The 230,686-nt window shown below is 69.3% G+C and carries 191 protein-coding genes and 28 pseudogenes (2 of these 219 running past the window's edge); 111 read left to right on the top strand and 108 right to left on the bottom strand.

What is annotated here, in order from left to right; genetic code table 11:
- From StrepF001_RS12565 to StrepF001_RS12530, 9 genes and pseudogenes are all read right to left on the bottom strand, one after another.
- Positions 1-377, bottom strand: the 5' end (the start) of a protein-coding gene (locus tag StrepF001_RS12565) for an alpha/beta hydrolase (RefSeq protein ID WP_129798298.1). It extends 421 nt beyond the left edge of the window; only the first 377 of its 798 coding nucleotides appear in the window; the start codon lies at positions 375-377; the stop codon falls past the left edge of the window.
- 19 nt (positions 378-396) lie between these two features.
- On the bottom strand, positions 397-1,221 hold the full coding sequence (locus StrepF001_RS12560) for an alpha/beta hydrolase (RefSeq protein ID WP_129798297.1): 825 nt from the start codon (positions 1,219-1,221) through the stop codon (positions 397-399).
- 19 nt (positions 1,222-1,240) lie between these two features.
- Positions 1,241-2,065 carry an alpha/beta hydrolase gene (locus tag StrepF001_RS12555; protein WP_129798296.1) on the bottom strand — a complete coding sequence of 275 codons (825 nt, stop codon included), beginning with the start codon at positions 2,063-2,065 and terminating at the stop codon, positions 1,241-1,243.
- Positions 2,066-2,160: 95 nt separating this feature from the next.
- Positions 2,161-4,905, bottom strand: a complete 2,745-nt coding sequence (locus tag StrepF001_RS12550; protein WP_129798452.1) for a helix-turn-helix transcriptional regulator — start codon at positions 4,903-4,905, stop codon at positions 2,161-2,163.
- Positions 4,906-5,504: 599 nt separating this feature from the next.
- Positions 5,505-6,743, bottom strand: a pseudogene (locus tag StrepF001_RS12545) (PHP domain-containing protein); the annotation flags it as partial.
- Positions 6,744-6,911: 168 nt separating this feature from the next.
- Positions 6,912-7,757 (bottom strand): IS5 family transposase, encoded by an 846-nt coding sequence (locus StrepF001_RS12540; protein WP_129798294.1) that lies wholly within the window; start codon positions 7,755-7,757, stop codon positions 6,912-6,914.
- Positions 7,733-8,115: pseudogene (locus StrepF001_RS47720) on the bottom strand (hypothetical protein); the annotation flags it as partial. The gene StrepF001_RS12540 and the pseudogene StrepF001_RS47720, both read right to left, overlap by 25 nt.
- A 24-nt stretch (positions 8,116-8,139) precedes the next feature.
- Positions 8,140-8,298 (bottom strand): annotated as a pseudogene (locus tag StrepF001_RS47715) (transposase); the annotation flags it as partial.
- A 288-nt stretch (positions 8,299-8,586) separates the two neighbouring features.
- The gene (locus StrepF001_RS12530; RefSeq protein ID WP_129798292.1) at positions 8,587-9,369 is read right to left on the bottom strand and encodes a GNAT family N-acetyltransferase; all 783 of its coding nucleotides are present in this window, start codon (positions 9,367-9,369) and stop codon (positions 8,587-8,589) included.
- Between the two features lie 46 nt (positions 9,370-9,415).
- On the opposite strand from StrepF001_RS12530, the pseudogene StrepF001_RS47710 reads away from it, so the two are divergent.
- From StrepF001_RS47710 to StrepF001_RS12500, 6 genes and pseudogenes are all read left to right on the top strand, one after another.
- Positions 9,416-9,652: pseudogene (locus StrepF001_RS47710) on the top strand (histone deacetylase); the annotation flags it as partial.
- 145 nt (positions 9,653-9,797) lie between these two features.
- Entirely contained in the window at positions 9,798-11,027 is a 1,230-nt protein-coding gene (locus tag StrepF001_RS12520) for a helix-turn-helix transcriptional regulator (protein ID WP_129798291.1), read from the top strand.
- 79 nt (positions 11,028-11,106) lie between these two features.
- The gene (locus StrepF001_RS46370; RefSeq protein WP_240797439.1) at positions 11,107-11,520 is read left to right on the top strand and encodes a hypothetical protein; all 414 of its coding nucleotides are present in this window, start codon (positions 11,107-11,109) and stop codon (positions 11,518-11,520) included.
- The gene (locus StrepF001_RS12510) at positions 11,517-12,035 is read left to right on the top strand and encodes a hypothetical protein (RefSeq protein WP_206306830.1); all 519 of its coding nucleotides are present in this window, start codon (positions 11,517-11,519) and stop codon (positions 12,033-12,035) included. Before StrepF001_RS46370 ends, StrepF001_RS12510 begins: the two co-directional genes overlap by 4 nt.
- A 153-nt stretch (positions 12,036-12,188) precedes the next feature.
- Positions 12,189-12,650, top strand: coding sequence for a hypothetical protein (locus StrepF001_RS12505; RefSeq protein ID WP_129798290.1), 462 nt, complete (start codon positions 12,189-12,191; stop codon positions 12,648-12,650).
- 98 nt (positions 12,651-12,748) lie between these two features.
- Positions 12,749-13,579: a phosphotransferase gene (locus tag StrepF001_RS12500; RefSeq protein ID WP_129798289.1), complete on the top strand. Its 831-nt coding sequence runs from the start codon at positions 12,749-12,751 to the stop codon at positions 13,577-13,579.
- A gap of 519 nt (positions 13,580-14,098) precedes the next feature.
- Here the strand turns inward: StrepF001_RS12500 and StrepF001_RS12490 are convergent.
- A pseudogene (locus tag StrepF001_RS12490) lies at positions 14,099-14,476 on the bottom strand (transposase); the annotation flags it as partial.
- 315 nt (positions 14,477-14,791) lie between these two features.
- On the opposite strand from StrepF001_RS12490, the gene StrepF001_RS12485 reads away from it, so the two are divergent.
- The 3 genes from StrepF001_RS12485 to StrepF001_RS12475 all read left to right on the top strand — a co-directional run bounded on the left by StrepF001_RS12485 (position 14,792) and on the right by StrepF001_RS12475 (position 16,918).
- The gene (locus StrepF001_RS12485) at positions 14,792-15,325 is read left to right on the top strand and encodes a hypothetical protein (protein ID WP_129798288.1); all 534 of its coding nucleotides are present in this window, start codon (positions 14,792-14,794) and stop codon (positions 15,323-15,325) included.
- 48 nt (positions 15,326-15,373) lie between these two features.
- Positions 15,374-16,171, top strand: a complete 798-nt coding sequence (locus tag StrepF001_RS12480) for an SMI1/KNR4 family protein (protein WP_129798287.1) — start codon at positions 15,374-15,376, stop codon at positions 16,169-16,171.
- Between the two features lie 210 nt (positions 16,172-16,381).
- Positions 16,382-16,918 carry a hypothetical protein gene (locus tag StrepF001_RS12475; protein WP_129798286.1) on the top strand — a complete coding sequence of 179 codons (537 nt, stop codon included), beginning with the start codon at positions 16,382-16,384 and terminating at the stop codon, positions 16,916-16,918.
- Positions 16,919-17,177: 259 nt separating this feature from the next.
- Here StrepF001_RS12475 and StrepF001_RS45570 read toward each other — a convergent pair whose 3' ends face one another.
- Complete coding sequence (locus StrepF001_RS45570) at positions 17,178-17,453, bottom strand: hypothetical protein (protein ID WP_165396242.1); 276 nt, start codon at positions 17,451-17,453, stop codon at positions 17,178-17,180.
- A 975-nt stretch (positions 17,454-18,428) separates the two neighbouring features.
- On the opposite strand from StrepF001_RS45570, the gene StrepF001_RS12465 reads away from it, so the two are divergent.
- A complete protein-coding gene (locus tag StrepF001_RS12465) occupies positions 18,429-19,283 on the top strand; it encodes a Ku protein (RefSeq protein WP_240797438.1) in 855 nt (284 codons plus the stop codon).
- 353 nt (positions 19,284-19,636) lie between these two features.
- On the opposite strand, the pseudogene StrepF001_RS47705 reads toward StrepF001_RS12465, so the two are convergent.
- Positions 19,637-20,038, bottom strand: a pseudogene (locus StrepF001_RS47705) (transposase); the annotation flags it as partial.
- Positions 20,039-20,119: 81 nt separating this feature from the next.
- Complete coding sequence (locus StrepF001_RS12455; RefSeq protein WP_129798284.1) at positions 20,120-20,413, bottom strand: hypothetical protein; 294 nt, start codon at positions 20,411-20,413, stop codon at positions 20,120-20,122.
- A 208-nt stretch (positions 20,414-20,621) separates the two neighbouring features.
- On the opposite strand from StrepF001_RS12455, the gene StrepF001_RS12450 reads away from it, so the two are divergent.
- A complete protein-coding gene (locus tag StrepF001_RS12450) occupies positions 20,622-20,972 on the top strand; it encodes a hypothetical protein (protein WP_206306829.1) in 351 nt (116 codons plus the stop codon).
- The gene (locus StrepF001_RS12445) at positions 20,969-21,430 is read left to right on the top strand and encodes a hypothetical protein (RefSeq protein ID WP_129798283.1); all 462 of its coding nucleotides are present in this window, start codon (positions 20,969-20,971) and stop codon (positions 21,428-21,430) included. The genes StrepF001_RS12450 and StrepF001_RS12445 overlap by 4 nt, the downstream gene beginning before the upstream one ends.
- 18 nt (positions 21,431-21,448) lie before the next feature.
- Here StrepF001_RS12445 and StrepF001_RS12440 read toward each other — a convergent pair whose 3' ends face one another.
- Both StrepF001_RS12440 and StrepF001_RS12435 read right to left on the bottom strand, forming a co-directional pair.
- Positions 21,449-21,856 (bottom strand): hypothetical protein, encoded by a 408-nt coding sequence (locus tag StrepF001_RS12440; RefSeq protein ID WP_129798282.1) that lies wholly within the window; start codon positions 21,854-21,856, stop codon positions 21,449-21,451.
- A gap of 59 nt (positions 21,857-21,915) precedes the next feature.
- Positions 21,916-22,413 (bottom strand): NUDIX domain-containing protein, encoded by a 498-nt coding sequence (locus tag StrepF001_RS12435; protein ID WP_129798281.1) that lies wholly within the window; start codon positions 22,411-22,413, stop codon positions 21,916-21,918.
- Between the two features lie 393 nt (positions 22,414-22,806).
- On the opposite strand from StrepF001_RS12435, the gene StrepF001_RS46360 reads away from it, so the two are divergent.
- Positions 22,807-23,046: a hypothetical protein gene (locus StrepF001_RS46360; RefSeq protein ID WP_206306828.1), complete on the top strand. Its 240-nt coding sequence runs from the start codon at positions 22,807-22,809 to the stop codon at positions 23,044-23,046.
- Positions 23,047-23,052: 6 nt separating this feature from the next.
- Here the strand turns inward: StrepF001_RS46360 and StrepF001_RS12425 are convergent, their stop codons facing one another.
- The 5 genes from StrepF001_RS12425 to StrepF001_RS12400 form a co-directional block, all read right to left on the bottom strand.
- The gene (locus StrepF001_RS12425; protein ID WP_129798280.1) at positions 23,053-23,922 is read right to left on the bottom strand and encodes an acyl-CoA thioester hydrolase/BAAT C-terminal domain-containing protein; all 870 of its coding nucleotides are present in this window, start codon (positions 23,920-23,922) and stop codon (positions 23,053-23,055) included.
- Between the two features lie 269 nt (positions 23,923-24,191).
- Entirely contained in the window at positions 24,192-26,264 is a 2,073-nt protein-coding gene (locus StrepF001_RS12415) for a recombinase family protein (RefSeq protein WP_129798279.1), read from the bottom strand.
- On the bottom strand, positions 26,212-26,556 hold the full coding sequence (locus StrepF001_RS12410) for a hypothetical protein (protein ID WP_129798278.1): 345 nt from the start codon (positions 26,554-26,556) through the stop codon (positions 26,212-26,214). The genes StrepF001_RS12415 and StrepF001_RS12410 overlap by 53 nt, the downstream gene beginning before the upstream one ends.
- Positions 26,557-26,584: 28 nt before the next feature.
- Positions 26,585-27,076, bottom strand: coding sequence for a helix-turn-helix domain containing protein (locus StrepF001_RS12405; protein ID WP_129798277.1), 492 nt, complete (start codon positions 27,074-27,076; stop codon positions 26,585-26,587).
- 174 nt (positions 27,077-27,250) lie between these two features.
- Positions 27,251-27,520: a DUF5372 family protein gene (locus StrepF001_RS12400; protein ID WP_240797437.1), complete on the bottom strand. Its 270-nt coding sequence runs from the start codon at positions 27,518-27,520 to the stop codon at positions 27,251-27,253.
- Between the two features lie 38 nt (positions 27,521-27,558).
- Here StrepF001_RS12400 and StrepF001_RS12395 point away from each other — a divergent pair, with 38 nt between their 5' ends.
- Both StrepF001_RS12395 and istB read left to right on the top strand, forming a co-directional pair.
- Positions 27,559-28,452: a hypothetical protein gene (locus StrepF001_RS12395; protein ID WP_129798275.1), complete on the top strand. Its 894-nt coding sequence runs from the start codon at positions 27,559-27,561 to the stop codon at positions 28,450-28,452.
- Entirely contained in the window at positions 28,449-29,261 is an 813-nt protein-coding gene (gene istB, locus StrepF001_RS12390; protein WP_129798274.1) for an IS21-like element helper ATPase IstB, read from the top strand. The genes StrepF001_RS12395 and istB overlap by 4 nt, the downstream gene beginning before the upstream one ends.
- Positions 29,262-30,151: 890 nt before the next feature.
- Here istB and StrepF001_RS12375 read toward each other — a convergent pair.
- The 3 genes from StrepF001_RS12375 to StrepF001_RS12365 form a co-directional block, all read right to left on the bottom strand.
- Complete coding sequence (locus StrepF001_RS12375) at positions 30,152-30,394, bottom strand: hypothetical protein (protein ID WP_240797486.1); 243 nt, start codon at positions 30,392-30,394, stop codon at positions 30,152-30,154.
- Positions 30,395-30,472: 78 nt separating this feature from the next.
- Complete coding sequence (locus StrepF001_RS12370) at positions 30,473-30,811, bottom strand: hypothetical protein (protein WP_129798273.1); 339 nt, start codon at positions 30,809-30,811, stop codon at positions 30,473-30,475.
- Positions 30,812-30,903: 92 nt separating this feature from the next.
- Positions 30,904-32,094 carry an epoxide hydrolase family protein gene (locus StrepF001_RS12365; protein ID WP_129798272.1) on the bottom strand — a complete coding sequence of 397 codons (1,191 nt, stop codon included), beginning with the start codon at positions 32,092-32,094 and terminating at the stop codon, positions 30,904-30,906.
- A 404-nt stretch (positions 32,095-32,498) separates the two neighbouring features.
- On the opposite strand from StrepF001_RS12365, the gene StrepF001_RS46355 reads away from it, so the two are divergent.
- A complete protein-coding gene (locus StrepF001_RS46355) occupies positions 32,499-34,118 on the top strand; it encodes an IS1634 family transposase (protein WP_206306827.1) in 1,620 nt (539 codons plus the stop codon).
- A 24-nt stretch (positions 34,119-34,142) separates the two neighbouring features.
- Here StrepF001_RS46355 and StrepF001_RS12355 read toward each other — a convergent pair whose 3' ends face one another.
- Entirely contained in the window at positions 34,143-35,342 is a 1,200-nt protein-coding gene (locus tag StrepF001_RS12355) for an epoxide hydrolase family protein (protein ID WP_129798271.1), read from the bottom strand.
- 210 nt (positions 35,343-35,552) lie between these two features.
- Here StrepF001_RS12355 and StrepF001_RS12350 point away from each other — a divergent pair, with 210 nt between their 5' ends.
- A complete protein-coding gene (locus StrepF001_RS12350; RefSeq protein ID WP_129798270.1) occupies positions 35,553-38,411 on the top strand; it encodes a LuxR family transcriptional regulator in 2,859 nt (952 codons plus the stop codon).
- Between the two features lie 143 nt (positions 38,412-38,554).
- Here the strand turns inward: StrepF001_RS12350 and StrepF001_RS47695 are convergent, their stop codons facing one another.
- Positions 38,555-38,743 carry a hypothetical protein gene (locus tag StrepF001_RS47695; protein ID WP_240797436.1) on the bottom strand — a complete coding sequence of 63 codons (189 nt, stop codon included), beginning with the start codon at positions 38,741-38,743 and terminating at the stop codon, positions 38,555-38,557.
- A gap of 628 nt (positions 38,744-39,371) precedes the next feature.
- Here StrepF001_RS47695 and StrepF001_RS12340 point away from each other — a divergent pair.
- From StrepF001_RS12340 to StrepF001_RS47685, 3 genes and pseudogenes are all read left to right on the top strand, one after another.
- Positions 39,372-39,665: a hypothetical protein gene (locus tag StrepF001_RS12340; protein ID WP_129798269.1), complete on the top strand. Its 294-nt coding sequence runs from the start codon at positions 39,372-39,374 to the stop codon at positions 39,663-39,665.
- A 304-nt stretch (positions 39,666-39,969) separates the two neighbouring features.
- Positions 39,970-40,251, top strand: a pseudogene (locus StrepF001_RS47690) (DUF4277 domain-containing protein); the annotation flags it as partial.
- A 298-nt stretch (positions 40,252-40,549) separates the two neighbouring features.
- A complete protein-coding gene (locus StrepF001_RS47685; RefSeq protein ID WP_240797435.1) occupies positions 40,550-41,629 on the top strand; it encodes a hypothetical protein in 1,080 nt (359 codons plus the stop codon).
- Positions 41,630-41,826: 197 nt separating this feature from the next.
- Here the strand turns inward: StrepF001_RS47685 and StrepF001_RS12325 are convergent, their stop codons facing one another.
- The 6 genes from StrepF001_RS12325 to StrepF001_RS12300 all read right to left on the bottom strand — a co-directional run bounded on the left by StrepF001_RS12325 (position 41,827) and on the right by StrepF001_RS12300 (position 46,148).
- Positions 41,827-43,062: an IS701 family transposase gene (locus tag StrepF001_RS12325; RefSeq protein ID WP_129798268.1), complete on the bottom strand. Its 1,236-nt coding sequence runs from the start codon at positions 43,060-43,062 to the stop codon at positions 41,827-41,829.
- A gap of 5 nt (positions 43,063-43,067) precedes the next feature.
- Complete coding sequence (locus StrepF001_RS12320) at positions 43,068-43,412, bottom strand: carboxymuconolactone decarboxylase family protein (protein WP_129798267.1); 345 nt, start codon at positions 43,410-43,412, stop codon at positions 43,068-43,070.
- An 87-nt stretch (positions 43,413-43,499) separates the two neighbouring features.
- Complete coding sequence (locus StrepF001_RS12315) at positions 43,500-44,282, bottom strand: SDR family oxidoreductase (protein WP_129798266.1); 783 nt, start codon at positions 44,280-44,282, stop codon at positions 43,500-43,502.
- A 23-nt stretch (positions 44,283-44,305) separates the two neighbouring features.
- Positions 44,306-44,839: a DinB family protein gene (locus StrepF001_RS12310; protein WP_129798265.1), complete on the bottom strand. Its 534-nt coding sequence runs from the start codon at positions 44,837-44,839 to the stop codon at positions 44,306-44,308.
- A gap of 15 nt (positions 44,840-44,854) precedes the next feature.
- Entirely contained in the window at positions 44,855-45,136 is a 282-nt protein-coding gene (locus tag StrepF001_RS12305) for a hypothetical protein (protein ID WP_129798264.1), read from the bottom strand.
- A gap of 130 nt (positions 45,137-45,266) precedes the next feature.
- On the bottom strand, positions 45,267-46,148 hold the full coding sequence (locus StrepF001_RS12300) for a LysR family transcriptional regulator (protein WP_129798450.1): 882 nt from the start codon (positions 46,146-46,148) through the stop codon (positions 45,267-45,269).
- 130 nt (positions 46,149-46,278) lie between these two features.
- On the opposite strand from StrepF001_RS12300, the gene StrepF001_RS12295 reads away from it, so the two are divergent.
- From StrepF001_RS12295 to StrepF001_RS12280, 3 genes are all read left to right on the top strand, one after another.
- Positions 46,279-47,307: an alcohol dehydrogenase catalytic domain-containing protein gene (locus tag StrepF001_RS12295; RefSeq protein WP_165396241.1), complete on the top strand. Its 1,029-nt coding sequence runs from the start codon at positions 46,279-46,281 to the stop codon at positions 47,305-47,307.
- 114 nt (positions 47,308-47,421) lie between these two features.
- A complete protein-coding gene (locus StrepF001_RS12290; protein WP_129798263.1) occupies positions 47,422-48,528 on the top strand; it encodes an FAD-dependent oxidoreductase in 1,107 nt (368 codons plus the stop codon).
- 183 nt (positions 48,529-48,711) lie between these two features.
- The gene (locus StrepF001_RS12280; RefSeq protein ID WP_129798262.1) at positions 48,712-49,977 is read left to right on the top strand and encodes an MFS transporter; all 1,266 of its coding nucleotides are present in this window, start codon (positions 48,712-48,714) and stop codon (positions 49,975-49,977) included.
- A 148-nt stretch (positions 49,978-50,125) separates the two neighbouring features.
- Here StrepF001_RS12280 and StrepF001_RS12275 read toward each other — a convergent pair whose 3' ends face one another.
- Positions 50,126-50,371, bottom strand: coding sequence for a hypothetical protein (locus tag StrepF001_RS12275; RefSeq protein WP_129798261.1), 246 nt, complete (start codon positions 50,369-50,371; stop codon positions 50,126-50,128).
- Between the two features lie 284 nt (positions 50,372-50,655).
- On the opposite strand from StrepF001_RS12275, the gene StrepF001_RS12265 reads away from it, so the two are divergent.
- The gene (locus StrepF001_RS12265; protein ID WP_129798259.1) at positions 50,656-51,864 is read left to right on the top strand and encodes an RNA-guided endonuclease TnpB family protein; all 1,209 of its coding nucleotides are present in this window, start codon (positions 50,656-50,658) and stop codon (positions 51,862-51,864) included.
- Between the two features lie 760 nt (positions 51,865-52,624).
- Here the strand turns inward: StrepF001_RS12265 and StrepF001_RS12255 are convergent.
- The gene (locus StrepF001_RS12255) at positions 52,625-53,503 is read right to left on the bottom strand and encodes an alpha/beta hydrolase (RefSeq protein WP_129798258.1); all 879 of its coding nucleotides are present in this window, start codon (positions 53,501-53,503) and stop codon (positions 52,625-52,627) included.
- A 110-nt stretch (positions 53,504-53,613) separates the two neighbouring features.
- On the opposite strand from StrepF001_RS12255, the gene StrepF001_RS12250 reads away from it, so the two are divergent.
- The 3 genes from StrepF001_RS12250 (at position 53,614) to StrepF001_RS12240 (ending at position 57,202) form a co-directional block, all read left to right on the top strand.
- Positions 53,614-55,551: an AfsR/SARP family transcriptional regulator gene (locus tag StrepF001_RS12250; RefSeq protein ID WP_129798257.1), complete on the top strand. Its 1,938-nt coding sequence runs from the start codon at positions 53,614-53,616 to the stop codon at positions 55,549-55,551.
- 455 nt (positions 55,552-56,006) lie between these two features.
- Positions 56,007-56,381: a VOC family protein gene (locus StrepF001_RS12245; protein ID WP_165396238.1), complete on the top strand. Its 375-nt coding sequence runs from the start codon at positions 56,007-56,009 to the stop codon at positions 56,379-56,381.
- A 278-nt stretch (positions 56,382-56,659) separates the two neighbouring features.
- Positions 56,660-57,202, top strand: coding sequence for a GNAT family protein (locus tag StrepF001_RS12240; protein ID WP_129798255.1), 543 nt, complete (start codon positions 56,660-56,662; stop codon positions 57,200-57,202).
- On the opposite strand, the pseudogene StrepF001_RS12235 reads toward StrepF001_RS12240, so the two are convergent.
- The 3 genes and pseudogenes from StrepF001_RS12235 to StrepF001_RS50060 form a co-directional block, all read right to left on the bottom strand.
- Positions 57,199-57,501, bottom strand: a pseudogene (locus StrepF001_RS12235) (transposase); the annotation flags it as partial. The gene StrepF001_RS12240 and the pseudogene StrepF001_RS12235 overlap by 4 nt on opposite strands.
- 17 nt (positions 57,502-57,518) lie before the next feature.
- A complete protein-coding gene (locus StrepF001_RS50065) occupies positions 57,519-58,178 on the bottom strand; it encodes a transposase (protein WP_346656926.1) in 660 nt (219 codons plus the stop codon).
- Entirely contained in the window at positions 58,084-58,515 is a 432-nt protein-coding gene (locus tag StrepF001_RS50060) for a transposase (RefSeq protein WP_346656925.1), read from the bottom strand. The genes StrepF001_RS50065 and StrepF001_RS50060 overlap by 95 nt, the downstream gene beginning before the upstream one ends.
- Positions 58,516-58,522: 7 nt before the next feature.
- On the opposite strand from StrepF001_RS50060, the gene StrepF001_RS45565 reads away from it, so the two are divergent.
- Positions 58,523-58,675 carry a hypothetical protein gene (locus tag StrepF001_RS45565; protein WP_165396190.1) on the top strand — a complete coding sequence of 51 codons (153 nt, stop codon included), beginning with the start codon at positions 58,523-58,525 and terminating at the stop codon, positions 58,673-58,675.
- Positions 58,676-58,798: 123 nt separating this feature from the next.
- Here the strand turns inward: StrepF001_RS45565 and StrepF001_RS45560 are convergent, their stop codons facing one another.
- A complete protein-coding gene (locus tag StrepF001_RS45560) occupies positions 58,799-59,092 on the bottom strand; it encodes a hypothetical protein (RefSeq protein ID WP_165396237.1) in 294 nt (97 codons plus the stop codon).
- Positions 59,093-59,165: 73 nt separating this feature from the next.
- The gene (locus StrepF001_RS47680) at positions 59,166-59,336 is read right to left on the bottom strand and encodes a hypothetical protein (RefSeq protein WP_240797434.1); all 171 of its coding nucleotides are present in this window, start codon (positions 59,334-59,336) and stop codon (positions 59,166-59,168) included.
- Here StrepF001_RS47680 and StrepF001_RS47675 point away from each other — a divergent pair.
- A complete protein-coding gene (locus StrepF001_RS47675; protein WP_240797485.1) occupies positions 59,275-59,559 on the top strand; it encodes a hypothetical protein in 285 nt (94 codons plus the stop codon). The genes StrepF001_RS47680 and StrepF001_RS47675 overlap by 62 nt on opposite strands.
- 130 nt (positions 59,560-59,689) lie before the next feature.
- Positions 59,690-61,225, top strand: a complete 1,536-nt coding sequence (locus tag StrepF001_RS12215) for a fused MFS/spermidine synthase (protein ID WP_129798254.1) — start codon at positions 59,690-59,692, stop codon at positions 61,223-61,225.
- A 65-nt stretch (positions 61,226-61,290) separates the two neighbouring features.
- Here the strand turns inward: StrepF001_RS12215 and StrepF001_RS12210 are convergent, their stop codons facing one another.
- The 3 genes from StrepF001_RS12210 to StrepF001_RS12200 form a co-directional block, all read right to left on the bottom strand.
- Positions 61,291-61,635 carry an IS110 family transposase gene (locus tag StrepF001_RS12210; protein WP_240797433.1) on the bottom strand — a complete coding sequence of 115 codons (345 nt, stop codon included), beginning with the start codon at positions 61,633-61,635 and terminating at the stop codon, positions 61,291-61,293.
- Positions 61,636-61,957: 322 nt separating this feature from the next.
- The gene (locus tag StrepF001_RS12205) at positions 61,958-62,221 is read right to left on the bottom strand and encodes a type II toxin-antitoxin system RelE/ParE family toxin (RefSeq protein ID WP_129798253.1); all 264 of its coding nucleotides are present in this window, start codon (positions 62,219-62,221) and stop codon (positions 61,958-61,960) included.
- Positions 62,221-62,457: a hypothetical protein gene (locus tag StrepF001_RS12200; RefSeq protein ID WP_129798252.1), complete on the bottom strand. Its 237-nt coding sequence runs from the start codon at positions 62,455-62,457 to the stop codon at positions 62,221-62,223. The genes StrepF001_RS12205 and StrepF001_RS12200 overlap by 1 nt, the downstream gene beginning before the upstream one ends.
- A 735-nt stretch (positions 62,458-63,192) precedes the next feature.
- Here StrepF001_RS12200 and StrepF001_RS12195 point away from each other — a divergent pair.
- The 7 genes from StrepF001_RS12195 to StrepF001_RS12165 all read left to right on the top strand — a co-directional run bounded on the left by StrepF001_RS12195 (position 63,193) and on the right by StrepF001_RS12165 (position 69,902).
- Positions 63,193-63,801 (top strand): DUF6000 family protein, encoded by a 609-nt coding sequence (locus tag StrepF001_RS12195; RefSeq protein WP_129798448.1) that lies wholly within the window; start codon positions 63,193-63,195, stop codon positions 63,799-63,801.
- Positions 63,802-63,942: 141 nt separating this feature from the next.
- Positions 63,943-64,764 (top strand): transposase domain-containing protein, encoded by an 822-nt coding sequence (locus tag StrepF001_RS12190; RefSeq protein WP_129798251.1) that lies wholly within the window; start codon positions 63,943-63,945, stop codon positions 64,762-64,764.
- Complete coding sequence (locus StrepF001_RS12185; RefSeq protein ID WP_129798250.1) at positions 64,761-65,585, top strand: hypothetical protein; 825 nt, start codon at positions 64,761-64,763, stop codon at positions 65,583-65,585. Before StrepF001_RS12190 ends, StrepF001_RS12185 begins: the two co-directional genes overlap by 4 nt.
- Before the next feature lie 106 nt (positions 65,586-65,691).
- Positions 65,692-65,973, top strand: coding sequence for a hypothetical protein (locus StrepF001_RS12180; protein WP_129798249.1), 282 nt, complete (start codon positions 65,692-65,694; stop codon positions 65,971-65,973).
- Between the two features lie 249 nt (positions 65,974-66,222).
- Positions 66,223-67,413 (top strand): FAD-dependent oxidoreductase, encoded by a 1,191-nt coding sequence (locus StrepF001_RS12175; RefSeq protein WP_129798248.1) that lies wholly within the window; start codon positions 66,223-66,225, stop codon positions 67,411-67,413.
- A gap of 10 nt (positions 67,414-67,423) precedes the next feature.
- On the top strand, positions 67,424-68,362 hold the full coding sequence (locus StrepF001_RS12170) for a sigma-70 family RNA polymerase sigma factor (RefSeq protein WP_129798247.1): 939 nt from the start codon (positions 67,424-67,426) through the stop codon (positions 68,360-68,362).
- A gap of 334 nt (positions 68,363-68,696) precedes the next feature.
- Complete coding sequence (locus StrepF001_RS12165; RefSeq protein ID WP_129798246.1) at positions 68,697-69,902, top strand: IS110 family transposase; 1,206 nt, start codon at positions 68,697-68,699, stop codon at positions 69,900-69,902.
- Here StrepF001_RS12165 and StrepF001_RS12160 read toward each other — a convergent pair.
- Positions 69,895-70,380, bottom strand: a complete 486-nt coding sequence (locus tag StrepF001_RS12160) for a hypothetical protein (RefSeq protein WP_206306825.1) — start codon at positions 70,378-70,380, stop codon at positions 69,895-69,897. The two genes, StrepF001_RS12165 and StrepF001_RS12160, sit on opposite strands and share 8 nt — an antisense overlap.
- A gap of 274 nt (positions 70,381-70,654) precedes the next feature.
- On the opposite strand from StrepF001_RS12160, the gene StrepF001_RS12155 reads away from it, so the two are divergent.
- The 5 genes from StrepF001_RS12155 (at position 70,655) to StrepF001_RS12135 (ending at position 76,569) form a co-directional block, all read left to right on the top strand.
- Complete coding sequence (locus StrepF001_RS12155) at positions 70,655-71,428, top strand: ISL3 family transposase (RefSeq protein WP_240797478.1); 774 nt, start codon at positions 70,655-70,657, stop codon at positions 71,426-71,428.
- Between the two features lie 577 nt (positions 71,429-72,005).
- Positions 72,006-73,424 carry a group II intron reverse transcriptase/maturase gene (ltrA, locus tag StrepF001_RS12150; protein ID WP_129798244.1) on the top strand — a complete coding sequence of 473 codons (1,419 nt, stop codon included), beginning with the start codon at positions 72,006-72,008 and terminating at the stop codon, positions 73,422-73,424.
- Positions 73,425-74,198: 774 nt separating this feature from the next.
- Positions 74,199-75,593 carry a group II intron reverse transcriptase/maturase gene (ltrA, locus tag StrepF001_RS12140; RefSeq protein WP_129798243.1) on the top strand — a complete coding sequence of 465 codons (1,395 nt, stop codon included), beginning with the start codon at positions 74,199-74,201 and terminating at the stop codon, positions 75,591-75,593.
- Positions 75,594-75,714: 121 nt separating this feature from the next.
- On the top strand, positions 75,715-75,930 hold the full coding sequence (locus StrepF001_RS47670; protein WP_240797432.1) for a hypothetical protein: 216 nt from the start codon (positions 75,715-75,717) through the stop codon (positions 75,928-75,930).
- A gap of 12 nt (positions 75,931-75,942) precedes the next feature.
- Entirely contained in the window at positions 75,943-76,569 is a 627-nt protein-coding gene (locus tag StrepF001_RS12135) for a transposase (protein WP_240797431.1), read from the top strand.
- A gap of 165 nt (positions 76,570-76,734) precedes the next feature.
- On the opposite strand, the gene StrepF001_RS12130 is transcribed toward StrepF001_RS12135, so the two are convergent.
- The 4 genes from StrepF001_RS12130 to StrepF001_RS12115 all read right to left on the bottom strand — a co-directional run bounded on the left by StrepF001_RS12130 (position 76,735) and on the right by StrepF001_RS12115 (position 79,861).
- Entirely contained in the window at positions 76,735-77,508 is a 774-nt protein-coding gene (locus StrepF001_RS12130) for a transposase family protein (RefSeq protein WP_240797430.1), read from the bottom strand.
- A gap of 132 nt (positions 77,509-77,640) precedes the next feature.
- Positions 77,641-78,129, bottom strand: coding sequence for a hypothetical protein (locus StrepF001_RS45555; protein ID WP_165396236.1), 489 nt, complete (start codon positions 78,127-78,129; stop codon positions 77,641-77,643).
- Between the two features lie 131 nt (positions 78,130-78,260).
- A complete protein-coding gene (locus StrepF001_RS12120; protein WP_346656923.1) occupies positions 78,261-78,746 on the bottom strand; it encodes a Type 1 glutamine amidotransferase-like domain-containing protein in 486 nt (161 codons plus the stop codon).
- A 668-nt stretch (positions 78,747-79,414) separates the two neighbouring features.
- Positions 79,415-79,861: a helix-turn-helix domain-containing protein gene (locus tag StrepF001_RS12115; protein ID WP_129798241.1), complete on the bottom strand. Its 447-nt coding sequence runs from the start codon at positions 79,859-79,861 to the stop codon at positions 79,415-79,417.
- A gap of 362 nt (positions 79,862-80,223) precedes the next feature.
- On the opposite strand from StrepF001_RS12115, the gene StrepF001_RS12110 reads away from it, so the two are divergent.
- The 3 genes from StrepF001_RS12110 to StrepF001_RS12100 all read left to right on the top strand — a co-directional run bounded on the left by StrepF001_RS12110 (position 80,224) and on the right by StrepF001_RS12100 (position 84,595).
- Complete coding sequence (locus tag StrepF001_RS12110; RefSeq protein WP_129798240.1) at positions 80,224-80,922, top strand: SDR family oxidoreductase; 699 nt, start codon at positions 80,224-80,226, stop codon at positions 80,920-80,922.
- A gap of 114 nt (positions 80,923-81,036) precedes the next feature.
- Positions 81,037-81,876 (top strand): enoyl-CoA hydratase/isomerase family protein, encoded by an 840-nt coding sequence (locus StrepF001_RS12105; RefSeq protein ID WP_129798239.1) that lies wholly within the window; start codon positions 81,037-81,039, stop codon positions 81,874-81,876.
- A 280-nt stretch (positions 81,877-82,156) separates the two neighbouring features.
- Entirely contained in the window at positions 82,157-84,595 is a 2,439-nt protein-coding gene (locus StrepF001_RS12100) for a SpoIIE family protein phosphatase (protein ID WP_240797428.1), read from the top strand.
- 43 nt (positions 84,596-84,638) lie between these two features.
- Here StrepF001_RS12100 and StrepF001_RS12095 read toward each other — a convergent pair.
- The 6 genes and pseudogenes from StrepF001_RS12095 to StrepF001_RS12070 all read right to left on the bottom strand — a co-directional run.
- Positions 84,639-85,070: pseudogene (locus StrepF001_RS12095) on the bottom strand (transposase); the annotation flags it as partial.
- Positions 85,071-85,358: 288 nt separating this feature from the next.
- Positions 85,359-86,798, bottom strand: a complete 1,440-nt coding sequence (locus StrepF001_RS12090; protein WP_129798237.1) for a glycoside hydrolase family 43 protein — start codon at positions 86,796-86,798, stop codon at positions 85,359-85,361.
- Between the two features lie 42 nt (positions 86,799-86,840).
- Complete coding sequence (locus StrepF001_RS12085) at positions 86,841-87,776, bottom strand: carbohydrate ABC transporter permease (RefSeq protein WP_129798236.1); 936 nt, start codon at positions 87,774-87,776, stop codon at positions 86,841-86,843.
- A 1-nt stretch (position 87,777) separates the two neighbouring features.
- The gene (locus StrepF001_RS12080; protein WP_129798235.1) at positions 87,778-88,683 is read right to left on the bottom strand and encodes a sugar ABC transporter permease; all 906 of its coding nucleotides are present in this window, start codon (positions 88,681-88,683) and stop codon (positions 87,778-87,780) included.
- A gap of 36 nt (positions 88,684-88,719) precedes the next feature.
- Entirely contained in the window at positions 88,720-90,063 is a 1,344-nt protein-coding gene (locus StrepF001_RS12075; RefSeq protein WP_129798234.1) for an extracellular solute-binding protein, read from the bottom strand.
- A 125-nt stretch (positions 90,064-90,188) separates the two neighbouring features.
- Positions 90,189-92,012, bottom strand: coding sequence for a sugar-binding domain-containing protein (locus StrepF001_RS12070; RefSeq protein ID WP_129798233.1), 1,824 nt, complete (start codon positions 92,010-92,012; stop codon positions 90,189-90,191).
- A gap of 152 nt (positions 92,013-92,164) precedes the next feature.
- Between StrepF001_RS12070 and StrepF001_RS12065 the strand changes: the two genes are divergently transcribed.
- The 3 genes and pseudogenes from StrepF001_RS12065 to StrepF001_RS12055 form a co-directional block, all read left to right on the top strand.
- Entirely contained in the window at positions 92,165-93,178 is a 1,014-nt protein-coding gene (locus tag StrepF001_RS12065) for a LacI family DNA-binding transcriptional regulator (protein WP_129798232.1), read from the top strand.
- Positions 93,179-93,424: 246 nt separating this feature from the next.
- Positions 93,425-94,102 (top strand): hypothetical protein, encoded by a 678-nt coding sequence (locus StrepF001_RS12060; RefSeq protein ID WP_129798447.1) that lies wholly within the window; start codon positions 93,425-93,427, stop codon positions 94,100-94,102.
- A gap of 85 nt (positions 94,103-94,187) precedes the next feature.
- A pseudogene (locus StrepF001_RS12055) lies at positions 94,188-94,376 on the top strand (antibiotic biosynthesis monooxygenase); the annotation flags it as partial.
- A 22-nt stretch (positions 94,377-94,398) separates the two neighbouring features.
- On the opposite strand, the gene StrepF001_RS12050 reads toward StrepF001_RS12055, so the two are convergent.
- Positions 94,399-95,697 carry an RNA-guided endonuclease TnpB family protein gene (locus StrepF001_RS12050; RefSeq protein ID WP_129798231.1) on the bottom strand — a complete coding sequence of 433 codons (1,299 nt, stop codon included), beginning with the start codon at positions 95,695-95,697 and terminating at the stop codon, positions 94,399-94,401.
- A gap of 17 nt (positions 95,698-95,714) precedes the next feature.
- Between StrepF001_RS12050 and StrepF001_RS50055 the strand changes: the two genes are divergently transcribed.
- The 3 genes and pseudogenes from StrepF001_RS50055 to StrepF001_RS47660 all read left to right on the top strand — a co-directional run.
- On the top strand, positions 95,715-95,924 hold the full coding sequence (locus tag StrepF001_RS50055; RefSeq protein ID WP_129798230.1) for an Arc family DNA-binding protein: 210 nt from the start codon (positions 95,715-95,717) through the stop codon (positions 95,922-95,924).
- Between the two features lie 97 nt (positions 95,925-96,021).
- Positions 96,022-97,677: an IS1182 family transposase gene (locus StrepF001_RS12040; protein WP_129798229.1), complete on the top strand. Its 1,656-nt coding sequence runs from the start codon at positions 96,022-96,024 to the stop codon at positions 97,675-97,677.
- Between the two features lie 57 nt (positions 97,678-97,734).
- A pseudogene (locus StrepF001_RS47660) lies at positions 97,735-97,865 on the top strand (antibiotic biosynthesis monooxygenase); the annotation flags it as partial.
- A gap of 60 nt (positions 97,866-97,925) precedes the next feature.
- Here StrepF001_RS47660 and StrepF001_RS12030 read toward each other — a convergent pair.
- The 3 genes from StrepF001_RS12030 to StrepF001_RS47650 form a co-directional block, all read right to left on the bottom strand.
- Positions 97,926-98,324 (bottom strand): hypothetical protein, encoded by a 399-nt coding sequence (locus StrepF001_RS12030; protein ID WP_206306824.1) that lies wholly within the window; start codon positions 98,322-98,324, stop codon positions 97,926-97,928.
- Positions 98,325-98,395: 71 nt separating this feature from the next.
- Entirely contained in the window at positions 98,396-98,911 is a 516-nt protein-coding gene (locus StrepF001_RS47655; RefSeq protein ID WP_240797427.1) for a transposase, read from the bottom strand.
- Positions 98,908-99,570, bottom strand: coding sequence for a helix-turn-helix domain-containing protein (locus StrepF001_RS47650; RefSeq protein ID WP_240797426.1), 663 nt, complete (start codon positions 99,568-99,570; stop codon positions 98,908-98,910). The genes StrepF001_RS47655 and StrepF001_RS47650 overlap by 4 nt, the downstream gene beginning before the upstream one ends.
- A gap of 69 nt (positions 99,571-99,639) precedes the next feature.
- On the opposite strand from StrepF001_RS47650, the gene StrepF001_RS12020 reads away from it, so the two are divergent.
- Positions 99,640-99,975 carry a hypothetical protein gene (locus StrepF001_RS12020; protein ID WP_206306814.1) on the top strand — a complete coding sequence of 112 codons (336 nt, stop codon included), beginning with the start codon at positions 99,640-99,642 and terminating at the stop codon, positions 99,973-99,975.
- A 364-nt stretch (positions 99,976-100,339) separates the two neighbouring features.
- Positions 100,340-101,254, top strand: coding sequence for a S1 family peptidase (locus tag StrepF001_RS12015; RefSeq protein WP_129798228.1), 915 nt, complete (start codon positions 100,340-100,342; stop codon positions 101,252-101,254).
- Positions 101,255-101,483: 229 nt separating this feature from the next.
- Here the strand turns inward: StrepF001_RS12015 and StrepF001_RS50050 are convergent, their stop codons facing one another.
- Both StrepF001_RS50050 and StrepF001_RS12005 read right to left on the bottom strand, forming a co-directional pair.
- Entirely contained in the window at positions 101,484-102,047 is a 564-nt protein-coding gene (locus tag StrepF001_RS50050) for a CHAT domain-containing protein (RefSeq protein ID WP_206306823.1), read from the bottom strand.
- Positions 102,048-102,109: 62 nt separating this feature from the next.
- Positions 102,110-104,176 (bottom strand): SpoIIE family protein phosphatase, encoded by a 2,067-nt coding sequence (locus StrepF001_RS12005; protein WP_129798226.1) that lies wholly within the window; start codon positions 104,174-104,176, stop codon positions 102,110-102,112.
- A gap of 247 nt (positions 104,177-104,423) precedes the next feature.
- Here StrepF001_RS12005 and StrepF001_RS45550 point away from each other — a divergent pair, with 247 nt between their 5' ends.
- The 3 genes and pseudogenes from StrepF001_RS45550 to StrepF001_RS11990 all read left to right on the top strand — a co-directional run.
- Complete coding sequence (locus StrepF001_RS45550; protein ID WP_165396235.1) at positions 104,424-104,594, top strand: hypothetical protein; 171 nt, start codon at positions 104,424-104,426, stop codon at positions 104,592-104,594.
- 721 nt (positions 104,595-105,315) lie between these two features.
- On the top strand, positions 105,316-107,685 hold the full coding sequence (locus StrepF001_RS12000) for a SpoIIE family protein phosphatase (protein ID WP_129798225.1): 2,370 nt from the start codon (positions 105,316-105,318) through the stop codon (positions 107,683-107,685).
- Positions 107,686-107,853: 168 nt separating this feature from the next.
- Positions 107,854-108,084: pseudogene (locus StrepF001_RS11990) on the top strand (IS110 family transposase); the annotation flags it as partial.
- Between the two features lie 5 nt (positions 108,085-108,089).
- On the opposite strand, the pseudogene StrepF001_RS11985 reads toward StrepF001_RS11990, so the two are convergent.
- A pseudogene (locus tag StrepF001_RS11985) lies at positions 108,090-108,815 on the bottom strand (IS982 family transposase); the annotation flags it as partial.
- Between the two features lie 265 nt (positions 108,816-109,080).
- Here StrepF001_RS11985 and StrepF001_RS11980 point away from each other — a divergent pair.
- The gene (locus StrepF001_RS11980; RefSeq protein ID WP_240797425.1) at positions 109,081-109,965 is read left to right on the top strand and encodes an alpha/beta hydrolase; all 885 of its coding nucleotides are present in this window, start codon (positions 109,081-109,083) and stop codon (positions 109,963-109,965) included.
- A gap of 667 nt (positions 109,966-110,632) precedes the next feature.
- On the opposite strand, the gene StrepF001_RS11970 is transcribed toward StrepF001_RS11980, so the two are convergent.
- The 4 genes from StrepF001_RS11970 to StrepF001_RS11955 form a co-directional block, all read right to left on the bottom strand.
- Positions 110,633-111,352, bottom strand: a complete 720-nt coding sequence (locus tag StrepF001_RS11970) for a hypothetical protein (RefSeq protein ID WP_129798222.1) — start codon at positions 111,350-111,352, stop codon at positions 110,633-110,635.
- Between the two features lie 149 nt (positions 111,353-111,501).
- Positions 111,502-112,041, bottom strand: coding sequence for an alpha/beta hydrolase (locus tag StrepF001_RS11965; RefSeq protein ID WP_206306822.1), 540 nt, complete (start codon positions 112,039-112,041; stop codon positions 111,502-111,504).
- A gap of 20 nt (positions 112,042-112,061) precedes the next feature.
- Entirely contained in the window at positions 112,062-112,436 is a 375-nt protein-coding gene (locus StrepF001_RS47635) for a hypothetical protein (RefSeq protein ID WP_240797424.1), read from the bottom strand.
- 400 nt (positions 112,437-112,836) lie between these two features.
- On the bottom strand, positions 112,837-113,379 hold the full coding sequence (locus tag StrepF001_RS11955; protein ID WP_129798221.1) for a helix-turn-helix domain-containing protein: 543 nt from the start codon (positions 113,377-113,379) through the stop codon (positions 112,837-112,839).
- Positions 113,380-113,589: 210 nt separating this feature from the next.
- Here StrepF001_RS11955 and StrepF001_RS11950 point away from each other — a divergent pair, with 210 nt between their 5' ends.
- The 3 genes from StrepF001_RS11950 (at position 113,590) to StrepF001_RS11940 (ending at position 117,032) form a co-directional block, all read left to right on the top strand.
- Positions 113,590-114,417 (top strand): enoyl-CoA hydratase/isomerase family protein, encoded by an 828-nt coding sequence (locus StrepF001_RS11950; RefSeq protein WP_129798220.1) that lies wholly within the window; start codon positions 113,590-113,592, stop codon positions 114,415-114,417.
- 127 nt (positions 114,418-114,544) lie between these two features.
- Entirely contained in the window at positions 114,545-115,153 is a 609-nt protein-coding gene (locus StrepF001_RS11945; RefSeq protein WP_129798219.1) for a DJ-1/PfpI family protein, read from the top strand.
- A gap of 271 nt (positions 115,154-115,424) precedes the next feature.
- The gene (locus StrepF001_RS11940; RefSeq protein WP_165396234.1) at positions 115,425-117,032 is read left to right on the top strand and encodes a SpoIIE family protein phosphatase; all 1,608 of its coding nucleotides are present in this window, start codon (positions 115,425-115,427) and stop codon (positions 117,030-117,032) included.
- 6 nt (positions 117,033-117,038) lie between these two features.
- Here the strand turns inward: StrepF001_RS11940 and StrepF001_RS11935 are convergent.
- The 5 genes from StrepF001_RS11935 to StrepF001_RS11915 form a co-directional block, all read right to left on the bottom strand.
- Positions 117,039-117,853 (bottom strand): IS5 family transposase gene (locus StrepF001_RS11935; RefSeq protein ID WP_165396233.1). Its coding sequence is split into 2 segments (ribosomal slippage): positions 117,039-117,496 and positions 117,496-117,853, totalling 816 coding nucleotides; the frame shifts between segments, so codons are not numbered across the junction.
- 210 nt (positions 117,854-118,063) lie between these two features.
- A complete protein-coding gene (gene secD, locus StrepF001_RS11930) occupies positions 118,064-120,322 on the bottom strand; it encodes a protein translocase subunit SecD (RefSeq protein WP_129798217.1) in 2,259 nt (752 codons plus the stop codon).
- Complete coding sequence (locus StrepF001_RS11925; RefSeq protein WP_129798216.1) at positions 120,319-120,807, bottom strand: hypothetical protein; 489 nt, start codon at positions 120,805-120,807, stop codon at positions 120,319-120,321. The genes secD and StrepF001_RS11925 overlap by 4 nt, the downstream gene beginning before the upstream one ends.
- Positions 120,808-120,919: 112 nt before the next feature.
- A complete protein-coding gene (locus StrepF001_RS11920) occupies positions 120,920-121,579 on the bottom strand; it encodes a response regulator transcription factor (RefSeq protein ID WP_240797423.1) in 660 nt (219 codons plus the stop codon).
- A gap of 2 nt (positions 121,580-121,581) precedes the next feature.
- On the bottom strand, positions 121,582-122,532 hold the full coding sequence (locus StrepF001_RS11915; protein WP_129798214.1) for a sensor histidine kinase: 951 nt from the start codon (positions 122,530-122,532) through the stop codon (positions 121,582-121,584).
- Positions 122,533-122,872: 340 nt separating this feature from the next.
- On the opposite strand from StrepF001_RS11915, the gene StrepF001_RS11910 reads away from it, so the two are divergent.
- The 5 genes and pseudogenes from StrepF001_RS11910 to StrepF001_RS11885 all read left to right on the top strand — a co-directional run bounded on the left by StrepF001_RS11910 (position 122,873) and on the right by StrepF001_RS11885 (position 126,120).
- Positions 122,873-123,199 (top strand): TraR/DksA C4-type zinc finger protein, encoded by a 327-nt coding sequence (locus StrepF001_RS11910; protein ID WP_129798213.1) that lies wholly within the window; start codon positions 122,873-122,875, stop codon positions 123,197-123,199.
- 46 nt (positions 123,200-123,245) lie between these two features.
- On the top strand, positions 123,246-123,620 hold the full coding sequence (locus StrepF001_RS11905; protein WP_129798212.1) for a TraR/DksA C4-type zinc finger protein: 375 nt from the start codon (positions 123,246-123,248) through the stop codon (positions 123,618-123,620).
- Positions 123,617-124,429 (top strand): rod shape-determining protein, encoded by an 813-nt coding sequence (locus StrepF001_RS11900; RefSeq protein ID WP_129798211.1) that lies wholly within the window; start codon positions 123,617-123,619, stop codon positions 124,427-124,429. Before StrepF001_RS11905 ends, StrepF001_RS11900 begins: the two co-directional genes overlap by 4 nt.
- A gap of 138 nt (positions 124,430-124,567) precedes the next feature.
- Positions 124,568-124,870 carry a hypothetical protein gene (locus tag StrepF001_RS50045; RefSeq protein WP_346656921.1) on the top strand — a complete coding sequence of 101 codons (303 nt, stop codon included), beginning with the start codon at positions 124,568-124,570 and terminating at the stop codon, positions 124,868-124,870.
- 502 nt (positions 124,871-125,372) lie between these two features.
- A pseudogene (locus StrepF001_RS11885) lies at positions 125,373-126,120 on the top strand (transposase family protein).
- A gap of 19 nt (positions 126,121-126,139) precedes the next feature.
- On the opposite strand, the gene StrepF001_RS11880 reads toward StrepF001_RS11885, so the two are convergent.
- Positions 126,140-126,517 (bottom strand): NAD-binding protein, encoded by a 378-nt coding sequence (locus StrepF001_RS11880; protein ID WP_276322818.1) that lies wholly within the window; start codon positions 126,515-126,517, stop codon positions 126,140-126,142.
- Positions 126,518-126,552: 35 nt separating this feature from the next.
- On the opposite strand from StrepF001_RS11880, the gene StrepF001_RS47630 reads away from it, so the two are divergent.
- Positions 126,553-126,714 (top strand): hypothetical protein, encoded by a 162-nt coding sequence (locus tag StrepF001_RS47630; protein WP_240797422.1) that lies wholly within the window; start codon positions 126,553-126,555, stop codon positions 126,712-126,714.
- Between the two features lie 192 nt (positions 126,715-126,906).
- Here StrepF001_RS47630 and StrepF001_RS49485 read toward each other — a convergent pair.
- The 4 genes and pseudogenes from StrepF001_RS49485 to StrepF001_RS11850 form a co-directional block, all read right to left on the bottom strand.
- Positions 126,907-127,029, bottom strand: a pseudogene (locus tag StrepF001_RS49485) (NAD(P)-binding domain-containing protein); the annotation flags it as partial.
- 746 nt (positions 127,030-127,775) lie between these two features.
- Positions 127,776-128,093 (bottom strand): annotated as a pseudogene (locus StrepF001_RS11860) (bacterial transcriptional activator domain-containing protein); the annotation flags it as partial.
- 12 nt (positions 128,094-128,105) lie between these two features.
- Positions 128,106-129,074, bottom strand: a complete 969-nt coding sequence (locus tag StrepF001_RS11855) for a hypothetical protein (RefSeq protein WP_129798208.1) — start codon at positions 129,072-129,074, stop codon at positions 128,106-128,108.
- 606 nt (positions 129,075-129,680) lie between these two features.
- Entirely contained in the window at positions 129,681-130,739 is a 1,059-nt protein-coding gene (locus StrepF001_RS11850) for a hypothetical protein (RefSeq protein ID WP_129798207.1), read from the bottom strand.
- A gap of 958 nt (positions 130,740-131,697) precedes the next feature.
- On the opposite strand from StrepF001_RS11850, the gene StrepF001_RS45545 reads away from it, so the two are divergent.
- Positions 131,698-131,862: a hypothetical protein gene (locus StrepF001_RS45545; protein ID WP_165396189.1), complete on the top strand. Its 165-nt coding sequence runs from the start codon at positions 131,698-131,700 to the stop codon at positions 131,860-131,862.
- Positions 131,863-132,251: 389 nt separating this feature from the next.
- Here the strand turns inward: StrepF001_RS45545 and StrepF001_RS46345 are convergent, their stop codons facing one another.
- The 4 genes from StrepF001_RS46345 to StrepF001_RS11840 all read right to left on the bottom strand — a co-directional run bounded on the left by StrepF001_RS46345 (position 132,252) and on the right by StrepF001_RS11840 (position 134,084).
- Entirely contained in the window at positions 132,252-132,458 is a 207-nt protein-coding gene (locus StrepF001_RS46345; RefSeq protein WP_206306821.1) for a 4-hydroxyphenylacetate 3-hydroxylase C-terminal domain-containing protein, read from the bottom strand.
- Complete coding sequence (locus tag StrepF001_RS46340) at positions 132,452-132,598, bottom strand: hypothetical protein (protein WP_206306820.1); 147 nt, start codon at positions 132,596-132,598, stop codon at positions 132,452-132,454. Before StrepF001_RS46340 ends, StrepF001_RS46345 begins: the two co-directional genes overlap by 7 nt.
- Before the next feature lie 66 nt (positions 132,599-132,664).
- Positions 132,665-133,372 carry a 4-hydroxyphenylacetate 3-hydroxylase N-terminal domain-containing protein gene (locus StrepF001_RS46335; protein WP_206306819.1) on the bottom strand — a complete coding sequence of 236 codons (708 nt, stop codon included), beginning with the start codon at positions 133,370-133,372 and terminating at the stop codon, positions 132,665-132,667.
- Positions 133,373-133,796: 424 nt separating this feature from the next.
- Entirely contained in the window at positions 133,797-134,084 is a 288-nt protein-coding gene (locus StrepF001_RS11840; RefSeq protein WP_129798206.1) for a hypothetical protein, read from the bottom strand.
- 1,004 nt (positions 134,085-135,088) lie between these two features.
- On the opposite strand from StrepF001_RS11840, the gene StrepF001_RS11835 reads away from it, so the two are divergent.
- The 13 genes from StrepF001_RS11835 to StrepF001_RS47580 all read left to right on the top strand — a co-directional run bounded on the left by StrepF001_RS11835 (position 135,089) and on the right by StrepF001_RS47580 (position 141,618).
- The gene (locus StrepF001_RS11835; protein ID WP_165396232.1) at positions 135,089-135,571 is read left to right on the top strand and encodes an SDR family NAD(P)-dependent oxidoreductase; all 483 of its coding nucleotides are present in this window, start codon (positions 135,089-135,091) and stop codon (positions 135,569-135,571) included.
- Positions 135,572-135,747: 176 nt separating this feature from the next.
- Positions 135,748-135,867: an SDR family oxidoreductase gene (locus StrepF001_RS50040; RefSeq protein WP_165396231.1), complete on the top strand. Its 120-nt coding sequence runs from the start codon at positions 135,748-135,750 to the stop codon at positions 135,865-135,867.
- 134 nt (positions 135,868-136,001) lie between these two features.
- Entirely contained in the window at positions 136,002-136,277 is a 276-nt protein-coding gene (locus tag StrepF001_RS47620) for a hypothetical protein (protein ID WP_240797421.1), read from the top strand.
- Between the two features lie 462 nt (positions 136,278-136,739).
- Positions 136,740-136,907, top strand: coding sequence for a hypothetical protein (locus tag StrepF001_RS47615; protein WP_240797420.1), 168 nt, complete (start codon positions 136,740-136,742; stop codon positions 136,905-136,907).
- A gap of 78 nt (positions 136,908-136,985) precedes the next feature.
- On the top strand, positions 136,986-137,153 hold the full coding sequence (locus StrepF001_RS47610) for a hypothetical protein (RefSeq protein ID WP_240797419.1): 168 nt from the start codon (positions 136,986-136,988) through the stop codon (positions 137,151-137,153).
- A gap of 83 nt (positions 137,154-137,236) precedes the next feature.
- Positions 137,237-137,500, top strand: a complete 264-nt coding sequence (locus StrepF001_RS47605) for a proton-translocating transhydrogenase family protein (protein WP_240797418.1) — start codon at positions 137,237-137,239, stop codon at positions 137,498-137,500.
- A 46-nt stretch (positions 137,501-137,546) separates the two neighbouring features.
- Complete coding sequence (locus tag StrepF001_RS45540; protein WP_165396188.1) at positions 137,547-137,750, top strand: hypothetical protein; 204 nt, start codon at positions 137,547-137,549, stop codon at positions 137,748-137,750.
- A 52-nt stretch (positions 137,751-137,802) separates the two neighbouring features.
- Entirely contained in the window at positions 137,803-138,537 is a 735-nt protein-coding gene (locus tag StrepF001_RS47600; RefSeq protein WP_240797417.1) for an NAD(P)(+) transhydrogenase (Re/Si-specific) subunit beta, read from the top strand.
- Positions 138,504-138,938 carry an NAD(P)(+) transhydrogenase (Re/Si-specific) subunit beta gene (locus tag StrepF001_RS47595; RefSeq protein ID WP_240797416.1) on the top strand — a complete coding sequence of 145 codons (435 nt, stop codon included), beginning with the start codon at positions 138,504-138,506 and terminating at the stop codon, positions 138,936-138,938. The genes StrepF001_RS47600 and StrepF001_RS47595 overlap by 34 nt, the downstream gene beginning before the upstream one ends.
- Positions 138,939-139,294: 356 nt before the next feature.
- A complete protein-coding gene (locus StrepF001_RS11815; RefSeq protein WP_206306818.1) occupies positions 139,295-140,014 on the top strand; it encodes an enoyl-CoA hydratase/isomerase family protein in 720 nt (239 codons plus the stop codon).
- A 191-nt stretch (positions 140,015-140,205) separates the two neighbouring features.
- Positions 140,206-140,958 (top strand): FAD-binding oxidoreductase, encoded by a 753-nt coding sequence (locus StrepF001_RS47590; RefSeq protein ID WP_240797415.1) that lies wholly within the window; start codon positions 140,206-140,208, stop codon positions 140,956-140,958.
- A 16-nt stretch (positions 140,959-140,974) separates the two neighbouring features.
- The gene (locus StrepF001_RS47585) at positions 140,975-141,169 is read left to right on the top strand and encodes a hypothetical protein (protein WP_240797414.1); all 195 of its coding nucleotides are present in this window, start codon (positions 140,975-140,977) and stop codon (positions 141,167-141,169) included.
- A complete protein-coding gene (locus StrepF001_RS47580) occupies positions 141,166-141,618 on the top strand; it encodes a BBE domain-containing protein (RefSeq protein WP_240797413.1) in 453 nt (150 codons plus the stop codon). Before StrepF001_RS47585 ends, StrepF001_RS47580 begins: the two co-directional genes overlap by 4 nt.
- A gap of 325 nt (positions 141,619-141,943) precedes the next feature.
- Here StrepF001_RS47580 and StrepF001_RS47575 read toward each other — a convergent pair whose 3' ends face one another.
- From StrepF001_RS47575 to StrepF001_RS11785, 6 genes and pseudogenes are all read right to left on the bottom strand, one after another.
- Positions 141,944-142,189, bottom strand: a complete 246-nt coding sequence (locus StrepF001_RS47575) for a hypothetical protein (RefSeq protein ID WP_240797412.1) — start codon at positions 142,187-142,189, stop codon at positions 141,944-141,946.
- Between the two features lie 611 nt (positions 142,190-142,800).
- Positions 142,801-143,235, bottom strand: a complete 435-nt coding sequence (locus StrepF001_RS11800; protein ID WP_129798201.1) for an MFS transporter — start codon at positions 143,233-143,235, stop codon at positions 142,801-142,803.
- Positions 143,236-143,522: 287 nt separating this feature from the next.
- Positions 143,523-144,628: pseudogene (locus tag StrepF001_RS11795) on the bottom strand (aldehyde dehydrogenase family protein).
- Between the two features lie 28 nt (positions 144,629-144,656).
- Positions 144,657-144,947: pseudogene (locus StrepF001_RS49475) on the bottom strand (aldehyde dehydrogenase family protein); the annotation flags it as partial.
- Positions 144,948-145,195: 248 nt separating this feature from the next.
- Positions 145,196-145,936, bottom strand: coding sequence for a GntR family transcriptional regulator (locus StrepF001_RS11790; protein ID WP_129798200.1), 741 nt, complete (start codon positions 145,934-145,936; stop codon positions 145,196-145,198).
- Positions 145,933-146,445 carry a VOC family protein gene (locus StrepF001_RS11785; protein ID WP_129798199.1) on the bottom strand — a complete coding sequence of 171 codons (513 nt, stop codon included), beginning with the start codon at positions 146,443-146,445 and terminating at the stop codon, positions 145,933-145,935. The genes StrepF001_RS11790 and StrepF001_RS11785 overlap by 4 nt, the downstream gene beginning before the upstream one ends.
- Positions 146,446-146,577: 132 nt before the next feature.
- On the opposite strand from StrepF001_RS11785, the gene StrepF001_RS47570 reads away from it, so the two are divergent.
- The 7 genes and pseudogenes from StrepF001_RS47570 (at position 146,578) to StrepF001_RS11765 (ending at position 152,592) form a co-directional block, all read left to right on the top strand.
- Positions 146,578-146,829, top strand: coding sequence for a hypothetical protein (locus tag StrepF001_RS47570; protein WP_240797411.1), 252 nt, complete (start codon positions 146,578-146,580; stop codon positions 146,827-146,829).
- A 172-nt stretch (positions 146,830-147,001) separates the two neighbouring features.
- A complete protein-coding gene (locus tag StrepF001_RS47565) occupies positions 147,002-147,904 on the top strand; it encodes a thiamine pyrophosphate-dependent dehydrogenase E1 component subunit alpha (RefSeq protein WP_240797410.1) in 903 nt (300 codons plus the stop codon).
- A 340-nt stretch (positions 147,905-148,244) separates the two neighbouring features.
- Positions 148,245-148,391: a hypothetical protein gene (locus StrepF001_RS47555; protein WP_240797408.1), complete on the top strand. Its 147-nt coding sequence runs from the start codon at positions 148,245-148,247 to the stop codon at positions 148,389-148,391.
- A 20-nt stretch (positions 148,392-148,411) separates the two neighbouring features.
- A complete protein-coding gene (locus StrepF001_RS47550) occupies positions 148,412-148,765 on the top strand; it encodes a transketolase C-terminal domain-containing protein (protein ID WP_240797407.1) in 354 nt (117 codons plus the stop codon).
- On the top strand, positions 148,758-150,038 hold the full coding sequence (locus tag StrepF001_RS11775; protein ID WP_129798198.1) for a dihydrolipoamide acetyltransferase family protein: 1,281 nt from the start codon (positions 148,758-148,760) through the stop codon (positions 150,036-150,038). Before StrepF001_RS47550 ends, StrepF001_RS11775 begins: the two co-directional genes overlap by 8 nt.
- Positions 150,039-150,235: 197 nt before the next feature.
- Positions 150,236-150,673: a hypothetical protein gene (locus StrepF001_RS11770; RefSeq protein WP_129798197.1), complete on the top strand. Its 438-nt coding sequence runs from the start codon at positions 150,236-150,238 to the stop codon at positions 150,671-150,673.
- Between the two features lie 524 nt (positions 150,674-151,197).
- Positions 151,198-152,592: pseudogene (locus StrepF001_RS11765) on the top strand (Xaa-Pro peptidase family protein).
- Positions 152,593-152,940: 348 nt separating this feature from the next.
- Here StrepF001_RS11765 and StrepF001_RS11760 read toward each other — a convergent pair.
- Positions 152,941-154,318, bottom strand: a pseudogene (locus tag StrepF001_RS11760) (IS200/IS605 family accessory protein TnpB-related protein); the annotation flags it as partial.
- Positions 154,319-154,420: 102 nt separating this feature from the next.
- Between StrepF001_RS11760 and StrepF001_RS11755 the strand changes: the two are divergent.
- The 3 genes from StrepF001_RS11755 (at position 154,421) to StrepF001_RS11745 (ending at position 156,696) form a co-directional block, all read left to right on the top strand.
- Entirely contained in the window at positions 154,421-154,744 is a 324-nt protein-coding gene (locus StrepF001_RS11755) for a hypothetical protein (protein ID WP_129798196.1), read from the top strand.
- Positions 154,745-155,095: 351 nt separating this feature from the next.
- Complete coding sequence (locus StrepF001_RS11750) at positions 155,096-156,421, top strand: IS1634 family transposase (protein WP_206306817.1); 1,326 nt, start codon at positions 155,096-155,098, stop codon at positions 156,419-156,421.
- 80 nt (positions 156,422-156,501) lie between these two features.
- Positions 156,502-156,696 carry a hypothetical protein gene (locus StrepF001_RS11745; protein WP_106416989.1) on the top strand — a complete coding sequence of 65 codons (195 nt, stop codon included), beginning with the start codon at positions 156,502-156,504 and terminating at the stop codon, positions 156,694-156,696.
- A 310-nt stretch (positions 156,697-157,006) separates the two neighbouring features.
- Here StrepF001_RS11745 and StrepF001_RS46330 read toward each other — a convergent pair whose 3' ends face one another.
- Entirely contained in the window at positions 157,007-158,338 is a 1,332-nt protein-coding gene (locus tag StrepF001_RS46330) for a hypothetical protein (protein ID WP_240797406.1), read from the bottom strand.
- Between the two features lie 83 nt (positions 158,339-158,421).
- Here StrepF001_RS46330 and StrepF001_RS11735 point away from each other — a divergent pair.
- The 7 genes and pseudogenes from StrepF001_RS11735 to StrepF001_RS11710 all read left to right on the top strand — a co-directional run.
- Positions 158,422-158,754, top strand: a pseudogene (locus StrepF001_RS11735) (transposase); the annotation flags it as partial.
- A 38-nt stretch (positions 158,755-158,792) separates the two neighbouring features.
- Positions 158,793-158,933 (top strand): hypothetical protein, encoded by a 141-nt coding sequence (locus tag StrepF001_RS45535; RefSeq protein WP_165396229.1) that lies wholly within the window; start codon positions 158,793-158,795, stop codon positions 158,931-158,933.
- Between the two features lie 2 nt (positions 158,934-158,935).
- Positions 158,936-159,199: an IS3 family transposase gene (locus StrepF001_RS45530; protein ID WP_165396228.1), complete on the top strand. Its 264-nt coding sequence runs from the start codon at positions 158,936-158,938 to the stop codon at positions 159,197-159,199.
- Positions 159,200-159,410: 211 nt separating this feature from the next.
- Positions 159,411-159,731 carry a transposase domain-containing protein gene (locus tag StrepF001_RS11725; protein ID WP_129798193.1) on the top strand — a complete coding sequence of 107 codons (321 nt, stop codon included), beginning with the start codon at positions 159,411-159,413 and terminating at the stop codon, positions 159,729-159,731.
- A gap of 8 nt (positions 159,732-159,739) precedes the next feature.
- Positions 159,740-160,018, top strand: a complete 279-nt coding sequence (locus StrepF001_RS11720; RefSeq protein ID WP_129798192.1) for a hypothetical protein — start codon at positions 159,740-159,742, stop codon at positions 160,016-160,018.
- The gene (locus tag StrepF001_RS11715; protein WP_129798191.1) at positions 160,018-160,968 is read left to right on the top strand and encodes an alpha/beta hydrolase; all 951 of its coding nucleotides are present in this window, start codon (positions 160,018-160,020) and stop codon (positions 160,966-160,968) included. Before StrepF001_RS11720 ends, StrepF001_RS11715 begins: the two co-directional genes overlap by 1 nt.
- Before the next feature lie 442 nt (positions 160,969-161,410).
- Positions 161,411-162,217, top strand: a complete 807-nt coding sequence (locus tag StrepF001_RS11710) for an alpha/beta hydrolase (RefSeq protein WP_240797405.1) — start codon at positions 161,411-161,413, stop codon at positions 162,215-162,217.
- Positions 162,218-162,819: 602 nt separating this feature from the next.
- On the opposite strand, the gene StrepF001_RS50035 is transcribed toward StrepF001_RS11710, so the two are convergent.
- Both StrepF001_RS50035 and StrepF001_RS50030 read right to left on the bottom strand, forming a co-directional pair.
- Positions 162,820-164,004, bottom strand: coding sequence for an ATP-binding SpoIIE family protein phosphatase (locus tag StrepF001_RS50035; RefSeq protein WP_346656920.1), 1,185 nt, complete (start codon positions 164,002-164,004; stop codon positions 162,820-162,822).
- A gap of 45 nt (positions 164,005-164,049) precedes the next feature.
- Positions 164,050-165,402 (bottom strand): PAS domain S-box protein, encoded by a 1,353-nt coding sequence (locus StrepF001_RS50030; protein ID WP_346656930.1) that lies wholly within the window; start codon positions 165,400-165,402, stop codon positions 164,050-164,052.
- Between the two features lie 398 nt (positions 165,403-165,800).
- On the opposite strand from StrepF001_RS50030, the pseudogene StrepF001_RS11700 reads away from it, so the two are divergent.
- From StrepF001_RS11700 to StrepF001_RS11675, 6 genes and pseudogenes are all read left to right on the top strand, one after another.
- A pseudogene (locus StrepF001_RS11700) lies at positions 165,801-166,173 on the top strand (transposase); the annotation flags it as partial.
- Between the two features lie 851 nt (positions 166,174-167,024).
- A complete protein-coding gene (locus StrepF001_RS11695; protein ID WP_129798189.1) occupies positions 167,025-167,378 on the top strand; it encodes a carboxymuconolactone decarboxylase family protein in 354 nt (117 codons plus the stop codon).
- Positions 167,379-167,500: 122 nt separating this feature from the next.
- Positions 167,501-168,753, top strand: a protein-coding gene (locus StrepF001_RS11690) for an IS3 family transposase (RefSeq protein WP_240797404.1) whose coding sequence is annotated in 2 segments (ribosomal slippage) — positions 167,501-167,783 and positions 167,783-168,753 — 1,254 coding nt in all. Because the reading frame shifts where the segments join, the coding sequence is not laid out codon by codon here.
- A gap of 66 nt (positions 168,754-168,819) precedes the next feature.
- Entirely contained in the window at positions 168,820-169,671 is an 852-nt protein-coding gene (locus StrepF001_RS11685) for an NmrA/HSCARG family protein (RefSeq protein ID WP_129798443.1), read from the top strand.
- A gap of 339 nt (positions 169,672-170,010) precedes the next feature.
- On the top strand, positions 170,011-170,334 hold the full coding sequence (locus StrepF001_RS11680) for a hypothetical protein (protein ID WP_129798188.1): 324 nt from the start codon (positions 170,011-170,013) through the stop codon (positions 170,332-170,334).
- Positions 170,335-170,610: 276 nt separating this feature from the next.
- The gene (locus StrepF001_RS11675) at positions 170,611-171,405 is read left to right on the top strand and encodes an alpha/beta hydrolase (protein ID WP_129798187.1); all 795 of its coding nucleotides are present in this window, start codon (positions 170,611-170,613) and stop codon (positions 171,403-171,405) included.
- A gap of 274 nt (positions 171,406-171,679) precedes the next feature.
- On the opposite strand, the pseudogene StrepF001_RS50025 reads toward StrepF001_RS11675, so the two are convergent.
- A pseudogene (locus tag StrepF001_RS50025) lies at positions 171,680-171,816 on the bottom strand (RNA-directed DNA polymerase); the annotation flags it as partial.
- 644 nt (positions 171,817-172,460) lie between these two features.
- Here StrepF001_RS50025 and StrepF001_RS11665 point away from each other — a divergent pair.
- From StrepF001_RS11665 to StrepF001_RS11655, 3 genes are read left to right on the top strand one after another with little or no spacing between them, the layout of a single operon-like run.
- The gene (locus StrepF001_RS11665; protein ID WP_129798186.1) at positions 172,461-174,014 is read left to right on the top strand and encodes an arylsulfotransferase family protein; all 1,554 of its coding nucleotides are present in this window, start codon (positions 172,461-172,463) and stop codon (positions 174,012-174,014) included.
- Positions 174,015-174,027: 13 nt separating this feature from the next.
- Positions 174,028-175,068 carry a 3-oxoacyl-[acyl-carrier-protein] synthase III C-terminal domain-containing protein gene (locus StrepF001_RS11660; protein WP_129798185.1) on the top strand — a complete coding sequence of 347 codons (1,041 nt, stop codon included), beginning with the start codon at positions 174,028-174,030 and terminating at the stop codon, positions 175,066-175,068.
- Positions 175,069-175,122: 54 nt separating this feature from the next.
- The gene (locus StrepF001_RS11655; RefSeq protein ID WP_129798184.1) at positions 175,123-175,782 is read left to right on the top strand and encodes a sulfotransferase family protein; all 660 of its coding nucleotides are present in this window, start codon (positions 175,123-175,125) and stop codon (positions 175,780-175,782) included.
- A gap of 472 nt (positions 175,783-176,254) precedes the next feature.
- Here StrepF001_RS11655 and StrepF001_RS11650 read toward each other — a convergent pair whose 3' ends face one another.
- From StrepF001_RS11650 to StrepF001_RS11625, 6 genes and pseudogenes are all read right to left on the bottom strand, one after another.
- Complete coding sequence (locus StrepF001_RS11650) at positions 176,255-177,496, bottom strand: ABC transporter permease (RefSeq protein WP_129798442.1); 1,242 nt, start codon at positions 177,494-177,496, stop codon at positions 176,255-176,257.
- 5 nt (positions 177,497-177,501) lie between these two features.
- Positions 177,502-178,239, bottom strand: a complete 738-nt coding sequence (locus StrepF001_RS11645) for an ABC transporter ATP-binding protein (RefSeq protein ID WP_129798183.1) — start codon at positions 178,237-178,239, stop codon at positions 177,502-177,504.
- Entirely contained in the window at positions 178,236-179,636 is a 1,401-nt protein-coding gene (locus tag StrepF001_RS11640) for a peptidoglycan-binding protein (RefSeq protein WP_240797403.1), read from the bottom strand. The genes StrepF001_RS11645 and StrepF001_RS11640 overlap by 4 nt, the downstream gene beginning before the upstream one ends.
- Positions 179,633-180,196, bottom strand: a complete 564-nt coding sequence (locus tag StrepF001_RS11635) for a hypothetical protein (protein ID WP_129798182.1) — start codon at positions 180,194-180,196, stop codon at positions 179,633-179,635. The genes StrepF001_RS11640 and StrepF001_RS11635 overlap by 4 nt, the downstream gene beginning before the upstream one ends.
- A gap of 358 nt (positions 180,197-180,554) precedes the next feature.
- A complete protein-coding gene (locus tag StrepF001_RS11630; RefSeq protein WP_129798181.1) occupies positions 180,555-180,857 on the bottom strand; it encodes a hypothetical protein in 303 nt (100 codons plus the stop codon).
- A gap of 100 nt (positions 180,858-180,957) precedes the next feature.
- Positions 180,958-181,146: pseudogene (locus StrepF001_RS11625) on the bottom strand (transposase); the annotation flags it as partial.
- On the opposite strand from StrepF001_RS11625, the pseudogene StrepF001_RS11620 reads away from it, so the two are divergent.
- Positions 181,147-181,655, top strand: a pseudogene (locus StrepF001_RS11620) (transposase); the annotation flags it as partial.
- Between the two features lie 112 nt (positions 181,656-181,767).
- Positions 181,768-182,853: a hypothetical protein gene (locus StrepF001_RS11615; RefSeq protein WP_240797402.1), complete on the top strand. Its 1,086-nt coding sequence runs from the start codon at positions 181,768-181,770 to the stop codon at positions 182,851-182,853.
- 84 nt (positions 182,854-182,937) lie between these two features.
- Here StrepF001_RS11615 and StrepF001_RS11610 read toward each other — a convergent pair whose 3' ends face one another.
- On the bottom strand, positions 182,938-191,988 hold the full coding sequence (locus StrepF001_RS11610) for a DNRLRE domain-containing protein (protein ID WP_240797401.1): 9,051 nt from the start codon (positions 191,986-191,988) through the stop codon (positions 182,938-182,940).
- A 371-nt stretch (positions 191,989-192,359) separates the two neighbouring features.
- Here StrepF001_RS11610 and StrepF001_RS47545 point away from each other — a divergent pair, with 371 nt between their 5' ends.
- Positions 192,360-192,947, top strand: a complete 588-nt coding sequence (locus StrepF001_RS47545) for a hypothetical protein (protein WP_240797400.1) — start codon at positions 192,360-192,362, stop codon at positions 192,945-192,947.
- 348 nt (positions 192,948-193,295) lie between these two features.
- Positions 193,296-193,792, top strand: a pseudogene (locus StrepF001_RS11600) (hypothetical protein); the annotation flags it as partial.
- 239 nt (positions 193,793-194,031) lie between these two features.
- On the opposite strand, the gene StrepF001_RS11595 reads toward StrepF001_RS11600, so the two are convergent.
- From StrepF001_RS11595 to StrepF001_RS11580, 4 genes are all read right to left on the bottom strand, one after another.
- Positions 194,032-195,021 (bottom strand): tyrosine-type recombinase/integrase, encoded by a 990-nt coding sequence (locus StrepF001_RS11595; protein WP_240797399.1) that lies wholly within the window; start codon positions 195,019-195,021, stop codon positions 194,032-194,034.
- Between the two features lie 290 nt (positions 195,022-195,311).
- A complete protein-coding gene (locus StrepF001_RS11590) occupies positions 195,312-196,619 on the bottom strand; it encodes a cation:proton antiporter (RefSeq protein WP_240797398.1) in 1,308 nt (435 codons plus the stop codon).
- A gap of 4 nt (positions 196,620-196,623) precedes the next feature.
- Positions 196,624-197,202, bottom strand: a complete 579-nt coding sequence (locus StrepF001_RS11585) for a flavin reductase family protein (protein WP_129798178.1) — start codon at positions 197,200-197,202, stop codon at positions 196,624-196,626.
- A 9-nt stretch (positions 197,203-197,211) separates the two neighbouring features.
- Positions 197,212-198,801 (bottom strand): tryptophan halogenase family protein, encoded by a 1,590-nt coding sequence (locus tag StrepF001_RS11580; protein ID WP_129798177.1) that lies wholly within the window; start codon positions 198,799-198,801, stop codon positions 197,212-197,214.
- A 152-nt stretch (positions 198,802-198,953) separates the two neighbouring features.
- Between StrepF001_RS11580 and StrepF001_RS11575 the strand changes: the two are divergent.
- A pseudogene (locus StrepF001_RS11575) lies at positions 198,954-199,489 on the top strand (zinc ribbon domain-containing protein); the annotation flags it as partial.
- A 57-nt stretch (positions 199,490-199,546) separates the two neighbouring features.
- Here the strand turns inward: StrepF001_RS11575 and StrepF001_RS11570 are convergent.
- The 9 genes and pseudogenes from StrepF001_RS11570 to StrepF001_RS11535 form a co-directional block, all read right to left on the bottom strand.
- Positions 199,547-200,764: a cytochrome P450 gene (locus tag StrepF001_RS11570; protein WP_129798176.1), complete on the bottom strand. Its 1,218-nt coding sequence runs from the start codon at positions 200,762-200,764 to the stop codon at positions 199,547-199,549.
- A 12-nt stretch (positions 200,765-200,776) separates the two neighbouring features.
- Positions 200,777-201,955, bottom strand: coding sequence for a cytochrome P450 (locus tag StrepF001_RS11565; protein WP_129798175.1), 1,179 nt, complete (start codon positions 201,953-201,955; stop codon positions 200,777-200,779).
- Between the two features lie 31 nt (positions 201,956-201,986).
- A complete protein-coding gene (locus tag StrepF001_RS47540; protein ID WP_240797397.1) occupies positions 201,987-203,330 on the bottom strand; it encodes an alpha/beta fold hydrolase in 1,344 nt (447 codons plus the stop codon).
- Positions 203,327-208,456, bottom strand: coding sequence for a non-ribosomal peptide synthetase (locus StrepF001_RS11560; RefSeq protein ID WP_240797396.1), 5,130 nt, complete (start codon positions 208,454-208,456; stop codon positions 203,327-203,329). The genes StrepF001_RS47540 and StrepF001_RS11560 overlap by 4 nt, the downstream gene beginning before the upstream one ends.
- A gap of 70 nt (positions 208,457-208,526) precedes the next feature.
- Positions 208,527-210,605 carry a condensation domain-containing protein gene (locus StrepF001_RS47535; RefSeq protein ID WP_129798174.1) on the bottom strand — a complete coding sequence of 693 codons (2,079 nt, stop codon included), beginning with the start codon at positions 210,603-210,605 and terminating at the stop codon, positions 208,527-208,529.
- A 128-nt stretch (positions 210,606-210,733) separates the two neighbouring features.
- Positions 210,734-222,232, bottom strand: a pseudogene (locus tag StrepF001_RS11550) (amino acid adenylation domain-containing protein); the annotation flags it as partial.
- A 115-nt stretch (positions 222,233-222,347) separates the two neighbouring features.
- On the bottom strand, positions 222,348-226,916 hold the full coding sequence (locus StrepF001_RS11545) for a non-ribosomal peptide synthetase (RefSeq protein ID WP_240797395.1): 4,569 nt from the start codon (positions 226,914-226,916) through the stop codon (positions 222,348-222,350).
- A complete protein-coding gene (locus StrepF001_RS11540; RefSeq protein ID WP_129798172.1) occupies positions 226,913-229,048 on the bottom strand; it encodes a condensation domain-containing protein in 2,136 nt (711 codons plus the stop codon). The genes StrepF001_RS11545 and StrepF001_RS11540 overlap by 4 nt, the downstream gene beginning before the upstream one ends.
- A protein-coding gene (locus tag StrepF001_RS11535; RefSeq protein ID WP_165396227.1) for an AMP-binding protein crosses the window boundary here: on the bottom strand, positions 228,970-230,686 show its 3' portion. It continues 254 nt past the right edge of the window; 1,717 of the gene's 1,971 nt are visible here — the last part of the coding sequence; its start codon lies beyond the right edge, outside the window; its stop codon occupies positions 228,970-228,972. Before StrepF001_RS11535 ends, StrepF001_RS11540 begins: the two co-directional genes overlap by 79 nt.

The raw sequence follows: 230,686 nt of genomic DNA, 5'->3' as shown, positions 1-230,686 counted from the left end.
AAGGTCGACTTCACCTGGCTCAGCGGGACCACCTTCACGCCTTCGGTGGGCGCGGAGTTGATGGCCACTCCGGCCGCGCCGAAGCCGTGGTCGAGCAGGACCTGAGTGAACGCCCCGCCCGCGGAGTGGCCGATCAGGACGGGCGGCCTGTCGAGCCCGCGGATCACGTTCGCCAGGCTCTCGAGGATCTGCGGGGCCGTCACCTTCTCGATCGGGGTCGGGTCGGCGTTCAGGGACTCGACCTCCACCTCGAAGCCGGGGTAGGCGGGCGCGAGCACCCGGTAGCCCTGCTTCTCGTAGCGGTCGATCCAGTGCTCCCAGCTGCGCGGCGTCACCCAGAAGCCGTGGATCAGGACGATGGTGTCCGGTGCGCTCATCGATGTTCCTTCCTGGGCGTCAACGGGTGGCACGGTAGGCAGCCAGGATCTGGCGGACGACGATGTCGGGGTGCGACATCATCACGACGTGGGACGAGCCCTTCACCTCGACGGTCGTGCTCCCGGCGCGCTTGGCCATGAAGCGCTGCCCCGCAGCCGGGATGACGTTGTCGGCGGTGGGGATCACATACCAGGACGGCAGGCTCTTCCAGGCCGGTACGCCGCTGCCGGACGCCAACCCGCCTATGCTGCCGGGACGCTGAGTGGCCGCCATGAGCCGCGTCACGGAGGTCGGCAGGTCCTGGGCGAAGACCTCGTGGAACTTCGCCGGGTCGATGTAGCCGTCAGTGCCGGTGGTGCCGTCGGGCAGCGGGAACGGGCGGGTCACCAGCGCGTCCGGCAGTTTGCTGCCCGGGAACATGCCTGCCAGTTGCAGCGCGCTCTCGCCCTCGTCGGGTGCGAAAGCCCCGACGTACACCAGCGCCTTGACGTTGGAGTGACCGCGCCCGGCGTTGGTGATGACCTCGCCGCCGTAGGAGTGGCCGACCAGGATGACCGGGCCGGGGATGGTGTCGATGACGCTGGAGACGTACGCCGAGTCGCCCGCCAGGTCGCGCAGCGGGTTCGCGGGGGCGATGACCGGGAATCCGGCCTTCAGCAGGGGGGCGATGACGTCGTTCCAGCCGGAGGAGTCGGCGAACACGCCGTGCACGAGCACGACGGTCGGTCTCGTACCGCTCCCCGAGCGGGCGGAGGCCGGGGTGGGGGCGGTGCCGAGCGTGACCGCTCCCGCCGCGAGCAGGCCGCCGAGAACGCGACGGCGGGGCTGACCTTCGGGAATCATGCGGTGGTTCCTTCCGCGGTCAGGAGTTGAGGAAGTCCAGCAGGTCGGTGCCGAGCTGTTCCTTGTGCGTGTCCGTGATGCCGTGCGGCGCGCCCGGGTAGACCTTCAGCGTCGCGTTCTTGATGCGGGCCGCCGACGCTTCGCCGCCCACCTCGAAGGGCACGACCTGGTCGTCGTCGCCGTGGATGACCAGCGTAGGCACGTCGAAGGCGTCCAGGTCGGCGCGGAAGTCGGTGGCCGAGAAGGCCGCGATGCATTCGTAGGCGCCCCGGTGTCCGGCCTGCAGGCTCTGGCGCCAGAACGCATCCCGAATGCCCTGGGAGACATCGGCGCCGGGTCGGTTGTTCCCGAAGAACGGGCCGTCGGCCAGGTCGCGGTACAGCTGTGAGCGGTCGGCGAGCGACCCGCCGCGGATCGCGTCGAACACCTCGGCCGGCACGCCACCGGGATTGTCGTCGGCCTTGAGCATGAACGGTGGTACGGCGGAGACCAGTACGAGCTGCGCGACGCGCGCGGTGCCGTGCCGCCCGATGTAGCGGGCGACTTCGCCGCCGCCCGTGGAGAAGCCGACGAGCGTCGCGTCGCGCAGGTCGAGCGTGTCGATGAGGGTGGCGAGGTCGTCGGCGTAGGTGTTCATCTCGTTGCCGTGCCAGGTCTGGGTGGAACGGCCGTGCCCACGACGGTCGTGGGCGATGGCGCGGAAGCCGTTCGAGGCGAGGAACAGCTGCTGCGCCTCCCAGCTGTCCGAGTTCAGCGGCCAGCCGTGGCTGAGCACGACCGGCCGGCCCGTGCCCCAGTCCTTGTAGTAGATCTGCGCTCCGTCGCTCGCGGTGACGTATGGCATGGAATGCTCCCGTCTGCAGGATCTGTCCGGTCGCCCAAGCGTCGGCCAGGACGGACGGTGCTCGAATCCCGTGCAGCGCGTAGTCGTGACCGGAGTCAGTCGTCCAAGGCCTGGTGGAGTTGCCGCCGGGACGTCACGTCGAGCTTCCGGAAGATCTTGCGCAGGTGGTAGTCGACGGTGCTGGCACTGATGTACAGCTGGGCGGCGATCTCGGCGTTGGTCGCACCGCCCTTGGCGAGGCGGGCGATCTGGAGTTCCTGCGGGGTCAGCGTGTTCGTCGTCCCGGCCGGCCCGCGCTGGGGGTGCGCCCCGGTCGCGGCAAGCTCCTGGGCGGCGCGCGCCGCGTATCCCGTGGCCCGTATGGCGTCGAACATCGCGACGGCCGTGTGCAGTTGCTCGCGGGCATCCTTGCGGCGCTTACGGCGGCGCAGCCACTCGCCGTACAGCAGGTGGGCGACAGCGAGATCGGAGCGGGCTCTCGTGCCCGACAGCAGGGTGATCGCCTCGTTGTACAGCGGCTCGGCGTCGCCGACGGCTGCGAGCAGGGCACTCGAGCGGGCCAGCAGACCCAGGGCCCAGGGCGTGCCGGAGGCCGTCGCCCGGGAGGTCAGCGTCCCCAGCGCGGCCGTGGCCAGGACCCGGTCGCCGCAGCGTACGGCCGCCTCGACAAGGTGAGGCAGCAGCCGGGAATGCACCCCGACCACGTCGTGCTCGATCAGTTCGTGCGCGACGGTGCGCGCCTCGGCGTAGTCGCCGCGGCTCAGGGCCAGCACCATCATGCCGATGCGGGCGATGGACTCGACCGCGCCGCTGCCGAGCCAGGTTCCGGCCTCCATCGATCCGCGCAGAACGGCATCCAGGTCGTCGCGCTCGCCGTGCCAGGCGAGCAGCTCGGGATGCCGGTAGATGGCCCACACGTCGTCGTTCGCGCCGATCGCCGCCCGAATCTGGTGCCCCTCGGCCAGCAGGTCGTCGGCAGCCGCCAGCTCGCCGAGATTGGTCTCGGACATCGTGGCGCAGTACAGCGCGTTGTCCAGCTGCCACAGGGAGCCGGTCCGCCGGGCGACGTCAGCCGCCCTCTCGATGACGGCGGTGTGTGTCTGCTCGTCCCACAGCATCATCGACAGGGTGACGGCGGGCAGATAGCCGCGCAGCACCTCCTCCTCGGGAGTGCCGGGGTCCAGCACCATGGCACAGGCCCGCCGCAGGTGGGGTACAGCGCGTTCGTAGCCGTCGGTGACCAGGGCTGCGAAGCCGCGCAGCACGAGGTCGACACCGGTCGCCTCACCGGTGCGCGGCACCAGCGTCTCCACGGCCCGGGCGATCTCGGACGGCGTCGTGTCCCGCATGAGGTGCTCCGCGGTGATGGTGCGGTCGATCGCCCTGAGGAGCGCCTCACGAGCCAGGTCCGGAGCACCGTCGATGAGGAACTGGGCGGCGCGCACGCACAGCGCCGGCGCCTGCGCGAACGAATCCGCGCGGCCCAGCGCGACGCCCGTGGTCGCCCGGACCAGCAATGCCCGGCCCTGGCCGACATCGCCGAGCAGCTCCCCGTCGATCCCGTCCAGCAGCGACTCCGCCTGCAGCGGCGCCCCGGCCCGCAGCGCTGCCTCGGCCGCTGCCAGCAGCCGCCCCGCTCGTATCTCGCCTTCCGGCGTCAGCTCGGCTGCCCGGGTCAGGAAGGTGGCGCGCGCGGCGTAGCCACCCCGCGCGCCCGCCCGGTCGGCCACGCGTTCCACCTCCGCGGCGACGGCGGTATCCGTCCCTATGGCGGCCGCGGCGAGATGCCAGGCCCGCCGATCGGTGTCGGCCGGACGGTCAGTGACCTCCGCCAGTGCCTGGTGCGCCCGCCTTCGCTCGGCGCTGGTGGCGCCGCTGTACACAGCCGACCGAACCAGCGGATGGCGAAACTGTGCGGTGGCGCGCAGCACCAACAGACGCGCGGCTTCGGCCGGGCCGGAGGCCTCCGTGCCGATCCCGAGCCGGCCTGCCGCGCTCGCGAGGTACCCAAGGTCGCCGCCCGGCTCTGCGGCGGCGAGAAGCAGCCAGGTCTGCGTCGGCTCCGGCAGCTCGCAAACCTGCTGGAGGTAATGCGCCTCCAGCCTGCCGCCCACGGGCAGCGGTTCGGGCAGCGCGAGCCCTCCGGAGAGCTGGTCGGCGGACAATTCCTGTCCCAGGTCAGCCAGTGCCAGCGGGTTCCCGGCCGTGGCGGCCACGATCCGCGCCGCGACACGGGTGTCGAGCTGTCCGGGGACGGTCTCCCGCAGCAGTTCCAGAGCGAACTCGTCCTCCAGACCGGCGACTTCGATGGACGGAAGGCCCGCAGGCGCGTCGAAACCGGCCCGTGCGGCGAACAGCAGGCCGACGCCTTCGGCGTGCACCCGCCGGCCTACGAAGGCGAGTACGCCCAAAGACTCCTTGTCGAGCCACTGGGCGTCGTCGACGCAGGCCAGCAGAGGCCGTTGCTTCGCAGCCTCCGCAAGGAGCGTGAGCGTCGCGAGCCCCACCAGGAACTGGTCGGCGGCCGGGCCGTCGGCCAGTCCACAGGCCACCCGCAGGGCCGTGCGCTGGGTCGCGGGCAGTGCTCCGGGCTCCTTGAGGCCGTCCAAGAACGGTACGAGCAGACGGTGCAGCGCCGCGAAAGGGAACCCGGACTCCGCCTCCACACCCGCCACCCGCAGGACGCGCAGGTCGGCGGCCTCCGCGACCGCATGATCCAGCAAGACGGTCTTACCGATGCCGGCGTCACCACGTAGGAGGACGACACCGCTCAATCCCTCGCGCAGATCCGCGACGAACCGATCGAGGGTTTCACGTTCCCTGACCCGCCCCTTGAGCATCACGCCGACACCTTTCAGAAAGGTCGGGTGGCAAGGTCAACGGCAACGCGGTCCCCCCACGTACTCTTCCCCCGCACCCTCCGCTGGTGCTGCCTATCCTGCATATGTCCGCCCGGACTTGTAGGAGACTTGCACAAGTCATATGCCACCCTCCGCTTCGCCGCGGCTCCTCCGTCAACCGGACCACGCTTGATCCCTGCTGGCGTGCAGCCGACACTGGACGCGATCTCACGCTCCTGATACGCGTCATCGATTCGCTCGACCAGCGCCAGCTCACGCCCCGGCAGAGGCCGTAGCCTCGCCACCCGGGTTCTCGATGAACCGGCGGTGCAATCAGGGGAAGCCCGCGTTTTCGACGCGGATCTCGCCGACCACCAGTCCCGTACAGTCGATCAGTCGCCGCCTTTCTATGGCACCTCCATGGGACAGACATCAGGTCGCTGGAAGACGCCTTCCGGCAGCGTGTGCCGATTGCGCAGACGGACGGGAAGAAGCGGGGCACCGGACGCCAGTCAGGCCGCCTGCGGCCGAGCGGCCTGGGCACCCCCGGTCCGCCTCCCCTACTCTCAGCTCAACATGCAGGACTTGACAGGGAACTGGAGGGCGTGGCGAGCACGGTAGGTCTCCGGCATTCCGGTGACGGCGACGCGTTCAGTGCCGAACCGTTCGATGATGCGGTCGTAGACCTCGAGTCGGCGGGCTGATTCCACGTCGATGTCGATGTCGGGCAGGCTCGCGCGGCGCACCGACAGGAACCGTTCCATAAGCAGGTGGAAGTCGAGCGGGTTGGCGGTGGCGATGCCGAGGGTGTGGTTGACCATGCTCCCGGCGCCGGAGCCGCGGGCGGCGACGCGGATGCCAAGTTCCCGGACGTCTTCGACGACTTGGGCGACGGTGAGGAAGTAGCTGTCGTACTGCAGCGTGCGGATGACGGCGAGTTCTTCTTCGAGTCGCTGGCGGGCGCGGGGGTCGCGGTCGAGGCCGCGGCGGATGAGGCCGGCCTCGGCCCGCTCCCGCAGGAGCCGGGCTGCGTGCGCGGGGCCACTGGGGGCGCCGACGACGGCGGGCTCCGGGAAGTGGGGGCGGCCCAGGCCGAGGTCGCGGACGGGGTCGATGACGCAGGCGTCGGCCGTGGCGGCGTCCAGGACGTCGGCGAGGCGGCGCTGGCCTCGGTCCGCGTAGCGGGCGGCATTGGTCAGCACGGCCGGGATGCCCAGCTGGTCGGCGAGGGTGAGGGTGCGGGCGGCCAGGCGCAGTGAGCCGGGCCCGGTGCCGGTGCAGCCGAGCCAGCAGGTTTCCAGGCGCAGCTGGATGCCGGGCAGCTGCTGCCAGGGGGCGAGGAGGTGTTCGGCCAGATCGGGTCGGCCGGCGGTCAGGGCGCGGACGAGCTCGGAGGCGGGGCCGAGCAGCACGGTCAGCCCCTCCCCCGCATGCTGGCGTAGGTCGTCCCAGGTGAGAACGAGTGGGCCGTCGCGGTGGGTGTGGGCGGCGGAGGTCAGCCGGCACAGCCTCGCCCAGCCGGTGCGGGACTGGGCGAGCAGGACGATCCAGTGGGGCGGCTCGTCCACGTGAGCGCCGCCGCGGACCGGGGTACGGCGGCGCTGTGCGGGGGCGGGGGCGAGCGGGGCGACGGCGAGGTTGATACCGAAGATCGGCCGGATGGCGTGCTCGAGGGCGGCCTGCGCGAACCGTACGGCGCCGGTGACGGCGTCGCGGTCGGTCAGAGCCGGCGCGCTCATGCCGCGTTCGGCGGCGCGCTGGACGAGTTGTTCGGGGTGGGCGGCGCCGAAGCGGGTGGAGAACCCGGAGACGGCGTTGAGGTGGGTAAAACCGCCCATGGCGCGCCTCCCATCACCTGCCCCCTTCGGTCGGCTGCGTGGCGCACCGCCCTCTATTCGAATCTCTGTTCGAGCATCGTAGCGCGTGAGATGCCTGGTCACGAGTGGGGCGGGTGTGACTGAGCACGCTACTTGTGTGCTTAAGAGGTCGCGCGGATAGGCGTGCGGTCATGGTCGGCGGTTCGGGCGTTCATCCCAGCGGTGATTCGTCCATGCTCGTCGGATCAGCCTACGCACGGTGATGATGGCGTCGGCGAGGTCGAAGAAGGCATCGATGACGGTGACGCGCCGCTCGTAGCAGCGGGCGAGCCGGTAGAAGGCGTTCTGCCAGGCGTGGGTGCGTTCGACATGCCAACGCTGACTGGCCTGGATGGGCGCCTTCTCACCCTTGTGTGCGATGCGGCCGCGCAGGCCGCGTTCGCTGAGCAGCAGCGTGCGGGTCTTGTCCGAGTCGTAGCCGGCGTCCAGGTGGACGGTGATGTCGTCGGGCAACGGCCCCAGGTCGTCCAGACGGTCCAGGGTCGGGGCGAGCAACGGGGAGTCGTGGCGGTTGGCACCGGCCAGGACACGCCCCAGGGGAATCCCGTACCCGTCCGTCATGCCCAAGCGTTTGAGGCCCTGTTTGCCGCGGTCGACCGGTGAGCGACCGGCCACTTCGCCGCCTCCGGGCGCCTTGGTGATGGAGCCGTCCACGGCGATCTGGTCGAGGACGAGGCCGACGATTCGGTCGTAGGAGTCGAGCGCGATCTGCTTGAGCTGGGCGAAGATGCCGAGTCGTATCCACTCGTCGCGGCGGCTGCGGATCGTGGTGGCCGAGCAGGTCGTGTCGGCGATCGTCTCGTACGAACAGCCGAAGCGCAGCAGTTGCAGCATCTTGTCGAAGACGACCCGGTCGCTGATGCGCCGACGGTGGCAGCCGAGTGGATGGTCCGGTTGGAACTCCGGCCGCTCGGGAAGCAGGGCCACGAATTGGCCCCAGAGCGGTTCTGTCAGCCATGATGGCAGCGCGGGCACAGGTCTCCCCAGTGATCACAGAGCGTCGCAACTCCATGATCACTAGGGCCTGTGCCCGTACTACTGCCGGGGTCCCCACCGCGCCTATCCGCGCGACCTCTTACTCACGTAACTTGTCCAACTTCTGGGCCAGTTGGTCGACGAGTTCGTCCAGCGCCGGTTCGGGCATGCCGGTCAGCTCCGGGTTGCGCAGAGACCCAGTGCAGAGCTGCAGGGACGGACCGCCGGCTGACCGCGGGTCCTTGGCCGCGTTGGTGGTGTCGCGAGGTTGAGGGTGGAGGGTGTAGTTCCAGTCGCCGTGGAAGCGGTGCCGGTGCATGGGAAGAGCGTCGATATCACTGTCGCTGACCTTGACGCCGGCCTCGCGGCGCCCGGGCTGCACCTGGGACTCGTTTTCCTTGCGGACCCACGTCCGCAGCGACTCGGCGGTGATGCCGAGGCCCGCCGCCACCGCCGCGTATGTGCGCTTGCCGCCCGCGGCGCGGCAGAGCGCGACCACGTCCTTCCTGAACTCCTCCGGATACGGAGACTTGCCTCCCACTCGGACATCCCTCCCGGACCATCAAGATCCATTGTCAGGGTGTCCACTCCAAAGGATCAGCCTCACACCCGCGCGAGCCCCGCCGACGGGGCTTCGCTACCCGCACGGTCTTGATCGTCGATGCGCGCTTCTGCGCGGCCATCGCCGACCGGATCGCCTTCCGCTGCACCCTCATCCAGACCGGCACCGCGTCCTACCGCTTCCAGGACACCCTCTTCCCGACCCAATGAGCCCGCGGAGTCCGCTGACCGTCAACTCCTGTGCGCGGCGGCAAAGCGGGACGATAGGTCAGCCCGCCTTATGGAGCTGGACCTGTCGCTCCCTGTCCACGAAGCCGAGCGCCCGATAAAGGCGAATGGCGTAGTCGCCGGGGTCTGCAACGATGACGAGCGTGCGAACGCCCGGGGCGAGCAGCGCGCGTTGGGCATGATGAAGGACGGCGGAAGCGAGACCTCGGCGACGGAAGTCAGGATGGGTCTCGACGTTCTGGAACCGCGCCAGCCCCGAGCCGACGGCGAACAAGCCCGCCCCGGCACGCAGGTGGCCCTCGACGAAGGCCCCGATCCAAATCCCGTGACCGGCCTCGCACAAACCGCGGTAGCCCGCGACCCGGCGCTCGGCGAAGCGCCGACTGTCGTCATCCGACGGCAGCCCGTAGCAGGCGAAGTCCAGTTCGAGCGCCTGGCCCCAATCGACGTCACCGGTCAGCGCACGAATCTCGGCTTGAGGGGTCGCGACCGATGGCACGAGCCGGTCCGCCGTCAACACCGTGTTGACTTCGGCGGTCACTCCGAGCACCTCGTGCTCCGACGTGTCCCCCGCCACGCCAGTGACGCCGTCCACTCCGAACGCCCGGTGCTTCGCCTCCGGGAACTCTGCCGCGAAGAGCGCCGACCATCGGACCGCGTCACCTGGCTGAGGTGGAGTGTCGAAGAGGAGGAAATTCCCCCAGTGAAAACCGGGGTTCGCCGGGGTTCGCACGACCAGGTGTGATCCGTGGTCTGTGACTACGGACCCACCCATCTCCAGCAACATCACATCTGTCCGGAACCCAAGCGAAGCGACCTTCATCCAGCCGAGCGTACAAGGGATCTTCCCATCGCGGTCAGTACTGCTGATGTCCAGGCCGATCCCTCCGCGGCGCGTTTGGTACGCGGCTTTCGGCTCCAACATGCATCTGGCACGCCTGACCTACTACCTGTCGGGCGGTCGGCCGCCCGGCGGCCGACGGACATATCCCGGCTGTCGTGATGAGCGACCGCCAGAACGTACAGCGCCGGTCATGCTCCCTGGTGAGCTGTACTTTGCCCTCGAATCTCAGGCGTGGACTGGCGGCATGGGCTTCTACGGCCCAACTGCGCAAACTAAACCACTACGTCTTCTCCTCCTACACGCCGCTACACACCGGCTGACCGCCCTCTCCCCGTGGCCACCGGCGACGCTCACGGCGCCTCATGGGTACCGTTTCGGGGAGAGCCCGAACGGATGGAGCCCCGCGCATGCTGGAAGAAGCTGAGGAGATCGGCCGCCGTGTTCGTCGCGCGCGTCTGCGCCTGGGCATGCCGCAAGCAGACCTCGCCGTCGCCCTGGGGAAGTCTCAGGGGTGGGTGTCCAAGATGGAACGCGGACAGATCGAGATAGACCGTGTTGGCCTGCTCAACGCCATCGCGGCCGAACTGGGGGTTCATCCCAACGACCTGATCGGGCGCCCGTACACGAGCACCCCCGCCGACAACCAATGGCAGATCGCCGCCGCATCGATCCTCCGAGAACTACGCCGCTACGACCTCACGCCGGTATTCGAGGGCAGCCCTCGGCCGTCCGGCGAACTGTGGCGCAACATGACCCGGTTGCACCGCCTACGAGACGCCGCGGCAAACATCGCAATCCTGCGCATACTGCCCGACCTGCTGCGCGAAGCCCGAGCGCTCGCCGAAGTCTCCACCGGCCATGAACGCGAAGAGGCGTACGCCGTATACGCCGTCGCCTGCAAGTTCGCCCACACCGCCGCGCACGCCCTCGGTCACGCCGAGTTGATCGCCATGGCCGCCGAGCGTGCGGCCTGGTCCGCGCGCCTGTCCGGCGACCCTGTCATGCCCGCGCTCGCCGACTGGATGCGCGTATGGGACATGTGGGCAACCGCCGATTGGGACGACTCCATGTCGCTGTCCGACAAGGCGCTCGGCAGCATCCAAGACGACTACGACCGAGGCGAGCCGCTTGCCGTCCGCATGTGGGGGTCCCTCCAACTGCGCGCCGCCGTGTCAGCCGCCCGCGCGGGCCGGCCGTCGGAGTCCGAGGACCGCATCGGCCACGCCCGCGCTGCCGCTGAGCGCCTGGCCAGTCGCCAAGGCCCACCGGTCCACGACCGGCATTCGGTGACGTTCTCATCTGGCAACGTGCAGATTCACGCGATCAGCGTCGCCCTGGAAGCCGGCAACCAGACCCGCGCCCTCGCCCTGAATCGGCGCACCAGCCCTGAACTGGTGTCCGCCCTGCCCAACTCCCGGCAAGGACACCATCACATGGACCTCGCCCGGGCGTGGCTGTGGGACGGAAACCGCGACAAGGCCCTCTCCGAGCTGGAGACTGCCGAACGGATCGCCCCGCAACTGGTGCGCAATCACCCCATCGCCCGCTCGACGCTGCGCAGCATCGTCTACGCCGAACGCACGGCCATGCGCGAAACGTTGCGCCGCATGTCCAACCGCTTCCACCTCGACGGATGAGAGTCGTATTCCTCCGATTCATATTCGCCCCCTGACGCGCTTTTAGCTTCGGGGCATGACTCGACGAGGAACCTCCCACTTGCCCTTGCAAGGCGCGTCCGGCGCAGCCGCTCCCTTCTCTCCTCGACTCGGCGACCTTGCTCGGGACACCTCGAAGGACGGCGACATCGGCGTCGTCGTCGCGTTACCGGGCGAGGGCAGAAACACGTACCACCTCGTCCCGCCCGGAGGCGGCGACAAGTGGTCGGCCCCCAACGACGGCAAGACGCTGGCCCCCGTGCAGCCCCAGGTCACACACGTCACGCCGCAAAAACGCGACGTGACGTACGACGCGCGCGCCGAGCACGGCATACTGCCTGTCACCGTCCACTACGACGACGGCGGCGCCGCCCAGTGCCTGCTCGTCTTCAACCCGTCCCAACTGGAGCTGTACTACTACCAGGTCGGACGCATCATCGAACTGCGCGACACAGCGCGCGGGGGCAAGGTATGAGCGGACGCCACGCGGCCGGCCGCCTACCGCGCCCGCCCTTACGCCGCTTCCCGCAGGCCACCGTGCCCCGCCCCATCGGCTACCGGTGCGAGGCCGTCGCAACCCCCCTCGACAATCCGCGCCGCGAGATCATCCTCGGCACCTATCACGCCCGTTCCCCGCGCTTGGCCGCACGGTGGCTGCGCCGGGAAGCCCGATGCCTCGCCCGGCGCCTCGACCCGGACCCGCGCGCACCGTGGCTGTACGCCGCTCCCCTGGTCCCCATCGGCAACCCCCGCTCCGCCGACTTCCTGCGCGCATGGGCAAGCGACGCCCATCGCTACGCCAACGCCATCGCCAAGCTCGCCGCGCGCGTGCCCTATCAGCTCACGGTCACGGACCACGACGCACGCTATGCCCTGATTGTGGCCCCCGCACCGATACGGCGGCCGGCGCAGTTCCCGCCCTGTGCCGGGCACTTCCCCTCCCCGACAGGGGGCGGGTGCGAACCCGCAGCCGCATACGCCGCGCTGTAGATCGCCGCCCAGCGCGGAAACAGGCCCCCGCCCGCATCCCTCGTTGCTCCCGGGCGGGCGGCAACTCCACCGCGGGCGAGGCCGCCAACCGGGGCCCGCCGCGGTGCCCACCACCACGTCCGACGCACCACCCCACCCAAGGAGGCACGGAACGTGACCACCACAGATAGGCGCGCCACGACTGACGCGCGGACGCTGATCAGCACGGAACTGCGCGAAACCCTGGTCGACACCATGCGCGCCAAGTTCCCGCAGCTGCCCGAGGAGAAGGCAGACCGCGGTGTCGGCCAGATGCTCGCTTTCCTCGCGGCGTGCGACTACAGCGACAAGCCGCTCAGCCCCTCGCCCCTCGTGGACGACTTCTGGCACGCTTTCCTGCTCCACACCAGGGCGTACCGGGAGTTCTGTGAGGGGACCTTCGGCCGGTTCTTGGACCACCAGCCCGGCTACCTCGACCCCAAGGAGCACGGGGGCGGCAAGGTACTCCGTGCTCGGACGGTCGACTCCGTCACCCTCGCCGGGTACGAGATCGACCTGGAGTTCTGGCCCGAACTGGACCTCGCCGAGTGCTCGCAGTGCCACGCGAACTGCTCGGACAGCCCCAACCACCCCTGACGGCTCCCCCCAGCCGGCCTCCGGCCTGTGCCACGCTGTGGCCAGGACGGGGGCCCGCCCCCCTTTTTTTTGCTCGACCAACCCAGGGGAGACCGCGGGTGGACCGCATCGAATGGCACAACCTACCCCCAGCAACCCGGGCCGCCGTCGAGCGCCATACGGGCCCGGTCGAGGCGGCCGACACCGCGCCGCACGGCGTCATGTCCCGCCTCGCCTGCACCGTCCGCACGCGAACAGGCCGAGCGTTCGTCAAGGGCACCCGCGGGGACGACCCACAGGCGTGGGTGTACCGCCATGAGGCACAGGTAACGCGGTATGCGCCTCGCGCACCCCGCGTGCTGTGGGAGGTCGACGCCGGCGGGTGGCTGCTGTACGGGTACGAGTACATCCAGGGCCGATACCCGGACCTGACTCCCGGCTCCGACGATCTCGCCCGCCTTGTACGCACCCTCACCGCCGTATCCGAGACACCCTGGCCCGAGAACCTGCGCAAAAAGCCGCTCCACACCCGGTGGGCCGACTTCCTACCCAAGGACGTTCCCACCCCTCTGCAAGGCCGAGGACTCGCCCATACGGACATGTCCCCGTACAACATGCTGGTGAACAGCGCCGGAGAGCTGCTGCTCCTCGACTGGGCCCTCGCCTGCCCCGCACCTGCATGGGCAGACACCGCGCTGACCATCCCCCGGCTCATCTCCGCGGGGCACACGCCGGAACAGGCCGAGACGATCGCCCAGCAGGTTCCCGCCTACCACGCCGCCACTCCTGCCACCCTGACCCTGTTCGCACGCACGATCCACGCGGCGTGGGAGAACTGGGAGCAAACACGCCCCATGCCTCACAGAGCCGCCCTCACCGCCGCCGCTCAAACATGGGTCACACACCGCGAGGAAGGACGACAGACGAGCGCACCCACCCTCTCCTCATAATCGGCTGCGCCGGTACAGGCACGCCTGGAACCCGCGCCAGCACGAGATCCCCCCTCCCGCGGGAGTTCAACCACCGCCGCCTGGAGACCCTGATCGCAAGCAGCCATCTGGCCATGGTGTTCAGCCCGGCCGGCGGGCACCGCCGCCGCCAGCCGCACACGAGGAAGGACACCGCCCATGAAGCCCCTCGAACTGGCCGAACTGCTGGCAGCGCCGACCGAACCTCCGGTGCGCGATGCGCTCCGCCACCTCACCCCCAGGGACCTGGACGCGCTGATCAACGAAGCACTCTCAGCCACCGAAGAGGGGCGGCGGCAGGTCGTGGTCGAGCGAGTCTCGGCCTTCGCGGCCGAGCAGCCCGGCGACGGCAGCCCGCGTACTTCACGACGACGGAGTGCCGGGCCGCGGACGGCATGCACGTCGGGTGGAGCCCGTTCGTCGCGGCGCTCGCGAGCACCGAGGACGTCCCGGACCTCAGGCACACCCGCACCACGGCGACCCGCGCGCCGGTCTCGCGGCGGGGACGCTGGTGGAGGTCTTCACGCTCTGTGCGTCGATCACGCAGGCCGAGGGCTCGGCGTTGCGGCCCTCCTGCTCGCGGACCAACTTCCGTAACAGGCCGTTGAGCTGGGCGAAGATGCCGTCCTTCTGCCACTTGGCAAAGTAGCCGTAGACGGAGTTCCAGTGGGGGAAGTCGTGCGGCAGGTAGCGCCACTGCACCCCGGTGCGGTCCACGTACAAGATCGCGTTCATGATTTCGCGCAGGTCGAGCTCGGCGGGCCGGCCGAAGCCCAGCGCCCGGCCGTGGCGCTCGTAGCGCCAGGCGGCCAGGACCGGCTCGATCAACTCCCAGCGTGCATCGGACAGATCACTCGGATACGGGCGACGGTCAGCCATGACCTGGAGATACCGCCGTTCAGGGGCGTGCGCCCAGGCGTGCGTGCGGCCGTATCGAAGCACGGGATGGACCCGGGCGTCCTGGAATGAGACAGGCGCAAGCCGTCCTCCGCCCCAGGTGTCACACCATTCGTCTCGGCATCCACCACCAGCCCGACAGCCTCACCAGCATCAGATCGCCGGACGGTAGAAACACGGCTATACCGCAATGACTCAGGTGAAAACGACCACTAAGACCTCGTTTCTTATGGCGCTCTTGCGGTTATCGTGCCTGGGGGGCCGCCCCTTCGGGGCTGGGCCAGGGACTGGGGGATCGTGGACGAGACGTTTGACGCCGTTGGAGAAGCATTGTGTTGCGCCGCAGCCATCCGGCTGGGCGGAGCCACACAGGTGCTGACCGAGCGATCTGGCCTGCTCGACCGCTACAGCCTGATCATGGCGGGGGTGGAGAGCATCGTGGCGTTTCTTGACGGCCAAGAACTCGACGACGATCTGCTCGGCTCTGCGTTTGCCGAAAGCTGGTCCCTGGATGCCAGGTACCCGACAGGGCTCACGGGCCATGGCTTCGTGAAAGGCTGGACATCTCTGGTGTTTGGCACGGTGGTGCTGACCAGGCCAAAGCAGCAGAACATCGTGGCAGCGCAGACGCTGGACTTCGCGTCGAAGGCGGTGGCAGCTTGGCCATCCGCCATCCGTATCGACTCCTTCGACAGCCTCGCCCGTTTCGAGCTGACTTGCCAACAGGAGGCGAAAGACCGGCTCCGGAAGGACAGTCTGCCTGCTCTGTGGAAACTGACGGAAGTTCGGTCGAAGCAGTACCGCCAAGTGGCAGAACGCCTCGTCGGATAGTCAACACCTCAACGCCCATTGTCAGTGCGGTGCGCTTCACTGTCCGCCATGGAGCTCATGCAAGCAACCGTCAACGACCTGCTGGCCCGACTCGGTCCGGGGGACGGCTACATGTACCTGCCCAGCGACCTGGACCCGCAGGACCTGACCGACCTGCTCGGCAGCAGGTACGGCGCCCCGCACACCCTCGTCCTCGACGGCTTCACCGACCCGACGCTCGGCGAGTCCAGGGGCGCGGCTCTCCTCGTCCCCTTCGAGGACCGGGCCGTGACGATACGGGCGTGGGCGTACGGGGATCAGTGGGTCGGCACGGGTACAGCACGGGACGCCGAGGGGACCGAGCGGCCGGTGCTGGTGGTCGCTCACAGGGAGGTGCCCGAACCCTTGGCCCTCGCTCCGGACGAAGACGTCGACTGGATGGAGCGGCTCATACGGATCACCGGCTGGACACACCCCGCCCAGCGGCCGGACATGGACTGGGCGGAGGTGGAGTCGCGCCTGGGCACCGCGCTGCCGAGCGACTACAAGCGCATGGTCGAGACGTTCGGCGAGGGCGCCTTCGACGGATTCCTGAACCTGAACCAGGAGCCGTGGACGGGTCTCAGGGAGGACGGTCTGCTCATCTGGGCGGGCACGGAGCATGAGGACCTGTACTGCTGGAGGGCCGACGGCGACGACCCCGACCGCTGGCCCGTCGTGGTCCGGTCCTTCGACGGCGAGGACATGCCCTTCGACTGCCAGGCCGCAGAGTTCGTCTGCCGCATCCTCATCGACCCGCACCACCCGTTCACGATGGCCCGCTATTTCGACACCCACTGGTTCATGAACTACCAGGAAAGCGGCTGACCGAACCCCGCCGCCAACGGCATCCGCAGCCTGGTTGGAGCTCCCTATCTGCTCCACCTGGCGGCTGAGCTGACCCCGGTTTCGTGGAGTCCCCGGCCTGCCCCCCTTTAGGGCACAACAATCATGCTCACCCGCGTGGCGTCGTGTTCCCTGACGCCGCGCGGGTGAGCATGTGCGGACCCAGCCCTCATCCCGCACCGAGGCGATGCGATGCCCGACCGCGCCGACCACGTCCGCCCCGAGGGCGTCGCACCACGGGGGATCTTGCGGCACCAGCCGCCGGAGCAGTGGCTGTTCAGCGGCATCTACGGACTGGTGCTGGCCAGCGCCATGGTGGCCGCGCTGGACGCGACGGGCGAGAAGGCCGATCCCGGTCCGGACGCGCTGTGGGTGCTGCTCACCGCGCTGGCGTCGAGCGCCGCCCATGGGTACGCGCACGTCATCGCCCAGCGGGCGTCCGTCGACGGGGCAGCCACCACGAGCAGACTGCGGTCGGTGCTCGCCGAGTGGCCACTGGTCGCCGCCGTGCTGCCCACGGTGGGGATACTGCTTGCCGCGGTAGCCGGGTGGTGGGCAGAGGCCACGGCGGTAGACGCGGCCCTGCTGTTCAACACCGTCGCCTTGTTCGGCTTGGGCGCCTCGGCCGCCCGCACCGCCGGGCACGGATGGCCGTCCTCGTGCCGGGCAGGGGGCCTGGATATGCTGATCGGCCTAGTGATCATTCTTGCGAATGCCCTGATCCATTAGCCAGGCCGCCGGGTTCCATGTCGGCGAGAAGGCCGCGATTCCTTGATCCACGGCGCCCTTCCTGTCCCGCCGCTGCCGACGTCGACAACCGGCGTCGCTTCGTCTTCACCCGGACCGCAGATCGGTCGGACACGATAAGGACGCTCGGGAAGGGCCACGAGCGCCACATACCGTCGGCCGACGTACGGGTGACGTCCGTTCTCGTTCTCGCGGACAGAGCCAGACCACGGCAGGTCACAGGCTTGCTCGCCGCGAAAGGTCAGGTGAGTACCTGCACTTCGCCGACGCGGACGCCGACGGTGCTGGTGCGGGTCTCGGTGAACTCGCCGGAGTCCGCTCCGCCGCCGGTGACCTGCCAGGTGACAGTCCAGGTGGAGGTGGCGGTCAGCGGGTACCGCTCGCCGGGCTCGTTGATGCTGGTCTGGGTGTAGCGGTGCCCGCCGTCGGGAGAGTCGGCCATACCCACGCTCCCCTGGTAGGGGGTGCCGGGGCCGGCGCAGGTGACGGTAGAGCCGTCGCCCATGGCCCAGCTCATCGAGGTGACCGTCGCGGTGGCGGGCCCATAGGTGGTAGGGCCCTGGCGGACCCACAGCCACATCGCATCCCGACGAGGTACCGGCCCGCCGCTCACGCAGCCGCCTGTCGGACTCCTCCAGTGCGTCGATGCAGCGGCGGACGGTGGCCTCGTCCGGGCAGTAGTACATGCACTCGCTGCGGGCGATCGGCTTCTTGTCGCCGCGCCGGCCGGCGTCGGTGTCCTCGCCGTTGAGCACGCGAACACGCGTGGGCGCACCCTGTTCCAGGAACTCCTTGACGATCGTCAAGTGTGGCTCCTCTCGGATGGATGGGAGCCTACCGGCTTCCCTCTGAGTCGAATAACAGCGGTGCCGCTGTATGCGGACGCGGGAGAGAGCGGCTGACGTCGTGTAACGGACGGTCGGTGATGGTCGGCATCGCGGTGACCACCGTGATCCTCGTGGCGGTGTCGGTCGTCGTGTGTGACCTCCCTGAATGAGCGTCTATGAGCTGTTCGGGGAACCGGTGGTGCGCTGCTGGCGCGCCGTGGCCCGCCAGCAACCGGCTGAGCCGCAGGATGATCACACGGACGGGCGGGGCGGCGGGCCCGATTCCCCGGCGGCGCCTGCGCAGCCCGCGGGCCCCTGCGCAGCCCGCGGGCCCCTGCGCAGCCTGCGGGACCGCCCGCCCTGCTGCACCGTTCTCCCAGTGGTGCAGCCACGCAGTGCGCCCGTGCGCCGCGCACGCAGACGCGAACCTCGATTCACAAACGCGCAATCGGACCTCCGGTCACATCCTGGATGCATGACCAGGCGGACCGCTCGGCAGTACGAGCAGTGCAGCGCCGAGTTGCTGGAGGGAAGTACGAGGTGCGGGCCGCTGACCTGCGGTGTCTCATGAAAGGGACACCAGTGGGACATGGCTCGTGAGGCTGTGACGCGGTTCATGAGATCCCACAAGTGCGCCGGCAGGGCAGAGATGGGAGTGGGTTGTCATGGCACGCGCGATCTGGACGGGTGTGATCACGTTCGGGCTGGTCAGCGTGCCTGTCGGCCTGTTCGCCGCGACTGAGGATCACACGGTCCGCTTCCACCAGCTGCAGCGCGGCACCGCGGACCGGATCCGTAACCGCCGGATCAACGAGCGCACCGGCAAGGAAGTCGATGCCGAGGACATCGTCCAGGGATTCGAGGTGAGCGAGGGCGAGTACGTGGTCGTGGAGCCCGATGAGCTGGACCGGATCGCGCCGGGCCGCTCCCAGACCATAGAGATCAGCGACTTCGTCGACTTGGAGCAGATCGAGCCGGTCTACTTTGACCGCACCTATTACGTGGTCCCGCCAGGCAAGGAGTACACCAAGGTCTATGAGCTGCTGCGGGCGGCACTGGCGGAGGCGAACAAGGTCGGCATCGCCACTTTCGTGATGCGCGGCAAGCAGTACCTGACCGCGCTGCGCGCGGAGGACAAGGTTCTGGTGATCCAGACCCTTCACTGGGCTGATGAGGTCTGTGATCCCGGCAAGGAGTTGCCGGAACGGCCTTCGGGCCGCGCCGGGAGGGGCAAGGAGCTGGACATGGCGCTCCAGCTGATCGACTCCCTCAGCTCGCCGTGGGACCCGGACCGCTACCACGACACCTACCAGGAGAGGGTGCGGGAGCTGGTGCAGGCCAAGGCCGAGGGCCAGGAGATCGCAGCGGCGGAGGAGCCACTGGCGGCCCACCAGCGTCATCGATCTGATGAACGTTCTGCAGGGCAGCATCGACCAGGCCCGCGGTGGCCGTGGCGGCTGCCGGGCCGCGGCAGAAGAAGCCGGCCCCGGCCCGCAAGGCGGCACGCAAGCCCGCCGTGAAGACGGCGAAGAAGACCGCCGCCAGGAAGGCGCCGCCGAAGACGGCCCGCGCGTCGGCCGCATCCCGCGGCCAGCGCGGTGGAGGCAAGAGCGAGCTGCGGCAGCTGAGCAAGGCGGAGCCGTACCAGCGGGCCACCGAGCAGAAGCCAATTGATCACGGCGTCCCTCAGAGGCCGCCGTGGGCGCTGAGCCGTCTCCCCCAGGGCTTGCGGCCACTTCCGTTTCCTCACGGCAGCCCAACGATGCGGTGCCCACACCACCGCCCACCTCCCTGGTCGGAGGTGCTCCCCCGGCTGCGGCCGGTACGGGATCTGCTTCGGCGTCCTGCCCGATTTGCCCCTCAAGGCTGCCCCCCTTGACCTGGCCTTCTCCTCCTCAGCCGCGCCCTTCTCCAAGGCGGTAAGGACGTCCTCGCGGAGGTGCATCCCGGCGGCGTCGTGGTGAGCGCGCGCGGTGGTGGAGTCGATGCTGACCAGCGACAGGTCCACCTCGCTCCGCTTCGCGGCTTCCGCGATCACGCCCTCCAGCAGGGCCTCGAAAACGCCTGCGTCACGCCACTGCCGAAAGCGGTTGTGCACGGTCGACCAGGCGCCGAACTCCTGCGGCATTTCCCGCCACTGCGAGCCAGTCTTGAACCGCCAAATCACGCCATCGAACTGCTGCCGCAGCCGCTCGGGGTACGGGCCGTACTCGCCGATGGGCAGGTACAGCCCGATGAACTCCCACTCAGGATCCGTCAGTTGCACTCGCATCACGCAAGAAGATCTACCCTCCCAGGCCGCGCCGCGAGGGCGAAGTCCGGGACTGCCACCGTCGGCCTTCGAGCCGAACTAAGCTCAGCCGAGACCGCGATGGGCGGCCCACAACGCCCCGGCACGGCTAGCAGCGCCGGCGACCAGGGCCGCCAGTTCGGGTTTGTCGGGGACAGGGAACGAGACGTATGCGCCCCGACCACCACCGACTGGTCGGCCATAGGCCTTTGCGGCGAGGTGACCGTCCGGGAGAAGCCGGACGTTGAGTGTGGTCAGCGTGAACGCTTCACCGCGTCGAGTGTCCGTCCAGCGGAGCGTCTGCGGGATCGTGACATTGATCGCCAGAGCACTCACTTCCACTTCCAGGTCGCTGCTCATGGACGGATGATCTCACGCGAGTCGCCGCAGGCGGCCGCCACCGGCTTATGTAGCAGGCAGTTTGATCACGACTCGATACGCGCCCTAGCAGGGCATCCTCCCGGCCGGCCCCGGAGCCCGGAGCCTCACCGAGTTCTTCGCCAGCATCGACGAGAAGCTCGGCCCGGCGTCAGCCACGGCGCCCAAGACCCAGCGCAGTGACCGCGACGTGCTCAACCTGCTGATCAAACGCGCCAAGGTCCTTCACCTCGGGCCCGCGAACTACTGCTGGTTCACCGACCCGTCCCGGGCACTATGCCTCAAGCTGGCCGGCACCCCGACCGCCGACCGTCCGCTGGTCGGGATGTGTGACTCCGCCCGCTGTCCGCAGGCCACCCATCACACCTGCCACCGGCCCGTCTGGGCCGACCACGCCGAACGCACCGAGACCTTCCTCGGACAGCTCGGCACCACACGAAAGACCGAACGCACCCGCCTGAAGGCCGACTACGACCGGGCTCTCCGCGTCGTCGCCGAGATCGACGCCGCCTGCACCACCATGAACGAGGACTCCGCATGAGAATCTCCGCATCCCAGCGGGCCGAGAACGAGAACCGCATCCGCGCCGCCGTGGACCGCCTCCTGCGCGGCGAGATCCCGCCCGGCGGAAAGTGTGACATCAAGACCCTCGCCCGCGAAGCGGGCGTCGACCGCACCGCCTTCTACGGCACCCGCCCCTACGCACACCTCCGCGAAGAGTTCGAACGTCGCCTGCAGGCCCTGCAGCAGACCGGTGAGATCCCCGACCCCCGCGAAGCCCAGATCACCCGGCTCAAGGCAGAGAACACCAAGCTCAGGGAGCGGCTGGCACATTCGGAACAGAGGATCGACGAGCTCACGGACTTTCGCAGCCAGGCCCTGGCCCGGCTCGCCGCCCAGCACGAGGAGATCGTCCGCCTCCGTGAGGCCGCTGCTGGAACCAGCCGGGTGAGTCGTCTCCCTTCACCGCGGACCACGGTGATCGGAACCTGCAGCTGAAGAACGATCCCTGCTCGGTCAGACCGCGGGCTCGGGGAGGTGACCGAGGTGCTTGATGACGCGCTCACGCAGGAGGAGGTACTCCTCCCAGCGCCGAGGCAGAGGCCCCGGCGGGCGTTTGACGTCACGGGCTGCGGTGACAGTCTGGCCATCCTGGAACTGCTCGCGCGTCAGGTCGAGCTCCACACCGCTGGGCAGTTGATTCCACCAGTGAAATCCATGCTGTTCCCCGCTGCAGTGGACCTCCCCGACCATGAGGTCCCCACCGAAGATGTCGTTCACGATCAGAGCCGTGATGTCACAGTGGCCCCACGCTGGGTTGCCGGGCTGCCAGCCGGCGCGAGCGAGGTCGTCCGGAGAACAGGTGTCGGCGGCCCAACTGGCGCGCAGGGCTTTGTCGATGTCCAGCAAGTTCCAAGGGATCATGCCGACAGCATCGCAGCCGCCACTGACATCATCGGCAGATCGCCGGGGAGACTCCTTCTTCAGCTGCCGGACCCGGACTGCAGATATCGGCGCAGAGCTTCCCGTCCTCCCGGAACGAAGAGCCATTGATCGACGACCTCGCACAATTCGGCTTCTGTCAACCAGTCCTGCCAGGCGATCTCACCCGGGTCCGGGACCAGGGGCTCCGTCACGACAGCCTCATGCACCCCAAACCACACGGGGCTGATCCCCTCCCGGCAAAGGAACTTGAACATGAAGCGCACAGGCACACGAACGCCCAGCTCTTCGGACAGTTCCCGGGCCGCGGCTTCCTCATACGACTCGCCCACGTCCACGGCGCCACCGACCATCACGTCGTAGTAGCCCGGGAACTGGGACAGCGTCTCGGACCGCCGCAGCACCAAGATCCGCCCTGCCCGATCACGGCAGATCGTCGTTGCAATGCGATGCGGCCAGCCTTCACGCACCGCCTCGCCTCGCTCGACGACACCCAACACACGGTCGTACTCATCGACATGCTCAACCAGTTCGCTCACGCAGGCACGATCTCAGCCCCGCTGACAGCGCGACCCCACGAGCGCAGAGACGAGTGATCCGCATCACAGGAAGTCCCGCCGAATACAACACACCCGACCATCAGGGTCGCGAAGGCGGCCTCAACAACTCGGCCTGCTCAATCACCACACGAGGCCATCCGCACACGGCCTCTGCGGACACAAGGCACACTCTGACCACCCAGGCGATCAACCGGGGCATGTCGTTGGAGGCCATCGCGGCACTCCTTGGCCACCGGTCAATGTTCATGACACGTGTTTACGCGCGGATCGCCGACCGCACCGTCGCCGACGAGTACTTCGCCGTCTCGGAGAAGGTCGAGGCACTCTACGACGCCCCGCGCCAGCTGCCGGCCGACGGCCGAGGGGTCGGAGATGGCCAAGCTCCGCCGCGAGATGCACCGCCGGATGCTCGGCAACGGCTACTGCGCTCGCCCCGTCGAGATGGACTGCCACTTCGAGTCGATCTGCGAGTCCCGCACGTTCTTCGTCACCACGATCGAGTTCCGCTCTGCCCTCGAACGCCAGCGGGACGACGCGGCGGCCAAAGAGCAGATCGCACGGGAGCAGATCTTCGACGGACTCCTCAGCCAGCTCGACGAAGAAGTCTCCTGAGAGCGGTCAGTAACTGGAGGGAGCTGTTCTGGCGAGCTTGTCGAGGATGTGCGGCCATGCCGCCTCTCCCAGGAGCGCGTCAGCTCTGGGCGTGCCTCCGTACAGGAAGTGCGGGGAGGCGGGCGCCGGGCTCTCGCCTGGAAAGCGCGGTCGGTGGCCGGCGTCGTGGCGGGCGATGAGATGCGCGGTCCTCCCGGCTGAGCGTCGGCGTTCTGCCAGTTGTTCGGCGAAGCGGAGAGAAGGCCACATCGCGTCGTCGCCGCCGGCGACGAGCAGCAGGTCGGCCCGGGCCTTGTCGACGGGGATCTCTGCCCGAGGGAGCAGGTGAGCGAAGCTCCGCTCGCTGAGTTCGTACCAGCCGCGGATGGCGGCCGGACCGCTGCCGTGGTTGACAGGGGTCCAGGAGTCATCCAGCGGAACAAAAGGCAGGGGCTGCCCCTGCCAGGTCCAGGAAGACCGATACGGGCGCTGTTCCCCATCGGGGCCCGGACCTACATTGCACCAGACTCGCGAGGTGGGCGACAGCGCGATGACAACGTCGACGCGCGGGTCGTGCACGGCCGTGAGCAGAGCTGCTTCAGCGCCCTTGGAGACACCGAGGATGCCGATGCGCCGGACCCCGGTCTTGGTGAGGAAGTCGACCGCAGCGGTGAAGGTTTCCAGGGGGATCTCGCAGATTCCCGGAGACTGCCCTGGTCCGCCGAACCAGCGGATGGACAGAGCCGCGATGCCCTGCTGAGCGAGGATACGTGCTCGTTCGCGTTCGATGCGTCCGCTGGAACCGGCCAGGACCAGGACGCCGACGTCACTGCCGCGGGCGGGAGCGGCGAGAACGCCTTCCCAGGGACGGTTCAGCTCGTGCTCAACAACGTCCACGGGCTCCCCAGCTCGGCGCTTCGCGGTCAACAAGAGTGTCTTGAGCAGCTTCTCAAACGCAGCCGGAGACTTGACATCGAGACCCGCGTATTAGAGGCGTCCCACGCCGGCTGGTGCCCGACAACCTGAAGACCGGTGTCGACAAGCCCGACCTCTACGACCCGAAAATCAACAAGGCGTATGCCGAACTCGCCACTCATTACGGCGCGTTGGTGGACCCCGCGAGGGCCTCGAAGCCGAAGGACAAACGTCTGTCATCACACTGCACCTCATCGGGTCGTTGCGGAGTATTCGGGGTCCAGGACGCTGCGGCGTGGTCGGCCGATGACGGGCCGGACCAGGTCGGGGCCGGGCAGCGGGTAGACGTACTCGCCCTTGTCGTTGGCCAGGACGCCGGTGATGATGCCGTCTCGGCGCCAGTGTTTGACGGTCTGGAAGTGGACGCCGAGGTGGCGGGCGAGTTCGGAGACGGTCAGCATGCCCGCGTCGAGGAGGCGTTGGCGGTGGCTGCGTAGTTGGTAGGCGTTCCGCAGGTGAATGATCATGCCGCGGGTGAACGGCTGACCCATGCCGCTGGCCAGGCCCCGTTCGTTGAGGATGGCCGCGCACTGGGCGTCGGTGTGCTCGTCGAGGAGTTCGTCGAGCGCGGTGATGACAGCGGGGTCGGTCTGCCGCAGTTCCCATGCGGTCATCGGCCGGGGCAGGGTGAGCTGGTGGTTCTGCCCGCCGCGCAGGACGACGCCGACGCGGATGTGGTCGGTCTTGGTGAGGGTGACGTCGGTGACCAGGAGGCGGATCATGCGTTTGCGTTCCCGCATCGGGGTGGCCGGGTCGTTCCAGAGTCGGGGGAAGTCGGCGGCCAGCGCGGTGATCCTGGCCCGCGTCTCGGGCGAGAGCGGGCCGATCGCCGTGTTCTTGGCGCGTTCGTACTCCTCGGTGGCCTCGGCCAGTTCGCGCAGGGCGTCGTTCCAGTCGGCTTCCAGGGTGTCGGCGACGAGCCGGTTGGCGGGGTCGACGGACAGGTAGCGGCGTCGGGCGAGGTCGGCGCGGTAACGGGCGCGTTCGACGTGGGCGGCGCGGAGCCGGTCGGCTTCCTCGGCGCGGGCGGTCAGTTCGTCGCTGACCCGCAGGGCGACCTCGAGGGTGAGCGGGGTGAGGGTGGCCAGCAGCAGCTCGCCGACGGCGGCGTCGATCTGGTCGCCGACCATGGTCTGGCAGATGGGGACCGCGTTGCGGATTCCCTCGAACTGACAGACGTAGATGGGTTTTCCGGTGCCCTTGTAGTGCTGGTAGCGGACGGTCATGCGGCGGCCGCACTTGCCGCAGGAGACCACGCCCTGCAGCAGCGCGTTGCCTTCGCGGGGCGGAGAGGCTTTGCGGTCACTGCCGCGGGCGGCGGCGAGTTCGGCCAGCCGGGTCTGGTTGGCCTCGAACTCGCTCCAGGTCAGATAGCCCGGATGCGCGTCGGTGATCAGCACGGTCCAGTCCTCGCGGGGCAGCACACGGCTGGTGGTCTTGCCGCCGGGGCCGCGGCGTTGGCGGCGCCGTCCGTAGAAGAACGCGCCGGCATAGCGCGGGTTGTGCAGGATCTGCAGGACTCGGTGGTGCTGCAGGAATCCCCAGGTCAGCTCGCCCTTGTTGGGGCCGGTGCGGATCCGGCGGGGGAACTTGAGGCCCTCGTCGGCGAATGCCTTGACGCATGCGTAGGCGGAGCCGGTGGCGGCGAACGTGGTCAGCAGGTGCCGGATGGCTTGCTGGATGGAGGCATCGGGATCGAGGACCACACGGTTGGCGTGGTCGTAGACGAGACCGACGGGCAGTGGCTGGATCAGCTCACCGCGTCGTGCTTTGGACAGCGATCCGCCCCGCAGACGGGCCTTGAGCAGGTGCAACTCCGCCTCCGACATCGTGCCTTTGAGTCCGAGGAGCAATCTGTCGTTGAAGTTCACGGGGTCGTAGAGGCCGTCCTCGTCCAGGATCAGCGTGCTGGTCAACGCGCAGATTTCCAGGAGCCGGTGCCAGTCGGTGTTGTTGCGGGCGAGGCGGGAGACCTCCAGGCCGAGGACGATCCCGGCGTGGCCCATGCCGACTTCGGCGACCAGGCGCTGGAAGCCGTCGCGGCCCTCGGTGGAGGCGCCGGACTGGCCCTGATCGGTATCAATGACGATGATCTGGGAGTGGTCCCAGCCCAACGCGACCGCACGGCCGCGAAGGGCGTACTGCCGGGCGGTGGACTCGGTGTTGTTGATCACCTGTTTGAGGGTGGACTGCCGGATATAGAGGTAGGCGTCACGCTGCAGATGTTCGCGGGTCACCTTGCCCGCCGCCGCGGTCGCGTCCATAGACAACATCAACTCCCCTGGAATCATGGGCTGTTCCACCGGCCGGTGTGTCAGATGGGTGGAGGTGGGCCAGGGCCATCGCGGACAGGATCCGTACGAGTTCGTCACTGTCGCCCGGCAGGTTGGTCGGCAGCTCCCCGGAGGCGGGCCGGACCGCCGGCTCGGGCAGGGCCCGCCATGCCGCCGCCCAGGCGGCCATACCCTTGGCGGCGAGGACACCCCGGCCCAGCCGCCAGCCGTCGCCCGAGCCGTCGGCGACCGCCGCCCGCAGTTCCTCATAGCGGGTCGCCACCGCCCGCGGCTCCGTCTTCGCGGGGCTGTCAGCTGCGGCTTTTGGGGGACTCCTGGGCGCGTGAGGTCTCCCGACGGGCCAGGGCCCGTTCGATCGAGCGCGGATGAACACTCACGCCGTACTCGGTGAAGACGGCGTCGGCCAGGTCGCGGGAGCGCAGGGCCGGATCGGCGGCCAGTCGTGTCTCGACGTACTCCATGACCGGGTCGGTGAGCTTGCGCGGCCCCTTCGGCCCCGGTTTGCCCGGCACCAGCGCCGCCGGACCGCCGGCGTCCAGCGCGGCCACGGCGTCGTAGTAGACCTGCCGGGAGAACCCGAACTCCCGCACCGCCCGGGCCGCGGGCACCTTGTCGACCCGCACCCGCCGCACCATCTCGTACTTCACCTGCACCAGATCCCGCGGATCGCAGAACTCGGACGCGGTGAACACTGCGTCGACCACGGCCTCCGGCCGCGGGTTCAGCGTTCGCGTCGCCCGCAGGGCCTCCTCCTTCGGGTCGTTCACCGTTCCGTTGGCCATGCCGCCTCCCTCGCCTGCTTGCTGCCTCAACGATTGCGTCGCGACCGATCACAGCCAAGAGCGCATGGAGGCAGCCGATCATGAATCTGTGCAGGCCAGTTGACATGGCGCACGCTCTCTCGATCACCGTGCGCCGAACACGCCCCCATGTCTGCGGCGTGATCCTCAAGGCGGTCACGGCGCAATCTCCTTGGCACTGCCGCTGCGGCCGTCGAGCTGGTCGATCAACTCGGCCAGAGCCAGGAGGTCCCCGGTGCGGAACGGGCTGCGGCCCGCGGCCAGGACCACGAAGGGATCCTCACCACCCGCATCGGTCCACGCCGTCGGCAGCGAGACCACCTCGCCCGCCTCATCGCGGAAGTACACCCGGTCCTCGCCCCAGTTCTTGCGCCGCACCACGAACTCGTACGACCGGCCATGCCACGGATGGAACGGGTGCGTCACCCGCACAACTCGCTCCGCACCATGCGGATCAGGAGCACTTGACGGCGCTGTCCAAGGGCGGGGTCGAGCACGAGGGCGGCCGCTTCCGCCGCACCCACCTGGTCCCTGTCCCCGAGGTCGCCACGCTGGCAGAGCTGAACGCGAAGATCGCCGAGATCGACGCAGCCGAGGATGAACGGATTCTCGCGGGCAGGCTGACCACCGTCGGCTTCAACTTCTTCACCGAGGCCGACCAGCTGACGCCGCTGCCGTTCGAGGAGTTCGAGTGCGGCATCACCCTGACGCCGAAGGTCGACCGCAGCAGCCGGATCACCGTCCGGCAGTGCCACTACTCGGTGCCAGCCCGCTTCATCGGCCAGAACGTGCGCGTGCTGTTGCGGGGCAACGAACTCCTGGTCTTCGAACGGCGGGAGATCGTCGCCCGCCACCCACGGCTGACCCGCAGGGGCGACTTCCGCGACGAACTCGACCACTATCTGGAGATCCTGCTGGCCAAGCCCGGGGCGATGGCCGGCTCGACCGCGCTGGTCACCGCCCGGCAGAACGGTTCGTTCACCGAGGTCCACGAAGCATTCTGGGCCGCGGCCCGGGCCGCCCACGGGGACGCGGCCGGGACGCGGGCTCTGATCGAGGTCCTGCTGCTGCACCGCCGGATGCCCCCTGCCGTCGTCGAGGAGGGCATGGCCGCCGCGATCCGGGCGGGCACCACCAGCGCGGACGTGGTCGCCGTCGAGGCCCGCAGGGCCGCCGCGCTGGCACCGCCCCCAGCCGAGGACACAGACGAGGAGGGTGACCCGCCGCCCTGGGCCGAGCCAAGCGGCGTGGTCTCGCTGATGGCCCGCCGGGCCCAGCTGCCCGAGGACAGACGGCCACTGCCGGACGTCGCCCACTACGACCAGCTGCTGACACGCCAACCGAAAGGCACCGCATGAGTACGACCGAGACCACGGCCACCCAAATCCCCTCACCCCGCCGCGACATGGGCCCGGAGGAAGCCGTGGACACGGCCACCGACGAGGCATGCCGGGCCCTGCACCTGCCCACGATCCGCCGCCGGGTCCAGGAGATGGCCGGCGCGGCGATGCGCCAGCGGTCCAGCTACAAGGACTTCCTCGCCGACCTGCTGGAAGCCGAGTGCGCCGAACGCGAAGAACGGCGCAAGCAGCGGCTGGTCCGGGACGCCAGCTTCCCCCGGCCCAAGCGCCTGGAGGACTTCGACTTCGAGGAAAACCCCAACGTCACACCGGAACTTGTCGGCACCCTGTCCGACCCGGCCTGGGTCAAAGCAGGACAGCCGCTCTGTCTGATCGGCGACTCCGGCACCGGGAAGTCCCACCTGCTGATCGGGATCGGCACGGCCATGGCCGAGGCCGGACTCAAGGTCCGCTACACGACCACGGTCAACCTGGTCAACGAGCTCGCGGAGGCTGCGGACGAGAAGAAGCTGACCCGCACCATCGCCCGCTACGGCCGCGTTGACCTGCTCTGTCTGGACGAGTTCGGCTATCTCGACCTGGACAAGGCCGGCGCCAAGCTGCTGTTCCAGATCTTCACCGAGCGGGAGGAGAGGCGGGCCATCACGATCGCGTCGAACGCCCCGTTCTCGGAGTGGAAGCAGACCTTCACAGACCCCCGCCTCTGCACGGCGATCGTCGACCGGGTCACTTTCAACGCGCACATCGTCGAGACCGGAAGCCAGCCCTACCGGTTCGCCCAGACCCAGCGGAAACGCCGCCGCTGACCTGCACCGACAACTACGGCCGGCCTCCCTGACGGGAGACCGGCCGCAGCCATTTCGGGCCCAGCCGTCAAGTCCCAGTGCCGACCGCGCACCATAGCCCGTTCTCGTCCAGCCGCCGCGGCCACTGGGCGGTCCGCGACCTGAGCCGAGTCGGGTCAGCAACCCTCCACGCACCTGTCGGGGGCGCGCTTACGGAGGTCCGCCGAGGCCTCAAAACTACCGTCAACACCCCCCACCCCGGCCAGCAGAACCACCCGATCGAAGTGGGGCCAAATCACCTTGCTACAGGGACGTGAATCACACCAATACACGCCCCCTCCACCCCGGCAGTGGAGCCAAAACAACTCCGTGCAGTGGAGCCCAAAGAAGTGCTTACAGACAGACCGTGACCGTGGAGCCCGGGTAGGCATTCCACGGGCTGATGTGGACTTCTGAGTCATCAGCGGCGACAGCGGCCGGGATCTGCAGCTTGAGGGCACCGAGAACCAGGCCGATGCCTGCACCGATGTGTGTGTAACGCATGTGAATCCTCCGACGGAGCGGTGTCCGGCCTGTCTGCGCGGCGCCTGTGCTGTGCTCCGCTCACGAGGCAACCGACAGTCCGTCAGTCTCGCAACATGACGGAGCGGCAGATGTGTCGCCCAGTCAGGTGCAGCGGCGTTCCCGCTTGATCGCTTACGCAGGTCATCGGCGTGGAGATCGTCACGGCGGAGGAAGCGCCGGAGGGGAGCGAACGGGCTACTGGCGCCTCGTCGGGTCTGCGTCCTGGGGCACCAGCGCCTGCGGCAGCAACTCAAGCTGCCACTGGTGTCAACCGCATCGGCGCCCCACGCCGCCAACCACCGACGCGACCTCGGCGTGGTGGACGGGTCGGTCGATCATCGCGGCCGCTACGGTTGCGTCGCCGAAGACCTCACGTCGGCCAGCACACGCCAGTGGCCGTCGACCAGGTCGCCGGTCTGACGGGAGGGCAGCATCCGGGCGGCGATCATCCGGGAGCAGCCGCAGACGATGACCAGGACCGGCGGGCGGCCCGTCTGTCCGTAGTCGAGCGGGATGTCCACCGGCGGGAACCACAGGTCGCACTGCGCGAGCTCGCCGGGCTGATAGACCGTCCGCGAAACCGGGTCCACCGGCAAAGAGGCCGGCCTCAGCTCGCGTACCCGCTCCCGCAGGATCGTCAGCCCGCTCCCAGCCGATCCGCTCGGTGATCACGGTGACCGGCATCGTCGGGGGTCTGCTTCAGTTTCTCCTTGCTCGAAGGCGATGCGGCAGCGTTCAACCTGCTCGGCCAGGTGCTCCATGAACCAGCGCATGAACTCGTAGAGGATGACGTGCTCGTCGTGGCTGTGGATGTGGACGGTCGGCTCCAGGCTCGGATCCTCGTCGGGTATCACCGCCACCACGAAGGCAGCTCCAGGCAGGTGAGTCTCCGCATTGGGAATCTCAGCCCAGGAAGCCGGCGCCGGTTCGGCTTTGCTCAGCTCTACACACCACGCGTCGTCGGGCAAGGCGTAGTGACGGCCTGCATGAACGCGGAACTCTGGCATGTCCGCAGGCTGCCACAACCGCCGCATCGGAGTCTCGCGAGTATCCCGCCCAGCACCTGGTACATGCCCGAGCCGGCGTTTGCGGGACAGCCTCAGCGCAGCGAGCGGAGGCCCGTGCGGAGCTCTTCGACGAAGAGTTCTGGCTGTTCCCACGCAGGGAAGTGGCCGCCCTTGGGGAGCCGGTTGTAGTGGATGAGGTTCGGGTACGCCTGCTCCGCCCAGCTTTTGGGCGCCTGGTAGAGCTCGTCGGGGAAGACGCTCACGGCGACCGGGAGCGTGACGCCCTTGGCGCCGAAGAACGGGGTCTTGTTCTCCGCGTACAGACGCGACGCGGAGATCGCCGTGTTCGTCAGCCAGAAGAGCGTGATGTTGTCCAGGACGTCGTCGCGCGTCAGGCCTTCCTTCTGCCCGGCGAAGGACCGGGAGATCAGCTCCAGGCCGGGGTCGAGCATGAAGGCCGCCAGGCCGACGGGCGAATCCGCGAATGCGGTCAGCGACTGCGGGATCGAGCCCATCATGAGGGCGTAGGCGACGTGCCGGTACACGGAGTTCAGCTGCTCGACCGCCGCCTTCTCCTCGTCGTTGGTGAGGGTCACGTCGGAGGGCAGTGGGTTGCCTGCCGCGATCGCCGCCTCGATGGCGGGCGGAACCACAGCGGGCATGTTGGTGTGGATGCCGACCAGGCCCTCAGGCTGCTGCACACCCATGAGGTCCGTGACGATCGCACCCCAGTCGCCGCCCTGCGCCGCGTACTTGGTGTAGCCGAGGCGCTTCATCAGCTCGGCCCAGGCACGGGCGATGCGCTCGGGGCTCCAGCCGGTCTTGGTCGGCTTGCCCGAGAAGCCGTAACCGGGCATCGACGGGATCACCAGGTGGAAGGCGTCAGAGGCGTCCCCGCCGTGGGCCGTGGGATCGGTGAGCGGCTCGATGATCTTCAGATGTGCCATGATCGAGCTGGGCCAGCCGTGCGTGACGATGAGCGGCAGGGCGTTTTCGTGCTTCGAGCGGATGTGGATGAAGTGGATGTCCAGCCCGTCGATCTCGGTGATGAAGTTGGGCAGGGCCTTCAGTTTCGCCTCGACCTTGCGCCAGTCGTACTCCGTCGCCCAGTAGCGCGCGAGCTCCTGGATCGTGGCGAGCTGCGTGCCCTGCGACTGATCCTCGACGGTCTCCTTCTCCGGGAAACGCGTGGCCTCAATCCGCCGGCGCAGGTCCTCAAGCTCCGCGTCGGGGAACTCGAACGTGAACGGCCGAATCGCCGTTGCTTCGGGAGTGACAGACATATGGGTGGTTCTCCTTGCTGTGTCCAGCGACTCCATGCCGCTGGCTCGTCCACCTTGGCCCAGACAGGCGTGCATCGCCCCGGGGGAAACCCGGGGGGTCGGCCCCGTGGCCGAACTCCAAGGTCCGTGCCGGGAGCGGCCGAACCCTGGCACGTGCGGTAATTGGGACGATGCGGCTGCGCAGCTCGGGGCGGCCGAGTGACTCGGAGTCGAGTGCACTCGGCCGCCCCGCCGAGCTAGCGCCTGGGAAGACGATCGGTCACGGTCGTCTAGCTCCGTACTTCGCGGGTCGGTGATTCGTATGGTGTGACCGGTCCGGGGGTGTCCTGGGCCGGTGGTGTGGCGTTGGGTGGGGTGTGACGAAGTCTTCCCGGTCCCCGCGGCCACGGACGGTGCGGCCACGCATGAACTGCGTGGTCAGCGCCGTGGTGGAGAAGCGTCTGGGCGCTCTGCCTGTCGCTGCCGAGTTTCTGCGCCGGCTGGACCTGGCCGGGACCGTCGACCGGTTGTGCCCGGGCCGCGACATCGCTCATGTGACGCATGGCGCGGTCATCGAGACGCTGGTGGCCAACCGGCTGACCGCGCCCGCCCCGCTGTGGCGGGTGGACGACTGGGCCCGCGAGTGGGCGGTGGAGGACGTCTTCGGCATCGAGCCGGAGCTGCTCAACGACGACCGCCTGGGCCGGGCGCTGGACGCCGTCGCCCCGCACCTTCAGGAGATCACCGACAGCGTCGGCGCCCGCGCGATCGGCGAGTTCGGCATCGATGTGTCCACGTTCCACTGGGACATGACGTCCATGTCCCTGCACGGCGCCTACCCGGCCGATGACCAGGACGAGGACTATCCCCAGGTCAGGCACGGGCATCCCAAGGACCGCAGGTACGACCTCAAGCAGATCCAGACCGGCCTGGCGGTGACCGGCGACGGCGGTATCCCGCTGCTGTCGCGCGTCATCGACGGCGGAGCCGCGGAGATCTCCCAGATCACCTCCACCATGAACAGCCTGCGGGCGATAGCAGGGCCCAAGGAGTTCTTGCTGATCGCCGACTCCAAACTCGTCTCCTACCACAACGTCACCGCGCTGATCGCGGCCAGAACGGCGTTCATCGCCCCGGCCCCGGCCTCCATGGTCGACGACGCGGTCTATGCGGCCCTCGACCTCGATGCGGCCACCGTCGTGGACTACGTCCCGGCCCGGGACGAGAACACCCCGGACGACCGGCGGGAGACCTACCGCGTGCTGGAGGACACCCACGTCCTGACGGGACCACGCAAGCGTGACCCCAAGGCAGAAGTCCGCCGGATCCTGGTGCACTCCACCGGCAATGCCAAAGGCCAGCAGCGGGCCCGCGAGAAACGCCTGGCCAAAGCACGCGAAGACCTCGAAAAACTCCAACGAGGCGCCGGCGGGCGCTACTACAACACAGCGGAGAAGGTCACCGCACGCATCGGCGTGATCGCCAAGACCCGGCGGGTGACCGACTGCCTGCGCACGACCGTCACCACCGACACCGCCGGCCGACCCGCCCTGCACTGGCACTTCGACCAGGCCGTGCTCGATGCCGAGGCGGCAGTCGACGGCTGGTACGCGTTGCTGACCACCCTCACCCCCGAACAGGCCGATGCCGCCGAGGTCCTGCGGCGCCACAAAGGCCAGGGTGCCGTCGAGCGCCGCTACGGAAACTTCAAAGGCCCCCTGGCCGTCACCCCGATCTTCGTCCAGGACAACAAGCGCCTCGCCGCACTGGTCACCGTGATCTGCCTGGCCCTGCTGGTGTTCTGCCTGATCGAGCGCCAGGTCCGCCGGGCCCTGGGGGGCGATCAGAAGATGCAGGGCCTGTATCCGGGAAACCAGAGAGTCCGTCCCACGGGACGGATGATCCTCTACCACCTCTCCGGCCTGCGGCTGCGGGTCGGCCATGCCACCGACCCGCCCACCATCGTCATCAGCCGAGGAGTCCAGCTTCATCTCCTCGACCTCCTTGGCCTGGAACCCACACATCCCCGCTGGCCAGAGACCTGAACGAGCTACCCGCGAAGTACGGATCTAGCGAAGCGACCGCAGGCCCGTACGGACCTCGTCGACGAGGAGCTCCGGCTGCTCCCAGGCCGCGAAGTGGCCACCCTTGGGGAGCCGGTTGTAGTGGATGAGGTTCGGGTACGCCTGCTCCGCCCAGCTCTTGGGCGCCTGGTACAGCTCCTCGGGGAAGACGCTCGCGGCGACCGGGAGGGTGACGCCTCTGGCGCCGAAGAACGGGTGCTTGTTCTCCCCGTACAGACGCGCGGCGGAGACGGCCGTCTTCGTCAGCCAGAACAGCGTGATGTTGTCCAGGACATCGTCGCGCGTCAGGCCTTCCTTCTCTCCGGCGAAGGACCGGGAGATCATGGCCAGGCTGTCCCTGTCGTGGTCGAGCATGAAGGCCGCCAGGCCGACGGGGGAATCCACCAGCCCGGTCAGCGTCTGCGGACGGGACCCCATGATGTAGGCGTAGTAGACGTGCCGGTACACGAAGTCCAGCTGCTCGACCGCCGCCTTCTCCTCGTCGTTGGCGAGGACGACGTCGGACGGCAGGGGGTTGCCGACGATGAGGGCCTGCTCGATGGCGGGCGGCACCACCTTCGGCAGGTTGACGTGGATGCCGACCAGGCCCTCGGGCTGCTGCACGGCCATGGCGTCAGTAACGATCGCACCCCAGTCGCCGCCCTGCGCCGCGTACTTGGTGTAGCCGAGGCGCTTCATCAGCTCGGCCCAGGCACGGGCGATGCGGTCGGGGTCCCAGCCCTTCGCGGTCGGCTTGCCCGAGAATCCGTAGCCGGGCATCGACGGAATCACCAGGTGGAAGGCGTCAGAGGCGTCCCCGCCGTGGGCCGTGGGATCGGTGAGCGGCTCGATGATCTTCAGCTGCTCGATGATCGAGCCGGGCCAGCCGTGCGTGACGATGAGCGGCAGGGCGTTTTCGTGCTTCGAGCGGATGTGGATGAAGTGGATGTCCAGCCCGTCGATCTCGGTGATGAAGTTGGGCAGGGCCTTCAGTTTCGCCTCGACCTTGCGCCAGTCGTACTCCGTCGCCCAGTAGCGCGCGAGCTCCTGGATCGTGGCGAGCTGCGTGCCCTGCGACTGATCCTCGACGGTCTCCTTCTCCGGGAAACGCGTGGCCTCAATCCGCCGGCGCAGGTCCTCAAGCTCCGCGTCGGGGAACTCGAACGTGAACGGCCGAATCGCCGTTGCTTCGGGAGTGACAGACATATGGGTGGTTCTCCTTGCTGTGCCCAGCGACTCCATGCCGCTGGCTCGTCCACCTTGGACTGGGCCGGCGCGCGTCGCCCCAGGGAAACCCCCGGGGGTCAGCCCCGTGGCCGGTCCCGGGGTCGGGCCTGAGCCCGCACAACCACCAAAAACCCCCAAATGGGAATAAAATTAGGCTACCGTAGAGCAGGAGACCAGGTAGATCGACTCATGGGTGTACCCGCCATCGATTCGCAGGTCGCACCGCGTGGCCGGGCCCAGGAGCTGGCCGCGCTGGAGCGGGTGCTGGCCACAGCGCGGGCGGGCAGCAGCGCGGTTCTCGTCCTGCGCGGCGAGGCGGGGATCGGCAAGACCGCGTTGCTGGACTACGCAGCCGACCGGGCAGTCGGATTCCGCACCGTCGCGTTCGCGGGCATCGAGTCGGAGATGGAGCTTCCGTTCGCGGGCCTTCATCAGCTCTGCACGCCCCTACTGGACCGGCTTCAGCGGTTGCCCAGACCGCAGCGCGATGCACTGTCCGTGGCGTTCGGACTACGGGAAGGCGAGGCACCTCATCGGTTCCTGGTGGGGCTGGCCGTGCTCGATCTACTGGCTGGCGCCGCCGGAGACCGGCCGTTGGCCTGCCTTGTTGACGATGCGCAGTGGCTCGATGACGGGTCCCTACAAGTACTGGCTTTCGTCGCCAGGCGGTTGAAGGCCGAATCGGTGGCTTTGATCTTCGCCCTGCGGGAGCCCGAAGACGATGGCGTTCGTGAGCTGGCCGGTCTGCCGGAGCTGATCGTCGAAGGACTCAGCGAGCCCGACGCACGTGCCCTGCTGGCTTCAACCCTTCGCGTGCCGCTCGACCCACTCGTACGGGACCGGATCGTGGCCGAGGCACACGGCAATCCGATGGCTCTGCTGCAGTTGCCGCGTGCGCTCGAGCCTGCCGAGTTGGCAGGCGGCTTCGGCCTCCCCGGCACGCGCCCCGTATCCAGCTCTATCGAGACCCGCTTCCATCAGCGGTTCCGATCACTTCCGCAGGACAGCCAGCGGCTTCTGTTGACCGCCGCGGCCGACCCGACCGGAGACGTGTGTCTGTTGTGGCGCGCAGCCGGTCTGCAGGACATACCGGGGGATGCCGCAGTGCCGGCCGAGACTGCGGGACTTATCGAGTTCGGCACCAGGGTGCGGTTCCATCATCCCCTGGTGCGCTCGTCCATCTACCGGAGAACGTCCGCGCCGTACCGCCGGGCGGCGCACCGTGCGCTGGCGGAAGCCACCGATCCACGCCTTGATCCTGATCGCAGGGCGTGGCATCGCGCTCACGCTGCCGCCCAGCCCGACGAGAGCGTCGCCGTCGACCTGGAGCGCTCGGCCGACCGGGCCCAGGGCCGGGGAGGGGTCGCGGCGGCGGCCTCGTTCCTGCGGCGGGCGGCGGAGCTGACACCCGACCCCGCACGCCGCGTCGCCCGTGCACTGGCCGCCGCTCAGGCCGAGATCGACGCCGGCGGGGCCGACCACGCCCACAACATGCTGACTGTCGCTGAGGCCGGCCCGCTCGACGACCTGCAGCGCGCCCGGCTGGAGCGGCTGCGGGCCCGGCTGGTCTTCGCCCAGCTGCGCAGCGGCGAAGCGCCCCGGCTTCTGCTCGACGCCGCGCACCGGCTGGCGCCCCTCGACGCCGCCCTCGCCCGTGACACCCTGCTGGAAGCGCTGGGCGCGGCGGTCTTCGCCGGCCGTCTCAGCGAGGGGCCCGGACTGCGGGAGGTGGCCGAGGCGGCCCGCGCCGGCCCACCGCCGTCGAGGCCGCCGCGGATGGTCGACATCCTCCTGGACGGCATGGCCGGGCTGATCATCGACGGCCACACCGGCGGCGTCGACGGTCTCAGGCGTGCCCTGCACGCCGTCCGGCAGGAGCAGCGATCAGGAGCGGGGCATGCGGAGAAGCGCTGGCTGTGGCTGGCGTTCCGGGTGACACCAGAGCCTCTCGCTCCGGAGCTCTGGGACGACGAGGCATGGCACGAGCTGGCGGCCGGCGCCGCCGCCGTCGCCCGCGAGGCGGGTGCGCTCGCCGTCCTCCCGATGACGCTGTCCTACCAGGCGTGCTGCCACGTGTATGCCGGCGAGTTCGCCACCGCGGCGGCTCTCGTCGACGAGGCGACGACGATCTCGGAAGCGGTCGGCGGCGTACCCATGATGTACACGTCCCTGGTGCTCGCCGCCTGGCGCGGCCAGGAGTTCCAGGCACGGAACCTCATCGACACCACCATCGAAGAGGTACGGGCTCGCGGCGAGGGACGCGTACTCAGCCTCGCCGAATACGCGACTGCGGTCCTGTACAACAGCCTCGGCCGCTACGACGATGCACTGGCGGCCGCGACGCGCGCGTGCCAGTACGAGGATCTGGGCTTCTTCGGCTGGGCATTGGTCGAACTGATCGAGGCCGCCGCCCGCAACGGGCAGCCGGAGGCCGCCGCGTCCGCGCTGGAGAAGCTCACCGAACGCACCCGCGCGAGCGGCACCGATTGGGCACTTGGCACAGAGGCGTGTTCGCGCGCGCTCCTGAGCGACGACCGGGCTGCTGATGCGCTCTACCAGAAGGCAATTGAGCATTTCGAACGATGCCGGACCGCCGTCCATCTGGCCCGCGCCCGTCTGCTGTACGGCGAGTGGTTGCGCCGCCAGAACCGCCGCAAGGAGGGCCGCGCCCAACTACACTCCGCTTACGAGGTGTTCAGCTGCATCGGAGCCGACGGCTTCGCCGAGCGCGCCCGCAGGGAGCTTCTGGCGACCGGAGAGACTGCGAGCAAGCGGGCGGTCGGCGCCGTCTCCGAGCTCACCGGCCAGGAGGCCCAAATCGCCAGGCTGGCCAGGGATGGCCACACCAACACCGAGATCGGCGCCCAACTGTTCATCAGCCCGCGCACGGTGGAGTGGCACCTCGGCAACGTCTTCGCCAAGCTCGGCATCAGCTCGCGCAGACACCTCCGCTCAGCGCTGTCTTCTCCGGAACCGGGGCGGGGTAACCAGCAGCGGATGCCGCATGGGGAAGCGGCGCCGTGGGGCTCCGGGCCGCTGCTTGCTTGACGGCAACTCTGGCCGATGATCAATGCCGTCGACGATCGATCCGGAAGACCACAGACCCTCCGTCCACCAGCGTGCCCAGGCGTGCGGTTAGTTTTGTGTCGAGACCGCCTGCTCCGCACCGGCCGCCAGCCGTGGCCCGGCCGTCACCGGCTCACGGGATCGCCTTCGGCGCCGTCGGTCTGCGTGCGCAGCATCGTGTGGCCGCCGTGGCGCAAGGGTGTGTCCAGCTTCAATCGGGCTGCTTCGTTGCCTGTTCGGGCGTCGAAGACGTGGACTTCGCGGTGGCCGCCGCGGGTGACGGCTATCCAGTCCGCGCCCGGTGAGGCGGCCACCGCACGGCGTTGCGCGCCCTCCCAGGAGGTGCTGCCGCGGCGGCGGCGCGCCGTCCAGGGCGGGGAGGGGGACGCGGCGAGCGGTGTCGTCGGCGTCCAGGAGGATGAGTTCGTCGCCGTCCGGGTGAATGCGGGTGAACGCGGTGTGGTGTCGGGCGAGGGCCAGCCGGAAAACCAGGCCGGGGCCGAGCTTGGTCAGGGTCGTGCGGTTCGTCTCCAGGTCGTGGCGCCACGCCTGGTTGGTCCATTCCGGCCATCGCTGCGGGTCTGCGGGACCGCCCCGCAGCGTCGGAAAAACGAATGAGACAGTGGCGGCGTCGCCCCGGATGACACGCACGACGACGGCTCACCGTCGTCGACGCTGAAAGTCACTGCCTCCGGGCCGCACTCGCCGCCAGGGCGCTTGAACGCGACCGCGTAGGCGTGGTCAGCCTCGCGCGGCTGCGGAAGTGCTTTACGATCCGGGGCCTTCCCGCAGTGGGACGACGATCAGGACCAGGACTTCCCGAACCGAGGACATCTGGCGTGGGAGTTGCCGGAGGACGAGGACGCCGGGTTGAAGGCCAGGGTGCGGCGGGTGACGATCCGATGCGGCTCGTGGTGCTTCTTGAGTGGAAGGATCGGTGTCATGGGCACCGAGAAGGGCTGGGTGTACAGGGTCGACGAGCCGCACGGCTCGCAGGGCTGGCGCCCCTACGGTGGCCATTCCGAGCGGTGGCGGGGGACCATCACTGCCGTCGATCCCGAGGAGGACGCTGAGTATGTTGCCGCCCTCGTCGTCACCGACCTGGTGACCGAGCGGGAGGTGCGTGGCGGCGGGCGGAGGCACGTGCGAGTGATCGTCTGGGAGGACGAGGAAGGCGACGGCCCTGAGGACGCGGCCTTCACCGTGGAGATACAGCCCGACATCGATGCAGAGTGACCGATCCGGCCGCGGGAGGACAGGCTTGGTGCTCTTCAGTTCTGCGTGGCAGAGCCTTCGCACCGCGGTCAGGCCCGTGCGAAGGCTCCGAGGGCAAAACAGTCCCCGGTAGTGCTGCGCGTGTCCTGAAGCTTCAGTCGTCACTGTTGCCTCGGTGTCGCGCCGGCTTGCCGGGGGCCTGAACCACATCCTGTCCGAGTCACCCCGCCGACTAGACCCGTACTTCGCGGGTCGTTGATTCGTATGGTGTGACCGGTCCGGGGGTGTCCCGGGCCGGTGGTGTGGCGTTGGGTGGGGTGTGTCGATGACTTCCTGGTCCCCGCGGCCACGGTCTCAGCGTCAGCGCCTTGAAGTGGCGGTGACGTCCGTGGTGGAGAAGCGTCTGGGCGCTCTGCCTGTCGCTGCCGAGTTTCTGCGCCGGCTGGATGTCGCCGGGATCGTCGACGAGGTGTGTCCTGGTGGCGCGAGTGCGCTGGTGACGCACGGGCAGGTGATCGAGGCGTTGGTGGCCAACCGGCTGACGTCGCCCGCGCCGCTGGTGCGGGTGGAGGACTGGGCCAGGTGCTGGGCGGTGGAGGAGGTCTTCGGGATCGAGCCCGGTCTGCTCAACGATGACCGTCTGGCCCGGGCACTGGATGCGGTCGCTCCGCACCTGGAGCACATCGCGGGCACGGTCGGGGCACGGGCGATCGGTGGGTTCGGGGTCGATGTGGCGCGGATGCACTGGGACATGACCAGCATGTCCGTGCACGGGGCCTTCCCGGCCGAGGGCCAGGACGAGGACTACCCGCTGAGCGGCTACGGGCATCCCAAGGACCGGCGCTTCGATCTGAAGCAGGTCCAGGCCGGACTCGCAGTGTCGGCCGACGGCGGCATCCCGCTCCATGCCGGGTCTTCGGGGCGGGGCGGCCGAGGTCAGCCAGGTCGTCGGCGCGATGAAGGACCTGCGGACCATGGCCGGCGAACGCGACTTCCTGATGGTCGCCGACTCCAAGCTGGTGTCCTACTCCAACGTCAGTGCCCTGCTGGCGGCCGGGGTCCACTTCATCGCCCCGGCCCCGGCCGCGCAGGTCAAGGACGAGGTCTATGCCGCCCTCGATCTCGCGCAGGCCACCGTCGTGGACTGGACGCCGGACCGGGAGGCGAGCAAGCCCGCCGGGCAGCGCGAGACCTACCGCGTGCTGGAGGACACCCACACCCTGACCGGGCCCCGCAAGAGCGATCCGCCGCTCACCGTCCGGCGGATCCTGGTCCACTCCACCGCGAACGCCGCCGGCCAGCAAGCCGCCCGGGACAAACGCCTGGCCAAGGCCGCAGAGGACCTGAACAAGCTCACCGCTGCGGCTGGCGGGCGCCACTACAGGACCCGGGAGAAGATCGTCGCCCGGATCGGTGTCATCGCCGCCAAGCGCCGTGTCACCTCCTGCCTGCGCTGGACCGTCACCGACAACGAGGACGGCACCCCGGTCCTGGCCTGGCACTTCGACACCAGCGTGCTGAAGGCCGAAGCCGTGGTCGACGGCTGGTACGCACTGCTGACGTCCGTCCCCGCCGACCAGGCGGACGCCGGGCAGATTCTGATCCACTACAAGGGCCAGGGCGCGGTCGAACGCAGATACCACGACTTCAAGGGCCCGCTCGCGGTCGCGCCGGTCTTCGTGCAGCACAACCGGCGCGTTGCCGCCCTGATCCAGGTCATCTGCCTGGCCCTGCTGGTCTTCTGCCTCATCGAGCGGCAGGTCAGACGGGCGCTCGGCCCCGAGCAGACCATGAGCGGCCTCTACCCCGACAACCGCCGCGTCCGCCCCACCGGCCGCATGATCTTCTACCACCTCGGCGAACTCACCCTGCGGATCGGCAACGTCACCGACCCGCCCACCGTCCAGATCACCCGCGGCGTCCAACTCCACCTCCTCGACCTCCTTGACACCGACATCGGCCAAACCCGCTGGCCACAGACCTGAAACGGTGACCCGCGAAGTCCGGGACTAGACGTCCTCACCGGCTTTGTGGCTCTTTCGGTGTTGTGGTCTAGTAGGGCTTGGTTAGGTTGGGGCGGATCTGGTGTGTTGGGGCGAGGGCAGTGGTGTCCGGCACAGAGGGCATTGCCCCGTCCAGCAGGCCAGCAGGACCTGCAGTCCGGCTACGACCTGGTAGGTCGTCAGGCCGCGGCCGGGTCTGGAGGGCGCAGCCGCTCCAGGGTGCAGAACGCCTGGGCGACCGAGGCCAGGGTGAGGTGCCGGTGGAAGCCGTTGAAGGTGCGGCCTTCGAAGTGGCCCAGGCCCAGGGCGGTCTTCAGCTCGCGGTAGTCGTGCTCGACCCGCCAGCGGATCTTCGCCGAGCGCACCAGGTGCCGCAGCGGGACATCCGCGGGCAGCGTGGACAGCCAGTACTTGGTCGGCTCCTTCTCGCCGGCGGGCCACTCGGCCAGCAGCCAGCACACCGGCAGGTCCTGTCCGGGGTGTGCACGGCGCAGCCGCACCCCGGCCGGGCGCACCCGCAGCGCGGCGAACCGCGAGCGCAACGGCCCCTTGCTGCCCTGGCGCCAGGTGACCGTGCGCAGCGCGCCGCGCCCGCCGTGGACGACCAGCTCCCGTACCGAGGTGGGCGCCTGCCGGTAGCGGGGCACCGGGGGCCGGCCGGTGCCCGACCAGGCCGGAGCGGTGCGCAGGGCGGTCTCGGGCAGCACCGCGGTGTCCGAGCGCACCCCGACCACGTAGCCGATGCCGCGCTCTTCCAACGCCAGCCGGAAGGCGCCGTCCTGGCCGTAGCCCTCGTCGGCCACGATCAGCGGCGGGTCCAGCCCCCAGCACCGCAGCTCGTCGACCATGTCGACGGCCAGCTGCCACTTCTCGACATGCCCGGCCTCGTCGGGGATGTGGGCACGGCGGCGGCGCTCAGCCACCTGGTCGGCGTCCTCGGCAGGGGCGGCGGCGACGTCCCACTGCTGGGGCAGGAACAGCCGCCAGTTCACCGGGCAGGAGGCGGCGTCGGTGACCAGGTGCACGCTCGGGGCGACCTGACAGTTGGCGGTCTTGCCCAACGCGCCGCAGTACTGCGCGGCCACCCCCGGGGAGGCGTGGCCGTCCTTGGGGAAGGACACGTCGTCGATCACCCAGGCGGCCGGGCGGATGACCGGCTCCATCGTCCAGGCCAGCTCGGCCAGCACCATCTGATGGGACCACGGGGCGTCGGCCAGGAACTGCTGCAGCCCCTGCCGGTCCACCCCCAGCCGGGCGGCCATCGGCTCCATCGACTTGCGCCGCCCCTCGCCGAGCAGCCCGCGCACATACCGCTCGCCCCACCGCCGCTGGTCGGACCGCCCCAGCGGGGCGAACACCTCGGCCGCGAACGCCGCCAGCCGGTCCTGGGCCTCCACCAGCTCCCGCGGGGTCATGGCCCTCACCTCCGCAAGGCCAACACACCATTCCCCATCCAAGATAACCAAGCCCTACTAGTAATCAGACTGCCCGCGCGCAGTGCGGCCGCGATCATGGTGGTCTCCGCCAGTTCCTCCTGGGTCGCGCCAGCGGCGTGCGCGGCCTTGGTGTGCGCCTCGATGCAGTACGCGCACTGGGTGATCAGTGCCACGGCCACGGCCATGAGCTCGGGGTACTTGCGAGGGATGACCTTGTCGGAGCCGGAGAGGGCGGCCTGGTCGAAGGCCAGGAACGCCTTGAATGCCGTCGGAGCGCCGACGCGGAGGTTCTTGGCGTACTGGTGGTCGCTGTGGTCGTGGTACGACACGTGTGCTCCTGTGATGTCCGTCAATGAGCGGGTGTTGCCCCGGGCGGCGCCGCCCGGGGGCTGTGGATGAGGTGGTAGTGAGGCAGGTCAGTTGCGTCCGGCCATGACGCCGCCGTCGATGTCCCAGACGGCGCCGGTGACCCAGTCGGTCTGGCTCGACAGGAGGAAGGCGACGGTGGCGGCGACGTCGTCGGAGGTGCCGGTGCGGCCGAGGGGGTGGAAGGTGTTGAACCCGTCGAGCGCGGAGTCGACGTCCGCCTTGGGGATGAACTCCTCGTAGATGGGGGTGCGCACGACGGCGGGGGCGACCGCGTTGACGCGGATGCCGTGCGAGGCGAGTTCCATCGCGAGGTGCTGGGTGAGGGAGTGCAGTGCGGCCTTGGCCATCGAGTACGCCGACGAGGGCGTGGCGGCGATGGCCTGGTGCGCCCACATGGAGCCGATGTTGACGACGGCTCCCTTCGTGCCGCGGGCGATCATGTTGCCGGCGACGGTCTGGGTGAGGAAGAAGAAGGCCCGGTTGATGGCCTGGTAGCGGTCGTAGTCCTCGGACGTGTGCTCCAGGAAGGACTTCAGGGCGAACACGCCGGCCGCGTTGACGAGGAGGGTGGCATCGGCGTGCTCCTCGGTGAGGACGGCGCGCAGACGGTCGACAGCCACGGGGTCGGCCAGGTCGGCTGCCAGGCCGATGGCCTTGCCGTGGGGGGACAGGGCGGCTGCCGCCTCGTCGGCGCTCGCCTGGGTGCGGCCGGTGACGACGGCGCTGCCGCCGGCATCGAGGACGTGGCGGGCGACGGCGTAGCCCATGCCGCTGGTGCCGCCGATGACGACGACCTTCTGCCCGGTGAAGTCGAGGGTGGTGCTGGACATGTGGTGCTCCTGTTTCGTGCTGGTCAGGCGTAGGGGTTGAGGACGAGGTAGCCGTCGACGCGGCTGAGCCGGTCCGAGGCGGGGTCGGGCGGGAGCGCGTGGCCGAGGTCTTCGGTACGGACCTCGCTGATCCACTGGTCGTGCTGGTACTCGTGGTTGATCAGTGCGGTCAGCAGGTGGGTGGCGACGACGGTCAGTTGGGTGGGGGCGCCGACGTTGCCGGCGGCGATGTCGCCGATGCGGGCGTGGACGCGTTCGGCGACGGTGTCGCGGAAGGCGGTGAGCCGTTCGACGGTGGGCAGCGCGCCGCGGAACTTCTCCGGATTCGCGGAGTCCATGAGCGCGTCCAGTTCCGGGTCGGGGCTGGGCTCGGCCGCGGTGAGGTTGCGGATCATGAAGTGGGCGACGTGGGCCTGGTGGCCGAGATGCCAGCCGATGGCACTGGAGTTCCCGTGCGGGCGCCAGGTCACCTCGTCCGGCGTGAGGTCTCTCCACAGCTCGTCGGTGTAGGCGCGGGCACGGTCGTACTCGCGTAGCAGCGCTTTGAGGTCGTCCATGACTCCACCCGGGGATCAGACGGTGTCGTAGACGCGCACCTCGGGTGCCGCCTTCAACAGCGGGGACAGGCCACCGACCACATCGCGGGTGAACAGGTCGCTCGCCAGGTACGCCTTCGCGTCGGCCACGGTCTGGAAGCCGTGGAGGACCTGGACGTCCTCGTCGCGGACGAGGAGCTGCTTGCTGATGGCGCCGGGGACGGTGTCCAGGAACGGCTGCTTGTACTTCTCGTACACGCCGGCGGCCGCGATTCGGTTGGCCGGCTCCACCTGCAGTGTGATTTCAAGATATGCCATGGTTATGCCTCGCTCGATCGGCAGGGAATGAGCGGAGCGGTGTGTACCGCAACGTGCCTGCCAAGTTAGGCACTCCATGCGAGGTCCGGTAGAGGATCCCTTTGAATCAGGGTATAAGCAGTGCATATGGCTAGCGGGCGGCGGCGAGCCCGTCGGCCAGTCGGAGAAGGTCCACAGCGAGCGGGGAGTCGGCGCTCCACACCGCTTCGAAGGAGATCTGTACCTCGCGGCCCTCGTTCATCAGTGGCCGGTGCGGGACGTCGGGTGAGGTGAGCTTGGAGCGGGGGACCATGGCCGAGCCCAGGCCGAGCTTCGTCCAGTCCTCCAGGACCTGGTAGCTGGCGGCTTCTCCCGGATAGGTGCACAGAGGCATCTCGTGCGCCTGGAAGAGCTGTGTGGTGAACGTGGTCAGGCCGCAGGTGTCCGGAACGAGGATGAACTGCTCCTTGCCGGCCTCTTCGAGTTCGAGCGGAGCGTCCGCTGCGGAATCGGGGGTGACGACGACGATCGGCTCGACGTCGATGACCCGGTGCTCGAAGCGCGGCATCGCGGCGACGGCCGGGATCAGGATGATGTCGAGCTGGCCGGCCAGCAGGCATTCGCGCAGGTCCTGCATGTTCGCCTCGCGCAGCACGAGGTCGCGGGGCACGGGAAGGCCGCGCACCATGCTGAACGCGCGGGCGACCAGGTGGGCGCCGATCAGGGGCGAGACGCCCACGCGGATCTTCTGCTCGCCGGGTTCGGTCAACCGCCTGGCCTCCGCCGCGACGGCGTCGAGCGCGACCAGGGCGCGCTCGATCAACGGCAGGATCCGCGCGCCGAACGCCGTCTGGGTCACACCGCGCGGCGACCGGTCGAACAGCCGGTCGCCGAGGCGCTCCTCCAGTTTGGCGATCCCGTTGGACAGGGCAGGCTGGGTGACGCCGTAAGCCCGTGCGGCGGCGCTGAACGACTTGGTCTCGGCGACTGCCTGCGCATACCGGAGTCCTTCGGGATTCAGGCGATCGATCATAGCCACGGCTTATCGCTCCATTCACTGATGTCCCCTACCGGACTGGTTTACCTCCGCCTACGGTGGGGCTCCTGCTCATTCAGCATAACCAGCAGCTATATGCATCGTCGTTCGGAAGGCAAGAGGCACCATGTCAGACACTGCCGTGACCATGGTCGTGACCGAGCCCCGAGGCCCTCTTCACCCCTCCATGGCCGAGACGGCATCGCCGACGGGCACGTGGGTCCGGGTGTCCGTCACGGCGAGCGGCGTGTGCAACGCCGACATCGCAACAGCCGCGGCCACCGGCTCCGGTACGTCCTTCCCGGTCACTCCCGGGCACGAGGTCGCCGGTGTCATCGCCGAGGTGGGCGACCAGGTCGAGGGCTGGTCGGTCGGAGACCGCGTGGCCGTCGGCTGGTTCGGCGGCAGCTGCGGGCACTGCGCGTTCTGCCGGGCGGGCGACGTCGTCCACTGCCCCGAACGCAAGGTGCCCGGCCTGTCCTACCCGGGCGGCTGGGCCCAGAGCATCACCGTGCCCGCCGACGCGCTCGCGCGCATCCCCGACGGACTCGACCTCTTCGACGCCGCCCCGTTCGGCTGCGCGGGCGTGACGACCTTCAACGCCGTGCGTAAGGCAGGCACGCGCGCGGGCGGTCGCGTCGCCGTGTTCGGGCTCGGCGGGCTGGGGCACCTCGCCGTCCAGTTCGCGGCGAAGCTCGGTTACGAGACCATCGCCATCGCCCGGGGCGGCGACCGCGAGAAGCTCGCCCGCGACCTCGGCGCCCACCACTACATCGACAGCAACGCCCAGGCGCCCGGAGCCGTCCTGAAGGAACTGGGCGGCGCCGACCTCATCGTCCACACCGCTTCCTCCACCGCCCCCGTGGACGAGCTGCTCACCGGGTTGAACGTGCACGGACAGATCACCCTCGTCGGCGTCGACGCCGGATCCGTGACCGTCCCGGCGGCCCGGCTCGTCATGAACGGCCACACCGTCACCGGACACCTGACCGGCAGCCCGCGCGAGACAGAGGAGGCGATGCGGTTCGCTGTCACCAACGGCGTACGGCCCATGATCGAGCGCATGCCGCTGGAGCAGGCCGGCGAGGCCGTGACCCGGCTGCGCTCCGGAGCTCCCCGCTTCCGCATCGTTCTGCACACCGCCAGAAGCAAGTGACCAGGCCCTCCGGGCCGTCGACCCGGCGCCTCTGCCTCAGTGCGGGCAGGTTCCCTGCCTGATGCCGATGGTTCGGCATACGCGAAGTCGGCCTGAAGAGAAAGGAAGCTCCACATGTCCCACCGGGACAGCCACGACGTGGTAGTGGTCGGCGCCGGTGCCTCCGGGCTGGCCGCCGCTACTGCCCTGCACGCCGCCGACCGCGACACCGTCTGCCTGGAGGCCCGCGACCGCATCGGCGGACGCCTGTTGTCGGCCTCCACATCGAACCTGGACCGGGCCCTCGACCTGGGAGCCACCTGGTTCTGGGACGGAGAGGAGCGCGTGCGCGACCTGGCCGCACGCAGCGGCATCAAGACCTTCGACCAGCATCTCGCCGGGGACACCCTCCTGCAGGACACCACCGGCACACACCGCCTTGCTGGCAACCTGATCGATGCCCCCTCCCGCCGTTTCGCCACCGGATCCCAGAGCCTCGTCTCCGCCCTCGCGACTGCGCTGCCCACCGACACCCTGCGGCTGAACACGCCCGTCACCGCCATCCACCCGGACGGCCGGGACGGTCTCGCCGTGCACACCCCGGACGGAACCCTGCACGCCGAGCACGTCATCCTGGCCGTCCCACCGGCCCTGGCGCTGGAGCGCATCGACTTCGGCGACGCGCTCCCCGCCGACCTCGTACACCTTGCCCGGTCCACGCCGGTCTGGATGGGGGCAGTCGCCAAGGTCGTCGCTCAATACCCCTTCGCCTTCTGGCGGGAGAGGGGACTGGCCGGTGCGGCGTTCAGCAGGACCGGCCCGCTCCAGGAGATACACGACATGTCAGGACCCGGCGGCCGACCCGCCGCACTCTTCGGATTCGCGCACGCGCGCACCGTCCGCCCCGGCTTCGACAAGGCCGTCACCGCCCAGCTTGCGCAGATCTTCGGCCCGGCCGCGGCCACCCCCGACGTCCTGCACGTGCAGAACTGGAGCGCAGAGCGGTGGACCTCCCCGTCCACCGTCCAGCGCCTTGCCGACTACTCTCTCTTCGGCCACCCCCTCTATCAGCGCCCGACACTCGACGACCGACTGCACTGGGCGTCGACCGAGACGGCGACCGAGCACGCCGGACACATCGAAGGCGCCCTCGCCTCCGGCGAGGGCGCAGCGCTGGCCGTCCTCGCGGCGCCCTCCGGCGCGAACGACCCCAGCATCAGCGTCACCACCGTCGGCAGATAAGGCTCCCCTCCGTGGACACCACTTCGATCCAGTCGTCGTCGGCTGTCAGCGCCGAGGAGGCCGGTGCGGGCAGCGGACCCGGCCGAGCGTGCCAGGCGCGGCACCGAGGACAGCATGATCCGCCTGTCCGTCGGCCTCGAAGACGCCGACGACCTGATCGCTGACCTACCCTCCGGAAGAGACATGACCAGCACTGCACCCATCGGCACGACGGCCCACATATCCGACCCCGCACAGGCACAGCGCCGTATCCTGCGCGTCCTGGTCGCCTCCCAGGTCCTCAGCGGCGCGGGCCTCGCCGCAGGCGTCACCGTCGGCGCCCTCCTCGCCCAGGACATGCTCGGCTCGACCAGCCTCGCCGGGTTGCCCAGCGCTCTGTTCACTGCCGGGTCCGCGCTGGCCGCCGTCGCCGTCGGCCGCATCTCCCAGGCCCGAGGCCGTCGCCCCGGTCTTGCCACCGGATACCTCACCGGCGCCATCGGCTCAGCCGGCGTCATCACCGCCGCTGTCCTGGACAACCCAGTCCTGCTGTTCATCGCCCTGTTCGTCTACGGCGCGGGCACCGCAACCAACCTCCAGGCCCGCTACGCCGGAGCCGACCTTGCCCCACCTGGCCACCGGGCCCGCGCCGTCTCCACCGTCCTGGTCGCCACCACCCTCGGCGGTGTCGCCGGCCCCAACCTCGCCGCGCCGACCGGCACCTTCGCCGAAACCCTCGGCATACCGAACCTCGCCGGTCCCTTCATACTCTCCGGCGCCGCCTACGCGCTGGCCGCCCTCGTCCTCGCCCTCTGGCTGCGACCCGACCCGCTGCTCCTGGCCCGCACCGTCGCCCAGGCCAAGGAAGCCGACGCCACTACGCACCCGGCCGCCTCCGACGCCGCTGACACGACAGACGGCCGCGGAGGCGTCGTCCTCGGCGCGCTGGTCATGGTCCTCACCCAGCTCGTCATGGTTGCGATCATGACCATGACGCCGGTCCACATACACGATCACGGCCATGGCACCGCCGCCTCCGGCCTCGTCATCGCCATCCACATCGGTGCCATGTACCTGCCCTCACCGCTGACAGGCTGGCTCGTCGACCGCTACGGCCGCATGAAGATCGCCGCGGCCTCCGGAATCACCCTGCTTGCCGCGGGCATCCTCGCCGCCGCAGCACCCGGTGACTCCGTCGGCCTCCTCGCGCTCGCTCTGGCCCTACTGGGGCTGGGCTGGAACTTCGGCCTCGTCTCCGGCACCGCGATCATCACGGACACTGTGCCGCTCGCCACCCGTGCCAAGACCCAGGGCCTGGTCGACGTCTCCATCGCCATCGCCGGCGCCACCGGCGGCATGGCCTCCGGCATCATGGTCGCCGCCACCAGCTACCCCGCCCTCGCCCTCACCGGCGGCATCCTCTCCCTCGCTCTCCTGCCCGCCGTCGCCGCCACCGCCTATCGTCGATGAGCACCATGAACCACTGGTTCCTGCCAGCACTACCTGGACCAGCACGGGATCCCTCGATTGAAGTCCTGGCGAGCCGTCAGCAGCTGACCTCGACCACGGCAAGATCCCCGACAGAGCAAATGCCCGACACCGCGAGCCCAGTCGTCGATCAGCGCCAGCCCGGGTTATCGGTGGGCAGGAACGTCCCGAAGAGAGACTCGTACTCATCGCCCGACTCAGTGACCACCACGTGGCCCGGTTCGGTGCTGGTCACTGCGTCCCGCAGCCGGGCGACGAGTTCAGGTACGGGCACCCGGCGCAACGACAGAGCCGCGGCGATGCGGGCCCGGTGCTCGGCGATCTCGGGTTCGTCACGAACCAGGTCCCTTTCAAGGAGCGCAGCGGCGGCCTCCATCAGATTCCTTTCGAGGGGACCACCGGCTTTAGCCGGTGGGGGAATCGAATCCGCTCATGCGCTGCGGAGCAGCGCAGCGTCTGGTCTTGGATATGAGCTACCGTCAAAAGTGGTAGCGTTTTGGTTGTGGCTAGAGGTGACCGCCGGGAGTCGCTGAACCTTCGCGTACCCCCGGATTTGAAGCGGCAGATCGAGGAATACGCCCACCGGGCGGGCATTTCGATCAACGCTGCCGCGTGCGTGCTCCTCGCCGACGCCTTGCGCCTTGAACGGAGGCGCAAGGCGTGATCCGCGCCTACAAGTTCCTGCTGCGCCCCACGGCCCGTCAGACGGTTGCGCTGGCCGAGATGCTGGCCGACCACTGCTCGCTGTACAACGGCGCGCTCCAGGAGCGCCGGGACGCCTGGCGGCACAGCTCGAAGACGAGCATCCGGTACGGCGACCAGTCCGCCCAGCTCAAGGAGATCCGGGCGTTCGACCCGGAGCGTCAGGGCCGCTGGTCGTGCTCCTCCCAGCAGGCCACCCTGCGCCGCCTGGACAAGGCGTTCGCCGCGTTCTTCCGCCGGGTCAAGAACGGCGAGAAGCCGGGGTACCCGCGCTTCAAGGGCGTCGGGCACTTCGACACCGTCGTCTTCCCCAAGGACGGCGACGGCTGCCGCTGGGACTCCACCCCGCACGATGCGCAGACCCGCGTCCGCCTCCAGGGCATCGGCCACGTCCGCGTGCACCAGCACCGGCCCGTCCACGGCCGCGTGAAGACGATCAGCATCAAGCGGGAAGGCCGCCGCTGGTACGCCGTCCTCGCCTGCGACGACGTCCCCGCCGAGCCCCTCCCGCCCACCGGCGCCGTGGTCGGCATCGACATGGGCGTGTCGCACTTCCTGACCACCTCCGACGGCGAACACATCGCCAACCCGAAGTTCCTCGACGCTGCGGCCGCCGAGCTGGCCGACGCGCAGCGGCACCTCGCCACGTTCCCCAAGCGGACCCGGCAGCGCACCAAGCGCCACCGCGCCGCCGCCCGCAAGGTCGCCAAGCTCCACGCCAGGATCCGGCGCCAGCGCCTCGACTTCCACCACAAGATCGCGCTCGCCCTGGTCCGCGGCCACGACGCGATCGCGCACGAGCGGCTCAACACCGCGGGCATGACCCGCACACCCAAGCCCAAGCCCGACCCCGGCACTCCCGGCGCGTTCCTGCCGAACGGCGCCGCCGCCAAGGCCGGGCTCAACCGCAGCATCCTCGACGCGGGTTGGGCGCAGTTCCTCGGAATCCTGGCGAACAAGGCTGAGAGCGCCGGTCGCCTCACGGTCCCGGTGGACGCGCGCAACACCTCCCGCAGCTGTCTGTCCTGCGGGCACGTTGCGAAGGAGAACCGCGTCACCCAAGCGAAGTTCCAGTGCACGGCGTGCGGGTTCGCAGCGAACGCGGACCACGTCGGCGCGACGAACGTCCTCAACAGGGCCGGGCTGGTCCTCTGCGACGTGGCCTAGCCACCGACACAGGAAGCCCGCGCGTTTACGCATGGGCGGAGTCACGGCCTCCAGGCTTCCGCCACCGGAGAACTTCAGGCAGTCCTGCCACACAGCCAGGCCAGTGATGATCTCCAGCGCGGCCGTCAAGTCGTCAGCGATAACGCCGCCCTGTCCCTCAGAACTCGCGAACACCACAGGTCGGCGTCCGTCCTGGTCATGGCACAGGAAGAAGGTTCCGCCAGCCCAGTCACCAGCGATGGGCTCCAGCGCGGCACCCGAGGCCGCTCGGACCGCCTCGCCGTGTTCGTTGCGGGAGATGCCGAACTCGAAAGACGAATGCAGCAGGTCAGCGATGCCGGGGGTGTCCCGGATCAATGCGAGCAAATGATCGGGTGAGGTCACGGCGCGGACCCTAACAGGAGCCACTGACACGGGCCCGGGACAACGAGCGAAGAAGCACCTCGACGGAAGCGAAGGACGAACGGTGGTCCCACACTTGGAGATCAATCAGTTAGTTCAGAGAAGCCTGCATCCGCTGCCCGATGCTGTCGGTCAATCCCAAGATGTTGCCCCGCCCGGAGGAGCTGGATGCCGATCTGCTGGCCCGCCGCCAACACGCGATCGACGAAGGCCGGCGCGGTGAGGTCGAAGGCCTCGACCTCACCCTGGGCGCACGATCTCCGTCGGCTCGCAGGGAGGCGGTGTGCTGCCTTCAGCCGTCAGCTCGCTCGGCTCGCCGACCGACCGTGGCCCGGCCGACGAGTCGAGAACAGGAGGCTCAGCGGGCCAGCAGCTCCTGGATCGCCGCCGCGATCTCGTCGGGTGCCTCCTCGGCCATGAAGTGCCCCGCTCGGGTCAGCCGGTGGTCCAGGTCCGGCGCCCACGCCTTCCACACCCCAGCAGCGTCGTAGCCCAGCTGCGCGCCCCAGTCCTGCTGGACGACCGTCACGGGCATGGCCAGCTGCGACCCGGCGTCCAGGTCCGCTTGGTCGTGCACGACGTCGATGCCCGCCGAGGCCCGGTAGTCGGCGACGATCGACGCCACCGCCGCGGCGCTCGCCCGCAGGTACTCGGCACGCACCTCCTGCGGCATGGCGGTCGGGTCGTTGGCCCAAGCGTCGAGGAACGAGCCGAAGAACGCGTCCGCACTGTTGGCGATCATCGCCTCCGGCAGGCCCGGCGGCTGCGCCATGAGGAAGAGGTGGTAGCCGACCGCCGCCGACGCGCCGTGCAGGACGTTCCACATGTCGAGCGTCGGCACGATGTCGAGGATGCCCAGGTGCGTGATGGTCTCAGGGTGGTCCAGCCCCGCCCGGAAGGCGACCAGGGCGCCCCGGTCGTGGCCGACGAGGGCAAAGCGCTCGTGGTCGAGCGCCGTCGCCAGGGTCACGACGTCGGCGGCCATGGTGCGCTTGGCGTACACATCGGGGTCGGTGGCCGCCGGCTTGTCGCTGGCGCCGTAGCCCCGCAGGTCAGGACAGATCACCGTGTGCTCGTCGGCGAGCCGCTCGGCGACGAGTCGCCACATCAGGTGGGTCTGGGGGAAACCGTGCAACAGCACGACCGGGCTGCCGCTGCCGCCGACAGCGGCAGCCAGCTCCACACCGTCCGCACCGGGCAGGCGGATGTGATCGAAGCCGGGAAGGGTGAGCGTCATGAAAGGCCATCTCTTCTGGTGGGGACTGACCGGATCAGCCTGGGCGACGGCGATCAGCAGCCGATCAGTACGGTTGGGCGCAGCCGACCCCTGGCACAGAGGATGGGGGCATGCGAATCGACGTACTCGGTGCCGTGCGGGCCTTCCGCGACGACGGCAGCCCGGTTGGCCTGGGCGGACCCCGCCATCGCGAGGTACTCGCCCGGCTCGTCGCCGCCGAGGGACGGATGGTCACCACCGACACCCTTGTCGACGACCTGTGGACCGATCCGCCGGCCCGCGCCGTGGGCGCTTTGCGTACGTTCGTCGCCGCGCTGCGCCGCGCCCTCGAACCCGACCGGCCGCCCCGCAACCCGCCGCGCGTACTGGTCACCGAAGGTCCCGGCTACGCGCTGCGCCTGCCGCGCGAGGACGTGGACGTCCATCGGTTCCAGGACACCCTGGCCCGCGCCCGGCGCGCCCCCGACGCGGTGACCGGCCTCGGCGCGGTACTCGCGGCCTGGCGCGGGCCCGCCTACGCCGATGTGACCGGCTCCGCGTGGGCGCAGCGTGAGCGGACCCGACTGGAGGAGTTGAGGTTGGAGGGGGTGGAACTGCGCGCCCGCATCCTCCTCGATGCCGGGGAAGGGGCCGATCTCGTCGCCGAACTGGGTGCCCACGTCGCCGAACATCCGTGGCGCGAGCCGGCCTGGGCGCTCCTTGCCCGCGCGCTCCACCGCGCGGGCCGCCAGGCCGACGCGCTGGCCACCCTCCGCCGCGCTCGCGCGATGCTCGTTGATCAACTCGGGCTCGACCCTGGTGCCGACCTCCAGCGCCTGGAGACGGACATCCTCAATGGGTCCGTGCCCCTCGAAGGCGCACGTACCGCATGGACCGGCCCTGGTGTCCGGCTCGGCCCGCGCACCACCGTCGATCTGGCCCGCACCCTCGCACTGGCGGGTGGCGACGCCCTCGTCCACTCGCGGCGCAACCGCCTCGCCGCCGTCCAGGCAGCGGAACGCACGGGAGACCTCTCCCTGACCGCCCGGATCATCGGCGCCTACGACGTGCCCGCCATCTGGAGCCGGGCCGACGACCCCGAGCAGTCCCGCGCCGTCGTCGCGGCTGCCGAACGCACGCTCACCGCACTCGGCCCCGACGGCCCCGCCGACCTGGCCGCCCCCCTCCTGGCCACGGTCGCCGTCGAGAGCCGCAGCGCCGATCTGTCCGGGACCGAGCTGAAGCGCGCGCGACAGGCGGCACGGCAGGCCGAGGCGCTGGCACGGGACCTGGCCGATCCCGCCCTGCTGGCGTTCGCCCTCAACGGGGTGTTCCTGCAGTCCTTCATCCGCCCCGGCCTCGCGGCGGTACGGGACAGGATCGGCGCCGAGATCCTCGACCTGGCCACCCGGCACGAGCTGCCGAACTTCGCCGTACTCGGCCGGCTCGTCCGCCTGCAATCCGCCTCATCCCTCGGCGACCTCGACGCCGCAGCCTCGCACGCCGAGGCCGCCGAACAGCTCGCCGCCACCACCGAGGCGCCTCTCGTCTCCGTCCTCACCGGGTGGTTCCGGGCCCGGGCCACGGCCGCCCGCAGCACCGAACCCGGCGGACCGACCGCCGCCACGGCCGCAGCGCACTACCGCGCTGCCGAGGACGCCCTCCAGACGGCCGGAATGCCGGGGCTGCACCGTGGCCTGTTCCCGCTCGCTCTACTGGGGCTGCGCCTGCTGCACGACCGGCCCGCGCCCACCGATCCGCACCTCGAGTGGGGGCCGTACCGACCCTGGGCGCGACCCCTCGTACTGCTCGCCCAGAACCGGGTCGAGCAGGCCCGTGCCGCCCTCGCCGCGGTGCCCGAACCACCGCCTGACCACATGCAGGAGGCGCTGTGGTGCCTGACTGCCCGCGCCGCCGTACGCCTCGGCGAGCGCAGAACCGCCGCACGCGCCGAGGCTGCCCTGCGCGATGCCCATGCAGAACACGCCGGCGCCGCCAGCGGCATGCTGACCCTGGGCCCGGTGGCGCGGTATCTGGCAGAGGCGGAGGCATGCGCCGGAGCCGGGTAAGCGACAGCAATCCGCGAGCCCGAGCCCGTGCGCGCCCGCCCCACGGCCCCAGCGTGATCAGGTCGCCAGGGCGTTCAGAGGGCGTCCATCGCCGCCGCCAGGCGGTCGGTGACGGTCCCGGCGCCGCGCGTGATGATCCAGTTCGCGAAGGTCGCCGTGGCGATCTGGGCGACAGCCCTGGCAGGGTGCGGTGCATTCGGGGCTTGGGTGTTGGTTTGTGCAATGTGCCTTATTCGTCGTGACGTGGCTGGTCAGGGCGGTTGTTGTTCGGGGTCCGTCCGAGGATTGAGCGGGCGGCGTTCGCGTAGCGGATGGCGGATCCTGTCGCTGCCTCCCCTTTCGGTGAAGCGCGGCGGCGGTCCGGCGTACCGCCGCGCATGCCCGCCGCCGCGGCGAGTACGACCCCTCCCGTACGGGGCGCCGCGGAAGCGGCCGAAGAGCAAGGAGTGTCGGAAGTGATTCGAAAGCTGCAGGCGGTCGCGCTGGACTGCGCCGATCCGGTACGGCTCGCGGAGTTCTACGCAGATCTGCTCGGCGGGCGGGTGGTCGCGGATCCGGAGAATCCCGACTGGGTCGAGGTGCACGGGTTCGAGGGGACGCCGCTGGCCTGCCAGCGGGTGGACGGCTACCGAGCGCCCGAATGGCCCGGCCAGGAGCGCCCGCAGCAGCTCCACCTGGACTTCGACGTGGACGACCTCGACGGCGAGGAGAAGCGGGCGCTCGCCCTCGGCGCGACCGTGCTGGAGCGGACGGACCAGCTCCGCCCGGAGGCCAACTGGCGGATTTACGCGGACCCGGCCGGCCATCCGTTCTGCCTCTGCCTCCACTGAGTCCACCGGACCCATCGCAGTCGCTGAGGCGCCGCATCAGGATCGGCCGTCGGGCGGGGACTTCGGCCCCGGGTTCGATCAGCCAGGCGCAGCCCAGCGACACGGCCGGCACCAGCGCGTCGACGCGGGGGTGGGGTTTGTGCAATGTGTTCGAGAAGTCGATTGGTCCCGGTGCGCGATCTACCTCGCCGACGCCCTCATCTGCTACCGCCTCTACACAACTGAGGCGATCTTTTATTGGTTTGCCGCCGGCCGGCCCGGTCGGATAGGAAGCTTGCATGCTAAAGGGCAGCAAGGTCGGGCTCAGGGCCCGGCACGAGGACGACATCCCGATCCTGCAGGCCGAGCTCGCCGACGACGTGGTCAACGCCTCGCGGGCCGCAAGCGGGCCGTGGCGGCCGATCACGCCCGGCTCGCAGGAGTCGTCGTTCGTGGTGGACGACAAGGAGCAGGGGCACGTCCCGTTCTCCGTGGTGGAGCTGGACGGCGGCACGCTGGTCGGCGCCGCGACACTGTGGGGCATCGACAACCACAACCGGTCCGCGCACGTCGGGCTGGGGCTGCTGCCGTCCTCGCGCGGCAAGGGCTACGGCACCGACGTGGTCGCGGTGCTGTGCCACTACGGTTTCGTCGTGCGCGGCCTGCAACGGCTGCAGATCGAGACGCTGTCGGACAACGCCGCGATGCTGCGCTCCGCCGAGCGCAACGGCTTCGTCCGCGAGGGCGTGCTGCGCTCCTCGGCCTGGGTGATGGGCGAGTTCCTGGACGAGGTGCTGCTCGGGCTCCTCGTCCAGGACTGGAAGCCGGACTCGAAGGGCTAGTGTCCTGCGCCAGAGATCCGTCGGCAGAAGTGAGCGAGGGAGTCGAGGATTTCTTCGGCCGTCTTGGTCCAGATGAACGGCTTGGGGTCTTCGTTCCAGTCCTTGACCCACGCGCGGATGTCGGCTTCGAGGGCCTGGACGTTCTTGTGTGCGCCACGGCGGATCTTCTGGTCGGCCAGGAAGCCGAACCACCGCTCGACCTGGTTGGTCCAGGAGGAGCCGGTCGGGGTGAAGTGCATCTGGAACCGGGGGTGTTCGGCCAGCCACGTCCTGATCACGGGCGTCTTGTGGGTGCCGTAGATGCCCCTATGTTTCGTCAAGTAGCGGAGAGCGGCACTGGAATCGTCGTCGTCGATCGGATATGCCGGTAGATCTCGCGCGCGACGTAGCGTTTGAGGCAGCGGATTATCTCGCGCTTCGACATGCCTTGTTTGGTGCGTCGCTCCGGGTAGGAGCGGGTGCGTTCGTCCCAGCGTATGCGCGTCATGACGATGCGGTAGAGGGCGGCGTTGGCCTGCCGGTTACCGCCGCGGTTGAGTCGTCGACGCTGGGTCTTTCCGGAGGACTGCTCGACCGGGCTGACGCCACACAGGACGGCGAAGGATACCTCGTTGGCGAGCCGTTCTGGGTTGTCGCCGGCGGCGATGAGGAGGGCCGCGGCACTGTCGGGCCCTATGCCGACGATCTCCAGCAGTTTCGGACGGTGGGTGCTGACGGCTCGGGTGACACGGCGGGTGAGCTCCTTGACCTCGCAACTCAGGTGCTGGATGCGCTGTGCCAGCAGCCGGAGTGTGAACGCGGCTGCGTCATCGGTGTCGGCAAGGTCCGCGCACCGGGCGATCAGAGCCGGGTTCCGCAGTCCGGACATGGACTCGCGCAACTCAGGATCGGTGCCCAGTAGTACGGCCTTGAGCTGGTTCATCGCCTGGGTACGGGCCTTGACGGCCGATTCCTTGGCCGGTCTCAGGACGCGCATGTCGGCGGCCGGGTCCCTCGCCCGTCTTGGGCGTGGTGGTGGCGCGTCCGGACAGGACCGCGCGGGCGGCGGCATCCGCGTCGACGGCGTCGGTCTTGCCCCGCTTGCGCCGGATGGCACGGTCGGGCTGATTGACCTCGATGACCTGGACGTTCTCCCGGTGCAGGAAACGAGCCAGCGCCGCTCCGTAGGAGCCGGTGCACTCCACTCCGGCACGGTGCAGGATGCCGAAGGAGCGTGCCCAGGAGAGGAGTTGACGGTATCCGGCAGCGGTCGTCGGGAACTCCTGGTGAGCCAGCAGTGCCCCGAGCACGGTGATCACTGCGGCGACGTGCACGTCTTTTGTGGGTGTCCACCCCGAGGATTACGTCCTCTGCGGGCTGCGCTCCCGCTGTGCGGGCAGCGTCGGCTGGGGCATGCTGGTGACGGTCACGCGGCTCCTTCATCGGCTGGGGCTGATGGCCGACGCCGGGCCGGGTGGGCGGTCAGAACTGTGATGGTGCCTTGTGGGGCAAGGCCCCTAGCGGGACACACCCGCCGGTCCGGCGGCAGCAAGCATCGCCGGGGGGCCGGAGCCGACAGATCTACTCCAAGGCAACTGAGGCCAGTTGTCACACGGGTCAGGCTCCGGCCCCCGACGACGCCCCACGAGTCTCACAGTTGTCACAGACGAACGGCTGCGTGAGCAGATCACCCAGCTCAGCGAGCAACTCGCCGCCGCCGAACGGCCTTTGGAGCGGTTCGAGATCACACGCGAGACCATCCTGGAACTGGACGCCGAGGACGGTCTCCCGCCACCCGAACCGCTTCCGCCCGGTTACCACGAGATCCTGGCCGCCATCGAGCAGGCCGCGGACGCGCTCCGCGCCAAGGACGTGTGCAAGGCGCTGGGCACCGGCACCGAACCGCGGCACACCGAGGGCATGCGCGCCAAGCTGAAACACTTGGTCAACAGAGGCATCCTCACCGAGCCCGAGCCAGGTCTGTTCACCCTGCCCCGGCCGACACCACACACTGAGCTGCCCTCGGTTCCGTGGAGTCCTCGGCCCGCAGGAGGGTGGTGGCGTGCCGGGCATCCAGGCGGAGCTTGGTCAGGATGCGCCAGTTCTTCAGATGGGCGAATGCGTGCTCACAGGCGGCGCGTTCGGCGGAGATCAACTTGTTGACCTGCTTCTTCGCCGTGGTGAGGGGCTTGGCGGGCGGCCTTGAAGCCGGTGATGATCACTGGGTTGTCGAGGTCGTCGTCCAGGCCGGTGAAGCCGAGGTCGGCGATGGCACCGAGTCCGACCCCGTGGAGGTGGCCGAAGACGGACATCATCACAGCGACCACCACTCCCCACGTGGCTGCTCAACACACGGCCACGTGGCGGAAGATCAGTGAAGCGGAGTTCCGGGAGATCCAGCAGAAGCACACGGCAGGCCGTATGCAGCTGTAGCGCGCCGCCGCCTCAGCCGGTCTCATCGGGAACGACTGACCTCGCCTCGATGAGTCGCATGCAAGGATGTCACCCGTGACCGGATCGTCTTCCTCGCCTGTCGCCGAGGGCACGCCTGGCAACTACGGTTTGGGTTCCCGTGTCGCTGCCGTGCTGGTGTTCGGGTCCTCGGCCGCAGTCCTGGTGGTCGAGATCGTCGCTTTGCGGCTGCTGGCTCCCTACCTCGGCCTCACCCTCGAGACCAGCACCATGGTGATCGGCATCGCCCTCACCGCGATCGCCCTCGGCTCCTGGCTGGGTGGGCGCATCGCCGACCAGGTCAATCCACGCCGGCTCTTAGGCCCCTCGCTCGGGGTGTCGGGAGCGGTCGTGGCGCTCACTCCTGCCGTGCTGCGCACCACTGCGGAGTGGGCACCAGCGATGCTCTTGTTGATCGCGTCGCTGACCATCCTCGTGCCGGGCGCGCTGCTCTCTGCGGTGACGCCGATCGTGACCAAATTGCGTCTCACCAGCCTCGCCGAGACCGGAACGGTTGTCGGCCGGCTGTCCGGCGTCGGCACCGTCGGCGCCATCGTCGGCACCGTCCTCACCGGCTTCGTCCTCGTATCGCGGTTGCCGGTCAGCGGCATCCTGATCGGCCTCGGAACACTGCTGGTCGTCGGCTCGGCGCTGGTCGAGTGGCGCACGCGCGGGTGGAGCAGCGTCCCGGCCCTGACACTCGTGATCATTGCCGGCGGCCTCGCCGCCATGGTCGCACCCGGTGGCTGCGACACGGAGACCAAGTACCACTGCGCACGGCTCGTCGCAGACCCCGACCGGGGCGGCGGCCGCACCCTCGTTCTGGACGGCTTGCGGCACTCCTACGTCGACATCGACGACCCGACCTTCCTGGAGTTCACGTATGTGCGCGCCATCGCGTCGATGGTCGATGCCGCCTTTCCCCAAGGTGAGCCACTTGCTGCCTACCACCTGGGCGGCGGCGGGCTCACGTTTCCCCGTTACCTCGCGGCCACGCGGCCCGGGACGCGCAGCCTTGTATCCGAGATCGACAGCGGGGTCGTGCGCATCAACCGCGACCAACTCGGTCTGGGATCACAAGCCGATATCGACGTACGCGCCGAGGACGGCAGGCTCGGCCTGCGGCGACTGGACACCGGCAGTCGTGACCTCGTCGTCGGCGACGCCTTCGGGGGCGTCAGCGTGCCGTGGCACCTCACCACGGTGGAAGCGATGACTGACGTACGGCGGGTGCTCAACGAGGACGGCCTGTACGTTGCCAACCTCATCGATCACGGTGATATGGCCTTCGCGCGTGCCGAAGTAGCCACCCTCAGCGAGGCCTTCGAGCACGTCGTCCTCGTCGGCGAACCCACCGATATCGGCCTCGACCCGACCGCCGCCGCCGAGGGCGGCAATCTGGTGGTGCTCGCCTCCGACCGGCCGGTCGACCTACGCGCGACCCAGGAAGCGCTGGACGCCCGGCAAACCGGCTGGAAGATCGCCACCGGCGACGACCTCACCTCCTGGACCGGCGATGCCCAACTGCTCACCGACGACTACGCACCCGTCGACCAGCTCCTCCAGCCCTCCAGCGCACGGAGCAGCCAGTGACAGGACACACCTCCAGGCCCTGCCGCCGCACCTGAACAAGCTGCCCCCGAGGCTGCTATATCGCGTCAAGCCGCTTGAGGAAGATCTTCGAGGTTCCTTCCGCTGGTGCGGTCGGAGCGTTCGAGGATCTTGAAGAGCTGTCGGCAGATGGTTCGCTTGAGGCAGGGTTGTGCGTCGCGGGAGGTCTTGCCCTCGGCGATTCTGCGGGCGGCGTAGGTCTTCGTGGCCGGGTCGAGCCGCATCCGGATCAGGGTGATGGTGTGCAGGGCCCGGTTGAGCTGCCGGTCGCCGCTGCGGTTGATCCGGTGCCGGTTGGTGAACCCTGGGGATGCGGGTATCGGTGAGACTCCGGCAAAGGAGGCGAAAGCGGCTTCGGACCGGAACCGGCCCGGGTGCGGCCAGCTGACCATGATCTGGGGGTGGTCCTACGTTGTTGATGGGTCGGATGGGCTGTCGTCCGGTTCGGAGGATCCAGTAGCCCCGGGTATGGCTTGGGGGTGGTTGCCTTCGATGGTTCCTGTGACACCTGGCCGCCCGGGACCGCACGACGACTCGACCACTGATGAGGAGCTACGAGCCCACGGGTATCGCTGAGTAGGACCATGCTGGCGGGGTCGTCCGGATGCACGGAGTACGCCGAACGACCGGAGGAGCCTCGCCAATCTGCCGCCGGACACGATCGTCATCCCGTCCTCGGCAGCTGGTAGTCCGAGGACGGGGCGCTATGTGGTCTCAGGCCTCCACATAGGCGACGACGACCACGGTGCGCAGGGCGGTGACGTAATAGATGACGCGGACGTCGTCGACGGCGTCCGCGTACTCGCGCAGCTCGGGGTGGGAGCCGGGAATCGGGCTGCCGAGGTCGGGGGCGACGGACAGCGCGGTCAGGGCGCGGTCCAGGGCGTGGATCTCAGCTTCGTCGATGATGGCTTCGATCTGCTTGGCGGCGGAGTCCGTGAAGAAGATCCGCGCGCGGCCGGAGGCGTGCTTGGGCATCAGGCGACGTGCCCACGCCGGGTCTGCAGCTGGGCGAGCTTGGCCTCGCGCAATTCCTCCCAGGGCACGCAGTCCTCGATAGCGGGCAGGCCGTTGGCAGCGATGTCCTCGAGGACGGCGGCGACCTGGTCGGCCTGCTCACGCTTGCGTGCGGCGTACGCGCGCAGCGCGTCCGCTCCCTCAGGGGTCAGCGGCTCACGGCCCGGTGCCGGCTGCAGGGGGTCATGCTCGCTCATCGTGGCACTCCTGCTCTCCTGTTGGGATTCACGGTAGCGCCCACCGGTCCTGGGGCGCTCCGTCTGGACGAAAGATGGTCTCGGATCCCGCAGGCCTGCCGGGCGCGGGTCAGTGGGGCTCCAACCGGGGTTTCGGATGGCCGTAGTCGGCGTCTTTCATGTGGTCGCAGACGGACTCCCGCGGGGTGAAGGCGGCGCCGGTCTCTCTTGCGAAGACGGGGAAGAAGCGCTGGGCCTCGGGTGACTGGCCGGTCGTCGTCCAATGGTAGTCCTCCGCTCCTCAGCATCGCGCGCAGCACCAGGAGCCGTCCCAGGCCCTGGCGCTGCCAGTGGTCCGCGATGGAGATCTTCGCGATGTGGCCGCGCCGGCATGCAGAGCAGGTGTTGCCACGACAGCACCGCCGCATCCCAGCCTGTCCGGTCGCACACGCGCAGGACCTGGAAGTCCCCGTCGCGCTCTGCCAGGTAGTACAGCCACAGCTGCTGCCGGAAGGGATGCCGGCGCAGTATCCGCTTCCATTCCCGGTGTGCCAACGCGCGGCAGTTGTCACCCGCGGGTTGTCTCGACCTGCGATCTCCCACGAGCAAGGCACCGTGTGTGTCACCCGCGGGGCAAGCTGCTTGGCACCGCAACGCGGGCGGCACAGCAGTTGTCACCCCTTCCCGCGGGCGAGCGGCGTAACGTCAAAAAGGGCTGGCCGTGTTGCGCACCAGCGAGCCAGGATCGGACCTGTGATGCACCATGCTCACGAGGATGCCGAACTGCTGGCCTTGGTTCGCCGCTATGTCACTCCCGAGCGCCGCTATCTGAAGCTCAGCGGCAGCTTGCTGCGCATGCGAAGTCCTGAGTACGACCGATTCGTGCGAGATCTCGGCGAAGACGCGGGACTCATCAACGCGCAAGAGATCGCCACCCTCCTTGAGGGCGGTTGGCGGGAGCGGAGGACTGCCGCATGGCTCGTGGCCGTCTCCCGCCGGACCGAGTTCCGCGAGCGCCTCGGGGAGCTCCTGCTGGCCAGCAAGGTCTGCTGTGCTGGGCTCGCTTATTGCGTGGCCCTGGCCAGTTTCGGCACACCGCGCGACGCTGATCTGCTCACCGCCTATCTTGATCGCTATCTTCGCCGCCCCGACCTCGCATACGACCAGACCGTGGCCATGGGCGCTCTCGTGTTCATCGACCTGAATCTCGGAGGCGACCAAGCCGCGCGTTTCCTGGGCTCGGGTGGCTTGTGGCAACAATGGCTCCAGGATGCGTCCCACATGCAGCGCACCGCGGACCCCGCCACCTACCTGAGCCTGATTCGCCGGCTCTGCGCCTTCGTCGACGAATGCGCCGAAGCGTGACGCTGATCGATAGTTGGCCAAGGCCGGGTAGTTAGCGTTTTCGCAGGTCACACAAGGGAGTTGAGAAAGTCCTGACACGGAGCAACGGAGCTCGTTGGTACAGGCAGTCGTCCAAGACAGCTTGTTACCGAAGGAGCTCCGTTGCCCGGTCATTGTGTCCTGCCGTCGCCGCTGGCGACCATCACCCGTACGGTCACTGTGGCCGCGGGCCGGTTCGCGCCGGGTCATCTGGGGGAGCTGACGGCGATCGTGCCGTTCGAGCTGGTCGACGCGGTCTTGTCGGAGACGAGGGTCGTGCAGCGGCGGCTGCGGGATCTGCCCTCGCGGGTCGGGGTCTACTTCCTGCTGGCGATGTGCATGTTCCCCGAGGTCGGCTACCGGCTCGTCTGGGCCAAGCTGACGGCCGGCCTGTCGGGGATGCCGGTTGTCCGCCCGAGCACGAAGGCACTCCGTGATCTGCGCCGCCGACTCGGCAGCGCGCCGGTGCGTGCGTTGTTCGAGGTGCTGGCCGGGCCGTTGGCCCGGCCAACCATGCCGGGAGTGCGGTTCGGCCCGTATCGGACAGTGTCGTTCGACGGCTGCAGCTCGATCAAGGTGCCTGACAGCGAACGCAACCGGGGCTGGCTGGGGCGGTGCCCCCACGGCGGGTATCCCCAGGTCGAGCTGATGACGCTGGTCGAGACCGGCACCCGGGCCGTCATCGCAGCGGTCTTCGGTCCCACCCGGGAGGGTGAAACCTCCTACGCCACCAGGCTGTTGCACCATCTGAGCCCCGAGATGCTGGTGCTGTGGGACCGGGGCTTCGACAGCAACGACTTCCTCACCGCCGCGCACGCCACCGGCGCACAGGTCCTGGCCGCATCCGCCAGCGCCGCCGCCCACCAGTCCTTCAAACTCTCGCCGACTCCTCCTACCTCTCGGTCATCGGCGGCGTCCCGGTGCGCATCATCGAAGCCCAGGTGAGTATCACCTGCACCGATGGCAGCACCTTCGAGGGCTCCTACCGTCTGGTGACCACGCTCCTGGACGCCCGCCGCTACCCCGCCGACCGCCTCGTGTGCCTGTATCACGAGCGCTGGGAGCACGAGAGCGCCTACTACGCCTTGCGCCACACCATCCTGCACGGGCGTGTCCTGCGCTCGCACGACCCGGCCGGCGTCGAGCAGGAGGTGTGGGCCGTGCTCGCCCTCTACCAGGTTCTGCGACGCACCATGGTCCAGGCGGCGGAGTCCCAGCCAGGCACCGATCCCGACCGCTGCGGGTTCACCGTCGCCCTCCAGACCGCCCGTGACCTGCTGGTATGCGCGGAAGGAGTCTTCGAGCAGGGCACCGGGGAGATCGGCCGACGCGTCCTGTCGGCGCTATCGCCCGCACGCCGGGGCCGCGTCAGCACCCGCAAGGTGAAGTCCCCCATCTCCCGCTACGCGGAAAGGAAACTGGACGGCCGCCCCGACGCCAGCAAGACCGTGACCTCGACGGTGATCACTCTCCTGCCGCCGCCGGCGCCGGAGCCCGCACTGCCCACGACCACGGTCCCCCAGTACGTCGGCCCCGGCCAGAGCAGCAACCGCATGACACGTGTCCTGGCCATCCTGCAGGCAGAACCCGAACGGCTATGGCGCTCAAGGGAGATCGCCGAACTCCTCGGCGACGCCACCCTCGTCGCCACCTATCGACAACTCGCCCGCTGGACCGAGAAGGGAATGATCAAGAGGGTCCGCACCGGGCGCTACGCGGCAGTCACGCGGGAAACGGCCCCCTTGCGTGACCTGCGAAAACGCTAACTACCCGGCCTTGGGGAAACTTCAGAGTCCGTGTCACCAAAGGCTGAGCGCACACGTCAGGCAGGCTCGTGAGCCACTGGGCAGTTCCACTGAGTACGATGCGTCGGTGATCTCGCCCAGAGCCGGCAACCCGCGGCAGTTGCTCGTCATCGCCTGCGCAGTTGCTGCCCTGGCCGTTGTGATCCTGGGTTGGTGTGCAGCACAAACCGTGCGCCCAGACTGCGTCGTCGGCATCTCCAAGCTCACCGACGGCAACGGGCACACGCTTCCCGACGTGAACGGCCGAGTGTGGTCGGACAAGGAACTTGCCGATCGCGCATACAAGCAGGCCGTTGACTCAGGCCACTGCGATCCGCCCCGTGCCCGCTGGAAGCAGTGGCTCGGCTGACTGTCCTGCCATGCCGTTTCCGTGGCGGTCAATCTTCGGTGGCAACCAGTCAAAGTTCAGTGGCACGGGACAGCCATCTCGATCCGTAGTTGGCCAGCGCCCCGTTTCGACTGCCCAAGACAGGCCCAGGCGCCTGTCGGAGGCTCAGCCGCTCATCTTAGTTCGGTGACCCGCGTCACACCCGGCTCCTGTCAGCAATCGGGGCGCCGTCTCGTTCAAGGGGCACGCGAACGAGACAGGAGCAACGCCATGAAGCACCGCATCGTCGTACTCGGCGCCGGATACGCCGGGACCTTCGCCGCCGGAAACCTGGCCCGCCGGCTCTCCCCCGCCGACACCGAGATCACCGTCGTCAACGCCGAGCCCGACTTCGTCGAGCGGATGCGGCTCCACCAGCTCGCGATCGGCCAGCACCTCGCGTTCCGCAAGCTCGCCGACGTATTCGGGGGCACCGGGGTGCGGCTGCGCCTGGCACGCGTCACCGGCGTCGGCCCCGAGCGCAGGACCGTCGCCGTGACCGGCGAGGACGGCGACGGCGAACTCGCGTACGACACGCTTCTCTACGCGCTCGGCAGCTCCGTAGCCCATCATGGCGTCCCCGGCGTGGCCGAGTACGCCTTCGATGTGACCGGCCGGTCCTCGGCGCTGCGTCTGCGCGAGCGCCTGGCCGGCCTGGGCGAGGGCGGCACCGTGCTGGTCGTCGGTGAGGGGCTGACCGGCATCGAGACCGCCACCGAGTTCGCCGAGTCCCGGCCCGACCTCTCGGTCGCACTCGCCGCCCGCGGCGAGCTGGGCGCCTGGCTCTCCCCGAAGGCCCGCCGTCACCTGCGCCAGGCCTTCGACCGGCTCGGCATCACCGTCCACGAGCACACCGGCATCGAAGCCGTCGAGCCGACACGGGCGATCGCCGCCGACGGTAGGTCCATCCCGGCCGACGTGACCGTGTGGTCGGCCGGGTTCGCCGTGCACCCCATCGCGGCCGCCAGCGGCCTGGAGGTCGCCGAGACCGGCCAGATCGTCGTCGACCGCACCATGCGCTCGGTCTCGCACCCGGACGTCTACGCCGCCGGTGACTGCGCCTACGCGATCGGCGAGAACGGCCAGCCGCTGCCGATGTCCTGCGCCTCGGCCGGCTACACCAACATGCAGGCGACCGCCGCGATCATCGCGCGCCTGACGGGCAGCAAGGTCCCGACCACCGGGCTGAAGTACCACGGCAACCACATCAGCCTCGGGCGGCGGGACGCGATCTTCCAGATGGTGGACGGGGACGTCCGGTCGAAGTCCTGGTACCTGGGCGGCCGGACCGCCGCGCGGCTCAAGTCGGGCGTGCTCAAGGGGGCCGGGTGGGGCATCGCCCACCCGACCTTCGGCATGCCGAAACGCAAGCGCCGCCTGGCCACCGCACCGGACCGGGCCGGTGTGAGGGTCGCCGCATAGCCTGTTCCGCATGGACAGCGCAGCCATCGATCGGTTCGAGGCCAGCCGGAGCCGGCTGGCCTCGCTCGCATACCGTCTGCTCGGCTCGGCCGCCGACGCCGAGGACGCCGTGCAGGACACGTTCCTGCGCTGGCAGGCCGCAGACCGGGAAGGCATCGAGGTGCCGGAAGCGTGGCTGACCAAGGTCGTCACCAATCTCTGCCTCGACCGGCTCCGCTCGGCGCAGGCGCGCCACGAGCGCGCGGCCGGTGCCTGGCTGCCCGAGCCGCTCCTCGAGGGCGACCCGATGCTCGGCCCTGCCGACACCTTCGAGCAGCGCGAATCGGTGTCCTTGGCCGTACTGACCCTGATGGAGCGCCTCTCGCCGGTCGAGCGGGCCGTCTACGTCCTGCGCGAGGCCTTCTCCTACAGCCACGCCGAGATCGCCGGGATCCTCGACATCACCGAGTCCGCGAGCCAGCAGCATGTCCACCGGGCCCGGATCCGGGTCGCCGCCGAGCGCCGCCGCGGCGGCGAGACCGACCCCGCGTCCGCGCGCCGGATCGTCGAGGAGTTCCTCGCCGCCGCCACGTCGGGGCGCACCGAACGGCTGGTGGCGCTGCTCACCGAGGACGTGACAGCGGTCTCGGACGGCGCCGGACTGGGCAAGCGGCTGCTGCGGTACAAGACGCGCGAGCGCGTCGCCTCCTACGTGCGGGCAGGCTTCAAGCCCACGCCGGCGAAGCGACGGCTGGCCGGCGGCTCCCCCGCGTTCCACATCGCGCTGGTCAACGGCTCCCCGGCCGTCCTCGCCGTGGTCGACGACCGGGTCGTGGGCGCCGTGGCGTTCGAAGTCAGCGACGGCAAGGTCGCGTCCCTGCGCGGCATCGCCGCCGCCAACCGGCTCGCGCGCCTCAATGAGGCCTGGCGGCAGCACGAACCCGACGCGCCGGTCATCAACGCATGGTGACCAGAGCCACCGGAATCCAGTGACCTGAGCCGGAGCGAGAACGGCACCCCTTCAGCCCCGCACTGCACAGCAGCACGGGAGCCGAAGCACGTCGGCCCCCCTTACCTTCTTGGTGGCCCCGCAATGGGGAGCCTGGCCTCCGGGTCCGGCATGACTGCTCCCCCCTGTTGAACGTATGGCCTGGGGGGTGGTGTCACCGGCCCGGAGGCATCGACAGACCGCTGATTAGGGGCATGACCACCGGCTTCCTTCGGGGGCTTGGGAGGCTCTTCGTAATGTGGATCTGGCGATCGGTGCCGTGGGACGGCCGGGTGGGGACGACCGGAGGACGCACGTGATCGACGTCAGCGAGATCGGTGTCTTCCTCGGCCTGGACGTCGGCAAGGGCGAACACCACGCCACCGCCGTCACCCCGGCCGGGAAGAAGGCACTCGACAAACGACTGCCCAACAGCGAACCCAAGCTCCGCGAGGTGTTCGGGAAACTGCAGGCCAAGCACGGAACCGTGCTCGTCGTGGTCGACCAGCCGGCCTCCATTGGGGCCCTGCCGCTGGCGGTGGCCAGGGACATGGGCTGCCCGGTCGCCTATCTGCCGGGCCTGACGATGCGGCGGATCGCCGACCTGTATCCGGGTGAAGCGAAAACCGACGCCCGCGACGCGTTCATCATCGCCGACGCGGCCCGCATCATGCCACACACGCTCCGCTCGGTCGACATCGCAGACGAGACCATCGCCGAGCTGGAGATAATCGTCGGCTTCGACGACGACCTGGCCGGCGAAGCCAACAGAATCAGCAACCGCCTCCGCGGCCTGCTCACGCAGATCCACCCGCACCTGGAGCGAGTCCTCGGCCCGCGCATCCAGCACCCGGCCGTCCTCACCCTGCTGGAACGATTCGGATCCCCGGCCCAGATCCGCAAAGCCGGACGCCGAAGACTGATTACGCTCATACGACCGAAGGCTCCACGGATGGCCGAGCGACTGGTCGAGGAGATCTTCACCGCGCTGGACGAGCAGACCGTGGTCGTTCCCGGCACGGACGCGGCCGCGCTGATCGTCCCGAGCCTGGCCGGCTCGCTCACATCCGTCCTCGACCAACGCAAACTCCTTGCCACGAGGATCGAGGAACTGCTGGTGAACCACCCTCTTTCCAAGGTCCTGACTTCGATGCCAGGCATCGGTGTCAGGACCGGAGCCAGGATCCTCATCGACGTCGGCGATGGCAGCAGCTTCCCTTCCGCCGCCCACCTCGCCACCTACGCCGGGCTCGCCCCGGCGACAAGGAGTTCAGGCTCCTCCATCCGCGGCGAGCAACCGTCCCGCAGAGGAAACAAGCAGCTCAAATGGGCCTTCTTCCTGTCCGCATTCGCCGCCCTGGCCGACCCGGCCTCCAGGGCCTACTACGACAAGAAGATCAACCAGGGCAAACACCACACCCAAGCCCTGCTCTGCCTCGCAAGACGACGGGCCGACGTCCTCTTCGCCATGCTCCGCGACAGCACCTTCTACGAACCACGGCCCGCAACAGCCGTCACATGACCGGCGGTTCAGCCAGGAGTACGACCTGATCGGCTTCAACATCAAACCCGAGCACCGGACGGCCGTAATCGCCCTCCGGATCCATCAGCACCGGCTTGCCCAGCCGTCGCCCGATCTCCCGCAGGAATCCGCAGAACACATCGAGTCGCTCCTGCCCCTGAAGCTCCCGCAGGTCGACATCGAAGTCGATCTCCTCCACCGAATGGAAGCGGAAGATCGCCAGCACGTCGGCTGACGGCCAGACCCGCAGCTCAGAGCACTCGGCGTCAGCCGGCCGGGAGAGCACAGCCTCCGCCCTGGGCACCGGCAGTTCAGTCCCGCCCTCGGAGTACTGGCACTTCCAGCCGAACTCAGCGACAAGATCGAGCACAGCCTGCCAGTCCTCCACCGAGGCGCCCGGGACACGAACGTCCGGCAGCGAACCCATCAGATCAGGATCGAAGAAGTACGCGACGTCATCCCACAGCAGCTCAGACACCCCGCCATGCTGCCCGGCATCCCACCCCGACGTAGCCCGATTTCCCTTGACGAACCACATAGGGGCACCCCCCGAATCAGACTCGGCCATGAGTCTGTCGATGAGTTTCGGGTTCTGGCACAGATCTTGGGGAGCGATCACGGAGCGTTACCGTGATGTTCGATTGCGAGGAGTCTGGCTCGTGTGAGACGGCGTACGCCTTGTCGCCTGACAGTCGGAAATGACGCTCCCTCAGGTGCCTTCCGTTCGCTGCTGTGGTCGTCTGCGGACGGTGATGGTGCTGGTCATGCAGACCGATGCACTGTTCTGGGACACGCTGGTGTTCAGCGAGATCGACGATGTGGAGATCGAGGCGGTTACGGCCGCGTTCGGCACCGTCGAGGTGGTGGCGAAAGGCCGGGCGGCCGGCGGTCTATGTCCGGACTGCGGCCGCTTCTCGGTCCGAGTGCGCGACCGCTATCAGCGGAGCCTGAAGGACCTTCCTCTGGCTGACCAGAGCTTTGTGATCCGGCTGACGGTCCGGCGCTTCATCTGCGGGTCGGCGGACTGCCCGCGCCGGACGTTCGCCGAGCCGTTCTCCCGGCTGACTGCTCCGCACGCGCGGTTCACCACGCGGCTCAACCGCGCCCTGGAGCGAGTGGGGCTCGCCCTGGCCGGACGGGCCGGCGCTCGTCTGGCGGCCCAGCTGGGTGTTGGCGCGGGAAGGATGACCTTATTACGCAGGGTCATGGCATTGCCCGATCCACGGTTTCGAACTCCGCGGGTGTTGGGCGTGGACGACTTCGCGATCCGCCGCGGCCAGACCTACTCCATCGTCTTGACCAGTGTCGAAGACCATCGCGTGGTCGATGTGCTCCCGACTCGTGAAGCCGGGCCGCTGGCCGCCTGGCTGATCCGCCACCCCGGCGTGGAGATCATCTGCCGGGACCGGGCGGGTGCCTACGCCGAGGGTGCCCGGCGTGGTGCGCCCGACGCTCTGCAGGTCGCCGACCGCTTCCACCTGTGGCAGGTGCGCCGTGAGGCGCTGGTGCGCCGTGAGGCGCGGTGAATCGAAGGAGGTGCAAGACCTCCTCGCCAGGCTGTCGCAGCAGCCTGGTGGGAGCTGAGCGCAGTCCGACCCGGGAGGCGCCGGGGAGGGCGGGAAGCAGCGCTGACAAAGCCGGGACTGCCCGGAACTACCAGACGGGCCGGGTCCGGCGAGCGAGATCAGAGGGCGTACGAGAGGAACCAGTGGTAAAGCTCCGTAAGCGTGGCACCGGCTCAAATCTGGTGGATATGGGCCGGGTTGCAGTGCACAGTCCGTTCGCTGAACGGACTGACTCCGTAACCGACTTGGCGTGTCGGTGGGGAGGCCACGGTGAAAGCCTGCGGCGTAACCGTGGCGATGCTGCCGGGGCAAAGCTGGGCGCCGGACTGATCGATCGATTCACCGTGAACACGGGAACCGTCCCACGTCGTTCCCCGGGCCCGGAATCCATCCGGGCCGGTGGGATAGATACGTCGTCTGTCGAAGGCGCGGGACGGGGCGGAGGCCCCGTAGTAGTCCGAGCGGACGAGAGGTCCGTGCATGGCGAAGGGGGCCAGCAAGTCGGCAGTAAGGACGCTGGAATGCCGGGAGGCCGTTGGTGAATACCGACGAACTGGAATACGTCTTACTCAAGGCGGAACGCCGGGTACTGGAAATCCAGACCAAGCTGCACCGTTGGGCCAGTGATGACCCTCATCGCAGGTTCGATGATCTGTACAACCTCGCCACGGACCCGGGCTTCCTGCTGGTGGCCTGGGACCGGGTGCGGAACAACAAGGGCGCGCGCACGGCGGGAGTGGACGGCGAGACCGCCTACTACATTGAGTCCGTGCGCGGGCTGGAAGGGTTCCTTTCGGAACTGCGGGAAGACCTCAAAGCCCGCACTTTCCGGCCTCTACCGGCTCGGCGGCGCGCGATTCCCAAGGCTGGCGGCAAGGTCCGCTATCTGGGGATCGCAACCATCCGTGACCGGGTCGCTCAGGCGTCCTTGAAACTGGTGTTGGAGCCAATTTTCGAGGCGGATTTTCTCCCGTGTTCCTACGGATTCCGCCCGAATCGCCGGGCTCACGATGCGGTGGCTGAGGTGCATCATTTCGCATCCCGCTCGTATGAGTGGATTGTTGAGGGTGACATCAAAGCCTGCTTCGACGAAATCTCGCACTCCGCTCTCATGGACCGGGTGCGGGAACGTGTCGGAGACAAACGCGTCCTGGATCTGGTGAAGGCGTTCCTTAAAGCGGGCATCCTCGATGAGGACGGCTCCCTGGTGGATACCAACGCCGGGACTCCGCAAGGGTCGATTCTTTCCCCGTTGCTGAGCAATGTGGCTCTCTCGGTCCTGGACGAGCATATCGCCCAAGGTCCGGGCGGCCCCGGAGCCAGCCCGTATGGAAGGGCAAAGCGGCGCCGTCAAGGTCTGCCCAACTATCGCCTCGTGCGGTACGCGGACGACTGGTGCCTGCTCATTTCTGGCACCGAAGCGCATGCCGAATCCCTGCGGGAAGAAATCGCCGGGGTCCTCTCCGAGATGGGCCTGCGCCTGTCTCCAGAGAAGACCCTGATCACCCATATCGACGAGGGCCTCGTCTTCCTCGGCTGGTGCATCCAGCGCCACCGGAAGCGAGGCACCGGCAAACGGTACGTCTACGTCTATCCGGCCAAGAAGGCCCTGGCGGCCGTCATGGCCAAAGTGAAGACGATCTGCCGGCGGAGCATGAACCTGTCGCTCGAAGACCTACTGCGTCAGCTCAACCGGATGCTGCGGGGCTGGACCGCGTACTTCAAGTACGGATGCTCGAACGCGACTTTCAGCTATCTGAGGGCCTACCTCTGGAAAGAGATCATCAGATGGCAGGAGCGCAAGCACAAGCGCGTGCCTTGGAAGGTACTGCGCCGACGCTACGGCATCTGGCCCGCCGAGGGCGGGATGGAACTGTTCGATCCGGCAAGGGTGAGCGCCAAGCGCTACTACTACCGGGGAACACGCATCCCGACACCATGGCCGAGCACGGCATGAAGTGAACACCGACTCACGGGACTTGTGGAGAGCCCGGTGCGCTTAGCGGCGCACGCCGGGTTCGGGAGGCGACCCGGAGAAACGGGCTGGTCGAGAGGCCAGTACCGCGCTCCGGGTCGACCTCACATTGATCGAGTGGAGGTGGGAGACCTTCGCCGCCGTCCTGTCGCAGCAGGGCGGTGAAGCTGGGGGCAGCCTGATCCGGGAGGTGCCGGGGAGGGTGGCAAGCGGCCCCGACAAAGCCGGGACGTGTCAGAACCGTCAGATGGTGCGGGTCCGGCAAGCGAGACGGAGAGGTATACGTGAGGAACCGGTGTTTGAAGCCTCCTAAGGTGACATCAGCTCGAACCTGGCGGATCTGGGCTGGTTGCGGTGCGTGCTCGTCTTTCTTCCAGGGTGGGCAACTTCCGGGTGGTGATTGCCAGACGATCCGGGAGGCCACGGTGAAGTGCTGCGGGGTAGCCGTGGCGGGGCCGCGGGGGTATAGCCGGGTGCCTACTCCGACGAGCGATCAATCAGTGAACACGGGAACCTCCCCGGCTTTGCCCGTCGTCCGTGACGCCAGCACGGACGAGTTGGGCTGGGCACACCGTCTGCCGAGCAGGCCGTGGGAGGGGCGGAGCCGCCGTAGTACTCCGAGCCGGGGAGAGCCCGGCACATGGGGAAGGGCGGCAGCGAGATCGCAAGGGAGGTACTGCAATGTCCGGAGAATCCGGGGTGGATGCCCCGGTCGCGTGGCCAGTAGCCGATTTCGCTGAGCTGCGGGTACGGAGAATGCAGATCAAACTGCACCGTTGGGCGGCAGCCGATCATGGCTTCCGGTTCGACGATGTGTTCAACTTCGTCTGCGACCCAGCTGTCTTGGTGATGGCGTTCGAACGGGTCGCGGGCAACAAGGGGGCCCGGACAGCGGGCGTTGACGGCCAACGCGCCGCCGACGTCCAGGAGTCCGGGGTGACAGCGCACCTGAACCGCATCCGTTCGGCGCTGAAGGCGGGGACCTTCCGGCCTCTGCCGGTGCGGGAGCGGATGATCCCCAAGGCCGGTGCGAAACTGCGCCGGCTGGGGATTCCGACCGTCACTGACCGGGTGGTGCAGGCCGCGCTGAAGCTGGTCCTGGAACCGATCTTCGAGGCGGATTTCCGTCCGTGCTCGTATGGATTCCGGCCCAACCGGCGTGCGCACGACGCGATCGCTGAGATTCATCTGTTCGGTTCCCAGGGATATCGCTGGGTGCTGGACGCTGACATCGAGGCGTGCTTCGACCGGATCGATCACGCGGCCCTGATGGACCGTGTTCGAGCGCGGGTGAAGGACAAGCGGGTGCTGGCGCTGGTGAAGGCGTTCCTCAAAGCCGGGATCATGACCGAGCTCGGCGAACGGAACGAGACCACCTCCGGAACACCGCAAGGAGGCATCCTCTCGCCCCTGCTGGCCAACATCGCGCTGTCCGCGCTCGACGACTTCGCCGCCGAGCAGTGGTCAAGCGTGATGACGACCCGGCGGGATCGCGAACGACGACGGCACCGGGGCCTGCCGACCTGGCGACTGGTCCGCTACGCGGACGATTTCGTCATCATGGTCCACGGCACGAAGGAGCACGTCGAAGAGCTTCGCGAACAGGTGAGTGCGGTCCTGGCGCCGATGGGCCTGGTCCTGTCACCGGCCAAGACCCGGATCGTCCATCTTGCGGACGGGTTCGACTTCCTCGGCTTCCGCATCGTTCGGATGCGGAAACGGGGGACGGACAAGTGGCACGTCTATACCTTCATCGCCGACAAGCCGGTCGCGTCACTGAAGCGGAAGATCAAGACACTGACCCAGAGGTTGTCGCATCTCGATTACAAGATCGCGCTGATCCGGATCAACCAGATCCTGCGCGGCTGGGCCAACTACTTCAAACACGCGGTCGCCAAGCACACCATGGCCCGCCTGCACACCTTCGTCTGGTGGCGGCTGGTCCGCTGGGTGATGCACCGGCACCGCATGACGTGGACGGCCATCCGGCGATGGCTCCGAGGCCCGCAAGGGCGTTGGAAACTCATCGAGTTGGACGGGATCACGCTGTTCCACCTCGGCAAGGTGCCGATCACTCGGTATCGCTACCGGGGCAACAGCATCCCCAGCCCTTGGCCGGACGCCCTGTCCGACCCGATCCCAACGGCATGATCTCGGGGAGAGCCCGGTGCTCGGAGACGGGCACGCCGGGTTCGGCGGGCGGGCCGGGGAAACCCACCGGGAGTAATCCCGGCAGGGCGCCCCGGTCCGACCCAACGGCCTCGGCCGGGCTGTGGAGACCTGCGTCGCCTCCCACCGCGACTGCCTGCGCAACCCGTCGCCCAGCGGCATGCTGCCGCACGGCACCCGACCGGCTCCCGGTCGTCCGCAGGACGACTCGATGCCTGCGGGTCTGCGGGCCGAGCGCAAGAAGGCCGCACACGCCCTGGTCCACGAAATGCTCGCCCAAGGCCATTCACGCCGGGCGATCGCCCGGCACCTGGGCTGAGGCCTCAACACCGTGCTCCGATACGCGGCTGCCGCACGCTGGCAGGACACCATCCGCGAGAACCGGACCCGGCCCAGCAGGCTGGACCCCTACAAGCCCTACCTGGAACGGCGATTCGCCGAGGGATGCACCAGCGTCACCCGACTGCACAGCGAGCTGGTCGCCGAGCAAGCTCCCGTCACCTACGGCATGGTCCGCGCCCACATCGCCACCCTGCGCACGGCTCCGGCCGGCGCGCCGCCCCGGCCTCCGACGGTGCGCCAGGTGACCGGCTGGCTCACCCGTCGCCCCACGGCACTGGCCGAGGAGGACCGCGCCGCTTTGAAGGACGTCCTGGCCCGCTGCCCCGAACTGGACACAGCCGCCGGGCATGTCCGCGACTTCGGAAAGATCCTCACCAGCCGCCTCGGCGCCACGCTCCCGGCCTGGATCGACGCGGTCGATGCCAGCCAACTACCCGGCCTCACCGGCTTCGCACTCCACCTGCTGCGGGACATCGACGCCGTGACAGCGGGGCTCACCCTGGACTGGAACTCCGGCAGCATCGAGGGCGCCGTGAACCGCATCAAGAAGATCAAGAGGCAGCTCTACGGTCGAGCCGGATTCGAGCTACTCCGCAAAATGATCCTGCTGCAGTAGCGCCTCGCCGTGGCTATTGGGGGTGCGACTCCCGATACCTTTCCTCAGGCTGTTCCTCCCAGTGAGATCGTTTCATCCTGAAGCTGCAGGTCAGATCCCTGGTGTGGGTCGCTGAGGGGGTACTCGGGCTGGCCGACGGCGTGATCGTGGGCGGGTGATCGTCTGTCACCGCCGGATTTCGGCGTTCGCCAGGACGAGCAGAGCCCGCAGGAGCGTGGTCGCGTGGCGGGCGTTCATCCGGAGCTTGGTCAGTACGCGCCAGGTCTTGAGGTTCGCGAAGCCGTGCTCGACCGCAGCGCGTTCGCGGCTGAGTAGCCGGTTCGCGTCCTTCTCCGCCTTGGTGAGGCGGTGGCTGCGGGTGGCCTTGCGGCCGGTGATGATCACCGGGTCGTCGTCGGGGTGGTCATCGAGGCCGACGAAGCCGAGGTCGGCCAGGGCTGCGAGCCCGGCCTTCCGCAGGTGTCCGGTGATCTTGTTGTGGCGGGCGGTGGTGGTCTCGCTGGAGCGGCCGGGCTTCGCCGCCGAGATCCAGATCAGGTTGCCCTTGTCATCGGTCAGGGCGAGAAACAGCAGGCCATGGGCCTTGTGTTTGCCGCTGTAGTTCTTCCGGTCGTCCGTCCCGGTGCGGCGGCGGGTGCGGACGAGAGTGCCGTCCAGCAGCACCACGACACCGCCGATCCTGGCGATCTTCTTCAGCGCCCGGTCCAGGCGCGGAGCCCGGGCGGCGAGCAGTTCGACGACTTCCTGCAGCCAGCGACGCACGGTGGAAGCGGAGACGTTGTTGCCGCCGGCCATGTCGGCCAGGCGCTGGTCATGGCGGAGCACGGCGAGCACGATGACCGCCTGGTTACCCGGGCCCACCTTCCGCCAGCGGGTGCCCAGCTGTCTGCGCCGGGCACGTATCAGGTCGGCGACGAGAGTGATGGTCGACTTCGACACCGGAAGCCGAACCTGATAGACAGCGTCACGCGAGCCCTCGGCGGGGCGGGATGTCTTCACACACGCCCCAACTCCCGCTGAGGGCCCTCGCGTTACGCCCACAACCGGCCGGTCTGCCGCCGCCCCGATCGATCAGCGCGGCAGGTAGCGGCCCGCCCCGGTCCTCGCCAGCCAGCCCCGGTCGGACAACTTACGCAGCTGACCACGGACCGGCTCGACCTTGCCCGGCGTCGTCTCGCGGCCCAGGGCGATCGCGACATCCTTGGCCATCACCGGCCCGCCCGCGCCGGCCACGATCTCCACGATCCGCTGGTACTCGGGCGTGAGGACCTCCACACCCATGCCCTCGGCACGGTCCGGCACCAGCCGCATCCCGCCGGCTCCCGGCCCGACCACCACCCGTTCCGGCTCCGGCTCCGGCTCCGGCTCCGGCTCCGGCTCCAAGATCCTCGACTGCCGACGCGCGCCGTCCGTGGCCTCGGCCCACTGCCCGAACACCACTTCAGCGGCCTCCAGCCGAGCCACCTCCGACTCAATCCCGGCCAGTTCCTTGCGGAGCAGCTCGGCCCGATCCGCCAGCTCGATCCGCCGCTCGATCGTCCACGTCAGCACGTCCGTCATCCACATCCCTCCCGCCGCGGAACCTACGGAATGCCCAGCCCCGTCGCCCGAGAACCCCGGAAACCGCCCCCGACGGACGATCACCTGCTAGTGATCACACTCGCAACCAGCGCGAGCACACCATCCCCAGCTCAAGGGGTGAACAGCTTCCAGTGCCCCTCGGAGACGACTTCGACGCTGCCGTCGGTCACCTTGATGGCGGTCTCGTCGTCGATCGCGTACCCCGGTCGCGGGATCCCGGCGGCCCACTTCTGCGCGTTGGCCATGGAGTTGTCCGGGAGATTCTCGTGGTCCAGGTGCGGGAAGATCGAGAAGTCGACCATGCCCAGCGCACCGTCGCCACCGGTGGGCGACTTCCAGACGTAGGACTCGCTGACGTCCTTCCCGACGCTGGGGGCCATCACCATGCTCCCGGCGCTCGCTCCCACATAGACCGTCTCGCGCAGCGACGGCAGCAGGTCGGCCAGCCCGGACTGCCGCATCCAGTGACACAGATACAGGGCATCGCCGCCACCTGCCAGCAGGACGTCGGCCTCTCGGACCGAGGGGAGCCACAGCTCCTCGCCGAGGCTGGGCAGCGCGGTGAGCTCCAGCACCCCCAGCGACTTCCAGCCCACCTCGCACAGGGAGATGACGGATCGTCCACTGATAAACCGCCATGCCGAACCGACACCGCCGGGCATGGCATACGCCGCGGTGGGAATGCACAGGGCGTTGGCCTCGGCAACCGCAGGTCGACCAGCGCGTCGTGGATGCTCGCGTTCTTGATGCCGGCGGATGTGAGCAGAAGCCGCACGATACCTCCCGATTAGAATGCGATGAAGCGGTCTGACATACAGACCTGGGACCACCGCGAAACTCATCGCTGCCGAACAGGATCCAGCTCCCGCAACAGGCCGCCTGCCGCGTAGGACCGGCTCGGGCGCTTGCAGCACGCGCGAACAGCGGCGGGTTCCGGCGAACGCCCCGTGGCAGGCGATCACCTGGTGCCGATCACGCCGCCAACCAGGACGAGTACCGCGGCCACCGGTCACACCAGACCCGTGACCAGCGACTTCAGGATGAGACGATCTCACTGGCTCCCAGGACCGGAAATAGGTGCGGGCGAGCCGCCCCAGCGCCTCACCGCGCGGCGAGAGGGGATCATCGACCTGGGCGCGTCGCACGGCACTGATGACCGACTCGTCGATCAGCAGTTCCGCCGAGCCGGCGGCTCGGGACGCCGCTGAGAACAGGCCTGGGACCGTCGGTTGACCAGCTCGCCGGAGAGCCCTGAACGGCGCGATCAGGCCTTGGCGCTCCTGTCCGCGAGCATGGTGACCTCGTTGGCAGGCACTTCGCGCCCCTCGTCGTCGAGGAACCCGACATGGACGGGCCGGCCCGTTGAGCGCACTCGCCGGAGCGCGGAGGGGCCCGAGGGGCGCGGCCGGTGGCGGTCACCCCACTGCTGGAGCGCACCCAGCACCACCAGCAGGTCGCTCCCCGCCGCCGTCAGGTGGTAGCTCTGTCGCGGCCTGCTGCCCGGCTCCTGGTAGGTCTGCGTGTCCAGCACGCCCGACTCGACCAGCAGCTTGAGCCGAGCACTGAGCAGGTTGGAGGCGATGCCGAGGGACGACTGGATCTCGGCGAACTTGTGCCTGCCGGCGAAGACCTCCCGGAGTACGAGCAGGGACCAGCGCTCGCCGAGAATCTGCAGGCTCCGCTCGATGGAGCAAGCCGGCTCGTCATCCACGAGACCTGGCAACTGCCTTCCGGTTGGCACTTCCCACCTCCTACGTGGCGCGGGGCTCCGTGGCCCCAGCTGCTGCACTGCCGTACAGCCAGTGTACCGGCTGAGTTTTCTCTTGCAATTCAGGTACGGCCAGCCAAAGGCCCCCAGAGTCTGACTTGCATAATTAAAGTCAGTCTCTACTATGGAACCAGCGGGCACGGTCACCCCGCCTCCGGACCGCTCAAAAGCGCCGAGTGGACCGACCTCAGCCGTCAGGCCGACCGCAGTACAGGCACCATGACGCCGCACCCCCCACCTGTGGCGGACCAGCCACTCACCCACAGCTCGCCCGAACAAGGCGGGCCTGCCGCAAAGGAAGCACGATGAACATCACCGGATCCGTCGCCCTCGTAACGGGCGCCAATCGCGGCATCGGCCGCGCATTCACCCGCGCACTGATCAACCACGGCGCCACCAAGGTCTACGCCGGCGTCCGCGACCCGGCGAGCGTGGTGGATCCAGACGTCATCCCGCTGCGTCTGGACGTCACCAAGGAGGAGGACGTCGCCGCGGCCGCCGCCACTGCGGGAGACGTCTCCATCGTCATCAACAACGCGGGGATCGGCGGCGCCACCACCAAGCTCATGGAAGGCACCTTCGAGGGTGCGCGCCAGGCGATGGACGTCAACCACTTCGGCACCTGGGCCGTCTCCCGGGCCTTCGCACCGATCCTGGCCCGCAACGGTGGCGGAGCGCTCGTCAACATGCTGTCGCTTGCCTCCTGGTCGAGCCATCCGGACCTCGCCGGTTACGCGGCCTCCAAGGCTGCGCAGTGGTCGTTGACGGACGCTCTGCGCCAGACCCTCCACACGCAGGGAACCCTGGTGGTAGGGGTGCACGCAGGTTTCGTGGAGACCGACCTCAGCGCCTGGACCGACGCACCGAAGATCAGCGCCGACTCTGTGGCCGAGCTGACCATGGAGGCCCTGGCCGGCGACCGGTTCGAGGTCCTCGCCGACGAGGGAACCCGGCGCATCAAGGCCGCCCTGTCGCAGCCGACGAGCACGCAACGTCCCGCCTGACTCGCTGCGCCGCCTTCCGTAACTCACCGAAGCGTCACACCGGCACGAGCACGTATGTGGTGACGCACCCCCACCTGACTTGCAACTTTAACTTCAGAATCGAGCAAGGACGACATGACTGAACCGTCAGCAACTGTGCGCATCGCCGAGGAAACGCCCGCCTACTGGCGGGTCGTGTTCGACAATCCGCCCCTCAACGTGGTCGACCACACCGTGTTCCAGGGCCTGCAGGACCTGCTCGCGCGGATGGACAACAACCCGAGCCTGCGCGTCGTCGTGTGCGAAAGCGCGAACCCGGGCTTCTACCTCGCCCACTTCGACATGTCGGGCGCCTCGGCCGGCATCGCCAAGAACGCCGGCCCCTCCGGCGTGGCCATCCCCACGGACACGTTCGTCCGCCTCACCAAGTCACCCGTGGTGAGCATCGCGAAGATTCGCGGCCGTGTCCGTGGCGTGGGCAGTGAATTCGTTCTCGCGTGCGACATGCGCTTCGCCTCGCGCGAGAACACCGTCCTCGGTCAGCCCGAGGTCGGCGCGGGGGTCATCCCCGGCGGCGGTGGCACGGAGCGCCTTCCGCTGCTGACCGGTCGGGGCCGGGCGCTGGAGATCATCCTCGGCGCGGACGACTTCGACGGCGACACCGCCGACCGCTACGGCTGGGTCAACCGGACCCTCCCCGACGCCGACTTGGACGGCTTCGTGGACACGCTGGCACGGCGCATCGCCTCGTTCGACCGGCGCCCGATCGAAGCGGCGAAGGGCCTGGTCAACCAGGTCTCCCTACCGTCCGTCGACAGCCTCCTCGACGGTCGCGACGCCTTCGCGGCCGCCCTTGCCTGGCCCGAGACCCGGCAGCGGGTGGCCGCCCTGTTCAAGCGCGGGATGCAGCAGGAGGGGGACCTGGAGAACCGGTTCGGCGCACATCTCGCCGATCTGCTCGAAGACCAGGGCTGAGTGCTGCGATCGGGCGGCGCCCCTGGACGCCGTCCGGCGTGCCGGGGCGCCCACAGGAACGCGGCCGGCCACAGCCCCGCTGAGCCGGTCGCCACTGCCGACCCCACGAGCCGAACCCGGCGTGTGCAGTGCCGCCGTCCGGGCGCCCAGACGGGCACCCCCACCTGACCCCGGACGGCGCGCACTCAGGCGCCAAGCATCATCCGGCAACCGCACCGCGCGGACACAGAAGGTACAGCCGATGGAGAACTCTGCACACACGGCAATCACCCGAGATCAGATGGCTTTCCAGACGGCCGGTGCGGCGATAGCCCTGCTGGACGCGAAGGGCACGGTGGTCGGGTGGACGCAGGCCGCCCAGCGGCTGATCGGGTGCACGGCCGCTGAAGTGGTGGGCCGCTCCGCCGCCGCCCTGCTGGCGACTGACGACGACCGGGCGAAAGCAGCGGTCTTGGCAACCGCCCATGCCCCCTCACGCCGGTCGGCCTTCACCACCGTCCGGCACCGCGACGGTCACGGGATCGACGTGCGTCTGTGGGCGCAGCCGCTGTCCGGGCAGGACGGCCAGACCAGGTGGATCGTGTCGGCGACCGACGCGACCACCCAAGCCTCGTGGCCGACGGACGGACCTACGATGCCGCCCCTTCCGGCGGCTCCGCAGATCCCCGGCAGCGTGCCGATCGGTGTCGTAGTACGCGACACCCAGCTGCGCTGCACCTGGGTCAACGAAACCCAGGGCGCCAGGGACGGCATCCCTCTCCAGCAACGGCTGGGGCGCAGGCTGACGCAGGCGGCGCCCGGACCGCAGGCGGAAACACTGGAGGCACTGATGCGCCAGGTGCTGGAGAGCGGCGCGCAGACGACCCACGTGGAGTTCCAGGCCCTCGCCCGGGCACATACGCGCCGCGAACCGACGTTCATGGCGTCCCTCTTCCGCCTCGACGACGCGGCCGGCCGGGCGCTGGGCGTGTGCGTCGTGAGCGTGGACGTCACCGCCAGCCGGCGGGCGCACGAACGCCTGGCGATCCTGGGCCAGGCCGGCAAACGGATCGGAACCACGCTCGATGTCATGCGGACCGGGCAGGAACTGGCCGACCTCGCAGTGCCCCTCCTCGCTGAATACGCCACTGTCGACCTGGCAGAGACTGTGCCACTCGGCACCGAGCCCCTGACGCACCCCGGCCCGCGGCGCGGACGAATCCCCACCTTCCGCCGCGCGGGCTACGCATCGGTCCACCAAGGGGCCGCCGAAGCCCTGTTCGCGCCGGGAGAGCCGGTCCTCGTCCCGCCGGTGTCGTCCATCACGCAGGTCCTGCAGTCGGGAAAGTCTCACCTCGAACCGCAGGTGGACGCCTCCTGCGGCACATGGGCCGACCGTCCCGACACGGCCCGGGCACAGAAAGTCCGCGACCACGCCATGCACTCGCTGATGGTCGTCCCGATCCACGCGCGGGGCGACACGCTGGGCGTGGCCATGTTCATGCGGGCCGAGGAGCGCGGGCCGTTCGAAGAGGACGACCTGCTCCTGGCCGAAGAACTCGTCAGCCGGGCCGCCCTGTCCTTGGACAATGCCCGCCAGTACGCACGCGAACGCTCGGCGGCCCTCGCCCTGCAGCGCCACCTGCTCCCCCACCACGCCAGCGGCGGATCCGCCGCCGACGTGGCCTGGCGCTACCTGCCCGCCGACAGCCACCACGGCGTCGGCGGCGACTGGTTCGACGTCATCCCGCTGTCCGGCGCCCGCCTCGCCCTCGTCGTCGGCGACGTCGTCGGACACGGCATCAACGCCGCCGCCACCATGGGCCAACTCCGCACCGCCGTACGGACGCTCGCGAACCTGGACCTGCCTCCCGAGGAGGTACTCGCCCACCTCGACGACACCATCACACGCCTCACGGAGGAGGACGCCGACCCCCAGGACCCGGGCGCCACCATGACCGCCACATGTCTGTACGCCGTGTACGACCCGATCACCCGGCAGTGCACCATGGTGCGGGCCGGCCATCCCCCGCCCGCGATCGTCGACCCGCAGGGCGGCGTCACCTTCCCCGACCTGCCCACCGGAGCCCCGCTCGGCGTAGGACTGGTCCCCTTCGAGTCCGTGACCCTGGAGCTCCCCGAGGGAAGCATCCTCGCCCTCTACACCGACGGCCTGATCGAGGCATGCGACCGCGACATCAGCGCCGGCATGAACCGTCTTGGCACCGCGCTGGCACGCCCCGGCCTGCCCCTGGAGGACCTGTGCTCATCCGCGGTGGACGCCCTGCCCGCCAAGGCGTGGTGTGACGACGTCACGCTGCTCCTCGCCCAAACCCACTCACTCGGCCCGAACCAGGTCGCCTCCTGGGAGTTCCCGGCCGATCCCGCCATCGTCAGCAACGCGCGATCCTTCGCCACCGCCCAACTGGCCCGGTGGGGCCTGCAGCATCACGCCCCGGCCACCGAGCTGATCGTCAGCGAACTCGTCACCAACGCCGTCCGCCACGGCACCGGCCCCGTCCACCTCCGCCTGATCCGACACCACGCCCTGACCTGCGAGGTCCACGACACCAGCAACAGCACCCCGCGCCGGCGTCACCCCCACATCACCGACGACAACGGACGAGGCCTCCTCCTCGTCGACGAACTCAGCCGCCGATGGGGCACCCGCCACACACCCAACGGCAAACTCACCTGGGCCGAACAATGCCTCACACCAAAGAATGCCCCCACACTCTGACGCACCAGCGGTCTCCTGCTTGGCAGTGAGGCAACGCTCATTCGGCCATGCCGTCCATCACCTTGTCGGTGATGGTGGAGATGGTCTGCTCGGACACCTCGGCGCCGTACACCTCGGCGAGATGAGCCGAGATCTCCCCGTGCGTCAGTCCCTTCGCGGACAGTGACAGCACCATCTCGTCGACGCCGGTCAGGCGGCGCTGCCACTTCTTGACGATCTGCGGTTCAAAGGTGCCGGCGGTGTCGCGGGGCACCTTCACCTCCACCGGGCCGACATCGGTCAGCACGGTCTTCACCCGAGTGCCGTTGCGGCTGTTGCCGTTGTTCTTCCCGGCCGGCTCGTGCTTCTCGTAGCCGACGTGGTCGGTGATCTCACCCTCCAGGGCGGACTCCAACACCCTCTTGGTCAGCTGCTGCAACAGCCTGCCCTCGCCTGTCAGCTGCAGCCCCTCGTTCCGGGCCCGGTCAACCAGCATCGCAACGAGTTGCTCGTCCGACACCGCACTCGACGGTGCCTGAACCACCGGCTCGGCCTGCTCGTTCTCCACGGCGGTCTCCGTCATCAGACGCGTCTCCTTGGTCATCAGATCCGCCGTTGATTAGACACTCCCCCTCGGAGGTGCTCGCGGAGGGAGGTTGAAAAGGCACGGGTGCCGAGGTGACCGACCGCGAGACTGCACTCGCGAGGTGCACCCGCGAGAGAAGTGGATCATGTTACTTGTGGTACAGGAAAGTCGCGGCTGAAGGCGTGGCGGGCGCCTCCCTCAGTTCGTGTAAACCTCGGCCCGGTCCACGCTCACGAACGCGGCCTGGGACTGGGCGTTGCGCTCCCCGGTCACCCGGATCCGCAGGGTGTGCGTGCCGTAGGGGAGTTTGGGGCTGACGTACTGGAGGGTCTCGCCGGTGCGGATCGCGCCGTAGAAGTCGACGCGTTGTTCCGTGCCGCCGTCGACGCTGATAGCGGCGATGCCGTTGCCGGTGTCGCGGACGGACAGCAGGGCGATACGGGTGCCGGTGAAGGTGAACGTGGCGGTGTTGCCCGCCCGGTCGCTCCAGTGGTCGTCGCTCCAGAAGCACTGGGTGGCGCAGCCGGTACCGCTGTTCCAGGTGCCCGTGTAGGCGACGGTTCCCGCGCCGCTGGAGCGGCCGTCGTCGTTGATCCAGTAGGTGCCGGAGCCCGGGTCGCCGGAGGGCAGGTCCTGGGTGGCGCCGAGGGCGAGCGGGCGGCCGAGGTTCGGGCTGCCGTCGGCGTTCCAGGTGATCTTCTGGGCGCGGGTCGTGCGGTCTGTGTAGGTGTACGTCGAGGTTGTCTTGGCGTGGTAGACCATCCAGTCCTCCGTGCCGTCGGGGGACTTGAAGAAGGCGTGGTGGCCGGGGCCGTAGACGCCGCGGTCGTCGGCTCGGGAGAACAGCGGTCCGTTGTGCTGGGTCCAGGACGCGGGCCGCAGCGGGTCTCCGCCGTTGGGCAGGGACAGCATCCAGACCTGGTAGTCCGGCTTGCCGGTGTCGCAGGTCGAATACGTCATCCAGGTACGGCCGTTGCGGTTGAGGAACTCCGGGCCCTCGCGAACCTCGGGGCAGCCGCCTGCGGCATCGAGGGCGACCGCGTTGCCGGAGACGGTGTACGGGTTGGCCATCGGGGCGACGTTGAGGCCGTTGTGCTGGTACTGGTTGATGCCGCTGTAGGCCAGGTAGAGGCGGCCGTTGTGCTGGAACACGGCCGGGTCGATGGCGAAGTCGGAAGCGTGGTTCGGTGGGGTGAGCTTGGCCTTGAAGTGGTACGGGCCGGCCGGGTCGTCGCCGTCGGACTCCAGGACGTAGAGCCGGTGGTGGTCGTCGATGCCGTCGTCGGCGGTGTAGTAGAGGTACCAGCGGTCGCCGAAGCGGTAGAACTCCGGGGCCCAGATGTTGCGGTTGCGGGAAGGGTCGGTGTCCGTCCAGACGGTCACCGGATCTGCGGTGAGCAGAGTGCTCAGCGAGGGCGAGCGCCACATGCGGATGCTGCCGCCCTGGGTGGTGGTGAGGTAGTAGTTGCCCTTGAAGTGCGTCATGTACGGGTCGGGCCCGGGGTTGAGCGGGTTGCGGAACGTCCCCGTCGCGGCAGCCTTCGGCTTGGGTGCGGCGGTCGACGACGGGACGACGGCGAGGCCGAGCAGGAGGGCCAGGAGGACTGCCAGGAGGGTACTGCGAGGGCGGGTACGCACGAATGACTCCTCACATCGATGTAAAAGAACGGCGACAGGTACTCACTGGCCGCCGAGACCGGTCGTCGCCACGGACTTCACGATGTGCCGCTGGAAGAACATGAAGACCACGACGAGGGGCAGGGCGGCCAGAACTGCGGAGGCCATGGACTGGGCGTACTGGATGCCGTAGGCGTCCTTCACGGAGGTGATGCCGACCGGCAGGGTCATCAGGGCCGGGTCGGACGTCGACACGAACGGCCACAGGAAGTTGTTCCACGCGCCGATGAACACGAAGATCGCGACGGCGGCGAGCATCGGACGGGACAGCGGGAGCAGTACCGACCAGAAGACGCGCCAGTGGCCGGCCCCGTCGATGCGTGCCGCCTCCTCCAGCTCCTTGGGCAGCGAGTCGAAGTGCTTCTTCAGGATGAACACCATCACCGGTGCCACGGTCTGCGGCAGGATCACCGCGGCATAGGTGTCGAGCAGGTGCAGGCTGAGCATCTGCTGGAACCACGGCACGATGAGCAGCTGGGGCGGGACGAGGACGGCGGCCACGGTGAGGGCGAAGAGCCGGCGCCGGCCGGCGAAGTGGGTGCGGGAGAAGGCGTATCCGGCCATCGCCGAGACCAGCACCGTGATCACGGTGACGGCGGCCGAGATGAGGAAGCTGTTGAGCATCCACAGCGGCAGGTCCCCGCGCTTCCAGACGGTGCTGAAGCCGTCGAAGGTCAGTCCGTCCGGGGGCCAGAACCAGTGGTCGGGGTCGCTCGCGTCCTGCTCGGTCTTGAAGGCGGTCAGCAGCGCCCACGCCATGGGCAGCAGCCACACCACGGCCATCACGGTGAGCGCGGCCAGGGCCAGCAGGCGGGAGGTTCTGCCCTCCCCGAGGCTGAGGTGCGTACGCCCTCGTGGTGCGCGGCGCCGGGCCGTCAGATCCCTTATGCCGCCGGTGACTTGAGGGGCAGGGCGGACGGGCAGTTCGGTGGAGGTCATGTCACTTCTCCCGGCGGCGGAGGGCGGTGTACTGGGCGGCGGAGGCGAGGATGACGAGGGCGAAGAAGATGTAGCTGATCGCCGAGGCGTAGCCGAGCCGATAGCCCGTGAAGCCGATGTCGTACACGTACTCGATCACCGGGCGTGTGGAGTTGTTGGGGCCACCCTTGGTCAGCAGGTACACCTGGTCGAACACCTTCAGTGAGGCCAGGATCTGAAGGACCGTGATGACCATGGTGATGCGGCTGAGCTGGGGCAGGGTGACCGACCACAGGCGCCGCCAGGCCCCGGCGCCGTCGATGGCGGCCGCCTCGTACAGATGGTCCGGGATCGACTGCAACGCGGCCAGGTAGAGCAGGAAGTTGAAGCCGACGGTCCACCACAGGGTGGTCAGGACGATCGCCCACATGGCGACCGACTCGTCGCTGAGCCAGGCCACTTGGTCGAGGCCGAGCAGGTCGAGAAGGTGGTTGTACAGGCCGAGGTCGGGCTGGTACAGCCAGATCCACAGCAGGCTGACGACGCCGACGGGCAACAGGTAGGGGGCGAAGAACGCCAGCCGCCACACCCACTGGCCGGGCAGGCCGGTGTGGACGAGCAGGGCCATGCCGAGGGCGACGGCGACGAGCGGGACGGTCGACAGGACGGTGAACCACACGGTGTGGCCGAGGGCGCGCCACATCTCCGCGTCCTTGAGGGCTTCGGTGAAGTTGTCGAGGCCGACGTAGGAGGGGTCGTGGGCGGACAGGGACTGGTCGGTCAGGCTCATCCACAGTCCCTGGCCCAGCGGCCAGAGCATGAAGACGGCGAAGAGGGTGAGGAAGGGGAGGGCGAAGAGCAGGCCGGGTGGCAGCAGCCGGCGTACCGACAGGGCCCCAGTGCGGGGCGAGGCGTGGGGAGAGGACATCGTTGTGCCTCCTGCGCGGGTCGTTCGCAGCCGGGGTCAGGCCGGGCTGGGCTTGGAGAGGAAGGTGTTCAGGCGCCGCACCATGGCGCGCGCCGCGCGGTCGGGCGCGAGGCCGTCGAGGAGGGCCTGCTGGAGGACTTGGGACATAGCGTTCTGGAAGTCGGATCCGGCGCCGGCGAACCAGACGGCCGGGTCGAGCACGACGTGGCTCTGCGCCTGCACGTAGTGCGCCTGCGGCTTCAGACGCTCGTACTCCGTCGTGCGGGTCACGGGCCGGTAGGACGGGATGTGCCCGGCGGTGGCCCAGATCTGGCCCGCTTTGAGAAGGGCGGCGACCGCGCGGTGGGTGCGGCGGCGGTGCTCGGCGTCGGGGTCGGGGTGGTGCGGGAGGACGAAGGCGTGGGAGTCGGCGTACACGGCGGGTGTGCCGAACACCGTGGGGAAAGGCGCCGCTGAGACGTTCTCGTCCGCGGCGCGGAAGGTGCCGAGCTCCCACTCCCCCGAAAGGATCATCGCTGTCTGCCGGTTGGCGAAGGCGGCGATGGCCGCCGCGTAGTCCAGCCGGCGGGGGTTGACCGTGCCGTCGACGAGCTGGGTCATGAAGGCGATCACCTCCGCCATGCGGTCCACGTCGACCTCGGCGGGGCCGCCCTCGGGCAGACGGAAGGCTCCGCCGGTCTGCCGGTACAGGCCGTAGAACAGGCGCCAGCCCTGGGCGCTGTCGGTGACGTAGCCGAAAGCGATGCCCTGTTTGCCGGAGGCCTTCGCGAGTTCCTTTCCGGCGGCCAGGAAGTTCGCGGGTGAGTTGAAGGCCTGTGTGTCCAGTGCGCCGCCTTTGGTCAACAGGCCTGCCTTGGCGGCCGGTTCGGGGTGGAAGAACACGATGAAGGGGTGGGTGTCGAGCGGAATGGCGTAGGTCTTGCCGTCGAACTGGGTGCGGGACCACACCGCGTCGGCGAAATCGCCCTGGCCGACGCCGTGTTCCGCCAGGGCGTCCAGGTCCCACGGGTCCAGCAGGCCGGTGGGCGCGTATCCGGCCAGGCGGGACATGTGGGCGACGGCCACGTCCGGGCCCCGGCCGCCCGCGGAGGCCATGGCGAGCTTGGTGTAGTACGGGGTGCCCCACTCCAGGACGGTGCGCTCGACGCGGGTTCCGGGCATGTCGGGGCGCGCGGTGCGCACCATGTCGTTGAGCAGGCCGCCGTCGGCCCCGCTGAACAGGTCCCAGAGGCGCACGGTCGACTCGTCGGCGGCGAGTGCGGATCCGCAGCCGCTGAGCGCGCCGGCACCGAGGACCGCGGCCCCAGAGGCGAGGGCGCTCGTGAGCAGGCGGCGCCTGGTCGGTCCGGGGCGACCGACTGGTGCGGGCAGGCCGGTCATGGGGCTCCTTCCCCGGGCGACGGGAGGGGGGTGGGCGTGGGCCTCGCCCTCTGCCGCCGCCGTCGGTTTTACATCGATGTAATTGACGGGCAGGGTTCACTGCTTCCGCAGTGGGGTCGGTGGGGCTACGGCGCCTGTTCGAATGCTGCCGGGCGCAGCTGGGCGTCCCGCAGCCGCGCGGTGTCGACCTTGTCGGTGCGGTCGAAGCGGTAGACGCCGTTGCGTTCCTGGAAGACGTCGGTGAGCTGGGTGTAGCAGTAGCCGAACATGTCCGGGTCCTCCAGCAGTACGCCGGTCAGGCCGGCGAAGCGGTCGATGAACTCCTCGGCGCTGCACGGCCGTTCGCCGTACCCCCAGGAGGTGTCCGGCTCGTTGCCCGCCGCGGCCGCCGCCTGCGGGTCCCACCAGATGCCGCCGAACTCGCTGCAGAAGTACGGCTGTCCGCGGTAGGGCACCGACCAGGGCCGTCCGTCCGGGCCCCGGTTGGTGTAGGGCCGGTCCTGCGCCAGGCCGTCCATCGTCTTGGCGAAGGCGGTCGGGTCCTGCTCGTAGCAATGGGAGTCGTACACGTCGGTCTCCGCCACCCGGTGCGCGTAGCCGGAGGCGTCGATCACCGGGCGGGTCGGGTCGGCCTGCTTGGTGGCCAGAAACATCGCCCGGGTGACGTCGTCGAGTTGGGTGATGCGGTCGTGCAGGGGCTGGTACGTCTCGTTCAGCGGGCACCAGCCGACGATCGACGGGTGGGAGTAGTCGCGCTCCAGGGTCTCCAGCCACTGCGTGACGTAATTGGCGTCGGGACGCTGGTTGTCGTCGCGGACGCCGACCTCGCAGCCCCAGTCGCCGAACTCGCCCCAGACCAGGTAGCCGAGCCGGTCGGCGTGGTAGAGGTAGCGCTCCTCGAAGACCTTCTGGTGCAGGCGGGCGCCGTTGAAGCCGGCGCGCAGGCCCAGTTCGATGTCCCGGACCAGGTCGGCGTCGCTCGGGGCCGTCATCAGGCCGTCCGGGTAGTAGCCCTGGTCGAGGACGAGGCGCTGGAAGACGGGGGTGCCGTTGAGCAGCAGCCGCTTGCCGTGGACGGCAACCGAGCGCAGTCCGGCGTAGGAGCGTGCCGCGTCGACGACCGCCCCGTCGACGTCGAGGACTTCCAGGGTCAGGTCGTACAGGTGGGGATCCTGCGGGGACCAGACGCGCAGGCGGTCGGCGGGCAGCGGCAGGACGAGCCTGGGGCACAGGTCGAGGTCCGCGCGGGCCTCGGCGGCGGTGATGTCCCCCTGGCCGTCGGAGAGCGTGGCGCGGACGCGGTGGCCGGGCGCGTTGGCGGTCAGCGGCAGTTCCAGGAAGAAGGAGTCGGAGGCCAGGTCGGGGGTGATGCGCGGGCGCTTGAGGGCGACGGTGCGCGGTACGGCCTCCAGCCACACGGTCTGCCAGATGCCGGTGGTACGGGTGTAGTGGCAGTGGGAGTTGGCGTACCAGGTGGCCTGCTTGCCGCGCGCCTGGACGCCGTGGCGGCTGTCCCGGGCCCGTACGACGATCGTCAGCTCCTCGCCGGGTACGGCGATGTCGCCGAGGTCGGCGGTGAAGGGCGTGAAACCGCCGCGGTGCCGGGCGACTTCGCTGCCGTTGGCCCAGACCGTGGTGTCGTGGTCGACCGCCCCGAAGTGCAGCAGAACGCGGGCGTCGGACCAGTCGGCGGGCACGGTGACCGTTCTGCGGTACCAGACGGCCTCCAGGAAGTCGGTCTCCCCGACCCCGGACAGCACCGACTCGGGGCAGAAGGGGACGACGATCGTGCCGGTGAGGTCGCGTGCGGGCAGGCCGCGCTCCAGGCCGGTGTCCGAGCGGTCAATCTCGAACTGCCACTCGCCGTTGAGGTTGAGCCAGGCCTCACGGACGAACTGCGGCCTGGGGTGTTCGGGGCGGGGCGGGTCCGGGAGGTGCGGGACGGACATGGTGCTCCTTGCATCGAGAGTGCCGGTCGGTGCGAGGCTCATGTCACCATGAGATTTACATCGATGTAAACACCTGTGCAGAGACTGATCCGGCAGGAAAACCGCTTTCTCGGGGTCGGTACGATCACGTCGACCGAAAGGATGGGGACAGCGTGGCGGCCAGACCAAGACTCAAGGACGTGGCGGAGTACGCCGGGGTCTCCCCCAAGACCGTCTCCAACGTGATCAACGACTTCGAGCACGTCTCGGAGCAGACCCGCGCCGCCGTGCGCGAGGCGATCGACGCGCTGGGCTACCGGGTCAACATCGCGGGCCGTCAGCTACGGCAGGGCCGGACCGGCATGATCACCCTGGTCGTGCCGGAACTCGACGTCGCCTACTTCTCCGAGCTGGCCAAGCACGTCATGGCCGAGGCCGACCGGCGCGGCCGCACCGTCCTGCTCCACCAGACCGGAGCCGTGCGCCAACGCGAACTGGCCGCGCTGCGCGGCTTCGACACCCAGTTCTCCGACGGTCTGATCCTCAGCCCGCTGGCCCTGCTCCCCCACGACCTCGCCACCCGTGACCGCAGGCTGCCCGTGGTCCTGCTCGGCGAGCGCTCCGTCGAGGGCAGCACCGACCACGTCGGCATCGACAACACCAGGGCGGCCCGGGACGCCACCGAACACCTGCTCGCCCGGGGGCGGCGCCGCATCGCCGTGATCGGCGGCGCCGTCCGCGGCCGCCAGGGCACCGACCGACTGCGCACCGACGGCTACCGCGAGGCGCTCAAGGCGGCCGGTCTGCCCTTCGACGCCGGACTGGTGGTGCCGGTGGAGGCGTATCACTGGCAGGACGGGGCCCGGGCCGCGACGGCGCTCATGGAGCGGGCCACTCCCCCGGACGCGCTGCTGTGCCTCAACGATCACATGGCGCTGGGCGCCCTGCGCGCCCTGCACGAGCTGGGCCGTTCGGTGCCCGACGACCTCGACGTGGTCGGCTTCGACGACATCGAGGCTTCCCGCTTCAGCGTACCCTCGCTGACGACCGTCGCACCGGACAAGCAAGAGATCGCGCGTGCAGCGGTGTCCCTGCTGCTGGAGCGGATCGACGATCCGGACGGGGGGCCGTTGCAGGATCATGTGGCCGGGCATCAGGTCATCGTGCGGGAGAGCAGCGGGGGCTGACGCAGGGGCGGGCGACCCGACCGCCTCCATGGGCCCGACACCGGCCGGCCGCTCCGCCTCCGCCCCGCCGCGTAGGGCACGGGCCACCCGCGGGCATCACCCTCGCTGCTGGCACCCCCGCATGCACCCCCGCGTGCTTCCGTGCGCGGGCTCTGATGGCCGAATTCCCGCCATTGATACGGCACTTGGCCGCGCACTGGGTAGTCACATCGCGGTGGCATCGGGGATGGCTTGGGGGCTGACACTGTGGCGCGCTTGTCGTGGACGTCCGGCACCTTCGAGTCACGTCGTGCGCGGCGGCGGCAGACCGTGCGCCTGCTGCGAGCCCGCGGACTGTACGGGCCCCGGTTCCGCGATGTACTGCCGACGCTCGTGCTCGTGGTGGCGGCGGTGTGCTCCCTGGTCGCGCTGCTCTCCTGGGGCTACCGTGCCGCGGGGATCGCGGTCCCGCTCGCCGGTGCCATGGTCACCGGCTGCGCCGTCACGCTCTGGGTGCGCCGTCGGCGTCCGGGTGCTCGTCGGCGTCTCGGGTACTACACGCCGGACGAGCTTCTCGAACTCGACACCGAGGACCTCGCGCTGGCCGTGGCGCGGATGCTGCGCCGGGACGGGTGGCGGGTGCGGCTGATGCCCGCGCCCGACCGGCCGCGCGTGTGCGCGCGAAACACCGACGGCCGTCACCTGGACGTGGCCTTTCGGCCGGTGGCCGAGCCCCTGCCCGACGAGGACCCGCCCCATCCCCCCACGCGCCGCGGGAAGCCGGACGAGGAGGGCCTCCGCCTTGTCGTTCACCGGGGTACCTTCGCGGCCCGCGACATGCGATGGGCGCGACGAGAGGGCAAGACCTGCCTGCTCGACGGCTCCGCGTTACGGCGTTGGGGAGCGGGCGAGCCGCTGGGCGAGCTGCTCGCCGAAGAGGTGTGAGCCCGAGCGGCGCATCGTCGGCCGACGACTCCCCGGGTGCGGGGCGGCGCCCGTCTGCCGGCTGCCGTGCGGCAGGATGAGGAGCATGAGCGTGGTCAAGATCAACGTACTGACCGTCCCCGCCGAGCAGCGCGAGACGCTGGAGAAGCGCTTCGCCTCCCGTGCGCACGCCGTGGAGAGCTCTGACGGGTTCGAGTGGTTCGAACTCCTGCGGCCCGTCGAGGGCACCGACAACTACCTCGTCTACACGCGCTGGCGCGACGAGGAGTCCTTCCATACTTGACATCCTCCCCCTCTCAAAAGAGGGGGATTCCAACCCAGGTGGGCTGAGGTTCACGGGCGCTCGAACGGCCGGTGGCCGTTGTCACCCCTCCGGTACCGGCTGAGCGCCGGGGGCGGGGAATCCCGCTCTGTCCTACCGCGACGTTGGTTGCTGCGTTCTCATCTGCGTTGCAGGTGAAGCCGCACTCGGTGCACCGGAACTCGGCTTGGCTCTTGCGCGAGTTCTTGTCGATCCATCCGCAGGCGCTGCATCGCAGGGAGGTGTACGGGGCGGGTACGTCCTCGACCCGGCCGGGAGCCTTGTGCTCGGTGCGCTGCCGTAGCAGGCCCCAGCCCTGGGCGAGGACAGCCCGGTTGAGAGCCCGCTTCTGGGCGACTCGTTTACCCGGCTCCTGCACGGTGCCCTTGGCCGAGCGGGTCATGTTCTTGATGTTCAGCTTCTCGAACCGTACCAAGTCATAGGTGCGGGCGAGCATCGTTGAGGTCTTGTCGCACCAGTCCTTGCGCCGGTTTGCCTCACGTGCCTTGAGCTTGGCGACCTTCGCATACCCGGCGGTCTTCTCCGGACTGTTCTTGGGCGCGCGGGCTGCGCGGCGCTGGTGCTTGCGGATCTGCGCCCGTTCCTTGACGGTGAGCTGCGGGCAGTTCAGCTTCCGCCCGTCCGAGAGCGCTGCGGTGATCTTCACGCCCCGGTCAATGCCGATGACCTCGCCCGTGCCGGGTGCGTCGATCGGTTCGGGGATGACCGCAAACGCGACATGCCACTGATCGTTACGGAAGGTGACCCGGAATGTCTTCGCCTGCGGCAGCCCGGAACCGTTGCCCTTGCGGCTGAGTCGGAACCGGACCCAGCTGCAACCAGGCACCTTCACCTGAGCCCAGCGCCGGTTGAGTTTTTGTACTACCACCGAGCGGCCCATGACCTGCTTGCCCTTGGCGTTCTGCCTCGGCGACCCGTCCGACTCGAACTCCGGCAGCCGATCGGTACCGATGACCCGGAAGCCTTCGTGCACGTACTTCTTGCGCCAGGTCGGCTCACCGAAGTCGGAGGTGAACTTGGCGTTCTTGGCCTTGGTGAAGTCCTTCAGGGCCTGCTGCTGCACATCCGCGTTGCCAGCACGCAGCCATTCGTTGTCACGCCGGGCCTCGGTGAGCTGGCGGCACTGCTCGGCGAAAGCAGGTGCGGACTTGCGCCACCTGCGCCAGTGCGAGTGCTGCTCGACGGCGAGGTTCCACACATACCGTGCGTGCGCGCAGTGCAAGAGCATCTGCTCTTCCTGCGCACGCGTCGGGTACATACGGAACTTTGCCATGCCGCCACAGTAGCGGCATGATCAAGTCCACGCTCCGTATCCCCGAAGACCTCCACCAACAACTGACCGACCAGGCGGTCACCGACCGGCGGTCCCTCAACGCCGAGATTCTGCACCTGCTTGAGGTCGCCCTCAGCGCCGTACCTTCCGGAACGCAGAATCGCCCTGGCGGCGATTCTGCTTCCCCTGCCCCGCTACGCGGGAGCGGGCATTCATCCCGGCCCTGAAGGACTTTGTTGGCGGATTCGCCCTTGGCGATCTTGTTTGGTCGGGCAGTCTGGCAGGGTTCGGTCTCATCTCGCGGGGAGGCAAGGGAGGGCTGCGATGTCGCTGCGCCCTGTGCCCGCACCGTCCGTCCCGGAGGCCACCGCGCGGGTGGCGCGGGCCGCGTTCCGCAAGGGTTGCCTGGCAATGCGGATCCGGGACGAGCTCGGTCCGCTGTTTGAAGACGAACAGTTCGCTTCGGCGTTTCCGTGCCGGGGCGGCCCGGCATGGTCGCCGGGGCAACTGGCGATGGTCAGCGTGCTGCAGTTTGCGGAAGGGCTGACGGACCGGCAGGCCGCGGATGCGGTGCGTGGGCGGATCGACGTCAAGTACGCGCTCGGCCTGGAGCTGGACGATCCCGGGTTCGATTTCTCGGTGCTCAGCGAGTTCCGGGACCGGCTGATCTCGCACGGGCTGGAGGAGCTGGTCCTTAACCGGCTGCTGGAACGGGTGGGTGAGTTAGGGCTACTGCGGGCGGGAGGCCGCCAGCGCACCGACTCCACGCATGTGCTGGCCCAGGTGCGGACCCTGAACCGGATGGAGTTCGTGGGCGAGACCCTGCGCGCCGCGCTGGAGACGCTGGCGGCCGCGGCGCCCGGCTGGTTGCGGCAGATCGCCGTCCCGGAGTGGTTCGAGCGCTACGGCAAGCGCATCGACTCCTTCCGCTTCCCCAAAGGGGCCGATGCGCGGCAGCAGTGGGCGCTGAGCGTGGGACAGGACGGATTCGCGCTGCTGGAAGCTGCCTATGCGCCCGACGCGCCCGGCTGGCTGCGTCACATGGAGGCGGTGCAGGTCCTGCGGGCCGCGTGGGTGCAGCAGTACCACCGCGACGACAAGGGGGTGCGCTGGCGGGAGGGCAAGGACCTCCCGCCGGGCAGGCTGAGGCTGTCCAGCCCCTACGACGCCGACACCCGCTACAGCGTCAAGCGCGGCGCGGGCTGGGACGGCTACAAGGTCCACTTCACCGAGACCTGCGAGTCGGATGCTCCGCACCTGATCACGAACGTGGCCACCACCGACGCCACTGTTCCCGACGTGGAGATCACCGAGCCCGTCCACCGTGCTCTGGCCGCACGCGGCCTGCTGCCCGCAGTCCATCTGGTCGACTCCGGCTACACCTCCGCCGCACTGCTGGTGACCGCGGCCGGGCAGGACATCGAGCTGATGGGGCCGGTCTTCGCCGACACCACCGCCCAGGGCCGGGCCGGGGACGGCCTGGGACAGGACGCCTTCACTGTCGACTGGCCGGCCCGCACCGTCATCTGCCCTCGAGGGCAGCGCAGTGTCAGCTGGTCCGAGCAGCGCAAACCCACCGGCACCGAGATCATCCGGGTCCACTTCGCCAAGACCGACTGCGACGCCTGCCCGGTGCGCGCAGCGTGCACCAGCGCCAAGAGCAAGTGGGGCCGCAGCCTGACCCTGCTCACCCAGCCCCAGCAGGAAGCCCTCGACCAGCGCCGATGCGAGCAGCAGACCGACGAGTGGCAGGCCGCCTACGGCACACTAGCCGGGGTCGAAGGCACCATCTCCCAGGCCGTCCGGGTGACCCGGACACGCACCACGCCCTACCGTGGATTACGCAAGACCCACCTCGGCCACGTCCTGACCGCCGCCGGACTCAACCTCCACCGCCTGAACACCTGGTGGACCGGCACCCCCATCGGCACCACCCACATCAGCCGATTCGCCCGCCTCGGGCTGGAACTGGCCGCCTGATCAACCGAATCCGCCAACAAAGTCCTGAAGGACCGGGCACCCTGCCCGAAAGCAAGGTGGATGGAGGGTCCGATGAAGGCAGCCCATCAGGGCGGTGGCGGGGAGGGCGGCGAGCGCGGCCGGCGGCCAGCGGGTCCACCCTGTGGTCCTTCGACGTGGTGCAGCAGGCGGCGCCCAAGGGCGCCTAGCGTCCACGCATCCGGCAGCACCCTACGAGGCCGGCGCCGTGCTGCTCGCTCGCGCGGGCTTCAGGCGTCGGCCCCGTCGGCAGCGGGGGTGCGCTGTGCCTCGTAGCGGAGAGCCGCGCCGGTGAGCAGCGCGCCGAGTCCCTCCCACAGGCCGACGCCAAGGAAGCCTGAAGGGGCGCGTCCGCCGATCACCGCGAGCGTGAAGACCGTGCACGTCAGCAGCCGGAAGGGGACGGTCCAGCGGAAGAACGCCTTCCAGTCCGAGAGAGCGGCCAGCACGTAGTACACGCCCATGTTGACCGCCGCCATGGAGGAGGCGGTCACGAAGACCAGGGTGTGGTCTCCCTCCGTGCGCCGGGACCCCCTCTGGGCCGTAAAGCCCATGGCGGTGAGGAGGACGTCCGGCGCAGTCAGCCCCACGACGTCCAGGGCTGCGGCGAGGGCGCCGAACACGGCCATGGTCCAGCCGGACGGGGAGCGGGGCGGAAACCGCACTAAGTGGTCTGCGTCGTAAGTCCTTCGGGGGTTGATCATGTTGCCGGGGCGGCGGAGGATTCTTCTGGGTGATCGGCGGTGTGCCGGTCGAGCCTGGCCAGGAGATCGTCCAGGTCGGAGGTGGTGAATCTCCACTGGAACGGCTGTGCCGTGGCGTTGTAGCGGTCTTCGAAGGCTCGGAGCCGGTCCGCGACCTCGTTGAGGTCGGTGAAGTCGTTGGGTGTCACGACCTTGCGCTGCACAACGGAGAAGTAGATCTCCACCTGGTTTAACCAGGAGGCGTGGACCGGGGTGTGGACGAGGACCGTGTTCGGGTAGGCGGCGGTCAGCCGGTCGGCGGCCTTCTTGCCGCGGTGGGAGGAGCCGTTGTCCACGACCCAGAACACACGTTTCGCGCTGGCGTAGGGCTCTTGGGTCATGACCTGGTCGACCAGGGCCATGAACGGGGCGATGCCGGTTCTCGGCTCGCAGCGGCCGAAAGTCTTCGCGTGGTGGACGTCGTAGGCGGCCAGGTAGGCCAGGGCGCCACCGCGGCCGTAGGTGTGGTTCACCCGCATCGCCCTGGCCTGCCCGGGGCCAGGGCGGGGTGGCAGCGGCAGCGGGCCTGGATGGAGGTCTTCTCATCCGCGCTGATCACGTACTCGTCCGCGCAAAGCGCTTCGCCGTTCCAGATGCGGGCATAGAGGTCGAGCACGCGCTCGGCCCTGGACCGGAAGGCAGGGTCGGTGATGAAGATCCAGGACTGGTACTGCCAGGGCTTGAGCGCGTCCTGCTTGAGCCAGCGCCGCACGGTGGAGGCGGAGATCGCGCCGGCGATGGCGCGGCCGACGACCTCGCGGGCCAGCTCCGGGGCCGACCAGCGCGAGAGCGGTGTGCCGCTCTCGGCGGGCAGTTGGCAGGCCAGGGCCTTGACCTGGGCGGTCTGCAGCGGTGTGAAGGAGGCGGGACGCCCGGAGCGCTTGCGGTCGGACAGGGCGGGCAGCCGGTGCTCGGCGAATCGGCCGCGCCAGGTGCGGACGGTGTCCAGGTGCAGCCCCATCTCGCGGGCGATGCGGGCGTTGGGGCGGCCCCGGGCCGCGTGCAGGACGACCTGGGCGCGCTGACGGAGCCGGTGCTCGGTCTTGTGGCCGTAGGCCATCGTCTTGAGCCGCTTGCGCTCGGAGGCGGTCAGGGTTATCGGGCGGGCAGGGGCAACGGGCAAGGCGGGCAAGCCGATCACGAGAAGTGGATCACGACAGGCCGTATCCTGCCCGCCCCCGATCGCCGACCCTCCGGCAGGATGTCCGCTGTGCCAACGCCCTCGGAACATGCCCGGCTCCAACTCGAGCTGTATCTGAACATGCGCGCCAAGGCCGCTTGGCCGCAGCTGGCCGGCCTGCGCGTCCGCCATCGGGGCCAGTACGCCTACGTGGACGGCGAACTGGCCTACGGCCAGAGCGTCAAGCTGATGCGCCTGCGCTACCACGGCACCGCCAGCCGTTGGGGCTTCGCCCTGCACGACCCGGCCAGCGACCGCTACCAGGACGCCCTCCTGCCCACCGGCAGTGGCAGCGGCACCCCGGAGGACGCCCTCGACACCGCCTGCCACCTCCACCTCACCGCCTTCGACAGCTGACAGCTGACAGCTGACAGCTGACAGCTGACAGCTGACAGCGCACACACCCACGACCGGCTCCGAAGTCAACCCCCGAAGGACTTACGACGCAGACCACTAAGTCCTCCGCTTCTGAAGGGTGTTGGGCTTGCTGTAGTCCTCTGCTTATCGCGTTGGCAGGGACCGCCATGTACCAGGGTCCAGCGTGTGATCCCGCGCGGGCTCACGGCCTGAAGTCGACCTACCGCCGCCTGCGGCGACCCGGCACAATGGGCGCCGCCGTTTCCAACGGTCGGCGCAGACACGCTGCATCACACCGGCATCACCGCACCGAAACCCAGCACACCTGGCCAACCCTTCGACGGTCTTCGGGGAGTTGTGGGCGATGAGAGCACGCCGTACCACCATGGGACGTTTCCGGCCGACCGCCCGCGCACTGAGCCTGCTCGTCGTGACCTTCCTCGCCGTGTCCGCAACGGGCGCGGCCGCCGCGCCTGAGGCCGACGCAGTGACGGCACCCGCGACGCAGGCCTCACCCCACGCAGCGGCACGCGCCGCCTCGGCCGTCGAGGCCCTGGGGATCGCCGGGACGGCCTGGGCCGTGGACCAGCGCAGCGGGACACTGCGGGTCCACGCCGACTCCACGGTGACGGACACCGGTCTCGCCCGGCTCCGACAGGTCGCCGCGCGTTTCGCCGGTGGTATGACCCTCGAACGGCAGGACGGCAGGCTCCGCACCCTCGTGTCGGGCGGCGACGGCGTCTACGCCTCCGGCCTGCGCTGCTCGGCGGGGGTCAACGTGCGCAGCGGAACCACGTACTACTTCGTCACCGCCGGGCACTGCACGGACACCACGTCCACCTGGTACACCAGTTCCGCCCAGACCACCGCGATCGGCCCCACCACCAGCAGCAGCTTCCCGGGCGACGACTTCGGCGTCGTACGCTACGCCAACGCGGCCGTGCCGCACCCCGGCACGATCGGAACCATCGACGTCACCGGCACCGCGACCGCCTACGTCGGCCAGAGCGTCTGCCGCCGCGGCGCGACCACCGGTGTCCACTGCGGCAGGGTCACCGCGCTGAACGCAACCGTCAACTACGGCGGCGGCACCACCGTCTACGGACTCATCCAGACCAACATCTGCGCCGAGCCCGGCGACAGCGGCGGCCCGCTCTACGCCGGCGACAAGGTCATCGGCATCCTCTCCGGCGGTTCCGGCAACTGCGCCACCGGCGGGACCACCTACTACCAGCCCATCCAGGAAGTCCTCGCCATCCACGGCCTGTCCGTCTACTGACGCACAGGGCGCCCGAAGCCCCGGTTCAGGGCGTGCGGATTGTGGACCCGGCCTCACGGCATGCTGCCCAGTCTCGGGCCGCAGCAGTGAGCGCAGCACGGTGAGGCAGCGGGCGCGTATGCTCCCAGTCCTGCCACGCCGCGTAGACGGTGCGCGCAAAGACGGTCACGGTCGCCGGGTCAGCCGCGTGGTACGCGGGAACCTGCCGCGCGACCGCCAATGACGCTTGTCAACGGGCGGGCGTAAGGTCCCGCGCATGAAATCGTTGATCACTGCCGTTCGCGAGCAGGACGAAGCCGCCCGTTTCCTCGCTTGGCCGGGTGATTTCGACCTGGACCGAGGCGACCATGTCGAGGATGTCCACCTCGCCTCGGGCGCGGCGCTGGAGGGATTCGCCGGCGACGGCGCCGGGGGCACCTTCTTCTTCTGCGGCGAAGGTGGTGAGGAACGTCCTGTCTTGTACGCGGACTCCGAAGGAGGTGCGGCGCTCGTTGCGATCGGTCTGCCCGAACTCCTGCAGCTCCTGCTGATCGTCCCATGGTGGCGCGACTGCCAAACGTTCACCGTAGAGGGGCCACAGGGTGCCTACGACGTTGCGGTAGCCGGCCAGGAGGAACGCGGAGGCGACGGTGATGGCCTCGTCCGGGACGACGTAGCCGCCCCGGGCCGTGCTGCATGCCGACAGGAACGCCAGATCGGCGTTCAGGTCGAGCCTGCTGACTTCTGTCACGCGCAGTTCCGTGCCGTCATGCAGGACCAGGCAGCCCGACGAGTTGTGAGCCGGTCGGCCCAAAGCCTCCGCGACAGGCGACAGCAGAGGTCACCACCCAGGCAGTGAGCCCTCCCTGTGATTGCTCAGGGCTGGGCTCGGGCGATGAGCAGCGCGATGTCGTCCTCACCACCGGGCGACTGCAGAATTTCCAGGATGCGGTCGCAGGTGTCTTCCAGTTCGTGGCCACCTGTCGCGGTGAAGGCGTCGAGGAGGTTGTCCAGGCGCGCATCGATGGGTTCGCTTCGGATTTCGACCAGGCCATCGGTGTAGAGGGCCAGCTCGTCGCCGGGGCGCAAGGCGATGGTGGTGGCCTCGAAAGGGACCCCGCCGACGCCCAGCGGTGCCCCGGTGGGAAGGTCGAGCAGCTGGGCTGCGTGGCCGACACGCAGCAGCACCGGGGGCAGGTGGCCGGCGAGGCAGATCTCGCACTGGTCTTGGTGAGGATCGTAGACGCAGTAGATGCAGGTGGTGATGGTCTGCTCCACACCTTCGGTCAGGTGATCCAGGTGATGCAGGACCTCGGCGGGGGCGAGGTCGAGTTCGGCGAAGGCTCGGGCAGCGCTGCGGAGTTGCCCCATGGTGGCGGCGGCATTTATGCCGCTGCCCATGACGTCCCCGACGACCAAGGCGGTTTTGTCCCCCGGGAGAGGTATAGCGTCGTACCAGTCGCCGCCGATCTCACTCGTGGCGCCGGCGGGCTGATAACGGCAGGCAACCTCCAAGCCCGGCAGGTGCGACGGGAGTTCGGGAAGCAGACTGCGCTGGAGGGTGAGGGCCGCATGGCGCTGTGCCTGGTATCCGCGGGCATTGTCAATGCAGACCGCGGCTCGGGCGGCCAACTCCCAGGCGAGGAACGCGTCGTCGTCGTCGAAAGGCGCAGGGTTCCGGGTGCGTATGAGGTCAAGGACGCCCAGGACTTCGCCCCGGGCTATGAGCGGCACAGCCAGGTAGGAGTGCACGCCGGCGGCCTCGAGGAGGGAGGCAGCCGTGCCATGGCGGGCGATGCGCTCCAGATCCCGACGAGTGGTGTGGGGCACCAGAACCGGTCGGCGAGTACGCACGCACTGGGTGATCAGGCGGTCGATGTCGTAGGTGGCGAGTCCCTCCGGCGGGTCGGCCGCGCGGGCCGCCTCGGTGGGGTAGGCCGCGCTGACGGCGAGGGCGCGGAAGGCCGGGCCCTCATATGGTGCGGTCCGACCGTCGAGCGCGCTGTCGAGTACGTCCACAGCGGCCACATCGGCCAGGACCGGTACGACGACGTCGGCAAGCTCGCGCGCTGTCGTCTCCAGATCGAGGGTGGTACCCACACAGGCGGAGGCCTCGGCGATCAGCGCCAGCCGTTGCCGGGCCTGTGTCGCCTCTGCAGCGGCTCGATGACGCTCAGTGACGTCGATGACGGAGTAGGCCAGGCCCAGCACCCTCCCACCGGAATCCTCCAGCCGGTAGTACGAGACGGACCAGGCATGCTCGTGGTCCGGGTCGGCGGGGGGACGACAGACGATGTGCCGGTCCACGACCGACTCGCCCGTCTCAAGGACACGGCGCAGACGTGCCTCGGGGTCCGTGTCCAGGAAGGTCAGAACCTCACCGGCTGGCCGGCCGAGACGCTCGGCGGCGGACTGACCGGTGATGCGTTCGAGAGCAGGATTCACGGCCAGGTACCGCAGGTCCGGGTCCAGAATGGCCAGCCCGATCGGGGACTGGGACACCAGACGCATGGCCAGGGCGGCATCTCGCTCGATCCGTTCCATAGTTGCCTGGTCCGCGGCAAGGCCGAGGGCGTAGACGCCACCGACGTCGTCCAGCAGCCGCATGTTACGGAACTCCACCAGGCGGGTGCTGCCGTCCTTGTGCCGGATCGGGAAGGCCCCGGCCCAGTCGGTACCGGATTCCATGACCTCGGCGAACAGCCTGATCACCTCGTCCCGGTGCTCCTCGTGGACCGTCAGCGGAGCCGCGTACTGACCTAGCGCTTCCCCTGCGGTGTAGCCGAACAGTTCCTCGGCCTTCGAGCTCCAGAAGACCACCTGGCCCTGCGCGTTCAGCACCACCGCAGCGACGCTGAGCAGATCGAGCAGGCCGCTGGGCGGCGTGAGGGGACCCGCCACTGACCGGCCGTCGCCTGCTCGGGAGGAGTCCGTCTTGCCCATGCCTCATTTTCCCTCCCGCTCGGTGCCTCGGCTCGTGCCATTCCGCGGGCGCTCTGACTTCATCCATGTCGTCCCGGACCGAGGCAGCACACACCTGGACCGACTGATGGACACATCGGTCAGCCGTGGGTGATCGTGTGGGCGCGAAGGGGAGCGGCGAAAATTCACATGCTGATCGTTCCGGTTTTGCTGTCGATGCGATCAAGAAGCACCCCGGCCAAGCAGGCGGACGAGCAGACGAAGTCCGATGCTGCTGACGATCTCGAGTGCGGCCCGGAGCGGAGATCCGGCACCCGGCCCCGAGGAGGACAGCGAAGCAACAAACCTGCCGGGAGACGATCGGAACCGCTGCGGCCTGATCTTCCCCCGCAGCAGCGTCGGCGAGCCGGCGCCGGGGTCGCTCGCCAAGACCGCCTGATCGGCACCAAAGGGCGGACCTCAACGCAGCGCGTGAGCACCAACGCAGCACGGGAGAGGTGGAGGCGGCCGCGAGACCGCTCCATCGGCACCCTCGGCCTCAGCCTCCCTGAGGTCGCCGAGCAGCCGATGGCGGACGGCCTTGAACCAATGGGCTCGAAATAGACCTTCCTGTCGCTCGTGCCTTTCCATTCCACTCCCGAATACGCCCCGATCCACTCCCGAATACGCCCCGACAGGACACGGCCGGACGCCGGGGCGGTGGCGGTGGGCTCGAAGCACGAAGGCAAGGCAGCGGGGCCCTGCCCGCAGACCTTCACACCACGCCGGCTCTCGACACCACTGGCCCCCGGCCATCGCCTTGCCGAGTCCGAGCGCGGCAAGCCGGAGCATGGCGAGACAGTCGAAAGCCGACCGGGGACAGCCGTTTCAAGGCCTGCTCCAAGGTCAACAGCATGCCACGCTGTTCGACCCGATCTTCGAAAACCGGCCTCGGGCATCCTCCGCGGCAGTCCCCTCAGCCTCACCGAGAAGCTGGTGCCGGTCACCGCCGCAACCGCTCGTTCCCTCGCCTCTCAGCGGCTCCACACATGGGACCTGAACGACGTCGTGTCCGGCAGACCATCGGTGGTCGCCCTGTGTGAGCAGGTGGCAGTCACGCGTGCGGTTGTCGTCCGTCGTGCGGCACGGGATGCTGAGGGAGCAGGAAGGGAAGCGGTGTCATGGATCGTTTTCCGAAGGCGGCCAACGTCGATTTCCACAGTCCCTTGGAGCTCTCCAAGGCCGCCACCGCGGTGCTGGACGACGAAGGCCGCATTTCCGGGTGGGGATCCTCCGCCCAGCGCCTCCTCGGACATTCACCCGAGGACGTGCTGGGCCAGTCGGCTGCCCGGCTGCTGGCAGCGACCCCGGGGCAGCGCCCGTCCGCCCTCTGCAAGGCGCACAGGCCTCGCAGCACCGTCTTGGACCTCTGCTGTCGAGACGGACGTACCCTGCGCGCGGCCGTGACGTTCAGCCCGCTCGCGCACCGGGGCCTCGCTGCGACCGTCGTGGTCGCGGCCGACCTGGAGGCACTACGCGGCTGGGAGGCGCAGCTGGCGGTGCTGCAGGGACTGGCGACCGAGTCTCAAGTGGGCCTGACGATCTTCGATACCGATATGCGCGTCGTCTGGGGAAACGTCTCCACCGACCTGGAACTCGCGGGGATCGCCCAGTACATCGGCCGACCGGCCGTGGATCTCTTTCCTGAAGGCGAATTCATCTCCCGCCACCACCCTCCGGACGAAGACCAGGTGATGGAGCACGTGCTGACGACGGGGGAACCGATCACCGGCATGCACTATCGCGGGCGCGCCCCCGCCGACCCGGTGCGCGAGCACGTCTGGTCCTGCTCGTACCACCGGCTGCTGGACGCCCGAGGCGAACCGCTGGGGCTGTTCGAGGAGTCCCTGGACATCACCGACCGCTACCGCGCCCAGGAACGCCTGTCGCTGCTGGTGCGGGCAGGAAAGCGCATCGGTGCCTCGCTGGACGTGCGTCGTACAGCCGCGGAGCTTGCCGACGTGGCAGTACCGCAGCTGGCCGACGAAGTACTGGTGGACCTGCCGCCGGCGGTCATCGAGGGACGGCAGCCGCCGACGGGCTCGGCGCCGGGACACAGTCTCCTGCGGATGCACGGCCGGACCCCGGAAGAGTTCCGGACCAGTCCCGTCTCCTACCCACCCTCGTCACCACAGGCTCTGAGCCTGGCCACCAGCCGCCCCGTCGTCGACGCCTGCCCGCCCGACGTACCGGGCGAGGGGGGATCGGCCTCGCACTCCTGTCTCTTCGTCCCGCTGCTCACCCGCGATGCAGTCCTGGGCCTTGCCACCTTCCGGCGCAGCAGCAACCCCGACCCCTTTGGCGCCGAGGAGCAGACGCTCGCCGTAGAACTGGCCGAGCGAGCCGCCGTCGGCATCGACAACGCCCGCCGTTACACCAGCCAGCATGAGGCGGCCCTGGTACTGCAGCGAAGCCTGCTGCCACAGCACCTGCCCGAGCAGAGCGCGGTCGACGTGGCGTACCGCTACCTGCCTGCCGACAGCCGCGTGGGCGTCGGCGGCGACTGGTTCGACGTGATCCCGCTGTCCGGTGCCAGAGTGGGCCTTACTGTCGGCGACGTGGTGGGCCACGGCGTGCACGCGGCCGCGACCATGGGCCGGTTGCGCGCCACCGTACGGACTCTGGCCCTGCTGGACTTGGATCCGGCAGAGTTGCTCACCCGGCTGAACGACCTGGTCGCGCAGGACTCGGAGCCCCACGCAGGCGACGGGCTGAGCGACGAGGCGCTCGGGGTGACCTGCCTGTACGCGATCTACGACCCGGTCAGCGGCCGGTGCGTCTGGGCGAGCGCGGGCCATCCCCCGCCGATCGTGGCCGATGCGAGCGGCTCGGTGGCCTGGTCCGCGCTGGCGCCGGGACCGCCCCTGGGGTTGGGCGGCCTGCCCTACGAGAACGTCGAGCTGAGCCTGTCCAGCGGCAGCGTAGTGGCGTTCTTCACCGACGGCGTCGTGGAGGACCGGCGCACCGATATCGACAGCGGAATCGACCGCCTGGCCCACGTGCTCACCTGGCAACGATGCCCAGTGGAGGAGCTGTGTGACCGGGCGCTGTCGACCGTGCCGCCCGGACCACAGGCAGACGATGCCACGCTGCTGCTCGTCCGCACCCGGCGGCTCGACGCCGACCATGTGGCGGACCTGGAGCTGCCGCCCGACCCGGCCATGGTGGCTCACGCCCGCACACTCACCGAGCGCCAATTGGCGACCTGGGGCCTGTCCGAACTGTCGTTCACCGCCGCGCTCGTGGTGAGCGAGCTGGTCACCAACGGCATCCGGTACGCCACCGGGCCCGTCATGCTGAGGCTGATCAGGGATCGCTGCCTGCTGTGCGAGGTCTCCGACAACGCGCACACCGCACCCCACCTGCGGCGAGCGCGTCGGGACGACGAGGGAGGCCGCGGCCTGTTCCTCGTCGCCCAGGTGTCCCAGCGGTGGGGCACGCGGTACACCTCGTCCGGGAAGACCATCTGGGCCGAGCTGGCCATCCCCTAGCGGTGGTTTGTCAGACCGGGCAGTAGAGGTCAAGAGGGCGGGACCGGGGCCAGGGCGAGACCGGTGCGCAGCGCGCTCCAGTGCCAGACCTCCTGGCACCACAGCACGTTCGACAGCAGCATGATCGCGAAGGCGATCCCGAACACGAGGCTGCCCGCGTTTGCCGCTCCGAAGCGCGGCAGCCGCAGCAGGTCCAGACGGGTCTTCTACACCTCCGCGCTGATCAGCATCCGCTGCTGCGAGGAGTCCCGCCGCTTCTACGATCGCAAACGAGCTGAGGACAAACGGCACGTCCAGGCCGTGCTCGCCCTGGCCCGCCGACGAGTCAACGTCCTGTGGGCCCTGCTGCGTGACGGACGGTGCTACCAACTCACACCTCCCGTCACCGAGGCAGCTTGACAACGTCATTGGGAGTCATAGGCGATCAGTGATCGTTCGATCTTGGCGTTGGTGGTCCAGTTGTGCCAGATGCCAGCGGCCAGGGCGAGGAGGCGTTGTGCGGTCCGCGCGAAGACCCCGGCCGGGATTCTGCCGCCGCATTGTTCGAGGCTGAGCCGGCCCTTGAAGGTGTCGATGACGGCCTCAATCCACTGACGGACCCGGGCGATCTTCCCGTGCCGGGCGGGTTCGTCCTTGCGGTCCGGCCACACCAGGTGAACACCGAGCCGATCGGCGAGGAAGGCTTCGAGCTCCTTGCCCGCGAAGCCCTTGTCGGCAAGGATCACCTGCCCGGCCAGCACGAGGCGGCGGTCGCGTTCCAGCAGCGCGGCCATCACCTCCCGCTCCCCGACCGTCGGGTTGGCCAGGCACCAGGTGATGGGCATGCCTTCGGCGGTGGTGACCAGGTGGAGCCGAAAGCCCCGGAAGAACCGGGAGTGGCTGCGGCAGTAGCCGTATCCGGCCTGCCCGGCCGGCTCGGAGCGTTTGACGGTCTCGCGAAAGGCGGCACAGGGCAGCGGGATGGAGTCGATCAGCCGCAGGTCGCCGTGCCAGGTCGGCACCTGCCGGGCCAGGGCCTCGATCACGTGGCTGATCAGCGGGCCGGGGGCGTTGAGCCGCTTGTTGTCGGCGGACTGCCGGGGCAGGTAGCGGAAGAGGTGTCCCAGCCGGGCATGGGCGAAGCGGATCCAGTGCCGGGCAGAGGGGAAGACGGGCAGCGGTTGCACCGACTGCCATACCGATTTCACCCGATTGCACTGGATGAGGTGGCTCGGCGCCACGGAGGCGTGAAGCTGACTGCCGTAGGGCCTGACGGAGAGAGAGAACAGAATGAGTGCGGTCCATGGCATACGAGGCCACGCACGGCGTCTCCACGGCGCGGCGGCTGGATTCGCCGTCGCCGCCCTGTGCGCGGTCCCGGCGGCACCTGCTGCGGCGGACGGTGGCGCAGGCGGCGTGAAGCCCACCATCGTGCTGGTGCACGGCGCCTTCGCCGACGGGTCCAGCTGGAACGGAGTGGTCAAACGCCTGCAGCAGGCGGGGTATCCGGTCATTGCTCCCGCCAACCCGCTGCGCGGGCTGGCCAGTGACGCCGAGTACGTCCACAGCGTGCTGAAGAGCGTGCACGGACCGGTCGTGCTCGTCGGTCACTCCTACGGCGGCGCCGTGATCAGCGAAGCTGCCGTCGGTGACGCCAAGGTCAAGGCGCTGGTCTACATCGCCGCCTTCACCCCCGCGGCAGGGGAGAGTGCCCTCGAACTGTCCAGCAAGTTCCCCGGGAGCACTCTCGGCCCCGCCCTCAACAATGTGCCCTTCCCCCTTCCCGGCGGTGGCACCGGCACCGACCAGTACATCAAGGCCGACAAGTTCCACGACCAGTTCGCCGCCGACGTGCCCAGATCAGTCACCGACCTGATGGCCGCCACCCAGCGTCCCGTGGCCGCCTCGGCCCTGGAGGAGAAGGCCACCAAGTCGGCCTGGAAGACAATCCCCTCCTGGACTCTGATCACCACCGAGGACCGCAACATCCCACCGGCCGCGCAGCGCTTCATGGCCCAGCGCGCCCACGCGCACACCGTCGAGGTCAAGGCGTCCCACGCCGTCTCGGTCTCCCAGCCGGGCGTGGTCACCCGCCTGATCGAGCGGGCCTCCCAGGCCACCGCCAGCACGACGACGACCGTCACTGACTCTTCCGGCCCGGCCCTCGCGGACACCGGCTCCGGGCGGCCGGCCACGCAGGCCATCACCCTCAGCGGCATAGCCGTTGTGTCGGTGGCCGCCGGCTCTGCCGTCGTCCTCCTCGGCCGCCGGTGGCGATCGGAAGCGAAAAGCGGTCGCTAAGGACCGGTCAGCCTCATGCCGGCGACCAACTCCCTGGGCATGGCTATGCAGTTGCGGCCGTCGGCACTGGCAGTTTGCCGGGCACGCGAAGAGCGCATACGCCTCCATGTCGTCCTCGTACCAACCACCCAGCATGAACCGGCGCACGCGACGGCTCGACAGATGGCGTCAACCCGATGCTTCACGCCTTCCCGGCGCAGCGGGAGCGGACCGCGGCGACCGGGGGCACGCGCCCCGGCGAACTTCCCTGACCCAGCTGTTCCTTCAGCGCGGAGGGCGCGAGCGGCGAGCCGTCGGACGGCACCGCCGAGGCAGCTGGGGATGGAGCGGCTCCGCGGCCGTAGGAGGCGTGAGGTGGATCCCCAGGCTGGTTCAGGCGCCGGGTATCTGCCTCGGAGCAGATGCTGACGTGCCGGGTCAGCGACACGGCAGGCAACGCTCGCCGCGAGGGGGCGGGCAGCTACTGCGTGTCCCCCGCCCCGGCAACGACCGTACTGTTGCTGCCCGCACGCGACGTCTTCCGCCTGTCCGCCTACGCCGCTGCGCTGGCCTGCATCGTGGCCTTCGGTACCACCGAGGCGCTGACGAACTTCTTCGCCGGCACCCCCTTGCGGCCGCGCTGTGCGTCTCGCACACAGGCACGCAGGAGCCTCGGCCGACGACTGCGTCAGCTGAAGTGGACGTCGCTGAGGTCGATGGAAACCATGACCTGGTCCCTGAGCGGGCGGCCGTCGGTGTCGCGGCGGTAGGCCCGGCGTCTGGTGGGCAGCACGATGCCGTCAGCTTCCGTGTAGTCGTAGACGTACTGTGCGGCGGCGAATCCGCCGGCCACGTCGACGCGGTAGTCGTGGCGCCGCAAGAGCCGGTCGGGACCGAAGTAGAAGTCCTGGTGGGTGCTGTGGCTCGCGATGTGGGGCGGGAAGGTGGCGCGCAGACCCGGCCAGACCTCGTCTCCCTCCCACCACGGCTCGATGCCGGTGACCGTGAACCCTGGCATGGCGAGCAGGAAGGGCGTGGTGAGGTAGGTCCACAACGCGTAGCCGTTGAAGTAGGCGCGGTCGAGTGGGTCCCAGGGTGTGTCAAGGGTGTGGCCGGAGAAGGACGTCCGGGGGTCATTGCGTTCGGCCACCACGTGCCCGTCGAGTCTTTCGATGCGCACTCGTCCGGGTGTGAAGTCGGTCTTCTGGTCGGGAGCGCCGAAGGGCTGTACCGAGGCGTGCTCCTCGTGCAGCCTGACGGTCATCGGGCGCGGCGTGGCATCCTGCGGCAGGCCCTTGAGGGCGAACAGGTCACCGCCACTGACAAGGGTGGCCTGTGCCTGGGCCAGTTCCTGCCAGCGTTCGCTGCCACCATGGGCCTCGATCACCTGCGTGAGTAGATCAGTCACGTTGGTTTCCTACCGTGTTGTGCGTTCGCCGGACCGGGAGTGGAGCGGCTGTTTGGGCCGGATGGGCCAGTTCTTCCGGGCCAGGCAATGTCGCTGCGCCGTCGTCGTCGATGGCGTGGGCCGGGCGGGGCGGGTCCTTGCCTCGTCCGTCATGGGCGGTGCGCCTTCTGTAGCGTGCCGGCCTGCCGTGTGAGGTGTTCACGGAACCAGACGAGGGCGGCGGCGCTCGACTGGCTGAACTGGGTGATGTACGGGTCGAAGTGGCTGTCCGGGAGCAGTTGCAGCCGCTTGGGTTCGAGTGCCCGTTCGTAGGCGGCGAGTGCCAGGTCGGTGACGGTGGCTGTGTCGTTGACAGCGACCACCATCAGCAGCGGTGTCGGGGAGACCCTCGTGATCCAGATTCCCGGCTCGTACATGCGGGCGGCGCGGGTCGAACGGACCGTGACCTTGTTCTCCCACACGCCCTCGGGCTTCGGCTGGAGGTAGAAGTCGACGGACTCCTGCGACCGGTACGACGCCGGCACCGCGGGACAGCTGCTGACGATGGCCACCGTGTGCGGGACTTCGCCGCGAGAGCGTGCCCGCTCGTCCTCGGTGAAGGACTCCAGGCCGGCTCGGGCGTCGGGATCGACGCGGCGCAGTCCCTGCTCGTATCCGTTGTGGCCGGTGCGGGGGGTGTGCCGGCGCATTCGTCCGCGCCCTCAACGGCTCACCGCTCGGGCAGTACGGGCCCGAGGCGGAGGCGATGGACCGTCAGCAGCAACGGCTGTACGGCCCCGCGGACAGCCGGCCGCCTGTCCGAGCCGCTGTCCGGCCAGGAGCGCTTCTGGGTGGTCCTGCCGCTTGCCGGGCACAGGGGGGTCGGTGCCCTGTCGATGGCGTTCGGCGGCGAGCGCAGGGACATCATCGCCGGGCAGGGGCCGCTGACGGCGCCGGCCACGGCTGTCGGCCAAGCGGTCGAACGCACCCGGACGGACGAAGTCCGGCACGCGCTGCTGCCCCAGCCGGCCGGGGTGGTGAGCACCAGCAGGTATGCCTCGGCGACCAGCGGGATGGACCTTGGCGGAGACTGGTACGACCTCATCGCCCTTCCCGAGAACCGCATCGTGATGGTGATCGGAGACGTCCAGGGCCACAACACGGCGGCTGCCGTGGTGATGGGCGAGCTGCGCAGCGCGGTACGTGCCTACGCGACCGAGGGACACGACCCCGCCGTTGTGCTCCGCCGGGCCAACCAGCTCCCGATCGGCCTGGACACCGACCTGTTCGCCACATGCTGCTGTGCCTGGCTCGCCCCGGACACCGGCCGGGCCCAGATCGCCACTGCCGGGCACCCACCGCCTCTGCTGCGCACTGCCGACGGCCGCATGCCACCCGTCCTCGTCTGTTGCGGCGGGCGGCGGCGCCGAGGACGCCGGCCTGGCCGGCTTCACGGTCCCGGCCTCCGCCAGTGCGGCAGTGGCGTGGCCGCCGGGCGGACCCGGTCAGTCCTGTACCGCCGAGTGTTGGCGTGGGCGGGGGCGGCCGGGTCGTGCCGCGCGCCGGCGGGGTGTGTCGACGGGCAACGCGGTCTCGATGGGGTCTGCCGCACGCGAGCGGACCAGGAGGATGTCCTCGGGGGACAGTTCCCTGCCGTCCTCGGCGGTGAGTGTGAGCGGTCGTGGTTGCCGGCCCGTGCGGGCGTCGATGACGCGATGGACGGGCTCGTCGTCGTCGAACAGGTGCTTCAGCCCCCACTGGCGCATGGCCGCCAGGACGGTGTGGAAGTCCCGTCCCTTCTCGGTCAGGACGTACTCGTGCGAGTTGCCCAGGTCCGACTCGTGGATCTCGAAGATGCCCACCGCCACGAGTTTTTGCAGGCGCGCGGTCAGAATGTTGGTGGCGAGGCCGATGCTCTTGCTGAAGTCGGTGAAACGGGTGACGCCGTGCATGGCGTCGCGCAGGATCTGGAAAGTCCAGGCGTCGCCGACCTCGTGCAAGGAGCGGTCGATCGGGCAAGGAGACCGCCCCAGTTCCCGACGCTTCATCGGTGACTCCCCTCACATGTCACTTGCAATTGTAGAGCAACCTGGCCGCCTCTCCCCTGGCCCGGACGGACGGCGCCCACACCGATTCGGGCGGCCGGCGCTTTGCACCGACACCCTTCGAGATCACTTGCTTTTTGCAAGTGGAGCGGTCAGGCTGGCCGTAGCGCTTGCAAAAAGCAAGTGGAAAGTGGACGGAGGAGCTGAACGCCGATGTCCGAGAAGCACGACACGATCCGGACCGAGCTGCGCAACGGGGTCCTGTGGGCCACGATCGACAACCCCCCGATCAACCTGCTCGACGAGCGGTTCGTCGCAGACCTGATCGCACTGCTCGACGCGACCGACGCCGACGACGGCACGCGGGTTGTCGTCTTCCGCAGTGCCGACGCCGACTTCTTCATCCCGCATGTGGACATCGAGCACATCGCCGAGTACACGGCGACGGCGGCGACGTCCGGCGGGCCGGACGACGTCAGCCTCGGTGCGCTCTACCGGCGGCTCAGCGAGGCACGCCCCGTCACGATCGCACTCCTCGAGGGCCGGGCGCGCGCCGCTGGCGCAGAGTTCCTCTACGCCTGCGACATGCGGTTCGCCTCCCTCGAACGCGCGGTGATCGGCCAGATCGAGGTGGCTCTGGGCACCTACCCCGGCGCGGGAGCGGTCCAGCAACTCGTACGGCTGGCCGGACGCGGCCTGGCCATGCAGGTGATCCTCGGCTGCGAGGACCTCGACGCCCGCGAGGCCGAACGCATCGGCGTGGTCAACAAGGCCCTGCCCGACCAGGAACTGGTCGCCTACGTCGAGCGTCTCGCCGAGCGCATCGCCAAATTCCCCGAGGCCGCCGTACGGCTCGCCAAGCGCCGGATCAACGCGGCCGGCCTCCCGGCCAAGGAGGACGTCCAGGTCGACGCGGGCTTCTTCCAGATCCTGGCCCGCGACCCATCGAGCACCGCCCGGATGGCCGCTGCCATGCAGCGCGGGATGCAGGAACGCACCCGCACCGAACTCGACTTCGGTGCAGCGGTCGGGGAGCTGTGAACAGACGTCCCTGCCGCAGCCGGCGCCCTCTCCCCCGCTCCCCCTCGGTGACAAGCGCCGCGGGAAAAGGCGGCGGCAGGCACACCGGGAAACCCGCACATCCGATGCCGTACTTCAAGGAGTTGTGATGCAGGTAGCCGTAGTCACCTTCGACGGATTCAACGAACTCGACAGTTTCATCGCCTCCGCGCTGATCAACCGATGCCGCAAGGACGGCCTGGAGGCCTTCATCACCACGCCGACGCCGGTGGTCACCTCCATGAACGGCATCGAGGTGAGCGGGCAGCGGCCGATGGAGTTCGTGACCGAAGCCGACGTCGTACTGATCGGCAGCGGCGTGAAGACGCGGGACGTGGTCGCCGACGACCGGCTGATCTCCCGGCTGCCACTCGATGCTTCCCGGCAGCTGATCGGCGCGCAGTGCTCCGGCGCGCTGGTGCTCGCCCGGCTCGGACTGCTCAAGGACATGCCCGCCTGCACGGACATGAAGAGCCGGCCCTTCGTCGAAGCCCTTGATGTCACCGTGCTGGACGCACCGTTTTACGCCGAGGGCAACATCGCCACAGCGGGCGGCTGCCTGGCATCCCAGTACCTCGCCACCTGGGTGATCACCCGGACGCTGGGAGAGGACGCCGCACGCGACGTCATCGACTACGTGGCCCCGGTCGGCGAGAACCAGGAGACGGTCGAGCGCGCCCTGCGAGCCGTCCACGCAGGCGAACTCGCACTACGCTGACGCGCGCCCGCCCCCCATCAGCCGTCCAAGGGGGCCGCCTGCCTGCCATCGCTCCTGCGCGGCAGGCAGGTGTGTGACTGCGGGGCCGACGCCGCTCCAAGGGAGACGTCGCGGCGGCAGATCGTTCATGCCCGGGGCGAGGGTCTTTGGCCGGCAGGGTGATGGCGGCCCTGGCGATGTCAGCCCCGGCACCCGGGTGCAGGAGCGATGCCGGGTCGGTACTGCAGGCCTGAACATCGCCCGCTCCCAGATCGGCGCTTCCCTCGACGCCTTGCACACGGCCCAGGAACTCGCCGACATGGCCGTCCCCGGCTTCGCGGACGCGGTCACGGTGGACCTCCTGGAATCCGTTCTCACCGGCGACGCGCCCATCGGTCCGGTGAGTCGGCTGCCGATGCGTCGTGCGGCGTTCAGGGCCCAGGACGGCCAGTTCGGTGCCTACCCGGTGGGCAGCGCCGGCGCGTTTCCGTTCCCCACCCCCTACACGCAGGCGCTGGTCGATCTCCGTCCACCGCTGGTGGACTCCGTCCGCCCGACCGACAGGTGGCCGGCCAACGACCGGGTGCGGGCCGAGTTCATCGCCCGCGCGGGCGTGCACTCACTGATCGTGGCGCCGCTGACCGTCTACGGGCTCGTCCTGGGCCTGGTCAGCTTCTACCGGAAGGACACCCGCTCCCAGCCCTTCGACGAGGAGGACCTGTCGCCGGCGACGCAGTTGGCCGCCTGCACCGCGCTGTGCGTCGACAACGCCCGTCGCTTCACCCGCGAGCGCACGGTCAACACTGCGCTGCAACGCAGTCTGCTGCCCCACACCCCGCCCGAGGTGACGGCGGTGGAGCCCTCCCACTGTTACCTTCCCGGACGGTACGGGGCCCACTGGTTCGACGTCCTCACCCTCTCCAGCTGCCGGGTGGGCATGGTCATCGGATACGTCCCCGGCAAGGATCTCTACGCCTCGGCGGCGATGGGCAGCCTGCGTACCGCCGTCTCCGCGCCGGCCTCGATGGATCTGCCGCCGGACGAACTGCTGGCGCACCTCGACGACGCCGCCCAGCGCCTGGCACGCGAACAGGACGCCGACCCGGTGGCCCTCCATCAGGCGCGTCTGCCCTTCAGCGCCTCGTGCCTGTGCCTGGTCTACGACCCGATCACCCTGTGGTGCGCGGCGGCCTCCGCGGGCCACGACGCCCCGCTGCTCACCAGCCCCGAGGGCGTCGTCAGCAGACTCGACGTGCCGGTCGGGCCGGCGCTCGGTCGCGGGATGCCGTACGAGATGTCCGTCACCGAGGTCGAGGTCGGCAGTCTGCTCTCCCTGTACTCGGATGGCAGCGCGAACCGCCACCCGGCCGAGGCCGAGGACCGGCTGCGCCGCTTGCGGGACGCGGTGGCCGACGTCTCGGCCCACCCCAAGGACATCTGCGACGAGGCCGCGTACAAGGTCCTCCGCTCGATCCCGCCGGACGGCGCGGCACTCCTCGTGGCAAGGACCCGGCGCCTTGATCCCGACCGTGTCGCGTTCTGGACGTTCCCCGCGGAACCCGCCTCGGTCCGCGAGGCCCGGCGTGCGGCGCGTGAGCGGCTGGCGTGCTGGGGGCTGGAGGACCAGGCTGTCGTCGCGGAGCTCGTCGTCAGCGAACTCGCGACCAACGTGATCAGACATGCGCAGGGCCCCATCCGGCTGCGCCTGATCCTGGACCGGGTCCTGACCGTCGAGGTGTCCGACGATGCCGACACCGCGCCCCACCTGCGTCATGCACGGCTGCAGGACGAAGGAGGACGCGGCCTTTTCCTCGTCGCTTCCTTCGCCAGTCGATGGAGCACTCGCTACGGGGAGAGCGGCAAGACCATCTGGGCCGAGGAGGAGCTGGCGGGCCTCTAAAAGCCCCTAACGCAATGCGCGCACCCGCCGGTACAGGATGATGCAGGTGGCCAACTGGAGGAAGCCGTCGTGGATGTCGTCGCGGCGTTCCCAACGGATCCTCAGGTGCCGGAAGCCGTGCAGCCAGGCGAGCGCGCGCTCGGCCACCCATCGGTGGACGCCCAGCCCGGAGCCGTGGGGCTGGCCGCGGCGGGCGATGTGCGGGGTGATGCCCAGCGCCCGGACCAGGCGGCGGTGGCTGTCGTGGTCGTAGCCGCGGTCGGCGTACAGCCGACGCGGCCGGTGCCGGGGTCTTCCCCGGCGGCCCCGCACGGGCGGGATGGCCTGGAGCAGTGGAATGAGTTGGGTGACGTCGTTGCGGTTGCCGCCGGTGTGCGTCACCGCCAGGGGGGTGCCGTGCGCCTCGGTGATCACGTGGTGCTTCGAGCCCGTGCGCGCGCGGTCGACCGGGCTCGGCCCGGTTTTGGGCCGCCCCGCAGGGCGCGCACGTGGGAGGCGTCGATCGCGGCGCGGGAGAAGTCCAGCTGGTCCGCGCCGCGCAGCTTCGCCAGCAGGATCTCCTGCAGCCGGTGCCAGACGCCGGCCTCGTTCCAGTCCCGCAGCCGACGCCAGCAGGTCATGCCCGAGCCGAAGCCCAGTTCCTGGGGCAGGAACTCCCACTGGATGCCGGTGTGCAGCACGAACAAGATGCCCTGGAGCACCCTGCGGTCATCCAGTCGCTTGCGGCCCGGATGGTCGGGGCGGCGCTCCACCACCGGCAGCAGCGGCTCGATCAGCGCCCACAGCTCGTCATCCACTTCCCAGGGCTTGGGGCGGGCCATCGCGCACCTCCTCACCGGGGCGGATCTGCACCAGCAAGTCCAGGTTAACGCGAATATTCTATTTTGTTAGGATCTCTAAGACACCAACGGCCCCTGTCATCCCTCGGCCTCACCTGACGAAACCGGACAGAACGCGATCACGCAAAGACCCTGGGCCGCGGATGCTGTGTGTCCTCGCGGCAACAGGCCACTGAGTGGACCTGTTGATGGTCAGGGTTTGCGGGCAGGGCGCCGGAGCGGGTTGGTGTGGTGATGGATCTTGATCGCGAGGGGGGCGGCGGTGAAGACGGAGGAGTAGGTGCCGACTGCCAGGCCAATGAGCAGGGCCAGGGCGAAGTCGGTGAGCGAGTTCCCGCCGAGGACGGCAAGCGAGGCGAGGATGAGGAGTGCGCCCATGCCCGTGTTGACGGTGCGGGGCAGGGTTTGCAGGATCGCGCGGTTGGTGACCTGCGGCAGTGGTGCCTTGCGGTCGTGTCGGCTCAGCTCTCGGATGCGGTCGAAGACGACGACGGAGTCGTTGACGGAGTAGCCGATGACGGTGAGGAGGGCTGCAAGGAATATGCCGTCGATGGGTTTGCCGAGCCAGGCGAAGATGCCGATGAGGATGAGCACGTCATGGGCGAGCGCGAGGACCGCGGCGCTGCCCAGCAGCCAGCGGAAGCGGGCGGCGAGATACAGCAGCTGGGCACCCAGAGCTACGGCGAGGGCGATCAGGGCGTTGCGGCGCAGTTCCTCGCCGAGGCTGGGGCCGATCAGCTCGTCGCGGATCTTGTCCGTGTCGCCACCGAGCGTTGTGACGGTTCGTGTGACGGTGGCGGCCTGGGCGTCGGTCAGTTTCCCGGTGCGCACCGTGAGGCCCATGTCTCCGGAGGACTGGACGACCGCCCCCCGTGGGAGTCCGGCCTCGTCGAGGGCGGCCCGGGCCCGTTCCGGATTTACGGGCGTGGAGGTGGCGTACTCGATCAGGCGGCCGCCGGTGAACTCGATGCCGAAGTCCAGGCCACGGATCGTGATGCCCGAAACGGCCAGGATCAGGACTGCGGCGGAGGCCGCCAGCCAGCGGTGTGGCCTGCGCATGAGTTGCGGGTTGCGGCGCGCGAGAGCGTCGCGGACCCTGCCCGTCGTGGCAAGGCCCGTGACGCGCGGGCGGCGGCGTACCCACGGGCGGGAGGCGGCGAAGTCGGCGAGCACACGGGTGACGACCAGGGCGCTGATCATGGAGGCGACAACGCCGATGCCCAGGGTGACGCCGAAGCCGCGCACGGGCCCGGAGGCGAGGACGAACAGCAGGGCGGCCGCGATCAGTGTGGTGATGTTGGAGTCGGCGATTGCGGTGAAGGCGTTGCGGAATCCGGCGGTCAGCGCCGAGCGCGGGCTGGGGCGGCGGCGGGCGGTGTGTTCTTCTCGGGCGCGTTCGAAGACGAGCACGTTGGCGTCCACGGCCATGCCGATCGCCAGGACGAAACCGGCCAGGCCCGGCAGGGTCAGGGTGGCGCCGAGGGCGGCCAGGGCGGCGTAGGCGATCAGGCCGTAGCAGGTCAGGGCCACCACTGCGAGGGCGCCCATGAGCCGGTAGGCGGCGATGATGAACAGCGCGGTCAGGGCGGTGCCGATGACGGCGGCCCAGGCGCTGGCGGTGATGGCGTGCGCGCCGAGGGTGGGGCCGATGGTGCGCTGTTCGACGGTCTCGACCGGTACGGGCAGGGCCCCGCCGTTGATGAGCAGTGCCAGTTCGCGGGCCTCGGTGTCGGTGAACGAGCCGGTGATCTGGGTGGAGCCGCCCACGATGCCCGTCTTGCAGGAGACGGACGGGTCGACCTGCGGCGAGGAGATGATCTTTTCGTCGAGGACGATGGCGACGCGGCGCGCGGGGTCGCCGACCGGGTGGCAGGCGGCCTCGCCCGTCAGGTGGGCCCACTGATCGCGGCCGGTGCGGTCGAAGTCGACGGTGACGTGCCATCCGGCGCCGGTCTGCTGGTCGAAGCGTGCGGCGGCGCCTTTGACCTCCTGCCCGGTCAGGGCGGCGGTTCGCAGGCGCAGGAGCTGGCCGGACTCGTCGGGCAGGATGCGTTCGCGAGGCCGTTTGGGCAGCGGCCGCGGGGTTTCGCCGGTGTCGGAGGTACCGAGCACGGGGTGGAAAGTGAGCTCAGCGGTGCGGCCCAGCACATCGGCTGCTTCCGTGGGATCTTGCACGCCGGGCAGTTCGACGATGATCCGGTTGCTGCCGGAACGCTGGAGGGTGGGTTCGGCGACGCCGAGCGCGTCGATGCGTCCGCGCAGCACCTCCAGGGTGCGGTCGGTGGCCTCACGGTCGGCGTCGGTGGTCGGGGTCGAGCGCGTTTCCAGCACGATCTGTGTTCCGCCGCGCAGGTCCAGTCCGAGGCGGACCGGCACGGTGAAAGTGACATACAGCGACAGGGTGATCACGGTGAGGGCGAACAGCGCCCTCACGCGGGCAGAGCGAATCAACGAAGGGCCTCCGGCGGGACACCGCGGCTGCGGTCGGCGCCCCGCGGCGGGAAGAAGGGGGAAGGGAAGGTGTCAGGTGCCGGGGGTGCCGGAGGTGCTCGCCCGCGGTCGGAAGGCGCATGGTCCGCACGGGGAGGAGTCGGCGAGGGCGATGCCGGTGGCCGGCCGACGAGGGGCAGGGCCGCAGCCCTGTCGTGGGCGGAGGCGGCGAGGTGTGCGTGGGGTGGTGTGCGTTCGCCGATCAGTGCGGGGCGGGTGCCCGCCGGGGTGGTGCAGGCGGTGACCCACCCGTCGCCCGTGGGCGAGCCGGTGTCGTGGCCGTCGGCCATGACCGCACCAGCTGGTACCGCGCTGACCGGAGCGGGCTGCGGGCTGTCCACGGGGAGGGCGGTGAGCAAAGCCAGCAGTACGGCTGCCAGCACAGCAAGCGCGGCAACGGGCCGGCCGTCGGCCGTGCCCTGGCCGGTACGCGAAGCGGGGTGCATCTGCCGCCATCCCCCCTTTCGTGGTGGCGCCGGCTGCGACGTGGCAGGTGTGGGCCTGAGGTCCTGGCTGGGGAGTGGGCAGCCGGGACCTCAGGCGGTCCGTGGGGCAGGGTCAGGGTTCGATGAGGCCGGCGCGGATGGCGTAGCGGGTGAGTTCCAGGCGGTCGCGCAGGCCGAGTTTCTGCAGCAGGTTGGCGCGGTGGCGCTGGACGGTCTTGATGCTGATGAAGAGGAGGTCGGCGATCTCCTTGGAGGGGTGCCCCTCGGCGACCAGCTTGAGGACTTCCTCCTCGCGGGGGGTGAGGATCTGGTCGGGGGTCTCCTGGCCGTGGCGGACCCGGTCGAGGTAGTTGCGGATCAGCGCGGTGACCGCGCCGGGGTAGAGGAAGGGCTCGTCGCGCATCGCGGCCCGGCAGGCGGCGACCAGATCACGGTCGGCGACGGATTTCAGCACATAGCCGCTGGCGCCGGCCTTGAGGGCCTGGAAGAAGTACTGCTCGTTGTCGTGCATGGTGAGCATCAGGATGCGCAAGCCGGGCTTGAGCGCGACCAGTTCGCGGGTGGCCTGCAGGCCGGTCAGGCGGGGCATGGCGATGTCCAGCACGGCGAGGTCGATGTCGTGGCTGCGGGCCATCTCAATGGCCTCGGCGCCGTCCCCGGCCTCGGCGACCACTTCCAGGTCCGGTTCCTGATCGAGGATGAGCCGCACGCCGCGGCGGACCAGCGCGTGGTCGTCGGCCAGCAGGATGCGGATCGTGGGTGTCTCGGACATGGTCATGGCTTCCTGGGGAGGGACGCAGTGAGCCGGACCTGGGTACCGGTCCTGGGCGCGGGGGTGACGTCGAGCCGGGCGCCGATGAACAGGGCGCGCTCACGCATGCCGCGAATCCCGGCGCCTTCGCAGGCGGCCTTGATGCCGCAGCCGTCGTCGGTGACGGACAGCACCACGCTGTTGCCGGTGCGGTGCAGAGCCACGATGACCCCTTCGGCGTCCGCGTGGCGGGCGACGTTGGTCAGGCTCTCCTGGGCAACGCGGTAGAAGACCAGTTCCATCTCCGTTGTCAGCGCGGGCAGCTCGGTATCGAAGCGGCGGGTCACCTGCAGCCCGGTGTGGGCGGCGAAATCGTGGGTGAGCGAGGTCAGCGCGCTGACCAGGCCGAGATCGTCCAGGACCCCGGGCCGCAGCCGGCGTACCAGGCGGCGGACCTCGTCCAGGCTCTCCCGGGTGATCTCCTGCACCTGGTGCAGGTCGCCGCGCAGCGGCTCACCCGCCTGGTCGGCGGCCCGCTTGAGCGACAGCAGGATCGCAGTCATGCTCTGCCCGACCTCGTCGTGCAACTCCTGTGCGATGCGGCGGCGTTCGGCCTCCTGCGCGAGCAGCACGCGGGCACTGCTGGTGGCCCTCTCCTGCTCCAGCCGCTCCAGCATGGCGTTGAAGGTGCGGATCAGCTCGGCGATCTCACCGCCGCCGTGCGCGGACAGCCGCTGGCCGGGCCGCAGCAGGTCCACGGTGGTCATCAGCTTCGTCAGCCGGTCCAACGGGGCCAGGCCCCACCGCAGCAGAGCGGCGTTGGCGACCAGCATGACCACCAGGCCGCCCACCAAGATCACGGCCTCGGTCAGCAGGACCGGCACGGAGACGGTCACCGGAGCCCACAGCAGCAGTGCCGTGGCCGTACCCAGGACCACGGCATTGAGCCCGAAGATCCGCCAGAACAGGGACACCGGACGTTACGCCTCCTTCTGTGATACGGCCTGCCTCCACTGTCGGGCATCACGCGCCCCGGACGAGCCGACGGCCCGTGGCCTCAACCGAGCCTGCCCGCCCCCGGCGGCCCGGTCGATGGGGCCTGGGCCCCATTTCCCGCGCGCGGCATACCCACGCCGACCGCGTGCATCCCGCGACCTCGCACAAATGGGGCCTGCGCCCGATAGGGATCCACCACCAAAACAGCCAAGGTGAAGACATGCCCCACCAGGCCCACGGCGGCATGGCCGTCGAAGTCGGCCACCGCCTCGCGGGCACCCCTGCCCGCACCTTCCACCCACTTAGAAGGGACGTACCGTGTCGCTCGATACCCCGCGGACCGAACCTCGCCCCGAGCGTGTGACCGCCCACGAGGTGCGCCAGCGCCTGGAGCACGCCCGCAATACCCGGCTGACCCAACTGCAGGCCCTCACCGAAACCGAACCGACCGCGGACGACCACCTGATGTCAGAGCAGAAGGCCGCCATGGAACGGGTGCTCAAAGAGATCGACGCAGCCTTCATCCGCGTCGAGGACGGCACCTACGGCACCTGCCTGGGCTGTGCCAAGCCCGTCCCCGCAGAGCGCCTGGAGATCCTCCCCTACACCCGCTACTGCGTGGCCTGCCAGCGCCGCGCCGGCTGACCGACACCCCTCCGTCCTTCGTCTTCCGCTCTGCCCAAGGGGTGCAGTGGTGAACCACCCGACCATCGACGACCTCGAAACGCACCTGTCGGCCGAGGACCTTGCCGCGCTGCGTGAGAACCTGCACGAACAACACCTGTTCCGCCAGGAGCAGCTTCAGCAGATCGCTTCCGCGGCCCTGTCCCGCGCCGCCGACCTGCGGCAGCAGCAGGCCGCCTCGCAGGTGGAGGTCCGCGTCAAGCTCGCCGCCTCCGCCCGCATGGTCCTCACCGACGTCGAAGCCGCCCTGAAACGCATGGCCGAGGGCCGCTACGGCGCCTGCCACCTGTGCCGCCGCCCCATCGCACGACAGCGGCTGATGATCGTGCCGCAGGCTCGCTTCTGCGCCCGCTGCCAGCAGGTCAGGGAGGCCGGCCGATGACCACGACACGCCACACCCTCTCCACCGTCGCCGCCCGGAACCGTCCCCTGTGCCGGCGCTGCTGCGGCGTCGCCCTGGACATGGGCAGCGCCCGTACCCGGGTATGGATCGCCGGCAGGGGACTGATCGCCGACGTTCCCACGGTGGCCTTCCCCGGCACCGGCGCGGTCTACCCCATCCAGCGCGGCACCATCATCGACACCCCGGGATGCGCCCGGATGCTGGAGCGTCTGCTCGGCCACCGCCTGCCCCGCATCATCCGCCCGCTGGTCGTCGTCACCTCCCCCGTACTGGACGGAGTCGCCTACCGGAGCGCGGCCCGCACCGCCGTTCAGGCCCTGCGGCCGCGCAGTGTGCTCACCGTCCCCAGCGCCCGGGCCGTCGCCCAGGCCGCAGGCGCAGACCTGTCCCGGCCGCTGCTCGTCATCGACATCGGCGCCCACCTCACGGAGGTGGTGCTGCTGTCCGACGGCGCCGTCGTCGACGCGCGCCGCACCGCGCTGGGCACGAGCGACCTCACCGCCACAATGCCGGCACAGATCAGTGAGGCAGTGGTGACCATGGTGACCGCGATGCTGCGGCAGGACCGCACGACACTCACCGTCGACGCCCTGCACACCGATGTTCTCCTGGCAGGCGGAGGCGTCCTGCGCCCCGAGATCACCTACCAGCTCACCGGCCGGCTCCAAGCCCCCCTGCGCATCGTGTCGGCCCCGCACACGGCCGCCGTCCGCGGCGCCGCCCAACTCCTGCAAGCCGCCCACGCCCACCCCTCCACCAACAGCTGCGCCCCACCACACACCCACTAGCCCACACCCCGTCCCCACACCCGGCACCCGGCATCCGGCCGAGAGCAGCATCCGAGCCGGCAGCCTCGTTCGACAAAGGAGGCACCATGGCCCGTGGCATGCCCCAGCACAACCGCCCCCGGACGAACTCCCCGCATCATGCCTTGGCGCCTGCGACGCAACCCACTGCGCCGCCGCACCGACCTGTGGCAGGCATGGATCGCCCTCGGCCTGCTGCTCACCGTGCCGGCAGCCACCCCCGCCGCCATGATCCTCACCGGCGACATCGCCCACCGCCACTACACCCGAACCGCCCAGCATCAGGCCCAGACCCGACACGAACGCGCGCAGATCCGCAAGCACCAGCGCCGAGCCGCACGCGCGCCCAAGGGCAGCCCTGCCAAGACCGCCGAGTACGCCAAGGTCAAGGCCCGGGAGTCGGACCGGCGCAAGGACTGGTGAGAGAAGAACTCGCGCATGAGCCAAGCTGAGTTCGTCTGCGTATCCTGCGGCTTCCCCTGCAACGCGGACGAGAACGCGGCCAACAACATCGCGGCAGGACAGGGCGGAATCCCCCGCCCCGGGCGCTCAGCCTGTGCCGGAGGGACGACACCGCCCACACAGCGGTCGAGCGTCCGTGAACCTCAATCCAACTGGGTTGGAATCCCCCTCTTTCAAGAGGGGGAGGATGCCAACCAAACCAAGCCCAAGATCCGGACCACACGCGGGCCAACACTCCGTGCACCGCAGGCCCAACCATCGTTTTGCCCGGTCACAGCTCCGCACAGGGCGTACCACCAGCAGACGAAGAAACTGCTGGACGGTGGATCGTCACCAAAGTCGTCAGTGAGCCCTTTCAGGGTGGCCACCGATCGGGTGACGGGCTGCGGGTGCGAAACCGACAGGGCCCCGGTGCTGTTGAGGGAGGTGTTCGAAGTCTCAACTCATCAGCGCTGGAGCCCTGTTGGTTCCCCATCCTGCCGTACTCGACCTGCCGCACGCTCTCGTCGAGTGGCTCACGATGCTCATCGTCACCCGTGAGGGTGACCGCCGCTGCAAACTCCGTCCGTCCCAGCGTGCGCTGGTCGCTCTGGTCTACCTGCGCAAGCACGAGCCCCTGGCACAGATCGCCGCGGCCTTCCAGATCTCGGTCGGCACGGCCCACGCCTACACCTCGGCCGCCGTCAGCCTGCTCGCCGAGCGGGCACCGGGCCTGCTGAAGGCCCTGCGCGAGGCGGACCCGGACTACGTGCTGGTCGACGGCACGCTCGCCGAGTGCGACCGGGTCGGCGACAGCCGCAGCGACTACTCCGCCAAGCACCGCCGGCACGGAGTGAACCTGCAGCTGGTGAGCGACCCGGACGGACGACTGCTGTGGATCTCCCCGGCCCTGCCCGGACGCACCACGACCTGACCGCCGCCCGCACCACCGGATCATCCGGATCTGCGAGCGCCAGGGCGTTCCGATCCTGGCCGACTGCGCCTACATCGGGGCCGGTTCCTGGGTCACCACCCCACGACGGCGCCCTCCCGGAGGCGAGCTGACCCCGACCCAGCAGACCGTCAACCGAGCGCTGTCGCGGACCCGGGCAGCCGTCGAACGCGGACCGGCCCGCCTGAAGACCTGGAAGATCTTCCGCAAGGCGCGATGCAGCCCGAATCGAATGACGTCAATCGCCAAGGCCGTCCTCACCCTGGAGCGTCAACGCTGAAAGGGCTCAGTGACGCCGGTCAGGCAGACGTCTGACCAGCCTCACGCTGCAGCCGGATGAGCAGGGCCATGAAGTCCAGCTCACCCAAGCCGGTCGATATGCACGCCTGAAGCAGCTGCTGCACGACGCCGGTGACGGGCAGCGGAACCCCGCCGGCTGCCGCCGACTCAAGGGCCAGGTCCAAGTCCTTGCGCATGAGCCGCGAGCTGAACGTCGATGTGTAGTCGTCCGCCAGGAGAGGCCCGATCTTGTACTTGACCAACGGCGACGCCACCGCCGAGGCTCCGACGACCTCCAGAAGCTTGTCCCGTCGTACGTCGTGAGCCTCGGCCAAGGCGACGCACTCGGCAAGAAGCTCGGCAGTCCCGGCGACCATGAGGTTGAGAGCCAGCTTGATGATGCGGGCAGCGTCCCCTCGCCGACGTTGAACACATGGGGACCGATGTCGCGAAGGAGACCTTCGACGGACGTGAAGACGGCCTCCTCGCCGAGGCGAGGATCGTGAGGTTCCCGGCACGTACGACACCCGGGTTTCCGCTCACCGGAGCGCGCAGGTACCGGACGCCGCCGACGGCGGCCGCGGCGGCCACGTGACCGGAGACCTCGGCCGAGACGGTGCTCATGTCGATGAGCGTCTTCCCCTGCCGGCTGCGGCGTGCACGAGCCCGCCGTGGGGTGCGAGCGCGACATCGGCAAAGGCGTGGGAGTCGGCGACCATCGTGATACAGACATCCGACCGGGCCCACGCCTCGGAGGGCGCGTCCAGCTCGAACGCGCCCTGGCAACCAAGCCGTCCGCCTTGCCCTTCGACCGATTCCAGACGCTGACCTTGTGGCCCGCGCTGATGAGTCGTTCGGCAATGGCGGATCCCATCTGACCGAGACCCAGCACGGATACGTCCACGTTCATCTCCTGGGTATGAGGTGCGCGACATGCGCACAGGGTTGTTGATCGCACCCGGGCCACGATGCGAGGTGATGCGCATGGCCGGCCCGGGCGCCTCGGCGGCCTCCCGCTACATCGACGCAGCGAGCTGCCAGTCGAACGCGAGCTGCGCATGGGAATTGAGATCGCAGAGGCTGCCGAACTTCCACCGAAGTACACAAGGGGGTCCGAGTCGGCGGAGTAGCCGCAACTGACCACCTCGCCGATGAATATCGTGTGGTCTCCCCCGGCGATCTCTTCCTTCACGTTGCAGGCGAAGTGAGCGACTGAGCCGTCAACCACGGGGAGATCGTGGTCGGTTCGCAGCCCGACGCCGGCGAACTTGTCGTCACACCGGCTCGCGAACTGAAGCGCGTGCCGTTCCTGGCCCCGGGAAAGGACGCTGACGGCGAAGACTCCGGAGCCGGAGATCGCGTCCCTGGTGGCAAGCGTGTTTCCGACGCACACCAGCAGCATGAGCGGATCCAGTGAAACGGACGCCACAGCGCTGGCCGTCATCCCTGCCGGCCCGTTCGGAGTCCTGGTGGTCACGATCGTGACGCCGGTCGTGAACCTCGCCATTGCTCCGCGATAGATAACACTCATTTCCTGCGTGGTCGATGCACCCATGATGCCCTCCGTTGCCTGTAACGAGATGGCTTGAGCGTTCCTGTCATCAGGTGCCCTGAGTGTGACTGACGACGTGTTTACCGACGCGAAATCGGTCAGGCCTATCGGCGCAACTGCATGACGAGCCGGCGGACCTCGTCGGACGGCGGCACGCCAAGGTCCCGCATCCGCGCGACGTACCGCTGGTAAAGCGCCAGCACGGCGTCATCGCTGCCGCTGGCATGCGCCAGCCTGATGGCGAGCTGCCATGCCTGCTCGCGGTACGGATCTTCGCGGAGCACGCGGTCGACCAGTTCCTTCGCCTCGCGATATCGGTTCATTCGATAGGCGAGCCTGGCTGCGTCGACTCGGGCCGCCAAGAAGGTCTCGGACAGAACGATGCGACGCTCGGCGACCCACTCACCTGAAACCGTCGCAAGGTAGGGCCCCTCTCAGCGCTGCTGAGGGCGCGCGACAGCGTCTGGAGACGGATCTCTCCGTCCTGTCTCCCAGCCTGGGCGACGAGGTCGACCGCCTGTTGCGCCGAACCCATGGCCAACGCGGGGCGACCAGTTGGAAGACGTCACCGTCCTGCGCCGGGTCCAAGCCGTCGGGCAGTACCTCGCGAAGCCGGTAGAGCGCCTGCCGCAGATAGCTGCGGCCGCAGCATCATTGCGGCCACCGAAGAGCGCCCCGAGAAGCTCTTCGCGGGTAGCCCTGCGGTCGGGGGCCCAGAGCAAATAGCTGAGGAGCTCGACACTCTTCGTCAGCCGAGGCTGGGTCAGGTTTCCGTCGACCATGAGGGCCGGCTCGCCGAACTCCTCGAGGACGAGTCGGGGCGTACTCACGTGCACGCGCACGGGATGCTGGCCGGAGAGGACGGCGAGGATCTCGTGCCAGGGCGACATACGACTGGACTTGGTGTCCGCAGCTCTCGCCGCAACCGACGGGACGTCGGCAAGGGCCGTCAGCAGCAGGTGCTGTGTTCCATGTGCCGAGGCGGAGACCATCGCGAGGTCGGCCGTGGCGTCGGACTCGTCCTCGAGTCCGAGGCGCCACTGCGCCTCGGCAAGGTACACGGCGGCCGTCGGGAGATCGAGATGGCGGTCTCCCTTCTGCATGCTGCGGAGGCATTCCGCGAGGTAGTCGTGCGCCTCGGCATCCCTGTTCTGCAGAAGCATCGACAGACCCGACCACATCTGCCACGTCTCCCGTGTGAGGGTGTACGCCGAGGATCCGTTGGCGGCCGCCTCCGCCAGCACGCCGTCGGCACGTTGTGTGTCACCCTCGAGGCGCAGCCACAGCTTGGCCTCGACGAGCAGGCTCATGTTCTTGTACACCTGCGAGCCGGTTGCCGAGATGAGCTCTCTGCCTCGCTGGATGGAGGCGCAGGCCTCGTCTCCCCGGCCGAGGTCGAGCATGAGATCGACAGCGTCGACGGCATGCAGCCAGACGGCTGCGATGAACCACGGCGAGGCTCGAACATCGCCATCGCGGCGTCGAGTCGCCCGGTGGCGCGCAGTGCGGCGACGGCCCAAGGGCCGCCGAGTATCGTGCGCCACGGATCGAACGATCCCGGGTCGTCGAGTCCCTCAAGGCGACCGCGCAGGAAGGCGAGCCGCATCAGCAGACCGTCGAGCGGGCCGGACGGCGTAGTCGAGTACTCGGGGAAGGGCGGTGGCTCCTCGCCGGTGGCCATTGCGATCAGCGTGAACGCGATGTGCCGGTTCCGGCCCGGGGGCAGCTGATCGGCGATGGATCGCGCCTCCTCGATCCGCCCATGGTGCCAAAGACACCAACAGGCCAGGACGTGGGCCTCCTCGAAGTCGGGGGTCTCCGGCTTGGGAAGCCAGTCGTATCCATGGCGATCGACGAGTTCCACTCCGCGGTCACATTGCTCGAGTGCGAACGCGACGCGCAGGATGACCGATCCGATCTCCGGGGCGGAGTCCCAGCCAACGCCCCCAGTGCATCGAGCCAGCGTGCCGCCGGCGCGAAGTCCATCCGGGCGACAAGGCTGGGGAGGGCTACGGCAGCCAGCCGCCGGCCGCCTCCAGGTCGCCGAGCAGGAGCAACTCGTCGATGGCTTCCTCGTGCTCGCCGCGCGCGATCAGGAGCTCGGCGTGCCTGCGACGCACGGCGCTGATCGTCTTGGCGTCCTCCCGGCCCAGAGCCTCGAGCAGGAAGTCGCGGAACACCGGGTGCGGCGCCATACGCGAACCGTCCGAGGACCACGTCACGGGGAGGTGCCGGGCGCGGAGGTCCGCCATGACCTGCGCCGCGTTCTCCTGGCCCAGGGCCCGGGCGCCGCCCACCGACACCTCTTCCAGCAGACTGGTGTGCAGGAGGAACGTTCTCTCCGTCGGGGAAAGAGTTGAAGACGTTCGCTGCGACATAGGACCGCAGCAAATCGGGATCCATCGTGTGAGAGCTTGTATGGCACCAGCCCTCGAACAGGACGCCCGTGACCCAGCCCCCGTCGCCGCAACCGCCTGAACCGGGCTCACGTCTACGCGGCCGACGGTTCGCAGGGCTGCGGCGGCTTCCTGGGCGTCGAAAGAGAGATCGCTCTCGACCAGCTCACCCACCCGGTCGCGCTCGCTCGTCGAGCCCGTGTCGAGACTGACGTCGACGCGCGAAATCAGTACGAGGTTGACGCCGGGCGGCAGGTAGCGGGCGAAAAACGACAGCACGGCGATGCAGGTCTCGTCGGGAGCGATTCGTTCCACGTTGTCGCACACGAGAATGAGCCGACTCCCCTGAAGGGTTTCCGCCAGCAGTCCGGCTGCCTCGCCGATGTGGAGACTGCTGCTCAGGGCGTCGGACGCCACATCGGCTGCGCAGGGGACGGCGCCTTCGACGGCCGCCTCGAGGTACACGAGCAGGCGGCCCGCCGCCTGCTCCGTACCGTCGAGTGACAGCCAGGCAACGGGCCTGTCGAGGTCGCGGACGGCCAGAGCCACTGCCGTGGTCTTGCCGGCCCCGGCCGTCGCGAAGACGTTCACCACGGTGTGGCGGTCGAGCAACCCTCTCAGCCGTTGACTGAGCCTTTCGCGAACGACGATGTCCTTCGCCGGCTCCGGCATGGCCAGTTTTCGCCTGATGATTGCGCGATGCTGTCGACCCGGCCCCTTTGAGCCGCTTGGCCGATCGGAGCGGAGTCACCCATCGATCGTCGCGCCTCCGTGATCCTCAGTGCTCTTCCGGGAGCTTACGCCAGTCGTCCGGGAAGAAGAACCCATCCGACGTGGAGGAATCGGCGACTGAACTTCGATCCAACGGGCCGGTTCGTCATGTTCGTTGACGAACCCATGTGTGCCGTTGGTACCCGCCCACACCAGATCGCCTGTTTCGACGACCTCGTCGTTGCCGTCGAGGTCCCTCGCATGCCGCCGGAGGTGAAGTAGTAGATCTCCTCGAACGGGTGGTAGTGGACCTTGGCCGCCTGGCCCGGGCCGGACTTCGGCGCGATCTCGCACACGAAGACGGTGTGATGCTGTGCCCCCAGGAGCTGGTCGACCATCATCCTGAGGCTGATGTTCTTGACGTTGGACCGTGGTAGCCGGGCATCGACAGCTGCGCGTACGGGGCCATGTCCGAGTCCTCGAAGTGCCCGACGAAGCGATGCCGGGGTCCGTCTCCGACGGGCGACCGAGATTCTCACCCGGAGTGGGCTTGGCGGCGATGCTGCTACGGGCTCCGTCGAACGTCGGCGGCTTCGGTCGCGTACCTACGAGCCACGTAAGCCCCTCGTCACCGGCGGTCAGCACATGGGCGACGCCGACAGGCGCCACACCGTAGTCGCCGGAGCCGAGTTCGTAGCGCAGCCCGGCAAAGGCGGCTTCGCCGGTTCGCCCGTGATGAACACGACTCCTCGAACGGGCAGCGGGTCCAGCCCGTCGTCGCCCGGGAGCCAGCTTGTAAAGGCTCACCTCCAGGTGCGAAGCACCCTGCTCATGCCCGACCAGGAGCGCCTGCCGAAGACCCGGCACGCCCTCGACATCGAAGAACTTCCGATCCGCCGCACGTGCAATGTAGTAAGCCATGTCAACCCCTCCGTCCAACGCGAAGATGCCCTGGCTGGCATTCCTCGCCCAGTTGCTGCTGATCCTCATCGGGCCTTTGCCCGAGAGAACGCTGAGGTCGGCGGTCCGCGCCGGCCACGGCCGCGGACCGCCCTGCACCGTCGTCGGCTCAGCGGACCCGTGAGCCCTCAGCCCGCACGCCGTCAAGGCGTCGGGCATACTCGGCTGCTCGGTGTAAGCCGTCACCTCGGGGGCCTCAGGCTCCGGAAGGCCGCAGACCTTCCGGGCAAGCTGTGCCATCGGTCCGGAGGGCGACAGCTCCGAGCGCTTCATCGTGAGCATCCGAGTGGGGAGCAACGGGGTCCCGTTGAACTGCTCGAAGGTGCTCACCCGGTCGCCGAAGTCGGAGAGGAAGAGGTCACGGATGACACGCGAGATGCGCATGCGGTCGTAGGGCTCGCCGACCGCACCCGCCTGCAGCGGCGCGAGCCAGTCGTGGAGCTCGGGATTGTTCCACTGCTCCTCGGGGGAACAGCAGCGAGGCACGACCGGCGAGGTCGACCACCTCGTTCCTCATTTCCGCGTAATGGTCCAGGTAGTACGACCGGCCGAAGTCGAAAGCAGGACGTTCGGCTTGTAGAGCCCCGCCGGCGAGATGAACCCTTCCGTCTCGGACGCGATCACGTGGGCTCGTATCGTCTGGTAGAACTCGACGAGACGCGCCACGCGTGCCTGGACCGGCGGAAGCTGGTAGGTGCCGAGGTGCTCGGTCATCAGCATCGCGAGCCGGCCATGAGCTCGGCCCGGACCATCGTCCGGATGAGCGCCTCGTAGTGCACCCAGTCGAAAATGCGCTGCGGGTACAGAGAAGCGTGCTCGGTGCTGCCGATGTGGAAAACGTGCTCCCACGGAATGAACACGTTGTCGAAGATGACGGTGCATTCGAGCTCGTCACCGCCGAAGAAATCGGGTGGTTCTCGGGGTCGTCACGAACCGTCGCCTCGCGGGAAACCATCGCGACGCCCGGCGCGTTCGCCGGACACACGCCGTAGATGACCTGTTCGCTCTCGATTCCCGGGCGTAGAAGACGCCGATGTGAATGTAGTCGGCGAACGGCCGTACCGGTACTCACGGCTTTGACACCGTTGACCACGATGCCGTCGTCGCGAGTCTCCACGATGCGCAGCGCGCTCTTGGCCGCGTGTTGTCTTGGACCGGTCGATCTGAGGGTCGATGAAGGCGAAGGCGCAGTTCCAGTCCTCCTCCTTCAACTGATCCAGGAACTTTCGGATGCCGACGGTCAGGTCACGCCCGCCGGTGCCCACGGACTGGTCGCTCCACGGCTGCGGGTCCTCTTCGTAGGTGATCAGGCCGTAGTTGTTCGCGCACGGAGTCCGCCCCGTCGAGCCGCCGTCGAGCTCCCGGACCACGGTCTCCAGATACACACGCTTGCGCCGCAGCCCCGCGGCGTCCGTGTGCGTGAACCACATCATCGAACGACGCACTCCGTCGTCATCGACGAAGGTCATGACGTCCTGCATCTCGGGCTCGTGATGCAGGTCGTAGAACTTCGCCATGCGCTGGGCCTGCGCCCTGGTCAGCGGGTGGGTCGTGACGTCGTCGACCCGCTCACCTCCGACCCAGACAACGCGCCCGTCCCTGAGAGACTCCAGATACTGCTCGCCAGTTCGCATCAAGTGCCACCTCTCCACTTCACCCAAGTACCGTCGTGCATGGACTGTTGTTGCCGGCCGTCGGTCACGTTCCACTCGACAGAACGTCACTGGGAAACTGCCGCGAACCCGTTGTGAACTTAGCCTCAAGGCGTTAGGAGCCAGGAAATCGGCGCTGTTATCGACTGAGCACTCGAACTGCTCGATCAGAATCGACGAAAGCGCATCTTTCCCAGAAGTGGGGACTCGCTCGGCCGTTGATTCCCTTGAGCTTAGCCGCAGGATGTTAGTGGGGTGTTAACCGCTACGAAACAGCGCCGTCAATTCTGTTAGGGAGCCCGGTAACAGGGCATTGGAGCTCGACCGGCGCATGAATGGCCGGCCTGTTTCACGGCCGCGACGGTAACAGGTGGACGGGGTCACGCACGAGTGCTGCCGAGAGGCTTCAGGCCTTCCTCGTCCGGCACAGCGTGAGGCCGGCCGGACTTCCGTCCGACCGGCCTCCTTGGCCTGACGTTTCAGAGCTGGGCTTCCACCGGTGCGGCGGCGCCGGCATGTCCAGCTCGAAGGCCATGACACGATGGAAGCGTGACAAGGCGTTCCACATGCTGATGCACATGACCAGCTCGACCAACTGTGCCGCGTCGAACACCCGGTGCACTTCGTCGCGCAGACCCGCCGGGACACCGGTGAGGCCGTCGTCCGCGGGGACCGTCGGAAGGGAGACCGTCATCTCCTCAGCCAGCTGAAGTCCAACTGCTCCTGCCTGGCGAAACCTTCGAGCTTGCCGTCGCAACGGCCGCGAGCTCGTCGACCTCCACCCCCTTGGCCAACGCCGACGTGCAGCGGTGACTCGCGGTATAGCGGCAGTGGTGAGCACGGCGATGCGTACGGCGACCAGGTCCTTCAAGCGCCCGTCCAACGCCCCCGGGCCGTTGAGCTGCCGAGGAAGGGGAGGTACTTGGCGAGCAGGCCGGACTGTTCCCGATGCGCCCCAAGTGTTCAGCACTTCACCGTAAGCCTTCACCCCCTGGGCGAGGGCGGGTTGTCGGCCGATGAGAACTGATCGGATGTGAGATCGGCAACCAGCGACATGGGAATCACCTTTCGACAGGCCCTGCCGGTGAGCGGCTGGGCTCGGGTTGAGGTCTGGCGGCACGCCTGGGAGTGGCCGTGTCTGCGGGCGAGGTCCGGCGGCGCGGTGAAGCGCCGGGTTTCCGCAGGCCGATCGCGATCCCCATCGCGTTGAGGCCACGGCACCAGGGAAGGTCAGGGCGACACGCGAGGCGAGCACCCAGGTGAACGGGCCGTCCCGGACCTGCGAGTACAGGTTGAACCATGAACAAACCGAGCCGACCGCCAGGGCGGCCAGATCGTCTGCGTCAGTGACCTGCCCCGTACGGCACTGCGCAGGCCACGCTCCAGGCGACAGGGGAGTCTCCGTTCGCGGTCTTGCTCAGGCCGCTCATGGTGTCCCTCAACGCTCCGGCCTCACGCACCATCGTTCGTGCCACGTCTCCCGCGGGGTGCCTCGAGGCAGCAGACCTCCATCACCCACCCTCCTTCACCCTCGGAACAGGCTGAACGCAGGCCAGTGTGCGCCTCCCACCGTTAACCCTCGGGAAGGTGCGAGGTGGCCGACTGCCCACGTGTGAACCCTCCGTTAGCCGCTTGCAGCGCCTCAGCTCGTCGATCCACTCTCCGCAGCAAGGAATGACCCTGACTGGAGGGCCGAACATGCTGCAGTTGAACTTGGAAGGCCGCACGGCTTTTGTGACCGGTGTAGTCGAGACTGGGCTTCGCCATCGCACAGGCGTTGCTCGAGCGTGGTGCCAAGGTGGCGATCGCAGCGAGGACGAGGCGGCTGTCAAGGCTGCGGCCGGTCGCCTCATCACTGGATCCGACGCGGAGGGCGTGCTCCCCGTCGTCGCGGACGTCACCGACGCGGATTCCGTCAACAGCGCGCTGGCAGAGGCGCACGCGTGGCAGGGCGGCCTCGACATCCTCGTGAACAACGCAGGTCCGCAGCTCGCCCCGACCCCCTGGACAAGGTCGACGAGAAGATCGTCGCGTCGTCTTCGACACGAAGCTGATCGGGTTCATTCGCGTCGCGCAGCCGCTCTCCCGTTCTTGAGCCGGACTGGCAGCGGCAGCATCGTCAATGTTGTCGGCGCGACCGCACACATGCTGATTCCAATGCCGGTGCTGCGGCCATCGTGAATTCGGGTGTGGTCGCGCTCACGAGCTACCTGGCGGCCGAGGCGGCTCCCAGCAACATCCGGGTCAACGGATCTCCCCCGGAATGACGAAGACCGAGGCTGGCTCACCAAGACCGAGGCCATGGCCAGCAGCAGGGCAAGAGCCCCGAAGAGGTTCGGGCCGGCATGGCTCAGGGCTTGGCATTCGCCTCAACCGCGGCCGAGCCCGCCGAAATCGGCGCCGCGGCGGCGTTCCTGGCGTCCGACGACGCCTCCTACGTGACCGGTCAGTGCTGCTGCGCGTCGACGGCGGGATGACGAAGCCCGTCGCCTGATCGCAGGCCCACAGGCAAGCGCCATCCAAGCCCGCACTCGCCTTGGATGGCGCTCCTGGTTTGCGCACGTGGGTATCCGCCGAGTGCTGTGCAACATCGACACCCTGGAGTGTTGGAATGCTGATCGGAATCGTGAGCGAAGCCCACCGTGGCGAGACGCGCGTTGCCGCGACTCCCGCCACCGTGGTCCAGCTGGTGAAACTGGATACGACGTCGTCGTGGACGGGCGCCGGTGCGCTGTCGAGCTTCCCGGACGACGCGTATATCGAGGCCGGTGCGAGGTTGGTGACCCGCTCGCGGCAGACATCTGTTCGGGGTGGACGCTCTCACGCCGGAGCAGTTGGACGGGTTGAAGCCGGTGCGACGGTCATGGGCATCATGAGCCCGGCGTGAACCCCGCGCTGGTGGAGGACCTGGCGAAGCGGCCGATCACGGCGTTGGCGATGGATGCGTGCCTCGCATCTCGCGGGCGCAGTCGTTGGACGTGTTGTCGTCGATGGCGAACATCGCGGGCTACCGGGCGGTGGTGGAGGCCGCGCACGTCTTCGCCGGTTCTTCACCGGTCAGGTGACAGCTGCGGGCAAGGTGCCCCCCGCCAAGGTGCTGGTCTGTGGGCGGGGGTGGCGGTCTGGCCGCGATCGGAGCGGCAGGCAGCCTGGGCGCCGTCGTCCACGCCACCGATCCCGCCGGAGGTCGCCGACCAGGTGAGGTCGCTGGGGGGCGAGTACCTCTCGGTCGAGCGGCTGACACCGGCGAGGTGGAGGTGTCCGCGACGGGTTACGCCAAGGAGATGTCGGAGGACTACAACACCCGTGCGCCCAGCTGTACAGAGAGCGGATCACGGAGACGGACATCGTGATCACGACAGCGCAGATCCCCGGCCGGCAGGCGCCCACGCTGATCACCGCGGAGATGGTCGCGTCGATGAAGCCGGGCAGCGTGATCGTGGACATGGCCGCCGCGAACGGCGGCAACGTCGAGGCGTGGTCCGGGACGAAGCGGTGGTCACGGCCAACGGCGTGACGATCATCGGCTACACCGACCTGCCGGGCGGCTGCCGGCGCAGGCGTCCCAGCTGTACGCACCAACCTGGTCAACCTGATGAAGCTGATGACCCCGGGCAAGGACGGCCGGCTGGTGCTGGACTTCGACGACGTGGTGCAACGGTCCATGACCGTGGTGCGCGACGGCGAATTGACCTGGCCGCCGCCACCGTCCAGGTCTCCGCCGCGCCGGCGGCCGCTCCCGCATCGGCTCGCACCGAGGTGAAGCCGACCCTTCCGGAACCGAGTCACCGATGTCGGGCCGGCGCCGGTTCACCGTGGCGGGGTCGGCGCCGCGGTGCTGTTCCTGTGCGCGGCTCTGTCCCCGGCGGCGCTGCTGGGCACCTGACGGTGTTCGCCCTGGCGATCGTGATCGGCTACTACGTGATCGGGCAGGTGCACCACGCCCTGCACACGCCGTTGATGAGCGTGACCAACGCGATCTCGGGAATCATCGTGTCGGCGCCCTGCTGCAGATCGGGCACGAGGGACCCCGAACGCACGCTGGTCACGGTGCTGTCGACGATCGCGATCCTGCTGGCCGCGGTCAACGTCTTCGGTGGCTTCGCGTGACCCGTCGGATGCTCTCCATGTTCTCGAGAAGCTGAGGGGGCCTGTCATGTCTGATCTGACGACTGTCGAGACAGCGGCGGCGGCTGCCTACATCGTCGCGGCCCTGCTCTTCATCCTGGCGCTGGCCGGCCTGTCCCGTCACGAGACCGCCAAGGCCGGCAAGTCCTTCGCGTTGCGGCATGGCGGTGCCTTGCCGCGACGATCGCGCTGGCGATCCACCATCACATCTCCGGAGTCGGTCTGGCACTGATGATCGGCGCCATGCGGTCGCGGCCGCTGCTGTGCGGGCCCGGGTGGTGGAGATGACCGGGATGCCCGAACTGATCGCCTTGCTGCACTCGTTCGTGGGTCTGGCTGCGGTGCTGGTGGGCTGGAACGGCTACCTGCACGTCGAGGCCACCCTTGACGGCCCTGTCAGCGCCGAGTCAAGGTGCTGGTGGCTCAGGAACTCCTCGGATCCATTCCCGATGTTCATCGGCTCTTCATCGCCCGTCACCTTCACCGGCTCGATCGTGGCGTCCTCAAGCTCTCATATAGTCTCGCTGATGCTCCGGCAAAACTACCTCAACCTCGGTGCCCTGCCGCGTTCGCGTGCTGACCACTGGTTCGTCATCGACCCGGCGCTGTGGCTGTATCGCCGTCACGCCGTCGCGCTGCCCTGGGCTGCACCTGTCGCCTCGATCGGCGCGGCGACATGCCGTGGTCGTCTCGATGCTGAACTCCTACTCCGGCTGGCAGCCGCGGCGTCGGGATTCCTGCTGGAGAACGACCTGCTGATCATCACCGGCGCCCTGGTCGGCTCCTCGGGTGCCTACCTGTCCTCCGTCATGTGCAAGGCGATGAATCGTTCCTTCGTCTCCGTGATCGCCGGCGGCTTCGGCATCGAGGCCGGCCCGGCCGACGACAAGGACTACGGCGAGCACCGCGAGATCACCGCCGAGGGCGTCGCCGAGCTCCTCGGGACGGCCGACTCGGTGATCATCACCCCGGCTACGGCATGGCCGTGGCCCAGGCCCAGTACGGCATCGCCGAGCTGACCCGCAAACTCAGGGACCGAGATGTCAACGTCCGCTTCGGCATCCACCCGGTCGCAGGCCGGCTGCCGGGCCACATGAACGTCCTGCTCGCCGAGGCCAAAGTCCCCTACGACATCGTTCTGGAGATGGACGAGATCAACGACGACTTCGACGACACCGCCGTCGTCCTCGTCATCGGCGCCAACGACACCGTCAACCCGGCCGCCGCCGAGGATCCCGCCTCACCCATCGCCGGCATGCCCGTCCTGCAGGTCTGGAACGCCGAGAACGTCATCGTCTTCAAACGCTCCATGGCCTCCGGATACGCCGGCGTCCAGAACCCGCTCTTCTACCGCGAGAACTCCGCCATGCTCTTCGGCGACGCCAAGGACCGCGTCGACGACATCCTCCGGGTCCTCTAATACAAGTCTTGCTGCAGGCGTCAGCAACTGACCAGGCACAGCAACGAGATTGGCGCGCAATCCGGGCTCCGGGAGTTCGACGCCGGTCCACGCGCTCGTGACGGTCGAGGGCCACGAGTGACGGCAGCACTGGCAGGCGAGAGCCACCCGCGGCTCGGAGACGCCGAGCTGGTCACCTCTTCCAAGCGCGTCGAGGACGCTGAGGTCGCCGAGCATTCCGGCACCGTGACGCAGCGCCCTGGGCGGGGACGCAGTAGGACGCATCGCGACGCAGTGAGTCCGACATGCCAGGAATCGAGCGCGCCGTTTTCGACAGACGGACCGCACCTCGTCAACAAAGTGAGAGGACTCGGATTATGAACAGCGTGGACAACGTCTGGAGCGGCGGCGTAGAGCAAGAAACGGTCGGTGCTACCGCCATCTTGACCATTCACAATGGCGAGCGGAACCTGCTGAACCCAGGCATCCTCACCGACATCCGCACCCGCCTGCAGGAGTGTGACGACAACCCGGACATCCGCGCCGTCCTGCTCACCGGTGCAGGTGACACCTTCTGCGGCGGTCTCGACATCGCTGCCATCAAAGCTGGTGCAGATCCAGCTCTGTTCGGCGAGGCGTTGCTGGACGCCCTCCGGATCTTCCCTCATCTGGGTTTGTCTGTCGCGGCTGCCGTCAACGGCGACGCGCTCGCCAGCGGCGCTTCGTTCGTAGCGGCCTGCGACTTCGCCGTCGCAGTGGACAGTGCGCGAATCGGCACGGTGGAGGTCAGCGCCGGGATGTGGCCGATGATCGCGCAGGTGCCCATCATTCATCGGCTTGGGCCGCGCCTGGCGATCGAGAACATCGGTTCCGGCAAGCCGTTCACCGCCGAGAGAGCCCGCGAGGTCGGTCTCGTGCAGGCCGTGGTTGAGGCCGGCCGAGCAGCTGTGGTTGCCCAGGAGTGGCTCGACAACGCACTGAGGGCGGCTGGCGCAGGTGCCCCTGGCCGTCGCTCGGTCTACGAATTCGCATCGATGTCATACGACGACGCGCTCGACGCTTCGCTGCCACGTTTCATCGAGGTGTTCGATTACTGATCTTGCTGCCAAGCCGCTGCTGTGACGGTGGTGCTGGTTCATAGCACCGCCCGTCACGGAGCAGCCGGCCCGCGACCGGGTGGATGCCGAAGCGCACGTCCTGCGGTCCTCCGATACGCGTCTCGCCGAAGGCGCCGCCCATCGGCGACGAACATCCATCGTCTTGTACATCCCTGACACAGGAGCCCCCCATGCACGTGTCGACAGACCACCGCACTCACTCCGACTTCCCGACCGAATTCCGCGGCGCGGTGCTGCGGCCCGGCGACGACCAGTACGACGCGGCACGTGCGGTGTACCAAGGCCGTGCCGCCGACGAGGGTCCCGCGCTGATCGCGCAGTGCGCCGACGAGGAGGACGTCGCCACCGTCCTGCGCTACGCCACCGCACACACCATCCCGGTGGCCGTACGCAGTGGCGGGCACGGTTCCGACGGCTATGCGATGCCGGGTGGCGCGTTGGTCATCGACCTCTCGGCGATGCGGGACGTCATCGTCGACCCGGAGACCCGGGTGGTACGGGCCCAACCTGGCGTCAGGCTCGGCGAGATGGACGCCGCCGCACAGCAGCACGGCCTGGCCGTACCCGCCGGGACGGTCAGCAACACCGGCGTCGCCGGGCTGACCCTGGGCGGCGGCATCGGCTTCCTGATGCGCCGCTACGGCGCCACCGTCGACAATCTGCTGGCCTGCGACGTGATCACTGTGGACGGCCGCAAGGTCCGCGCCGACGAGACCGAGAATTCCGAGCTGTTCTGGGCGCTGCGCGGCGGGGGCGGCAACTTCGGAGTCGTCACCTCGCTCGAGTACCGCGCGCACCCGGTCGGCCCCGACGTCGTCGCAGGACAGCTGATATTCCCGTTCGACCAGGCAGCCGATGTCCTCGGCAAGCTTTCGGCGCACCTGGCCACAGCCCGCGGAGCTGCCTGCGGTCGCGATCGCTGATGCTCCCCCGCTTCCGATGCTGCCCGATGAAGTGCACGGGAAGCCGGCGCTGATTCTCGTCGTGGTCCACACCGGGGAGCCCGCCACGGCCGACGAGGTCGTCGAGTCGCTCGCCGCGCTCGGCCAACCGCTGGCCAACCTGGTCACGAAGACCACGTGGGTTCAGGCGAACAGCATGCTCGACGCCGTCGCCCCTACGGCATGCGCATGAACCTGCGTGGTGGGTACCTGCCGACACTGTCCGGCGACGCCGTCGACGTGCTGCTGGAGCACGTTGCCACCGTGCCGGCCGGACCCGGCGACATCTACTCGATCAACATCTCGTTCATGGGCGGTGCGATCTCCGAGGACATGGACGAGGACGCCGTGGCCTTCTCCCGTGCGGGAGCCGGCTGGCTGTGGGAAGCCATCTGCAAGTGGGACGAACCCGAGTCCGACGCGCAGTACGACGAGTGGGCGACGACCCTCACCGAGGCGATGCGGCCGCACACGCTGACGAACGGCTACGCCAACCTCACCGACGACCTGGGCGAAGAGTGGCGCCGCGGAGTGCACGGCAGCGAGGCCAAACACCAGCGGCTGCGTTCGATCAAGGCCGCCTGGGACCCTCAGAACCTGCTCCGCTTCAACAAGAACATCGCACCTGAGACCACCGACTGACCGCACACGGGCGGGCGTCACACGAGCGGCTCGCCGTGTGGCGCTCTTCCTTTCGCCCCGTACCGGCGGGGCGAACTCCGGGATCTCCGCGGCAACCGGACCGCGGCCGTACCTGGCGGCGGCGCCACCGAACTTCCCCGCGTCGCCACAGCCCTGCTCCACCGTCACGACGCTCTCGCCCTGCGCCTGAAGCGCATGACGACGTCGTAGTCGTCACCTTGCGCTTTCCCGGTCCGGTGCGTGGAGCGTACGTCCGTGCGACGTCCCGTGAGTTCTCGCCGGGACGTCGCACAGAGGGCTCTGCTTCTTCCTCTTGGCCTCGGATCTACGCGATCTGCCGGCCCCGGGTCTCCGGGAGCGCCAGCACGCCGACGATCACCAGGACGTACCCCAGTGCTCCGATGCCCATGGCCGCCTTCAGTCCGAGGATCGATGAGAGCACGCCGACGAGGGCGGGGAAGAAGGCGGCGACGCCCCGCCCGAAGTTGTGGGCGATGCCGACGCCGGCGCCGCGTACCCGGCTGGGGAACAACTCGCTGAAGAACACGCCCGAGCGGCCAGCAATCCGCACGCCGCCATCCCCAGCGGCACGCCCAGCACCAGCAGCAGGCTGTTGGCCCCTCGGGGATCCAGGTGTAGGCGACCACGCACACCACGCCGCTGAACGCGAAGAGGATGTACGTCTTCCGGCGGCCGATCCAGTCGTGCAGGTACCCGCCGGGTCGTGTAGCCGAGGAAGCAGCCGACGATGATGACCGAGAGGTAGCCGCTGGTCCCGACGACCGTCAGACCGCGCTCCTTGTGCAGGTAGGACGGCAGCCAGGTGAAGATGGCGAAGTACCCGCCCTGCGCTCCGATCCCGACCAGCAGGGTCAGCAGCGTGGTGCGCCGTAGGTCGCGCGGAACAGTTCGGCGAATCCGCTCCACACCGTGTGGCGGACGCCTCCTTGACCCGGCGGCGATTCTCCTTCGAGGCGTCCGAGTCCTTGACGTTGCGCCGTATGAAGATCAGCGCGAAGGCGGGGATGATGCCGAGGATGAACAGATAGCGCCAGGCGTCAGGGCCGGCGTGGCTGAAGATGACGGAATAGGCCAGGACGGCCAGGGCCCAGCCGACCGCGTAGGAGCTGGCGACGAATCCCATGATCCGGCCGCGATGCCGGGCGGGGGCGATCTCGGCGATCAGGACCGCGCCGGCTGCGAACTCGCCACCGAATCCAAGACCTTGGAGCCCCTTGAACAGCAGCATCTGACCGTAGTTCTGGACAAGCCGGACAGTGCGGTGAAGACCGCGAAGGTCGCGATAGTGATCATCAGGACCCGCACCCGTCCCACCCGGTCCGCCAGCATGCCCGCGAGGGCACCGCCCACCGCCGAGGCCAGCACGGTCACGGTCACGATCATGCCCGACTCGGTGGAAGTCAGCGCGAATGCCGCGGCGATGGACCCGAGGGCCAGCGGCAGGGTCATGAAGTCGAAGGCGTCCAGGCCCCATCCGGCGGACCCGGCCCAGAACGCGGGCCGGTGCTCGCGTGGGATGGAGTGGTACCAGCGGGGAAAGGGTGCTTCCGGGGACGCGGCGGCCGTCGGCGCGGCCGAGGGCGGTGCTTCGGTCATAGGTTCTCCTGAGCTCGTTCTCGAAGGGGTGGGGATTCCCTGGGAGTTGTGTTGCGACCGGACGGCGGGCCGGGGCGTTGCGGGAGGGGCCCGGTCGCGCCGGCCGCGGCCGACACCGCCTCTCGGGGCATGAACACGTCAATCCGGGATCGGGATGCTTCGGGGAGACCGCGAGTCAACCTCGCGGTGCGGCACATCGCCCGGCGCTGTCAGCAGGACCGGGTGCGAGGAGCCACGGGCGGTGCCCGCGCCCATCGCGCCCGGTCCGAGGAAACCGAAGGTCCGCGTCAGCTCTTCCAGATCGACTTGAGGTTGCAGAACTCCCGGATGCCCTCCGCTGCGAGCTCGCGGCCGATGCCGGAGTCCTTGACGCCGCCGAAGGGCAGCTCGGGGTAGGAGACGCTCATGCCGTTGACGAAGACGGCACCGGCCGCGAGGCGGTTGATCAGGAACCGCTCCTCGTCCGGGTCAGTGGTCCACACCGACGAACTGAGACCGAAAGTAGTGTCGTTGGCGAGCTCCGCCGCCTGCTCGATGTCGTCGACCCGGTGGACCACTGCCAACGGGCCGAACGTCTCCTCCCGGTACACCCGCATCTCGCCGGTGACCTCCTCCAGCACCGCCGGCTCGAAGAACCACCCCTCGGTACCGACCGCCGACCCACCGCACCGCAGGACGGCACCCTTCGCGACGGCGTCGTCGACGAGTTCGACGAGCTCGCGCCGGCCGGACTCCGTGGCGATCGGCCCGATCTGGGTTTCCTCGTCGAGCGGGTCGCCGATGGTCAGCGCCTTTGTGCCCGCGACGAAGGCCTCGACGAACTCCTCGTACACCTCCGTGTGGACGATGAACCGCTTGGCCGCGATGCAGGTCTGGCCGTTGTTGATCGTACGAGCCGTCACGGCGGTGCGGGCGGCGGCGCGGACATCGGCGGAAGGCATCACGATGAACGGGTCGGACCCACCCAGCTCCAGCACGACCTTCTTCACCTCGGAGCCGGCGACAGCGGCGACCGACCGCCCGGCCGGCTCGGAACCCGTCAGCGTCGCGGCGGCGACGCGCCGGTCGCGCAGGACCGCCTCGACGTCGGCTGCTCCGATGAGGAGCGTCTGGAACGAGCCGCGGGGAAGCCCGCCCGTTCGAAGAGCTTGTCGAGGTACATCGCGGACTGCGGCACGTTCGACGCGTGCTTGAGCAGGCCGACGTTGCCGGCCATCAGCGCAGGCGCGGCAAAGCGGATCACCTGCCACATCGGATAGTTCCACGGCATCACGGCCAGAACGACGCCGAGAGGCTGGTAGGAGGTGTAGGCAACCGATGCCTTGACTGTGCTCGGGTCGGCGAGCGGCTGGTCGGCCAGCAGGCTTTCGGCGTTGTCGGCGTAGAAGCGCATTGCGTGCGCAGCACTTGAGGACCTCGGCGCGGGCCTGCGCGATCGGCTTGCCCATTTCGATCGTGAGCCTTCGCGCCGTGTGGGCCGCCTCGGCCTCGACCAGGTCAGCAGCGGCCCGCATCCACTGGGCGCGAGTGCCGAAGTCGGTTGCCCGGAGCATCGCGGCCGCAGCCTCTGCTTGCGTCAGTCGCTGGTCGACCTGCTCCTTCGTGAGTGGGGTGAACTCTTCGATGAGCTCCCCGGTAGCGGGGTTGACGGTGGCGATGGGCACGGCGCTCTCCTCGTGGCGTGGGCACCAATGATTCTCGATTGGATCCATCGTAGGCTTCGCATTCACCGTGGACTAGTACTCTTGCGGCGCAAACACCATGCGCTCGCACCAAGTTGGATACATTCCAGTCGGCCGGCCGACAGAGACCGATCAACGGCGCATGGTGGGAGCCGGCCTCGCCGCATGTGCCGAAGGCGCACGACGGGGACCGTCGTCGCGGTATCGGGTGCCGGACCGGCTGCCCGGTCGACTCGTCGTCCAGCAGGTCCGCCGACGGCTCGACCGGTCGGACCGTTTCAACCGCCCCGGCGGAATCCTGCTCGTCCGCTCAGGAGACCGGGCCTCCCGCTCGCGTCGTCGCTGTCGACGAAAAGCTCGGGATGGGCCGTGAGTTCGACCCTGGTCCGGCGGATGTGCCCCGTGAGGTACCGCTCGCAGTCCTCAGGATCGCGGCGCCGCACGGCGTCGAGGATCAGCCGGTGTTCGGCGTTGACGATCGTCGCCCGGTCGGGGTCGGCGAGGACCATGAACGCACGGCGGTAGTGCTGGGTGGAGTTCCAGAGCCGCTCTGTCATGGCCAGCAGGTGGCCGCTGGGGCAAGCCGAATAGCTGGTCATGTGGAAGTCACGGTCGAGCAGCAGGAACCGGTTGATGTCGCTCTGGTTCTCGATCTCGTCCTGGATGCGCTCGAGGCGGGCGAGATGCTGGTCGGTGAGACGGGAGAGGCTCTCCGTCAGAGTCAGCGGCTCGAGTCGCTCACGCATCCGGTAGTACGTGTTCACGTCCTCGAGGCTGAGCACGGGAACCCGCGCACCCCGGTTGGGGAACGACTCGGTGAGGCCCTCCGACTCCAGGATCCGCAGCGCTTCGCGGACCGGGATACGGCTCGCGCCGAGGCGCGCGGCGAGTTCGTCCTGGCGCAACCACGTGCCGGGTGTCAGATCGCCGGCGAGGATCTCGTCACGGAGGATGCCCGCGATGCGCTGGCTCCTGACACTGTCCGACCCGCGCGGATCACGAGCGTGCGCAGGACTCAAGTGCGGTCACCTCTGAAATGCTGACGGTCGTGGTCGTAGGCCTTGCCGTCAGGATAGGACACCAGCTCAAAGTACATCCCCCACGGTGAGAGGAAGTAGACCCACCGCTGCCCCTTGGACGGTCCGGCACTCACGGTCGGGTCTCCCAGTACGGGAACGCCCCTCGCCCTCAGCCACGACACCGCCTCGTCCAGGTCCTCGACGTAGAGCGCGACATGGTGACCGCCGACGTCGCTGTTGCGCGGGACAGCCGTCCGCTGCTCAGCCGTCCGATACTCGAAGACCTCGAACACGGCCTGCTCTCCGCACCGGTAGAAGCGCAGTTGACGCAGCACCGTGCGCGCGTCCACGTCGAGATGCTCCGACATCCAGTCGTCCGCCGAGCTCAACGGGCCGATCGCATACAGATACTCACAGCCCAGGACGTCCACGAGCCAGGCGTGCGCCTGCTCCAGGTCCGGCACCGTGAAGCCGATGTGGTCAAGGCGGGTGAGACCGGGTAGAGCCATGATCTTCCTCCTTTGGATCCAAAGTGGGCTCCATAGTGACCCTGTCGACGCCAGAAGTCGAGGGAAGTCTTGTTATTGGATCCAATCCTGTGGCAGGGTCGGTGCACTCCGGTCGACTGAAGGAGGCTCCCGATGCCTGCCGAACACCAACTCCAAGCAAAGGCCGCATGGTCGGAGTCCGTCGCCACCCAGGACGACTGGGACGCCGCGGACCCCGACCTCCTGACAGGCATGTTCAGCCAGTTGGTGCTGATCCGGACCTTTGAGGAGTACGTCCTGGAGCTCGCCGCGGACGGGCTCATCCACGGCCCCGCGCATTCCAGCATCGGCCAGAGGGCGGCGCGGTCGGTGCGTGCTTCGCCCTTTCGTCGCAGGACACCGTGAACGGCTCGCACCGCGGCCATCACCAGTTCCTCGCCAAGGTGCTGGCCCACCTCCATCCCAAGGGCATCGACCCGACGAAGCCGTTCCCGGAGGATGTGCGGGCCGTGCTCCTGCGCAGCCTGCGCGAAATCTGCGGACTCGACCGGGTTTCAGCCACGGTCGCGGCGGCAGCATGCACCTGCAGTGGCACGAGGCCGGCGCCATCGGAACCAACGCGATCGTCGGTGGCGGGGTACCGCTCGCGGCCGGATCCGCCTGGGCCCACAAGAAGGCCGGCACCGACGCGGTGACCTTCACCTTCTTCGGCGACGGAGCGATCAACATCGGATCCACGCTGGAGAGCCTCAATCTCGCGGCGGCGTGGTCGCTGCCCTTGTGCTTCTTCGTCGAGAACAACCTGTACGCCGTCTCCACCCACGTGTCCGAAGTCACCGCCGAACCACGGCTGTCCGGCCGCGGCCCGGGCTTCGGCATCCGGAGCTGGAAGGTCGACGGCATGGATCCGCTGGCCGTGTACCTCGTGACGCAGCAGGCCCTCGCGCACATGCGCAACGGCAACGGTCCGACGATGATCGAAGCCGATGTGTACCGCTACTTCCACCAGAACGGACCCTTCCCCGGCTCGGCGTTCCGCTACCGCACCAAGGAAGAGGAAGCGCAGTGGCGTGCCCGCGACCCGATCGACACCATGGCGGGACACCTGGTACGCCGCAGAATCCTCACCAAGAAGGCGATCGCGGAGACGATCAAGCGCGCCAGGACCCTGATGTCCGAGCTCGGCGACGTCCTCCTGGAACCGCGACCGGGCGGCAAGCCGGGCGAGCGACGCATCGTGCCTTCGGAGTGGCCTGACCCGGCGTTCGTCGACGAAGGCGTCCGGGGCGACCTCTCGGAGCTGGCCGGGATCGAGTTCACCGACACCGAGGACTTCGCCGGCGACCTGACCGATGTCAAGTTCCTGGGCGCCGTCGCCGGCGTGATGGGACGCCGCCTGGACAGCGATCCTCGCGTCGTGGTGATGGGCGAGGACGTGCACAAGCTCAACGCGGAACCAACGGCGCCACCCGGGGCCTGAGCGAGGCGTTCCCCGACCGGGTGATCGGGACCCCGATTTCGGAGAACGCGTTCGCCGGCCTCGGTGGCGGACTGGCTCTGGACGGCCGGTTCCGCCCCATCGTCGAGTACGATTCATGTACGCCGACTTCATGTGGGTGGCGGCAGACCAGTTGTTCAACCAGATCGGAAAGGCCCGCCACATGTTCGGAGGTGAGGCAAGGTGCCGTTCGTCCTGCGCAGCAAGGTGGCCATGGGTACCGGCTACGGATCACAACACTCGATGGACCCGGCCGGCATCCTCGCGACCGCACCCGGCTGGCGCATAGTCGCACCGTCGACCGTTCGACTACGTCGGCCTGATGAACACGGCCTTGGCCTGCGACGACCCGGTCGTGGTTCTCGAGCACGTGGACCTGTACAACTCGACCGGTCCGGGCCTGCCGGAGAACTACGATCACTACCTTCCGTCGGCAAGGCCGCCGTACGCCGCGAGGGAGCGGCCCTGACCGTCCTCACCTATCTGGCGATGACGCCGGCCGTTCTGGCGGCCGTCGACCAGACGGGCGTGGACGCCGAGGTCATCGACCTGCGCTGGCTGGACCGGGCCAGTCTGGACTGGGACACGATCACCCGATCGGTGATGAAGACCAACAACGTGCTCATCGCCGAGCAGGGCGCCATCGGCACCTCCTACGGCGGCTGGCTCGCGGACGAGATCCAGCGGCGGCTGTTCGACTGGCTCGACGCCCCGATCGAGCGGGTGACCGGTGGCGAGGCGTCGCCGAGTATCAGCAAAGTGCTGGAGCGTGCCGCGTTCGCCTCGACGGAGGAAGTCGTCGCCAAGCTCCGCGAGATCTCTGGGGAGCGGAACGATGGCTGAGGTCCTGCGCATGCCCGAGGTCGCCGCCAACACCGAAGAGGCAATCCTGCAATCCTGGAACGTCGGCTTGAACGCCCGTTACACGGCGGGGGATCCGATCGTCACGGTGGAGACCGAGAAAGCCGTGGTCGAGGTGGAGGCCGAGGGCGACGGCGTACTCCTGCGCCTCCTGGTGGATGCGGGTTCGACCGTGGCGGTGGGTACACCGATCGCGATCTGGGGGGCGCCGGGCGAGTCGGCGTCCGCGGTGGACGCCCTGGTGGCTTCACTGGGAACGGAAGCGGTGCCCATGGCGGCTTCCTCCGCCTCGGTGTCGGCGCCTCAAGAGCGCGCGACGCCGACAGCCATGACCGCTCAGGCGCCCACGGAGGCGGCACAGGACAAGGGTGAACGCCTCTTCGCGAGCCCACTGGCGCGCCGTCTGGCGCGCCAGCTCGAAGTCGATCTGAACGGCGTGGTCGGGAGCGGTCCGCACGGACGGATCCGGCGGTCCGACGTCGAAGCGGCCGCCGCCAGGTCGGCGGAGCCGCAGGAGGAGGTGCCGGCCCACACGCGCGAAGACTTCCGGACGACGGCGACTTCGGCAGTCGATCCACGGTTCGTGGACGTGCCCGTCACGCGGATGCGTCGGGCCATCGCCCGTCGGCTGACGGAGAGCAAGCAGACCACACCGCACTTCTATCTACGCGCCGGCGCACGCGTCGACGCGTTGCTCGAGCTGCGGCGGCGGATCAACGCCGGCCAGGGTGTGAAGGTGTCGATCAACGACCTGCTCGTCAAGGCGATCGCGTCCACGCACGGGATCGTTCCCGCGATGAACGTGCAGTGGAACGACACCTCGATCCGGCAGTTCTCGGGCGTCGACATCGCCGTGGCCGTCGCCACCGACGGCGGTTTGGTCACCCCGGTGGTCCGCGACGTGGGCTCCCTGTCGATGAGCGGCGTTGCCACGGCGACGAAGGACCTCATCGCCCGTGCGAAGGAGCGCCGACTGCGACAGGAAGAACTGGAGGGCGGCACGATCACGATCACCAACCTCGGCATGTACGGCACCGACGACTTCGCAGCGATCATCAACCCGCCACAGGCCGCGATCCTGGCTGTCGGCGCGGTGCAGCAGGCGGCGGTCGTCGAGGAAGGTGCGGTCACCGTCGCGTCCGTTCTGCGACTGACGCTCGCCGTCGACCACCGGTCGGTGGACGGCGCCACCGCGGCCGAGTGGATGAAGGCGTTCGTGGACGTTCTTGAACACCCGCTACAGATCCTGCTGTGACCACGCCGACGTTTCTGCAGTCGGCGGCTCCGTCCTTCTCCGAGAGAAGAACCGAGCCCCGAGCCCTCGGCAAGTGCGGTTAACGCAGGACTCACACGAGAGCGCCGGGCCGCCTCACGCTTTCCCGACTGCTAACGGCGCGAGGCTCATACTGGCTTGCGCTCAGCCTGCCCCCTAGGACGAAGGAGGGATGGGTGATGGAGGTTTTCAGCCTCGAGACACCCCAGGGAAGACGGGGCCTCCGTGGTCACAGCCTCGCTGGTGGAGCCCGCTCGCGCACCAAGGTCGCGATAGGGACCTTCGACGGCGTTCACCTCGGTCACCGTCAGGTCCTTCAGGGGTGCGACACCGTGCTCACCTTCGACCCTCACCCGATGCAGGTACTCGAACCGCACCGTGTTCCGGGCCTGTTGAGCGATCGCCGGCAGAAGCTGCACAAGCTCGGCTCACTGGGGATCCGACAGGTGGTGATCGTCCCGTTCGACCATGCCTGGTCGCGAGTCTCGGCTGAGGACTTCGTCGAAAGCGTCGTGCTCGACCGGCTCGGTGCGCAGTTCGTCAGCGTCGGCCAGGGTTTCCGGTTCGGCGCCTGGGCGCCGGGACGGCAGCCACCTTCGATCGGTATCCCGAGCTGAGCACCCAGGTCGTCCCTCTCGTCACGCGGGGCCCGGCCGGTGAGCCGGTCTCCTCCACGCGCATCCGTCGGCTCGTCTCCGACGGCGACCTCGAATCGGCCGCTGACCTGCTGGGAGCCTCCCTCACCCTTCCGGCAGTCGTTGCCGACGAAGGCCGGTTGCTCATCTCGTCCAGGTTCGCGCGTCCCGCACCCGGGCTCTATCTCGGATGCCTGGACGGTCACCCTTGCACGCTTGAAGTGTGCCGGGATCACACGGTGGCCGCCATGGGCGCAGCGCCCACCGGCACCACTGTGGAGGTGACGTTCGTGAAGCAAGCAAGCGTTCAGTGACGCTGCACATAAACCTGCCCATCCCTGAAGCTCTGCAGGAAGGCGGCTCGCGACAACCGCGGCCCAGCGGAAGTTGACGTCACCCACCCCTGCCTGTTTCAGCACCACCTGACAACGTGCGCCCATGCGAGTGCACACGGCGCGCGTGCCACCCCTCCATCCCCGTAACTACACGCCGGCAAAGGACTTGTGATGGCGATTCCGACGTTTGGACCGAACACGGTCGACTGGGAGACCCGGGTCGACATGAACAGGCTCCGCGACGAGCGACTGGCCCGTCTCCGCAAGTCGTTGGAGCAGTCCGACCTCGGCGCGGTCCTGGCCTTCGACTTCGCCAACATCCGCTATATGACCTCGACCCACATCGGGACCTGGGCGATCGACAAGATGATCCGGTTCTCCCTGCTGGTCAGGGGAGGTGAGCCGATCGTCTGGGACTTCGGTTCAGCCGCCAAGCACCACCAGCTGTACAACCCCTGGCTGGACTATTCGAACGCCCACGTGGACGGTGATCCGCACGGAGCCCACCACGGAGCCGATGCCCGCAACCCCAGCGGCGCTCGCGCCGGCATCTCGACGTTGCGCGGCGCCATCAACCCCTGGTCGGGATGGCCGACTCCGTCGCCGAGAAGATCAAGCATGAACTCGAGCTCTACGGACTCCTGGGGGAGCCGCTCGGCGTCGACGTCGTCGAGCTCCCGGTCCTGATGGCCCTGCAGAACGCGGGCATCACCGTGGTCGACGGCCAGCAGGTTTTCCTGGAGGCCCGACGCATCAAGACACGTGACGAGATCCACCTGCTCACCCATGCATGCTCGATGGTCGACGCCGCCTACGAGAACCTCTACGAGTTCCTCCGGCCGGGTGTGCGTGAGAACGAGTGCGTGGGTGTGGTGGCCAAGACTCTCTACGACCTCGGCTCGGAGTTCGTCGAGGGCGTCAACGCGATCTCCGGGGAACGGTGTGCACCACACCCCACGTCTTCTCGGACCGCATCGTGCGGCCCGGGGATCCGGCGTTCTTCGACATCCTCCACAGCTACAACGGCTATCGCACCTGCTACTACCGCACCTTCGCCGTCGGCAGCGCCTCTTCCGCTCAACGCGACGCCTACACGCGGTGCCGTGAGTACATGGACGAAGCGATCAGCCTGGTCCGCCCCGGAGCCACGACGGCCGACATCGTGTCGGTGTGGCCGACGGCGCAGGAGTTCGGGTTCCCCGATGAGGAGGCCTTCGCGCTTCAGTACGGCCATGGAGTCGGGCTGTCGATCTGGGAGAAGCCTGTGTTCTCCAGACTGGTGTCCTTCGAGCACCCCGAGGTGCTCGAAGAGGGCATGGTGTTCGCGCTGGAGACCTACTGGCCGTCAAAGGACGGCTGGGGCGCGGCCCGGATCGAGGAGGAGCTCGTGGTGACGCGGAAGGGTGTGAGGTGATCACAAAGTTCCCGGCGGAGGAGCTGCTGGTCGCCGGTCGGCGTTACTTCACCGTCTCGGGACCGTTGTCGGCCGAGCGCGACTCGCAGTCGCACCTGAACACGGTGGCCGGGAGCCGGTCCAGCCACCGGGACGACTCTGCCGGCCTCTGACCGGAAGGTCGCCCGGCCCAAGCCCGCGGGTCCGCGCGAGCGCGGTCGACGTCATGCCTGATGAGCGCAGCTCGCACAGCTCTCTTCACGGCATCGTCGAGGCCGTCGCGGGGACCCCGGAAGCGCCTTCACCGACGCGATGATCCGTCTGCTGGTCGGCATTCCTCTGCGCTCTGACGGCCGGCTGACGATCAAGTCCCTCGCCCAGGAGGCGGGGCTCAAGCGCAACAAGCTCACCCACCAGCACACCGGCCTGAACGACCTGTTCTACGCCCTGGTGCGGATGCAGGACAGGCGGCCGAAGGTTGTCGACGACCTGGGGCGGGTTCCCTCACCCTCGGAAGCCACCGGTCGGGCCTGGATGGTCCGATGCCCACGACGATCGCTCTGGTCGTCGTGGGGCGGTGCCGTCCTCCCCAGTGCCTTAAGAGCCTGGGAGGTACCCCCAGCCGGATCGGGTACCCCAGGGCGCGCCTGCCGATCGCCACCGCTGCCGCGTCGTGGCGAGTGGTCTTCCTGTTCTTGCTGGTGAGGGGCTTCTGCCAGTGCTGGGCGCCCCACTTGCTGGTGTAGGCCGGGTCGACGGCGACGACGGTGATGCCGAGTTCGGCCGCCATGCTGACGAGCCGGGCCGCAGCTTGCTCACGGGCATGCCGGAGATGAGGTTGCGGAAGCGTTTGCGGCGTCCGTGCTTCTCGCGGGTCTTCTCGGCGGTGAAATCGAGGTCCTCGATCGCGATCGCGATGCCGTGGCGTTTGGCCCAGTGCAGCAGGCGGATCAGGGCGTGCCGTACCTGGGCATCGCGGTGGCCGGCGGTGCCGGTGAGGTCGTAGCCGAAGCGGAGTGGTTCACCGACGGGGTTGCCATGGGTGTCGAGGCGCCAGGCGGCCAGGTGGTCGGCGTTGGTGTCGACGCCGACCATGCCCCTCGCGCGTGGCCAGGGGCACGGTCTGGACGGGTGGGAGGGTCCAGGAGGCGGTCAGGTACCAGCGCCCGCGGACTGTGTCTTCGTGGATGCGGTAGGCGACGGCCCGGTTGGCGGTGATGCGGTCGCGCCACTGCTCGCCCCGGTGCGCGAACGCCACCCGCGCGGCCAGCAGGTACCGGCCGTGCGGGGCGTTCGCCAGATGCGCCAGCGGGGCCGGGAGCTTGAGGAAGACCTCACCGTCCGGGGTGACGCGGAGGGTCTCGTTTCCGTACCTTTTGCCGGACCCCGTCCGCGGCGAGGAACCGGCGCTCGGCCTGCCACCGCTGCCGCCAGGCAGTCTCGGTCATCCCGGCGGCGTCGAGGTCGTGGCGGGTGTGCAGCAGCCGCTTCCCGCCGCGTACAACATGCACGCACCCGGCCGCGCGGTCCGCCTGTTCCCGCTCCAGCCGGTCGCTGAGGACGTGCAGGCGGCGGGACTTGGCGAACCACTCCTGTGTGCTGCGGTACCCGCCCGGTGCGTTCTTGGTGCCTTTCTCTCCGATCGGCCGGACAGCCGGTGCGTGATCGTGTGCACGCCCGTTTCCAGGGACTGGATGTGCGCGAGCTGACCGCGCCGGGCCAGCGCCCACTGGTCATGGCCGGCCTTCGTGATCGATCCGGCCCAGCGGGAGGACGCCTCGTCCGTAAGGGTGCGCTTGGCCACTGCTCGCTGTCGTGCTCCAGCCCGGCCGCGCAGCGGGCTTTGAGGTCAAAGGAGTCCCCATCGTCGCTGCCGAACCATCCGACACCGTTATCCACGCCGAAGCATGACCAACGGGCTGCCTTCGGTTCGATGCCGTCGGGACAGTTGATGCAGCCGGGCGACCCGCGTTCGGCAGGCAGTGTCGATCCGATGCGGGGGTGATGCTCCTTGAGTGGAAGGATCGGTGCCATGGCACCGAGAAGGGCTGGGTGTACCGGGTCGACGAGCCGCACGGCTCGCAGGGCTGGCGCCCTTACAGCGGCCATCCCGAGCGGTGGCGAGGGACCATCATCACCGATGATCCCAAAGAAACCGCCGAGTACGTCGCCGCCCTCGTCGTCACCGACCTGGTGACCGAGTGGGAGGTGCGCGGCACCGGACAGAGGCACGTGCGCGTGATCGTCTGGAAGAGCGAGGAAGGCGACGGCCCCGAGGACGCGGCCTTCACCGTGGAGATCCAGCCCGACATCGATGCAGTGTGACCGATCCGGCCGCACGGGACAGGCTTGGGCGTGGTAAAGCCTTCGCACGTGGCCAGGCCCGCGCGAAGACTCCGAGGGCAAAACAGTCCCCGGTAGTGCTGCGCGTGTCCTGAAGCTTCAGTCGTCACTGTTGCCTCGGTGTCGCGCCGGCTTGCCGGGGGCCTGAACCACATCCTGTCCAAGTCACTCCGCCGACTAGACCCGTACTTCGCGGGTCGTTGATTCGTATGGTGTGACCGGTCCGGGGGTGTCCCGGGCCGGTGGTGTGGCGTTGGGTGGGGTGTGTCGATGACTTCCTGGTCCCCGCGGCCACGGTCTCAGCGTCAGCGCCTTGAAGTGGCGGTGACGTCCGTGGTGGAGAAGCGTCTGGGCGCTCTGCCTGTCGCTGCCGAGTTTCTGCGCCGGCTGGATGTCGCCGGGATCGTCGACGAGGTGTGTCCTGGTGGCGCGAGTGCGCTGGTGACGCACGGGCAGGTGATCGAGGCGTTGGTGGCCAACCGGCTGACGTCGCCCGCGCCGCTGGTGCGGGTGGAGGACTGGGCCAGGTGCTGGGCGGTGGAGGAGGTCTTCGGGATCGAGCCCGGTCTGCTCAACGATGACCGTCTGGCCCGGGCACTGGATGCGGTCGCTCCGCACCTGGAGCACATCGCGGGCACGGTCGGGGCACGGGCGATCGGTGGGTTCGGGGTCGATGTGGCGCGGATGCACTGGGACATGACCAGCATGTCCGTGCACGGGGCCTTCCCGGCCGAGGGCCAGGACGAGGACTACCCGCTGAGCGGCTACGGGCATCCCAAGGACCGGCGCTTCGATCTGAAGCAGGTCCAGGCCGGACTCGCAGTGTCGGCCGACGGCGGCATCCCGCTCCATGCCCGGGTCTTCGGGGGCGGGGCGGCCGAGGTCAGCCAGGTCGTCGGCGCGATGAAGGACCTGCGGACCATGGCCGGCGAACGCGACTTCCTGATGGTCGCCGACTCCAAGCTGGTGTCCTACTCCAACGTCAGTGCCCTGCTGGCGGCCGGGGTCCACTTCATCGCCCCGGCCCCGGCCGCGCAGGTCAAGGACGAGGTCTATGCCGCCCTCGATCTCGCGCAGGCCACCGTCGTGGACTGGACGCCGGACCGGGAGGCGAGCAAGCCCGCCGGGCAGCGCGAGACCTACCGCGTGCTGGAGGACACCCACACCCTGACCGGGCCCCGCAAGAGCGATCCGCCGCTCACCGTCCGGCGGATCCTGGTCCACTCCACCGCGAACGCCGCCGGCCAGCAAGCCGCCCGGGACAAACGCCTGGCCAAGGCCGCAGAGGACCTGAACAAGCTCACCGCTGCGGCTGGCGGGCGCCACTACAGGACCCGGGAGAAGATCGTCGCCCGGATCGGTGTCATCGCCGCCAAGCGCCGTGTCACCTCCTGCCTGCGCTGGACCGTCACCGACAACGAGGACGGCACCCCGGTCCTGGCCTGGCACTTCGACACCAGCGTGCTGAAGGCCGAAGCCGTGGTCGACGGCTGGTACGCACTGCTGACGTCCGTCCCCGCCGACCAGGCGGACGCCGGGCAGATTCTGATCCACTACAAGGGCCAGGGCGCGGTCGAACGCAGATACCACGACTTCAAGGGCCCGCTCGCGGTCGCGCCGGTCTTCGTGCAGCACAACCTGGCCGCCGTTGCGCCCTGATCCAGGTCATCTGCCTGGCCCTGCTGGTCTTCTGCCTCATCGAGCGGCAGGTCAGACGGGCGCTCGGCCCCGAGCAGACCATGAGCGGCCTCTACCCCGACAACCGCCGCGTCCGCCCCACCGGCCGCATGATCTTCTACCACCTCGGCGAACTCACCCTGCGGATCGGCAACGTCACCGACCCGCCCACCGTCCAGATCACCCGCGGCGTCCAACTCCACCTCCTCGACCTCCTTGACACCGACATCGGCCAAACCCGCTGGCCACAGACCTGAAACGGTGACCCGCGAAGTCCGGGACTAGACGTCCTCACCGACTTTGTGACTCTTTCGGTGTTGTGGTCTATTAATCACAATGCACGAGATATGTCACGAGTCAATAGGATTTAGGTAAATTCTTCAGCATTCGGTGGGTGAAAGCGCTGTGGCACCACATGGACGACCGCCCAGGCGGACGCGTCCACCACACCCGCCACCTTGCGGACCTGCACCACAGACGGCCTGTACCTGTCCACGGGCCGCAAGGGCGCCGCAGCCGGATCCTCCGCGGCGTCCTGCGGCCCGCTGCACAGCAGGAGTGCCGGGTCTACGGGCGGGGCCGGCACGCCGACCAGACCTCCTGGAGGAGTTCCGGGTAGTTCTCGCCGTAGGTGACCACGGCCGCGTACACCGCATCGAAGGCCGCCTGGAGCGGGTCGGCTCCGGCCGCGCCGGTCAGCGCGGGAAGGGCCATGTGCGGCTGCGACACCCGCAGGGCCGGATCCGGCGCGCCGATGACGACCGCCATGGCATGGGCAGCCGAGCCGGCGGACGGCGGTGGGGGCGGGCTCGGCGACTTCATCGCGGAGGCTGCGGGGCCCACCACGGCCGGCGACGACGCCTGCCGGGGTTTCGGCATGGGCTCCTGCACCGGCGGGGATGCGGGCGGCTGGAAAGGGGGCCGTTTCGGCGCGATGGCCTGGCCGATAGTCCGGTGCGGGACACGCGGGTCACGGTTCAGGGTCTGCCACATGCGGGCGGGGTCGTCGAAGGGCGCCGGCAGCGGACGGCCCTCGGTCAGGGCGGTGAGCGCGTCGGCTATCCAGTCGAGATCGGTGAGACCGGCCGCCTCGCAGGCGCGGCGGGCCGCGAGCAGGGCCACCGTGCGCTGGGTTGCGGGGCCGGCGGCGTCGATGGCGTGGAGGAGGGCGGGGTCGAAATCGAGCAGGCCGCGGACGTTGCCGCCGACGGTGCGCAGAGCCTGGCTCGGCAGCTGTCCGCCCCATTTCCATCGTTCGTGGGCGAGCCGGCGTTGTTGTTCTGCTTGTTCCTGCGCGAGGCGGGCCTGGTGTTCGGCCTCGGCGCGTTCGGCGGGTGTGGGAGCAGGCGGCTGCCGGCGGGCGTAGTCGTGCCAGTAGGCGGCGATCTGCGAGGTCTGCTTCAGGACGCGGTCGGGCTTCGGCGGGGCGGGCCAGAACTGCAGGAGGTAGCTGTCCAGTCGGGGCTCGTCGTGCAGCCGGGTGTCCCGTCTGTTCGCCTGGTCCATGCCTTTGGCCAAGTAGCGCACACGGTAGTCGGCCTCCTCCAGGCCCAGTTCCCAACAGGCTTCGCCCGCCCACTGCATGAGCACGCTGCGGCCCGAGGCCGGGCGGAAGGACACCTCGACGACGTCCTCCCAGTCCGCATCCAGCGACGGGGCCTGGTCGTGGACCTCGACGGTGAAGCCGACGTTGCCGGTGTGCAGGCCGGTGTTCAGCCACAGGGCACCGGGTATCGCCGCCCCGCACAGGCCTGCGCTCTGTCCGGCGAACGCTTCCGCGAGGTCCGGGCCGTAGCTGTCCGGGGCGCTCTCGACGTAGATCTGACCGTAGTGAACGTGTACTTCGCCCTCGACCGGCCTGCGCACCCTTACCCCCATCGTTTCCGGAAAACGGGCCATGCCAGGCAGCCTAAGGAACACCACTGACAGCGCCCTTGGCCGAAGCCGGCATCGTCGATGCCGTACGCGGCCGGCTTCGGCGCATGGTGCCCGTCGGGAACGGCGGTTGCCCGCACCTCGGGCGCGGCGGTGAGCCGGACGCCCCTTCACCTTCGAGTGCCGGTTCACCGCCGACAGCCCTGGCCCGCGCTGTCACCTGCCGGGGCTCCGCCGGCCGTCCTGTCGCGCACGTCGCACGCGACTTGGGCATCCACAAGGAGGTCCTGCGGAACTGGGTCTGCCGGGCCGAGGCGGACGCCGGTGAACGCGACGACCGCCTGACCAGCGCCGAGCAGGAGGAGCTGAAACAACTCCGCAGGGAGAATGCCGAGTTGATGTGGGCGAATGAGATTCTCAAGGCCGCGAGCGCGTTTTTTGCGGCCGAACTCGACCGTCCCCGGGCGAGGCCGACCAGGTGATCGAGCACCTCAAGGGCATGGGCCTCGGGGCCGGGTTCGTCTGCCGGGTGCTGGAGCTGTCCGAGTCCGCCTACTATGCGCGCTGGAAGCGGTCGAAGCCGGCCCGCCACTGCGCGACGAGCAGTTGGTCCCTCTGATCGTGCAGGTTCACGACGAGTCGGGGGCCACCTACGGGGCCCGGCGGATCACCCGCGCGCTCAAGCGCAAGGGCGTCGAGGTCGCACGGTGCACGGTGGAGCGGCTGATGGCCGAGCTCGGGATCGAGGGCGTCATCCGCGGGCAGCGTCGTCGCACCACGATCCCAGAGCCGACTGCACCGCGGCTGCCGGACCTGGCCGACCGCAAGTTCACCGCCGATCGGCCTGACCAGCTCTGGGTCGCTGCCATGTCCCAACGCCGGTAAGTCAGCCGCCCTTTCGGGGGATTGACGGCATGCAGGAGCCCCGGCGGGACTGGGTTTCGACCAAGAAGACCGCGTCCGTGCCGAGGCTCCCGTGTCTGCTCATCCTGCCACCGTTCCCGCTGCCCGAGTGAGGCTGAAGCCGTCGGGGTTCCCCTCATCCTTTAGATGATCTCGGTCTGGGAGCCCTGCCGCAGTTGCTGTCTCCCGCCTCGTGGATCAGGTGATCGCCGACTGCGGGCGCCGGGAACGGCGGGTGCGTGCCCTGCCGACCCGCGTAACGTTGTACTTCGTCCTCGCTCTGTGGCTGTGCCCGGCCGCCGGCTATCCCGAGGTGCTGCGGATGCTGTTCCAGCAGCTCAAGGAGCAGTTGCGGGCCGGAGCACTGCGGATCCCCTCGACCGCGGCCGCGGTTCAGGCCCGCCGCCGGCTCGGCCCTGCTCCGCTCAGGGACCTGTTCCGGCGTCTGCGCGGCCCTCATGGCGATCCGGCGCCCCGGGGATGTCGGCCTTCGGATGCGACCTGGCACTGCTGAAGGTGTCGGTGGACGGCACCCGCCTGGACGTGGCCGACACCCCGGCCAACCGGAAGGCGTTCGGCGCACCGCCGCGCGGCCGCTTCGGCTCCGGGCGCTATCCGCAGATCCGGGTGCTCATGCTGATCGCCAGCGGGACGCGGGCCGTGCTCGAGGCGGTATGGGGCCCTGGTCGGAAATCAGCGTTGCCTGTCTCATCTGCCTTCGGCGTATGTCACACCTTGGGCAGGTTGTCTGTCATAAGGGTAAAAGCAGGCGCGAGCCTACTGACCCAAGGAGCGCAGTGATGACTAAGCCCGTTCTTGAGCCCGCGGCGCAGGAGCTTGCGGATGCGACGGCCAACCCGCCGTTCCTGTATGAGCTCGGCCCGGAAGGTGCCCGGAAGGTCCTGGACGACCTGCAGGCAGAGCCGGTGCAGAAGCTGGATGTGCAGGAGAAGTGGATCACAGTGCCCGCCGAGGTCGGCGATGTGCAGGTACGTATCGTCAAGCCCGTCGATGTCGAGGGCACTCTGCCAGTCGTCCTCTACGTGCACGGCGGCGGCTGGGTCCTCGGCAACGCCGGCACGCATGACCGTCTGGTGCGCGAGCTGGCCGTCGGGGCGAATGCCGCCGTCGTGTTCGTCGAGTACGACCGTTCGCCGGAGGCCAAGTACCCGGTCGCCATCGAGCAGGCGTACGCGACTGCTCGATGGATCACTGCGAAGGGTGCCGAGGAAGGTCTGGACGCTTCACGTCTGGCGGTGGCCGGCGATTCCGTCGGCGGCAACATGACCGCGGCACTGGCCATCATGGCCAAGCAGCGCGGCGACGTGACCTTCGTACACCAGTCGCTGTACTACCCCGTCACGGACGCGGCCCAGGACACCGAGAGCTACCGGGAGTTCGCGGACGGGCCCTTCCTCACGGCGAAGGGCATGGCCTGGTTCTGGGACTGCTACACCACCGATCCCGCCCAGCGGGCGGAGATCACCGCCTCGCCGCTGCGAGCGAGCCTGGAGGAGCTTCAGGGCCTGCCGCCCGCGTTCGTCATCGTCGACGAGAACGACGTGCTGCGGGACGAGGGTGAGGCCTACGCCCGCAAGCTGACCCAGGCCGGTGTTCCCACGACGAGCATCCGCTACAACGGCATCCTGCACGACTTCATGATGCTCAACCCCCTCCGGCCCACGCAGGCCACAACTGCTGCGATGGAGCAAGCCATTCACACCCTGCGCACCGCCCTCCGCAGCAACTGAACGTACTGCGCTGCTCAGCCCAGCCGCGGCACCTGACGGACCCGCAGCAACGAAGTTGTTCACCACCTCGGCCGCTCGTGCGCGTGGACCTCGCAGCTCAGAACAACGATCATCCACTTCCTCCACTCTTCACCACCCCACAGGCAGATAAGCACTGTGGGCAAGCCGGTCAGTGCGGTCGCTCGGCACCCTGCCAACCCGCACAGGGGACTGTCGAACCCGATCGATTCACTGAGCCGCCCCTCGGCCGTAGCCCGCTCCCGGCAAGGCGGGACATGTTCCCGCTTGCCGCTCACGGTCTGCCTCTCCATGACTTGCGGCAACCAGCTGCCGCAATGCGGTCAGGTCCACCTGCACGGACATGACTGAAACCCCTGCCTCGAAAGGGCTTTTCATGCATCGTCATTCGCGAATTCGGCGTGCCCGCACACCTCTCGCGCTCATGGCCTCGGCGACGGTCGCCACCGCCATCCTTGCCACGACGGTCGGCTCGGCGAGCGCCGCCAAGAGCACCACCCCCAAGCGCACCACCTCAGAGGGCAAGCCGACCGTCGTGCTCGTGCACGGCGCGTTCGCCGACTCCTCCAGCTGGAACGGCGTCATCAAGAGGCTGAAAGAGGACGGCTACCCGGTGGTGACCGCGGCCAACCACCTGCGCAGTCTGAGCAGCGACGCCGCCTCCGTCAGGAGCGTGGTGGACAGCATCGACGGGCCGGTGGTTCTCGTCGGGCACTCCTACGGCGGAGCGGTGATCAGCAACGCTGCCCACGGCGCCGACAACGTCAAGGCACTGGTGGTCGCCGACGGCTTCCTGCTCGAAAAGGGCGAGAGCTCCAATGAACTGGCGAGCAAGTTCCCGGGCAGCGTCATCAACGATGTTCTGCGACCCGTCCCGATCACCAAGCCTGACGGCTCCCAGGACGTCGACCTCTACATCGACCAGGCCAAGTTCCCCCAGGCGTTCGGTGCGGATGTCCCCGAGGACACCGCTGAGCTGATGGCGGTCACCCAGCGTCCGGGGACCGGCACTGCCCTCAACGAACCTGCTGGTGATCCTGCCTGGAAGACCATCCCTACCTGGGCCCTGGTGGGCACCAATGACAAGATCATCCCCCGGGATGCTCAGGTCTACATGGCCAAGCGCGCCAATGCCCAGATCAAGGAGATCAAGTCCTCCCACGCGGTGACCGTGTCCCACCCGGGCGCCGTCACCAACATCATCGAGAAGGCGGCCCGGACGGTCCGCTGACCAGCACACTCAGCAGGGCGGGGCGGCGAAGGCGCCGCCCCGCCCGTTCGTCGTCAGCTGCCACCAGTCTCCTTTGAACGTCCGCGGTCGGCGTGCGGCCCGGACGGCCGCTCAGGTGCGACCGTGGTTCTCATCCAGTCCGACCTCCTCACGTCTGACCGCGAAGCAACAAGTGCGGGTCGGGGATGCCGAGTCATCCGCCCAAGAGGCGACGCCGCAGGTCGCGAGGCGATGGGACATGGCGCGGAGCTCCATGGGGTGTGCCCGGTGAGAAGCACTGCCGACGTGCGACGCCGACAGGCCGGTAGTAGGTGAGTGCACCGGTGGCGGGGGTGCGACGCATCGGCAGCCGGCGGTGGCGGCCTGGGCAGCCGTTCACGACCAGAGCCGGATTCCGGCGGTGCGCCGGTTGTACATGACCGCTACGGCGAGGGTCTGGGAGGCCGAGGGGACCGGCCACGGCTCATCGCGAGCACGGACGAGGACAGCCCGGTCTTCGAGCCCGTGGCGTACAAGCTGAAGCTGTCGAGGCTGAGGCCGCGCCGACCGCGTGGGCGGAGATTCCCGACACTCAGCCACGAGTGAAAGCGTCGATCACCCTTTCAGCCCTCTGCCTGGTGGCGAAGTCCGTCCGAGGGCGCCAGCGACACAAAGTACGTCGAAGGCGTGTCCAACGCCGCCGCGAAGCCGCCCCGTGAAGTCGGTGGGCTCGCCTCAGGCACTCGCCGATCAGGGCCTGAGGTGCGGGGGAGGTCCAGCTCGGCCCAGACGACCTTGCCGCCCGGCGTCGAGCGGGAGCCCCATCTGCGGGACAGCTTGGCGACGAGGAAGAGGCCGCGGCCGTTCTCGTCCGTGGGGCGGGGGCGAGGCGGAGGCGGGGCGAAGGCCTCGGTGTCGGACACTTCGACGGTCAGGACTTGGTGCCGGACGAACCGCAGCCCGATCTGGCCGGTGCCGTGGCGCAGGGCATTGGTGGCGAGTTCGCTGACGATCAGTTTTGTGGCGTTCTCAAGACCTTCCAGTCCCCACTCCGTCAGTTGGCATGCTGCAAGATTGCGGGCGCTGCGGACGACGTCCTGGTCAGCGGGCAGTGTCCAGGAGGCCACCCGGCTCGGGCTGAGGGAGCGGGTCCGGACGAGGAGGAGCGTGACGTCGTCGCATGGCGCCTGGTCAGGAAGGGTCTGCGTTGCGATGTCGCAGCGTTCTTCCAAGGATCGGCCCGGCTGTGCGAGGGCGCTGCCCAGTCGGCGCATTCCCTCTTCGATGTCATGGCCGCGGGTCTCGATCAGGCCGTCGGTGTAGAGGGCGAGCACACTTTCTTCGGCCAGTTCCAGTTCCACGGACTCGAACGGGTCCCCCAGGCCGACACCCAGGGGAGCTCCGGTGGGAAGGTCGAGGTACGTGACCCGGTCTTCCGGGTCGATGATCGCGGGCGGGGGGTGCCCGGCCGATGCCATGGCGCACCGGCGGGTGGCGGGATCGTAGACGGCGTACAGGCAGGTGGCGCCCGACACCGCGGAGATCTCGTCCGGAAGATCGCAGTCTTCCTCGGCCAGTCGTTGAACCGTGTCGTCGAGGTGACCCAGCAGTTCGTCAGGGGGCAGTTCCATGCTGGCGAGGGTGTGGACGGCGGTGCGGAGCCTGCCCATGGTCGCGGCGGCGTGCAGGCCGTGCCCGACCACGTCGCCGACGACGAGCGCCACCCGGGCGCCGGACAGCGGGATCACGTCGAACCAGTCGCCGCCGACGCAGTGGTCCACGTCCGCGGGCAGGTAGCGCGACGCCACCTCGACCGCCGTGCCGCCCCTCAACCGGCGGGGCAGCAGACTGCGTTACAGCGTGAGGGCGGCGGTGTGCTTGCGAGCGTACTGACGGGCGTTGTCCAACGCCTGCGCGGCCCGGTTGACGAGCTCTTCGGCCAGGAGCAGATCGGCCTCATGGAACGGCACGGGATTCTCTGTGCGGACGAACAGCGCCATGCCCAGCAGGGCGCGCCGTGTACGGATGGGTACGACCATGATCGAATGCATGCCGCTCTCGCGGACCCTGTGCGCCAGTGCCGGTACCTCGTCGACCCATGTGCCCGGAGCGGTGTCCAGGACCGGCTCCAGGCGAGACTGCCCGGCATGCAGAGCGGCGGCAAAGGGGGAAGTGGGAGGCACGTCGACTGGCTCACCGCGCACCCAGGGGGACTCCGGCACGCCCTGGCGGATCGAGGCCAGGCCCGCCCGCCGGAAAGCGGGGAAGCGCTTGCCCGTCGCGCCGATGCGGACCGGGGGCCCCTCCCCGAACGAGACCGACTGCTCCAGGTCCACGGCGACGTAGTCGGCGACCAGAGGTACGGCGACGTCGGCCAGCTCCTGGCTGACCTGCATCACATCCAGCGTGCTGCCCAGACGCGCACTGGCCTGGCCGAGGACGGCGAGGCGCTCACGCGTCTGCCGGTTGGCGGTGACGTCGGCGCTGATGACGCACACCCCCAGCGCTGCCCCGTCGGCGCCCTGGAGGCACTGGAACGAAGCCGCGAACTGGTGCTCCGGGCCCTGGCTCGTCGGCAGATACGTCCGGTACTCGTGAACCTTGGTCGCACCGTTCTGGAGGACCTGCCGCATCACCGCCTCCAGTGTCTCGGCATGGGAACGGGGCCGTACATCGGTATGTCGACGCCCGAGCCGCCGGGCACCGGGAAGGCCGTCGTGGCTCTCAGCGACGTCGTTGACGAAGGTGCACCGCAGCTGCCGGTCACGAATGGCGACACCAATCGGCTCACGAGCGAGGAGGGGCCCCCTCACCGATCCGTCCATCCCGTCCTCGGACAGCGGGCCGGTGCCGGTCATGGAAGCGAGCCATCGCGTTGTTCCATCCTGACCGCGCAGCATCGTGAGCCGCAGACTGACGTCGAGTACACGGCCGTCCCGGTGGCGCAGCGCCTGGGCCCCCGGCCAGCCGTTCTCGGTACGGCACTGCTCGACGAAGGCCGATGTCGTCGCGGCTTCCTCGAAGGCCGGCAGGACGAGCGCGGCGGACCGGCCCACGACGTCCCCGGCGGAGTATCCGACGAGCCGTTCGGCGGTCTGTGTCCACCCGGCGACGGTCCCCTGCTCATCGAGCAGCGCGATTGCCGTGTCGGATATGTCAGACGCGTTCAACTGCTTGCCGAGTGTCACTGCGCCGAGGCTGGTCATGGTCGTCAAGTGCTCTCCTCGGGTGTCTGGGAGGGCCAGCGACCTGAGGCTCGGATGTCGATTTGCCCCTCTTGTTGCATGCATGACCAGATCAGACCCGGCTTTGTGACAGGGGCAGGCCAGCCAGTGACGCTGCCAGGACGGACAGTGCACATCGTTCGACTCCAGCCCACGTGGTGACTCAGAGCAGTTGCACTCACCGTCCGTAATGCCAGCGGGTGAAGCCGTCCGGATGCGGTTCAGGCGACGAACGGCATGGCGTGCCCACATTCATATCGTCACTCCCAGCGACACGGGAGGGTGCCGAGCCCGTCCCGCGAGTCATCGCAGAGCGTTACTGCCGGACACGGATCGGAGCCGATCGTTCGGTGCAACTCCCGATCATGGAAGGTGCATCGATGACCAGTGAGAGCGTGGCCGGGCACGAGGCCGGCGAGTCGGCAGCGGCTGTGCCCGCGAAGGCCGTGGACGGCCGGCTGATCGACGAGCTGGTGAGCCGCGTCGAGACCGAGGACCTGCAGCTGACCGGTGACGGCGGGCTGCTGCAGCAGCTGACCAACAGGCTGCTGGAGTCCGCCCTCGAAGATGAGATCACCAACCCTCTCGGCCATGGCAAGCACGATCCTGTGAGCGGGAACGGCGGCAACTCGCGCAACGGCAAACGGGTCGGTGGAGACAGCCGTACGCCGGGACCGGGACGGCACCTTCGAGCCGAAGATCGTCAAGAAGCGGCAGAAGCGTCTGACCGGCATGGAGGAGATGGTCATCTCGCCGGCCTGAGAGATCCGGATCCGACATGCCGTCCCCCATGGTGCCCCCGGCACCGCGCTCGGCCCGCCCACCGTCGCCACGCCCCGAGCGCGCTCCGTCCCACGGCCACCCGTGCCGCTGCACGTCACACGGCGCGGCCCGGTCCGGGCGCTCACGGCAGGCGCGCCCGCGGGCCTCGTATTCGCCCTGGACGGGCATCACATGCACATGGTGGTCGAGGTTCTTTCGGCGACAGCCTCGTGACGCCGCGGATGCCCTCCGTCCTCGCAAGGCTCTGACGGCCTCCCTCGTCCACGAGTACGGATGTCACACCCGGCCAGGGTGGGCGGTCATGTCTTGACGACAGCAACAGCCGCCCGCCGTACAAGTCGGCGATGGCCCATGACGCATATCCACAAGGACACATCGTGACCACTAGGCCCGCATTGACGAGCGGAACCAACCTCCGCTCGCCACTGAGGTGCGCGATGGCCGCCGCTGCAGTTCCCACCGCCCGCCTCGTGCTTCGGCGGCCTGCCGGGCAGATGCCGCGACCAACTCGACAGGCTTTCCTCACTCAGGCCGTTCCCCTCCACATCGGTCAGGCTCGCGCTCAAGGCCGACGGCTACTTCGTCGGACAGATCAATGGCAACGGGCACTGGGACGCTGTGGGCGATCCCTGGAGTATTTCCCCCACGCCGACCGCGTCGGAGTTGCCTTCATATTCGGCAAGAACATGGTGCGTTCCGGCAACACGGAGACCCGCCGTCCACTACGCATCGCTGACCGGTCACGTCCACTCCCACACACCAGCCGACTGCGGAACGCGAACGCGTTCCACAGCCCTGAGCTCAATGCACAGGAGCGCATCATGTCCTACCACGAGCACACCGACCACCAGTACGCCAAGCACATCCGCGCCGGCGCCCCTGCGGCCTTCAAGGCATTCGTGGCCTGGGACGCACAGGTTATGCGTGGCAGTGACAAGGTCATCCCGCCGAAGTACACCGAACTGATGGCTGTGGCCGTGGCACTGACCACCCAATGCCCGTACTGCATCGAGGCACATACCAAGTCCGCACACGCCGCAGGCGCAACCCAGCAGGAACTGGCCGAGACCGTCATGGTCGCGGCAGCGCTGCGCGCAGGCGGAAGCTACGCCCACGGCTTCATGGCGATGAAGTTCTTCGACCAGGCCGAGAGCGGCGACACCCCTGACGCGTAAATACAAAGCTGCGGCCGAGGCTGCGCCTGTCGGCTGCCACCTGCGGATACGGTTGGTGTCGCCACTGACAGTGAACCGCCCCGGTTCGAATGGAGACTCGATTCCGTGTAAGGATCAGAGTCATGGCACGTCCCTCCTCCTACCCGCCTGAGCTGCGCAAGCGCGCGGTGCGCATGGTCGCCGAGGTCCGCGGTGACTACCCGACCGAGTCCGCCGCGATCAACGCGGTCATGACGAAGCTGGGCATCGGCTCGCGCGAGACGCTGCGCAAGTGGGTCCGCCAGGACCAGATCGACTCCGGGCAGCGTCCGGGGACGACGACGGAGGAGTCCGCGCAGATCAAGGCGATGAAGAAGGAGATCGCCGAACTCAGGCGGGCCAACGAGATCCTGAAGGCCGCGGCGAGTTTCTTCGCGGCCGAGCTCGACCGGCCACACACACGCTCGTAGCGTTCATCGACGAGCACCGGGACCGCTTCGGCGGTGTCGAGCCGATCTGCCGCGTGCTGACCCAGCACGGCTGCAAGATCGCCCTCTCCACCTACTACGCCTGCAAGAAGCGCCTCACGTCGCCCTCGCCGCGATCGGTGCGGGACGAGGGACTCAAGACTCTGATCAAGGAGGTCCATGAGACCAACTACCGCGTATACGGGGCCCGGAAGATCTGGCGGCAACTGAACCGGCAGGGCCATGACGTGGCCCGCTGCACCGTCGAACGCCTGATGCGCGAGATCGGCATCGCCGGCGCGGTGCGCGGCAAGAAGGTGATCACCACCCTCCCGGACCCGGCCGCCGGGCGGGCCCCGGACCGCGTCGACCGCAACTTCGTCGCCCCTGCCCCCAACCGCACCTGGGTCGCCGACTTCACGCATGTCGCCGCCTGGGCGGGCGTCGTCTATGTCGCGTTCGTCGTGGACACCTTCTCCCGCCGCATCGTCGGCTGGTCCGCGTCGATGTCGAAGGAGACCCAACTCGTCCTGGACGCACTGGACATGGGCCTGTGGCAGCGCGACCGCGAAGGCCGCCCACCCATCCCCGGCGAGCTGGTTCACCACTCCGATGCCGGGTCGCAATACACGTCGTTCCGCCTTGCAGAACACCTCGATGCGGCCCAGATCGCGGCCTCCATCGGCTCGGTCGGCGACGCGTACGACAACGCGCTGATGGAGTCGACGATCGGCCTGTACAAGACCGAGGTCATCAAACCGCAGCGGCCCTGGAAGACGCTCTCGCACGTCGAACTTGCCACCGCCGAATGGGTCGACTGGTACAACCACCGCCGGCTCCACGGTGAGATAGGGCACATCCCACCCGCCGAATACGAAGCCAACTACTACCGAGCAACCACGAAACCCCAGCTCACAGCCACCAACTGAGATCTCTATCGAACCCGGGGCGGTTCACAGTTCATTTCTGTGTACCCAAACCGAGGGAGTTATTCGATGGTTGATAAGCCGATTCTGGTACTTGCCGCGACCGGCGGACAGGGTAAGGCCGTGACCGACGCGTTGTTGGGTCGCGGCGCCGAGGTACGGGCGATGGTACGGAATCCCGAGCACAAGGCTGCGCGCCAACTGGCCAGTCAGGGCGTCGACGTTGTGGCGGGTTCCTTGAGTGATCGCGGATCCCTCGCCGCAGCGATGGACGGGGTCGCGGGAGTCTTCGCCTACACCACGCCCTTCGAGGCCGGCACGGACGCCGAGGTGGCCCAGGGGGAGGCAATCCTGGCTGCCGCCGGCGAGAAGCGCGTACCTCATTTGGTGTTCAGCTCGGTGGCCGGGGCTGACCAGCAGAGCGGCGTACCGCATTTCGACAGCAAGGCCCGCATCGAAGCCGTACTGGCCTCCGGCGATGTGCCTCATACGATCCTGGGACCGACGTACTTCTTCGACAACGCCCTCGGCGGAACGGAACGCATCCTCAGCGGGGTGCTTGACCTGCCGCTCCCCTCCGACAGGCCGTTGCAGCAGCTTGCCCGCACCGACCATGGCGCGTTTGCGGCCGGGGTGCTGCTCAACCCCGCCCCCTACCTGGGGCAGCGTATCGAGCTCGCCAGCGATGCCCCCACCCCCGCCCAGATGGCAGCCGCACTGAGCGCGTCCTTGGGGCGGGCAGTCCGGCACGAGTACGTACCGCTGGAGGCGATCGGCAACCCCGACATGCACGCGATGTGGGCGTTCCTCAACGGACCTGGATACCGCGTCGACATCCCAGCTCTGCATACGGCTCATCCGGAAATCGCCTGGACCAGCTTCGCCGACTGGACGCAACAGGCGTTCGCCGCCACCCACTGAGCCCGAGGCGCTCACCCCCTCGGCACCGGGGCCTCCGGCCGCGCCCACCACAAGGCACACCGCATCGCGGCGATATTGCGACGGGATTTCACAATGACAACCTCGCGCTTCCATGAAGCGGACTGTCAGACAGGGGGGCAGCGAAACTGAAAAGTGTCTATCGGCTCGCACCGACAGCGCCGGAGGCGCGAAAGCGTTCCTGCACCACATACATGCCCTGCGCTCACCCGGGATGCGCGCCTGCTTTTCCGTCGGACACCCGTCACCGAGCTGGTCCGCCGTGCGATCCGGGCCCTGCTCGAGCAGATCCGGCACCTCGCGCTGGAACAGGGCGGCTCCTTGCGCCACGGTGCGCAGGTCGCCGAGCTGACCGGCATGGTCGGCCTGGACGGCTACCCGGACGGCACCCGGACCACCGTGCGGCACGAATGCCCGCACCCGGGCGCCCAGTTGTCGTTGTTGGACCTGAACGAGGGAATGTGCCACGAGGTCTTCCTCACCGACGCCCTCCTTTCGCGCCGCAGGTGTCCAAGGGAAAGGCTCGCCGAGGCGCTGAACGGAATGTTCAAGGCCGAGCTGATCGAGATGCAGGGTCCCTGTTGCTGTGCCGGTAAGGCAATTTTCTTTGCCGAGTGTCACATTTTCCGGGCCCTCTCGGTCTAGGAGTTGGAGATCGGGACGCCGGGACAGAGGGGCGGTGGAGACTCGTGGCGAACGCGGCAAAAGAATCAGGCTTGGCGCTGTCACGTCGGCTTACGGCCGAGTCGAACCGGCCTCAGCGGTGGGGCAGTGCGGAAGAGCCGCCGTTCTGGTACGTCGTCCCGACCGCGGACGACGACATCCCGGCCGTCGCACCCCGTCGCATCAGGCGATGAAGTTGCGCCTCGTCCTTCGACAGATCATGACCGGCCATCGGCCCCCCTGCTAAGGAACACACTGATGCAACCCGACACCATCGTCCTCGTCCACGGCTTTTGGGTGACGCCGCGGGCCTGGGAGGGCTGGATCGCCCACTACGAGAACAAGGGCTTCCGTGTCATCGCGCCGACGTACCCCGGATTCGAGGCGGAGGTCGTCGCCCTCAACGCCGACCCGACCCCGATCGAGACTGTGACCGTTCCGGCGATCATCTCCAGCCTTGAGAAGCTGATCACGGGGCTGAACCGGCCCCCCATAGTGATAGGGCACTCCGCCGGCGGCGCTTTCGCCCAGATCCTCCTGGACCGCGGCCTCGGCGCCGCCGGAGTGGCGATCAACTCCGCCCCCGTCGAGGGCGTGCCGGTCGTACCGCTGTCCCAGGTCCGGTCCCTCTTCCCCGTCCTGAAGAACCCGGCCAACCGGCACCGCGCCGTCGGACTGGACTTCGGCCAATGGCGCTACGCCTTTGCGAACACGTTTCCCGAGAACCAGGCCCGCGCCACATACGAGCGCTACCACATCCCCGCACCAGGCAACATCGTATGGAGCAGCGCACTGGCCAACCTTCACCCCGGCCACACTGACACCTACGTGGACTTCCACAACGCCGGCCGGGCGCCCCTCCTGTTCCTCTCCGGCGAGGACGACCACCTCATGCCGCCTAAGGTCCAGATGTCCAACGCCAAGCACTACAAGGCGGAGGGCACCACGACCGAGGTCAAGGTGTTTCCCGGCCGCTCCCACCTGATGGCCGTCCAGGACGGCTGGCAGGAGATCGCCGACTACGCCCTCGACTGGGCGCTCGCCCACTCCTGAGCCGTGCCCCCTACGAGTTCGGGACGGCATTTGTCCGTCCCGAGCGCTGGAAGGGAGCTCCCGCACGGGCGATTTCTGTATCACCTGCAGCGCAGGCCGCGGATCGCCTCCTTGTTCGACCTGTAGGCGCCGTGCAGCGAGATCGACTGAGTGCCGACCCCGGCCCCATGTTGATGACGGTTCCACTGGTCTCCTTCACGGCGATGCCGGTGTGGAACTCCTGAGCGTGGTCGACGAGGAGGTCGAGCCTGCCGAAGTGCTCCACGGTCTGGGTGCCCGTGTTGGCGTAGATGCGCCCGTAGGTCATCAAGTACAGCTGAGGATTGAACAGTTGTCGGTAAAGCCTCTCCAGAGGCAATCCCTTTCACCACGCTTGCGGATGACGTCCAGCACCGCTTCGGCGCTCTGCATCACGCATCCCCCGTAGGCGATCCCGTGGTACGTCTTCGTGGTACGTCCGGCTGCGCACTTTCACCGCTGGAGATCGGGCTTGAAGCAGTTCAGTCTTGGCCATATCGCGCGGGTCTTGCGGCACGTCGGCCTGGACACCTCCGGCCGGCCACCGCTTCCCTGGCATGCTCTTCGTCCCCTCACGCTTTCGCGTCCAGATGCAGTTCTCCCGCACACGGCTTTCCGACATCGTTCACCAGCTGGCGTGCGCCGTCGCCCTGCGTACGGTTCCGGTGAGGCGGTAGACCCCGAGCCGGGTGATCCACCCGCGAGTGAAGTCGTGGACCGAAACGGCCGTGACGATGACCCTTCGGACCGCGCTCCGCACGGAGCGCGGTCCGGCCGGAGCGTGCCAGGGGTGGCGGACGAGGGTGCTGTGACGACGTCTGTGCCGAAAGTTGTCGGCCGGTGGCTACCGGGTTCGTGACCGTGCGGTGACCGCAGTGTCGGTACAACGTTTGTCCGGTACAGCGATCTTGCCGGGCTGCCGATTTCGAGAAGTGGTGAGACACGACGACGGCTCACGCGGCCTCGGCAACGTACCAGCGCCCATCGGGAAATCTCCGCACACCGTCCACCACCTCCTTCGACAGGAAATGAAGCGGATGACCCATCACTTACGCACCTTGACCGCGTTGGCCGTGACCGCCGTGCTGGCGGTCGCGTCGCACACCTCCGGCACGGACACGGTCGCAGCGGCGGCCTCCCCCATCACAGCCCGATTCCCCGTCCACGCCGGATCCGCCGGCACCGGCTCCGTGCTGCAGCCGGGAGACGTCACCGGAACGACGGTGGTGGAACCGCCCCCGGCCGACGTGCTGGTCCGCCGTCCCGGACGGGCGCAGGGAGAGCTGTTCGTCACGGCGCAGAGCCCGGAGCCGAACTACGCCCGAGGGCCGCAGATCATGGATGACCGCGGCCGTCCCATCTGGTTCCGCGAGGTGCCGGACGGCTACTTCGCCACCGACTTCCGCGTACAGGAATACCGCGGCGAAAAGGTCCTGACATGGTGGGAAGGCAAGTCCACGAACACCGGCACAGGCAGCGGAACCGGCTATATCGCCAACGAGAACTACGAGATCATCGCAACGGTGCAGACGCCTGATCCAGGCGAGGTGATGGACCTTCACGAGTTCCTTCTGACCGAGCGTGGCACCGCGCTGATCATCAGCTATCAGCCGAAGCCGTACGACTTGAGCGAGCTGGGCGGACCCGCGAACGGCACGGTTGTCGACAACGTTGTGCAGGAGATCGACATCGCTACCGGCAAGAAGGTGATGAACTGGAGCGCTCTGGAGCACGTTCCGCTCACCCACTCCGACATACGGCCTTCCCCCGACAAGAACATGGCGTACGACTACCTGCATGTGAACTCCGTCGACGTCGACACCGACGGGAACCTGCTCATCTCCGGCAACGGCGCCAGCACGATCTACAAGGTGGACCGGCGGACGGGCGAGATCATCTGGCGCCTGGGCGGTCGCAACAGCGACTTCCGGCTCGGGGTGGGGGTGCGCTTCAGCTGGCAGCACGACGTCCGGGCGGTCGGCCGCAACACCTACCGCGTCTTCGACAATGCGACGCGGCGCGGCCTGGAGGGCTACGAATCGCGGGTGGCGTGGATCAAGGTAGACCCCGAACGCGGCACGGCCGAGCTGGTGCGCCAGCAGGTCCACCCGGAGCTGGTGTCCGGCACCATGGAGGGGGGCAGCCAACAACTGGACAACGGCAACACGTTCGTGAGCTGGGGCGTGTCCTCGCCGGGCCGCATGTCGGAGTTCTCGCGCGACGGCCGGCTGCTGTTCGACGCCGCGTTCCCCCGCTCCACCAGCAGCTACCGCGCCTACCGGCTCGCCTGGGAGGGCAGGCCCCTGACCGACCCCCGACTCCTCGTCGAGCAGGCCGACGAAGGCGTGGTCCGGGCCAACTGGAACGGCGCCTCGAACGTGGCCCGTTGGCGGCTGCTCGCCGCCGGGGCGGAGGGCAATCTGAAACCGGTCGGGACCGCGGCCTGGGACGGGTTCGACACGCCGATCACCCTCCCGGCCACCGCCCGTGACGCCGACCGGCTGCAGGTACAGGCGCTTGACGAACGCGGCAAAGTCATCGACAGCTCGCCCGTCACGCCCGTCGGCGCCGCCTCGTCCGACGGGAACTGAGCGGGTGGCAACCATGGCGTACGCGCGGATCACAGACCTCGTCTTCAGGACCCCGCCGCTGATGAAGATGACGGAGCTGGCGAATCACGTCGCCGCCGACGCCGGTGGCGACGCCGTCGCGAAGGTGGTGGGCAACTCCGCCATCACCACCAAGGGCATGGCGGTCAACGTGCTGGTCGAGGACCCGCGGCGGTGGCCCACCCGGCAGCGTATGGACCGCAGCCTCGCCGAGGCCACGCGGCTGGGCCGAGAAGCGGTGCTGGAGGTGCTCGACCAGGCCGAACTGCGCCCGCAGGACGTCGGACTCCTGGCCACCGTCACCACCACGACCCACTCCGCCCCAGGGCTCGACGCCCTCGCGCCGGCGCTCGGCATGCGCGAGAACGTCGAGATCCTCTCCCTCGGCCCGATGGGCTGCTACGCGGCCCTGCCGGCCCTGACCGCCTGCGCGCACTGGGTCGCGGCCCGGCGCCGCCCCGCCGTACTGCTGGCCGTGGACTTGTTCTCGCCGCACCTGCAGCCACCGCCGTACGACAAGGAGGCGGCCGTGGTGCTGACACTCTTCGGCGACGGCGCGGCCGCGGCCGTGCTGCGGCCCGACGAGCCGGGCGCGCCAGGGGCGCGGGTGATCGACGCCGAGCAGCTGACCGTCCCGGCGCACGCCGAGGACCTGCAGGTGCACATCGGCAACCAGGGACTGTGGATCCGGCTGGCCCCGACCATGCCGGACGTCGTGGCCGGCGCCGTCGGCCTCCCGGCGAAGGCGCTGCTGGCGAGGAACGGCCTCGCCTGGGGCGACGTGACCTGGTGGGCGGTGCACCCCGGCGGCAGGCGCATCCTCGACCGGGTCGAGGAAGCGATCGGTCTGCCCGAGGACTCCATGACCGTGGCGCGCGCCGTGATGCGCGAGTACGGCAACACCGCGGCCCCGGCCGTGCTCGGGGTACTCCGCCGGCTCCAGTCGACCCGGCCCCTGGGCCCCGCGGAGCACGGTGTCGTCCTGGCCTTCGGCCCCGGGGCCACGATCTGGGCGGTGCTGCTGCGCGGCGCGTAGCCCTCCGGACCACCCCTACGACATGGCACATCCCTACGACATGGAGAGGGCCCCATGCTGGAAATCTTCGGCGCCGGCTTCGGTCGCACCGGAACTCTGTCGCTCAAAACCGCTCTGGAAATGCTCGGCTTCGGCCCCTGCCACCACATGCTGGGCCTGTTCGAGGACCCGGACTCCATTGCGCTGTGGCAGGCCGCCGCCCGCGGCGAGCCCGTCGACTGGGCGCAGGTCTACACGGGCTACCGCTCGAGTGCCGACTGGCCAGGCGCCGCCTTCTGGCGGCAGATCACCGCGGCCGTCCCGGAGGCGAAGGTGATCCTCACCGAACGCGCACCGGACGCCTGGTACGCCAGCGCCGAGAACAGCATCTACGCCGCCGCTGTGGCCCCGCTGCCCGACGACGCCGACCCGCTGTTCGCCCAGGTGCGCCAGATGTCGCTCGACGTCGTCTGGAACGGCGTCTTCGACGGCCGATTCGCCGACAAGCAGCACGCCCTGCAGGTCTTCGAACGGCACAACACCGCGGTCAAGGAGGAACTCGACCCCGCCCGGCTGCTCGTCTTCGAGGTCGCCCAGGGCTGGGAGCCGCTGTGCGAGTTCCTCGGGGTACCGGTCCCCGACGAGCCCTTCCCACGCAGCAACGACAGGGCGGCCTTCGCGGCGCACATCGCCCAGCGCAGGTCCGCCGGCGGCACGGTGGGGCCGGCCGACTGACCCCGGTCCCAGCCACCTGTCCCGAGACGTTGGTGACGGGCGACAGAGCCTTGAGTCTTCCTTGAACCGGGTAAAGGCCCCTGGGTTCGGTGTGGATCGCGGGATCGTCCGGAAGCGCAGCGCGCCCGGGACTGCTTCGACCAGGCGATGCGCGCCTTCAACGACCCGGACGAGCCGATCTGGGCGGCATGGACGGCCTGGAGCCTGGGCGCCCTCGGCATCACCTCGCCGGCCGTCAAGTGGCGCAGCTCGACGACGCGGCGCGGTGGTGTCGGACAGCCGCGCGGCCGCGTCGACGATCTCGGAAAAGCCGCCGTCAGGCAGCTGCTTGATGAGCAGTCCGGAAGAAGCTGCGAGGCAGGGAAGCAGGCCCGTCCACCCGCGGCCCGGCCGCGCAACGCCCGGCTGACGTGCGGCCGAGAGGCGGTGCCCCCACGGGACGGGGGAAGGCCGCCGTGGGGGCACCGCGGATTCAGGTGGTGGCCAGTGCCTCGGTCGGTGGGAGACGGGCCGCCCGTACAGCCGGATAGAAGCCGGCCAGGCCGCCGATCACCAAGGTGGCGCCGACGCCGCCGGCCATCGCCCAGGCCGGGACGACGGTCGGCCAGCCCTGGTAGGAGGCGTACCCTGTCGTGACGCCGATGCCCAGGACCACGCCGCCGAGGCCGCCGAGCGCGGACAGCAGCAGCGCCTCGGCCAGGAACTGCGTGCGGATCTGGCCGCGAGTGGCGCCCAGGGAGCGGCGCAGGCCGATCTCGGAGCGGCGCTCCAGCACGGAGATGACCATGGTGTTGGCCACGCCGACCCCTCCCACGAGCAGGGCGACACCGCCTAGTCCGAGCAGCAGGCCGCTGAGGGCGTCGTCCGTGGCCTGCTTGGCGGCCAGCGCGTCGGACGGCCGGGAGACCTCGACCTCGCTGGGCATCTCCGGGTTGGCGGTGGCGCCCAGGATCGACTGGACGTCGCTGACGGACGACTCCTCGGCGCGGGTATAGATGCTGGTGGGGTAGCCGTCGAAATCCAGCAGCCGTTCCGCGACCGGCCAGCCCACCAGTGCCGCCGAGTCCAGGGTGGGCACGAGTTCGTTGGGGGCGAGCAGGCCGACGACGGTGAACCAGCGTCCGCCGAGCCACACCTTCACATCGGCGCCCACTCGGTCGACGCCGAGCTGTTCGGCCGCCTTGGCGCCGAGGACGACCGCCGGGTAGCGGCTGTGGGCCGCGTTCAGCCAGCTGCCCGCCACGACCTCGGTGCCGACGGACTTCGGCAGGTCCGTGCGGGCGGCGTCGACGGTGAGGCCGCCGGTCTCCTGCTCGGGCACATGGTCATTGCGGTAGACCTTGGCGTCCGTGCGGCCGATCGCCGACACCGACTCGACCTCCGCGATGTTGCCGATCATCCCGACCGACTCGGCGGGCAGATGGGCCCCCTCGCCGCTGAAGGACGTGCCGGGTGTGATCGTCAGCAGGTTGGTGCCCAGGGCCGAGAGCCGGCGGTTCAGGTCCTCGGTGGAGGAGGTGGAGATGCCCACCACACCGACCATGGCGGCGATACCGATGGCGATGCCCAGCGCCGAGAGGAACACCCTCATCGGACGCGAGCGCAGCCCTGAACCACCCACTCTCAGCACATCGGCCGGGGGCATGCGTGCGGGTTTGGGCCGCTTGGGCGGTGGGGTGCCCTCCGGTGCGGTCGGCGGCTTGGTGGCGCTCATCGCACTCATCCCACGGCCTCCTGGGGAACGAGGGGCATGGACGTCGCCTCGCGGGCGGCGGAGTCGTGCTCGATGCGGCCGTCCTTGACCTGCACCTCCCGGGGCAGGGAGGCGGCGATGTCCCGGTCGTGGGTGATGACCACCACCGCCGTACCGGACTCGTGCAGTTCGTGGAGCAGTTCGAGCACCACCGTCCCGGAGCGTGAGTCCAGGGCGCCGGTCGGCTCGTCGGCCAGCAGCAGCGGTGGGTCGCCGAGTACCGCGCGCGCGATCGCCACGCGCTGCTTCTCGCCTCCGGAGAGCTGGTGCGGTTCGTGCCGGAGACGGTGGCCGAGGCCGACCCGGCGCAGCGCCCGCTCGGCCAGGCGCCGCCGCTCACCGCGCGGGCGTCCGCTGTAGAGGAGCCCGTCGGCCACGCTGTCCAGCGCCGGCACCCCGGGGGCGAGATGGAACTGCTGGAATACGAACCCGATGGTGCCGGCACGCAGTGCGGACAGCTCGCGGTCGCTGAGGCGGGACACGTCGTGCCCGTCGATGCGCACCAGGCCGGCCGTCGGCCGGTCCAGGGTGCCCATGATGTTGAGCATGGTGGACTTCCCCGAGCCGGACGGGCCGACGATCGCGAGGAGTTCACCGCGCCGGACGACGAGGTCCGCGTCGTGCAGGGCGACGACGTCGCCGTACGCCTTGGACACCCCGGCCAGTTCGACCAGGGGGCGGCCGACGGGGTTGGGTACGGTCACTTGGGTACCCCCACGACCGTGCCCTCCTCGATGCCGGTGCCGGACACCTCGACCATGCCGTCCGCGAACATGCCCAGTTCGACGGGGCGCAGTTCGGTGCCGGTCTCAGTGACGACCTCCAGGGCGTAGCCGCCGCCCTGACGGGCCATCAGCGCGTCGACGGGCACGGCGAGCACATCCTTGCGGCTGTCGGCCTTGAGGGTGACCTTGACGGCGGCGGCCTGGTAACGGCCCAGACTCTTGGGGTCCTTGACGGTCAGTTCCACGGGCAGGGTCGGGTCCTCGCCGCCCGAGTCGCCGGAACCGCCGGAGCTGCTGCCGCCGTCACCGGCGCCAGAGTCGTCGGCGCTGGTGGAGGTCGGGGTGCCGATGTCCGTCACTTCGGCCTGGACCGTGCTGTCGTCGGGGAGCGTCACCGTGGCCCCGGTGCCCTCCTCGACCAGGTCCTCGTAGGCGACGTCCAGGTCGACGCTGATGATCCGTTCGGTGTCGGTCCAGGACAGCACGGCGCCGCTCAGCGAGGCGCCGGGGACGGTCTCCTGCGTGGCGACGCGCCGGGCGCCGGTGGCCATGACGGCGTCCGCGGGCGACACCGTGCCGGTCTCCTCGCGGCCCAGGTCGTCCTGCCACTCGCGCACCGCGTCGGCGGTGTCCGAGGTGTACTCGTCGTCGATGGTGAAGCCGTCGTAGCCGAGGGCGCGGAGATTCTTCTCCAGCATCGCCACGTCGGCGCCCTCGGTGCCGGTCTGCAGGGTGCGATACAGCGGGAAGGAGCCGTAGAGCAGCGGCACCTTCTGCTCGTTGACGCGGTAGACGGCGTCGCCGCGCTCGATGACGCGTCCCTCGTCGGGCAGCCAGGTGACGATGCTCGCGGTGTCGGAGCCGCCGTCCGGCGCCTGCTGCCCGCTGCCGGTCGCGGAGCCGGTGCCGGACTGCGCGGCGGGGGCCTGCACGGTGGTGGCGCTGCCGTACCCGAGGTTGCCGTCCACGGTCTGGGTGTCGGTCAGGGTGGTGCGCTGCACCTTCGCGGTGGCGGGCGGTGCGGTGGGCGCCGCGCTGCCCGAGTCGCCGCTGTCGCCGCCGAGGGCCCCGGTGGCGGCCACGCCGGCCGCCGCGGCCACGGCGATCGCGGCGAGCAGGATCAGGGACATGCGCAGCGGCCGACGCCGACGGTGGCTACCGGCGGCCGGCGCTTCGGCGGTGGCGTGCCCGCCACGGCCACCGTCGGCCGTGGCGGGATCCTGCTCTTCCCGCGTGGCGAGCGAGGGTGCGTCGTCGTTCGCGGTGGCGACTGCGCCGGCCTGCGGGGACGCCATCTCGCGGGAGGCGAGGCGCTCCAGGGCTCCGGAGGTGTCACCGCCGGGTGGTCGCGCCTCGCTCTCGTCGTGGCTCGTCACTGGCCGCCACCTCCGCCGAACTGAACGGCGCCGCCCGGGTACTTGCTCTGGCAGGTCTGCATGGCCTGCTGGAACTTCGGGTCACCGGGGTCGACGCCGGCGCCCATGATGTCGATGTTCAGGCTGGAGCCGTTGATCTCGGGGTCCGGGAACTTCGGCACGCCGTTGTCGCGGATGCACTGCGCCCACTCGGCGGCCTTGGCCGAGTCGATCGCCCCGCCGCCGCCGGTACCGCCCGGGCCGCCCTGCGGGGCGAGGTCCTGGCAGGCCTGCTGAGCGTCCTGGAACTCCTGGGAGTTGGGGTCGAGGCCGTCCTGTGGGCTGATCCGGATGCCGCCGCTGTCGGCCTGCGGGTCGGGGAAGTTGGGGACGCCGTTCTCACGCATGCACTGGGAGTAGGCCAGCGCACGGTCGGCGGGGCTGGTCGGCGATGCTTCGTCCGAGCCGGAGGAGGCCGCGGCGGGGTCGTCGGAGCAGCCGGTCAGAAGGGTTCCGGTGAGCAGGGCGGCCGCTGCCACGAAGGTGCGGACGGCCGACTTCTTGTATGTCGTGGTGAACATGGGTCCAAGTTCTACGCAGCGTCCGGTCACACCGGGGACACAAAATCATGTGCGTCGACAGCGGCTTTGACGTGCGCGTACGGGGTGTTCCGGGCATGCCGAGGGGCCGCGTGCAGTGGGCGGCGCGGCTGTTCGGCGCGGGGAGCCGACCGGGAGGTCAGGCTCGCTCGGGGCTGCCCCGCGCAGCCACACGGCCCGACGCGACGAGTCGAGTTTTCCGAACGGACTCGTCGAGTTTGACGTGTTGAACTGCGGCTTTAAGTCGTGAGCATGTGTGTGACGTAGACGCTGCAGGGTGGGGTGCCGTTAACGAACGGGGAACCAAGTGACAGGTAGTGCAGGCGGGTGATCGGCGGGGTCAGAGAGGGCTGGGCGTCATCGAGCGGAGGTCGTCGAGGGAGATTTCGTCCAGTGCGCTCACGACCCACAGCGGGATGCGAGCAGACTTCAACGCACGCGCGATGCGGTGGTGGCTTTCCCCCCAAGCCTTCTGGCGGGCGCGGAGTTCACTCATGACATCCGCGAGCCGCCAGAGTTGGACCACCCACTCCATCGGCATGCCGAGTGCCAGAGCCCGAACCGTGACCGCTTCGTCGGCTCTGCCCTCTTCAGCCAGTTTGTCTTGGATCACAACCAGGTGGTCAGCGTAAGTGCGGCACATCTCGGCGAACCGAGCGCCCTGGACACACCTCGCCATGGACCGCAGCAACCGTGCCTGTTTCTGAGAGGGCATTTGATCTAGGCGTATTGCCCTGTATGCCCTAGTAAGTTCCTCGCCAGGTTGATGTGGTCTCGTCCGTTATGCGCTTGGCGAGGTTGTCGATCGAGGCGATGTGGATCATGGCTTCGGAGCTGGTGCTGAGGGTCTCGTAGTCGCGGGCGAGGCGCCTGTGGAGCATGAGCCATCCGAGACTTCGCTCAACTACCCAGCGTCTTTTGACGACGTGAAACTGTGGCGCCAGGACGGGCTCGACCAGCGGATCCAGGAACTCCTGCGCTGCCAGGTGAGGGAGAAGGCCCGCCGATTAGAGGACCCGTCCCTGGTGGTCATCGACACCCAGTCCGTGCGCGCGGCCGCGGGTGTCCCGAAGACCACGACGGGACTGGACGCGAACAAGCGGACACCGGGTCGCAAGCGGGGACTGGCCGTCGACGTGCTGGGGATGATCATCGGCGTCGTCGTGCTGGTCGCCTCCGCCCATGACCACGCCGCTGGCACGGCCCTGCTCGACCAGGCGGCCGAGCGGTGCGGGATGCGCCTGGAGAAGGCCCTGGTGGACCAGGGGTTCAAGGACGAGGTCATCATCCACGGCGCGCTGCTGGACATCACCGTCGAGGTCGTCCGCCGCACCCCGGACGACCAGGGCAAGGGCTTCGTCCCGCAGCCAAGCGGTGGGTGGTCGAGCAGACCAACGGCAGGTTGATGCTGCACCGGCGTCTGGCGCGCGAGTACGACCACTCAGACGTTCATTGCGCAGACGGTGCGCTGTCGAACCACCTCGGGGCGGACTCACCCCGGCATGTGTGCCAGCATGCGGTGCATGTCCACCGATCCCATAAACGGAGGGTCCGTGCAACGCGCGGCCCGTCTCGTCGCCACCATCCCGGCCCCGCTGGAGGCCGGCTCCGCCGATGCCCCCGTCCTGCTGCACACGGGCGGACGCAGGCTGGTCGTGCAGCGCGCCGACACCGAACTCGCCTTGCTCGACCCCGCGTCGGGCGACCTGGTGCGCTTCCCCGCTCCCTGGCCGCGCGACCTGGGCACGGTCACGGTCTCCCCCTCGGGTGACGTCGCCGTGTTCGCCGGGCTGCACGCGGTGCGGGCGGTGGACGTTTCCGGGGCCACGCGCTGGGAGGTGCGGCACGCGTGCTGGGCCGATGAATGCCCCGAGATGCACGAGGACTTCGCCGAGTACGCCGACGACCGCGGCGAGGACGGCGAGCACGAGTACCCCGACAGCGGTTCGGCGGCGTTCTCCGCCGACGGCAAGCTCCTGTGGGCCCATGTGCGCGGCCCTCTGGCGGGCGACGGGGAGGACGTGGAGTCCGATGAGTTCTGGCTGGTCCTCGACGCCGCCGACGGCCGGGTCCTGGCACGTACGGGCACGGGCACCGTGGCCTCGGGATCCTTCCACACCGTGCCTCCCGACCCGGCACAGATGGGCCTGAGCATCGGCGAGGGCGAGGAGGGTTCTCCGGCGCTGTGGGGCCGGCTGGACGGCGGGGTGCTGTCCGTACGGAAGGTCGACGACGAGACCGTGCTCCTCGACGTGAGCCCTTCCGGCCGGCATCTCCTCGCCACCGATGTCCAGCAGGACGCGCTCTATCTGCACGCGGCGGACGACGGCGCGATACTGCGGGACCTGGACGCGGACCCCGCCGTGCCGCCGTATCCCCAAGAGGGCCGCGTCTACTGGGACTTCGAAGCCGCCTTCATCGACGAGACCACGGTCGTCGCGGGCACCTCGGGCAGCGACGCCGGATACGGACCGGGCCGCCACTGGCTGGTCGGCACGGCCGATATGGCGCTGCGGGCCCGGATCAGCTATCCGGAGCCCGTCTGCGGACCGGTGCGGTCAGCGGGCGAAGGAGCCTGGTACACGGTCTCCGAGGACCGGACGGCCGTCCTCGTATGGGAGTTGGCGCAGGAAGGCTGACAGCTTCGGCGGAGAACACACACGCGATACGGCCCGCCGGTCCGGGGACCGGCGGGCCGCTTGCATCACGGGGTCAGCGCATGGCTAGTACCGCGTGGTGAGCCAGAACATCCTGAACTGCGTCTTGTCCCCCCTCCCTCGGAATACCTTGCCGCCCAGGTTCATCGTCTGCTGCACGAGCGGCGCGCATACGCCCTTGCAGACGTTGCGCGAGGTGCCGCCGTAGACGACTTCGAGGTTCGGGTCCTTCTTCACCCAGTTGAACACGGCCTCTTCGGCGTGCTCGTACGCCTGCTTGCCCTTGGCCGTGAGGCGGCCGGGCACCGGCTGGCCCTGGATGAACTCCTCGCCGTTCTTGAGGACGTTCTGGCCGACCTCGTCGATGTTCTTGCCGCCGGCCAGCGCCACCTTCTCGCTGATCTCACCCGTGATCTTGTTGCGCACACCGATCACGGCGACCGTCGAGTAGTCGTGGCCCTTGCCCCACTGCTTCTTGAGGTCGTCCGCGCGCTTCTGCGCGGCGATCGCCTCGTTCTCATAGCCACAGTTGTGAACGAGAACGGCGGTGTGGCCCGCGCCCACGTAGTACGTGTGGACGCCCTCGACCGACAGGTTGTAGACGCGCTCCGTGCGGTGCGCGGTGTCGATCGCGGTGATCTGGACCCAGGTACCGGCGGAGGTCTGCAGCCACATGCCGGACTTGAGGTTCTTGGCCTCGGCCCACCTGCCGAAGTCCGGCAGCCAGTAAAGGTGCGCGGCCGTCGAGGTGATCTCGACCGGCTTGGCCTTGCCGTCCTTGCCGTCACGGTCGACGGTGAGGGTGACGAGGTCCTTCACGCCCTTGTGGCTGCGGGCGTTGGTGACGTAGCGGGCCTCGGTGGCACCCGTCTCCGGGTCGGTGGCCACGACCTGGTCGCCGACCTTCAGCTTCTCGATGTCCGTGGTGCTGCCGTCCGCGAGGACGACCTGCGTACCGGGTGTGAAGCTGTTGGTCTTGCAGGTCTTCGGATCCGGCTGGTCCGGCGACTTCGTCGTCGTCCCGTCGGGGCCGTCCGCCTTGCGGGCGTCGCCTGCCGTGTCGGCCGCGTCGCCGACGTTGTCCGCCGCCTTGCGCGCATCGTTGGCGCTGTCGGCGGCCTCGATGCCCTTCGCGGCGTACTTGCCTGCCTTGACCGCCGTCGCCCCGTAGCCCACCAGCGGGATCGCCGAGGCGAGCGAGAGGGCGGCGTCGGCGTAATTGCCCTCGGCCGCGTACCAGATGCCGTTGGCGACGTCCGCGACCTCGCCCACGACGGGGACCATGCCGACCACGTCGAGCGCGGCGTGCCCGATGTCGGAGAGCGAGAGCCCGAACAGGTGTCCGTCGAGCTCGACGAAGCTGATCGGGTTGCCGCCCGCGAACGCGTACCGGTTACCGGTGAACGGGTCGGTGGCCAGCGAGATGTCGGCCAGTGCTCCGCTGTACGAGTCCCGGGTCAGGAAGCGGTTCAGGCCCGGGTCGTAGTTGCGGAAGCCCATGTCGTACGTGCCCGACGAGGCGTCGAAGCGCGAGGAGTTGAAGCGGAACGCGTTGTACGAGTCCTGCACCTCACCCCCCGATGCCGGCTTGTCCGCACCGGTCATCTGGGACTCGTCGTCACTGCCGTAGGCCGTGTAGCCATACGTGGCGCGGGTGTTGCCGTCCTCCTTCGTGATCGCCTCGACATCGCCGCGCGGGCTGGTGACGTACTGCGAGACCTCCTTGGCGCCGTCGTCCTTGTGCTTGATCTGCGTGGCCCGCTGGCCGCCGGCGAGGTACTGGTAGTCCTTGTCGGCCTTGCCGTCCACGGTCTCGCGCAGGAGCGTGGTGTCGAGTCCGAGGTAGGTGAACACCGTCGTCTTGCCCTGGTCGCCGGATGTGGTCTGGGAGACCGTCCGGTCGAAGGGGTCGAAGACATAGCTGGTGGTCTGGGCCGTCGCACCACTGCCGGCACGCACCTTCACGGTGCGGTCGAAGCCGTCGTACGTGTACTTCTCGGCCGTCTGGCCACCCGTGCTGACGGTGTCGAGCCGGCCCAGCGGGTCGTAGTTGTAGGTGGACGTCACGCCCTGCGACGAGGCCGACAGAAGCCGGTTGCGGTCGTAGCGCTGGGTCGTGGTGATGCCGTCCACCGTCTGCTCGACGATGTTGCTGTTGCGGTCGTAGCGGTACTCCTCGGTCGCCGGGGCGTCGCCCGCCTTGTCGACCTTGGTGATGCGGTCCTGCGGGTCGTAGGTGAAGGAGTACGTGTTGTCGATGTGGGCCGAGTTGTCGTCGGCGTTCATCAGCTTGAGCACGTCCTTGGAGCGGTGCCCGTTGGGCGTGTACTCCAGATCGTGCTGCGCCACGAGGCTGCCGCCCGAGGTCTTCTCCAGCGACTGCCGGACCGACCCGTCGGGGTAGTACTGCATCTCGAGCGTGTTGCCGTTGGGCTTGGTCTGCTTCAGGAGCTGGCCGCGCCCGGTGTAGGTCATCGAGGTGATCTGCTGATTGCCCGCACTGGGCGAATCGGCGTTGGTCACCTTCTTGACCAGGTCGCGCTCGTCGTACTCGATCTTCGACCAGGTCAGGTCGTGCGTCGACGTGAGCGGGTTGCCGTTCTCGTCGTAGGTCAGCGCGGTGGTGTTCTTGACCGTGCCGGCCGCGAGTTCCTCGACCGTCCTGATCCGGTTGAGACCGTCGTACGCGATCTTGTACGTGTCGATCTTCGCGCCCGGCGAGAGGTCACGGACCTCCGTCTTGTTGCCGTTCGCGTTGTACTTGTAGGTGAAGTCCTTCTGCTCCGTGTCCGTGTCACCGGTGTTGGAGCGCACCAGCTTCACCGAGTCGGCCAGGACCGTCCCGTTCGCCTTGTCGGTCAGCGTGACCTTCTGCGGACCGTCCTCCACGAACGCGTAGCTGCCGAGCGAGATCCATTCGCCGGCGCGCTGGGTCTGGTCGACCGTCTTCGTGGCGCTGCCACCGTCGTGATCGACCTTGAAGGAGGCATCACTCGCGGCCCCGGTCACCTTCGGGTGCCGTACGAAGACCTCGTAGGTGCCGTTCTGCGGGATGTTCAGCTGCCACGACAGGGAGGCGCTGCCATCACCCGCGGGATGCGAGTACGTGTCGTATCCGTACTGCTGCTCGGCCTGGGTGCGCGTCCAGTTTCCCTGGAGCGCCGTGTTGTTGAAGTCCGAGCTGTCGACGAGCACCACGTGCCTGCCGACGGGCACACCGTTGTCCGAGCGGGCCTTCTCGTTGCCGGACAGGTAGTAGTCCCAGGTCATGGTGCGCTGCTGGGATCCGCCCGCCGAGGTGAGCGTGTTCTTCGTCTGCTGGCCGAGCTTGTTGTACTCGTAGGCCGTGGTGATGTCCCACGGGTCCTTCGACGTCTCGGTCCAGCCGTTGTCGTAGTACGTGTACTCGGTGACGTTGCGCACCGTCTGGCCGTCGGACGGCGGAGCCGAGACCGACTGCAGGTTGCCGACGGAGTCGTAGTGGTAGAACACCGAGTCCGGTGTGGCGTACGTCGAGTCGTCCTTGTCGAAGGCGGAGCGCTCCTCCTTCACCCGGTTCAGCTCGTCGTAGACCGTCTCCGACGTGAAGTCCGTCGCGTCGTCGGTGGTTTCGACGCCGCGCGGAGTGATCGTCTTCGTACGGTTGCCGACCTGGTCGTACTCGTACTTGGTCGTGCGGTAGGAGGTGACGTTGCCGGAGGCGTCCTCCTTGACCGGCACCCTGGACTCCACGAGCGCGCCGCGTTCGTCGTACGTCGCGAGCGACTCGTTGCCCTCCGCGTCGGTCTGCGCGATCTGCAGGCCGTCCTTGTCGTAGCGGACCGAGGTCGCCCACTCCAGGGCGTCGATGGTGCGCTTGGTGCGGTGGTTGAGGTCGTACTCGTAACGGGTGGTGTAGTCGTCGGGATCCTCGGTGGCGTTCTTGCGCGGGTCGACGATCTTCACGACATTGCCGACGTTGTCGTACGACACCGTCGCCTTGTTGCCCTCGGCGTCCACCATCTCGACCGGCTGGTAGGCCGCGTCGTACACGGTGGTGGCGGTGAAGTCGCCTTCCTCGGGCGTCAGATTGCCCTGCGGCCCCGTGACCTTGACGACATTGCCGACCTTGTCGTACGCGGTCGTCGTCTTCCGGCCCGGATCCGATGCCTCGTCGCCCGGGTCGACCGTCTCGACCGCCTGGTCGGCGTCGTCGTACACCGTGCTGGAGACCGCGCCGTTGGGCGCCGTCACCTTGGTGATGTTGTCGTTGGCGTCGTAGACCGGTGCGGGCGTGACGATGAAGTCGCCGTCGGCCTGCTTGACGGGCTCCTTCTTCTCCAAGGGCCGGCCGAAGGTGTCATAGGCCTGGGTGACCTTGGCGCCCTTGGCGTTGACGACCTCGGTGACATTGCCCCGTACGTCATACGCGAACTGCGAGTCGTTTCCGGCCGCGTCCTTGATGGTCCGCGGATAGCCGACCGGCTCGAACCCGCTGTACTGCGTGGCGTGCCCGTTGGCGTCGGTCTCCTTGATGACCTGGCCGTAGGCGTCGTACTCGGTGCGCGCGGTGTAGTCGCCCTCCGTGTCGGAGGCGATGCCCTTCGGGTCGGTGACCGCAGTCAGGTTGCCCTTGGTGTCATAGCCGAAGCGGTAGGTGCGGCCCTCGGGGGACTTCTTCTCGAAGAGGTCCGCGATATGGCCGTCGAGTCCGTAGGAGTACGTGAAGGTCTGCGCCTCGGTGCCGTTCTTGTTGGCCTCGGCGTCCTTCTGCTCCAGCGGATAACCGGTGTTCGGGTCGTACTTCCAGGTCGTGACGGCGCCGTTGGCCTCCTCGATGCGCGTCACGTTGTTGTCCGTGTCCCAGGCCATCTTCGTGGTCTCGGACTTGGCGTTGGTCATGGCGGTGGCACGGCCGTAGCCGTCGATCACGTACTCACTCGTGTGGTTCTCGGCATCGGTCACCTTGGTGTTGATGACCGACCCCGCCGTCCCATCCGGATCCGCGTACGCATAGCCGGTCGTCCCGCCGAGGCGGTCCGTCAGCGTCTGCGTATTCCAGTGGAACTTCGGATCGTCACCCTCGCTCGGGTAGTAGTAGTCGAGCGAAGTCCCGTTCCCCCGCGGGTCGGTGACCTTGACCAGCTTGGCGTTCTTGTTGCCCTGCTCCATGTCGTACGTGAAGCCGAAGACCTTGGGCTGGGACGTGCCCGCGCCGTCGGTGAGCTTCGTGAGCAGGCCCTTGTCGGAGTACTCGAAGGTGACCTTGCGGCCCGAGATGTCGGTCATCGACTTGACGTGGTCGATGATCTTCGGGCTGTTGGTGTCGGCCTTCGTGTAGTACTCGACCGTGAGCGACTGGCGCCGCGCCGGGTCCTCGATGTACGTGAGGAACTTGACGGGCTTGTTGTTCGACTTGCGCTCGGCGTACGTATACGTCTGCGTGTTGCCGTTCTTGTCGACGATCGACGTCAGATAGCCGTCGCAGTCGAAGAAGAACTGGGTGCGGTCCGGACGCGTCAGCGACCAGGCGCGCGGGTCGCCGTCGGCGTTCGGCTTGCAGTCCACGCCGGCGCCCTGCCGCAGCAGATAGTGCACACCGGCCGGGGCCCGCCAACTGCCGTCGTCCTGCTTGCGGAAGACATGCGCCGTACCGTCGCCGTCGGGGAGGGTGACCTCCGTCGGGTCCGGGTTGGGGTGGAAGTCCAGTGCGGCGCCGAGCCGGAGCGGCATGGCGAGCTGCGCCGACCAGCCGTGGCCGAGGACCGTGTCGGAGGTGTCCTGCGAGTTGTACGCGAACCGGGCGAAGGTGGCGATGCCGCGGCCCGGGTTGGAGAACGCGTTGTACTGCCAGACCGTGTTGCCCGCGTACAGGTTCGTCATCAGCGACGAGCCCGCACCGGTGTTCTTGCCCGCGTACGAGTAGAACTTCTCCAGACCGAGCTGGTTGGAGGTCGGGTCCTCGGTGCGGACGTTCTGCGCCAGCGGGGCGATGCCCTCGCCGGCGGACAGCCAGGTGCCGGTGGCGGTGTTCTTCAGGTCCCACTTCAGCACGTAGTCCAGGCGCTTGTTGCCGGAGTCCGAGTTGATCGGGGCCTTCAGCTTCGCCGGCACGGTGACCGAGTCACCGGGCAGGACCTCGTTCGGCAGCACCGTCTCCAGCTGGTTGCCGCCGGTGGTGGCGTCGGTGCCGTCCGGGAGCGACCAGGTGTAGGACAGCGCGTAGTCGCCCGCCGTCCAGGCGCTGGTGGTGGTGTTGGTGACGGTGACGTCGACGGTGTACTCGTCGCCCGGGATCATCCGGGACGGCGTGTACGGGGCGTGGTACGTCGACTCCGTCGACTTCGTCAGGTACGTGACGACCAGCTGCGGGCGCAGCTGCGGCTCCTCGGCCTCGGAGGAGAGGAACAGCGTCCGCTCTCGCGGGCCGGCCGTCGACTCGTCGCGCAGCTTGACCGCGAGGCCGTGGTTGCTGGACGGGTTCGAGATCCAGTTCTGGGCCAGCGAGGTGACGTACCAGAACTGCCGCGCCGGGTCGTTGGTGACCGTGCCGACGGTGTCGGAGACGGCGGCGTCCATGTCACCACCGGGCGTGCTCCACGAGGTGGTGGAGCCGGCCTTGGTCCAGGAAGCCGTGGCCTCGTCGAAGTCGCGGGTCAGGCCGTGGGCTTCGTAGATCGCGCCGCTCGAGTCGGTTGTGGTCTGGAAGCCCCACATGTTCAGCTGCGCCTCGAGGACCCGGGCGTTGCTCGGGATCTCGCTGACGGTGGGGAACTTCAGTACGGCACGGGTGTTGCCGTACGTGGCCGAGTTGTTGCCCACCGACAGCCACGGGTGGGCGACACCCGCGTCGGTGAGCGTGTCGTGACCGGTGGCGGACTCGGTGGAGGAGAGCGTGGTGTCGCTCTGCCCGGCCTGCAGCACTACCGTGGTGCGGCCGGCCTTCGGCAGACGCACCAGCTCCGTGACGGACGGGAGGATCTGCCCGTCACGGGTCTTCACCGCGACCATGTAGTAGTACGCGTCACCGAACTCCTCGGCGGAGTCGGCCGGGGTCGGCCGGGCCGAGGTGTCCGTGTACGTGCGCGTGTCCTTGGCGACCGGGGAGACCAGGGTCTGCGAGGAGGGCTTGAAGTGCTGGAAAACGCTGCGGTGGACCTGGTACTCGACGATGTCGTCGCCCTGCGAGGTCGACGGGTCGGTGTACGCGGGCCAGTTCAGCTCGGCACCGGTGGAGTGGACGACCTTCGGCGGGTCGACGTCGACACCCTGGTTGCCCCAGGTGAGGACCAGCTTCGGGTAGTTGGCGACCTCGCCCTTGTAGGCGTACTCGGCGGCCTCGTACCGGGGGCCGCCCTTGGGGGCGCTCGCGGACTCGTCGGCGGCCTTCACCACGAAGCCGTGGTTCTCGTAGGTGCCGTCGAGCCACTGCTGGACGGTCTTGGTCACCGGGAAGGAGTGCCAGGTGTTGACCTCCTGCGGCTGCTTGGTGACCACACCGCCCTTGGTGAAGCGCACGGCGTCCGCGAGGACGGTCGTGGAGGTCGAGGCGGGGCCGTCACCGAGCACGACCTGGCCGGTGGTGCCCGCCTTGAACGGGTGCTTGCCCAGCGGCTTCCAGACACCCTCGCTGCCCACCTGCTGGTTCACCGGGTAGGTCTTGGTGCCGCCGTCGTACGTCACCGTGTAGGGCGCGTTGGTGGCGCGGTCGGAGGCCGGGACGTAGTGGACGTCGACCTGGTACTCGCCGTCCTCGGGGAGGCTCGGCCGCCAGGTGTACTTGTCACCCGCCGTGGCGTCCTTGTTGTACCGGTAGTCCTGCCCGATCGCGTACTGCGTGTACGCGGTGTTCCCGGAGGTGGGCCAGGCGCCCTGGGCGGCTGTGGTGCCGGAGTCGCCGTCGTCGACGAGGACCGACGTGCCGGACAGCTCACCGGTGATGCCGCCTGCGTTGTTCCAGGTGGCGCCCGCCTCGGTCCACGCCGTGGTGGCGCGGTGCGCCTCCAGCTGGACCTCGGTGGCGCCGGTGGTGTGCGTCTGGTCGTAGTACAGCTTCAGTTCGGCCGAATCCAGCTGTGTGCCGACGGGTATGCCGGACAGGCCGAACCGCAGCAGCGCACGTGACGTGCCGGTGCTGGTGTTGCCGACCGAAAGGCGCCAGAGGTCCGCGTAGTTGGCGCTCGGGTCGTCCGAGGAGATCATCGCGTCCGCGGACTGTGACGGCGTCGGCGCGATCGTCACCGTCGGGTCGACCGTCACCGGGTACTCGCGCTCAGGCGCCGCCAGCCACTTGGCGTCCGGCTTCAGACTGATGCCGTACGTTCCGTCCTTGCCGGACAGGACCTGACGGACGGCGTCGGTTCCGGTGGTGCCGTACGCCGAGGCGGCATCCTTCTTCGCGTCCGTCATGAACGGCGCGGGGATCACCAACGCGGGAGTGCCGACAGGGGAGTTCTCGCCGTACAGCGAGATGGTGCCGTCCTTCTCCGACTTCGCGGTCAGGCCGCCCGTGATGAGCGTGAACTCGAAGGAAAGCGTGCCCTTCGGCCGCTCGTTGAGGACGATGTCCTCCTTCACGCTGCCGTTGCCGACCGTGTAGGAGAGATCGATCCCCTGGCCCAGCGCGTCCTTGTAGGTGACCTTGTTGCCGTCGACCGCCGGGGTCAGCTTCGCGGCACCGGCGTTCTTCAGGCCGATGGCGACCCAGTGGCCCTCGTCGAGCTCGAAGCGGACCAGCTCACCGGGGCGTGAACCGAAGTAGGTCCGGGCGAGGTTGGTGGTGTTCGCCTTCTCGAAACCCTTGCGGCCGGTGCCGGTGACCGCCGTGTCGATCGGCTTCCACTCGGCGTCCTCGCCCTTGCCCGTCTCGTACGAGGTGGGCATGGCCGAGACCTCGGACTGGACCCGCCCGTCCGACATGCGCCAGTGACGGGAGTACGGCGTCCGCCGATCCGTCAGCTCCTTGACCCGCTTGGCCTTCGGAGCGTTCTTCGCCTTGGCGAGCTTGTCATTGGCCGGGACATCGGTGTCGGGGAGCTCCGGCGGATCAGCCGGTTCCTGCTCCTCGTCGGTGAAGAAGTCGCTGAGGGAGTCTGCGAGTCGGCCCGTATCGGGTGGTGCCGCGAATGCCGGCGTCATCGGCGCGACGGTCGCGAGGACCGCCAGCGCCGCACTCGAGGCCAAGAGCCTTACGGCCCGTGGTCTGTGCATCGGTTTCCCTTCGAAGGAACCAAGGACCGGCTGCCGGACGGCAGTCGGCAGCCGAGAGTCCTAGCAAAGGGCACACTGTCCATGTCAACTGCACGGACCATTTACACAACTCACCTAAAAATGCGACCAGTTGGCGTCTGAGCTGCCACTTTCCCTCTTCCTCACAGGTTCTTCCCGTGAAGCGACGAGATGAGATCAGGCCAACACTGATCACTGGACCAAGATCCCTTGACAGGGGTATCCCCACGCCTCTTGGATCGGGCGGGGCCCGTCCGGGCCTGCGGCCGAGGGGAGTTCAGATGAGCAGCGAGACGCGCGAGGCGGAGCCCACCACGTCCACCGGCGAGCACCCGCAGTCGGGCGCGGACGCCCCGGAGTCGACCGAGGCGGCCGGCGCCGAGGCCGGGAGCGACGCAGACCGCGAGACTCCCCCGACCGTAACCGGGGGCGGTGGCCGCAAGGCCCACTCCGACCGCCCCGTGCTGATCGCGGCCGTCGGCGTCCTCGTGCTCTGCCTCGGCTTCGTGCTGTTCGGTGTGGTGCGCGGCACCGGCGACGAGGACAAGGCCGAGCCCGAGGTCCCCACCGCGCCGGTGACGTACGAGGTGACCGGCGAGGGGACCGCCGACCTCAGCTACCAGGGTGCGAGCGAGCAGGGTACGGCGGAGACCGTCTCCGGCGCCCGACTGCCCTGGAAGAAGACGGTCGAGGTGCCGCTCGGACAGAACCCCGTCATCAGCATCACCCTGGGCGAGCAGGGCGGCCAGGCCCGCTGCGCGGTCGCCGTGCGCGGGCAGCACGTGCAAAGCGCCACGGCCAGCGGTGAGTTCGGCCGGGCGACCTGCTCCGCGTCCCTGCCCGCGCCGGCACCCGAGGCGTCCAACTGACCTTTTCCGTCTACGGTGAGTTTTCGAAAGTCCCACTCCTGGGCACCAGGAGTGGTCCCCGAGCTGATCAGTGAGAAGTCGGGGCATTCCACAAGCTGATCGTGAGTTCGCGAATGCGAGGCGTGGTCGCGCGTACAGAGCGTGATCGGTCGGGCTGCAGCAGGAGCAGGGTCCTGCCCCTCCAGTCGAGGTCACTGCCGACCTGATTCAAAGTGCCCGGGGCCATACGTGAGCGCCGCCCTCGGCACCGCACATCCACAGGCTGACCAGGGCAGGCTGACCCGGGCGGGATGTGGGTGGCCTGCCCATGCCTCTCCTCCGACACCCGTCGGCAGTACGGTGTCCCCCATGCGCCCCGACACGCCCGCCGAGACCGTCGACCACCACGCCGAAGCGGCCCGCCTGGAGCGAACCGCCGGCCTGTACCCCGAGGACGCCGAAGCCCTGCTCCTGAGGGCCGCGGCCCACCTGGAACTGGCCGGCGACCGCCCCGCCGCGTCCGCGCTCTACGACCGCCTGCTGTCCGCCGGCGCCCTGGAGAACCCTTCCCTGGTCCGAGCCCTGAAGGCCTCGAACCTGTGGGAGTACGGCCACGAGGCCGAGGCCCGGGCGATCATCGAGGGCATCCGCACAACCTCGCCCCGGGACCCGGCCCCCTGGATGATCATCGCCGAGGCCCTGGAATCCCACGACGAGCTGGAGGCGGCGCAGGAGACGTTCACGGAGGGCGCGCGGCTGCTCCTCACGGACGTGCCGGAGCCCCCGTACTCCACGCGCGCCCTGTTGTTGGCCGCCACCGCGTCCGCCGCATGCTGGGCGTCGCCCACGACGAATGGGACCTCCTGACCGCTGGACATCCACTCCTTGTGGTGTTCCCAGCACAACTCCGTGCCCGCGCGTCGCGTGCGCTGGCAGTCCTGGACATCGCACTGCCAGGCGTAGACAGGGTGCTGCGGTGGGATCTGGATCAGGTCGTCTCGGTAGAGGTCGTCGAAGGCGGGGCTCCCGATCAGTGCGCTGAGCAGCTCCAGCCGGTCGCGCTTGGCCCGGCTGGCGTCTTCGTTCTCAAGGAGCTTCAGCTCGATCATGATTCGCCCCAGACCTGGTCCAGGGCTGCCATGAAGACCGGGCTGTGGAGATCGGTGTGGCCGTAGGTCTCCTCGACGGTCTTGGCCGAGGCCCACCCGCCCGCGTCCCGAGCGATCACCATGTTGCCGTTCGTTGCATCCAGAACCGCGGTCGCGAACTCGTGGCGCAGCCCGTGGGGGTTCGTGCGGCCCAACCCCAGGCGCCGACCAGCTCGTCCCATCATCTGCCGAACACCTGCGGGCGACAGCGGCTCGCCTCGCCGATGACCCTTGAGCTGGACGAGCAGCATCCCGTGCGTCGCGGACGCCGGATACTCCATCGTCAGGTACTCGAAGTAGGTGTGGATCATTGCCGGACTCGCCCGGCGGATCTGCCCGCCGGTGACGACTCCGCCCTCGACCGCCCACGGTTCCTTGATCTTGGCGCGGCTTCGGTTCGGGTTGAACTCGCGATGGCAGATGTGAACGTGCGGCGACGTGCACTCGCCGCAGTCGGCACCCTCTCGCAGGTGCAGATCAACCAGGTGCAGTCCGCAAAGCTCCCCGACCCGGAACCCGCCATCGCCCAGCCAGGTCATGATCATCCGGTTCCTGGCCCACTGCAGGCCTCCGATCAGCGTCTCGCGGGCCCCGTCGGCGAGCATCTTCGGATGGCGGCGTCGGACCCGCCTCGTTGGCCGCAGCGGATTTGCCGGGACTTCCTGGGCGACATGCCCGAGGAACATCCGCCGCCGGTCAGCCTTGGTCGGCAGGCGGCTGCGATCGGACATGGCCGCCAACTCCTGATGGATTCCCTGCGTCCCCTGGAACCGGTAGAAGCCCTTCAAGCATGCGGCGGCGCTGTCCAGTGAGCTCTGGCTGTAGGGCTTCTTGCCTTCCCGCCAAGGCCTTCCGTACGGCCCGGCGTACTCCGCCCCGACGGCGGCCATGTAGCGCTCGAGGTGCTGCATGCTCACCGATTCCGGAGAGAGGCCCTCGAACTCCAACCACCGAAGATGATCTCCTAGCAAGTAGGCATACGTCCGATCCGTCCCTCCGGCGCAGGTCCGAAGAAACCCATCCGCCATTCCGTGCACAGCCCCGACCGGATACAAGATCGTGTAGGTGATGCGTCCGGACGGAACACCACCTCCTGTACCCGTAGCTCCCCGATGAGCGGTTGCCTGGCCACAGCACTCCCCAAAGCCGACTTGCGACGTCCCGTACGTCGAGAGTTGTGAGGTTAAGGAGCCTGAGAGATCCATGCTGGAGGTCACGCACACGTCACACACACGGGTTACAGCGTTCGGTTAAGCCGGAGTGTCTCCTCCTCGGTGGCGTCGACCCGTTGCATGGCCATACGCAGCAGCGGCGGTGCCATGACGGAGGTGACCACCGCGACCAGGACGATGATCGTGTACGTCCGTGTGTCGAGGATGCCCAGTCTCAGGCCGACCATCGCCACGATCACCTCGATGACCCCGCGCGCGTTCATGCCGGCGCCGAGCGCCAGGGCCTCCCAGCGGCTGAGCCGGCTCAGCCGGGCGCCCAGGTAGGCGCCGGCGAACTTCCCCACGATCGCGACCGCGAGCACGGCCGAAGCGGCCAGGAGCACGGCTGGTTCCCGCAGGGCCCGCAGATCGATCCTGAGGCCGGCCGTCGCGAAGAACACCGGGGCCAGCACGGCGAGCACGACCATGCGCAGGGAGGCCGTGCGCACCTGGTCGAACTCCCCGCTGGAGCCGATGAGCATGCCGCACAGGTAGGCGCCGAGCACCGCCTCCAGGCCGAGGGCCTGCGTCCCGGCGGCCGCGAGCAGCATCATCGCGGCGGCCACGGCCACCGTGCGCTCGTCCGAGCCGCGGCACAGCCGCAGCGCCCGGCGCACCACCGGCCCTCTCAGCAGCGCCGCCAGGCACACGACGAGCAGCAGGGAGCCGACCGCGTGCAGCAGGTCGCCCGCGGTCAGGCCGCCCAGCGTCATCGCCGAGACGACGGAGAGCATGAGCCAGCCGAACGCGTCGTCCACCATGCCCGCGGCCAGCGTCAGCTGCCCGACGTCACGGTGGACGAGGTCCATGTCCATCAGCGTCTTGGCGATGACGGGGATCGCGCTGACGCACATCGCCACGCCCAGGAAGATCGCGAACATCTGCCGGTCGGCGGAGCCGATGTCCAGCAGACGGGCCAGCGGGTGACCGAGCCCGATGCCGAGGGCGAGCGGCACCAGCAGTCCGGCCAGGCTGACCCGGACGGCCGTGGCGCCTCTGCGGCGGATCATGGCCAGGTCCATCTCGATGCCGGTCAGGCCGACCAGTAGCAGCACCGCCACCTGTCCGACCGCGTCCAGCAGATGCATCTGGGCGGGGTCGGACGGCAGCAGCCAGTGCGCGGCCGACGGTGCCAGCCAGCCGAACAGGGAGGGGCCGAGCAGCACGCCCGCGGTGAGCTCGCCCACGATGGCGGGCAACCCCAGGCGGGCCGCGAGCCTGCCCAGCAGGATCGCCGTCAGCAGCAGCACACCGACCTGCAGCAGGAACACCAGCAGGGAGTCCGCCGCCATCGGCGGGACGGGGGCGGCCCACGGCAGGGCGGGACCGGACACGCCCTCACTCCTCCCGGTCAACGCCGATGCCAGGGTCGCCCGCCGCGGCCGGCACCGGCCGCGGCAGTTCGCCGTACCGGCGGAAGCCGTACAGCAGAGCGCTGTCGTGGTGCAGGTGCGTCACGGCGCGCACCGCGCCGACCACGATCATGTGGTCGCCGGCGGCGTGCGTGCGCTCGACGGTGCAGTCGGCGACGGCATGCGCGGCCTCGACCAGTGCCGGGCTGCGGGTGAGGCCCGACGGCCGCCACGCCACCCGGTCGAACCGGTCGGGCGCGCCCGAGGCGAACAGCGCGGCGACCCACTCGGCCTCGCCGTGCAACAGGTTCACCGCGAACGCCCCGCCGGCGAGCACCGCGTGCAGGGTCGGGCTGCCCATCCGCAGGCAGGCCAGCAGCGTCGGCGGGTCGACGCTGACGCTGCACAGCGAGGAGCACGTCATGCCCCAGGGACGGGCGGTGCCGGACCGGGCCGTCACCACCGACACCCCGGTCGGGAATGCCGCCATCATGTCGCGGAAATCGCCGCCCGCCGGCGACGGTCCGCCGCGCCCCGGCGGCAGGTACCTCTCCCGCTCGTTCATCTCCCCCGCTCAGAGCCCCTCTCGCATCTTCTTGAAGTACTCGTTCTGCGTGGGCAGGCTCCCCACCAGGATCCGGGCCTTGTCGCGGATCGCCTGGAACTCGGCGAGGGCGTCCTTCTCGTCGACGAGGTCGAGCGCGGGCGACGGCCTGGGCTCGATGCCGCCGGTGCCGAGCAGGATGCAGTTGTACGAGTAGGGCGGCAGGCCGTGGTAGCGGGGATGGACGGTGTCGGCGTCGGGCACCTTGCTGCGCCACAGCTCCAGCCGCTCGGCCAGCGCGTCGGGCACGGTACGGGTCTTGGTGTCGCGCCAGTACTGGTTGTCGGCGCGCTTCGCACCCCGGTAGTGCAGGACGAGGAACTCCCGCACCCCGTCCATGACGTTCGCCATCGAGCTGTTGTACCGGTCGCGCAGCGAGGCATCCCAGTCGGCCGCCGGGTAGTACTTGACCAGCTGCTCGATCGCGTAGTGGATGAAGAAGATGCCGGTCGACTCCAGGGGCTCGACGAACCCGCTGGACAGGCCCACCGCCACGCAGTTGTTGACCCACGCGCGGTTGCTGCGTCCGATACGCATCCTGATGTGGTTCGCGGGCACGTCGGCCGCGGCGGGACCGACGAACTCGCGCAGGGTGCGCTCGGCCTCCTCGGGTTCGAGGTAGTCGCGGGCGTAGACGTAGCCGGTGCCGATCCGGCGAATCAGCGGGATCGTCCAGATCCATCCGGCGTCCTGGGCGGTGGCGGTGGTGCACGGCCGGATCGGGTCCTTGTCCATGTCCATGGGCACCTGCAGGGCCACCGCGCTGTCGTTGGGCAGGGTGTCCCGGTACGACACGAACGGCTCGCCGAGTGCCTTGCCCAGCAGCAGCGCCCGGAACCCGGTGCAGTCGACGAAGAGGCCGCCCTCGAGGCGTCCGTGCTCGGCGGTCTGCACGTGCGACACCCAGCCGCGTTCGTCCAGCCCGACGTCCTCCACGGTGTCGACGATGTGCCGCACTCCCCGCGAAGTGGCGTACTGCGTCAGGTACTTGGCGAGCAGGTGCGCCTCGAAGTGGTAAGCGTACGGGAACTGGGCACCCTGGTACTCGGCGATGGTGGACGGCAGCTCGTCGGCCTCGACGAAGTCCTGTTTCAGCAGGGCGCCGTCGAGGTGGCGCGGGCTGCGTCCGGCGTCGCACAGCGAGGCCATGACGAAGCAGTCCACGTCGAACCGGTCGGTCGTGGGGTGGCGCAGCCACCAGTCGGTGAGCGGGAAGCCCTTGACCGACCGCAGCTGTTCGAAGGGGTGGTAGAAGTGGTGGCCCGGCTCACGCCAGTTCTCGAAGCGGACCGCGAGCTTGTACGTGGCGTTGCAGGCCGGCATCCAGTCCCGCTCGGCGAGGCCGAGGAACTCGAAGAAGTGCCGGATGTCGCTGAAGGTGGCCTCGCCGACGCCGATGGTGCCGACGTCGGCGGACTCCACAAGCGTGACGGCGACCCGGTCGCCGAAGGCGGCGGCCAGGTAGGCGGCGGTCATCCAGCCGGCCGTGCCGCCGCCCACGATCACGACGTCGCGCACGGCGGAGGTGCCACCGTGCCCGGGCAAAGCGGTGTGCGTCATCGAGGCTCTCCTTCGTGGATGCCCCCGGCTTCAGCCGGGGGAGGAAACGAAGCTCCCGCGGAGTGCGGCACGGGAAGACGAATCGCCGCCAGGGCGACGCGGCCTTTGCCGATGATCACCCGACAGGTTTCACTCACAAGGAATCCGACAGAACGGACGAGCAGGCAGCTGAGCTGTCGCGCACGTTCGGCTGCGTCCGTCCCGTCTGCGACAAGGCGATGGAGGAGCGCGCCCCCGCTTGGTACTTCGAGCAGCGCCGGATCTCCTGTGTGGAGTCGTCCGCCGCGCTGACGGAGGGGAAGAAGACCGAGGAACCGGCAAAGCCGTTGGACATCCGCTGGTCGCATCCCCTGCGGGATGCGTCGTGGCCGGAACTTCGCTCCCTGCTGGAGCACACGTGCGCCTGGTACCGGCGCGAACTCGTCGTGCTGGACCGCTGGTTCCCCGATTCGAAGCTGTGCGGGAACTGCGGGACGGTCCGCGAGAAACTGCCGCTCGACGTTCGCAAGTGGACCTGTGACTGCGGCACCGTGCATGACCGCGACGTGAACGCGGCACGCAACATTCCGGCCGCCGGGCCGGCGGCGTCTGCCTGTGGAGACGGTGTAAGACCTCAACGGGAGTCCTCCCGGACGGGGCAGTCGTCGGTGAAGCAGGAAGCCGGCGGGCGACCGCTGGAATCCCCCGCCTTTACGCGGAGAGGAAGTCAAGTCCCACCCCTGTCCTCGATCGGAAAGGCGGTCGGTCACCAGGTCACCGGCAGACGCTGTACGCCGTACGCGGTCGACAGGACCCGGAAGGGCACGTCCTCGGCGGGGATGTCGAGGCGCAGCCGGGGGAAGCGGTTGAGCAGTGCCGTGAAGGCGATCCGCAGCTCCAGCCGGGCGAGCGCCGCGCCCAGGCAGTGGTGGATGCCGTGGCCGAAGGCGACATGGGCCACGGGTTCGCGTGTGAGGTCGAGGCGGTCCGGTTCGGCGGTGAGCGCCGGGTCCCGGTTGGCCATGGGAATCGAGCAGACGACGGTCTCCCCGGCCCGGACGAGCCGGCTCCCGACCCTGACATCCTCCAGGGCGGTCCGGGGGGTGGGGGCGTGCGGCACGGACAGGTAGCGCAGGAGTTCGTCGATCGCGCGGTCCGTCGCCGCCGGGTCGGCGCGCAACCGCTCCAACTGGTCGGGGTGTTCGAGCAGCGCCAGGGCGCCGAGGCCGATCATGCCGGAGATGTTGTCGAGGCCGGCGAGCATGAGCAGCACGCAAATGCCGCGCAGTTCCTTGTCGGTGAACTCGTCGCCGTAGTCCCGTACGAGCATGCCGAGGAAGCCGCCGTCGGGGTCCTTGCGGGTGCGTGCGACGAGCGCGGTGAGGTAGCGGGTGAAGGCGGTTCCGGCGGCCGCGCGCTCCTGGCGGCCCAGGGTCGCGAGGTGGGCGTGGCAGCGGCGCAGGAAGTCGGCGCGGTCGTCGCGAGGCACGCCGATGAGTTCGCACAGCACCGGTCCGGGGACGGGGTCCGCGAAGTGCTGCACCAGGTCGGCGGGCGGTCCCATGCGTTCCATGGCATCGAGGCGTTCGTCGACGACGGCCTCGATGCGCGGCTCCAGTCGGCGGGTGCGCCGATGGGTGAACTCCGCGACGAGCATCTTGCGCAACCGGGTGTGTTCGGGCGGGTCGTAGTCCATGAGCTGGCCGATCGCCTCGTCCGGCCGCCACTCGTCGTCGCCCCCGGCCGGGGTGCGGGTGCCGAACCAGCGGCGGGTGGAGAAGCGGGTGTGGTCGCCGAGGACCTGACGCACCTCGTGGTAGCCGGTGACCAGCCAGACGGGGCGGCCGTCGGCCTGCGGGTCGCCGTCGATGCGGGTGACGGGCTGCCCGGCGGTCAGACGGCGCAGGTCGTCCGCCGGGTCGAAGTGCGTACGGCGGATGTGGAGGGGGACGGCCGCGGTGTCGTGGTTCGTGTGGTGCGCCATGGGTGTCGCCTCCTACCAGGCCACCGGCAGTGTTTCCACGCCGTAGATGCCGGACGGGGACTTGTAGCGCAGTTCCTGTGCCGGTACGGCCAGCCGCAGGCCGGGCAGGCGGCGCAGCAGTACCGGGACGGCGACGCGCAGCGTGAGCCGGGACAGGGGCGCGCCGAGGCAGTGGTGGATGCCGTGCCCGAAAGCCAAGTGGTTGGAGCTCTCCCGGGTGATGTCGAAGGCGTCCTCGGCGTGCGGGCACTTGGCCCGGTTGGCGGCGAGCAGCGAGCAGAGGACCACGTCACCGGCCTTGACGACCTGTCCGGCGAGGGGGACGTCGACCAGGGCGGTGCGCGGCGAAGCCGTCGAGACGACCGAGGTGTAGCGGAGCATTTCGTCCACCGCCCGGTCGACGATGTCGTCGCGCTCGCGCAACAGGGCAAGCTGCTCGGGGTGCCGGAGCAGGGCGAGGATGCCGAGCGCGAGGGTCCCGGTGACGTTCAGGATCGCGGGGGCCAGCAGGGTGGCGACAGTTCCGGCCAGCTCCTCGTCGCTCATCTCCATGCCCTGCTCGTGCAGAAGCACGCTGATCAGATCGTCGCCGCCGTGCCTGCGCTTGCTCGCCCCGAACTTGGTCAGATACGCCATGTACGCCTTGCCGGCCGCCATCCGCTGTTCGCGCGGCCGGTTCTCGCTGCGGCTGAGGTCGAGATTGCGGGCCAGTTCGGCGTGGTCGTCGCGCGGAATGCCGAGCAGCAGACAGCCGACCAGGGTGGGGACGGGCTGGGCGTAGTGCCGGACCAGGTCGGCTGGTTGCCCCGCTCGTTCCAGGGCGTCCAGATGGTCGGACACGATCTTCTCGACCATGGGTTCCAGCCGGCGCATCCGGCGCCCGGTGAATTCCGGGGCCTGCATCTTGCGCAGCCGGGTGTGCTCGGGCGGGTCGTACTGCAGCAGGTTGCCCTCCTGGACCAGGCGCCGGGAGTCCGCTTCGGTGTCTGCGGGGGGCAGGGTGGAGAAGCGTTCCGCGTCGCCGAGTACGGCGCGTACCTCGTCGGGACCCGTGGCGAGCCAGGTGCGCTCGGCGGTGCCGACGCCGTCGATCCGGGTGAGCGGGGTCTGCCGGATCATCAGCCCGAGTTCGGGCACGGGATCGATGCCGTCCCGTCGCTCGTGTGCGGGAACGTCCGCCGGCTTCGCCATGCTCGGGTTCCTCTCCCCCTGTTCGCTCCGGTCAGGCATCGGCCGACGCCTCCAGTGCGGCGGTGATGACCCGCCCGATGTGTGCCGCCGGCTCGGGCTGGAACATGTCGTAGTGCCCGACGGCGAGTTCGTGCGCGTCGATGTCCCCGCCGATGCAGGGCCGCCAGCTGTCGATCGCGACCGGCACCGGCAGTTCCGTCGGGCGATCCTCGGTAGCAATGAACAGCAGGAGGTCGCCCGGGTAGCTGGGCGGAGTGTGGTCGGGGACGAAGGCCGACGCGTTGCGGATGACTTTCGCCATGTTCTTCCGGAGGCGGTCGTCGACGCCCATGCGGACGGCCTCCATGTCGGCCGGCATGGCACGTTCGCGTTCGTCGGGGCCGTCGCCGGGCGGGCGTTCCTCGGTGGTGACGAACCGGCCGACGCCCCCCGGGTAGGCGTCGAGCACACCGAGCAGCGCGACTTCCTCGTCCTGGTCGCTGAGGCGCGCGGCGATCGCCTGGGCGAGCAGGCCGCCGAAGGAGGACCCGATGAGGTGGTAGGGGCCGGTGGGCTGGACGGTGCGGATCTGCAGCAGATAGTCGGTGACCATCTCGTCGATGCTGCGCGGCATGGGTTCGGGTCCGGCCAGGCCGCGGGCCTGGATCCCGTAGACGGGCAGGTCCGGGGGGAGGTGCCGGAGCAGGGAGCGGTAGCCCCAGGCGAGGCCCATGGCGGGGTGGACGCAGAACAGCGGGGGCCGGCTGCCTTCCGCGCGCAGCGGCAGCAGTACGCCGAGGTCGCCGCTGCCACGGCCGACGCGGCGGGCGGTGCCGGTGCTCCGGCGGTGGTCCTCGTCCCGTACGACGAGCAGGCCGGCGGAGGTGCGTTTGGCGCGTTCGTCGGTGCGCAGCATCCGGTCCCCGTCGGGTCCGTAGGGGCAGGCGACGAAGCGCTCGGCGGTGGCGTCGGGGGCGCCCGCGTATCCCCGGGCCAGGGCCGCTCCGGCGACGTACAGGTCGCCGACGGCGCCTTGGGGTACCGGGCGCAGGAAGTCGTCCAGCACGTAGGCGCGGGTGTTCCACACCGGCTGCGCGGAGGGCGGCTGTCCGGGTGCGAAGCGCAGGTCGAGCCAGACGCCGGCGGTCTCCGCAGTGGCGTGGCCACTGACCGGGGTGGCGTTCGCGGGGAGCTCGAACCGGGTCGGCGGCGCGCCGTCGCCGCCCGCCGGGGCGGCGTCCGGCGGGAGGTCGAAGCGGGTCACGGGCCCGCCCTCACCACCGTTGAGCAGCATCACCTGCGGCCGGGCCGCGTCGGCGGGCGGCTGCCCGTGCGGGGCGGGTGCGCCGAATCGTACGCCGGCGCCCGCGCACAGCGCCGCGAGGAGCTGGGTCACCAGTGCGGCAGCGGGGGCCTGGGGGTCGACATCGGCCGGGCGGTCCGCGGGAGGGTGCGCATGCGGTACGCCGTGTGGTTGAGGAGCGTGCGGTGTTCGATCACGGAGCCGACGGGGCCGTCGGTGCCGAGGACGAGTGCGGCCTGCCGGGGGCGCGGCGGGGTGAGCGGCGGGGGCTTCGGCGCCGTCTCGTCCACGGGGGCGGCGGCGTCGAGGGTGAGCAGCGGGACCGCGTCGTCCTCGGGGAGGAGGGCGGGGGTGGCCGTCGTGCCGACCAGGGCGGCGGGACGGGTGCCGCGCAGGGCGGACTCCGTGTCCCGCAGCGGGTGCTCCGGGTCGGTGAGGAGGCAGGCGGCGCCGGACCTGAGGACGCCGAGCAGGGCGACGACCAGACCGGTGCCGGGCGGCAGCGCCACGGCGACGGTGTCCTCGGGGCCGACGCCCTGCCCGGCCAGGCGATGGGCCAGCCGGGCGGAAACGGCGGCGAGCGCACTGTAGGTGAGCGTGGCGCCCTGGTCGGTGACGGCGACGGCGTCGGGGCTCTGGGCCGTCCGTTCGGCGAGCAGGCCGAGGACGGTACGGCCGGGCAGCTGGGCCTCGGTGTCGTTGCCGGTCTCAAGTGCCTGACGCAGTTCGTCCTCGCCGAGCAGCACGTCGAACCGGCCGAGCGGCGTCTCGGGGTCGGCCGCCGCCTGTTCCAGGACCCTGACGAGCCGCTGGGTGAGCGCGGTGACGGTCGAGGCGTCGAACAGTTCGGTCGCGTAGCGCAGGAGTCCGTCGATGCCGTCGGGTTCGCCGTCGGGCCGGTGCCGCTCCGTCAGGTGGAAGGAGAGGTCGAGTTCCATGGTCGTCACGCCGGTGTCCAGGCGGGTGGTGTGCAGGCCTGGCAGCTCCGACGCGTCCCGTTCCTCGGTGCGGTCGTCGAGCACGTCGAGCCCGACCTGGAAGAGGGGGTGCCGGGCCGCGGAGGCGGGGGGTGCGAGCACGTCCACCAGGCGTTCGAAGGGCACGTCCTGGTATCCGCCGGCGTCCTGGACGGTTTCTCGCACCCGGTCCACGAGTTCTTCGAAGGTGGGGTCGCCGGAGGTGTCGGTGCGCAGGACGAGCGGTCCGGCGAAGGGGCCGACGACGCCTTCCAGGTCGCCCTCGGTGTCCCGGCGGGGCAGCAGGGTGCCGATCGGGAGGTCGGTGCCGGCGCCGAGTCGGGTCAGCAGCAGCGCGAGCGCGGCGTGCACCACCATGGCGGCGGACGTGCCGTCGGTTCCGGCCGCGGCCATCAGCCGCCGGTGGGTGTCGGGGTCGAGCCGCACCGGTACCGAGTCCGCCTGGTGGGAGGCCAGGACCGGTCGGGGCCGGTCGGCGGGCAGGGCGAGTTCGACGGGGGCCTCGGCCAGGGTGTCCTTCCAGTAGGCCAGTTGGTCGCCGGCCAGGCTGTCGGCGTCCTGTTCGCCGCTGAGGAGTTCCCGCTCCCACAGCGCGTAGTCGGCGAACTGCAGGGGCAGCGGGGCCCGTTCGGGGGCCCGGCCCTCGCGCCGCGCGCCGTACGCGGCCGCCAGGTCCCGTACGAGGATGTCGAGGGAGGCGTCGTCGGCGGCGATCCGGTGCACGGCCAGCAGGAGGACGTGGTCGGTGTCGCCGAGCGCGAACAGGTGCTGCTTCCAGGGCACTTCGCGGGCCAGATCGAACCCGCTCGTGGCGTGCACGGCGAAGAGGCCGGGCAGCTCGTCCTCGGTCGTGGGGGTGACGGCCGGCTCGGGGCGGGCGGCGGTGTCGTCGGCGGCGAGGATGTGCTGGCGCAGGTCGCCGCCGGAGCCGGCGAAGGTGGTCCGCAGGATGTCGTGGCGCCGGGCGACGTCTCCGAGCGCGGCCCGCAGCGCGTCCCGGTCCAGGTCGCCGCCCAGGCGCAGCGCGACACAGGCCTGGTGGGCGGCGCTGTCGCCGGTCAGCCGGGTCATCGCCCAGGCGCGCTGTTGTGCGGCGGTGGCGGGGACCTCGCCGGGGTGGTCGACCGGCTGCAGCACGGGGCGTGCCTTCGCCGTGAGCATGCGGGCCACGCCCTTGGGGGTGGACTCGCCGAACAGCCGCCGCATGCTCAGTTCGACGCCGAACTCCTCGCGGACCCGGGCCGCCAGCCGCATGGCCAGGCCGGAGTCGCCGCCGAGGTCGAAGAAGTTGTCGTCGGCGCCGACCCGTTCGAGGCCGAGGATCTCGGCGAACAGGACGGACAGCTTCTCCTCGGTCTCGCCCTGCGGGGCCAGGTCGGAGACGCGGTCGGAGAAGTCGGGCGCAGGCAGCGCGGCCCGGTCCACCTTGCCGTTGCGGGTGAGCGGCAGGGCGTCCAGGAGGGTGACCGCGGTGGGCACCATGTAGTCGGGCAGGCTGCGCGCCGCGTGGTCGCGTACGTCCGACAGGTCCGCCTCCGGGTGGTCCGGGACGACGTAGGCGGTCAGGCGCCGGTCGCCGGGCCGGTCCTCGCGTGCGACGACGGCGGCCTGGCGGACCGCGGGGTGCGCGGTGAGGACGGCTTCGACCTCGCCGGGTTCGATCCGGAAGCCGCGGATCTTGACCTGGGTGTCGGCACGTCCGCCGAACCGGAGCACTCCGTCGGGCGTCCAGCGGGCGAGGTCGCCCGACCGGTACATGCGGGCGCCGTCGGCGAAGGGGCAGGCGACGAACCGCTCGGCGGTGAGGCCGGGCCGGCCGGTGTAGCCGCGGGCGACGCCGGCGCCCGCCACGTACACCTCGCCGGTGACGCCGACGGGGACGGGCTTGAGGAAGGCGTCCAGGACGTAGACGCGGGTGTTGCCGACGGGCCGTCCGACGGGCGGCGGCGGGTCGTCGGGCGAGAGCGTGTCGCCGAGAGGGGCGGCCGTGGCGATGACGGTGGTCTCGGTGGGGCCGTAGGTGTTGGACACCCGGGCCCTGCCGGTCCAGCGGGCGGCCAGGCCGGCGGTGAGGAGTTCGGCGCCGAGGACCCAGGTGCGCACCTCGGGCACGTCGTCCGGGTCGAGTTCGGTGAGCAGGGAGGGCACGACGCTGGCGGTGCTCACCCCGGCCGAACGCATCATGCGGGTGAGGGCGGGGAGGTCGGTGCGCTCGTCCTCGGTGGCGACGGCGAGGGTGCCTCCGGCCGCCAGGGTGACCGCGACGTCCAGGACGGCCGCGTCGAAGCTGAAGGAGGCGAACTGCAGGGCGGTGACGCCCTCGGCGACGTCGAGGACCGGCCGCATGGTCTCGGCGAGGTTCGCCACGCCGCGGTGCGCCACGGCCACGCCCTTGGGACGGCCGGTCGACCCCGAGGTGTAGATGACGTAGGCGAGTTGGTCCGGCGCCGGGTCGGCCGGCGGCGGTCCGGCGCGCCGGACCGCGAGAGTCTGCTCGGCCTTGTCCAGCAGGACGGCCTGGGCCGTGCCGAGCGGCACACCGTCCAAGGACTCCGCCGTGCCCAGGACGACGGCCGCCTCGCTGTCGTCGATCATGTAGCCGAGCCGGTCGGCCGGGTGGCGGGGGTCCAGCGGCACGAACGCGCCCTGGGCCTTCCACACCGCGAGGAGGGCGACGACCATGTCCACGCCGCGCGGCAGACACAGCCCCACCCGGGTCTCCCGGCCCACGCCGAGCCCGGTGAGGTAGCCGGCCAGCCGGTCGGCGCGCTCGTCGAGGGTCGCGTACGACAGCTGCTCGGAGCCGCAGCGCACGGCGACGGTGTCCGGGGTGCCGGCGGCCCAGCCCTGGACGGCGTCCACCAGGGTGCCGGGCGGGACGGGACGGGCGGTGTCGTTGAACGCGTCGACGAGCCGGGTCCGCTCGCGCGGTGCCAGGACGTCGATGTCGGCCACCCGGGCCCGCGGGTCGGCTGCCATCTGCTCCAGCACCCGTACGACCCGGTCGAAGACCGCCTGGGCGGTGTCGGCGTCGAACAGGTCGGGCCGGTGGTCGAGTTTGCAGTGCAGGCGGGTACCGGGCGTCACGACCAGGGTGAGCGGGTAGTGCGAGGCGTCCTGTGCCATGCCCGAGGGGCGCATGGCGAGCGTGCCGGGTGCGTCGGCGCCCTCCGGCGGGGGCGGGAAGCTCTCGTACAGGACCAGGGTGTCGAAGACCGCCGCGGGGCCCGCGATCTTCTGGATCTCCAGCAGACCCACGTGCTGGTGGCCGATCAGCCGGGCGTGGTGCTCCTGCAGCCGGGTCAGCATGTCGGCTACGGTGTCCGCCCCGTCGAGCCGGACGCGCACCGGCAGGGTGTTGATGAGGAGCCCCACCATCGACTCCGCGCCAGGCAGGTCCGCGGGCCGTCCGGCCGCCGTGCTGCCGAACACCACGTCGGCGCGTCCGGCCAGGCGCGCCAGCACCAGCGCCCATGCGCCCTGGACCACCGTGTTCATGGTGACGCCGAGGCTCCGCGCCAGCCCGGCCAGGGAGCGCGTGAGGTCTTCGGGCAGTTCGGCGACGACCCGCTCGGGCAGCACCGGAAGGCGGGTGGGGTCCGCCTTTGCCACCAGGGTGGGTTCGTCGGCACCGGCCAGCTCCGTGCGCCACGCCTCCCGGGCGGCCTCCTTGTCCTGCCGGTTCAGCCACGCCACGTACGCGCCGTAGGACGCGGCCCGCTTCAGCCCGGAGGCGTCGCCGCCGGCCTCGTACACCGCCGACAGCTCACCGAGGAGCACCGGCATGGACCAGCCGTCCAGCAGGATGTGGTGGAACGTCATCACCAGGCGGTGCCGCCTCTCGCCGAGCCGCACCAGCAGCAGCCGCATCAGGGGCGGCACGGCCGGGTCGAAGCGTTCGGCCGTCTCGCCCGCGGCCAGCTCGCGCAGTTCCTCCTCCGCCGCTGCCTCGGACAGCCCGCTGACGTCCGCCTCCCGCCAGGGCAGGGGCACCTCCCGCAGCACGACCTGCACCAGCTGAGCTCCGCTCACCGGGCGGAAGCAGGCCCGCAGCGCCGTGTGCCGGGCCACGAGCGCCTCCCAGGAGGCACGCAGCCGGGCCGGATCGAGGGGACCGTCGATGTCCAGCGCGGACTGCACGGTGTAGACGTCGGGGCCCTCGTCGGCGAGAGCGGCGTGGAACAGCAGCCCCTCCTGCAACGGCGACAGCGGCCACACGTCCTCGACAAGGGATCGCGTCATCGCTCCTTCTCCTCAACCACGGTTGGTGCGGCAACAGTGCTGCCCAGCGGGGACGGTGTCCCTGTCCGGCCTAGCGGGAACGGTGTCCCCGGCCGAACGCCGCTTCGAGCTCCTCGATCTGGTGCTGTGCGAGGTCGAGCAAGGGGAAGTCGGACGGGGTGTGCCCGCCCGCGTCCGGGGACGTGGTGTGGTCGGCCAGGCCGCCCAGCATCGCCAGCCAGGTCTCGCCCAGCCGCTCGGCGTCGGCCTCCCCCAGCAGCCGTCCGGCCCAGCTCAGCGTGATCTCCAGTTCGGGCCCGTCCACGGCGTCCCGGACGACCGCGGCCGCCGCCACGGAGTGGGTCACCGGCAGATCCGGGTCCACCGAGCCGCTGACCCCTCCGGTCGGCTGCCAGGGCCCGGCGGGGCCTGTGCTGTGGCCGGTGGTGAACCGGCCCAGGTAGTTGAAGCCGACCTGCGGCGCAGGAGCGGATTCCAGGGCCGGTGCCGTTTCGGGGTTGAGGTGGCGCAGCAGGTCGTAACCGAGGCCGTCCCCGGGTATCGCCCGTATCTGCTCCTTGACCGCCTTCACCAAGCTACCCGCGGCCGGCCCACCCGCCATAGCGTCGTCCAACTGACCAGCGGGCACCTCCAGCCGCACCGGATGCGAGCTGGTGAACCAGCCCACCGTGCGCGACAGATCCACCCCCTCCACCGGCTCACGACCATGCCCCTCGACCTCCACCAGGAGACTGCCGTCCGCATTCCCCCGCCAGTGCACGACCGCGGCCGCGAGACCGGCGAGCAGCACCTCGTGCACTCCGCAGTGGAACGCCGCCGGGATCCGCTCCACCACAACCGCCGCCTGCTCCGCCGGAACCGTCCAGGAGCGGTGCAGGAGGGTGGGTGCGGTGTCCACGTCCGGGTCGAGGGCACGACCGCCCAGGGGCGGTTCCGGTTCGCCCAACAGGGCTTGCCAGGCTTCGAGTTCGGCCACTCGGTCCTCGGAGACCGCCTGCTCGGAGAGCAGGTGCGACCAGCGGCGGAAGGAGGTACCCACCGGGTCCAGCACCGGCTCCCGTCCCTCGGCGACCGCCTCGCAGGCCGCCCGGAGGTCCGGCAGGAGCACCCGCCACGACACGCCGTCCACCACGAGGTGGTGCGCCACCAGCACCAGCCGGCCGGCCTCGTCCGGCCCCGCATCCACCCACACCGCCTGCACGTTCACCCCTGCGGACGGGTCGAGGCGTGTCACGGCCTCTCGGGCCACCTGTTCCACGTCCGCCGGTCCCGCCTCGACCCGGGAGACCAGCGCGGCGGCGTCCACCGAGCCCGGCACACCCACCACGAGCTTCGGCGCACCGGGAACCGCCCGCGCCCGCAGCATGTCGTGCGTGTCCAGTACGACAGCCAGGCCCGCCGTCAGCACCTCCAGGCCGAGGCCGGCCGGCGCACCCAGGACCACCCATTGGGCGAACCCGGTGCCGACGACCCGCTTCCCCAGCGCGTGCATCACGGGCGTCCAGGCCACCTCGCCGACGCCCACGTCGGCCACCTCGGCGCCCGTCGTGGTGGGCCGGGCCACCTCGGCCAGCCGTTCCGGTGTCTTCTCCTCGAACACCTGACGTGGGGTCAGGGCCAGCCCTGCCCGGCGTGCCTTGGACGCGAGCTGCATCGACATGATGGAGTCGCCGCCGAGTTCGAAGAACCCGTCCTCGACGCCCACCCGGTCCAGGCCCAGCACCTCGGCGAACAGCTCGCACAGCACCCGCTCGGTCTCCGTACGCGGCTCACGACCCGACACACGGGCGGCGAAGTCGGGGGCGGGCAGCGCCGCCCGGTCCACCTTGCCGTTGGGGGTCAGCGGCAGCCGGTCCAGGAGGACGAACGCCGTGGGCACCATGTATTCCGGCAGCCGCGCCGACAGATGGGCCCGCAGCTCCTCCGGACCGGCGCCGGCGACGACGTACGCGACCAGGTGGCTCTCACCGGGCCGGTCCCCCTGCGCGACGACGACCGTCTGCGCCACCTCGGGGTGGGCGGCCAGAACCGATGCGACCTCGCCGGGTTCGATGCGGTGGCCGCGGATCTTGACCTGGTCGTCGGCGCGGCCGACGAAGACCAGCTCGCCGTCGGCGGTCCACCGCACCACGTCTCCGGTGCGGTACATGCGCTGTCCGTGGGCGTACGGGCAGGCCACGAACCGTTCGGCCGACAGCCCCGCCCGCCCCAGGTAGCCCGGGCGAGCCCGGCACCGGCCACGTACAGTTCACCGGCCACCCGACCGGCACGGGCAGCAGGAACCCGTCGAGGACGTACCCCCGGACACCGGCCATCGGCGGCCGATGGGCACCTGGTCGCGGCCTGGCGCGAGAGGGTGCTCATCGCCGCGCAGACCGTCGTCTCCGTCGGCCCGTACGCGTTGACCATCCGCCGCCCCGCCGACCACCGGTCCACCAGCCCCACCGGGCAGGCCTCGCCCGCCACGACCAGGGTCTGCAGTACGCCCGGCAGCGTCTCCTCCGCGCCGAGCACGCTCGGCGGCACGGTGATGTGGGTGGCCCGCGCCTGACGCACAGCCTCCCCGAGCGTTGTCCGCGGCGGCAGCTCCTCCGGGCGCGCCACCGCCAAAGAGCCGCCCGACAGCAGGGCCATGCACAGCTCCGACACGGCGGCGTCGAAGCTGAGGGACGCGAACTGCAGCACCCGCGAGTCGTCCCGTACGGCGAACCGCTCGATCTGCGCCCGTGCCAGGTTCCCCAGCCCCGCGTGGCTGACCACGACGCCCTTGGGGTGTCCCGTCGAACCGGAGGTGTAGATGACGTAGGCGGCGTTGCCCGCCCGCAGCGGCACCGGCCGCTCTGCGTCCCCGACCGGCCCGCCGGAACACGCGGCCACCGCTTCGGCCACCGCCGGGTCGTCCAGCACCGTGGGCCGGGGGGCCGCCGTTCCCTCGGGGACGGACCCCAGCGTCCGCGTGGTGCACAGCACCAGGTCCGGGTCGGAGTCCCGCAGCACGTGGGCGATCCGCTCCGCCGGATAGTCCGCGTCGACGGGCACGAACACCCCGCCCGCCGTCGATACCGCGAGCAGAGCGACCGCGGTGGACACCGACCGTTCCGTCATGACCGCGACCCGACGCTCCGGCCCGACCCCACGGGCGATCAGGTACCGGGCGAGCCGTCCGGCGTGCTCCGCCAACTCCGCGTAGGTCAGGGTCCGTTCACCGGACACGACAGCCGCCGCGTCCGGTGTGCGGCGCGCCTGCCGTGCGAACAGTCCGGGCAGCGGCACGGCCTCGGCCGCCGCTCCGGCCCGGTTCCACTCACGCAGCACCAGATCGCGGCCGGCCGTGTCCACGGCCTCCACCCGGCCGACCGGCAGCGAGGGGTCGGCCGCCATCTGTTCCAGCACCCGCACAAGGGCGGCGATCATGGTGTCGGCCCGGTCGCGGTCGAATACGTCCGGCCGGTGGACGAAGTCGCCGCGTATGCGGTCGCCGGGCGACACGACGAAGGTCAGGGGGTAGTGGCCCATGTCGTCGGGGGCGCCGATCGGACGGATCGAGAGCGTGTCCGGGTCGGGGGCTTCGGCGGGCGCGTGGGGGTAGTTCTCGTACACGACCAGTGTGTCGAAGGCGGCACCGGATCCCGCGAGTCGCTGGATCTCCGCAAGCCCCAGGTGCTGGTGACCCAGCAGGCCGACCTGGCGTGCCTGGACGTCGGCGAGCAGGTCCGCGACCGGTCGTCCGGGGTCGAGCGGCACCCGCACCGGCACGGTGTTGATGAACAGGCCGATCGCCGACTCCACACCCGGCACGTCGGTGGGCCGGCCCGCCACCGTGGTACCGAACACGACGTCCGTACGGCCGGTCAGCCGCGCCAGCAGCAGCGCCCACGCGCCCTGCACCACCGTGTTCACCGTCAGCCCGTGCCCACGGGCCAGTTCCGTGACCGCGCTGGAGAGTTCCTCCGTGAACTCGAACCGCACCCGGTCCGGCACCACGGCCTCGGCGCCAAAGTCCGCGGGCACCACGAGCGTGGCCTCGTCCAGGCCGGTGAGTTCCGCCCGCCACGCGGCACGCGCGGCCTCCTTGTCCTGCCGGTTCAGCCACGCCAGGTAGTCCCCGTAGGAGACGGCCGGCGTCAGGACCTCGTCGGCGTCCCCACCGTCCGTCGCGCGAGCCGTGTACGCCGCCGACAGGTCGTCGATCAGGATCGGCAGCGACCAGCCGTCCATGACGATGTGGTGGCTGGTGAGGACCAGGCGGTGGTGGTTCTCGGCGAGCCGGACCAGCAACAGCCGCAGCAGCGGCGCCCGCGTGACGTCGATCCGTTGCGCCTGTTCCTCGGCGGCCAGCCGTCGCAGTTCGGCGAGGGCGTCGTCCTCCGTACGGTCGGACAGGTCGGCCTCGCGCCACGGCAGTACCGGGTCCTTGACGACGACCTGCACGGCCTGGCCCGACGCCAGCCGGTGGAAGCCGGCCCGCAGCACGGGGTGCCTGCGCAGCACCGCGTCCCAGGCCGCGCGCAGGCACCGCACGTCCAGCGGCCCGTCCAGGGCGAGCATCCGCTGCCCCTGGTAGAGGTCGGGGCCGCCGTCGTCGAAGGAGGCGTGGAACAGCATGCCCTCCTGCAGCGGGGACAGCGGCCACACCTGCTCCGGTGCCGGCACGGCGGCCTCTGTCTCGTCCACGCCGTCCTGGGTCAGCGCGAGCAGCGGGAAGTCGGAGGGGGTGTGTCCGCCCGCGCCGGGGGACGTGGTGTGGTCGGCCAGGCCGCCGAGCACGGCCAGCCAGTCCCGGCCCAGCCGCTCGGCGTCTGCCTCGTCCAGCAGCCGGTCCGGCCAGCTGAGGATGATCGTCAGTTCGGGCCCGTCGGCGGTGTCCCGGACGACCGCTCCCGCCTCCAGCGTGTGACCGGCGGGCAGGTCCGGGTCGACCGAGCCGCCGAGGGCCGACGCACCGGCCGGCTGCCACGCGGCGACCTGGCCGCCGCCGGGCCCCTGGCCCCCGAACCGGCCCAGGTAGTTGAAGCCGACCTGGGCGGTGGGCGCGGCCTGCAGGACGGGGGCCGTGTCGGGGTTGAGATGGCACAGCAGGTCGTAGCCGAGCCCGTCTTCGGGCACCGCCCGTACCTGCTCCTTGACCGCCTTCAGGAGTCTGCCGGCGGCCGGGCCGCCCATCGACGCCTGCGGCAGGTCGGTTCCGGTCACGTCCAGCCGGACGGGGTGGGAGCTGGTGAACCAGCCGACCGTGCGGGACAGGTCCACGCCGTCGCCCAGCGGTTCGCGCCCGTGCCCCTCGACGTCCACCAAGAGGTGCGAGGCGCCCTCGGCATCCCGGCGCCAGTGCGACACGGCGCCCGCGAGACCGGCGAGCAGCACCTCGTCCACCCCGCAGTGGAACGCGTCCGGGGTGCGGCCCACGAGGATCGCCGCGTGCTCCGGGGGGAGGGTCCATGTCCGGCGGCGCAGGGTGCGGGCGGTGTCCACGGCGGGGTCGAGGGGGCGCTTGCCGAGGGGGGCTTCCGGTTCGCCCAGCAGGGTTGTCCAGGTGTCGAGTTCGGCGACGCGTTCCTCGGCGCTCGCCTGCTCGGACAGCAGATGCGACCAGCGCCGGAAGGACGTGCCGACCGGGTCCGGGACCGGCTCGCGCCCGTCGGCGACCGCCTCGCAGGCCGCCTGGAGGTCCGGGATCAGCACCCGCCAGGAGACCCCGTCGACAACCAGGTGGTGCACCACCACGACCAGGCGGCCCACCTCGTCCGGGCCCGCGTCCACCCACACCACCTGCACGTTCACACCCGCCACCGGGTCCAGTCGGCCCGCCGCCTCGCGGGCCAGCCGGTCCACGTCCGCCGCCTCGGCCGTGACGCGGGAGACCAGTGCGGCGGCGTCCACGGATCCCCGCTCACCGACCACGAGCTTCCGCTCGTCGGGCAGCGCACGCACCCGCAGCATGTCGTGGGTGTCCAGTACGGCCCTCAGACCGGCCGTCAGCACGTCCGGGCCGAGCCCGGCCGGCGCCCCCACCGTCATCCACTGCGCGAAGCCCGGGCGTACCGCGTCCTCACCCATCGCCAGCATCGCGGGAGTCCAGGCAACCTCACCGGTTCCGACATCCTGCGGTCCGGTGCGTCGTCCCGCCGGTTCCGCCACGGCCGCGAGCCGTTCCGGCGTCTTCTGCTCGAAGACCTGACGTGGGGTCAGTGCGAGTCCGGCCCGGCGGGCGCGCGAAGCGAGCTGCATCGAGCTGATGGAGTCGCCGCCGAGGCGGAAGAAACTGTCGTCCACGCCGACCCGTTCCAGGCCCAGCACTTCGGCGAACAGCTCGCACAACACCCGCTCGGACTGTGTACGCGGTTCACGGCCGGAGGTGCGCGAGGCGAAGTCGGGGTCGGGCAGTGCGGACCGGTCCACCTTGCCGTTGGGGGTCAGCGGCAGTTCGTCCAGCACCAGGACGGCTGCCGGCACCATGAACTCGGGCAGACGGCCCGACAGATACGCCCGCAGCTCCTCCGGGTGCATCTCGCGCTGCCCGTCCGCGACGACGTACCCGACCAGCCGCCTGTCGCCGTTCTCCGCGTCCCGCGCCGTCACCACGGCCTGCGCGACGGCCTCGTGTCCGGCCAGCGCGGCCTCGATCTCACCCAGCTCGACCCGGAACCCGCGCACCTTCACCTGTGCGTCCGCCCGTCCCGCGAACTGCAGCTCACCGCCCGCCCTCCACCGGGCCAGATCCCCTGTGCGGTACATGCGTTCCCCGGCGCCGTACGGGCAGGCGACGAACCGCTCCCCCGTCTGACCGGGCCGTCCGACATAACCGCGGGCCACACCCGGACCGGCCACATACAACTCGCCCGTGACGCCCGGTGGGACCGGACGCAGGAAGTCGTCCAGAACGAACGTCCGTACGTTCGCCAGCGGACGCCCGATCGGCGGCGCCTCGTCCTCGGCCCCGATCCGCGCGTCCACCGGACCCGCGGTCGCCATGACCGTCGCTTCGGTCGGCCCGTAGGTGTTCCACAGCCGCGACCGGCCCGCCCAACGGCTCGCCAGGCCCGCCGTGAGCAGCTCGGCTCCCAGCACCCAGGTCGCCACACCGGGCACCGCGTCCGGATCCAGCACGCCCAGCAGGGACGGCACGACGCTCGCCGTCCCGACCTCGGCCGAACGGATCATCCCTGACAGGGATTCCGGTGCGTTGCGGTCGTCCTTGGTGGCGATGGCCAGCGTGCCGCCGGAGGCCAGGGTCACGGCCACGTCCAGCACCGCGGCGTCGAAGCTGAACGAGGCGAACTGCAGCGCCGTCACGCCCTCGTCCACACCCAGGACCGGCCGCATGGCCTCCACCAGGTTCGCGACACCGCCGTGAGCAACCGCCACGCCCTTGGGCCGCCCCGTCGAACCGGACGTGTAGATCACATATGCCAGCTGATCGGGGGCCACCTGCACACCCAGCGGCTCGACCGAGTGGGCGGACACCTCAGGATCGTCAGGGGACACCCACGGCACCCCTCCGAACGGCACACCACTGCCCACCACCACACGGACGTCGCTGTCCGCGACCATGAAAGCCAGCCGATCCGCCGGATACTCCGGATCCAGCGGTACGAAGGCCCCACCGGCCTTCCACACCGCCAACTCCGCGACGATCATGTCCACCGACCGCGGCAGACACAGCCCCACCCGCACCTCACGCCCTACGCCAAGGGTGACCAGGTAACGCGCCAACCGATCGGCACGCTGCTCCAGCTCCCCGTACGTCAGCACGGTCTCTCCGCAGCGCACCGCCACCGCGGCCGGTGACCGCCGCGCCCAGCGGGCGAACGACTCCGGCACCAGCGCATCCGGCGCGGCCGTCCCGGTGTCGTTCCAGGCGCCGGTCACCCGCGACCGCTCACCGTCGTCCAGGACGTCGACGAGGCCCACGGGGACCTCGGGGTCGACCGCCAGTTGTTCCAGGACGCGCACGAGTCGGCGGCCCACCCGGACGGCATCCTGCCGGTCGAACACGTCCGGCCGGTAGGTCACCCGCACCTGGAGCCGTACGTCGGGGACGACGCTCACCGCCAGCGGGTAGTGGGTACCGGCCTGGGTGTTCATCTGGGCCATCGCGAAGCCGATGTGCTCACCCTCGGGGCCGGACAGGGCGGTGGTGTTCTTCGGGTAGTTCTCGAACATCAGCATCGTGTCGAAGCCGGCGCCGGCTCCCGCGACGGCCTGGACATCCGTCAGGCCCACGTGCTGGTGGGGCATCAGTTCGGACTGGTTTTGCTGCAGCGCGGCGAGCATCTCCGTCATCGGCTGCCGGGGATCGAGCCGCACCCGCACGGGCAGCGTGTTGATGAACAGGCCGACCATGGACTCGATGCCGGATATCTCCGCGGGACGGCCGGCGACGGTGGCGCCGAACACGACGTCCGTACGCCGGGCCAGTCGCGCCAGCACCAGCGCCCATGCGCCCTGCACCAGGGTGTTCAGGGTCAGGCCCCGGCTCCGCGCGAGGTCGGTCAGTGCCCGCGTGGTGGTTCCGGAGAGTTCCATCGCGCGCTCCTCGGCCGCGACCTGCGCCCGGTCCATGAGGTCGGCACTCGACACGAGGGTCGGCTCGTCGAGGCCGGCGAGTTCCGTACGCCAGGCAGCGCGCGCGGCTTCCCTGTCCTGGCGGTTCAGCCACGCCAGGTACTCCCCGTACGACGCGGCGCGCCCCAGGGCAAAGGCGTCTGCGCCCGCCTGGTACACGGCGGACACCTCGTTGAACATGATCGGCGTCGACCAGCCGTCGGCGACCATGTGGTGACTGGTGAGGACCAGACGGTGCCGCTCGTCGGCCAGCCGGACCAACAGCATCCGCAGCAGCGGGGGCGTGGTGATGTCGATGCGCGCGGCCCGCTCCTCGGCGGCCAGCCGCTCCAGCTCGGTGCGGGCACTGTCCTCGGTACGGTCGGACAGGTCGGCCTCACGCCACGGCAGCACCGCGTCCCGCACGACGACCTGCACGGCCTCGCCCGAGGCGAGCCGGTGGAAGCCCGCCCGCAGCGCTTCGTGACGGGCGACCAACGCCTCCCACGAGGCGCGCAACCTGCCCGCGTCCAGGGGGCCGTCGAGGGCGAGGACCCGTTGACTCTGGTAGACGTCGGGGCCGTCCTCGTCGAAGGTGGCGTGGAACAGCATGCCTTCCTGCAACGGGGACAGCGGCCAGATGTCCGTCAGCCCGGGCACGGCGGCCCGGAGCTGGTCCACGCTCTCCTGCGTCAGGGCGGGCACCATGGGGAAGTCGGAGGGTGTGTGGCCGCCGGCGTCGGGGATGTCGGTGTGCTCGGCCAGTCCGCCCAGCATCGCCAGCCATGTGTCACCCAGCCGTTCCGCCTCGGTGTCCGTCAGCACGCCGGCCGGCCAGCTCAGCCTGACCTCCAGCTCGGGCCCTTGCGGTGTGTCCCTGACCGTGGCGTTCGCCTCCAGGGAGTGCGGCAGCCGCATGTCCGGGGCGACCGTTCCGCCCAGCGCCGTATCGCCCGCCGACTGCCACGGGCCTACGGAGGCCGTGGTGGGGGCCGGGGCTCCGAAGCGCCCCAGGTAGTTGAAGCCGATCTGCGGTGCGGGAGCGGCTTGCAGGTCCGGCGCCGTTTCGGGGTTGAGATGACGCAGCAGGTCGTGACCGAGGCCGTCCCCGGGTACCGCCCATATCTGCTCCTTGACCGCCTTCAGCAGGGCGCCCGCAGCGTGCCCGCCCGCCCGCACGTCGTCCAGGTCGACGCCGGCGGCATCCAGGCGCACGGGGCGGGAGCTGGTGAACCAGCCGACGGTACGGGAGAGGTCTGCGTCGGCGACGGTGTCCCGACCGTGCCCCTCCACGTCGACGAGGAGTGCGGTGGCTGTTCCTTGTCGGCCGTGTGTGACGGCGCCGGCCAGCGCTGCCAACAGGATGTCTTCCATGCCGCAGTGGAACGCCGTCGTGGTACGGCCGAGCAGGGTGGACGTGTGGCGGGGCGGTACGACCCAGGTCTGCTGGCGCAGTGTGGCGGCGGTGTCGACGGTGGGGTCGAGAGCGCGGCCGCCGATGAGGGGTTCTGGTTCGCCGAGCAGTGCTTTCCAGGCGTCGAGTTCGGCGACTCGCGCGGCGGACGTGGCCTGCTCGGCGAGGAGTTGGGACCAGCGGCGGAAGGAGGTGGTCGGCGGGTCCAGGGCCGGTTGGCGGCTGTCGGCCATCGCTTCGCAGGCGGCCTGGAGGTCCGGCAGGAGTACCCGCCATGACACGCCGTCGACCACGAGGTGGTGGGCCACGAGCAGCAGGCGGCCTGTCTCAGCCGGGCCCGCGTCGACCCAGACGGCCTGGATGTTGACGCCGGACACGGGGTCCAGTCGGTGCGCCACCTGCCGGGCCAGCTTCTCCAGGTCCGCCGAGCCCGCCTCGACGCGGGTGACCAGCGCGGCGGCGTCCACCGAGCCCGGTTCGCCCACGACGAGCTTGGGCTCGCCGGGCACTGCCCGGGCGCGCAGCATGTCGTGCGTGTCCAGTACGGCAGCCAGGCCCGCCGTCAGTGCTTCCAGGCCGAGGCCGGCCGGAGCGCCCACGATCATCCACTGGGCGAACCCCGGACGGATCGCGTCCTCACCCAACGCCCGCATCGCCGGAGTCCAGGCCACCTCGCCGACGCCCACGTCGGCGGTCGCCGCCGCCTTTCCGGCGGGCCGCGCCACGGCGGCGAGCCTTTCCGGGGTCTTCTCCTCGAACACCTGGCGTGGTGTGAGCGCCAGTCCGGCGCGACGGGCCCGGGACGCGAGCTGCATCGACATGATGGAGTCGCCGCCGAGTTCGAAGAACCCGTCCTCGACGCCCACCCGGTCCAGGCCCAGCACCTCGGCGAACAACTTGCACAGCACCCGCTCGGACTGTGTACGCGGTGCACGCCCGGAAACACGCGAGGCGAAGTCGGGCGCGGGCAACCCCGCGCGGTCCACCTTCCCGTTCACCGTCAGCGGCAGCTCCTCCAGTACGATCACCGCGGCCGGCACCATGAACTCCGGCAACCGGTCCGACAGATACGCCCGCAACTCCTCCGAGTCGACTTCACCCTGCGTCTCCGGGACGACGTATCCGACCAGCCGCCTGTCGCCCTCCCCTTCCGCATCCCGCGCCGTCACCACCGCCTGCGCGACGGCCTCGTGCCCGGCCAAGACCGTCTCGACCTCACCCAGCTCGACCCGAAACCCGCGCACCTTCACCTGCGCATCCGCCCGCCCCGTGAACAGCAACTCACCCTCAGCCGTCCACCGGGCCAGGTCGCCCGTCCGGTACATCCGCCCACCCGCACCCCACGGGCAGGCCACAAACCGCTCCCCCGTCAGCCCCGCCCGCCCCAGATACCCGCGCGCCAAGCCACTGCCGGCCACATACAGCTCACCCATCACTCCCGGCGGAACCGGCCTCAGGAAGGGATCCAGCACATACACCCGCCGGTTCCCCAACGGACGCCCGATCGGCAGCACCTCACCACCCGCCGCACCCGGTGTCAGCACATGCCACGTCGCGCACAGAGTCACCTCGGTCGGCCCGTACAAGTGCCGCACGACCAGCTCCGGGCACGCTTCCCGCACCCGTGCCACCGCCCCGGCCGGCACCACATCGCCACCGGTCAGCACCTCGCGCAGACCGGCGAAGCACTCCGGCGACTCTTCCGCCAACACCCGGAACAAGCCCGCCGTGACATGGACCGCCGTGACTCCACCGGCGGCGGCCTCCCGGATCCGCGGCGCGTCCGCCGTGCCCGGCCCGGCCACGACCACACGCCCACCCGCTACCAGGGGGGCCCACACCTCGTACAGGCAGACGTCGAAGGCATGGGGTGCATGCATCAGCACCGCGTCGTCCGTCCCCAGCGACCAGCCCGCGTCCCCGACCAGCCCGGCCACAGCGCCGTGCGGAACCGCCACGCCCTTGGGCACGCCTGTCGATCCGGACGTGTACATCACGTACGCCGCATCGTCCGCGCTCAGCGCAGCCGTCGGCACCTCCGCGGCACGCTCCGCGAGCTCGGCCACCACCTCTGCGTCGTCCAGTTCCACCACACGTGCCGTCCCGTCGGGAACGCTCCGGCGGGTCCGCCCGGTGCACAACACCGCGGTTGGCGCGGAGTCCGCCAGCAGGAAGGCCACCCGCTCGGCCGGGTAGTCGGTGTCCACGGGTACGTAGGCAGCGCCTGTCCGCCACACGCCCAGCAGCGCGACCAGCAGCTCCGCCGACCGCTCCATCACCACCGCGACCCGGTCGCCCCGCCGCACGCCGATCGCGGTCAGATATGCGGCGAGCCTTCCCGAGGCCTCGTCCAACTCCGCATAGGTAAGGACGCGTTCACCGTCCTCGACCGACACCGCGTCGGGCGAGCGTCGCGCCCGGTGAGCAATCAGTTCCGGCACCGACGCGCCCGGCACCGGTACCTCCGTGGCGTTCCACTCCTCCAGCACCAGCGCCCGCTCTGCGGCGTCCAGTACGTCCACCGCGCCCACCGGCATCGACGGTGTCGCCACGAGTTGCTCCAGCACCCGCACCAGCCACCCGACCACGTGGGCGGCCTGCTCCTCGTCGAACAGGTCGGGCCGGTAGTCGAGTTTGACGGCCATGCGTGCGCCTTCGGGCGCGACGACGAGCGTGAACGGGTAGTGCGCGGCCTCGTCGCCCTCGAGGAACCGGACGGCGAACACGTCGGGGGCGGGCGGCTCCTCGGGCGGGCGCGGATAGTTCTCGTACACGACGATCGTGTCGAAGACCGCCCCGGGTCCGGCGAGCCGCTGGATCTCCGACAACCCGAGGTGCTGGTGCGCCATGAGGACGGACTGCCGTTCCTGGAGGTCGGCGAGCAGCTCGTTCACGCGCCGTGTGCCGTCCAGCCGTACCCGTACCGGCAGAGTGTTGATGAAGAGCCCGATCATGGACTCCGCTCCGGGCAGGTCGGTGGGTCGGCCCGCCGCGGTGGCGCCGAACACGACGTCCGTACGACCGGACAGCCGCGCCAGCAGCAGTGCCCAGGCGCCCTGCACCACGGTGTTCACCGTCAGCCCCTGGCTGCGGGCCAACTGGGATATTCCGGCGGTGAGTTCTGGGGAGAGGCGGGTGATCAGGCTTTCCGGGGACACCGGTGTGCGGTCCGGCTCGGCCGGTGCGACGAGGGTCGGTTCGTCGGCTCCGGCGAGCTCCGACCGCCAGGCGGCGCGCGCAGCCTCCTTGTCCTGGCGGTTCAGCCAGGCCAGGTAGTCACGGTAGGGGGTGGTCCGCGGCAGGGCGCTCGGGGCGCCGTGCGCCCCGTACACCGCGATGAACTCGTTGAACAGCACCGCGAGGGACCAGCCGTCCATGACCAGGTGGTGGCTGGTGACGACGAGCCGGTGCCGTTCGTCGGCCAGCCGGACGAGCAGCAGTCGGACGAGCGGCGGGACCGCCGGGTCGAACCGCTCCGCCCGCTCCCGCGCAGCCAATCGTTTCACCTCGACCGATGCCTCGGGCTCCGCCAGACCGGAGAGATCCTCCTCCCGCCACGGCAGCGCCACTCGCCGGGCGATGACCTGCACCGCCTCACCCGACTTGCGGCCGCGGAAACCGGCGCGCAGCGCGCTGTGCCGGGCCAGTAGCGCCTCCCACGTCCGTCGCAGCCGGCCCGTGTCCAGCGGCCCGACCAGTTCGAGCATCCGCTGTCCCTGGTAGACGTCCGGTCCGCGGTCGTCGAAGGAGGCGTGGAACAGCAGTCCCTCCTGCAACGGCGACAGCGGCCAGATGTCCTCGACGAGGGATCGGGTCATCGTTCGGTCTCCTCACAGCGGTCTTGCGACGACGACGTGCTCGAGCGGCGGGTCAGGAGTCGGGCCGGTGGGGGACGGGTGACGACGGGCCGGGCGTTTCGGGGGGAACAGCCGGTCAGAGGCGGTTGTGGTCGGTGAAGTCGGTCTCGAACTCGTCGACCTCGTCCTGCGCGAGGTCGAGCAGGGGGAAGTCGGACGGGATGTGTCCGCCCGCGTCCGGGGAGGTGACGTGGTCGGCCAGTCCGCCCAGCATCGCCAGCCAGGTCTCGCCCACCCGTTCCGCCTCGGCCTCCCCCAGCAGCCGTCCCGCCCAGGTCAGGACGATCGTCAACTCGGGTCCGGCCGAGGTGTCCTGGACCACGGCACCGGCTTCCAGCACATGGCGTGCGGGCCTCACCTCGTGCCCCGAAGCGCCGATCATGCCCGTCGGCTGCCAGGGGCTGACCGGGCCCGCGGGGCCGCCCGCGGTGAACCTGCCCAGGTAGTTGAAGCCGACCTGCGGCGCAGGAGCGGATTCCAGGGCCGGTGCCGTTTCGGGGTTGAGGTGGCGCAGCAGGTCGTAACCGAGGCCGTCCCCGGGTATCGCCCGTATCTGCTCCTTGACCGCCTTCACCAAGCTACCCGCGGCCGGCCCACCCGCCATAGCGTCGTCCAACTGACCAGCGGGCACCTCCAGCCGCACCGGATGCGAGCTGGTGAACCAGCCCACCGTGCGCGACAGATCCACCCCCTCCACCGGCTCACGACCATGCCCCTCGACCTCCACCAGGAGACTGCCGTCCGCATTCCCCCGCCAGTGCACGACCGCGGCCGCGAGACCGGCGAGCAGCACCTCGTGCACTCCGCAGTGGAACGCCGCCGGCACCCGCTCCACCACAACCGCCGCCTGCTCCGCCGGGACCGTCCAGGAACGGCGGCGCAGGGTGGCGGCGATGTCCGAGGGTGTATCGATGAGGCGACCAGCGAGGGGAGCCTCGGGCGCGCCCAGGAGGGTTTTCCAGGCGTCGAGTTCGGCGACGCGTTCGGTGGACGTGGCCTGCTCGGCGAGGAGTTGGGACCAGCGGCGGAAGGAGGTGCCCGGCGGGTCCAGGGCCGGTTCGCGTCCTTCCGCTGCTGCTTCGCAGGCGGCCTGGAGGTCCGGCAGGAGTACCCGCCATGACACGCCGTCCACTACCAGGTGGTGGGCCACGAGCAGCAGGCGACCTGTCTCAGCCGGGCCCGCATCGACCCAGACGGCCTGGATGTTCACGCCGGACACGGGGTCCAGCCGGTGCGCCGCCAGCCGGGCCAGCTTCTCCAGGTCCGCCGAGCCCGCCTCGACGCGGGTGACCAGCACGGCGGCGTCCACCGAGCCCGGTTCGCCCACGACGAGCTTGGGCTCGCCGGGCACCGCCCGGGCGCGCAGCATGTCGTGCGTGTCCAGTACGACAGCCAGACCGGCGCTCAGCACGTCCAGGCCGAGGCCGGCCGGAGCGCCCACGATCATCCACTGGGCGAACCCCGGACGGATCGCGTCCTCACCCAACGCCCGCATCGCGGGAGTCCAGGCCACCTCGCCTGTACCGACGTCTTCCGCACCAGCCTGCGGTACGGCCGGCTCGGCCAGGGCCGCGAGCCTTTCCGGGGTCTTCTCCTCGAATACCTGGCGTGGTGTGAGCGCCAGTCCGGCGCGACGGGCCCGGGACGCGAGCTGCATCGACATGATGGAGTCGCCGCCGAGTTCGAAGAACCCGTCCTCGACGCCCACCCCGTCCAGGCCCAGCACCTCGGCGAACAACTCGCACAGCACCCGCTCGGACTGTGTACGCGGTGCACGCCCGGAAACACGCGAGGCGAAGTCAGGGGCCGGCAACCCCGCGCGGTCCGCCTTCCCGTTCACCGTCAGCGGCAGCTCCTCCAGCACGACCACCGCGGCCGGCACCATGAACTCCGGCAACCGGTCCGACAGATACGCCCGCAACTCCTCCGGATCCACCCTGCCCGGCGTGTCCGCAACGACGTACCCGACCAGCCGCCTGTCGCCCTCCCCTTCCGCATCCCGCGCCGTCACCACCGCCTGCGCGACGGCCTCGTGCCCGGCCAAGACCCTCTCGACCTCACCCAGCTCGACCCGGAACCCGCGGATCTTCACCTGGGCGTCCGCCCGCCCGGCGAACCGCAACTCGCCCTCAGCCGTCCACCGGGCCAGATCCCCTGTGCGGTACATGCGTTCCCCGGCGCCGTACGGGCAGGCGACGAACCGCTCCCCCGTCTGGCCGGGACGCCCGACGTAGCCGCGGGCCACACCCGGGCCTGTCACATACAGCTCGCCCGTGACGCCCGGCGGGACCGGCAGCAGGAAGTCGTCCAGCACAAACGTCCGCACATTCGCCAGCGGCCGCCCGATGGACGGCGCCTCATCCCCGGCCCCGATCCCGGCATCCACCGCACCGGCCGTGGCCATCACCGTCGCCTCGGTCGGCCCGTACGTGTTCACCACCCGCGCCCGACCCGCCCACCGACTCGCCAGATCTGCCGTAAGCAACTCCGCACCCAGCACCCACCTCTGCACACCGGGCACCGTGTCCGGGTCCAGCACGCCCAGCAGCGACGGCACCACACTCGCCGTCTCCACGCCGGCGGACGTGATCATCCGGGCCAGAGCACCCGTGTCCGCGCGTTCCTCCTTCGTGGCGATCGCCAGCGTGCCACCCGACGCCAGCGTCACCGCCACATCCAGCACCGCCGCATCAAAACTGAACGAGGCGAACTGCAACGCCGTCACGCCCTCCCCCACCCCCAGCACCGGCCGCATCGCCTCAACCAGGTTCGCCACCCCACCATGAGCAACCGCCACACCCTTCGGCCGACCCGTCGAACCCGACGTATAAATCACATACGCCAACTGATCCGGCACGACCTGAACGTCCAGCGGCACCCCCGACATGGCCCCCACCGCCGGGTCATCGGGAGACACCCACGGCACCTCACCGAACCGCTCACCGATCCCCACCACCACCCGCACACCACTGTCGGCCACCATGAACAACAACCGGTCCACCGGATACTCCGGATCCAGCGGAACAAAGGCCCCACCCGCCCTCCACACCGCCAACTCCGCCACCACCATGTCCACCGACCGCGGCAGACACAGCCCCACCCGCACCTCACGCCCCACACCCAGGGTGACCAGGTAACGCGCCAACCGATCGGCACGCTCGTCCAATTCCCTGTAGGTCAGGGCGACTTCGTCGCACCGCACGGCCATGACTCCCGGCGACAGCACCCCACGCTGCGCGAACGACTCCGGCACCAACACACCCGGCAGCGCCGTCGCGGTGTCGTTCCAGCCCACCGTCACCTGCGACCGCTCATCGTCCTCCAGGACATCCATGTGGCCCACCCGGGTCTCCGGGTCGGCCACCAGTCGCTCCAGGACCCGTACGAACCGCTGTCCCACCTCGTCGGCCTGCTGCTGGTCGTACACGTCCGGTCGGTAGGAGATCCGGGCCTGCAGGCGGTCGGTCACCAGGACGCCGAGTGTCAGTGGGTAGTTGGTCGCCTGTTGTCCCGCCGAGGCGGAGAAGGTCGGCATGCCGGGAGCAGGGCGTCCCGCATCGGGCGTCGGGTAGTTCTCGAACACTACGAGGGTGTCGAAGACCGCCCCCGGCCCCGCGGTCTTCTGGATCTCGGCCAGACCGAGGTGCTGGTGGGCGATCAGCCGCGACTGCCGTTCCTGGAGCCGCGCCAGCATCTCGACGACCGGCTGGGCGCCGTCCAGCGGCACCCGTACGGGCAGGGTGTTGATGAGCAGGCCGACCATCGACTCGACGCCGGGCAACTCGGCGGGGCGGCCGGCGACGGTGGCGCCGAACACGACGTCGGTACGCCGTGCAAGCCGTGCCAGTACCAGCGCCCACGCGCCCTGCACCATGGTGTTCACGGTCAGGCCGTGCGTGCGGGCCCGGTCGGCCAGCGCCCGGGTGGTTTCCGGGGGAAGTCCCACGTAGCTCTCCGCCGAGAGGACCGGCTCGCCTCCGCGATCCGACGGTGCCACGAGGGTGGGTTCGTCGAGGCCGGCGAGTTCGGTGCGCCAGGCGGCGCGGGCGGCCTCCTTGTCCTGGCGGTTCAGCCATGCCAGGTACTCCCCGTAGGAGGCGGCGCGCCCCAGGCCGGAGGCATCGCCGCCTGCCTCGTACACGGCCGAGAGTTCGCCGAGCAGGACCGGCATCGACCAGCCGTCCATGAGGAGGTGGTGGGAGGTGACGATGAGGCGGTGCCGATGCTCGCCGAGTCGGATCAGCAGGAGTCGGAGCAGGGGCGGGACCGTGAGGTCCATGCGTTCCGCGCGCTCCTGTGCGGCCAGTTTCTCCGCCTGTGCCAAGAGGTCGGGCTCCGCCAGGTCCGACAGGTCGGCCTCGCGCCAGGGCAGCCCCACGTTCCTGGTGATGAGCTGCACGGCCTGGCCGTTCTTGCGGCGCTGGAAGCTCGCCCGCAGCGCCGCGTGCCGGCGCAGCAGCGCCTGCCAGGAGGCGCGTAACCGGTCGGCGTCCAGCGGTCCGTCGACGGCCAGGTCGAATTGCACGGCGTAGAGGTCGGGGCCGTCGTCGTCGAAGGCGGAGTGGAACAGCAGCCCCTGCTGCAGGGGTGACAGCGGCCACATTTCCGCCAGGGCGGAGCCCTGCGCAGCGATTGAAGACGTCACCGGGACAGCCCTTCCTCCAGGTTTGCTGCTATGGCTTCGAATTGCTCGATCTCGTCCTGTTCGAGGTCCAGGAGGCCGAAGTCGGACGGGGTGTGTCCGCCGGCGGTCGGCTCCGCCGTGTGGGCCGCCAGGCCGCCGAGCATGCGTACCCATGCCTGTCCCAGCCGTTCCATGTCGTCCTCGTCGAGCAGTCGGACGGGCCAGTTGAGCGTGACGGAGAGTTCGGGTCCGGCCGGGGTGTCCCGGACGACCGCGAGCCCTTCCAGGGCGTGCATCGCCGGCAGGCCGGGGTCGGCCGAGCCTCCGACCGCCGCTTCGCCGGCCAGCTGCCAGGCGTTGACCGTGCCTGCCGCTGCGGCTGCGGTGAACCTGCCGAGGTAGTTGAAGCCGACCTGGGGTGCGGGGGCGGCGTGCAGGGTCGGTGCGGTGTCGGGGTTGAGGTGGCTCAGCAGTTCGTAGCCGAGGCCGTCCCCGGGCGTCGTCCGCGTCTGTTCCTTGACCGTCTTCAGCAAGTGGCCGGCGGCCGGGCCGCCCGTGGCGGCGTCCTCGAGTTCGCTGTCCGTGAGGTCGAGCCGGACCGGGCGTGCGCTGGTGAACCAGCCGACCGTGCGTGCCAGGTCGACGCCGTCGAGCGGTTCGCGGCCGTGCCCCTCGACGGCCACGAGGAGCGTACGGGTGGCCGTCTCCCGCCGCCACTGCACGACGGCGGCCGCCAGTCCGGCGAGCAGCACCTCGCGGACGCCGCAGTGGAACGCGGCCGGCATCTGGTCCACGAGGACGGCCGCCTCCTGGGCCGGGACCGTCCAGGAGCGGCGCCGCAGGGTGGCGGCGGTGTCCGCGGCGGGGTCGAGGGCGCGACCGCCCAGTGGTGCTTCCGGTTCGCCCAACAGGGCCTGCCACGTGGGGAGTTCTGCGACGCGTTCGGAGGAGAGAGCCTGCTCGGAGAGCAGGTGCGACCAGCGGCGGAAGGAGGTGGCCACCGGGTCCAGCACCGGTTCGCGTCCGTCGGCGACCGCTTCGCAAGCCGCCTGGAGGTCCGGCAGCAGCACACGCCACGACACACCGTCCACGACCAGGTGATGCGCCACCACCACCAGCCGGCCCACCGCGTCCGGGCCGGCATCCACCCACACCGCTCGCACCATGACGCCCGCGGCCGGGTCCAGTCGGCCCGCGGCTTCCCGGGCCGCCTGTCCGGCGAGGGTGTCCAGATCCTCCGGTCCCGCCTCCAGCCTCGACACCAGCGGCGCCGCATCCACCGAGCCCGGCTCGCCCACCACGAACCTGGGCTCACCCGGCACCGCCCGTGCCCGCAGCATGTCATGCGTGTCCAGTACGGCGGTCAGACCGGCCGTCAGCACCTCCAGCGCCAACCCGGCGGGGGCACCGACGGTCATCCACTGTGCGAAGCGGACACCGGCGGCCTGTGGCCCGAACGCCCGCATCACGGGTGTCCACGCGACGTCGCCCACGCCCATGTCGGATACGGCGCCGGAACGTTCCCCCGTCCCGGCCGCCGCGGCGACCGCCGCGAGTCGTTCCGGCGTCTTCTCCTCGAAAACCTGGCGTGGTGTGAGCACCAGTCCGGCCCGGCGGGCCCGTGAGACCAGTTGCATGGAGCTGATGGAGTCGCCGCCGAGTTCGAAGAAGCCGTCCTCGACTCCGACCTGTTCCAGGCCCAGCATCTCGGCGAACAGGTCACACAGGATGCGTTCGGTGTCCGTGCGGGGCTCGCGGAAGGTGGTCCGGCCGGTCGTCGCGCCGGTGAAGTCGGGTGCGGGCAGGGCAGCACGGTCCACTTTGCCGTTCGCGGTGCGCGGCAACGCGTCGAGGACGACCACCGCCGCGGGCACCATGTGTTCCGGCAGCAGGTCGGCGACCGTGTCCCGTACCGTACGGCCGTCCACGCTGTGTTCGTCGCCGGCCACGTATCCGACCAGCCGGCGGTCTCCGGGGCGGACCTCCCCGATGATCACCGCGGCCTGGCGTACGCCGGGGAAGCTCGTGAGCGCGGTTTCGATCTCGCCGGGTTCGATGCGGTGACCGCGGATCTTCATCTGGTCGTCGGCGCGGCCGACGAAGACCAGTTCGCCGTCGCCGGTCCACCGCACCACGTCCCCGGTGCGGTACATGCGCTCCCCATCTGCGTACGGGCACGCCACGAACCGTTCGGCCGACAGCCCCGCCCGCCCAGGTAGCCCCGGGCGAGCCCGGCACCGGCCACGTACAGCTCGCCCGCCACCCCGACCGGTACCGGCCGCAGGCCCTCGTCCAGGACGTAGACCCGGGTGTTGGCCACGGGACGGCCGATGGGCAGCGGACCGTGGTGGTCGCCGATGCGGCCGGCAGTGGAGACGACCGTCGCCTCGGTGATGCCGTACTGGTGGTACATGGCACGGTCGGCGGACCACTGCCGGCACAGTTCCACGGGAAGCGCCTCGCCGCCGGTGATCAGCACACGCAGGTCGGGCAGCCGGTCGTACGGCATCTGGGCCAGGAACGTCGGGGGTATCGCCGCGTGGGTGATGCGCCGGGTGCGCACCAGGTCCGTCAGTTCGTCCCCGGACAGAGCCAGCCTCGGCGGGGCCAGGACGAGTCGGCCGCCCGCGCACAGCACCGGCCAGATGTCGGCCATGGCGACGTCGAAGCTCGGTGAAACGAGTTGCAGTACGCGGGCATCCACGTCCAGGGCGTACCGCCGTGTGTTCTCGACGACGAGGTTCCGCAGGCCGTGATGGGGCACCGCGACACCCTTGGGGCGTCCCGTCGAACCGGAGGTGTGGATGACGTAGGCGGCGTTTTCCCCCCGCAGCGGGTGCGGCCGCTCGTCGTCGCGGATGGGGCCGCCGGGGTATCCGGCCAGCGTTGCGGCCTCGGCGGGGTCGTCGGTCACGACTACGCGGCCCGCGTATCCCTCGGGTATGACGTCCCGGGTGTGCGCGACGCACACCACGACGGCCGGGGCGGAGTCCCTGAGCAGATATTCCGTCCGGTCCGCCGGGTAGTCGGCGTCGACGGGCACGTAGACGCCGCCCGACATCGCCACGGCGAGGAGCGCGACGGCCATCGCCGCCGATCGCTCCACCACGACCGCCACACGGCACTCCGGCCCCACTCCGGCATCGAGGAGATACCGCGCGAGCCGACCGGCCTCGGCGGCCAACTCGCCGTAGGTCAGTGACCGTTCGGCCGACTCGATCGCAACCGTGTCCGGGGAGTGCCGCGCCCGGCGGGTGAAGAGGTCGGGCACGAGTGCGTCGGGCGTGGTCGTCGCGGTGTCGTTCCAGTCCGTGGTCAGGCGGGTCCGCTCGTCGTCGGTCAGGACGTCGATGTCGCTGAGCCTCAGGCCGGGATCGGCGGCGACCTGCTCCAGCACGCCCGCCAGACGCCGCGCCAGCGCCTGGACGGTTCCTTCGTCGAACAGGTCCGTGGCGTACAGGATGTCGCCGGTGAGACCGGCCGGAGCGCCGTTCTGGTCACGCTTCTCCGTCAGGGACACCGACAGGTCGAGCCTGGCCGCGGCCTCCCGCAGGAATGTCGCGGGACGTACGTGTACGCCGGGGAGGTTCCATTGGGGTTCGGGGACGTTCTGCAGGGCGAGCATGACCTGGAACAGCGGGTTGCGGGACAGCGAGCGGACCGGGTTGAGCTCCTCCACCAGCCGCTCGAACGGCACATCCTGATGCGCATACGCCGCCAGATCCGCGGCCCGCACCCGCTCCACCACCTCCGCGAACGACGGATCCCCCGACACATCCACCCGCAACACC

Source organism: Streptomyces sp. F001 (assembly GCF_004187715.1).
Taxonomy (GTDB): domain Bacteria; phylum Actinomycetota; class Actinomycetes; order Streptomycetales; family Streptomycetaceae; genus Streptomyces; species Streptomyces flavusporus.
The sequence above is the reverse complement of the archived record's forward strand: the minus strand, read 5'-3'. Positions and strand labels throughout refer to the sequence as shown.

What these genes read in the sequence shown, in the direction of transcription:
- StrepF001_RS12560 (WP_129798297.1), bottom strand. Translation starts at nt 1,221, where the DNA reads ATGATTCCCGAAGGTCAGCCCCGCCGTCGCGTTCTCGGCGGCCTGCTC.
- StrepF001_RS12555 (WP_129798296.1), bottom strand. Translation starts at nt 2,065, where the DNA reads ATGCCATACGTCACCGCGAGCGACGGAGCGCAGATCTACTACAAGGAC.
- StrepF001_RS12550 (WP_129798452.1), bottom strand. Translation starts at nt 4,905, where the DNA reads ATGCTCAAGGGGCGGGTCAGGGAACGTGAAACCCTCGATCGGTTCGTC.
- StrepF001_RS12530 (WP_129798292.1), bottom strand. Translation starts at nt 9,369, where the DNA reads ATGAAGGTCGCTTCGCTTGGGTTCCGGACAGATGTGATGTTGCTGGAG.
- StrepF001_RS12520 (WP_129798291.1), top strand. Translation starts at nt 9,798, where the DNA reads ATGCTGGAAGAAGCTGAGGAGATCGGCCGCCGTGTTCGTCGCGCGCGT.
- StrepF001_RS12510 (WP_206306830.1), top strand. Translation starts at nt 11,517, where the DNA reads ATGAGCGGACGCCACGCGGCCGGCCGCCTACCGCGCCCGCCCTTACGC.
- StrepF001_RS12480 (WP_129798287.1), top strand. Translation starts at nt 15,374, where the DNA reads ATGGAGCTCATGCAAGCAACCGTCAACGACCTGCTGGCCCGACTCGGT.
- StrepF001_RS12475 (WP_129798286.1), top strand. Translation starts at nt 16,382, where the DNA reads ATGCCCGACCGCGCCGACCACGTCCGCCCCGAGGGCGTCGCACCACGG.
- StrepF001_RS45570 (WP_165396242.1), bottom strand. Translation starts at nt 17,453, where the DNA reads ATGAGCTGGGCCATGGGCGACGGCTCTACCGTCACCTGCGCCGGCCCC.
- StrepF001_RS12465 (WP_240797438.1), top strand. Translation starts at nt 18,429, where the DNA reads ATGGCACGCGCGATCTGGACGGGTGTGATCACGTTCGGGCTGGTCAGC.
- StrepF001_RS12455 (WP_129798284.1), bottom strand. Translation starts at nt 20,413, where the DNA reads ATGAGCAGCGACCTGGAAGTGGAAGTGAGTGCTCTGGCGATCAATGTC.
- StrepF001_RS12445 (WP_129798283.1), top strand. Translation starts at nt 20,969, where the DNA reads ATGAGAATCTCCGCATCCCAGCGGGCCGAGAACGAGAACCGCATCCGC.
- StrepF001_RS12440 (WP_129798282.1), bottom strand. Translation starts at nt 21,856, where the DNA reads ATGATCCCTTGGAACTTGCTGGACATCGACAAAGCCCTGCGCGCCAGT.
- StrepF001_RS46360 (WP_206306828.1), top strand. Translation starts at nt 22,807, where the DNA reads ATGGCCAAGCTCCGCCGCGAGATGCACCGCCGGATGCTCGGCAACGGC.
- StrepF001_RS12415 (WP_129798279.1), bottom strand. Translation starts at nt 26,264, where the DNA reads ATGGACGCGACCGCGGCGGCGGGCAAGGTGACCCGCGAACATCTGCAG.
- StrepF001_RS12405 (WP_129798277.1), bottom strand. Translation starts at nt 27,076, where the DNA reads ATGGCCAACGGAACGGTGAACGACCCGAAGGAGGAGGCCCTGCGGGCG.
- istB (WP_129798274.1), top strand. Translation starts at nt 28,449, where the DNA reads ATGAGTACGACCGAGACCACGGCCACCCAAATCCCCTCACCCCGCCGC.
- StrepF001_RS12370 (WP_129798273.1), bottom strand. Translation starts at nt 30,811, where the DNA reads ATGCCAGAGTTCCGCGTTCATGCAGGCCGTCACTACGCCTTGCCCGAC.
- StrepF001_RS12365 (WP_129798272.1), bottom strand. Translation starts at nt 32,094, where the DNA reads ATGTCTGTCACTCCCGAAGCAACGGCGATTCGGCCGTTCACGTTCGAG.
- StrepF001_RS46355 (WP_206306827.1), top strand. Translation starts at nt 32,499, where the DNA reads ATGAACTGCGTGGTCAGCGCCGTGGTGGAGAAGCGTCTGGGCGCTCTG.
- StrepF001_RS12355 (WP_129798271.1), bottom strand. Translation starts at nt 35,342, where the DNA reads ATGTCTGTCACTCCCGAAGCAACGGCGATTCGGCCGTTCACGTTCGAG.
- StrepF001_RS12350 (WP_129798270.1), top strand. Translation starts at nt 35,553, where the DNA reads ATGGGTGTACCCGCCATCGATTCGCAGGTCGCACCGCGTGGCCGGGCC.
- StrepF001_RS12340 (WP_129798269.1), top strand. Translation starts at nt 39,372, where the DNA reads ATGGGCACCGAGAAGGGCTGGGTGTACAGGGTCGACGAGCCGCACGGC.
- StrepF001_RS47685 (WP_240797435.1), top strand. Translation starts at nt 40,550, where the DNA reads ATGCCGGGTCTTCGGGGCGGGGCGGCCGAGGTCAGCCAGGTCGTCGGC.
- StrepF001_RS12325 (WP_129798268.1), bottom strand. Translation starts at nt 43,062, where the DNA reads ATGACCCCGCGGGAGCTGGTGGAGGCCCAGGACCGGCTGGCGGCGTTC.
- StrepF001_RS12315 (WP_129798266.1), bottom strand. Translation starts at nt 44,282, where the DNA reads ATGTCCAGCACCACCCTCGACTTCACCGGGCAGAAGGTCGTCGTCATC.
- StrepF001_RS12310 (WP_129798265.1), bottom strand. Translation starts at nt 44,839, where the DNA reads ATGGACGACCTCAAAGCGCTGCTACGCGAGTACGACCGTGCCCGCGCC.
- StrepF001_RS12305 (WP_129798264.1), bottom strand. Translation starts at nt 45,136, where the DNA reads ATGGCATATCTTGAAATCACACTGCAGGTGGAGCCGGCCAACCGAATC.
- StrepF001_RS12300 (WP_129798450.1), bottom strand. Translation starts at nt 46,148, where the DNA reads ATGATCGATCGCCTGAATCCCGAAGGACTCCGGTATGCGCAGGCAGTC.
- StrepF001_RS12295 (WP_165396241.1), top strand. Translation starts at nt 46,279, where the DNA reads ATGTCAGACACTGCCGTGACCATGGTCGTGACCGAGCCCCGAGGCCCT.
- StrepF001_RS12290 (WP_129798263.1), top strand. Translation starts at nt 47,422, where the DNA reads ATGTCCCACCGGGACAGCCACGACGTGGTAGTGGTCGGCGCCGGTGCC.
- StrepF001_RS12280 (WP_129798262.1), top strand. Translation starts at nt 48,712, where the DNA reads ATGACCAGCACTGCACCCATCGGCACGACGGCCCACATATCCGACCCC.
- StrepF001_RS12275 (WP_129798261.1), bottom strand. Translation starts at nt 50,371, where the DNA reads ATGGAGGCCGCCGCTGCGCTCCTTGAAAGGGACCTGGTTCGTGACGAA.
- StrepF001_RS12255 (WP_129798258.1), bottom strand. Translation starts at nt 53,503, where the DNA reads ATGACGCTCACCCTTCCCGGCTTCGATCACATCCGCCTGCCCGGTGCG.
- StrepF001_RS12250 (WP_129798257.1), top strand. Translation starts at nt 53,614, where the DNA reads ATGCGAATCGACGTACTCGGTGCCGTGCGGGCCTTCCGCGACGACGGC.
- StrepF001_RS12240 (WP_129798255.1), top strand. Translation starts at nt 56,660, where the DNA reads ATGCTAAAGGGCAGCAAGGTCGGGCTCAGGGCCCGGCACGAGGACGAC.
- StrepF001_RS50065 (WP_346656926.1), bottom strand. Translation starts at nt 58,178, where the DNA reads ATGCGCGTCCTGAGACCGGCCAAGGAATCGGCCGTCAAGGCCCGTACC.
- StrepF001_RS47675 (WP_240797485.1), top strand. Translation starts at nt 59,275, where the DNA reads ATGCGCCAGTTCTTCAGATGGGCGAATGCGTGCTCACAGGCGGCGCGT.
- StrepF001_RS12210 (WP_240797433.1), bottom strand. Translation starts at nt 61,635, where the DNA reads ATGGTCAGCTGGCCGCACCCGGGCCGGTTCCGGTCCGAAGCCGCTTTC.
- StrepF001_RS12205 (WP_129798253.1), bottom strand. Translation starts at nt 62,221, where the DNA reads ATGCCCAAGCACGCCTCCGGCCGCGCGCGGATCTTCTTCACGGACTCC.
- StrepF001_RS12200 (WP_129798252.1), bottom strand. Translation starts at nt 62,457, where the DNA reads ATGAGCGAGCATGACCCCCTGCAGCCGGCACCGGGCCGTGAGCCGCTG.
- StrepF001_RS12195 (WP_129798448.1), top strand. Translation starts at nt 63,193, where the DNA reads ATGCACCATGCTCACGAGGATGCCGAACTGCTGGCCTTGGTTCGCCGC.
- StrepF001_RS12175 (WP_129798248.1), top strand. Translation starts at nt 66,223, where the DNA reads ATGAAGCACCGCATCGTCGTACTCGGCGCCGGATACGCCGGGACCTTC.
- StrepF001_RS12170 (WP_129798247.1), top strand. Translation starts at nt 67,424, where the DNA reads ATGGACAGCGCAGCCATCGATCGGTTCGAGGCCAGCCGGAGCCGGCTG.
- StrepF001_RS12155 (WP_240797478.1), top strand. Translation starts at nt 70,655, where the DNA reads ATGGTGCTGGTCATGCAGACCGATGCACTGTTCTGGGACACGCTGGTG.
- ltrA (WP_129798243.1), top strand. Translation starts at nt 74,199, where the DNA reads ATGCAGATCAAACTGCACCGTTGGGCGGCAGCCGATCATGGCTTCCGG.
- StrepF001_RS45555 (WP_165396236.1), bottom strand. Translation starts at nt 78,129, where the DNA reads ATGACGGACGTGCTGACGTGGACGATCGAGCGGCGGATCGAGCTGGCG.
- StrepF001_RS12110 (WP_129798240.1), top strand. Translation starts at nt 80,224, where the DNA reads ATGAACATCACCGGATCCGTCGCCCTCGTAACGGGCGCCAATCGCGGC.
- StrepF001_RS12105 (WP_129798239.1), top strand. Translation starts at nt 81,037, where the DNA reads ATGACTGAACCGTCAGCAACTGTGCGCATCGCCGAGGAAACGCCCGCC.
- StrepF001_RS12100 (WP_240797428.1), top strand. Translation starts at nt 82,157, where the DNA reads ATGGCTTTCCAGACGGCCGGTGCGGCGATAGCCCTGCTGGACGCGAAG.
- StrepF001_RS12085 (WP_129798236.1), bottom strand. Translation starts at nt 87,776, where the DNA reads ATGACCTCCACCGAACTGCCCGTCCGCCCTGCCCCTCAAGTCACCGGC.
- StrepF001_RS12080 (WP_129798235.1), bottom strand. Translation starts at nt 88,683, where the DNA reads ATGTCCTCTCCCCACGCCTCGCCCCGCACTGGGGCCCTGTCGGTACGC.
- StrepF001_RS12075 (WP_129798234.1), bottom strand. Translation starts at nt 90,063, where the DNA reads ATGACCGGCCTGCCCGCACCAGTCGGTCGCCCCGGACCGACCAGGCGC.
- StrepF001_RS12070 (WP_129798233.1), bottom strand. Translation starts at nt 92,012, where the DNA reads ATGTCCGTCCCGCACCTCCCGGACCCGCCCCGCCCCGAACACCCCAGG.
- StrepF001_RS12050 (WP_129798231.1), bottom strand. Translation starts at nt 95,697, where the DNA reads ATGGCAAAGTTCCGTATGTACCCGACGCGTGCGCAGGAAGAGCAGATG.
- StrepF001_RS50055 (WP_129798230.1), top strand. Translation starts at nt 95,715, where the DNA reads ATGATCAAGTCCACGCTCCGTATCCCCGAAGACCTCCACCAACAACTG.
- StrepF001_RS12040 (WP_129798229.1), top strand. Translation starts at nt 96,022, where the DNA reads ATGTCGCTGCGCCCTGTGCCCGCACCGTCCGTCCCGGAGGCCACCGCG.
- StrepF001_RS12030 (WP_206306824.1), bottom strand. Translation starts at nt 98,324, where the DNA reads ATGGCCGTGTTCGGCGCCCTCGCCGCAGCCCTGGACGTCGTGGGGCTG.
- StrepF001_RS12020 (WP_206306814.1), top strand. Translation starts at nt 99,640, where the DNA reads ATGTCCGCTGTGCCAACGCCCTCGGAACATGCCCGGCTCCAACTCGAG.
- StrepF001_RS12015 (WP_129798228.1), top strand. Translation starts at nt 100,340, where the DNA reads ATGAGAGCACGCCGTACCACCATGGGACGTTTCCGGCCGACCGCCCGC.
- StrepF001_RS12005 (WP_129798226.1), bottom strand. Translation starts at nt 104,176, where the DNA reads ATGGGCAAGACGGACTCCTCCCGAGCAGGCGACGGCCGGTCAGTGGCG.
- StrepF001_RS45550 (WP_165396235.1), top strand. Translation starts at nt 104,424, where the DNA reads ATGCTGCTGACGATCTCGAGTGCGGCCCGGAGCGGAGATCCGGCACCC.
- StrepF001_RS12000 (WP_129798225.1), top strand. Translation starts at nt 105,316, where the DNA reads ATGGATCGTTTTCCGAAGGCGGCCAACGTCGATTTCCACAGTCCCTTG.
- StrepF001_RS11965 (WP_206306822.1), bottom strand. Translation starts at nt 112,041, where the DNA reads ATGCGCCGGCACACCCCCCGCACCGGCCACAACGGATACGAGCAGGGA.
- StrepF001_RS47635 (WP_240797424.1), bottom strand. Translation starts at nt 112,436, where the DNA reads ATGAGGTCGTACCAGTCTCCGCCAAGGTCCATCCCGCTGGTCGCCGAG.
- StrepF001_RS11955 (WP_129798221.1), bottom strand. Translation starts at nt 113,379, where the DNA reads ATGAAGCGTCGGGAACTGGGGCGGTCTCCTTGCCCGATCGACCGCTCC.
- StrepF001_RS11950 (WP_129798220.1), top strand. Translation starts at nt 113,590, where the DNA reads ATGTCCGAGAAGCACGACACGATCCGGACCGAGCTGCGCAACGGGGTC.
- StrepF001_RS11945 (WP_129798219.1), top strand. Translation starts at nt 114,545, where the DNA reads ATGCAGGTAGCCGTAGTCACCTTCGACGGATTCAACGAACTCGACAGT.
- StrepF001_RS11925 (WP_129798216.1), bottom strand. Translation starts at nt 120,807, where the DNA reads ATGCACCCCGCTTCGCGTACCGGCCAGGGCACGGCCGACGGCCGGCCC.
- StrepF001_RS11920 (WP_240797423.1), bottom strand. Translation starts at nt 121,579, where the DNA reads ATGTCCGAGACACCCACGATCCGCATCCTGCTGGCCGACGACCACGCG.
- StrepF001_RS11900 (WP_129798211.1), top strand. Translation starts at nt 123,617, where the DNA reads ATGACCACGACACGCCACACCCTCTCCACCGTCGCCGCCCGGAACCGT.
- StrepF001_RS50045 (WP_346656921.1), top strand. Translation starts at nt 124,568, where the DNA reads ATGCCTTGGCGCCTGCGACGCAACCCACTGCGCCGCCGCACCGACCTG.
- StrepF001_RS47630 (WP_240797422.1), top strand. Translation starts at nt 126,553, where the DNA reads ATGGGGACCGATGTCGCGAAGGAGACCTTCGACGGACGTGAAGACGGC.
- StrepF001_RS11855 (WP_129798208.1), bottom strand. Translation starts at nt 129,074, where the DNA reads ATGCTCGACCTCGGCCGGGGAGACGAGGCCTGCGCCTCCATCCAGCGA.
- StrepF001_RS11850 (WP_129798207.1), bottom strand. Translation starts at nt 130,739, where the DNA reads ATGCCGGAGCCGGCGAAGGACATCGTCGTTCGCGAAAGGCTCAGTCAA.
- StrepF001_RS45545 (WP_165396189.1), top strand. Translation starts at nt 131,698, where the DNA reads ATGTCAACCCCTCCGTCCAACGCGAAGATGCCCTGGCTGGCATTCCTC.
- StrepF001_RS46345 (WP_206306821.1), bottom strand. Translation starts at nt 132,458, where the DNA reads ATGCTGATGACCGAGCACCTCGGCACCTACCAGCTTCCGCCGGTCCAG.
- StrepF001_RS46335 (WP_206306819.1), bottom strand. Translation starts at nt 133,372, where the DNA reads ATGCGAACTGGCGAGCAGTATCTGGAGTCTCTCAGGGACGGGCGCGTT.
- StrepF001_RS11840 (WP_129798206.1), bottom strand. Translation starts at nt 134,084, where the DNA reads ATGACGGTCTCCCTTCCGACGGTCCCCGCGGACGACGGCCTCACCGGT.
- StrepF001_RS11835 (WP_165396232.1), top strand. Translation starts at nt 135,089, where the DNA reads ATGCTGCAGTTGAACTTGGAAGGCCGCACGGCTTTTGTGACCGGTGTA.
- StrepF001_RS47620 (WP_240797421.1), top strand. Translation starts at nt 136,002, where the DNA reads ATGCTGATCGGAATCGTGAGCGAAGCCCACCGTGGCGAGACGCGCGTT.
- StrepF001_RS47610 (WP_240797419.1), top strand. Translation starts at nt 136,986, where the DNA reads ATGAAGCTGATGACCCCGGGCAAGGACGGCCGGCTGGTGCTGGACTTC.
- StrepF001_RS45540 (WP_165396188.1), top strand. Translation starts at nt 137,547, where the DNA reads ATGTCTGATCTGACGACTGTCGAGACAGCGGCGGCGGCTGCCTACATC.
- StrepF001_RS47600 (WP_240797417.1), top strand. Translation starts at nt 137,803, where the DNA reads ATGACCGGGATGCCCGAACTGATCGCCTTGCTGCACTCGTTCGTGGGT.
- StrepF001_RS11815 (WP_206306818.1), top strand. Translation starts at nt 139,295, where the DNA reads ATGAACAGCGTGGACAACGTCTGGAGCGGCGGCGTAGAGCAAGAAACG.
- StrepF001_RS47590 (WP_240797415.1), top strand. Translation starts at nt 140,206, where the DNA reads ATGCACGTGTCGACAGACCACCGCACTCACTCCGACTTCCCGACCGAA.
- StrepF001_RS47585 (WP_240797414.1), top strand. Translation starts at nt 140,975, where the DNA reads ATGCTGCCCGATGAAGTGCACGGGAAGCCGGCGCTGATTCTCGTCGTG.
- StrepF001_RS47580 (WP_240797413.1), top strand. Translation starts at nt 141,166, where the DNA reads ATGAACCTGCGTGGTGGGTACCTGCCGACACTGTCCGGCGACGCCGTC.
- StrepF001_RS11800 (WP_129798201.1), bottom strand. Translation starts at nt 143,235, where the DNA reads ATGACCGAAGCACCGCCCTCGGCCGCGCCGACGGCCGCCGCGTCCCCG.
- StrepF001_RS11785 (WP_129798199.1), bottom strand. Translation starts at nt 146,445, where the DNA reads ATGGCTCTACCCGGTCTCACCCGCCTTGACCACATCGGCTTCACGGTG.
- StrepF001_RS47570 (WP_240797411.1), top strand. Translation starts at nt 146,578, where the DNA reads ATGCCTGCCGAACACCAACTCCAAGCAAAGGCCGCATGGTCGGAGTCC.
- StrepF001_RS47565 (WP_240797410.1), top strand. Translation starts at nt 147,002, where the DNA reads ATGCACCTGCAGTGGCACGAGGCCGGCGCCATCGGAACCAACGCGATC.
- StrepF001_RS47555 (WP_240797408.1), top strand. Translation starts at nt 148,245, where the DNA reads ATGAACACGGCCTTGGCCTGCGACGACCCGGTCGTGGTTCTCGAGCAC.
- StrepF001_RS47550 (WP_240797407.1), top strand. Translation starts at nt 148,412, where the DNA reads ATGACGCCGGCCGTTCTGGCGGCCGTCGACCAGACGGGCGTGGACGCC.
- StrepF001_RS11775 (WP_129798198.1), top strand. Translation starts at nt 148,758, where the DNA reads ATGGCTGAGGTCCTGCGCATGCCCGAGGTCGCCGCCAACACCGAAGAG.
- StrepF001_RS11770 (WP_129798197.1), top strand. Translation starts at nt 150,236, where the DNA reads ATGGAGGTTTTCAGCCTCGAGACACCCCAGGGAAGACGGGGCCTCCGT.
- StrepF001_RS11745 (WP_106416989.1), top strand. Translation starts at nt 156,502, where the DNA reads ATGAGCGGCCTCTACCCCGACAACCGCCGCGTCCGCCCCACCGGCCGC.
- StrepF001_RS46330 (WP_240797406.1), bottom strand. Translation starts at nt 158,338, where the DNA reads ATGGCCCGTTTTCCGGAAACGATGGGGGTAAGGGTGCGCAGGCCGGTC.
- StrepF001_RS11715 (WP_129798191.1), top strand. Translation starts at nt 160,018, where the DNA reads ATGACTAAGCCCGTTCTTGAGCCCGCGGCGCAGGAGCTTGCGGATGCG.
- StrepF001_RS11710 (WP_240797405.1), top strand. Translation starts at nt 161,411, where the DNA reads ATGGCCTCGGCGACGGTCGCCACCGCCATCCTTGCCACGACGGTCGGC.
- StrepF001_RS50030 (WP_346656930.1), bottom strand. Translation starts at nt 165,402, where the DNA reads ATGACCAGCCTCGGCGCAGTGACACTCGGCAAGCAGTTGAACGCGTCT.
- StrepF001_RS11695 (WP_129798189.1), top strand. Translation starts at nt 167,025, where the DNA reads ATGTCCTACCACGAGCACACCGACCACCAGTACGCCAAGCACATCCGC.
- StrepF001_RS11685 (WP_129798443.1), top strand. Translation starts at nt 168,820, where the DNA reads ATGGTTGATAAGCCGATTCTGGTACTTGCCGCGACCGGCGGACAGGGT.
- StrepF001_RS11675 (WP_129798187.1), top strand. Translation starts at nt 170,611, where the DNA reads ATGCAACCCGACACCATCGTCCTCGTCCACGGCTTTTGGGTGACGCCG.
- StrepF001_RS11665 (WP_129798186.1), top strand. Translation starts at nt 172,461, where the DNA reads ATGACCCATCACTTACGCACCTTGACCGCGTTGGCCGTGACCGCCGTG.
- StrepF001_RS11660 (WP_129798185.1), top strand. Translation starts at nt 174,028, where the DNA reads ATGGCGTACGCGCGGATCACAGACCTCGTCTTCAGGACCCCGCCGCTG.
- StrepF001_RS11655 (WP_129798184.1), top strand. Translation starts at nt 175,123, where the DNA reads ATGCTGGAAATCTTCGGCGCCGGCTTCGGTCGCACCGGAACTCTGTCG.
- StrepF001_RS11650 (WP_129798442.1), bottom strand. Translation starts at nt 177,496, where the DNA reads ATGAGCGCCACCAAGCCGCCGACCGCACCGGAGGGCACCCCACCGCCC.
- StrepF001_RS11635 (WP_129798182.1), bottom strand. Translation starts at nt 180,196, where the DNA reads ATGTTCACCACGACATACAAGAAGTCGGCCGTCCGCACCTTCGTGGCA.
- StrepF001_RS11630 (WP_129798181.1), bottom strand. Translation starts at nt 180,857, where the DNA reads ATGTGCCGCACTTACGCTGACCACCTGGTTGTGATCCAAGACAAACTG.
- StrepF001_RS11610 (WP_240797401.1), bottom strand. Translation starts at nt 191,988, where the DNA reads ATGACGCCGGCATTCGCGGCACCACCCGATACGGGCCGACTCGCAGAC.
- StrepF001_RS47545 (WP_240797400.1), top strand. Translation starts at nt 192,360, where the DNA reads ATGAGCAGCGAGACGCGCGAGGCGGAGCCCACCACGTCCACCGGCGAG.
- StrepF001_RS11585 (WP_129798178.1), bottom strand. Translation starts at nt 197,202, where the DNA reads ATGAACGAGCGGGAGAGGTACCTGCCGCCGGGGCGCGGCGGACCGTCG.
- StrepF001_RS11580 (WP_129798177.1), bottom strand. Translation starts at nt 198,801, where the DNA reads ATGACGCACACCGCTTTGCCCGGGCACGGTGGCACCTCCGCCGTGCGC.
- StrepF001_RS11570 (WP_129798176.1), bottom strand. Translation starts at nt 200,764, where the DNA reads ATGGCGCACCACACGAACCACGACACCGCGGCCGTCCCCCTCCACATC.
- StrepF001_RS11565 (WP_129798175.1), bottom strand. Translation starts at nt 201,955, where the DNA reads ATGGCGAAGCCGGCGGACGTTCCCGCACACGAGCGACGGGACGGCATC.
- StrepF001_RS11560 (WP_240797396.1), bottom strand. Translation starts at nt 208,456, where the DNA reads ATGACGCGATCCCTTGTCGAGGACGTGTGGCCGCTGTCGCCGTTGCAG.
- StrepF001_RS47535 (WP_129798174.1), bottom strand. Translation starts at nt 210,605, where the DNA reads ATGTACCGCACCGGAGACGTGGTGCGGTGGACCGCCGACGGCGAGCTG.
- StrepF001_RS11540 (WP_129798172.1), bottom strand. Translation starts at nt 229,048, where the DNA reads ATGTACCGCACCGGGGACGTGGTGCGGTGGACCGGCGACGGCGAACTG.